The 228,957-nt window shown below is 67.1% G+C and carries 200 protein-coding genes, 10 tRNA genes and 2 pseudogenes (2 of these 212 cut by a window edge); 66 read left to right on the top strand and 146 right to left on the bottom strand.

The annotated features are described in order from the left end of the window. From fabZ to rpsB, 12 genes are all read right to left on the bottom strand, one after another. Positions 1-374 carry the 5' portion of a 3-hydroxyacyl-ACP dehydratase FabZ gene (fabZ, locus tag SB771_RS08765; RefSeq protein WP_041491210.1) on the bottom strand. The gene continues 94 nt to the left of window position 1, outside the view, so 374 of the gene's 468 nt are visible here — the first part of the coding sequence; the start codon lies at positions 372-374; its stop codon lies beyond the left edge, outside the window. A gap of 130 nt (positions 375-504) precedes the next feature. Continuing rightward, complete coding sequence (lpxD, locus tag SB771_RS08760; protein WP_175660527.1) at positions 505-1,614, bottom strand: UDP-3-O-(3-hydroxymyristoyl)glucosamine N-acyltransferase; 1,110 nt, start codon at positions 1,612-1,614, stop codon at positions 505-507. A gap of 16 nt (positions 1,615-1,630) precedes the next feature. After that, a complete protein-coding gene (locus SB771_RS08755; protein WP_041489826.1) occupies positions 1,631-2,128 on the bottom strand; it encodes an OmpH family outer membrane protein in 498 nt (165 codons plus the stop codon). Positions 2,129-2,191: 63 nt separating this feature from the next. Continuing rightward, positions 2,192-4,498: an outer membrane protein assembly factor BamA gene (gene bamA / locus SB771_RS08750; protein WP_011657281.1), complete on the bottom strand. Its 2,307-nt coding sequence runs from the start codon at positions 4,496-4,498 to the stop codon at positions 2,192-2,194. Between the two features lie 64 nt (positions 4,499-4,562). Next, entirely contained in the window at positions 4,563-5,951 is a 1,389-nt protein-coding gene (rseP, locus tag SB771_RS08745) for an RIP metalloprotease RseP (RefSeq protein ID WP_175660526.1), read from the bottom strand. An 11-nt stretch (positions 5,952-5,962) separates the two neighbouring features. Next, positions 5,963-7,159, bottom strand: coding sequence for a 1-deoxy-D-xylulose-5-phosphate reductoisomerase (locus SB771_RS08740; protein WP_175660525.1), 1,197 nt, complete (start codon positions 7,157-7,159; stop codon positions 5,963-5,965). Positions 7,160-7,174: 15 nt separating this feature from the next. Further along, on the bottom strand, positions 7,175-7,996 hold the full coding sequence (locus tag SB771_RS08735) for a phosphatidate cytidylyltransferase (RefSeq protein ID WP_175660524.1): 822 nt from the start codon (positions 7,994-7,996) through the stop codon (positions 7,175-7,177). Further along, positions 7,990-8,772, bottom strand: a complete 783-nt coding sequence (uppS, locus tag SB771_RS08730) for a polyprenyl diphosphate synthase (RefSeq protein ID WP_006758563.1) — start codon at positions 8,770-8,772, stop codon at positions 7,990-7,992. Before uppS ends, SB771_RS08735 begins: the two co-directional genes overlap by 7 nt. A gap of 49 nt (positions 8,773-8,821) precedes the next feature. Beyond that, positions 8,822-9,382: a ribosome recycling factor gene (gene frr, locus SB771_RS08725; RefSeq protein WP_006752152.1), complete on the bottom strand. Its 561-nt coding sequence runs from the start codon at positions 9,380-9,382 to the stop codon at positions 8,822-8,824. Positions 9,383-9,483: 101 nt separating this feature from the next. Then, the gene (gene pyrH, locus SB771_RS08720; protein ID WP_006752151.1) at positions 9,484-10,197 is read right to left on the bottom strand and encodes a UMP kinase; all 714 of its coding nucleotides are present in this window, start codon (positions 10,195-10,197) and stop codon (positions 9,484-9,486) included. Between the two features lie 156 nt (positions 10,198-10,353). Continuing rightward, positions 10,354-11,235 carry a translation elongation factor Ts gene (tsf, locus tag SB771_RS08715; protein ID WP_006752150.1) on the bottom strand — a complete coding sequence of 294 codons (882 nt, stop codon included), beginning with the start codon at positions 11,233-11,235 and terminating at the stop codon, positions 10,354-10,356. 162 nt (positions 11,236-11,397) lie between these two features. Then, a complete protein-coding gene (rpsB, locus tag SB771_RS08710; protein WP_006752149.1) occupies positions 11,398-12,138 on the bottom strand; it encodes a 30S ribosomal protein S2 in 741 nt (246 codons plus the stop codon). 380 nt (positions 12,139-12,518) lie between these two features. Here rpsB and map point away from each other — a divergent pair, with 380 nt between their 5' ends. From map to SB771_RS08695, 3 genes are read left to right on the top strand one after another with little or no spacing between them, the layout of a single operon-like run. Beyond that, positions 12,519-13,334, top strand: a complete 816-nt coding sequence (gene map / locus SB771_RS08705; RefSeq protein WP_011657285.1) for a type I methionyl aminopeptidase — start codon at positions 12,519-12,521, stop codon at positions 13,332-13,334. 54 nt (positions 13,335-13,388) lie between these two features. After that, entirely contained in the window at positions 13,389-15,965 is a 2,577-nt protein-coding gene (locus SB771_RS08700) for a [protein-PII] uridylyltransferase (protein WP_175655538.1), read from the top strand. Between the two features lie 16 nt (positions 15,966-15,981). Then, positions 15,982-17,916 (top strand): pseudouridine synthase, encoded by a 1,935-nt coding sequence (locus SB771_RS08695; RefSeq protein WP_175705420.1) that lies wholly within the window; start codon positions 15,982-15,984, stop codon positions 17,914-17,916. Positions 17,917-18,025: 109 nt separating this feature from the next. On the opposite strand, the gene def is transcribed toward SB771_RS08695, so the two are convergent. The 5 genes from def to SB771_RS08670 form a co-directional block, all read right to left on the bottom strand. Beyond that, on the bottom strand, positions 18,026-18,559 hold the full coding sequence (def, locus tag SB771_RS08690; RefSeq protein WP_011657288.1) for a peptide deformylase: 534 nt from the start codon (positions 18,557-18,559) through the stop codon (positions 18,026-18,028). Further along, positions 18,556-20,631, bottom strand: coding sequence for an NAD-dependent DNA ligase LigA (ligA, locus tag SB771_RS08685; protein ID WP_175660522.1), 2,076 nt, complete (start codon positions 20,629-20,631; stop codon positions 18,556-18,558). The genes def and ligA overlap by 4 nt, the downstream gene beginning before the upstream one ends. Positions 20,632-20,802: 171 nt before the next feature. After that, the gene (locus SB771_RS08680; RefSeq protein WP_175660521.1) at positions 20,803-22,092 is read right to left on the bottom strand and encodes a cell division protein ZipA C-terminal FtsZ-binding domain-containing protein; all 1,290 of its coding nucleotides are present in this window, start codon (positions 22,090-22,092) and stop codon (positions 20,803-20,805) included. A gap of 85 nt (positions 22,093-22,177) precedes the next feature. Continuing rightward, positions 22,178-25,690: a chromosome segregation protein SMC gene (smc, locus tag SB771_RS08675; RefSeq protein ID WP_175660520.1), complete on the bottom strand. Its 3,513-nt coding sequence runs from the start codon at positions 25,688-25,690 to the stop codon at positions 22,178-22,180. A gap of 139 nt (positions 25,691-25,829) precedes the next feature. Beyond that, on the bottom strand, positions 25,830-26,771 hold the full coding sequence (locus SB771_RS08670; RefSeq protein ID WP_175660519.1) for a DMT family transporter: 942 nt from the start codon (positions 26,769-26,771) through the stop codon (positions 25,830-25,832). A 176-nt stretch (positions 26,772-26,947) separates the two neighbouring features. On the opposite strand from SB771_RS08670, the gene dapC reads away from it, so the two are divergent. The 6 genes from dapC (at position 26,948) to cls (ending at position 33,110) form a co-directional block, all read left to right on the top strand. Further along, positions 26,948-28,165: a succinyldiaminopimelate transaminase gene (gene dapC, locus SB771_RS08665; protein ID WP_175660518.1), complete on the top strand. Its 1,218-nt coding sequence runs from the start codon at positions 26,948-26,950 to the stop codon at positions 28,163-28,165. A 45-nt stretch (positions 28,166-28,210) separates the two neighbouring features. Further along, positions 28,211-29,038 (top strand): 2,3,4,5-tetrahydropyridine-2,6-dicarboxylate N-succinyltransferase, encoded by an 828-nt coding sequence (gene dapD / locus SB771_RS08660; RefSeq protein WP_011657294.1) that lies wholly within the window; start codon positions 28,211-28,213, stop codon positions 29,036-29,038. Then, positions 29,038-29,406 carry an ArsC family reductase gene (locus SB771_RS08655; RefSeq protein ID WP_006755454.1) on the top strand — a complete coding sequence of 123 codons (369 nt, stop codon included), beginning with the start codon at positions 29,038-29,040 and terminating at the stop codon, positions 29,404-29,406. The genes dapD and SB771_RS08655 overlap by 1 nt, the downstream gene beginning before the upstream one ends. A gap of 90 nt (positions 29,407-29,496) precedes the next feature. Beyond that, positions 29,497-30,636 carry a succinyl-diaminopimelate desuccinylase gene (gene dapE / locus SB771_RS08650; RefSeq protein WP_175660517.1) on the top strand — a complete coding sequence of 380 codons (1,140 nt, stop codon included), beginning with the start codon at positions 29,497-29,499 and terminating at the stop codon, positions 30,634-30,636. 11 nt (positions 30,637-30,647) lie between these two features. Beyond that, complete coding sequence (prmB, locus tag SB771_RS08645) at positions 30,648-31,556, top strand: 50S ribosomal protein L3 N(5)-glutamine methyltransferase (RefSeq protein WP_012364144.1); 909 nt, start codon at positions 30,648-30,650, stop codon at positions 31,554-31,556. A 114-nt stretch (positions 31,557-31,670) separates the two neighbouring features. Beyond that, entirely contained in the window at positions 31,671-33,110 is a 1,440-nt protein-coding gene (gene cls / locus SB771_RS08640; RefSeq protein ID WP_175655532.1) for a cardiolipin synthase, read from the top strand. A 120-nt stretch (positions 33,111-33,230) separates the two neighbouring features. On the opposite strand, the gene SB771_RS08635 is transcribed toward cls, so the two are convergent. Then, positions 33,231-33,710, bottom strand: coding sequence for a glutathione peroxidase (locus SB771_RS08635; protein WP_011657298.1), 480 nt, complete (start codon positions 33,708-33,710; stop codon positions 33,231-33,233). Positions 33,711-33,846: 136 nt separating this feature from the next. On the opposite strand from SB771_RS08635, the gene SB771_RS08630 reads away from it, so the two are divergent. Next, positions 33,847-35,778 carry an ATP-binding cassette domain-containing protein gene (locus tag SB771_RS08630; RefSeq protein ID WP_175660516.1) on the top strand — a complete coding sequence of 644 codons (1,932 nt, stop codon included), beginning with the start codon at positions 33,847-33,849 and terminating at the stop codon, positions 35,776-35,778. A 180-nt stretch (positions 35,779-35,958) separates the two neighbouring features. Here the strand turns inward: SB771_RS08630 and SB771_RS08625 are convergent, their stop codons facing one another. The 3 genes from SB771_RS08625 to alr form a co-directional block, all read right to left on the bottom strand. Further along, a complete protein-coding gene (locus SB771_RS08625; protein WP_175660515.1) occupies positions 35,959-36,225 on the bottom strand; it encodes a DUF2866 domain-containing protein in 267 nt (88 codons plus the stop codon). A 146-nt stretch (positions 36,226-36,371) separates the two neighbouring features. Beyond that, positions 36,372-37,748, bottom strand: a complete 1,377-nt coding sequence (gene radA / locus SB771_RS08620) for a DNA repair protein RadA (protein ID WP_011657301.1) — start codon at positions 37,746-37,748, stop codon at positions 36,372-36,374. An 11-nt stretch (positions 37,749-37,759) separates the two neighbouring features. Next, positions 37,760-38,830: an alanine racemase gene (alr, locus tag SB771_RS08615; protein WP_105832931.1), complete on the bottom strand. Its 1,071-nt coding sequence runs from the start codon at positions 38,828-38,830 to the stop codon at positions 37,760-37,762. 218 nt (positions 38,831-39,048) lie between these two features. Here alr and lplT point away from each other — a divergent pair, with 218 nt between their 5' ends. Together lplT and thiD are read left to right on the top strand one after the other, a co-directional pair. Then, complete coding sequence (lplT, locus tag SB771_RS08610) at positions 39,049-40,356, top strand: lysophospholipid transporter LplT (RefSeq protein WP_011657303.1); 1,308 nt, start codon at positions 39,049-39,051, stop codon at positions 40,354-40,356. A 58-nt stretch (positions 40,357-40,414) separates the two neighbouring features. Then, positions 40,415-41,224, top strand: a complete 810-nt coding sequence (gene thiD / locus SB771_RS08605) for a bifunctional hydroxymethylpyrimidine kinase/phosphomethylpyrimidine kinase (protein WP_175655528.1) — start codon at positions 40,415-40,417, stop codon at positions 41,222-41,224. An 18-nt stretch (positions 41,225-41,242) separates the two neighbouring features. On the opposite strand, the gene SB771_RS08600 is transcribed toward thiD, so the two are convergent. From SB771_RS08600 to tsaB, 4 genes are read right to left on the bottom strand one after another with little or no spacing between them, the layout of a single operon-like run. Further along, the gene (locus tag SB771_RS08600; protein WP_175660514.1) at positions 41,243-42,202 is read right to left on the bottom strand and encodes a DUF1853 family protein; all 960 of its coding nucleotides are present in this window, start codon (positions 42,200-42,202) and stop codon (positions 41,243-41,245) included. Further along, positions 42,199-43,335, bottom strand: coding sequence for a uracil-DNA glycosylase family protein (locus SB771_RS08595; protein ID WP_175660513.1), 1,137 nt, complete (start codon positions 43,333-43,335; stop codon positions 42,199-42,201). The genes SB771_RS08600 and SB771_RS08595 overlap by 4 nt, the downstream gene beginning before the upstream one ends. Continuing rightward, a complete protein-coding gene (gene rimI, locus SB771_RS08590; RefSeq protein ID WP_011657307.1) occupies positions 43,322-43,822 on the bottom strand; it encodes a ribosomal protein S18-alanine N-acetyltransferase in 501 nt (166 codons plus the stop codon). Before rimI ends, SB771_RS08595 begins: the two co-directional genes overlap by 14 nt. Beyond that, positions 43,819-44,586, bottom strand: a complete 768-nt coding sequence (gene tsaB / locus SB771_RS08585) for a tRNA (adenosine(37)-N6)-threonylcarbamoyltransferase complex dimerization subunit type 1 TsaB (protein WP_175660512.1) — start codon at positions 44,584-44,586, stop codon at positions 43,819-43,821. The genes rimI and tsaB overlap by 4 nt, the downstream gene beginning before the upstream one ends. A 147-nt stretch (positions 44,587-44,733) precedes the next feature. Here tsaB and SB771_RS08580 point away from each other — a divergent pair, with 147 nt between their 5' ends. From SB771_RS08580 to aceA, 3 genes are all read left to right on the top strand, one after another. Then, entirely contained in the window at positions 44,734-45,003 is a 270-nt protein-coding gene (locus SB771_RS08580) for an acyl-CoA-binding protein (RefSeq protein ID WP_011657309.1), read from the top strand. Between the two features lie 360 nt (positions 45,004-45,363). Next, positions 45,364-46,902 (top strand): DEAD/DEAH box helicase, encoded by a 1,539-nt coding sequence (locus SB771_RS08575; protein WP_105832925.1) that lies wholly within the window; start codon positions 45,364-45,366, stop codon positions 46,900-46,902. A 387-nt stretch (positions 46,903-47,289) separates the two neighbouring features. Then, positions 47,290-48,597, top strand: a complete 1,308-nt coding sequence (gene aceA, locus SB771_RS08570) for an isocitrate lyase (protein WP_175660511.1) — start codon at positions 47,290-47,292, stop codon at positions 48,595-48,597. Between the two features lie 222 nt (positions 48,598-48,819). Here the strand turns inward: aceA and SB771_RS08565 are convergent, their stop codons facing one another. Continuing rightward, positions 48,820-49,254 (bottom strand): universal stress protein, encoded by a 435-nt coding sequence (locus tag SB771_RS08565; RefSeq protein WP_006755353.1) that lies wholly within the window; start codon positions 49,252-49,254, stop codon positions 48,820-48,822. Between the two features lie 159 nt (positions 49,255-49,413). Then, the gene (locus SB771_RS08560; RefSeq protein WP_175660510.1) at positions 49,414-50,319 is read right to left on the bottom strand and encodes a LysR family transcriptional regulator; all 906 of its coding nucleotides are present in this window, start codon (positions 50,317-50,319) and stop codon (positions 49,414-49,416) included. Between the two features lie 154 nt (positions 50,320-50,473). Between SB771_RS08560 and SB771_RS08555 the strand changes: the two genes are divergently transcribed. Both SB771_RS08555 and aceB read left to right on the top strand, forming a co-directional pair. After that, the gene (locus tag SB771_RS08555; RefSeq protein WP_165751634.1) at positions 50,474-51,235 is read left to right on the top strand and encodes a haloacid dehalogenase type II; all 762 of its coding nucleotides are present in this window, start codon (positions 50,474-50,476) and stop codon (positions 51,233-51,235) included. Between the two features lie 67 nt (positions 51,236-51,302). Then, a complete protein-coding gene (aceB, locus tag SB771_RS08550; RefSeq protein ID WP_175660509.1) occupies positions 51,303-52,895 on the top strand; it encodes a malate synthase A in 1,593 nt (530 codons plus the stop codon). A 184-nt stretch (positions 52,896-53,079) separates the two neighbouring features. On the opposite strand, the gene SB771_RS08545 is transcribed toward aceB, so the two are convergent. Beyond that, the gene (locus tag SB771_RS08545; RefSeq protein WP_175660508.1) at positions 53,080-53,493 is read right to left on the bottom strand and encodes a gamma-glutamylcyclotransferase; all 414 of its coding nucleotides are present in this window, start codon (positions 53,491-53,493) and stop codon (positions 53,080-53,082) included. Positions 53,494-53,801: 308 nt separating this feature from the next. On the opposite strand from SB771_RS08545, the gene SB771_RS08540 reads away from it, so the two are divergent. Continuing rightward, a complete protein-coding gene (locus SB771_RS08540) occupies positions 53,802-54,680 on the top strand; it encodes an AraC family transcriptional regulator (RefSeq protein ID WP_175660507.1) in 879 nt (292 codons plus the stop codon). A gap of 27 nt (positions 54,681-54,707) precedes the next feature. Here SB771_RS08540 and SB771_RS08535 read toward each other — a convergent pair whose 3' ends face one another. The 9 genes from SB771_RS08535 to gltX form a co-directional block, all read right to left on the bottom strand. After that, positions 54,708-55,172, bottom strand: coding sequence for a GNAT family N-acetyltransferase (locus tag SB771_RS08535; RefSeq protein ID WP_006762691.1), 465 nt, complete (start codon positions 55,170-55,172; stop codon positions 54,708-54,710). Positions 55,173-55,318: 146 nt separating this feature from the next. Next, positions 55,319-55,395, bottom strand: a tRNA-Asp gene (locus SB771_RS08530). A 69-nt stretch (positions 55,396-55,464) separates the two neighbouring features. After that, a tRNA-Glu gene (locus SB771_RS08525) sits at positions 55,465-55,540 on the bottom strand. Between the two features lie 64 nt (positions 55,541-55,604). After that, positions 55,605-55,681, bottom strand: a tRNA-Asp gene (locus tag SB771_RS08520). A gap of 80 nt (positions 55,682-55,761) precedes the next feature. Beyond that, positions 55,762-55,837, bottom strand: a tRNA-Glu gene (locus tag SB771_RS08515). A gap of 63 nt (positions 55,838-55,900) precedes the next feature. After that, a tRNA-Asp gene (locus SB771_RS08510) sits at positions 55,901-55,977 on the bottom strand. A 79-nt stretch (positions 55,978-56,056) separates the two neighbouring features. Then, positions 56,057-56,132 (bottom strand) — tRNA-Glu (locus tag SB771_RS08505). A 139-nt stretch (positions 56,133-56,271) separates the two neighbouring features. Beyond that, positions 56,272-56,347 (bottom strand) — tRNA-Ala (locus SB771_RS08500). A gap of 128 nt (positions 56,348-56,475) precedes the next feature. Next, complete coding sequence (gene gltX, locus SB771_RS08495; RefSeq protein ID WP_105834210.1) at positions 56,476-57,885, bottom strand: glutamate--tRNA ligase; 1,410 nt, start codon at positions 57,883-57,885, stop codon at positions 56,476-56,478. A gap of 280 nt (positions 57,886-58,165) precedes the next feature. On the opposite strand from gltX, the gene SB771_RS08490 reads away from it, so the two are divergent. Continuing rightward, positions 58,166-59,074 carry a patatin-like phospholipase family protein gene (locus SB771_RS08490; RefSeq protein WP_175660506.1) on the top strand — a complete coding sequence of 303 codons (909 nt, stop codon included), beginning with the start codon at positions 58,166-58,168 and terminating at the stop codon, positions 59,072-59,074. A 147-nt stretch (positions 59,075-59,221) separates the two neighbouring features. On the opposite strand, the gene SB771_RS08485 is transcribed toward SB771_RS08490, so the two are convergent. The 6 genes from SB771_RS08485 to SB771_RS08460 form a co-directional block, all read right to left on the bottom strand. Continuing rightward, positions 59,222-59,893: a C40 family peptidase gene (locus SB771_RS08485; RefSeq protein ID WP_175660505.1), complete on the bottom strand. Its 672-nt coding sequence runs from the start codon at positions 59,891-59,893 to the stop codon at positions 59,222-59,224. Positions 59,894-60,021: 128 nt separating this feature from the next. Next, on the bottom strand, positions 60,022-61,644 hold the full coding sequence (locus SB771_RS08480; RefSeq protein ID WP_175660504.1) for an ABC transporter ATP-binding protein: 1,623 nt from the start codon (positions 61,642-61,644) through the stop codon (positions 60,022-60,024). After that, complete coding sequence (locus SB771_RS08475) at positions 61,641-62,738, bottom strand: ABC transporter permease (RefSeq protein ID WP_175660503.1); 1,098 nt, start codon at positions 62,736-62,738, stop codon at positions 61,641-61,643. Before SB771_RS08475 ends, SB771_RS08480 begins: the two co-directional genes overlap by 4 nt. A gap of 48 nt (positions 62,739-62,786) precedes the next feature. After that, positions 62,787-63,830: a microcin C ABC transporter permease YejB gene (locus SB771_RS08470; RefSeq protein ID WP_105834214.1), complete on the bottom strand. Its 1,044-nt coding sequence runs from the start codon at positions 63,828-63,830 to the stop codon at positions 62,787-62,789. Between the two features lie 52 nt (positions 63,831-63,882). Continuing rightward, positions 63,883-65,766 (bottom strand): extracellular solute-binding protein, encoded by a 1,884-nt coding sequence (locus SB771_RS08465; RefSeq protein ID WP_175660502.1) that lies wholly within the window; start codon positions 65,764-65,766, stop codon positions 63,883-63,885. Positions 65,767-65,978: 212 nt separating this feature from the next. Beyond that, the gene (locus tag SB771_RS08460) at positions 65,979-66,359 is read right to left on the bottom strand and encodes a hypothetical protein (protein ID WP_011657322.1); all 381 of its coding nucleotides are present in this window, start codon (positions 66,357-66,359) and stop codon (positions 65,979-65,981) included. Between the two features lie 346 nt (positions 66,360-66,705). Between SB771_RS08460 and SB771_RS08455 the strand changes: the two genes are divergently transcribed. From SB771_RS08455 to SB771_RS08440, 4 genes are all read left to right on the top strand, one after another. Then, complete coding sequence (locus SB771_RS08455; RefSeq protein ID WP_175660501.1) at positions 66,706-69,924, top strand: efflux RND transporter permease subunit; 3,219 nt, start codon at positions 66,706-66,708, stop codon at positions 69,922-69,924. Next, the gene (locus SB771_RS08450) at positions 69,914-71,089 is read left to right on the top strand and encodes an efflux RND transporter periplasmic adaptor subunit (protein ID WP_175660500.1); all 1,176 of its coding nucleotides are present in this window, start codon (positions 69,914-69,916) and stop codon (positions 71,087-71,089) included. The genes SB771_RS08455 and SB771_RS08450 overlap by 11 nt, the downstream gene beginning before the upstream one ends. Beyond that, positions 71,082-72,497 carry an efflux transporter outer membrane subunit gene (locus tag SB771_RS08445; protein WP_175660499.1) on the top strand — a complete coding sequence of 472 codons (1,416 nt, stop codon included), beginning with the start codon at positions 71,082-71,084 and terminating at the stop codon, positions 72,495-72,497. Before SB771_RS08450 ends, SB771_RS08445 begins: the two co-directional genes overlap by 8 nt. 110 nt (positions 72,498-72,607) lie before the next feature. Beyond that, on the top strand, positions 72,608-72,865 hold the full coding sequence (locus tag SB771_RS08440) for a DUF4148 domain-containing protein (RefSeq protein WP_175660498.1): 258 nt from the start codon (positions 72,608-72,610) through the stop codon (positions 72,863-72,865). An 85-nt stretch (positions 72,866-72,950) separates the two neighbouring features. On the opposite strand, the gene SB771_RS08435 is transcribed toward SB771_RS08440, so the two are convergent. Genes SB771_RS08435 through SB771_RS08425 form a run of 3 tightly spaced genes read right to left on the bottom strand, consistent with a single transcriptional unit; the run spans position 72,951 to position 75,713 of the window. Then, a complete protein-coding gene (locus SB771_RS08435; RefSeq protein WP_012364174.1) occupies positions 72,951-73,616 on the bottom strand; it encodes a response regulator transcription factor in 666 nt (221 codons plus the stop codon). Between the two features lie 19 nt (positions 73,617-73,635). Further along, on the bottom strand, positions 73,636-75,027 hold the full coding sequence (locus SB771_RS08430) for a sensor histidine kinase (protein ID WP_175660497.1): 1,392 nt from the start codon (positions 75,025-75,027) through the stop codon (positions 73,636-73,638). A gap of 11 nt (positions 75,028-75,038) precedes the next feature. After that, positions 75,039-75,713, bottom strand: a complete 675-nt coding sequence (locus tag SB771_RS08425) for a response regulator transcription factor (RefSeq protein ID WP_011657329.1) — start codon at positions 75,711-75,713, stop codon at positions 75,039-75,041. A gap of 216 nt (positions 75,714-75,929) precedes the next feature. Here SB771_RS08425 and SB771_RS08420 point away from each other — a divergent pair, with 216 nt between their 5' ends. Further along, positions 75,930-76,232 (top strand): DUF4148 domain-containing protein, encoded by a 303-nt coding sequence (locus SB771_RS08420; protein ID WP_175660496.1) that lies wholly within the window; start codon positions 75,930-75,932, stop codon positions 76,230-76,232. Between the two features lie 100 nt (positions 76,233-76,332). Here the strand turns inward: SB771_RS08420 and cyoD are convergent, their stop codons facing one another. The 7 genes from cyoD to SB771_RS08385 all read right to left on the bottom strand — a co-directional run bounded on the left by cyoD (position 76,333) and on the right by SB771_RS08385 (position 84,024). Beyond that, the gene (cyoD, locus tag SB771_RS08415) at positions 76,333-76,665 is read right to left on the bottom strand and encodes a cytochrome o ubiquinol oxidase subunit IV (protein ID WP_006759069.1); all 333 of its coding nucleotides are present in this window, start codon (positions 76,663-76,665) and stop codon (positions 76,333-76,335) included. Then, positions 76,666-77,274 (bottom strand): cytochrome o ubiquinol oxidase subunit III, encoded by a 609-nt coding sequence (cyoC, locus tag SB771_RS08410; RefSeq protein ID WP_165751646.1) that lies wholly within the window; start codon positions 77,272-77,274, stop codon positions 76,666-76,668. Then, the gene (gene cyoB / locus SB771_RS08405; protein WP_175660495.1) at positions 77,274-79,280 is read right to left on the bottom strand and encodes a cytochrome o ubiquinol oxidase subunit I; all 2,007 of its coding nucleotides are present in this window, start codon (positions 79,278-79,280) and stop codon (positions 77,274-77,276) included. The genes cyoC and cyoB overlap by 1 nt, the downstream gene beginning before the upstream one ends. Before the next feature lie 3 nt (positions 79,281-79,283). Further along, positions 79,284-80,171, bottom strand: coding sequence for a ubiquinol oxidase subunit II (cyoA, locus tag SB771_RS08400; RefSeq protein WP_011657333.1), 888 nt, complete (start codon positions 80,169-80,171; stop codon positions 79,284-79,286). A 287-nt stretch (positions 80,172-80,458) separates the two neighbouring features. Next, positions 80,459-81,988 carry a NuoM family protein gene (locus SB771_RS08395; protein ID WP_175660494.1) on the bottom strand — a complete coding sequence of 510 codons (1,530 nt, stop codon included), beginning with the start codon at positions 81,986-81,988 and terminating at the stop codon, positions 80,459-80,461. Positions 81,989-82,566: 578 nt separating this feature from the next. Further along, positions 82,567-82,660 (bottom strand) — tRNA-Ser (locus SB771_RS08390). Positions 82,661-82,770: 110 nt separating this feature from the next. Next, complete coding sequence (locus tag SB771_RS08385) at positions 82,771-84,024, bottom strand: aspartate kinase (RefSeq protein ID WP_006753708.1); 1,254 nt, start codon at positions 84,022-84,024, stop codon at positions 82,771-82,773. On the opposite strand from SB771_RS08385, the pseudogene SB771_RS08380 reads away from it, so the two are divergent. Next, positions 84,007-84,244 (top strand): annotated as a pseudogene (locus SB771_RS08380) (hypothetical protein); the annotation flags it as partial. The gene SB771_RS08385 and the pseudogene SB771_RS08380 overlap by 18 nt on opposite strands. A gap of 122 nt (positions 84,245-84,366) precedes the next feature. On the opposite strand, the gene tilS reads toward SB771_RS08380, so the two are convergent. The 4 genes from tilS to cysS form a co-directional block, all read right to left on the bottom strand. After that, a complete protein-coding gene (tilS, locus tag SB771_RS08375) occupies positions 84,367-85,788 on the bottom strand; it encodes a tRNA lysidine(34) synthetase TilS (RefSeq protein WP_175660493.1) in 1,422 nt (473 codons plus the stop codon). 43 nt (positions 85,789-85,831) lie between these two features. After that, positions 85,832-86,803 (bottom strand): acetyl-CoA carboxylase carboxyltransferase subunit alpha, encoded by a 972-nt coding sequence (locus SB771_RS08370; protein ID WP_006478433.1) that lies wholly within the window; start codon positions 86,801-86,803, stop codon positions 85,832-85,834. Positions 86,804-86,902: 99 nt separating this feature from the next. After that, positions 86,903-87,766 (bottom strand): DNA-3-methyladenine glycosylase family protein, encoded by an 864-nt coding sequence (locus tag SB771_RS08365; RefSeq protein ID WP_175660492.1) that lies wholly within the window; start codon positions 87,764-87,766, stop codon positions 86,903-86,905. A gap of 43 nt (positions 87,767-87,809) precedes the next feature. Next, positions 87,810-89,207: a cysteine--tRNA ligase gene (cysS, locus tag SB771_RS08360; RefSeq protein ID WP_175660491.1), complete on the bottom strand. Its 1,398-nt coding sequence runs from the start codon at positions 89,205-89,207 to the stop codon at positions 87,810-87,812. 234 nt (positions 89,208-89,441) lie between these two features. Here cysS and SB771_RS08355 point away from each other — a divergent pair, with 234 nt between their 5' ends. The 4 genes from SB771_RS08355 to SB771_RS08340 all read left to right on the top strand — a co-directional run bounded on the left by SB771_RS08355 (position 89,442) and on the right by SB771_RS08340 (position 92,185). After that, positions 89,442-90,164 carry a tetratricopeptide repeat protein gene (locus SB771_RS08355; RefSeq protein ID WP_041491212.1) on the top strand — a complete coding sequence of 241 codons (723 nt, stop codon included), beginning with the start codon at positions 89,442-89,444 and terminating at the stop codon, positions 90,162-90,164. 39 nt (positions 90,165-90,203) lie between these two features. Then, positions 90,204-90,779 carry a peptidylprolyl isomerase gene (locus SB771_RS08350; RefSeq protein WP_165751651.1) on the top strand — a complete coding sequence of 192 codons (576 nt, stop codon included), beginning with the start codon at positions 90,204-90,206 and terminating at the stop codon, positions 90,777-90,779. Between the two features lie 87 nt (positions 90,780-90,866). Next, a complete protein-coding gene (locus tag SB771_RS08345) occupies positions 90,867-91,358 on the top strand; it encodes a peptidylprolyl isomerase (RefSeq protein WP_006478428.1) in 492 nt (163 codons plus the stop codon). 26 nt (positions 91,359-91,384) lie between these two features. Continuing rightward, positions 91,385-92,185 (top strand): UDP-2,3-diacylglucosamine diphosphatase, encoded by an 801-nt coding sequence (locus SB771_RS08340; RefSeq protein WP_011657341.1) that lies wholly within the window; start codon positions 91,385-91,387, stop codon positions 92,183-92,185. Between the two features lie 57 nt (positions 92,186-92,242). Here the strand turns inward: SB771_RS08340 and cysE are convergent, their stop codons facing one another. Then, entirely contained in the window at positions 92,243-93,016 is a 774-nt protein-coding gene (cysE, locus tag SB771_RS08335) for a serine O-acetyltransferase (protein WP_006751614.1), read from the bottom strand. A gap of 289 nt (positions 93,017-93,305) precedes the next feature. Next, complete coding sequence (locus tag SB771_RS08330; RefSeq protein WP_012364188.1) at positions 93,306-94,127, bottom strand: RNA methyltransferase; 822 nt, start codon at positions 94,125-94,127, stop codon at positions 93,306-93,308. A gap of 279 nt (positions 94,128-94,406) precedes the next feature. Between SB771_RS08330 and SB771_RS08325 the strand changes: the two genes are divergently transcribed. Beyond that, a complete protein-coding gene (locus SB771_RS08325; protein ID WP_006751612.1) occupies positions 94,407-95,210 on the top strand; it encodes an inositol monophosphatase family protein in 804 nt (267 codons plus the stop codon). Positions 95,211-95,510: 300 nt separating this feature from the next. Next, positions 95,511-97,133 carry an NAD(P)/FAD-dependent oxidoreductase gene (locus SB771_RS08320; RefSeq protein ID WP_175660490.1) on the top strand — a complete coding sequence of 541 codons (1,623 nt, stop codon included), beginning with the start codon at positions 95,511-95,513 and terminating at the stop codon, positions 97,131-97,133. 380 nt (positions 97,134-97,513) lie between these two features. Here SB771_RS08320 and SB771_RS08315 read toward each other — a convergent pair whose 3' ends face one another. Together SB771_RS08315 and SB771_RS08310 are read right to left on the bottom strand one after the other, a co-directional pair. Next, entirely contained in the window at positions 97,514-97,915 is a 402-nt protein-coding gene (locus SB771_RS08315) for a hypothetical protein (RefSeq protein WP_126228138.1), read from the bottom strand. 71 nt (positions 97,916-97,986) lie between these two features. After that, complete coding sequence (locus tag SB771_RS08310) at positions 97,987-99,108, bottom strand: sensor histidine kinase (protein WP_175660489.1); 1,122 nt, start codon at positions 99,106-99,108, stop codon at positions 97,987-97,989. Between the two features lie 748 nt (positions 99,109-99,856). Here SB771_RS08310 and mutS point away from each other — a divergent pair. Then, a complete protein-coding gene (gene mutS, locus SB771_RS08305) occupies positions 99,857-102,514 on the top strand; it encodes a DNA mismatch repair protein MutS (RefSeq protein ID WP_175660488.1) in 2,658 nt (885 codons plus the stop codon). Continuing rightward, entirely contained in the window at positions 102,495-103,754 is a 1,260-nt protein-coding gene (locus SB771_RS08300) for a hypothetical protein (RefSeq protein ID WP_175660487.1), read from the top strand. The genes mutS and SB771_RS08300 overlap by 20 nt, the downstream gene beginning before the upstream one ends. On the opposite strand, the gene SB771_RS08295 is transcribed toward SB771_RS08300, so the two are convergent. Beyond that, positions 103,734-104,276 carry a peptidylprolyl isomerase gene (locus SB771_RS08295; protein WP_105834238.1) on the bottom strand — a complete coding sequence of 181 codons (543 nt, stop codon included), beginning with the start codon at positions 104,274-104,276 and terminating at the stop codon, positions 103,734-103,736. The genes SB771_RS08300 and SB771_RS08295 overlap by 21 nt on opposite strands. A 32-nt stretch (positions 104,277-104,308) precedes the next feature. Here SB771_RS08295 and SB771_RS08290 point away from each other — a divergent pair, with 32 nt between their 5' ends. Further along, positions 104,309-105,529, top strand: coding sequence for a cupin domain-containing protein (locus SB771_RS08290; RefSeq protein ID WP_175660486.1), 1,221 nt, complete (start codon positions 104,309-104,311; stop codon positions 105,527-105,529). A gap of 54 nt (positions 105,530-105,583) precedes the next feature. Then, positions 105,584-105,829 carry a hypothetical protein gene (locus SB771_RS08285; RefSeq protein WP_011657350.1) on the top strand — a complete coding sequence of 82 codons (246 nt, stop codon included), beginning with the start codon at positions 105,584-105,586 and terminating at the stop codon, positions 105,827-105,829. 20 nt (positions 105,830-105,849) lie between these two features. Here the strand turns inward: SB771_RS08285 and SB771_RS08280 are convergent, their stop codons facing one another. The 11 genes from SB771_RS08280 to SB771_RS08230 form a co-directional block, all read right to left on the bottom strand. Next, the gene (locus SB771_RS08280) at positions 105,850-106,032 is read right to left on the bottom strand and encodes a hypothetical protein (RefSeq protein ID WP_011657351.1); all 183 of its coding nucleotides are present in this window, start codon (positions 106,030-106,032) and stop codon (positions 105,850-105,852) included. Between the two features lie 110 nt (positions 106,033-106,142). After that, positions 106,143-106,919 carry an MBL fold metallo-hydrolase gene (locus SB771_RS08275; RefSeq protein ID WP_165751659.1) on the bottom strand — a complete coding sequence of 259 codons (777 nt, stop codon included), beginning with the start codon at positions 106,917-106,919 and terminating at the stop codon, positions 106,143-106,145. A 4-nt stretch (positions 106,920-106,923) separates the two neighbouring features. Continuing rightward, entirely contained in the window at positions 106,924-108,066 is a 1,143-nt protein-coding gene (bamC, locus tag SB771_RS08270) for an outer membrane protein assembly factor BamC (protein WP_006751603.1), read from the bottom strand. Positions 108,067-108,174: 108 nt separating this feature from the next. Then, complete coding sequence (gene dapA / locus SB771_RS08265) at positions 108,175-109,080, bottom strand: 4-hydroxy-tetrahydrodipicolinate synthase (protein ID WP_175660485.1); 906 nt, start codon at positions 109,078-109,080, stop codon at positions 108,175-108,177. 46 nt (positions 109,081-109,126) lie between these two features. Next, positions 109,127-109,729: a class I SAM-dependent methyltransferase gene (locus tag SB771_RS08260; RefSeq protein WP_175660484.1), complete on the bottom strand. Its 603-nt coding sequence runs from the start codon at positions 109,727-109,729 to the stop codon at positions 109,127-109,129. A gap of 9 nt (positions 109,730-109,738) precedes the next feature. After that, a complete protein-coding gene (locus SB771_RS08255) occupies positions 109,739-110,941 on the bottom strand; it encodes a tryptophan--tRNA ligase (protein WP_011657355.1) in 1,203 nt (400 codons plus the stop codon). Positions 110,942-110,949: 8 nt separating this feature from the next. Further along, complete coding sequence (locus SB771_RS08250; RefSeq protein WP_011657356.1) at positions 110,950-111,612, bottom strand: site-2 protease family protein; 663 nt, start codon at positions 111,610-111,612, stop codon at positions 110,950-110,952. A 49-nt stretch (positions 111,613-111,661) separates the two neighbouring features. Next, positions 111,662-112,294, bottom strand: coding sequence for an L-threonylcarbamoyladenylate synthase (locus SB771_RS08245; RefSeq protein WP_006762218.1), 633 nt, complete (start codon positions 112,292-112,294; stop codon positions 111,662-111,664). A 73-nt stretch (positions 112,295-112,367) separates the two neighbouring features. Next, positions 112,368-113,198 carry a 3',5'-nucleoside bisphosphate phosphatase gene (locus tag SB771_RS08240; protein ID WP_011657358.1) on the bottom strand — a complete coding sequence of 277 codons (831 nt, stop codon included), beginning with the start codon at positions 113,196-113,198 and terminating at the stop codon, positions 112,368-112,370. Between the two features lie 82 nt (positions 113,199-113,280). Next, on the bottom strand, positions 113,281-114,171 hold the full coding sequence (locus SB771_RS08235; protein WP_175660483.1) for an alpha/beta fold hydrolase: 891 nt from the start codon (positions 114,169-114,171) through the stop codon (positions 113,281-113,283). Between the two features lie 195 nt (positions 114,172-114,366). Beyond that, positions 114,367-115,218 carry a ferritin-like domain-containing protein gene (locus SB771_RS08230; RefSeq protein WP_175660482.1) on the bottom strand — a complete coding sequence of 284 codons (852 nt, stop codon included), beginning with the start codon at positions 115,216-115,218 and terminating at the stop codon, positions 114,367-114,369. A 166-nt stretch (positions 115,219-115,384) separates the two neighbouring features. Here SB771_RS08230 and SB771_RS08225 point away from each other — a divergent pair, with 166 nt between their 5' ends. From SB771_RS08225 to SB771_RS08215, 3 genes are all read left to right on the top strand, one after another. Further along, complete coding sequence (locus SB771_RS08225) at positions 115,385-115,909, top strand: gamma carbonic anhydrase family protein (protein WP_006761906.1); 525 nt, start codon at positions 115,385-115,387, stop codon at positions 115,907-115,909. Between the two features lie 24 nt (positions 115,910-115,933). After that, positions 115,934-116,884 carry an Hsp33 family molecular chaperone HslO gene (gene hslO, locus SB771_RS08220; protein WP_175660481.1) on the top strand — a complete coding sequence of 317 codons (951 nt, stop codon included), beginning with the start codon at positions 115,934-115,936 and terminating at the stop codon, positions 116,882-116,884. Between the two features lie 135 nt (positions 116,885-117,019). Beyond that, entirely contained in the window at positions 117,020-117,379 is a 360-nt protein-coding gene (locus SB771_RS08215; protein ID WP_175655495.1) for a hypothetical protein, read from the top strand. A gap of 107 nt (positions 117,380-117,486) precedes the next feature. Here SB771_RS08215 and ftsB read toward each other — a convergent pair whose 3' ends face one another. The 9 genes from ftsB to SB771_RS08170 form a co-directional block, all read right to left on the bottom strand. Beyond that, positions 117,487-117,912 (bottom strand): cell division protein FtsB, encoded by a 426-nt coding sequence (ftsB, locus tag SB771_RS08210; protein ID WP_012364208.1) that lies wholly within the window; start codon positions 117,910-117,912, stop codon positions 117,487-117,489. 81 nt (positions 117,913-117,993) lie between these two features. Then, positions 117,994-119,277, bottom strand: a complete 1,284-nt coding sequence (eno, locus tag SB771_RS08205; RefSeq protein ID WP_006751590.1) for a phosphopyruvate hydratase — start codon at positions 119,275-119,277, stop codon at positions 117,994-117,996. A gap of 106 nt (positions 119,278-119,383) precedes the next feature. Then, positions 119,384-120,238: a 3-deoxy-8-phosphooctulonate synthase gene (gene kdsA / locus SB771_RS08200; RefSeq protein WP_126228151.1), complete on the bottom strand. Its 855-nt coding sequence runs from the start codon at positions 120,236-120,238 to the stop codon at positions 119,384-119,386. Continuing rightward, positions 120,235-121,893 (bottom strand): CTP synthase, encoded by a 1,659-nt coding sequence (locus tag SB771_RS08195; protein ID WP_011657363.1) that lies wholly within the window; start codon positions 121,891-121,893, stop codon positions 120,235-120,237. The genes kdsA and SB771_RS08195 overlap by 4 nt, the downstream gene beginning before the upstream one ends. Before the next feature lie 171 nt (positions 121,894-122,064). Beyond that, positions 122,065-122,910 carry an alpha/beta fold hydrolase gene (locus SB771_RS08190; RefSeq protein ID WP_175660480.1) on the bottom strand — a complete coding sequence of 282 codons (846 nt, stop codon included), beginning with the start codon at positions 122,908-122,910 and terminating at the stop codon, positions 122,065-122,067. 22 nt (positions 122,911-122,932) lie between these two features. Further along, positions 122,933-125,434, bottom strand: a complete 2,502-nt coding sequence (locus SB771_RS08185) for a DNA internalization-related competence protein ComEC/Rec2 (RefSeq protein ID WP_175660479.1) — start codon at positions 125,432-125,434, stop codon at positions 122,933-122,935. A gap of 57 nt (positions 125,435-125,491) precedes the next feature. Further along, positions 125,492-126,280 (bottom strand): TatD family hydrolase, encoded by a 789-nt coding sequence (locus SB771_RS08180; protein WP_165751670.1) that lies wholly within the window; start codon positions 126,278-126,280, stop codon positions 125,492-125,494. A gap of 64 nt (positions 126,281-126,344) precedes the next feature. Continuing rightward, a complete protein-coding gene (gene lolD / locus SB771_RS08175) occupies positions 126,345-127,103 on the bottom strand; it encodes a lipoprotein-releasing ABC transporter ATP-binding protein LolD (RefSeq protein ID WP_011657367.1) in 759 nt (252 codons plus the stop codon). Continuing rightward, on the bottom strand, positions 127,096-128,349 hold the full coding sequence (locus SB771_RS08170; RefSeq protein WP_105787636.1) for a lipoprotein-releasing ABC transporter permease subunit: 1,254 nt from the start codon (positions 128,347-128,349) through the stop codon (positions 127,096-127,098). The genes lolD and SB771_RS08170 overlap by 8 nt, the downstream gene beginning before the upstream one ends. A gap of 152 nt (positions 128,350-128,501) precedes the next feature. Here SB771_RS08170 and SB771_RS08165 point away from each other — a divergent pair, with 152 nt between their 5' ends. The 5 genes from SB771_RS08165 to SB771_RS08145 all read left to right on the top strand — a co-directional run bounded on the left by SB771_RS08165 (position 128,502) and on the right by SB771_RS08145 (position 135,246). Next, on the top strand, positions 128,502-129,578 hold the full coding sequence (locus SB771_RS08165; RefSeq protein ID WP_175660478.1) for a regulator: 1,077 nt from the start codon (positions 128,502-128,504) through the stop codon (positions 129,576-129,578). A 10-nt stretch (positions 129,579-129,588) separates the two neighbouring features. Further along, on the top strand, positions 129,589-131,286 hold the full coding sequence (recJ, locus tag SB771_RS08160) for a single-stranded-DNA-specific exonuclease RecJ (RefSeq protein ID WP_011657370.1): 1,698 nt from the start codon (positions 129,589-129,591) through the stop codon (positions 131,284-131,286). Positions 131,287-131,438: 152 nt separating this feature from the next. Then, positions 131,439-132,543, top strand: a protein-coding gene (gene prfB, locus SB771_RS08155; protein WP_098143590.1) for a peptide chain release factor 2 whose coding sequence is annotated in 2 segments (ribosomal slippage) — positions 131,439-131,519 and positions 131,521-132,543 — 1,104 coding nt in all. Because the reading frame shifts where the segments join, the coding sequence is not laid out codon by codon here. A 76-nt stretch (positions 132,544-132,619) separates the two neighbouring features. Further along, positions 132,620-134,146 carry a lysine--tRNA ligase gene (gene lysS, locus SB771_RS08150; protein WP_011657372.1) on the top strand — a complete coding sequence of 509 codons (1,527 nt, stop codon included), beginning with the start codon at positions 132,620-132,622 and terminating at the stop codon, positions 134,144-134,146. Positions 134,147-134,490: 344 nt separating this feature from the next. Beyond that, positions 134,491-135,246 carry a glycine zipper 2TM domain-containing protein gene (locus SB771_RS08145; protein WP_012364217.1) on the top strand — a complete coding sequence of 252 codons (756 nt, stop codon included), beginning with the start codon at positions 134,491-134,493 and terminating at the stop codon, positions 135,244-135,246. Positions 135,247-135,378: 132 nt separating this feature from the next. Here SB771_RS08145 and iscX read toward each other — a convergent pair whose 3' ends face one another. The 12 genes from iscX to SB771_RS08085 all read right to left on the bottom strand — a co-directional run bounded on the left by iscX (position 135,379) and on the right by SB771_RS08085 (position 144,556). Then, a complete protein-coding gene (iscX, locus tag SB771_RS08140) occupies positions 135,379-135,588 on the bottom strand; it encodes a Fe-S cluster assembly protein IscX (protein ID WP_006754136.1) in 210 nt (69 codons plus the stop codon). A 76-nt stretch (positions 135,589-135,664) separates the two neighbouring features. Then, positions 135,665-136,006, bottom strand: a complete 342-nt coding sequence (gene fdx, locus SB771_RS08135; protein WP_011657374.1) for an ISC system 2Fe-2S type ferredoxin — start codon at positions 136,004-136,006, stop codon at positions 135,665-135,667. Between the two features lie 88 nt (positions 136,007-136,094). Beyond that, on the bottom strand, positions 136,095-137,963 hold the full coding sequence (hscA, locus tag SB771_RS08130) for a Fe-S protein assembly chaperone HscA (RefSeq protein WP_175660477.1): 1,869 nt from the start codon (positions 137,961-137,963) through the stop codon (positions 136,095-136,097). A 54-nt stretch (positions 137,964-138,017) separates the two neighbouring features. Next, positions 138,018-138,545: a Fe-S protein assembly co-chaperone HscB gene (gene hscB, locus SB771_RS08125; RefSeq protein WP_034176899.1), complete on the bottom strand. Its 528-nt coding sequence runs from the start codon at positions 138,543-138,545 to the stop codon at positions 138,018-138,020. A gap of 96 nt (positions 138,546-138,641) precedes the next feature. Continuing rightward, entirely contained in the window at positions 138,642-138,965 is a 324-nt protein-coding gene (iscA, locus tag SB771_RS08120) for an iron-sulfur cluster assembly protein IscA (RefSeq protein WP_006754132.1), read from the bottom strand. A 62-nt stretch (positions 138,966-139,027) separates the two neighbouring features. Further along, positions 139,028-139,435, bottom strand: a complete 408-nt coding sequence (gene iscU / locus SB771_RS08115; RefSeq protein ID WP_006754131.1) for a Fe-S cluster assembly scaffold IscU — start codon at positions 139,433-139,435, stop codon at positions 139,028-139,030. Between the two features lie 68 nt (positions 139,436-139,503). After that, positions 139,504-140,727, bottom strand: coding sequence for an IscS subfamily cysteine desulfurase (locus SB771_RS08110; RefSeq protein WP_011657379.1), 1,224 nt, complete (start codon positions 140,725-140,727; stop codon positions 139,504-139,506). A gap of 63 nt (positions 140,728-140,790) precedes the next feature. Then, a complete protein-coding gene (gene iscR / locus SB771_RS08105) occupies positions 140,791-141,330 on the bottom strand; it encodes a Fe-S cluster assembly transcriptional regulator IscR (protein WP_009691731.1) in 540 nt (179 codons plus the stop codon). A gap of 117 nt (positions 141,331-141,447) precedes the next feature. Further along, positions 141,448-141,930, bottom strand: coding sequence for a low molecular weight protein-tyrosine-phosphatase (locus SB771_RS08100; RefSeq protein ID WP_175660476.1), 483 nt, complete (start codon positions 141,928-141,930; stop codon positions 141,448-141,450). Positions 141,931-142,031: 101 nt separating this feature from the next. Then, positions 142,032-142,259, bottom strand: a complete 228-nt coding sequence (locus tag SB771_RS08095; RefSeq protein WP_105834253.1) for a hypothetical protein — start codon at positions 142,257-142,259, stop codon at positions 142,032-142,034. Positions 142,260-142,386: 127 nt separating this feature from the next. Beyond that, entirely contained in the window at positions 142,387-143,799 is a 1,413-nt protein-coding gene (locus SB771_RS08090) for a lactate utilization protein B (protein ID WP_011657382.1), read from the bottom strand. Positions 143,800-143,833: 34 nt separating this feature from the next. Continuing rightward, complete coding sequence (locus tag SB771_RS08085; RefSeq protein WP_175660475.1) at positions 143,834-144,556, bottom strand: (Fe-S)-binding protein; 723 nt, start codon at positions 144,554-144,556, stop codon at positions 143,834-143,836. Between the two features lie 182 nt (positions 144,557-144,738). Between SB771_RS08085 and SB771_RS08080 the strand changes: the two genes are divergently transcribed. Next, on the top strand, positions 144,739-145,548 hold the full coding sequence (locus SB771_RS08080; protein WP_175660474.1) for an IclR family transcriptional regulator: 810 nt from the start codon (positions 144,739-144,741) through the stop codon (positions 145,546-145,548). A 102-nt stretch (positions 145,549-145,650) separates the two neighbouring features. On the opposite strand, the gene pbpG is transcribed toward SB771_RS08080, so the two are convergent. Then, positions 145,651-146,805: a D-alanyl-D-alanine endopeptidase gene (gene pbpG, locus SB771_RS08075; protein WP_175660473.1), complete on the bottom strand. Its 1,155-nt coding sequence runs from the start codon at positions 146,803-146,805 to the stop codon at positions 145,651-145,653. Between the two features lie 658 nt (positions 146,806-147,463). Between pbpG and SB771_RS08070 the strand changes: the two genes are divergently transcribed. Continuing rightward, positions 147,464-148,030: a phasin family protein gene (locus SB771_RS08070; RefSeq protein WP_006755449.1), complete on the top strand. Its 567-nt coding sequence runs from the start codon at positions 147,464-147,466 to the stop codon at positions 148,028-148,030. Between the two features lie 220 nt (positions 148,031-148,250). On the opposite strand, the gene lpdA is transcribed toward SB771_RS08070, so the two are convergent. The 4 genes and pseudogenes from lpdA to SB771_RS08050 all read right to left on the bottom strand — a co-directional run. Next, positions 148,251-150,029, bottom strand: a complete 1,779-nt coding sequence (gene lpdA / locus SB771_RS08065) for a dihydrolipoyl dehydrogenase (protein ID WP_175660472.1) — start codon at positions 150,027-150,029, stop codon at positions 148,251-148,253. Positions 150,030-150,298: 269 nt separating this feature from the next. After that, positions 150,299-151,948, bottom strand: a complete 1,650-nt coding sequence (gene aceF, locus SB771_RS08060) for a dihydrolipoyllysine-residue acetyltransferase (RefSeq protein WP_175724740.1) — start codon at positions 151,946-151,948, stop codon at positions 150,299-150,301. A 70-nt stretch (positions 151,949-152,018) separates the two neighbouring features. Continuing rightward, positions 152,019-154,715 carry a pyruvate dehydrogenase (acetyl-transferring), homodimeric type gene (aceE, locus tag SB771_RS08055; protein WP_175660470.1) on the bottom strand — a complete coding sequence of 899 codons (2,697 nt, stop codon included), beginning with the start codon at positions 154,713-154,715 and terminating at the stop codon, positions 152,019-152,021. 136 nt (positions 154,716-154,851) lie between these two features. Continuing rightward, positions 154,852-155,069 (bottom strand): annotated as a pseudogene (locus SB771_RS08050) (hypothetical protein); the annotation flags it as partial. On the opposite strand from SB771_RS08050, the gene fixL reads away from it, so the two are divergent. The 4 genes from fixL to SB771_RS08030 all read left to right on the top strand — a co-directional run bounded on the left by fixL (position 154,989) and on the right by SB771_RS08030 (position 161,591). Beyond that, positions 154,989-157,505, top strand: a complete 2,517-nt coding sequence (fixL, locus tag SB771_RS08045; protein ID WP_011657389.1) for an oxygen sensor histidine kinase FixL — start codon at positions 154,989-154,991, stop codon at positions 157,503-157,505. The pseudogene SB771_RS08050 and the gene fixL overlap by 81 nt on opposite strands. After that, the gene (gene fixJ / locus SB771_RS08040; protein ID WP_006493245.1) at positions 157,502-158,140 is read left to right on the top strand and encodes an oxygen response regulator transcription factor FixJ; all 639 of its coding nucleotides are present in this window, start codon (positions 157,502-157,504) and stop codon (positions 158,138-158,140) included. The genes fixL and fixJ overlap by 4 nt, the downstream gene beginning before the upstream one ends. Before the next feature lie 250 nt (positions 158,141-158,390). Then, a complete protein-coding gene (folD, locus tag SB771_RS08035; protein ID WP_105833467.1) occupies positions 158,391-159,248 on the top strand; it encodes a bifunctional methylenetetrahydrofolate dehydrogenase/methenyltetrahydrofolate cyclohydrolase FolD in 858 nt (285 codons plus the stop codon). Positions 159,249-159,503: 255 nt separating this feature from the next. Continuing rightward, a complete protein-coding gene (locus SB771_RS08030; RefSeq protein WP_175660469.1) occupies positions 159,504-161,591 on the top strand; it encodes a M3 family metallopeptidase in 2,088 nt (695 codons plus the stop codon). 60 nt (positions 161,592-161,651) lie between these two features. On the opposite strand, the gene dinB is transcribed toward SB771_RS08030, so the two are convergent. Continuing rightward, positions 161,652-162,884 carry a DNA polymerase IV gene (gene dinB / locus SB771_RS08025; protein WP_175660468.1) on the bottom strand — a complete coding sequence of 411 codons (1,233 nt, stop codon included), beginning with the start codon at positions 162,882-162,884 and terminating at the stop codon, positions 161,652-161,654. 136 nt (positions 162,885-163,020) lie between these two features. Between dinB and SB771_RS08020 the strand changes: the two genes are divergently transcribed. Together SB771_RS08020 and SB771_RS08015 are read left to right on the top strand one after the other, a co-directional pair. Next, positions 163,021-163,713: an aspartate/glutamate racemase family protein gene (locus SB771_RS08020; RefSeq protein WP_175705421.1), complete on the top strand. Its 693-nt coding sequence runs from the start codon at positions 163,021-163,023 to the stop codon at positions 163,711-163,713. A gap of 327 nt (positions 163,714-164,040) precedes the next feature. After that, entirely contained in the window at positions 164,041-164,844 is an 804-nt protein-coding gene (locus tag SB771_RS08015) for a DUF3472 domain-containing protein (protein ID WP_175660466.1), read from the top strand. Positions 164,845-164,940: 96 nt separating this feature from the next. On the opposite strand, the gene SB771_RS08010 is transcribed toward SB771_RS08015, so the two are convergent. Further along, positions 164,941-165,017, bottom strand: a tRNA-Met gene (locus tag SB771_RS08010). A gap of 181 nt (positions 165,018-165,198) precedes the next feature. Here SB771_RS08010 and xth point away from each other — a divergent pair. After that, the gene (xth, locus tag SB771_RS08005) at positions 165,199-165,975 is read left to right on the top strand and encodes an exodeoxyribonuclease III (RefSeq protein WP_193759171.1); all 777 of its coding nucleotides are present in this window, start codon (positions 165,199-165,201) and stop codon (positions 165,973-165,975) included. A gap of 25 nt (positions 165,976-166,000) precedes the next feature. Here xth and SB771_RS08000 read toward each other — a convergent pair whose 3' ends face one another. The 4 genes from SB771_RS08000 to glnA all read right to left on the bottom strand — a co-directional run bounded on the left by SB771_RS08000 (position 166,001) and on the right by glnA (position 172,495). Further along, the gene (locus tag SB771_RS08000; RefSeq protein ID WP_175660465.1) at positions 166,001-168,124 is read right to left on the bottom strand and encodes a prolyl oligopeptidase family serine peptidase; all 2,124 of its coding nucleotides are present in this window, start codon (positions 168,122-168,124) and stop codon (positions 166,001-166,003) included. A 79-nt stretch (positions 168,125-168,203) separates the two neighbouring features. Beyond that, positions 168,204-169,730: a nitrogen regulation protein NR(I) gene (gene ntrC / locus SB771_RS07995; protein ID WP_175660464.1), complete on the bottom strand. Its 1,527-nt coding sequence runs from the start codon at positions 169,728-169,730 to the stop codon at positions 168,204-168,206. 45 nt (positions 169,731-169,775) lie between these two features. Further along, positions 169,776-170,918, bottom strand: coding sequence for a nitrogen regulation protein NR(II) (glnL, locus tag SB771_RS07990; protein WP_164714828.1), 1,143 nt, complete (start codon positions 170,916-170,918; stop codon positions 169,776-169,778). Positions 170,919-171,079: 161 nt separating this feature from the next. Continuing rightward, a complete protein-coding gene (glnA, locus tag SB771_RS07985) occupies positions 171,080-172,495 on the bottom strand; it encodes a type I glutamate--ammonia ligase (RefSeq protein ID WP_006758924.1) in 1,416 nt (471 codons plus the stop codon). Positions 172,496-172,904: 409 nt separating this feature from the next. Between glnA and SB771_RS07980 the strand changes: the two genes are divergently transcribed. Next, complete coding sequence (locus SB771_RS07980; protein ID WP_012364237.1) at positions 172,905-173,369, top strand: rhodanese-like domain-containing protein; 465 nt, start codon at positions 172,905-172,907, stop codon at positions 173,367-173,369. Positions 173,370-173,497: 128 nt separating this feature from the next. On the opposite strand, the gene SB771_RS07975 is transcribed toward SB771_RS07980, so the two are convergent. The 5 genes from SB771_RS07975 to hrpA form a co-directional block, all read right to left on the bottom strand. Continuing rightward, positions 173,498-174,313 (bottom strand): competence/damage-inducible protein A, encoded by an 816-nt coding sequence (locus SB771_RS07975; RefSeq protein ID WP_175660463.1) that lies wholly within the window; start codon positions 174,311-174,313, stop codon positions 173,498-173,500. After that, positions 174,310-175,137 carry an EI24 domain-containing protein gene (locus SB771_RS07970; RefSeq protein ID WP_175660462.1) on the bottom strand — a complete coding sequence of 276 codons (828 nt, stop codon included), beginning with the start codon at positions 175,135-175,137 and terminating at the stop codon, positions 174,310-174,312. The genes SB771_RS07975 and SB771_RS07970 overlap by 4 nt, the downstream gene beginning before the upstream one ends. A 111-nt stretch (positions 175,138-175,248) precedes the next feature. Beyond that, complete coding sequence (locus SB771_RS07965) at positions 175,249-176,223, bottom strand: sterol desaturase family protein (RefSeq protein ID WP_175660461.1); 975 nt, start codon at positions 176,221-176,223, stop codon at positions 175,249-175,251. Positions 176,224-176,239: 16 nt separating this feature from the next. After that, positions 176,240-177,229, bottom strand: coding sequence for a beta-propeller fold lactonase family protein (locus tag SB771_RS07960; RefSeq protein ID WP_012364241.1), 990 nt, complete (start codon positions 177,227-177,229; stop codon positions 176,240-176,242). 170 nt (positions 177,230-177,399) lie between these two features. Further along, entirely contained in the window at positions 177,400-181,620 is a 4,221-nt protein-coding gene (gene hrpA / locus SB771_RS07955) for an ATP-dependent RNA helicase HrpA (protein WP_175660460.1), read from the bottom strand. A 23-nt stretch (positions 181,621-181,643) separates the two neighbouring features. Between hrpA and argA the strand changes: the two genes are divergently transcribed. Further along, entirely contained in the window at positions 181,644-183,023 is a 1,380-nt protein-coding gene (gene argA / locus SB771_RS07950; protein WP_006755554.1) for an amino-acid N-acetyltransferase, read from the top strand. Between the two features lie 49 nt (positions 183,024-183,072). Continuing rightward, entirely contained in the window at positions 183,073-183,348 is a 276-nt protein-coding gene (locus SB771_RS07945) for an oxidative damage protection protein (RefSeq protein ID WP_006755553.1), read from the top strand. Between the two features lie 140 nt (positions 183,349-183,488). On the opposite strand, the gene SB771_RS07940 is transcribed toward SB771_RS07945, so the two are convergent. From SB771_RS07940 to SB771_RS07930, 3 genes are all read right to left on the bottom strand, one after another. Continuing rightward, positions 183,489-184,904: an MFS transporter gene (locus SB771_RS07940; protein WP_175660459.1), complete on the bottom strand. Its 1,416-nt coding sequence runs from the start codon at positions 184,902-184,904 to the stop codon at positions 183,489-183,491. A 168-nt stretch (positions 184,905-185,072) separates the two neighbouring features. After that, positions 185,073-186,302, bottom strand: coding sequence for a CaiB/BaiF CoA transferase family protein (locus SB771_RS07935; RefSeq protein ID WP_105833479.1), 1,230 nt, complete (start codon positions 186,300-186,302; stop codon positions 185,073-185,075). Beyond that, positions 186,299-188,053, bottom strand: coding sequence for an acyl-CoA dehydrogenase family protein (locus SB771_RS07930; RefSeq protein WP_175660458.1), 1,755 nt, complete (start codon positions 188,051-188,053; stop codon positions 186,299-186,301). Before SB771_RS07930 ends, SB771_RS07935 begins: the two co-directional genes overlap by 4 nt. A 172-nt stretch (positions 188,054-188,225) precedes the next feature. Between SB771_RS07930 and SB771_RS07925 the strand changes: the two genes are divergently transcribed. Then, entirely contained in the window at positions 188,226-189,128 is a 903-nt protein-coding gene (locus SB771_RS07925; protein ID WP_175660457.1) for a LysR family transcriptional regulator, read from the top strand. 10 nt (positions 189,129-189,138) lie between these two features. Here SB771_RS07925 and SB771_RS07920 read toward each other — a convergent pair whose 3' ends face one another. The 4 genes from SB771_RS07920 to SB771_RS07905 all read right to left on the bottom strand — a co-directional run bounded on the left by SB771_RS07920 (position 189,139) and on the right by SB771_RS07905 (position 193,443). Beyond that, positions 189,139-190,557, bottom strand: a complete 1,419-nt coding sequence (locus SB771_RS07920; protein WP_175660456.1) for an amino acid permease — start codon at positions 190,555-190,557, stop codon at positions 189,139-189,141. Positions 190,558-190,649: 92 nt separating this feature from the next. Continuing rightward, positions 190,650-191,711: a porin gene (locus SB771_RS07915; protein WP_175660455.1), complete on the bottom strand. Its 1,062-nt coding sequence runs from the start codon at positions 191,709-191,711 to the stop codon at positions 190,650-190,652. 100 nt (positions 191,712-191,811) lie between these two features. Then, positions 191,812-192,198, bottom strand: a complete 387-nt coding sequence (locus SB771_RS07910) for a RidA family protein (RefSeq protein WP_175660454.1) — start codon at positions 192,196-192,198, stop codon at positions 191,812-191,814. Between the two features lie 30 nt (positions 192,199-192,228). After that, entirely contained in the window at positions 192,229-193,443 is a 1,215-nt protein-coding gene (locus tag SB771_RS07905) for an amino acid aminotransferase (protein WP_175660667.1), read from the bottom strand. A 191-nt stretch (positions 193,444-193,634) separates the two neighbouring features. On the opposite strand from SB771_RS07905, the gene SB771_RS07900 reads away from it, so the two are divergent. The 3 genes from SB771_RS07900 to SB771_RS07890 all read left to right on the top strand — a co-directional run bounded on the left by SB771_RS07900 (position 193,635) and on the right by SB771_RS07890 (position 194,719). Continuing rightward, positions 193,635-194,117 (top strand): Lrp/AsnC family transcriptional regulator, encoded by a 483-nt coding sequence (locus tag SB771_RS07900; RefSeq protein WP_034176545.1) that lies wholly within the window; start codon positions 193,635-193,637, stop codon positions 194,115-194,117. An 82-nt stretch (positions 194,118-194,199) separates the two neighbouring features. After that, positions 194,200-194,274 (top strand) — tRNA-Val (locus SB771_RS07895). A gap of 130 nt (positions 194,275-194,404) precedes the next feature. Next, entirely contained in the window at positions 194,405-194,719 is a 315-nt protein-coding gene (locus SB771_RS07890; protein WP_175660453.1) for a hypothetical protein, read from the top strand. Positions 194,720-194,746: 27 nt separating this feature from the next. Here SB771_RS07890 and SB771_RS07885 read toward each other — a convergent pair whose 3' ends face one another. From SB771_RS07885 to SB771_RS07870, 4 genes are all read right to left on the bottom strand, one after another. Further along, complete coding sequence (locus tag SB771_RS07885; protein WP_175660452.1) at positions 194,747-195,235, bottom strand: hypothetical protein; 489 nt, start codon at positions 195,233-195,235, stop codon at positions 194,747-194,749. Between the two features lie 30 nt (positions 195,236-195,265). Continuing rightward, on the bottom strand, positions 195,266-195,439 hold the full coding sequence (locus SB771_RS07880) for a helix-turn-helix transcriptional regulator (RefSeq protein ID WP_244096821.1): 174 nt from the start codon (positions 195,437-195,439) through the stop codon (positions 195,266-195,268). Between the two features lie 57 nt (positions 195,440-195,496). Then, positions 195,497-195,871 carry a helix-turn-helix transcriptional regulator gene (locus SB771_RS07875; RefSeq protein WP_175660450.1) on the bottom strand — a complete coding sequence of 125 codons (375 nt, stop codon included), beginning with the start codon at positions 195,869-195,871 and terminating at the stop codon, positions 195,497-195,499. A 62-nt stretch (positions 195,872-195,933) separates the two neighbouring features. Continuing rightward, positions 195,934-196,140: a hypothetical protein gene (locus SB771_RS07870; RefSeq protein WP_175660449.1), complete on the bottom strand. Its 207-nt coding sequence runs from the start codon at positions 196,138-196,140 to the stop codon at positions 195,934-195,936. A 388-nt stretch (positions 196,141-196,528) separates the two neighbouring features. Between SB771_RS07870 and SB771_RS07865 the strand changes: the two genes are divergently transcribed. After that, positions 196,529-197,011 (top strand): hypothetical protein, encoded by a 483-nt coding sequence (locus tag SB771_RS07865; protein WP_175660448.1) that lies wholly within the window; start codon positions 196,529-196,531, stop codon positions 197,009-197,011. A gap of 25 nt (positions 197,012-197,036) precedes the next feature. On the opposite strand, the gene SB771_RS07860 is transcribed toward SB771_RS07865, so the two are convergent. The 20 genes from SB771_RS07860 to hutH form a co-directional block, all read right to left on the bottom strand. Further along, a complete protein-coding gene (locus SB771_RS07860) occupies positions 197,037-197,660 on the bottom strand; it encodes a hypothetical protein (RefSeq protein ID WP_175660447.1) in 624 nt (207 codons plus the stop codon). Continuing rightward, entirely contained in the window at positions 197,660-198,166 is a 507-nt protein-coding gene (locus SB771_RS07855; protein WP_244096822.1) for a GNAT family acetyltransferase, read from the bottom strand. The genes SB771_RS07860 and SB771_RS07855 overlap by 1 nt, the downstream gene beginning before the upstream one ends. A 264-nt stretch (positions 198,167-198,430) precedes the next feature. Continuing rightward, the gene (locus tag SB771_RS07850) at positions 198,431-199,114 is read right to left on the bottom strand and encodes a hypothetical protein (RefSeq protein ID WP_175660446.1); all 684 of its coding nucleotides are present in this window, start codon (positions 199,112-199,114) and stop codon (positions 198,431-198,433) included. Continuing rightward, positions 199,114-199,782, bottom strand: a complete 669-nt coding sequence (locus tag SB771_RS07845) for a hypothetical protein (RefSeq protein ID WP_175660445.1) — start codon at positions 199,780-199,782, stop codon at positions 199,114-199,116. The genes SB771_RS07850 and SB771_RS07845 overlap by 1 nt, the downstream gene beginning before the upstream one ends. Positions 199,783-199,785: 3 nt before the next feature. Continuing rightward, complete coding sequence (locus tag SB771_RS07840) at positions 199,786-200,040, bottom strand: hypothetical protein (RefSeq protein ID WP_175660444.1); 255 nt, start codon at positions 200,038-200,040, stop codon at positions 199,786-199,788. A 260-nt stretch (positions 200,041-200,300) separates the two neighbouring features. Next, positions 200,301-200,921, bottom strand: a complete 621-nt coding sequence (locus SB771_RS07835; protein WP_244096823.1) for a terminase small subunit — start codon at positions 200,919-200,921, stop codon at positions 200,301-200,303. A gap of 164 nt (positions 200,922-201,085) precedes the next feature. Continuing rightward, positions 201,086-203,179 (bottom strand): VapE domain-containing protein, encoded by a 2,094-nt coding sequence (locus SB771_RS07830; RefSeq protein ID WP_208446592.1) that lies wholly within the window; start codon positions 203,177-203,179, stop codon positions 201,086-201,088. Positions 203,180-203,365: 186 nt separating this feature from the next. Beyond that, complete coding sequence (locus SB771_RS07825; protein WP_175660441.1) at positions 203,366-203,977, bottom strand: hypothetical protein; 612 nt, start codon at positions 203,975-203,977, stop codon at positions 203,366-203,368. Between the two features lie 100 nt (positions 203,978-204,077). Further along, positions 204,078-204,269, bottom strand: a complete 192-nt coding sequence (locus tag SB771_RS07820) for a helix-turn-helix transcriptional regulator (protein WP_208446591.1) — start codon at positions 204,267-204,269, stop codon at positions 204,078-204,080. 93 nt (positions 204,270-204,362) lie between these two features. Continuing rightward, positions 204,363-205,505 carry a tyrosine-type recombinase/integrase gene (locus tag SB771_RS07815; RefSeq protein ID WP_244096824.1) on the bottom strand — a complete coding sequence of 381 codons (1,143 nt, stop codon included), beginning with the start codon at positions 205,503-205,505 and terminating at the stop codon, positions 204,363-204,365. 327 nt (positions 205,506-205,832) lie between these two features. After that, entirely contained in the window at positions 205,833-207,227 is a 1,395-nt protein-coding gene (locus SB771_RS07810) for an aspartate aminotransferase family protein (protein WP_175764160.1), read from the bottom strand. 28 nt (positions 207,228-207,255) lie between these two features. Further along, a complete protein-coding gene (locus SB771_RS07805) occupies positions 207,256-208,593 on the bottom strand; it encodes a glutamine synthetase family protein (protein ID WP_175705181.1) in 1,338 nt (445 codons plus the stop codon). Between the two features lie 12 nt (positions 208,594-208,605). Further along, a complete protein-coding gene (locus SB771_RS07800; protein WP_175662655.1) occupies positions 208,606-209,412 on the bottom strand; it encodes a gamma-glutamyl-gamma-aminobutyrate hydrolase family protein in 807 nt (268 codons plus the stop codon). A gap of 728 nt (positions 209,413-210,140) precedes the next feature. Continuing rightward, positions 210,141-210,938: an N-formylglutamate deformylase gene (hutG, locus tag SB771_RS07795; RefSeq protein WP_012364256.1), complete on the bottom strand. Its 798-nt coding sequence runs from the start codon at positions 210,936-210,938 to the stop codon at positions 210,141-210,143. Between the two features lie 59 nt (positions 210,939-210,997). Further along, positions 210,998-212,374, bottom strand: coding sequence for a formimidoylglutamate deiminase (locus SB771_RS07790; RefSeq protein WP_175662654.1), 1,377 nt, complete (start codon positions 212,372-212,374; stop codon positions 210,998-211,000). A 23-nt stretch (positions 212,375-212,397) separates the two neighbouring features. Beyond that, positions 212,398-213,621 (bottom strand): imidazolonepropionase, encoded by a 1,224-nt coding sequence (gene hutI / locus SB771_RS07785; protein WP_175662653.1) that lies wholly within the window; start codon positions 213,619-213,621, stop codon positions 212,398-212,400. Positions 213,622-213,625: 4 nt separating this feature from the next. Further along, positions 213,626-214,276, bottom strand: coding sequence for a HutD family protein (locus SB771_RS07780; protein WP_175662652.1), 651 nt, complete (start codon positions 214,274-214,276; stop codon positions 213,626-213,628). Between the two features lie 2 nt (positions 214,277-214,278). Then, on the bottom strand, positions 214,279-215,967 hold the full coding sequence (gene hutU, locus SB771_RS07775; protein ID WP_175662651.1) for a urocanate hydratase: 1,689 nt from the start codon (positions 215,965-215,967) through the stop codon (positions 214,279-214,281). 38 nt (positions 215,968-216,005) lie between these two features. Further along, on the bottom strand, positions 216,006-216,701 hold the full coding sequence (gene hutC / locus SB771_RS07770) for a histidine utilization repressor (protein WP_011657419.1): 696 nt from the start codon (positions 216,699-216,701) through the stop codon (positions 216,006-216,008). A gap of 4 nt (positions 216,702-216,705) precedes the next feature. Further along, entirely contained in the window at positions 216,706-218,229 is a 1,524-nt protein-coding gene (gene hutH / locus SB771_RS07765; RefSeq protein ID WP_011657420.1) for a histidine ammonia-lyase, read from the bottom strand. Positions 218,230-218,455: 226 nt separating this feature from the next. On the opposite strand from hutH, the gene SB771_RS07760 reads away from it, so the two are divergent. Further along, on the top strand, positions 218,456-219,376 hold the full coding sequence (locus SB771_RS07760) for a glutamate/aspartate ABC transporter substrate-binding protein (protein ID WP_175662650.1): 921 nt from the start codon (positions 218,456-218,458) through the stop codon (positions 219,374-219,376). 21 nt (positions 219,377-219,397) lie between these two features. Here SB771_RS07760 and SB771_RS07755 read toward each other — a convergent pair whose 3' ends face one another. Both SB771_RS07755 and SB771_RS07750 read right to left on the bottom strand, forming a co-directional pair. Then, complete coding sequence (locus tag SB771_RS07755) at positions 219,398-220,153, bottom strand: 4'-phosphopantetheinyl transferase family protein (protein ID WP_175662649.1); 756 nt, start codon at positions 220,151-220,153, stop codon at positions 219,398-219,400. Positions 220,154-220,295: 142 nt separating this feature from the next. Then, the gene (locus SB771_RS07750; protein WP_175662648.1) at positions 220,296-221,369 is read right to left on the bottom strand and encodes an alpha/beta fold hydrolase; all 1,074 of its coding nucleotides are present in this window, start codon (positions 221,367-221,369) and stop codon (positions 220,296-220,298) included. A 118-nt stretch (positions 221,370-221,487) separates the two neighbouring features. Between SB771_RS07750 and SB771_RS07745 the strand changes: the two genes are divergently transcribed. From SB771_RS07745 to SB771_RS07730, 4 genes are all read left to right on the top strand, one after another. Then, a complete protein-coding gene (locus tag SB771_RS07745; protein ID WP_175662647.1) occupies positions 221,488-222,429 on the top strand; it encodes a LysR substrate-binding domain-containing protein in 942 nt (313 codons plus the stop codon). Positions 222,430-222,514: 85 nt separating this feature from the next. Next, complete coding sequence (locus tag SB771_RS07740; protein ID WP_244096825.1) at positions 222,515-222,838, top strand: hypothetical protein; 324 nt, start codon at positions 222,515-222,517, stop codon at positions 222,836-222,838. Positions 222,839-222,912: 74 nt separating this feature from the next. Next, positions 222,913-224,145 (top strand): MFS transporter, encoded by a 1,233-nt coding sequence (locus tag SB771_RS07735; protein ID WP_175662646.1) that lies wholly within the window; start codon positions 222,913-222,915, stop codon positions 224,143-224,145. Beyond that, a complete protein-coding gene (locus tag SB771_RS07730; protein ID WP_279607325.1) occupies positions 224,136-224,258 on the top strand; it encodes a hypothetical protein in 123 nt (40 codons plus the stop codon). The genes SB771_RS07735 and SB771_RS07730 overlap by 10 nt, the downstream gene beginning before the upstream one ends. 9 nt (positions 224,259-224,267) lie before the next feature. On the opposite strand, the gene SB771_RS07725 is transcribed toward SB771_RS07730, so the two are convergent. From SB771_RS07725 to SB771_RS07715, 3 genes are all read right to left on the bottom strand, one after another. Next, a complete protein-coding gene (locus SB771_RS07725; protein ID WP_175662645.1) occupies positions 224,268-225,770 on the bottom strand; it encodes a cryptochrome/photolyase family protein in 1,503 nt (500 codons plus the stop codon). Positions 225,771-226,025: 255 nt separating this feature from the next. Further along, positions 226,026-227,006, bottom strand: a complete 981-nt coding sequence (locus SB771_RS07720) for an acetyltransferase (protein WP_175662644.1) — start codon at positions 227,004-227,006, stop codon at positions 226,026-226,028. Beyond that, positions 226,895-227,545 carry an SDR family NAD(P)-dependent oxidoreductase gene (locus tag SB771_RS07715; protein ID WP_233410129.1) on the bottom strand — a complete coding sequence of 217 codons (651 nt, stop codon included), beginning with the start codon at positions 227,543-227,545 and terminating at the stop codon, positions 226,895-226,897. Before SB771_RS07715 ends, SB771_RS07720 begins: the two co-directional genes overlap by 112 nt. Before the next feature lie 349 nt (positions 227,546-227,894). On the opposite strand from SB771_RS07715, the gene SB771_RS07710 reads away from it, so the two are divergent. Beyond that, positions 227,895-228,957, top strand: partial view of an MFS transporter gene (locus SB771_RS07710; RefSeq protein WP_175662643.1) — the 5' portion only. It continues 299 nt past the right edge of the window; 1,063 of the gene's 1,362 nt are visible here — the first part of the coding sequence; its start codon is at positions 227,895-227,897; its stop codon lies beyond the right edge, outside the window.

Here is a 228,957-nt window from a genome sequence, read left to right as displayed (position 1 = left end):
ATGCCGCGGATGTAACGCACGAACGTCACGTTCAGAATCAGCTGGTCGCCCGGTTCGACCACGCGCTTGAAGCGCGCGCCGTCGATGCCGACGAAGTAGTACAGCGTGTTTTCCGGATCCTTCGGCTGCTCTTCCGCGAACGTCAGCAGCGCGGCTGCCTGCGCGAGCGCCTCGAGGATCAGCACACCCGGCATCACCGGCCGCTTCGGGAAGTGTCCCTGGAAGAACGGCTCGTTGATCGACACGTTCTTCAGCGCTTTGATCCCTTTGTGCGGCTCGAGTTCGAGCACGCGGTCGACGAGCAGAATCGGGTAGCGATGCGGCAGCAGCGTGAGGATCTTGTGGATGTCGAGATTGATTTTTTCAGTGCTCATGATGGTTCGTCTCACGCAGAGGCTGCGCGGTGGTGATGCAAAGGCTGAAGCGGGCCGCCGCGCGGCCCAGTCTGACAAACCGGGCCGGTAGCGCTGGCCGTGCCCGGTTGCTGGTCTCGCATGGCGTCGGTCAGGCGTCCGTGCCGCCCTGGGCGGCCAGTGCGGTTTCGAGCGCCTTGATGCGCTCGCGCAGCTTGTCGAGGTTGCGCACGAGCGCGGCGCTCCGGTTCCATTCGCCGTGGTCGACGGCCGGGAATGCGCTCGTGTAGATGCCGGCCTTCGGCAGCGACTTCGACACGCCCGACTTCGCGGTGATGATGACATAGTCGCCGAGCGTCACGTGGCCGGCGATGCCCGCCGCGCCGCCGATCATGCAGTGGCGGCCGATCGTCGTGCTGCCCGCGATGCCGGCGCTGCCCGCGATCACCGTATAGGCGCCGATCCGGCAGTTGTGGCCGATCTGGACCTGATTGTCGATCTTCACGCATTCGTCGATGACGGTGTCCGCCATCGCGCCGCGATCGATCGTCGTGTTCGCGCCGATCTCGACATCCGGGCCGATGGTCACACCGCCGACCTGCGGGATCTTGACCCAGCTGCCGGTGCGCGCATCGCCGTCGCCGACGAAATCCGGCGCAAAGCCGAACCCGTCGGAACCGATCACGGCACCCGCATGGATGATCGCGCGCGGGCCGATCTTGCAGCCGTGGTAGACCGATGCGTTCGGATACAGGTGCGAACCCGCACCGATCGTCGTGCCGCGGCCGATGAACACGTTCGCGTCGAGCTGCACGCCGTCCTCGATCACCGCACCGGCCTCGACCGTCACGTGCGGACCGATCACCGCGCTCGCGGCAACCTGTGCGGCCGGATCGATCGTCGCGCTCGGATGCACGCCGGCCGCGCGCGGCGGCGTGGCGAGATCGATGAACATCTGCGCGACGCGCGCGAAGTACGCGTACGGATTCGGCGTCACGATGAAATTATGGGGGCCGGCCATCCGGGGGCCGGCCGGCTGGCCGCCAGTAGCCGCGCGCAGCTTTTCGAGATCCTTCGGCGCGATCAGCACCGCGCCGGCGCGGGTCGTCTCGACCTGCGACAGGTACTTCGGATTCGCGAGAAACGCGAGTTGCTGAGGGCCTGCCTGGTCGAGCGGCGCGAGGCCGCTCACCTTGCACTGGGCGTCGCCGGCGATCTCGCCGCCGAACCGCTTTACGAGTTCCTCGAGCGTCAATGCCATTCGTCGTCTGCTCCGTTCAGTTCGTCGAGCCGGACGCGAGCGCCTTGAGCACCTTGTCGGTGATGTCGATGCGCGGACTGACGTATACGGCTTCCTGCACGATCAGGTCGTAATTCTGCTGCTCGGCGATCTGCTTGATGACCTTGTTCGCGCGCTCCAGCACCGCCGCGAGTTCTTCGTTGCGGCGCTGGTTCAGGTCCTCGCGAAACTCGCGCTGCTTGCGCTGGAAATCGGTGTCGAGCTGCGCGAGATCGCGCTGCTTCTGCGCACGATCGGCCGCCGACAGCGACGCGCCGTTCTTGTCCAGCGAGTCGGACATCGACTTCAGGCGCGCCGCGAGGTCCTGCAGTTCCTTGTCGCGCTTCGCGAACTCGGCTTCGAGCTTCGTCTGCGCCACCTTGGCGGGCGCCGACTCGCGCAGGATCCGATCCGAATTGACCGCCGCGATGCGGGCGACGTCCTGAGCATGCGCCGTCGCCGCGCCCAAGGCCAGCGCAACGGTCAGCGCACACATCACTCGTTTCGAAAACTTCCCGGTTAGCAAAATTACCCTCTCGTTGCTGTTGTATGCGTTCGATCAGAACGCCGTCCCGATCTGGAACTGGAATTTCTGGTACTGGTCGCCTTCATGCTTCTGCAGCGGGAAGCCGAGGCTCAGCTTCAGCGGGCCGATCGGCGAGATCCACGCGAGACCCACGCCGTAGCCGTAACGCAGGCCGTTCGCGCCGGTACTCGTACCGCCCGGCGCGTTGCCCCACACGTTACCGCCGTCGAGGAACGTGAACACGCGCAGCGTGCGGTCGTAGCCGGTACCCGGCAGCGGGAACGTCAGCTCGATGTTGCCGACCAGCATCTTCGAACCGCCGATCGGGTCGTTCGTCTTCGTGTCGCGCGGGCCCAGCGAGCTCGGCTCGTAGCCACGCACCGAGCCGATACCGCCCGCGTAGTAGTTCTTGAAGATCGGGTACGGGTTGCCGATACCGTTACCGTAGCCGCCTTGCAGGTTCATGCCCAGGATGAAGCCGCGCGAGAACGAATAGTAGTACTGCGCCTGCAGGTCGGCCTTGTAGTACTGGATCTTGCCGACCGGCACGCCGTACTCGACGTTCGCCTGCGTGAAGTAGCCGCGGCTCGGGATCAGCGCGCTGTCACGCGCGTCGCGCGACCACGCGACGGTCAGCGGCACCGTGTTCGACACGCGGCCGAACTGGTTCACGTAATCCTGGTAGCTCTGCGGCGTGTTCGAGTCGACATCGAGACGGTTCTGCTCGAAGCCCGCGCCGAAGTAGACGGTGTCGACTTCCGAGAACGGAATGCCGAACTTCAGGTTGCCGCCCGCGCTGATGATGCGGAAGCTCGAGCTCGTCGAATAGTAGAGCGGCTGGTACGTGCGGTAGTAGACGTCCGTGATCCGCTTGATGCCGTCGACCGTGAAGTACGGGTCGACCTGCGTGACGGTCAGCGTGCGGTAGCTCTTCGCGGTGTTGACGTTCACCGACAGGCTCGTGCCCGAGCCGAACACGTTGTCCTGCGACACGCCCGCCGACAGCACCACCTTGTCCGTCGACGAGAAGCCCGCGCCCAGCGTGATCGCGCCGGTCGGCTTTTCATCGACCTTCACGGTCACGTCGACCTGGTCGTTCGTGCCTTCGACCGGCACCGTCGTCACGTCGACGTTGGTGAAGTAGCCGAGACGGTTCACGCGATCCTTCGACAGCGCGAGGCGGTTCGAATCGAACCACGAGCTTTCGAGCTGGCGCATTTCGCGGCGCACGACTTCGTCGCGCGTACGCGTGTTGCCGACCACGTTGATGCGGCGCACGTACACGCGACGGCTCGGATCGACGACGAGGTTCAGGTTCACCTTGTGGTTCGCCTGGTCGATGTCCGGCTGCGCGTTGACGGTCGCGAATGCGTAGCCGTATTCGCCGAGCTTGTCGACGATCGACTTCGTCGTTTGCTGCAGCTTTTCGGCCGAGAAGCGATCGCCCGGCTTGATCTTGATCAGCTTGGTCAGTTCGGCTTCGCGATCGAGCAGGTTGCCCGACAGCTTGATGCCCGACACCGTGTACGGCTCGCCTTCGTGCAGCGTGACCGTCAGGTACATGTCCTTCTTGTCGGGCGAGATCGACACCTGGGTCGACTCAATGTTGAACTCGAGGTAGCCGCGGTTCAGGTAGTACGAGCGCACGGCCTCGAGGTCGCCCGTGAGCTTTTCCTTCGAGTACAGGTCGTTCTTCGTGTACCAGGAGAACCAGTTCGGCGTGGACAACTGCATTTCGTCGCGCAGCTTGCTGGTACTGAACGCCTTGTTGCCGATGAAGTTGATCTGGCGGATCTTCGCGCTCGGGCCTTCGGCGACCGCGAACAGGATCGACACGCGGTTCGCGTCGACCGGCGTGATCGTCGTCTTCACCTCTGCCGCGTAGAAGCCGCGCGTCAGGTACTGACGCTTGAGCTCCTGCTCCGCCTTGTCGACGAGCGCCTTGTCGTAGTAGCGGCCGTCGGCCAGACCCACGGCGCGCAGCGCCTTCGTCAGGTTGTCCTTGTCGAATTCCTTCGTGCCGGTGAAGTCGATCGATGCGATGGCCGGACGCTCCTGCACCTGCACGATCACGACGTTGCCCTGGGTGGCAATGCGCACGTCGTTGAAGAAGCCCGTCGCGTACAGCGCGCGAATTGCTTCGGATGCCTTGTCGTCGGTGAAGGTATCGCCCTGCTTGATCGGCAGGTAGGCAAACACCGAACCCGCTTCGACGCGCTGCAACCCCTCGATCTTGATGTCTTGCACCACGAACGGTGCCGCTGCATGCGCCGCGAGGCCGTGCGCGGCGAGCGCGGCCGCTGCAACTGTCTTAGGTACAAAGCGATGAGGTTTGAACAACGTGCATCCCCAATATTTAGCTGCATCAAATCAGGCGGCGGCCGACTGGCCGCCGCCTGACGCTTCAGAAATGGATTAACCGAGCCAGGTCGTTGAACAGCGCGATCGCCGACAATGCGACGATGCAGATCAACCCGGCTCTTTGCAGAATCAGCTGCCAGCGCTCCGAAACGGCTTTCCCGGTCGCGGCTTCAACCAGATAATATAACAGATGCCCCCCGTCCAAAACGGGAATCGGCAGCAAGTTCAACACCCCGAGGCTAATGCTGACAAGGGCGAGGAACGACAGGAAGGCCGACGGACCGAGCCGTGCGCTCTTGCCCGCGTAGTCCGCAATCGTCACCGGACCGGACAGGTTCTTCAGCGACGCGTTGCCCGTGATCATGCGTCCGAACATCTTCAGCGAATAGACGGCGATGTCCCACGTGCGGTGCGCGCCGAGCCGCAGGCTCTCGATCGGCCCGTAGCGCACGTCGACCGACGGCGTGTGCATCGACAGCGCCGCGCCGATGCGGCCGACCTGCTGGCCCGTCTCGTCGTCGCGCTGCGCCTGCGGCACGATCGACACCGTCTGCGTGGCACCGCCGCGCTCCACGCGCAAGTCGACCGGCTGCCCCGCGTGGTGCTTCACCGCGTCGATGAAGCGCGAGGCGCCGCCGATGGGCTTGCCGTCGAGCGCGAGCAGCTTGTCGCCTGCCTTCAGGCCCGCGCGCTGGGCCGCGCTGCCGGGCTGCACCGACGCCACCGATAACGTGCCGCCGCCGGTCTCGAAGCCCAGGTGCGTCATGAAATCGTCGTCGAGCGCGCTTTCGGGAACGTTGCGCAGGTCGACGCGGAAGTCGAACGTCGACGCGCCGCCGTCGCGCGCGCCGAGCACGACCTCGCGATGATCGAACGCGGCGGCCAGCAGCTTCCAGCGCAGATCCGACCACGAACGCACCGGCACGCCCTCGCCGCCCTGCGCGTCGCCTGCGTGCACGTCACGGATCGATACGATCGTCTCGTTGCCGTCGAAGCCCGCGCGGGCCGCCACCGTGCCGGCGGCCGGCGGCGCGAGCACCGCGGCCGGCTCGGTCACGCCGGTGGCGAATACGACGGAAAACAGGACGATTGCCAACAGGAAGTTCGCGATCGGGCCGGCGGCGACGATCGCGATGCGCTTGAACACCGATTGCCGGTTGAACGCCTGGTCGAGCTCCTCGGGCTTGATGTCCGCCCCAGGCTCGCGCTCGTCGAGCATCTTCACGTAACCGCCGAGCGGCAATGCGGAGAGCGTCCATTCGGTGCCCGTCCTGCGGCTGACCCAGCGCGCGACGGGCTGGCCGAAACCGATCGAGAAACGCAGCACCTTCACGCCGCACCAGCGCGCGACACGATAATGTCCGTACTCATGCACGACGACCAGCACCCCGATCGCCACCGCAAACGCGATCAGTTCGACCAGCACGTTCATGAGCACCTCATTCAGACAGTACGCTCCACGCGGGGCGCAGGCGCTTTCGCAATGATCTCGGCGGCGAGGCGGCGTGCCTCGGCATCCGCCGCAAGGACGTCGTCGAGCCCGTTCGGGCTGCGGTTCGGCAGCGCGTTGAGCACCGCGTCGACGGTGGCCGCGATCGCCATGAAGCCGATCCGGCGCTCGAGAAACGCTTCGACCGCGATTTCGTTCGCCGCGTTCAACGCGGCGCTCGCGATACCGCCCTCTTCAAGCGCCTTCAGCGCGAGCGCGAGGCACGGGAAGCGCGTGTAATCGGGTTTCTCGAACGACAACTGTGCGATCTGCGCGAGGTCGAGCTGGTCGACGCCCGCGTCGACGCGCTCCGGGAAGGCCAGCGCGTGCGCGATCGGCGTGCGCATGTCGGGGTTGCCGAGCTGGGCGAGCACCGAGCCGTCGCGGTACGACACGAGCGAATGGATCACGCTCTGCGGGTGGATCAGCACGTCGATCCGGTCACCGGCCAAACCGAAGATCCAGTGCGCCTCGATCACCTCGAGGCCCTTGTTCATCATCGTCGCGGAATCGACCGAGATCTTGCGGCCCATCACCCAGTTCGGGTGCTTGCAGGCTTCGTCCGGCGTCACGTCGACGAGCGTGGCCGGCTCGCGCGTGCGGAACGGACCGCCCGACGCGGTCAGGATGATCTTCGAGATCCCGCCGTGCTCGTTCTCGTCGCGCGGCATGCACTGGAAGATCGCGTTGTGTTCGCTGTCGACCGGCAGCAGGATCGCGCCATGGTCGCGCACGGCGTCCATGAAGATCGCGCCCGACATCACGAGCGATTCCTTGTTCGCCAGCAGGATGCGCTTGCCGGCGCGCGCGGCCGCGAGGCTCGGCGCCAGGCCGGCCGCGCCGACGATCGCCGCGACGACGGTGTCGCAGCCGTCGCTCTTCGACACGTCGACGAGCGCCTGCGGCCCGTGCAGCACGATGGTCTTGCTGCCCGCCGCGCGCAGCTTTGCCTCGACGTGCGCCGCCGTGTTCGCATCGCCAACCACCGCGACTTCGGGCGCGAAGCGCAGGCACTGCTCGACGAGCTTGTCGCCGTTGCGGTGCGCGGTCAACGCATAGACCGAGAAACGCTCGGGATGGCGGGCGACCACGTCGAGCGTGCTGTCTCCGATCGAGCCCGTGGAACCGAGCAGTGTCAGACGTTTTTGCATAACAGAAATAGTGGTTTAACCAAGCAGCAGCATTGCGAGCGGCAGCACGGGCAGCAGTGCGTCGACACGGTCGAGCACGCCGCCGTGCCCGGGCAGCAGGCCGCTGGAATCCTTCACGCCCGCCTGACGCTTGAGCAGCGACTCGAACAGGTCGCCGATCACGCTGTAGGCAACCAGCAGCGTCAACGCGGCCCACGCGCCGGGCATCCCGTAGCGGGTGGCGAATGCGGAAAATAGGGTCGGCTCGAACCAGTGCGTCGCCATTGCGACACCCGCGACGACCATCACGGCGAACCAGCCGCCGATCGCACCTTCCCAGCTCTTCCCGGGACTGATCGTGATGGCCAGTTTACGCTTTCCGAAGGCCTTGCCCGCGAAGTATGCGCCGATATCGGCCAGCCAGACGACCAGAAGCAGCGACAACACGAACGGAACGCCCTCGGCGCGCGCCGCGACGAGCGCGTGCCAGCAGGCCGCGAACACGACGAGCCCGGCCGCGAGCAGGAACGCCCGCCACACGCCGCCCGCGAGTTCCGGCTTGCGCCGCAGCGAGAACGGGCCGACCAGCAGCCAGAACACGCCGGCTGCCATGAAAAGGGGACGGGACGACGACGCGCCGACGCCGAGCGGCGCGGTCGCCGCGAGCGCGGCCGCCGCGACGATCGCATAGACGATGGCGCCGGTCGCACCGAGCTTCAGCAGGCGCGCCCATTCCCACGCGGCGAACACGAGCACGACGCCGATCAGCGCGCCGAACGCGGTGAGCGGCGCGAACAGCGTCACCGGCAGCAACACTGCCAGCATCACGACCGCCGTGATCACACGGGTCTTCAGCATGAAAGGGAATCGGCGTTCTGCGATTGCGGTTCGAGCTGCGCGCTGGTGCGCCCGAAACGGCGCTCGCGCTCGGTATACGACGCGATCGCGTCGGCGAGCGCCGCGCCGTCGAAGTCCGGCCAGTATTTGTCGGTGAAATAGAATTCCGCGTACGCGAGCTGCCACAGCAGGAAATTGCTGACGCGCTGCTCGCCGCCGGTGCGGATGAAGAGATCGGGCTCCGGCGCATAGGCCATCGCCAGGTGCGGCGCGAACGCGTCTTCGGTCACGTCGACCTCGCGGCCCTCGCGCACGGCCTGCTCGACGAGCTTCTTCGTCGCTTGCAGGATGTCCCAGCGGCCGCCGTAGTTCGCGGCGATCGTCAGGGTCAGGCGGGTGTTGCGCGCCGTCTTGGTCTCGGCGCGGCGGATCAGTTCGCGGATGCGCGGCTCGAAGCGCTCGAGATCGCCGACCACCCGCAGGCGGATCCCGTTCGCATGCAGCTTGCCGATCTCGCGCTCGAGCGCGGTGATGAACAGCCGCATCAGGAACGACACTTCGTCGTTCGGCCGGCGCCAGTTTTCCGAACTGAACGCGAACAGCGTCAGGTATTCGACGCCGGCGCGCGCGCAGCCTTCGACCACCGCCCGCACGGCATCCACGCCGCGGGTGTGCCCCGCGACGCGCGGCAGGCGGCGTTCGGTCGCCCAACGGCCGTTGCCGTCCATGATGATCGCGATATGACGCGGCACGGCGCCGACGTCAGGCACGCGAACAGTAGAGCTTGTATAGGTCATGGCCGTTGAGACAGTAATGCGGAAAGAAGGCGGCGCGCGAGGACGGTCGTCAGACCGTCATGATCTCGGCTTCCTTGCTCTGCACGAGCTTGTCGACTTCGGCAACGTGCTTGTCCGTCAGCTTCTGCACGTCGTCGCTCGCACGGCGCTCGTCGTCTTCCGAGATTTCCTTGTCCTTCACGAGCTTCTTGAGCGCTTCGTTCGCGTCGCGGCGCAGGTTGCGGATCGCGACCTTCGCCGTTTCGCCTTCGCTCTTGACCACCTTGGTCAGCTCGCGGCGGCGCTCTTCCGTCAGCGCCGGCATCGGCACGCGGATCAGGTCGCCGGCCGTCGCCGGGTTCAGGCCGAGATCGGCTTCGCGGATGGCCTTCTCGACCTTCGCGACCATGTTCTTTTCCCACGGCTGCACGCCGATCGTGCGTGCGTCGACGAGCGTCAGGTTCGCGACCTGCGAGATCGGCACCATCGAACCGTAGTAGTCGACCTGCACGTGATCGAGGAGACCGGTATGCGCACGGCCCGTACGGATCTTCGCCAGATCGTTCTTGAACGCTTCGATCGAGCGCTGCATCTTCTGCTCTACGCCCTTCTTGACATCAGCGACACTCATTTCAACCTCCAAACCTTCAACCTTCAAAGAACGCGGGCCCCGCCCGGCGCGCGACGCACCACGGCCGGCGACCCACGCCGCTTGCCCGCATCCGCGGGAGTTTACACGTGGACGAGCGTACCTTCGTCCTCGCCCAGCACGATACGCTTGAGCGCGCCCGGCTTGTTGATCGAAAACACGCGAATCGGCAGCTTCTGGTCGCGGCACAGCGCGAAGGCCGTCGCGTCCATCACCTGCAGATTCCGGCTGATCGCCTCGTCGAAGCTGATCGTCGCGTAGCGCGTGGCCGACGGATCCTTCTTCGGATCGGCAGAATATACGCCATCGACCTTGGTCGCCTTCAGCACGACCTCGGCGCCCACTTCCGAGCCGCGCAGCGCGGCGGCCGTGTCCGTCGTGAAGAACGGGTTGCCCGTGCCGGCCGCGAAGATCACGACCTTGCCTTCCTCGAGCTGGCGGATCGCGCGGGGCCGGATGTACGGCTCGACGACCTGATCCATGCGCAGCGCGGACTGCACGCGCGCGACGATGCCGGCGTGGCGCATCGCGTCCTGCAGCGCCAGCGCGTTCATCATCGTCGCCAGCATCCCCATGTAGTCGGCCGTCGCGCGGTCCATGCCGGCCGCACCGCCCGCGACACCGCGGAAAATGTTACCGCCGCCGATCACGACCGCAAGCTGCGTACCGAGACCCACGACTTCGGCAATGTCCGCCACCATCCGTTCGATCGTCGCGCGATTGATGCCGAAGGCATCGTCGCCCATCAGCGCTTCGCCGGAGAGTTTGAGGAGGACGCGTTTATAGGCATTGGACATAGGGGCTTCCGAGCGACGAGAGGATGACAACCACGAACTGTAGGGGCGAAATACTGATTCGGGCAAGCGCCGACGGTCGGACCGGGGTTCCCGGCCGGCCGGCGGCGCCGCCGGCCGCGGCGGAGCGGACGCCCGCCGCGGATACTGCCTGACTGCTTACTGCTGCTTTGCTGCTGCGACTTGCGCGGCCACTTCGGCGGCGAAGTCGTCCTGGCGCTTCTCGATGCCTTCGCCGACGACGAACAGCGCGAACTTCTGCACCGTGGAATTCGCCGCCTTCAGCATCTGCTCGATCGTCTGCTTGTCGTTCTTCACGAACGTCTGGTTGAGCAGCGACACTTCCTTCAGGTACTTCTGGACGCTGCCGTCGACCATCTTCGCGACGATTTCAGCCGGCTTGCCCGATTCAGCAGCCTTCTGCTCGGCCACGCGGCGTTCCGTGTCGATCAGCTCTGCCGGCACGTCGGCCGACGACAGCGCGACCGGCTTCATCGCGGCGATGTGCATCGCGACGTCCTTGCCGACCTGCTCGTCCGCACCCGTGTACTCGACGATCACGCCGATGCGCGCGCCGTGCAGGTACGTCGCGATCTTGTTCGCGGTTTCGAAGCGCACGAAACGGCGGATCGAGACGTTCTCGCCGATCTTGCCGATCAGTGCGAGGCGCACTGCGTCGACCGTCGAGCCTTCGAGCGGCAGCGCCGACAGCGCAGCCACGTCGGCCGGGTTCTGCGTCGCGACGAGTTCTGCAACCGTCTTCGAGAATGCGAGGAAGTCGTCGTTCTTCGCGACGAAGTCGGTTTCGCAGTTCAGTTCGACCAGCGCGCCTGCATTGCCGCCGACGAACGATGCGACGACGCCTTCGGCCGTCACGCGCGATGCCGCCTTGCTCGCCTTGTTGCCGAGCTTGACGCGCAGCAGCTCTTCAGCCTTGGCCAGGTCGCCGTCGGCTTCCGTCAGCGCCTTCTTGCACTCCATCATCGGTGCGTCGGTCTTTGCGCGCAGTTCTGCCACCATGCTTGCGGTAATTGCCGCCATCATTCGCTCCTTGAGTCTGTATTCACCACGCCGCCCGCTTGGACGCGAACGGCCGAAAATCGTTTCCGGACCCGCGCCGATTCAGCGCGATCAGGTCCGGCGCACAAGCTTAAAAAAAGGGGGCCTGTTGAGAGCCCCCTTTTTGCGCCGGCTCGGGGCCAGTTACGCGTTTTCCTCGACGTACTCGTCGTCGCCGCGCGCTGCCTGGACCACTTCGTTGACCGCGTTCGCACGGCCTTCGAGGATCGCGTCGGCCACGCCTTCAGCGTACAGCGCGACTGCCTTGCTCGAGTCGTCGTTACCCGGGATCACGTAATCCACACCTTCCGGCGAGTGGTTCGTGTCGACCACGGCGATGACCGGCACGCCCAGCTTGTTCGCTTCCGTGACGGCAATCTTGTGATAGCCGACGTCGACGACGAAGATTGCGTCCGGAATGCCGCCCATGTCCTTCACGCCGCCGATCGACTTCTGCAGCTTGGCGATTTCGCGTTCGAACAGCAGCGCTTCCTTCTTGCTCATCTTCTCGAGCTCACCTGCCTCGACTGCCGCTTCCATGTCCTTCAGGCGCTTGATCGATACCTTCAGCGTCTTGAAGTTGGTCATCATGCCGCCGAGCCAGCGTGCGTTGACGAACGGCATGCCCGCGCGCTGCGCTTCCTGGGCGATCGTGTCACGCGACTGGCGCTTCGTGCCGACAAACAGGATCGTGCCGCGGTTTGCTGCCAGCTGGCGCACGTACTTCTGTGCGTCCGTGAACATCGGCAGCGTCTTTTCGAGGTTGATGATGTGAATCTTGTTGCGGTGACCGAAAATGAACGGAGCCATCTTCGGGTTCCAGAAGCGCGTCTGGTGACCGAAGTGGACACCCGCTTCCAGCATTTGGCGCATCGTAACTGCCATGTAAATTCTCCACGAGGGTTGGGTCTTAAGCCGGCCGCCGTACCGCCGCGGGAACGCACCCCGAAGGACCTTCGTTCCGCGCGGCCGGCACCCTTGGTTGCGCCGGCTTGCGATTCGGCACGTGCGAAAATGCGCGTGCCACAAGCCTTTCATCGCCATGCCGCCCCAAAACGAGGCAGGTTCGGCATTTGGATGTCGACTTAGCCAAAGAGTATAGCACGCCGATTTGTCGGCTCTCAAGTCGCCCGCCACTTTCGCTTGCCGCGCGGCAGCGGGCCGGACAATCCCCGAAAACCCGCATCGGCACCGCCGGCAGGGGCTGCGAGGCCAGCCATAAGGTGCGATAATCCGTCAATTCACCGCATTCCAGGCATACCTCGATGGCTATTACGCTCAAAAACGAACACGACATCGCCGAGATGCGCGTCGCCTGCCGTCTCGCGAGCGAAGTGCTCGACTTCATCACGCCGCACGTCGTCGCGGGCGTCACGACCGGCGAACTCGACCGGCTCTGTCACGAATTCATGCTCAACGAGCAGGGCACGATCCCCGCGCCGCTGAATTATCAGCCGCCCGGCTATCCGCCCTACCCGAAGGCCACCTGCATCTCGGTCAACGACGTGATCTGCCACGGCATTCCGGGCGAGAAGGTGATCAAGAACGGCGACGCGCTGAACATCGACGTCACCGTGATCAAGAACGGCTACTTCGGCGACACCAGCCGGATGTTCATCGTCGGCGAGGGCTCGATCCTCGCGAAGCGCCTCGTGCAGACCACCTACGAGTGCATGTGGCTCGGCATCGACCAGGTCAAGCCCGGCGCGCACCTCGGCGACATCGGCTACGCGATCCAGAAGCACGCGGAAGCGCAGGGCTACAGCGTCGTGCGCGAATACTGCGGCCACGGCATCGGCACGGTGTTCCACGAAGATCCGCAGGTCGTCCACTACGGCCGTCCGGGTACCGGCATCGAGCTGAAGGCCGGGATGATCTTCACGATCGAGCCGATGATCAACGCCGGCAAGCGCGACATCCGCACGATGCCCGACCAGTGGACGGTCAAGACGCGCGACCGCAGCCTGTCCGCCCAATGGGAGCACACCGTGCTCGTCACCGAGACGGGCTATGAGGTGCTGACCGTGTCGGCCGGCACGCCGGCACGCCCGGTGTTCGCGCAACCGGCCGCCGCGGTCTGAGCGCCGTCGCGCCCGCCTGCCCGCCTTGCCCGCCCCCGACCTGAACGGCCACCCATGAGCGCTCACGCCGCCCCCTCGTCCGAAGCGCTGTCGCGGCGCGCCGAATTCAAGGCCGCCAAGACCGACATGCTCGAGCGCTTTCGCAGCGCGGCGAACGTCGCGTCGCTGATGCACGCGCTGTCGAAACTCACCGACGATGCGCTCAAGCGCGTGTGGGACGACTGCGGATTGCCTGCGACGCTCGCGCTCATCGCCGTGGGCGGCTACGGACGCGGCGAGCTCGCGCCCTACTCCGACGTCGACATCCTCGTGCTGCTGCCCGACGCGCACGACCCGGCGCTCGACGCGCGCATCGAGCGCTTCATCGGGATGGCGTGGGATCTCGGCCTCGAGATCGGCAGCAGCGTGCGCACGGTCGCGCAATGCATCGAGGAAGCGTCGCAGGACGTCACCGTGCAGACCTCGCTGCTCGAGGCGCGCCGCATCGTCGGCAGCACCGCGCTGTTCGAGCGTTTCACCGTGCGGTATCACGAGGCGCTCGACGCCCGCGCGTTCTTCACCGCGAAGGTGCTCGAGATGCGCCAGCGCCACGCGAAGTTCCAGGACACGCCGTACAGCCTCGAGCCGAACGTGAAGGAAAGCCCCGGCGGGCTGCGCGACCTGCAGACGATCCTGTGGATCGCGCGCGCGGCCGGCTTCGGCAGCAGCTGGCGCGAGCTCGACACGCGCGGGCTCATCACCGAGCGCGAGGCGCGCGAGCTGCGCCGCAACGAAGGATTCCTGAAGACACTGCGCGCGCGGCTGCACGTGATCGCCGGCCGCCGCCAGGACATGCTCGTGTTCGACCTGCAGACGCAGGCCGCCGAGAGCTTCGGCTACCGGCCGACGCAGGCCAAGCGCGCGAGCGAGCAGCTGATGCGTCGCTACTACTGGGCCGCGAAGGCGGTCACGCAGCTCGCGACGATCCTGATCCAGAACATCGAGGCGCAGCTGTTCCCCGCGACGAGCGGCATCACGCGCGTGCTGTCGCCCGATCGTTTCGTCGAGAAGCAGGGCATGCTCGAGATCGTCGACGACGGCGTGTTCGAACGCCATCCCGACGCGATCCTCGAAGCCTTCCTGCTGTACGAGGTGACCCGCGGCGTGAAGGGCCTGTCCGCCCGCACGCTGCGCGCGCTGTACAACTCGCGCGAAATCATGAACAACACGTGGCGGCGCGATCCGCAGAACCGCCGCACGTTCATGCAGATCCTGCAGCAGCCCGAAGGCATCACGCATGCATTCCGGCTGATGAACCAGACGAGCGTGCTCGGCCGCTACCTGCTGAATTTCCGCCGCATCGTCGGCCAGATGCAGCACGACCTGTACCACGTGTATACGGTCGACCAGCATATCCTGATGGTGTTGCGCAACCTCCGCCGCTTCGCGGTGGCCGAGCATGCGCACGAATACCCGTTCTGCAGCCAGCTGATCGGCAATTTCGAGCGCCCGTGGGTGCTGTATGTCGCCGCGCTGTTCCACGACATCGCGAAAGGCCGCGGCGGCGACCATTCGACGCTCGGGATGGCCGACGCGCGGCGCTTCTGCCGCGAGCACGGGATCACCGGCGACGACGCGGCGCTGATCGTGTGGCTCGTCCAGCATCACCTGACGATGAGCCAGGTCGCGCAGAAGCAGGACACGAGCGACCCCGAGGTCATCAAGCGCTTCGCGGAAGTCGTCGGCAACGAACGCTACCTCACCGCGCTCTACCTGCTGACCGTCGCCGATATCCGCGGCACGAGCCCGAAGGTGTGGAACACGTGGAAGGGCAAGCTGCTCGAGGACCTGTACCGCATCACGCTCGCGGTGCTCGGCGGCGCCAACCCCGACGCGCATTCGGAACTGAAGTCGCGCCAGGAGCAGGCGCTCGCGCTGCTGCGCCTCGAGACCGTGCCCGACGACGCGCACCGTGCGCTGTGGGATCAGCTCGACGTCGGCTTCTTCCTGCGTCACGACGCGGCCGACATCGCATGGCAGACGCGCGTGCTGTACCGGCACGTGAACGCCGAGACGGCGATCGTCCGCGCGCGGCCGTCGCCGATCGGCGACGCGCTGCAGGTGCTCGTGTACGTGAAGGACCGCCCCGACCTGTTCGCGGGCATCTGCGCGTACTTCGACCGCAACGGACTCTCCGTGCTCGATGCGCGCGTGAGCACCACGCGGCATGGCTATGCGCTCGACAATTTCATCGTCACGCAGACCGAACGCGACGTGCGCTATCGCGACATCGCGAATCTCGTCGAACAGCAGCTCGCGACGCGCCTTGCCGAGACCGCGCCGCTGCCGGAGCCGTCCAAGGGCCGCCTGTCGCGGCTGTCCCGGACGTTTCCGATCACGCCGCGCGTCGACCTCCGGGCCGACGAGCGCGGCCAGTACTACATCCTGTCCGTGTCCGCCAACGACCGGCCGGGCCTTCTCTATTCGATCGCGCGCGTACTGGCCGAGCATCAGGTCGGCGTCCACGCGGCGCGGATCAATACGCTCGGCGAACGCGTCGAGGACATCTTCCTGCTCGATGGTGCCGGCCTGTCCGACAACCGCCTGCAGATCCAGCTCGAAACCGAATTGCTGCGCGCGATCGCAGTCTGAATGAATCCCAGCGTTTATGCGCACCAAATTAACCGTCAAGAATCCGCGTCCGGCGTCGCCGACCCGCGCACCCGTCCGCTCCGGCAGCCTCGTCGCTCGCAAGGCGGTGCGCCCCGCCGGGCCGCCCGCGGCCGACAAGCCGCCGCGCCAGAAGAAGGCCGCCGCGCCGGCAGCCGCCGGCGAACGCGCGTTCAAGCCGCGCGGCGCGGAACGCCCGGGTGCGGATCGTGCGCCGGCGAAGCGCGCACCGCGTGACGGCGGTGCCGAGCGCGGCGACGCGCGTCCCGCGCGTCCGTATCGCAGCGCCGAAGGCCAGTCCGATGCGCGGCCGCGCCGCGCGGGCACCGAAGGCGGTGCACGCGCGCCGTATCGCGACAAGGCGGAGGGCTACGGCGAGAAGCGCAGCTTCGGCGAACGCCGTACGTCGTCCGACCGGCCGGCTCGCCGCGGCGACGACGATGCACGGCCGCGCCGTGCAGGTGCCGAAGGCGGCGCACGCGCACCGTATCGTGACAAAGCAAGCGGCTACGGCGAAAAGCGCAGCTTCGGCGAACGCAGTACATCGTCCGACCGCCCGGCTCGACGCAGCGACGATGCACGGCCGCGCCGTGCAGGCGCAGAAGGCGGCGCACGCGCGCCGTATCGTGACAAGGCAACCGGCGATGCACCGAAGCGCAGCTTTGGCGAACGCCGTACGTCGACCGACCGCCCGGCTCGCCGCAGCGATGACGATACGCGGCCGCGCCGCGCAGGCGCCGAGGGCGGCGCACGCGCACCCTATCGCGACAAGGCAACCGGCTACGGCGAAAAGCGCAGCTTCGGCGAGCGCAGTACATCGTCCGACCGTCCGGCACGCCGCAGCGACGACGATGCACGGCCGCGCCGCGCAGGCGCCGAAGGTGGCGCACGCGCACCGTATCGCGACAAGGCAACCGGCGATGCACCGAAGCGCAGCTTCGGTGAACGCAGTGCATCGACCGACCGCCCGGCACGCCGCGACGACGATGCACGCCCGCGCCGCGCAGGCGCAGAAGGCGGCGCACGCGCCCCCTATCGCGACAAGGCAACCGGCTACGGCGAAAAGCGCAGCTTCGGCGAACGCAGCAACACCGAGCGCCGCTCGACGGCCGCCGCGCCGAAAGCCGCACAACCGGTCAAGCGCCGCGCCCCCGACATCGATCACGGCGACGAAACCGGCCTGATGCGCCTGTCGAAGCGCATGTCCGAGCTCGGCCTGTGCTCGCGCCGCGAAGCCGACGAATGGATCGAAAAGGGCTGGGTGCTCGTCGACGGCGAACGCATCGACACGCTCGGCACCAAGGTCCGTCCCGACCAGAAGATCGAGATCGACGAACGCGCGAGCGCCGCGCAGGCCGCACAGGTGACGATCCTGCTGCACAAGCCGGTCGGCTATGTGTCCGGCCAGGCGGAAGACGGCTACGAGCCCGCGTCGGTGCTGATCACGCGCGCGAACCAGTGGAGCGGCGACCGCTCGCCGCTGCGCTTCTCGCCGCAGCATCTGCACGCGCTCGCACCGGCGGGCCGGCTCGACATCGATTCGACCGGCATGCTCGTGCTGACGCAGAACGGCCGGATCGCGAAGCAGTTGATCGGCGAGCAGTCGGACATCGACAAGGAGTACCTGGTGCGCGTGCGCTTCGGCGAACGGCTGCTCGACATCGACCAGCACTTCCCCGCCGAATCGCTCGCGAAGCTGCGCCACGGCCTCGAACTCGACGGTGTCGCACTGAAGCCCGCGATGGTGAGCTGGCAGAACGGCGAACAGCTGCGTTTCGTGCTGCGTGAAGGCAAGAAGCGCCAGATCCGCCGGATGTGCGAACTGGTCGGTCTCGAAGTGATCGGCCTGAAGCGCGTGCGGATGGGCCGCGTGATGCTCGGCGCGCTGCCGCAAGGGCAATGGCGCTACCTGTCTCCCGACGAGTCGTTCTGACGGCAGGCAGGCACCGCGTGCCACGCAATGAAAAAGCCCGCGCAATGCGGGCTTTTTCATTTCAGGTACGACGACGGCACGCAACATCGCGCACCGCCGCTTGCCGGCATCAGTCGTCGTCGGTCGGATCGAGCCCCGGGAACAGCACCTCGGTGAAGCCGAAGCGCGTGAAGTCGGTGATCCGCATCGGATACAGCTTGCCGATCAGGTGGTCGTATTCGTGCTGGACGACCCGCGCGTGGAAGCCTTCCGCGACGCGGTCGATCTTCGCGCCGAACTGGTCGTAGCCGCTGTAGCGCACCTTCGCATAGCGGCTGACGACGCCGCGCATGCCCGGCACCGACAGGCAGCCTTCCCATCCCTCTTCCATGTCCGGCGGCATGTACTCGAGCTTCGGGTTGATCAGCACGGTCTCGGGCACGGGCGGCGCGTCCGGGTAGCGGTTGTTGCTGCCGAAGCCGAAGATGATGAGCTGCAGCCCGATGCCGATCTGCGGCGCGGCGAGGCCCGCGCCGTTCGCGTGATGCATCGTCTCGAACATGTCCGCGACGATCTCGTGCAGTTCCGGTGTGTCGAACTGCGCGACCGGCTTGGCGACTTCGAGCAGGCGCGGATCGCCCATCTTCAGGATCTCGCGAATCATGGGGTGTTGCCCTCCAGGAGTTGGTGCAGTCCGTCTTCGTCCAGTACGGGGATGCCGAGTTCCTCGGCCTTCGCGAGCTTGCTGCCGGCGTCGGCGCCCGCGACCACGTAATCCGTCTTCTTCGATACCGAGCCCGCGACTTTCGCGCCCGCCGCTTCGAGCATCTCCTTCGCCGCGTCGCGGGTGAGATTCGGCAGCGTGCCCGTCAGCACGACCGTCTTGCCGGCCAGCACGCCCTGTGGCGCCTTCGGCGCGGGCGGGCCTTCGGGCCACGTGACCTTGCCGGGCGCGCGCAGCTGCTCGATCACGGTGCGGTTGTGTTCTTCCGCGAAGAACTGGTGGATCGACTCGGCGACGATCGGCCCGACGTCGTTGACTTCGAGCAGTTCGTCGATCGACGCGTCCATGATCGGGGTCAGCGACCCGAAGTGCTTCGCGAGATCCTTCGCGGTCGATTCGCCGACATGGCGGATCCCGAGCCCGTAGATGAAGCGCGCGAGCGTCGTGTGCTTCGCCTTCTCGAGCGAGTCGAGCAAATTCTGCGCGGACTTCTCGGCGAACCGGTCGAGTTCCGCGAGCGTCGCGAAACCGAGATTGAACAAGTCGGCCGGCGTGCGCACGAGATTCAGTTCGACGAGCTGATCGATGATCTTCTCGCCGAGCCCGTCGATGTCGAGCGCGCGACGCTGCGCGAAGTGCCACAGCGCCTGCTTGCGCTGTGCCGGGCAGAACAGGCCGCCCGTGCAGCGCGCGATCGCCTCGTCCGGCAGCCGCTCGATCTTCGAGCCGCACACCGGGCATTCGGTCGGCATCACGAATTCGGCCGCGTCGTCCGGCCGGCGATCGAGCAGCGCGCCGACGACTTCGGGGATCACGTCGCCCGCGCGCCGCACGATCACGGTATCGCCGATCCGGATGTCCTTGCGGCGCACTTCGTCCTCGTTGTGCAGCGTCGCGTTGGTCACCGTCGCGCCGCCGACGAACACGGGTTCGAGTCGCGCGACCGGCGTGATCGCACCCGTGCGGCCGACCTGCACGTCGATCGCGACGAGCTTGGTCAGCGCTTCCTGTGCGGGAAACTTGTGGGCGAGCGCGAAGCGCGGTGCGCGCGACACGAAGCCGAGGCGATCCTGTTCGTCGCGCCGGTTCACCTTGTAGACGACGCCGTCGATGTCGTACGGCAGCGACTCGCGCTTCTCGCCGACCTTGCGGAAGAAGCCGAGCAGGCCGTCGGCGCCGTACACGACCGCGCGCTCGCGGTTCACCGGCAGGCCGAACGACTCGTACCAGTCGAGCAGCGCGCTGTGCGTGTCCGGCATCGGCACCCCGTCGAGCACGCCGATCCCGTATGCGAAGAACGACAGCGGACGCTGCGCGGTGATCTTCGGATCGAGCTGGCGCAGGCTGCCGGCCGCCGCGTTGCGCGGGTTCGCGAATTCACGCTGCTCGGCCGCGCGCTGGCGTTCGTTCAGGCGTGCGAAATCGCGCTTGAACATCAGCACCTCGCCGCGCACGTCGAGCAGGGCCGGCACGTGCGCGCCCTTCAGCTTCAGCGGGATCGAGCGGATCGTGCGGACGTTCTCGGTCACGTCCTCGCCGGTCGTGCCGTCGCCGCGCGTCGACGCCTGCACGAACACGCCGTGCTCGTAGCGCAGCGAGATCGCGAGCCCGTCGAACTTCAGCTCGCACGCATATTCGACCGGGTCCGTCACCGAGCCGGCGAGATCGGTCGTCTTGCCGAGCGCATCGGCGACGCGCTTGTCGAACGCGGCGATGTCCTCGTCGGCGAAGCCGTTGTTCAGCGACAGCATCGGCGCATCATGGACGACCGGCGTGAAACCGCCCGCCACTTCGCCGCCGACGCGCTGCGTCGGCGAATCGGGCGTCACGAGGTCGGGATGATCGGTTTCGAGTTGCTGCAGCTCGCCGAACAGTCGATCGTATTCGGCGTCGGGCAGATCCGGCTGGTCGAGCACGTAATAGGCATAATTCGCCCGCTCGAGTTGGTCGCGCAGCCACGCGGCACGCGCGTCGAGCTGGCTGGCTGGCGGTTCGGCTTGGGTTCGGGCCATGCTGGCGGCAGTTTCGTTCTGAAAAATCGGATGTTCGATTATCTCAGTTTGACGCCGCGACGGGGGCACGCGATGCGTGCCGCGCGAGCCGGCCGCAGCGCACACAGGCCGCGTGGGTGCGGCAGTGCAGCGACGGACGGCGGCACGAATAGCCACCGCCCGCGAGACGCGTTACTGGCTGAACAGGCGACGCGTGACCGGCGAACCGGCCGGGATGCCGGCTTCCTCGAGCTTCGCGTACAGCTTCATCAGTTGCTGGTCGATCGCGACGAGCGTCGATTCCGGCAGCGGCCGGCGCGAATCGTCGACGACCCGCGCACCGATCCGCTCGGACAGCGACTTCGCGTAGTCGCACATCAGCCGGAACGGCAGGATGTCCTCTTCGGCGACCGGCACGTCGAGCACCAGCGTGATCATGTTGCCGCCCTTGTACGTCAGGTCGTCGCGCAGGAAGTTCGTGTCGCCGAACTGCAGCATGAACACGGGGTTCTGCTTCGCGTCGAGCTTCACGAAACGCGTGCCGTCGCGCGACAGCAGCAGCCCGTCCTGCGATGCGACGGCCTGCACGTAGTTCGCCGACCACGGCGCGCCGTCCGACATCACGTTGATCGACAGCTGCGCGTCGCACTGCGCGGCAAAGCCGTCGAGCTCGCGCGCCATCGCGACCGTCTCCATCATGTCCGGGAATTCCGGTGCGCCGTCGATCGCATCGGCGAACTGTTGGACGCCCGTCACGAACTCGGAGAATTCGAGCTCGTTCAGCGCGCCGCTGCGGTTCGCGAGCTGCGCGGCCGCGCGCAGTTCTTCATAGCGCACGCCGTTCTGCAGCAGCTCCCACTGGCCGCCTTCCGGCTTGCCCTCGATATGCACGGGCTTGCTGCCCGCGCGGCGCAGCCGCTGCGCGGCCGGCAGGATCTTGTCGCCCGGCAGCGGCCCGCCGAGGCGAATCGGCACGATGCAGTCGATCCGGCGGTCGACGATCGCGGGCGGTGCCGACGAGATCGTCGTCGCGGCCGGCAGCACGGGTTCGGCTGGCTCGTTCGATGCGTCGCCGGCCGGCGCTTCACTTGCGGCGGCGACCGAACCTGCGTCGGCGGGTTGCCTCGCCGGCTCGGCCGATTCCGACGGCGTGTCGCCGCCGGTGGCCTCGGCCTGCAGATCGGCCGGCATGTCGGCAGGCGCCGCGCCGCCGAAGGTCGGCTCGACGCGCGCTGCTTCAGCCGGCGTGCTCGCGGCGCCCGGCGCCGGTGCCGCGGGTTCGCGGCGCGCGGGCTGGCGCACCGGCTCGATGAACGGCAGCTCCTCGTCGCGCTCGGGGCGATTCATCGCCTCGGCCGCCTCTTCCGGCATCGGGCGCGGCATCCTGCGCCGCACCTTCGCGCCCTGCCACGCGTTGTAGACCACGACGCCGCCCACCACGACGGCGCCGGCGCCGATCAAACCGAGTGTCAACTCGTCCATGCACGCTCCATCAGCAATTCTTTTTCGTCGGACCCGCGAACGGGCGCCCATGCGCCGCGCGAACGCGGTCCGGTTTCATCAAACGTCAATTCTGGGCAAAACCCGCGGCGGTTTCCATGTCCACCGCGACGATCCGCGACACGCCCTGCTCCTGCATCGTCACGCCGATCAGTTGCTGCGCCATCTCCATCGCGATCTTGTTGTGCGAGATGAAGAGGAACTGCGTCTTGTCCGACATCGCGCGCACGAGATTCGCGAAACGCTCGGTGTTCGCGTCGTCGAGCGGCGCGTCGACCTCGTCGAGCAGACAGAACGGCGCCGGGTTCAGCTGGAACATCGCGAACACCAGCGCGGTGGCGGTCAGCGCCTTCTCGCCGCCCGACAGCAGGTGGATGGTCGCGTTCTTCTTGCCCGGCGGCTGCGCCATCACCTGCACGCCCGCGTCGAGGATTTCGTCGCCCGTCATGATCAGCTTCGCCTGGCCGCCGCCGAACAGGCGCGGGAACAGGTCGCTGAAGTGACGGTTGACCTCGTCGAAGGTGCCCTGCAGCAGCGTGCGGGTTTCCTGGTCGATCTTGTGGATCGCGTCCTCGAGCGTCGTGATCGCATCGGTCAGGTCGGCCGACTGCGCATCGAGGAACACCTTGCGCTCGCTCGCGGCCTTCAGCTCGTCGAGCGCGGCCATGTTCACCGGGCCGAGCGCGTTGATCGCGTTGTTCAGGCGCGTGACCTCGCCCTGCAGGTACGACGGTTTCAGGTCCGGCGTCAGCTTCTCGCGCAGCGCTTCCTCGTCGACCTCGGCCGTCGTGAGCTGCTCGGCAAACTGCTCGACGGACAGGCGCGCGGCCTGCTCCTTCAGCTGCAGCTCGGTGATGCGGTCGCGCAGCGGCTGCAGCGAACGCTCGGCGACGAGGCGCTGCTCGTCCAACGCGCGCAGCTTCGCGGTCAGGTCGTCGAGTTCGATCCGCGCGGCCTGCAGCGCTTCTTCCTTCACCGCGCGAATTTCGAGCGCGTCCTGCAGGCCCGTGTGCGCGGTCTGCTCGTTGATCGTTTCGAGTTCGGCGCGCGCGTCTTCCAGCGACGCGGCGACGCGCTCGCTCTGCTCGTGCGCGACCTGGATGCTGCGCTTGAGCTCGTCGATCCGCGTGACCGCGTTGCGCGCGGCGAAGCGCGCGTCGTTCGCGCCGCGCTCGAGGTCGCGCGCTTCCTGGCGCGCGTGCGTCAGCGATTCGTCGAGCGCTTCGAACGCGAGCTGGTTGTCCTCGAAGCGCGCCTGCAGCTCCGCGAGTTCGCCGTCGAAACGCTCGAAGTTCGCTTCCGATTCGGCACGCAATGCGCGCTGCTCGTCGATCTGCGCGCCGATTTCCTCGAGTTCCTCGCGGATCTGCGTGCTGCGCTGCGTGTAGCGTTCATGCGCCTGCGCGAGCTTCAGCACGTCCATCTGCAGCGCGTGCACGCGCTGCGTCGCGCGTTCGGCCTGCGCGCGCACGTCGCCGAGCGCCTGCGCGGCCTGCGTGTGCGCGGCTTCCGCCCGCACCGCGGCCGTGCGGGCCTCGTCGGCGAGCAGCGCCTGTGCCCGCACCTGGCGGCCCAGGTTCTCGATTTCCTGCTGGCGGGCCAGCATCCCGGCCTGCTCCGAGTCGGCCGCGTACAGCTGCACGCCGACGCGCGTGACAATGTGGCCGGCCTTGACGACGAACGCGCCGCCTGCCGGCAGCTGCGTGCGCGTCGCGAGCGCCTGTGTGATGTCGTCGGCGACGTACACGTTGCCGAGCCAGTCGTTCAGCACCGCACGAATGCCCGCATCGTCGATGCGCACGAGCGACAGCACCGGGCGCAGCCCGGCCGCGGCGGCCGGCGGTTCACCGGCGGCCGGCGGCGCGTAGAACGCGAGCTTCGCGGGCGGCGCATCGGTCGCAAATGCCTTCACCCAGTCGAGATTCGACACTTCGAGCGCGGCGAGACGCTCGCGCAGCACGGCCTCGAGCGCGGCTTCCCAGCCCGCTTCGACGTGCAGCTTCTTCCACAGGCGCGGCAGCGCGCCGAGTTCGTGCTTGTCGAGCCACGGCTGGATCTTGCCTTCGGTCTGCACGTTCTCCTGCAGCTGCTTGAGTGCGGCGAGCCGCGCCTCGAGCTGGTGGATCTGCGTACTTTCGGCCTGCACGCGCTCCTGCGCGGCACGGCGTTCGCCGTCGAGACGCGGCAGCGCTTCCTGCGCATCGGCAAGACGCGCCTGCGCCTCGGCGAGGATCTCTTCCTGCTCGGCGAGCTGCATGCGCAACTCTTCGAGCTGCGTTTCGTCCGGCGCATCAAGCCCGCCCGCCTCGGACTTCAGGCGCTCATGGCGCTGCTGAAGCTGCTGGAGCTGCTGGTCGGCATTGCGCTGGTGCGCGGCCTCGAGCTTCAGCGACTGCTCAGTCTGCGCAATGCGCGCGCGCTCGTCGTTGAGCTGCGCCTGCGCATCGCGCCACTTCGCTTCGAGCGCCGGCAGCGCGTCGTGCTTCGCGGCCGCGTTGTCTTCGGCGAGCGCGGCCTTCTCGTCGGCCATCGCGCGCGCTTCCTCGGCTTCCTCGAGCTCGTCCTGCGCCTTCTCGGCCTGCGCGCGCCATTGCTCGCGCTGCGCGTTCAACGCGGCGATCTGCGCCTGCACACGGTTGCGCGATTCGACGATGAACTTGATCTCGGCCTCGAGGCGGCTCACTTCGGCGTTCGCCTCGTAGAGCGCGCCCTGCGCGCCCTGCATCGCGTCGCTCGCCGAGTAATGCGCGACCCGCAGCGTCTCGAGCTGCGACTCGACCTCGCGCAGCCGGGCCGTCTGCGCCTCGAGGTCGATCTGCGCCTGCTCGATCGCGCGCAGCTGCTTCTGCTGCTCGCCCGCGGCCTCGTTCTTGCGCAGCAGCCACAACAGGCGCTGCTTCTCCTCGCCGTCGGCGACGAGTTCCTTGTACTTGTTGGCGACGACGGCCTGCGCCTCGAGCTTCTCGAGGTTCGCGCCGAGCTCGCGGACGATGTCCTCGACGCGCGTCAGGTTCTCGCGCGTGTCGTGCAGGCGGTTCTCGGTCTCGCGGCGGCGTTCCTTGTACTTCGACACGCCCGCGGCTTCCTCGAGGAACACGCGCAGCTCTTCCGGCTTCGCCTCGATGATCCGCGCGATCATGCCCTGGCCGATGATCGCGTACGCACGCGGGCCGAGGCCCGTGCCGAGGAAGATGTCCTGGATGTCACGGCGGCGCGCCGGCAGGTTGTTGATGTAGTAGCTCGACGTGCCGTCGCGCGTCAGCACGCGCTTCACGGCGATCTCGCCGTACTGGCCCCACTGCCCGGCCGCGCGGCCGTCGGAGTTGTCGAAGATCAGCTCCACGCTTGCCCGGCTGCCGGGCTTGCGGGCGGTCGAGCCGTTGAAGATCACGTCCTGCATCGACTCGCCGCGCAGCTCGGACGCGCGCGACTCGCCGAGCACCCAGCGCACGGCATCGATGATGTTGGACTTGCCGCACCCGTTCGGGCCCACCACGCCGACTAGCTGGCCCGGAACCTGGAAATGCGTGGGATCGACAAAGGATTTGAAGCCAGCGAGTTTGATCGAGCTCAGACGCACGGCGGTATCGGATGTGAAGAAGGTGTGAAACGGAACGGGCCGCGACGCGCGGGGCCGGACGGCCCGTGTGCGCGATGCGCCCCGGAATTCAAAAGCGGGGCCGCGCGCATCCAGCGTTGGGCCCCGCAAACGGCTTCCATCATACCATCGCGCGTGCGCCGTCCCGCCCGTCGCCGGGTTTGCCCCGTGCCGGCGCGGCACGATGGACCCGGCTCGACAGCAGCGTCGCCAGCACGATGCACGCGCCGCCCGCCCACTCGCGCGCGCTCGGCAGTTCGCTCGCGAACACCCATGCGGACAGCGCGGTGATCACGATCTCGAACAGCATGATGATCGACGCGCGGTTGGCCGGCACGCGCGCAAGCCCGTACTGCACGAGCAGGTTGTTCACCGCGACCGTCACGCCGATCGCGGCGATGATCAGCGCGGCGGTGCCGAGCTCGCCGCCGGCCGGCGCGGCCGGCAGCCCCTCGAACAGCGACGCGATCGCGCCGAACACCGCCGCGCCGCCGAACAGCGTCGCGGTGCGCATCTCGGCGCGCATCTCCGGCAGCTCGCGGCTCGCCTTGATCACGAGCACGTTGCTCATCGCGAAACTCAGGCCGGCCGCGAGCCCCGCCCATTCGGCCGGGTTGGCCGGCAGCGGCGCGCCGAGCGTCGGCGACCACAGCATCAGCATCGCGCCGCCGATCGACAGCGCCGCGAGCCCCGCGCCGGCCCAGGTCAGGCGCTCGCGCAGCAGGAAATGCGCGTAGATCGCGGTCCACGCCGGCGTCAGGTAGAACAGCAGCATCACGCGCAGCACTTCGCCGTGGATCGTGCCCCACACGAAGCCGAGGTTGGTCACGCCGGCCGTGATCGCGATGCCCGGCAGCACCCAGTGCCAGCGCAGCGTCGCGATCGTGCGGTGGCGCACGACGATCACGAACAGGAACGCGACGAGGCTCGTCAGCGCGCTTGCCAGCGTGCCGGTGAGGCCGAGCGACGCAAGGATGCGCAGCGGATACCAGATCAGGCCCCATACCGAAGCGCCGATCAGGATGGCCAGCGTCGGCAGGCTGCCGCGTACCGCGTTATTCATTTGATTCGATACCCTATATTCGACCGGCCCGGCCGCCGCTCCGGCGGGCCGTGACCGCATTGCGTCACGCTATAATCGTCCGCTGCGAGCCGCGCGCCGTCGGCGCCCGTTCGCAGCCGTGCGGCACCTGCGCCGCCCCTTTTTTGCTCCAACCGGCCGCGACGGCCGCTTCGCCCGTGAACCCTCGACTCGACTCGCTCCAGCCCTATCCCTTCGAAAAGCTGCGCGCCCTGTTCAAGGACGTGACCCTGGCTGCCAGCCTGAAACCGATCAGCTTCGGCATCGGCGAGCCCAAGCATCCGACGCCGGCGCTGATCCGCGACGCGGTGGTGGCCGCGCTCGACGGCCTCGCATCGTACCCGGCCACGGCCGGCTCGGACGCGCTGCGCACGTCGATCGCACACTGGCTCGAACGCCGCTACGCGCTGCCGGCGATCGATCCGGCCACGCAAGTGCTGCCGGTGTCGGGGTCGCGCGAGGCGCTGTTCTCGCTCGCGCAGACGGTGATCGACTCGCGCGCGAGCGTGGACGGCGAGAAGGCGATCGTACTCTGTCCGAATCCGTTCTATCAAATTTACGAAGGCGCGGCGCTCCTGGCCGGTGCCGAACCCTATTTCGCGAACAGCGACCCGGCGCGCAACTTCGCGTGTGACTACGCGGCCGTGCCCGACGAGGTCTGGGCGCGCACCCAGCTGCTGTACGTGTGCTCGCCGGGCAACCCGACGGGCGCCGTGCTGACGCTCGACGACTGGCGCGAGCTGTTCGCGCTGTCCGACCGCCACGGTTTCGTGATCGCGTCCGACGAGTGCTATTCGGAAATCTATTTCGACGAAGCGGCGCCGCCGCTCGGCGGCCTCGAGGCCGCGCACCGCCTCGGCCGCGGCTTCGAACGCCTCGTGATGCTGTCGAGCCTGTCCAAGCGCTCGAACGTGCCGGGCATGCGCTCGGGTTTCGTCGCCGGCGACGCCGCGCTGCTCAAGAAATTCCTGCTGTACCGCACGTACCACGGCGCCGCGCTGTCGCCGGTTTGGCAGCACGCGAGCATCGCCGCGTGGAACGATGAGGCGCACGTGCGCGAGAACCGCGCGCTGTACCTGCAGAAGTTCAACACGGTCACGCCGATGCTCGCCGACGTGATCGACGTGAAGCTGCCCGACGCCGCGTTCTACCTGTGGGCCAACGTCGCGCGCACCGGGCTGTCGGACACCGAGTTCGCCCGCCGCCTGTACGCCGACTATAATGTGACGGTTCTGCCCGGCTCGTACCTGGCGCGCGACGCGCACGGCATGAATCCGGGCCGCGATTTCATCCGGATCGCGCTCGTCGCGGGCACCCCCGAATGCGTCGAGGGCGCGCAACGCATCGTCGATTTCTGCCAAGCTCTCGCGCGGTAAGACGTCCATCCCGATCAATTCCATTCCTCTCCTGCGAAAACGAACATGTCGCAACAACTTCAGCAAATCATCGATACCGCCTGGGAAAACCGCGCCGAGCTGTCGCCGAAGGCCGCGCCCGCCGACGTCCGCGAAGCCGTCGCTCATGCGCTCGAGCAACTCGACAAAGGCGCACTGCGCGTCGCCGAGAAGATCGACGGCAACTGGACCGTGCACCAGTGGCTGAAGAAGGCCGTGCTGCTGTCGTTCCGCCTGGAGGACAACGCGCCGATGCCGGCCGGCGGCTACTCGCAGTTCTACGACAAGGTGCCGTCGAAGTTCGCGAACTACACCGCTGAAGACTTCGCCGCGGGCGGCTTCCGCGTCGTGCCGCCGGCCATCGCGCGCCGCGGCTCGTTCATCGCGAAGAACGTCGTGCTGATGCCGTCGTACACCAACATCGGCGCGTACGTCGACGAAGGCACGATGGTCGACACGTGGGCCACGGTCGGTTCGTGCGCACAGATCGGCAAGAACGTGCACCTGTCGGGCGGCGTCGGCATCGGCGGCGTGCTCGAACCGCTGCAGGCGAACCCCGTCATCATCGAGGACAACTGCTTCATCGGCGCGCGCTCGGAAGTCGTCGAAGGCGTGATCGTCGAGGAGAACTCGGTGATCTCGATGGGCGTGTACCTCGGCCAGAGCACCAAGATCTACGATCGCGAAACGGGCGAAGTCAGCTACGGCCGCATCCCGGCCGGCTCGGTCGTCGTGGCCGGCAACCTGCCGTCGAAGGACGGCTCGCACAGCCTGTACTGCGCGGTGATCGTGAAGAAAGTCGACGCGAAGACCCGCGCGAAGGTCGGCCTGAACGAGCTGCTGCGAGGCGACTGATGGCCAAGCCGCACACCGTGGTCGTCTACGGCATTCCGAACTGCGACACCGTGAAGAAGGCCCGCGTGTGGCTCGACGATCACGGCGTCGAGTTCGAGTTCCATGACTTCAAGAAGCTCGGCGTCAGCGCGCCGCTCGTCGAGGACTGGCTGAAGGACGTGTCGCTCGACGCGCTCGTGAACAAGCGCGGCACGACGTGGCGCGGCCTGGACGATGCGATGAAGGCGGCCGCGGAAACGCGCTCCGGCGCGGTCGCGCTGATGATCCACAAGCCGTCGGTCATCAAACGTCCCGTGCTCGTCGTCAACGGCCGCGTGAAATCGCTCGGCTTCGTGGCCGATCAGTACGCGGCGCTGTTTGCCGCCTAGGGCTGCCCGCGCTGCGCCCGCGGGTGCAGCCCGACGTCTCGTCACTGCCGGCCACCGCGCCGGCATTTTTTATCGAAAGTGGTCCGAACCATGTCCGCCACCCTAGCCCTTACCGAACAGCTGATCGCCCGCGCGTCCGTCACGCCCGACGACCAGCATTGCCAGCAGCTCATGACCGAGCGCCTCGCCGCGCTCGGCTTCGAATGCGAGACCATCGCGTCGCACGGCGTGACCAACCTGTGGGCCGTCAAGCGCGGCGCCGACGGCCGCGACGGCAAGCTGCTCGCGTTCGCGGGCCACACCGACGTCGTGCCGACCGGCCCGCTCGAGCAGTGGACCTCGCCGCCGTTCATCCCCTCGCATCGCGACGGCAAGCTGTACGGCCGCGGCGCGGCCGACATGAAGACGTCGCTCGCGGCGTTCGTCGTCGCGTCCGAGGAATTCGTCGCGGCCCACCCCGGCCACCGCGGCGCGATCGCGTTCCTGATCACGAGCGACGAGGAAGGCCCGGCCACCGACGGCACCGTGAAGGTCGTCGAACTGCTCGAAACGCGCGGCGAACGCGTCGACTACTGCATCGTCGGCGAGCCGACCTCGACCACGGAGCTCGGCGACGTCGTGAAGAACGGCCGCCGCGGCTCGATGTCGGGCGAGCTGGTCGTCAAGGGCGTGCAGGGCCACATCGCGTACCCGCACCTCGCGAAAAACCCGATCCACCTGCTCGCGCCGGCGCTCGCCGAGCTCGCCGCCGAACAGTGGGACGCAGGCAACGAATACTTCCCGCCGACCACCTGGCAGGTGTCGAACCTGCATGCCGGCACCGGCGCGACCAACGTGATCCCCGGCCATGCGGACCTGATGTTCAACTTCCGCTTTTCGACGGCGAGCACCGTCGAGGGCCTGCAGGCACGCGTGCATGCGATCCTCGACAAGCACGGCCTCGAATACACGCTGAAGTGGTCGGTGAGCGGCCTGCCGTTCCTCACGCCGCGCGGCGACCTGTCGAACGCGCTGGAGAACGCGATCCGCGCCGAGACCGGCCTCACGACCGAGCTGTCGACGACGGGCGGCACGTCCGACGGACGCTTCATCGCGCGCATCTGCCCGCAGGTGATCGAGTTCGGCCCGCCGAACGGCAGCATCCACAAGATCGACGAGCACATCGACGTGCGCTTCGTCGACCCACTGAAGAACGTGTACCGACGCGTGCTCGAACAACTGATCGCCTGACGGAGCCTCGCATGACGACACCATTTGCAACTATTCGCGACCTGCTGCGCTACGCGGTCACGCGCTTCTCGAAGGCCAAGCTCGCATTCGGCCACGGCTCGGACAACGCGTACGACGAAGCCGCGTACCTCGTGCTGCACACGCTCGACCTGCCGCTCGACACGCTCGAGCCGTTCCTCGATGCGCGCCTGCTGCCCGATGAAATCGCGGCCGTGCTCGCGGTGATCGAACGGCGCGCGACCGAACGCGTGCCGGCCGCGTACCTCACGCATGAAGCGTGGATGCACGGCCACCGCTTCTACGTCGACGAGCGCGTGATCGTGCCGCGCTCGTTCATCGGCGAGCTGCTCGACGACGGGCTGCAGCCGTATGTCGCCGACCCCGAGCAGGTCGGCGCGGTGCTCGAGCTGTGCACCGGCTCCGGCTGCCTCGCAATCCTCGCCGCCAGCGCGTTCCCGAATGCCGAGATCGACGCGGTCGACCTGTCCGACAAGGCACTGGAAGTCGCCCGGATCAACGTGAGCGACTATGGCCTCGACGATCGCATCACGCTGCATCGTGGCGACCTCTACGCGCCGCTGCCCGCGTTCCGCGCGGAACCCGACGCGCGCTACGACGTGATCCTGACGAACCCGCCGTACGTGAACGCGACGTCGATGGCCGCCCTGCCGCCCGAGTACCGGCACGAGCCGGAGATGGCGCTCGCGGGCGGCGAGGACGGCATGGACATCGTGCGGCGCATCATCTCGGAAGCGCACAAGTGGCTGCACGACGACGGCGTGCTCGTCGTCGAGATCGGCAACGAGCGCGAGCACGTCGAAGCCGCGTTCGGCGGCCTCGAACTCACGTGGCTGCCCACCAGCGCGGGCGACGACACGGTGTTCCTGATCCAGGCGTCGGACCTGCCGCGCAAGGCCTGACGGCACGCCGCGGCCCCAACCGTGCGGCACGGCAAACCGCTGTCCCGCACGGTTGGGTAAGATGCGCGTAAGCGGCCGTCGCGCCGCACGACTTCAGGAGTCCGTCACGCGCCCATGACCCTCGACTGGCTACATCTCGGCACCCTGATCCTGGCCGTCCACGTGCTCGGGATCGTCGCGGCGTGTCACGCGCTCATGAACACGCGCACGTCGCAAGGCGCGATCGCGTGGGCCGTGTCGCTCGCCGCGATGCCGTACCTGACGCTTGTCCCCTACCTGTTCCTCGGTCGCAGCAAGTTCTCCGGCTACGTCGACGCACGGCGCCACGAAATGGAAGCGTTGCGCACGCATACGCCGCGCGTGCCGTGGCTCGATGCGGACGCAACCAACGGGCCGGCGGCCGACGCGATCGGCCGCGCTGCGGTGCTCGCGCTCACGCGGCTCGGCGGGATGCCGTTCGTCGGCGGCAATTCGGTGCGCACGCTCGTCAACGGCGATGCGACCTTCGAGGCGATCCTGTCGGCGATCGACTCGGCGCGCGAATACGTGTTCGTCCAGTTCTTCATCGTGCGCGTCGACGCGCTCGGCCTGATGCTGCGCGACGCGCTGCTCGCACGCGCGGCAGCCGGCGTGCGCTGCTACCTGCTGTACGACAGCATCGGCTGCTTCGACCTGCCGCACAGCTACGTCGACACGCTGCGCCGCGGCGGCGTCGAGGTCCACCCGTTCGCGACCCACCGCAAGTTCGTCAACCGCTTCCAGCTCAACTTCCGCAACCATCGCAAGATCGTCGTCGTCGACGGCAATCGCGCGTTCGTCGGCGGACACAACGTCGGCGTCGAATATCTCGGCGCGAACCGGCGTCTGTCGCCGTGGCGCGACACCCATATCGAAATCCGCGGCCCGGTGGTCGCCAGCATTCAGTACGTGTTCGCCGAAGACTGGCACTGGGCCACGCAGACGCTTCCGCCGCTCGCCGCGCCGCCGGAGGCGCTGCCCGGCGACGCGATGCATTGCCTCGCCGTACCGATGGGCCCGGCCGACAAGCAGGAAACCGGCTCGCTGTTCTTCGTCGGCGCGATCAACGCCGCGCACGAACGGGTGTGGATCACGACGCCGTATCTCATACCCGACGAAGCGGTGATCGCCGCGCTGAAGCTCGCGGTGATGCGCGGCGTCGACGTGCGTATCCTGATCCCGTGCCGGCGCGACCACTACGTCGTGTTCGAGGCGTCGAAGCTCTATGCACGCGATCTCATCGACGCGGGCGTCAAGGTGTTCCGCTACCGCCCGGGCTTCCTGCACCAGAAAGTCGTGCTGATCGACCGCATCGCGGCCGCGGTCGGCAGCGCGAATCTCGACAACCGCTCGTTCCGGCTGAACTTCGAAATCATGGTGCTGACCGTCGATCACGCGTTCGCCGAAGAAGTCGGGGCCATGCTCGACGCCGATTTCGCGCAGTCCTACGAGGTCGATGCGAACGAGTATCGGCACTCGCCCGCGTGGCGGCGCATCGCCATGCATGTCGCGCGCCTGTTCGCACCCATCCTGTAGCGTCCGTGGCGCCCGCGCGAGCGCCGGGCCGCCGTCGCCCGGATGGCGCCGCCCGCTTTCGCCCCATCCGGCCCGACACCGCGGTCGCGGGCCAGACGCCCCGCTCGCGGCTCCACGGCGTTACAGCAGCTTGTCGATATCCGCGGCGATTTCCTCGGGCTTCGTCGACGGCGCATAGCGCTTGACGATCCGCCCGTCGCGGTCGACCAGGAATTTCGTGAAATTCCACTTGATCGCCTTCAGGCCGAGAATACCGGGCGCCTCGTCGGTCAGATAGCGATACAGCGGATGCGCATGGTCGCCCTTCACGTCGACCTTCGCGAACATCGGGAACGTGACGCCGTAGTTGCGCTCGCAGAACGCGCCGATCTGCGCGGCGTCGCCCGGCTCCTGCTTGCCGAACTGGTTGCATGGAAAGCCGAGCACGAAAAAGCCGCGCGCCGCGTACTGCTCATACAGCTTCTGCAGGCCCGCATACTGCGGCGTGAAACCGCACTCGCTCGCGGTATTGACGATCAGCAGCACCTTGCCGCGATACGCGTCGAGCGACGCCGGCTCGCCGGCGAGCGTCTCCGCGCTGAACGAATAGAGGGTGGACATCGGGCACTCCTTTGATGAGACCGGAACGACGTGGAGTCTAGGCGAAATCGCGCCGTTGCGGCATCTGCCGTTCGGCCGATATCCGGAGCGACGCGCGCGCAGTCTAGAATAGCGGTTTTCGTCAGTCATTCCCGCCGTGATCCGTTTCAATCAGTTCAGCCTTGCTCGAGGCACCAAACCGCTGTTCGAGTCGGCCTCGTTCGTGCTCAATCCCGGTGAAAAGGCCGGCCTGATCGGCGCGAACGGCGCCGGCAAGTCGACGCTGTTCTCGGTCCTGCGCGGCGAGCTGCATTCCGACGCCGGCGATTTCTCGATGCCGCCGTCGTGGCGGATCGCCCATGTATCGCAGGAAACGCCCGCGGTCGACCGCTCGGCGCTCGACTACACGCTCGACGGCGACACCGCGCTGCGCGAGATCGAGGCGCGCATCGCCGCCGCGTCGGCCGCGCATGACGGCGCGGCCGAAGCCGACGCGCACGCGGCGTTCGCCGACGCCGACGGCTATACCGCGCCGGCGCGCGCCGAAGCGCTGCTGCTCGGCCTCGGCTTCACGCTCGCGCAGACGCGCGAGTCGGTCGCCAGCTTCTCCGGCGGCTGGCGCATGCGCCTGAACCTCGCGCAGGCGCTGATGTGCCGCTCCGACCTGCTGCTGCTCGACGAACCGACCAACCACCTCGACCTCGACGCGATCGTCTGGCTCGAAGACTGGCTGCACCGCTACGCCGGCACGCTCGTCGTGATCTCGCACGATCGCGAATTCCTCGATTCGATCTGCAACGTCACGCTGCATCTGGAAAATCGCCAGGTGAAGCGCTACGGCGGCAACTACTCGCAATTCGAAGTGCTGCGTGCGCAGCAGCTTGCGCTGCAGCAAAACGCGTACGAAAAGCAGCAGAAGACGATCGAGCACCTGCAGAGCTTCGTCGATCGCTTCAAGGCCAAGGCCAGCAAGGCCAAGCAGGCGCAGAGCCGGATGAAGGCGCTCGAGAAGATGGAGCTGATCGCGCCCGCGCACATCGCGTCGCCGTTCACGTTCGAGTTCCGCACACCCGACGCCGCGCCGAACCCGATGATGGTGATGGAAGACGTCCGCTGCGGCTACCATGCCGACGACGGCACGGACATCCCGATCGTCGAACGCGTGGCGCTGTCGATCCAGAACGGCCAGCGCATCGGCCTGCTTGGCGCGAACGGCCAGGGGAAATCGACGCTGATCAAGACGCTGGCCGGCACGCTCGCGCCGCTGTCGGGCCACGTGCGCGACGGCAAGGGCCTGACGATCGGCTATTTCGCGCAGCACCAGCTCGAAACGCTGCGCGAGGACGATTCGCCGCTCGCGCATCTCGCGCGGCTCGCGCCCGACACGCGCGAGCAGGAACTGCGCGACTTTCTCGGCGGCTTCAATTTCTCCGGCGAGATGGCGACGAGCCCGGTCGGCCCGTTCTCCGGCGGCGAGAAAGCGCGGCTCGCGCTGGCGCTGATCATCTGGCAGAAGCCGAACCTGCTGCTGCTCGACGAGCCGACCAACCACCTCGACCTCGAAACGCGTCACGCGCTGACGATGGCGCTCGCGCAGTTCGAAGGCACGCTGATCCTCGTCTCGCACGACCGCCACCTGCTGCGCGCGACCACCGACCAGTTCATGCTCGTCGCGAAGCACCGCCTGCAGCCATTCGACGGCGACCTCGACGATTACCGCGACTGGCTGCTGCAGCACGCGGCCGAGCAGCGGGCGGCCGCGAAGGCCGACGGCGCGGCGGCGACGGGCGCCGATCCGGGCGTCAACCGCAAGGATCAGAAGCGCCAGGCGGCCGAGGAGCGCCAGCGCCTGTCGCAGCTGAAAAAGCCGCTGCAGAACCGCATCACGAAGCTCGAAAAGGAAATGGAAACGCTGCACGCGGAGAAGGCGCGCCTCGATGCGTTCGTCGCCGATCCGGCAAGCTACGAGGCCGCGCGCAAGACGGAGTTGACCGAGGCGATCCGCAAGCTCGGCGAGGTCAATAGCCGGCTCGAGACGGTCGAGGCCGACTGGCTCGCCGTGCACGAAGAGCTCGAGCAGATCGGCTGAACGCGGCCCGGGTGTCGTCCGGCGGTCGCTTGACCGGTGGCGCGGCGTCCACCGCGGCGTCAATAGCCGACGAACCGGGCCGGCTGCATCCGGCCCGAAAACGACAAGGCCGGGCGCGCTGGCCCGGCCTCTTCATTGCAGGTACGGCTGTCGTTGGCGGGTCGGCCGTACGCTGTCCGCTCAACGCCGCGGCAACGTATCGCGCGGCGGTTGCTCGTCATCGTCCATCAGGTAACGCCGCCCTTCGGTCGGCTGGCGGATCGCCGCGGCGACTTCCGCTTCCGTCACGTCCTCGGACACGACCCGGCGTGCGAGGCGCCCTTCTTCGTCGATCCACTCGACGATCCGGCATCCGCCGCCCCACGGGTGAACGATGGGCTCCGATACGCGGCAGCCGCGCAGGTTGTAAAGGCGTCCGCTGGCCGCATCCCCATACTGTTTGAACATAGGTTCCCTTCCATTGCGGTTCGACAATCCGCCAAAGGATAGGGAAAAGCGATGTCCGCCGGGTTACAGGAGCCTACATATTCTTTACAACCAATTACGCGACAGATCGTGGCCGGCCGCCCCGCGCGGGTGCCGGCCACGCGCGGTCATTCGAGATCGCGCACGCGGTCGATCGCCTGCTCGATCCGCTCGACGGCCATCACGTTCAGCCCTTCGATCGGCTGCTTCGGCGCATTCGCCTTCGGGATCAGCGCAGACGTGAACCCGAGCTTCGCCGCTTCGCGCAGCCGTTCCTGGCCACGCGGGGACGGCCGGATCTCGCCCGCCAGCCCCACCTCGCCGAATACGATCAGGCCCTTCGGCAGCGCCTTGTTGCGCATCGACGAATGGATCGCGAGCAGCACGGCGACGTCAGCGGCCGGCTCGGTGATCTTCACGCCGCCCACCGCGTTCAGGAACACGTCCTGGTCGAAACACGCGATGCCCGCGTGCCGGTGCAGCACCGCGAGCAGCATCGCGAGCCGGTTCTGCTCGAGGCCGACCGCGAGCCGGCGCGGGTTCGGCACGTGCGCCGTATCGACGAGCGCCTGGACTTCGACGAGCAGCGGGCGCGTGCCCTCCTGCGTGACGAGCACGCATGAACCCGGCACGACCTGCTCGTGCTGCGACAGGAACAGCGCGGACGGGTTCGCGACGCCGCGCAGCCCGCGCTCGGTCATCGCGAACACGCCGAGCTCGTTGACCGCGCCGAAGCGGTTCTTGAACGCGCGCACGAGCCGGAACGACGAATGGGTGTCGCCCTCGAAGTACAGCACCGTGTCGACGATGTGCTCGAGCACGCGCGGGCCGGCGAGGTTGCCCTCCTTCGTCACGTGCCCGACCATGATGATCGCGGTGCCCGACTGCTTCGCGATGCGCGTGAGCTGCGCCGCGCATTCGCGCACCTGCGCGACCGAGCCGGGCGCCGACGTCAGCGCTTCCGAATAGACGGTCTGGATCGAGTCGATGACGGCGACGTCCGGCCGTTCCGCGTCGATCGCGGCCTGGATCTTCTCGAGCTGGATCTCGGCGAGCAGCTTCAGCTCGGCCGCCGGCGCGCCGCCGTCGAGCAGCGCGAGCCGTTGCGCGCGCAACGCGATCTGCGCGGCCGATTCCTCACCGCTGATATAGAGTGCGCGCCGCTCGTTCGCGATGTCCGCGAGCGACTGCAGCAGCAGCGTCGACTTGCCGATGCCCGGATCGCCGCCGATCAGCACGACGCCTCCCGGCACCAGCCCGCCGCCCAGCACGCGATCGAATTCGCCGATGCCGGTGGAGAAGCGCGGCACGTCGGCCGCCTCGATGTCGACGAGCCGCTGCACCGGCGCCCGCTTCGCGAGCGACTGGAAGCGATGGGCGGCCGGCGACTCGGCGACCGATTCGACGAGGGTGTTCCAGGCCTGGCACGACGGGCATTGCCCTTGCCACTTCGGGGTTTGTCCGCCGCACTCGCTGCAGACGTAGACGGTTTTCTGTTTCGCCACGCGTGTCGCCCTTATTCCGCGCGCACCGGTACGCGGCCGGCGACCGCGCACATCAGTTCATAGCCGATGGTCCCGCAATGGCGCGCGACGTCGTCGATCGGCAGCGTGTTGCCCCACAGCTCGACACGCGCGCCGACTCCGGCCTGCGGGCACGGCGTGAGGTCGACGGTGATCATGTCCATCGACACGCGGCCGACGATTCGCGTGCGGATGCCGTCGACGATCACCGGCGTGCCTTCGGGCGCGACGCGCGGATAGCCGTCCGCGTAGCCGCACGCGACGACGCCGATGCGCATCTGGGCCGGCGCGGAGAACGTCGAGCCATAGCCGATCGCCTGCCCCTTCGCGATCGTCTGCACCGCGATCAGTTCGGACGCGAGCGTCATCGCGGGCTTCAGCCCCGTGTCGGCGATGTCGGCCGACAGTCCCGACGGCGACGCGCCGTACAGCATGATCCCCGGCCGCACCCAGTCGAAGTGCGTATCCGGATGCCACAGCACGGCCGCCGAATTCGCGAGGCTGCGCGCGCCGGCGATGTTTTCCGCGCCGCGCTCGAACGTCGCGAGCTGCTCGGCGACGCCGCGCTCGTTGTCGGCGTCCGAAAAATGGGTCATCAACGTGATCTGGCCGATCCCGGGGCACGCACGGGCGCGCTCCCACGCGGCGCGGTATTTCTCCGGCGCGTAGCCGAGCCGGTTCATGCCGCTGTTCATCTTGAGCTGCACGTTGACGGGCTTCGACAGCCGCGCCGTCTCCAGCATCCGCATCTGCTCGTCGTTGTGGACGGTGGTCGTCAGGCTGTAGCGGTCGATCACGTCGATGTCGGTCGAGCGGAAGAACCCCTCGAGCAGCAGGATTGGGCCGGCCCACCCGAGCTCGCGCAACTTCACGGCCTCGTCGAGGTCGAGCAGGCCGAAGCCGTCGGTGCCGCGCAGGCCGGGAAACACGCGCGCGAGACCGTGGCCGTACGCGTTGGCCTTGACGACCGTCCAGACCTTGGACGGGCCGGCAAAGCGGCGGACGACGGAGAGATTGTTCGCGAGAGCGGCGGTATGGATGGTGGCGGAGATCGGGCGCGGCATGGGAAATTTACGTAAAGACGCTTGCGAATCATCAGCTTACCGCGCCTTTTGAGCACCGAAGCCGACAATTTGCGGAACGATCGGGGAATCTTGCTAGTCCGAATTGCCGTATTTTCGTGTTATAAAGCCGTGCGCACAACCCATTTCGAACGGAATAAGCCGATCGCATACCAGGCGGCCTACGCGGCCCTGCCGCAGCGACGAAAGCATCGCATCAGATGAAAAAAGGTTTTTACACCATCATGGCCGCGCAGTTTTTCTCGTCGTTGGCCGACAATGCGCTTCTCATCGCCGCCATCGCCCTGCTGAAAGACCTCCACGCCCCCAACTGGATGACACCGCTGCTCAAGCTGTTCTTCGTGTTGTCCTATGTGGTGCTGGCGGCTTATGTTGGTGCGTTCGCCGATTCGCGTCCGAAGGGGCGCGTGATGTTCATCACCAACTCGATCAAGGTGGTCGGCTGCCTGATCATGCTGTTCGGTGCCCACCCGCTGATCGCGTACGGGATCGTCGGGTTCGGCGCCGCGGCCTACTCGCCCGCCAAATACGGGATCCTGACCGAGCTGCTGCCGGCCGACCGGCTCGTCGCCGCGAACGGCTGGATCGAAGGCACGACCGTCAGTTCGATCATTCTCGGCACCGTGCTCGGCGGCGCGCTGATCAGTCCGCACATCGCATCGCACGTGATCGCGCACACGCCCGCCTGGATCAGCACACCCGCCGAAGCGGCGATGGCGATCATCATGGCGATCTACGTGATCGCCGCGATGTTCAACCTGCGGATCCCCGATACCGGTGCGCGCTACCCGAAGCAGGAGCGCGGCCCGGTCAAGCTCCTCACCGATTTCGCCGACTGTTTCACGGTGCTCTGGCGCGACAAGCTCGGCCAGATCTCGCTCGCGGTCACGACGCTGTTCTGGGGCGCGGGCGCGACGCTGCAGTTCATCGTGCTGAAGTGGGCCGAAGTCTCGCTCAACATGTCGCTGTCCGAAGGCGCGCTTCTGCAGGCCGTGGTCGCGGTGGGCGTCGCGGGCGGCGCGATTGCCGCCGCCGCGCGCATCCCGTTGAAGAAGTCGCTGTCCGTGCTGCCCGTCGGCATCATGATGGGCATCGCGGTCATGCTGATGGCGTTCTACACGCGCGACCTGTTCCCCGCGCACTGGGCCGTGCATTTCGGCCACCTGCGCCTGCCGGTGTACCTGATCGTCGCGTACATCTTCCTGATCGGCGTCGGCGCGCTGTCCGGCTATTTCGTGGTTCCGATGAACGCGCTGCTGCAGCATCGCGGCCACGTGCTGCTGTCGGCCGGCCACTCGATCGCGGTGCAGAACTTCAACGAGAACCTGTCGGTGCTCGTGATGCTGTGCCTGTATGCGGTGCTGGTCTGGCTCGACGTGCCGGTCGGCGTCGTGATCGTGCTGTTCGGCACGTTCGTCTGCCTGACGATGTGGCTCGTGATGCGCCGCCACCAGGCGAACCAGCGCCAGTTCGACTCGGTCGCGCTGATCGGCGAATCGCGGCACTGACGCTACACTGTCCGTTTCCGTCCGTCGGCGCCGGTCTTCGCACCGGCGCCTTGCCATCATGACGCACCCGATACCCAACGTCCTGACGATCGCCGGCTCCGACTCGGGCGGCGGCGCAGGCATCCAGGCCGACCTCAAGACCTTCTCCGCGCTCGGCGCGTACGGCGCGAGCGTGATCACCGCGCTGACCGCTCAGAACACGCGCGGCGTGAGCGGCGTGCACGCGCCGGACGCAGCGTTCGTGACCGCGCAGCTCGACGCGGTGTTCGACGACATCCGCATCGACGCGGTCAAGATCGGCATGCTCGCGAACGCGGCGATCGTGCATGCGGTGGCCGACGCGCTGCGGCGTTACGCGCCGCGCTTCGTCGTGCTCGATACGGTGATGATTTCGAAGAGTTCGCACGCGCTGCTCGCACCCGACGCGGTCGACGCGTTGCGCGACGTGCTGCTGCCGCTCGCGACCGTCGTCACGCCGAACCTGCCCGAAGCGGCCGCCCTGCTCGGCGACACGCCCGCGACGACCGAAGACGACATGGTCCGGCAAGGCCACGCGCTGCTGCAGGCAGGCGCGAACGCCGTGCTGATGAAAGGCGGCCACCTGCCCGACGCGGCCGCGAGCCCCGACTGGCTCGTCGATGCGGCGCATGCCGTGCGGCTCGGCGGCACGCGCGTGCCGGTCAGCAACACGCACGGCACCGGCTGCACGCTGTCGTCGGCGATTGCCGCGCTGCTGCCGCAGCGGCCGGATCTCGAGAGTGCGGTTCGCGACGCGAAGGTCTACCTGACCGGCGCGATCGCCGCGAGCGGCCAGCTCGACGTCGGCCACGGCGTCGGCCCGGTCCATCACTTCCATCGCTGGTGGTAAGCGCCGGCTGACGCGGCGTCAGTCGTCCTGCGCGGCGAACGCCTGCGCGCGCGCCGGCCAGTCGTCCGGCACGATGAAGCCGCGCGCGGTCTCCCGCCACACACCGTCGCCGTCCTGTCGATGGACGCCGATCAGCGCGGGCGCCTGGCGGGTCGTCAATACGGATGGCAGCGCAAGCGAATTCGCCAGCGGTTCGGGCGCGGCGTCGGCCGCCACCCGCCGCGGCGCGAGCCAGGCCAGCCGCGCCAGCACGTTCCACGCCGCGCCGTCGGGTTGCGCGGCCGCCCAGGCCGGCCACTGCGCGTGCGTCAGCCAGAAGCCGCGCGGATGATCGGCCGCGATTTCCGCGGCGACTGGTGGCAGCGGCACACCGTACGGATAGAACAACCAGCCCTTGATGAACATCTGCGCATCGGACGGCGCGCCGTAGCCGAGCAGCGCAAACCCGTGGCGATCGCTCAACCGTAGCTGATGCTCGAGCAGCCGGCTGCGCTTGCGGTCGAGGCGGTCGACGAGATTCGGACCGACGAAATCCGCGAGCGATGCGTCGCCCGCCACCGGCGCGCACAGGTAGCACTTCACGGCAAGCTCCCAGTGCAGGCGCTGCCCGCCCGGCGCATCGACGAGGAAATCGACCTCGCCGAGCGTCTTGCCGTTGCTGCGCAGCGGCAGATTGGCGGCGACGAGCCGCAGCGACGGCCCGTGCGTGAGGAAATATTCGAGCAGGCATTCGGCATAGCGTCCGAGCCGCACCGGCCGCAGCCCGTCCAGCGCACGGTGCAGCGGCTCGGGCGCGGCGTCGAGCGCGACGAGCCACGCTTCGACGGCCACCCGTTCTGGCGCATCCGACCACGGATGCGCGAGCGGCGCGCCGGGCGCCGCGGTGAGCAGGCTCGGGCTCGCGAGGAGCCAGCCCAGATCGCGGACCGCGACATCGCGCAGCGTATCGACGAACGCGAACGCCGCGTCGTGCGTCATTGGGCGACCGGCCCGGTCGCGTCGGCGTCCCCCGCCTGCTGGAAGGTATCGCGCGCAAGGCACAAGTCGGCCCACGCCTTCGACTTGTCCTGCAGGCTGCGCAGCAGGTACGCCGGGTGGTAGGTGACGATCACCGGCACGCCTTCGTACGTGTGCACGCGGCCGCGCAGCGACGCGATGCTCGCGTCCGTCTTCAGCAGCGTCTGCGCGGCGAAGCGGCCGAGCGCGACGATCAGCTTCGGCTTCACGAGCGCGACCTGACGCTGCAGGTACGGCTCGCAGCGCGCGACCTCGTCGGGTTCAGGATTGCGATTGCCGGGCGGCCGGCACTTGATCACGTTCGCGATGTAGACGTTCTCGCCGCGCTTGAGCGCCAGCGACTGCAGCATGTTGTCGAGCAGCTTGCCGGCCTGGCCGACGAATGGCTCGCCCTGCTTGTCCTCGTTCTCGCCCGGCGCTTCGCCGATCAGCATCCAGTCCGCTTCACGATCGCCGACGCCGAACACGGTATTGGTGCGCTTCTCGCACAGGCGGCAGCTCGTGCAGTCGGCGACGCGTGCGGCGAGCGTCTCCCAGTCGAGCATCGCCACCGGCGTTGCGGCAGGACGCGCTTCGTCCGGCGGCAGCGGATCGCCGGGCGGCGCCGCGTCGAACCACGCGAAATCGTCTTCGGTGGCCGGCGGCATGTCGTCCGCGGCGGCAGACGGTGCGGGCTCGACGGACGCACGGTTGTCGTCGATCGCGGCGCGCGTGGCCGTCGCCGTACGCATAACCGCTTCGTCGCTCGGTGCCGCATTGCGAGCCGCGCCGCCCACCGGCGGCGTATCGTCACGCGGGACCGCCCGCGCAGGCGGCTGCGTGGCATGCGGCTGCTGCGTCGCCGCCCGCGGTTTGGCCGCGCCGGCCGCGCCGGATACGCCGGATACGCCGGATACGCCGGATGCACCGGATGCACTGGATGCGCCGGATGCACTGGATGCGCCGGTTGCGGCCGCAACGGCGGACGCGTCGCCCCCTCCGCCGGATGCCGCAGGCGGTGTTTCGCCCGCTTCAGCGCTTTGCGCGCGCTGCCCGCGCCGCACCCAGATCTGCGCGAGACCCATTTCCTCGAGCGCTGCTTCAGCCCACGCCATGCGTGTCCCCTTCGTCCTTGTTCAGCGTCAGACGCATCACGATCGCGTCCTCCCGGCCGCGATGCCGCGCCGGATAGTAGTTCTTGCGCCGGCCGATCGTCACGAAGCCGAAGCGCTCGTACAGATGGATCGCGCGCAGATTCGACGGCCGCACCTCGAGCAGCACGCCGTCGAGCCGCTCCGCGCGCGAGATGCGCACCGCTTCGCGCAGCAGCGCGAGGCCCGCACCCGAGTGCTGGGCGGCCGGGGCAACACACAGGTTCAGCAGGTGCATCTCGTCGATCACCGGCATCAGCACGCAATAGCCGACGAGCGCGCCCGTCACGTGCCGCAGGCACACGCCGAAATAGCCGTTGCGCAGCGAATCCTCGAAGTTGCCGCGGCTCCACGGGAATTCGTACGCGACCTGCTCGATCGCGACGACCTCGTCGAGGTCGGTGTCGGTCATCGGCGACAAATAGCGGTCGCTCAGCAGTACACCCGTCATCCTTTCGCTCCGCCCGTCTGCGCGGCGCGCGCCGCGAGGCGCTCGGCGGTGGTCTGCGCGACCTTGTCGCGCACGTATTCCGGCGCGGCCTGGTCGGCCGGCACCGTACGGCCGGCGCGAAACGCCCGCAGCGCGGCATGCGCGACCGCCAGCGCATGCGGCAGCGCGTCGCCGTCGATCACGGCTGCCGCGGCGGCAGCCGGCAACTGCGCGCCGAACGCGGCCGCCGCGTTGCCCGCGAGCGTGAACGGCACGTCAGGCACGCCGACGGCGCCCGGCGCGTCGAGCGACGCCGGATGCAGCGTGCGCCAGTCGCCCGCCTGGTCGTCCCACGCGAAATCGGCCCAGTACGCTTCGTCCATCCGCGCATCGAGCGCGGCCAGCACGCGCGTCGTGCCGGGCGCGCGCAGACGCGCGTTTTCGGCGCACGCGAGCAGCGTGCTGACCGGCACGACCGGCAGCCCGCGGCCGAACGCGAGCCCCTGGGTAATGCCGGTCGCGGTACGCAGGCCGGTGAACGAGCCGGGGCCCGCGCCGAACGCGATCGCGTCGCAGTCGGCGAACGACAGGCCCGATTCGGCGAAGAGTTCCTGGATGGCCGGCAGCACGCGCGTGCTCGACACGGCACCCGTCGGCTCGTGGCGGACCCAGGTTTGCGGGGTGGAAACGGCGTCATCGGCCGGAGCCGAGCGCAGCAGCGCGACCGAGCAGAATTCGGTCGACGTATCGATGGCGAGGAGCACTGTTTGCGTCATGGCCGACATTGTAATGCGGCGCCCCGCTCCCACGGGCGATCGGACCCGATCCAGATGCGTGCGCCGCGCGGCCGGCGGTTTGGAAGGATCGCTCGACCCCGCGCGGCGCGGCGCTTGTTAAGATCGGCCGACTCGAAACCCTTACGGAGACACACGATGAGCGATCTCACCGCCCAATTCGACCAGGCCCAGGTCGACGTCAAGCAACTGCCCGAGCGACCGGGCAACCTGACGCTGCTACGCCTGTACGCGCTCTTCAAGCAAGCGACCGACGGCGACGCGCACGGCGACAAGCCGGGCTTCACCGATATCGTCGGCAAGTACAAGTACGACGCGTGGGAAGCGCTGAAAGGCACGTCGCAGGACGCCGCCAAGCAACAGTATGTGGAACTCGTCGAATCGCTGAAGAACGGCACGGCATCCTGACCGGATCGCCCTCCCCGCAATCGGCAATCAAATCAGTGGCGCAGCGCAGCAAGTTTCTTTATAATGCGGCCTGCGTCACCCCCGCGCTCGGCTCGAAAGCCGTTCCGGCCAGGCGCCTCGTAGCGTTATGCTCCAATCCGGTTTAGAACCTGTCCCCTCCTGCTTCGACCCTCGCGGTCGTCACTCTCAGGCTGGCGGCCCCGCTCCTGAAGCGCGCCGCACCCAAAACAGCTTCTAATGCCTCATCCGCCGAAGGTTCGGCGGATTGCACCCCCGTTTCCTGATTTGCTCGCTGAATCCGACGACTTGGGTATGCGCGATTGGCGCCGACGTTTCACCCACTGTGTTTCAAGGATTGTTATGACTTCGAGCATTAACTCCAGCCCGCTCAACGCGATCGCCGACCAGGCGCTCGGTCTCGACGACGCCGCCGTACCGGCCGCGATCGAACCGGCGTCGGACGAGCCCAGCTTCGCGTCGCTCGGGCTGTCGCCGGAGATCGTCTCCGCGCTGGAGGCCGCCGGCTATGTGAAGCCGACGCCGGTCCAACAGCGCGCGATTCCGGCCGGCATCGCCGGCCGTGACCTGCTGGTGTCGAGCCCGACCGGTTCGGGCAAGACGGCCGCCTTCATGCTGCCTGCGATCGAACGTTTCGCGCAGCTTCAGAAGACGCTGGCGCAGCAACCGCGCACGCCGCGCGAACCGAGCCAGGGCGACCGCCGCGTGCGCCGCCCGCAACCCGTCGCGCGCCCGGGCCTGCTCGTGCTCACGCCGACCCGCGAACTCGCGATGCAGGTCACGACGGCCGCATCGACCTACGGCAAGCACCTGAAGCGCCTGCGCACCGTCAGCATCCTCGGCGGCGTCGCCTATGGCCAGCAGCTGATGCTGCTCGCGAAGAACCCGGAAATCCTGGTTGCCACGCCGGGCCGCCTGCTCGATCACCTCGAACGCGGCCGTATCGACCTGTCGGAACTGAAGATGCTCGTGCTCGACGAAGCCGACCGCATGCTCGACATGGGCTTCATCGACGACATCGAGACGATCGTCGCGGCAACGCCCGCGTCGCGCCAAACCATGCTGTTCTCGGCCACGCTCGACGGCAAGATCGGTTCGCTGACGGGCCGCCTGCTGAAGGACCCGGAGCGCATCGAGATCCAGCAGCGCCTCGAGTCGCGCACGAACATCGCGCAGACCGTGCACTACGTCGACGACCGCGACCACAAGGATCGCCTGCTCGATCACCTGCTGCGCGACGACGCGCTCGACCAGGCGATCATCTTCACGGCGACCAAAATCGACGCCGACCAGCTCGCCGGCCGTCTCGCCGACGCAGGCTTCGAATCGGCCGCACTGCACGGCGACCTGCCGCAGGGCGCGCGTAACCGCACGATCCGTGCGCTGCGCGAGCGTCGTGTGCGCGTGCTGGTTGCGACCGACGTCGCGGCCCGCGGCATCGACATCCCGGGTATCACGCACGTGTTCAACTACGACCTGCCGAAGTTCGCGGAAGACTACGTGCACCGTATCGGCCGTACGGGCCGCGCCGGCCGTTCGGGCACCGCGGTGAGCCTCGTGCACCACGCCGAACAGGGCGCGCTCAAGCGCATCGAGCGCTTCGTGCGCTCGCCGCTGCCGGTCAACGTGATCGAAGGCTTCGAGCCGCGCAAGGCACCCGCGCGCAACGGCAGCACCGGCGGCCGCGGCCGTCCGGGCGGCGGTAACGGCGGTCGTCGTTTCGGCGGCAAGCCGGGCGGCGGTCATGCCGGCGCCGGCCGCAGCTACGGCGGCGGCAATGGCGGCGGCTGGAGCGGCAAGCCGAGCGGCAGCCGTGACGGCGGCCCGCGTCGCGACGGCCAGCGCAGCAGCGGCCCGCGTCGCAGCAACTCGGCGTCGTAAGCACGCCCGGGCGGCTGCGGCCGCCCGACGGAGGGCCATCCCATCCGGCAGACCGGCGCACCCGCGCCGGTTTTTTTCGTCCCGCCCCACATTTCACGATGCGGAAAATTTTTTTGCGTCGTAAAAAGTCATGCTGCGCGGCACAACCTTACGATTGCGAGATGGGAAAAATCGTTTCTCATTGCGAAACGTTACTGGCAACCTTTTGATTCATAACGATTAAAAAATTTCGAACTTCCTGAGATAGCCCCTGTTTCATGTCGGTCGGTTTGCCTAGACTCTTATACAAGACTTCGCGAAACGGCAGCACCCCGCTCCGCTTCGCAAACAGCATCCTCACCGTCCGATTCGACTCATCAGGCAACGCACCGTATCAAGGAGCTCATCATGTCGCGACACCAACAGGCGCAGGAACTGCAACAGCAATGGGAAACCGATCCGCGCTGGAAAGGCATCAAGCGCAGCTACACCGCTGACGACGTGGTTCGCCTGCGCGGCTCGATCGCCGTCGAGCACACGCTGGCCAAGCGCGGCGCGCAAAAGCTGTGGAGCCTCATGAACGAAGAGCCGTTCGTCAACGCGCTCGGCGCGCTGACCGGCAACCAGGCAATGCAGCAGGTGAAGGCCGGTCTCAAGGCGATCTACCTGTCGGGCTGGCAAGTGGCCGGCGACGCGAACGTCGCGGGCGAAATGTACCCGGACCAGTCGCTGTACCCGGCGAACTCGGTGCCGCTCGTCGTCAAGCGCATCAACAACACGCTGACGCGCGCCGACCAGATCCAGTGGTCCGAAGGCAAGAACCCGGGCGACGAAGGTTACGTCGACTACTTCGCGCCGATCGTCGCGGATGCGGAAGCCGGCTTCGGCGGCGTGCTGAACGCGTTCGAACTGATGAAGGCGATGGTCGAGGCAGGCGCGTCGGGCGTCCACTTCGAGGACCAGCTTGCATCGGTGAAAAAGTGCGGCCACATGGGCGGCAAGGTGCTCGTGCCGACGCGCGAGGCCGTCGCGAAGTTGTCGGCGGCGCGTCTGGCCGCGGACGTGATGGGCACGCCGACCGTGCTGGTTGCACGCACCGACGCGGAAGCAGCGGACCTGATCACGTCCGACATCGACGACAACGACAAGCCGTTCCTGACGGGCGAGCGTACGGTCGAAGGCTTCTTCCGCACGAAGCCGGGCATCGATCAGGCGATCTCGCGCGGGCTCGCGTATGCGCCGTACGCCGACCTCGTCTGGTGCGAAACGGGCAAGCCGGATCTCGAGTACGCGAAGAAGTTCGCGGAAGCGATCCACAAGCAGTTCCCGGGCAAGATGCTGTCGTACAACTGCTCGCCGTCGTTCAACTGGAAGAAGAACCTCGACGACGCGACGATCGCGAAGTTCCAGAAGGAACTCGGCGCGATGGGCTACAAGTTCCAGTTCATCACGCTGGCCGGCTTCCATGCGCTGAACTACTCGATGTTCAACCTTGCGCACGGCTATGCCCGCACGCAGATGAGCGCGTTCGTCGAACTGCAGCAGGCCGAGTTCGCGGCGGCCGACAAGGGCTTCACGGCCGTCAAGCACCAGCGCGAAGTCGGCACCGGCTACTTCGACGCAGTGACGCAGACGGTCGAGCGCGAAGCATCGACGACCGCGCTGCACGGCTCGACCGAGGACGAACAGTTCTTCGACGGCAAGAAGGTCGCGTAACGCGCGCAAGCGTCACGCCGATGCCCGCCCGTCACGCGACGGCGCGGCATCGGCGGCACCGAACAAAAATCAGGGAGGAGACGGCAGGCGCGCGGTGACCCGCGCGACCCGCCGCGCGCGGCCCTCGGCCGCCTGCAACGACGCGCGCCGGCTTCGTCCGGCGCGCCCTTTTTCAGCGGCGCTGCCGTGCCGCCGCCCGCGCGGCCACGGACGACGTCGCCGCTACCGATAGACGATCACCGGAATTTTCGTATGGGTCAGCACGCGCTGCGTCTCGCTGCCGATCAGCAGGCTGCCGAGCCCGCGGCGTCCGTGGGACGCCATGAAGATCACGTCGCAGCCGCCGCGTTCGGCCGCCTCGATGATGCCGAGATACGGCGACGGATGCACGCTCGTCCAGCTGTCGCAGACGACGCCGGCCGCCTTCGCGGCCGCCTGCACCTCGTCGAGGTGCGCGCGCGCCTCGCGCTCGCTGCGCGCGCGGAAATCGGCGGGCGGCTCGATGATCACTTCGGAAAACGGCGAGTACGGATACTGCGGCAGGCACGCGTAGGCCGTGACCTGTGCGCCGACCGCGCGCGCCAGGTCGATCGCGCCGTCGATCGCCTTCTGCGACAGTTCGGAACCGTCGGTTGGAACGAGGATGTGCCGGAACATCGCGCCCTCCTGCGTCAGACGCACCGCGCGCGCCGCGAACCCATGCGAGCCGGCCCCGGCGTGTCGCGCATGCCAGTTTCGATTGTAGTGCGCGAAACCGGGCGGCCGGCGCCGTCAGCGGGTTCGCCCTCATATCGGAAACGCGCGGGCGGCCGCGCGCTACTCGCCCCAATACCCGGGCCGCTCGTAGGTATGTTTCAGGTAATCGAGAAACAGCCGCACGCGCAGCGGCAGGTGGCGCCGCTGCGGAAACACCGCGTGGATACCGATCGGCGGCGCCGCGAACGCATCGAGCACGCTGACGAGGCGGCCGGCCGCGATGTCGTCGCCGACCTCCCACCACGATCGCCATGCCAGGCCGTAGCCGGCGAGGCACCACTCGTGCAGCACCGCGCCGTCCGAGCATTCCATCGTACCGTTCACGCGGATCGACACGACCTTGTCGCCCTCCTGGAACGCCCAGCCGCGCTGCTGGTTCGCGTTCGCGGCCAGCGCGAGGCAGTTGTGGCGCGCGAGTTCGGCGAGCGTGGCCGGCGTGCCGCGCCGCGCGAGATACGCCGGAGACGCGACGCACACGCGCCGGTTCTCGCCGAGCTTCAGCGACACCAGCGACGAATCGGGCAGCTCGCCGAGCCGTACCGCGCAATCGAACCCTTCGTTGACGAGGTCGACCATCCGGTCGGACAGGTCGAGCGTGACCGACACGTCCGGATGCGCGCCGCTGAATTCGGGCACGAGCGGCGCGACGTGGCGCCGCCCGAAGCCGGCCGGCGCGGAAATACGCAGGTGGCCGCTCGCCTTCACGCCGCCGGCGGACACGCTCGCCTCCGCGTTCTGCATGTCGTTGATGATCCGCTGGCAATCCTCGAGGAAGGCCGAACCCTCGAAGGTCAGCGTGAGCTTGCGGGTCGTCCGCACCAGCAGCTTGACGCCGAGCCGCTCCTCGAGCGCGTCGAGGCGGCGGCCGATGATCGCCGGCGCGACGCCTTCCGCGTGCGCGGCCGCCGACAGGCTGCCCTTCGCCGCGACCGCGGCGAACGTTTCGATCTGTTTGAACCGGTCCATGACTCGAAAGGACGGCCATCCCGCCCTTCAAATAGCTTAAGCCGGTCAAGATTATGTATATTAAAGTAAAAGATCAAGTGATGATTAGCGTCTTTTTTAGTACATGTGATCACGAATAGAATCGACTCGACCTCTGAAACTGGAGCGCAAGGCTATGTCGGCCACAACGACACTCTCCTCTCCCGACGCAATCCTCTTCGACGCATTCGGCACGTTGTTCGACGTGCATGCGGTCGTGGCCGCGGCGGAGCAGATGTTTCCCGGTCACGGGGAGCGGTTGTCGCAGCTGTGGCGACGCAAGCAAATCGAATACTCGCAGTTGCGCACGCTCGCCGATCCGGCCGGCGCCCGCTATCGCCCGTTTCGCGACATCACGCTCGACGCGCTGCGCTTCGCCGCGCGCGTGCTCGGCCTCACGCTGAACAGCGCGGCCGAGAAACGCCTGATGGACGAATACGCGTGCCTGTCCACCTACCCCGACACGCTGCCCGCGCTGCGCAAGCTGCGCGCGCTCGAGCCGCGCCCGCCCCTCGCGATCCTGTCGAACGGCAACCCGCAGATGCTCGACATCGCGATCAAGAGCGCCGGCATGACCGGCCTGTTCGATCGCGTGCTGTCGGCCGACACCGTGCGCGCGTACAAGCCGAGCCCGGCCGTCTACGCACTCGGCACCGCGGCGTTCGGCGCGAACGCGCGCGACATCGTGTTCGTGTCGTCGAACGCGTGGGACGTCGCGGGGGCCGCCTGGTTCGGCTACACGACGTTCTGGCTCAACCGCACGGGCGCACCCGCCGAGGAACTCGGCGCGCCGCCCGACGGCACCGGCAGCGGCATGGCCGACCTGCTCGCCTTCCTCGCCACCCCGGCTCCGTCCGGCAGACCCGCAAACCGCGCGCGCCCCGGCCCGGGCGCATGACGGTCGCGGCGCTGCCGCCTTCCCCCTTCACCGAAACCGCAACTGACCGACCAAGGAGATGAGACTCATGAGCACCCCGATCACGCTGCCGCAAGGCATGGCGATCACCGGCGAAATCAAGCCGGGTTACGAAGCAATCCTGACGCCTGACGCGCTCGCACTCGTCGCGGCGCTGCACCGCACGTTCGAGCCGCGCCGCCAGGCGCTGCTGCAGGCCCGCGTCGAACGCACCAAGCGCCTCGACGCCGGCGAACGCCCCGATTTCCTGGCCGACACGAAGGCGATCCGCGAAGGCGACTGGAAGGTCGCGCCGCTGCCGGCCGACCTGCAATGCCGCCGTGTCGAGATCACGGGCCCCGTCGAGCGCAAGATGATCATCAACGCGCTGAACTCCGGCGCCGACTCGTACATGACGGACTTCGAGGATTCGAACGCGCCGAGCTGGACGAACCAGATCGACGGCCAGATCAACCTGAAGGACGCCGTGCGCCGCACGATCTCGCTCGAGCAGAACGGCAAGTCGTACCGGCTGAACGACAAGGTCGCGACGCTGATCGTGCGTCCGCGCGGCTGGCATCTCGACGAGAAGCACGTGACGGTCGACGGCCAGCGCGTGTCCGGCGGCATCTTCGATTTCGCGCTGTACCTGTTCCACAACGCGAAGGAATTGATCGCGCGCGGCTCGGGCCCGTACTTCTACCTGCCGAAGATGGAAAGCCACCTCGAGGCGCGCCTGTGGAACGACATCTTCGTCGCGGCACAGGAAGCGGTCGGGGTGCCGCGCGGCACGATCCGCGCGACGGTGCTGATCGAGACGATCCTCGCCGCGTTCGAGATGGACGAGATCCTGTACGAGCTGCGCGAACACAGCGCGGGCCTGAATGCCGGCCGCTGGGACTACATCTTCTCGGCGATCAAGAAGTTCAAGAACGATCGCGACTTCTGCCTGGCCGACCGCGCGAAGATCACGATGACGGTGCCGTTCATGCGCGCGTACGCGCTGCTGCTGCTGAAGACCTGCCACAAGCGCAACGCACCGGCAATCGGCGGGATGAGCGCGCTGATTCCGATCAAGAACGATCCGCAGGCGAACGAGAAGGCAATGGGCGGCGTGCGCTCGGACAAGCAGCGCGACGCGACCGACGGCTACGACGGCGGCTGGGTCGCGCACCCGGGCCTCGTGCCGATCGCGATGGAGGAATTCGTCAAGGTGCTCGGCGACAAGCCGAACCAGATCGCCAAGCAGCGCGACGACGTGCAGATCGAAGGCAAGAACCTGCTCGACTTCCAGCCTGAAGCGCCGATCACCGAAGCCGGCCTGCGCAACAACATCAACGTCGGCATTCACTATCTCGGCGCGTGGCTCGACGGCAACGGCTGCGTGCCGATCCACAACCTGATGGAAGACGCGGCCACAGCCGAAATCTCCCGCTCGCAGGTATGGCAGTGGATCCGCTCGCCGAAGGGCGTGCTCGACGACGGCCGCAAGGTCACGGCGGAACTAGTGCGCGAATTCGCGAAGGCCGAGCTCGACAACGTGAAGCGCTCCGTCGGCGGCAACACGCAGCCGTACGAGCGTGCGGCTGCGATCTTCGAACAGATGTCGACGTCGGAAGGCTTCACCGAATTCCTGACGCTGCCGCTGTACGAGGAAATCTGACGGCGCGGGCCGGGTCCTGCCGGCCCGGTCGTGCCCAACCTGCCCGCCGCCGGTCGCACCGGCCGGTGGCATGAAAAGCGCCTGCCATGAAAAACACCCCAAAGGTTGGATTCGCATCCAACTTTTGAGGTGTAGTTCAGCCAGGGCGCTTTTTCTTTGCGGCGCAGCGGTGCCGCGCGGACGCTCAGGCGGCTTCCCGCTCGCGCCGGTGCTGCACCCAGTCGCCCGATGCGATGCGCGGACGGTCGGCTGCCGCATGCGCGGCGACCGGATAGTAGACGCACGCGTACGTACGGCCGCCGAGCTGGACGGTCACCGGCTCCTGCCGGAACAGCGTATCGACGCCCGGATAGACGCGCTCGATCTCGTCGAGCACGGGCATCAACTGCTCGTCGATCTCGTAGACGTCGCCCCATACGAGCGACTGGCTGGCCGGCCCGGCGATCATGCCCGGGTACGTGCCGAAATCGTACAGTTCGCCCGGCAGCGCGGCCGCACCGAGCAGCGTCGGCGCGGCGATCCCGTGCCGCGCGGCCGCATGGCCGATGTCGTTGGCTTCTCCCGCTCTCAACGTGCCGTAGACGAATACGTAGCGCATCTTGGTTCTCCTCTTCGATTCAGGTGTTGCCATGCCGGGCCGTCGCGGCCGCGCCGCGGGCACCGGCGTCTTCAGGGCGTTCGGGGCGCCGCTCGCGCGACAACGCGCCCGCATCGGTAGACCGCGCTCGCGGCCCGATATTTTTTGGCCCCGCGCGTCTGCAGGCCCAAACTTGCCCGTGGCCGGAATGCGCACGGCCCCATACAAAGTTCATTTGAACGGTGCATTATCGGCCGAAAAACCGCCGCATGCGCCTGCGCGGCGCCTTCTAAAATAACGGCATCGCCGCCGCGCCGACCGAGTCGTCCATGAATCCGCCTGCCCAAGCCGACGCATCGAACCCCTACGACGTCATCGACATCCCGCCCGAGTTCGCGCCGACCCGCGTCCACCCGATGCGCGTCCGGGCGCGGCAGGTGGATGCCGGCCGCCGGATCCCGCTGCACACGCATGCGTGGGCGCAGCTTGCGTACGCGTCGCGCGGCGTGCTGCGCGTCGCGACGACCGGGACGACGTGGATGGTGCCGCCGTCCCGCGCGATCTGGGTGCCGCCGCACGTCACGCATGAAGTCGTGATCGTCGAGGACGCGTATCTGCGCACGCTGTATATCGACGAGTCGATCGTGCCGGACGGGCTCGATGCATGCCGGGTGGTCGAGGTGACGGGCTTGCTGCGCGAACTGATCGTCGCGCTCGACGCGCGCGACCTGAGCGATGCGCGCGAGCGGCTGCTGTGCGGGCTCGTGCTCGACGAGCTGAGCCGCGCCGAACCGCTGCCGCTCGCGGTGCCGATGCCCGACGAGAAACGGCTGCGCATGCTGTGCGAGTCGGTGCTCGCGCAGCCGGCGCATGCGGAATCGCTCGAGCACTGGGCAAGCGAGGTCGGCGCGAGCACGCGCACGATTTCGCGGCTCTTCAAGCAGGAACTGGGCGTGAGCTTTTCGCAGTGGCGGCAGCAGGCGCTGCTCGCGCGCGCGATTCCGCTGTTGAACCAGGGGCGTCCGCTGTCGCATATCGCACGCGAGCTCGGCTACCAGAGCCAGAGTGCGTTTTCGGCGATGTTCCGGCGCGCGTTCGGCGAAAGCCCGCGCGCGTTCATGCTGCGCGGCTACGAGCACCGCGGCGCGGAAGACGGCATCGCGACGGACGACGCCCTCGACGACGACGCGTTCGGCACCGCCCGCTGACGCTCTCCGCGCTGCACCGTTATTCGCTCAGACCGTACGCACCATGTGGCGGATCGAGCCGAGCTGCGCGAGCCTCGGCCCGGTGACGCGGTAGCCCATGCGCTGGTAGAGCCGCGCGGCCGGATTGTCGACGAACACGCGCAACTGCAGTTCGTGCAGCCCGCGGGCGCGCGCCCAGCGCAGCGACATGTCGAGCATGTAGGTGCCGGCGCCCTGGCCGCGATGACCGGCTGCAATCTGCACGTCGCGGATGTGCAGCGAATCGCCCTCCTCGGTCACGCGCAGCACGCCGATGCGTTCGCCGTCGGCTTCCAGGATGAAGTTTTCGGATTCGCGCCAGCTCGCATAGAACAGGTCGCTGCGCCAGACGAGTCCATGGCGCTTGTAATAGCCGCCCATGTTGCCGTGCGTGAGCGCCTCGGCAAACGGAAAATCGCCAGGCTCCGCGGGCCGGAGCTGATACAGCAATCGCAGGTCGGTCGGATCGAGCATCGCGCGGGGGTCAAGAACGCATCCCGCCACGATAGCGCAGTCGCGGGCGGATGCAATCGCGAATTTCTCGTAGCGGCGCCTGCAAGTGGGCACGAACGGAAAACGCAAATGAAAAAGCCCGACACAAGGCGGGCTTCTTCATTTTCTGGCGGAGCGGACGGGACTCGAACCCGCGACCCCCGGCGTGACAGGCCGGTATTCTAACCAACTGAACTACCGCTCCAGTGTTGCTTCTTGCCTGGCAGGCGTCGCTTCCTGCCGGCGCATCGTTTGTTCGAACGACGCCGAAATCTGGCGTCCCCTAGGGGATTCGAACCCCTGTACTCACCGTGAAAGGGTGATGTCCTAGGCCTCTAGACGAAGGGGACAACGTACTGCTTACATCTTTAATACAAAAGCCCGTTCAAAACGTTCATTTGAACGGGCTTGTTCTGGCGGAGCGGACGGGGCTCGAACCCGCGACCCCCGGCGTGACAGGCCGGTATTCTAACCAACTGAACTACCGCTCCAGCTTTCTGCACCACCACCCGCAGGACCACGTTCACGCCCTGCAAGCGTTGCGACACTTCTACGAAACGCCGCTGAATCCTGGCGTCCCCTAGGGGATTCGAACCCCTGTACTCACCGTGAAAGGGTGATGTCCTAGGCCTCTAGACGAAGGGGACAGCGTACTGCTTACATCTTTAATACAAAAGCCCGCTCAAAAACGTCTTGAACGGGCTTCGTTCTGGCGGAGCGGACGGGACTCGAACCCGCGACCCCCGGCGTGACAGGCCGGTATTCTAACCGACTGAACTACCGCTCCAACTTTCTGCACCGTTACCTGCAGGACGTCGGTTACGTTCTGCAAGCCTCGCGACACTTCTACGAAACGCCGCTGAATCTGGCGTCCCCTAGGGGATTCGAACCCCTGTACTCACCGTGAAAGGGTGATGTCCTAGGCCTCTAGACGAAGGGGACATAATCTTTTCAGATCTGTCTGACTTTCGCTATTCATTCACCGCAACAGCGAAGGCCGAAATTCTAACTGCTTTAAATCATTTTGTGAAGCATTTATTACTACTGCCGCTGCTTCACAACTCAATCCATTCTGCTCTGATGGTGGAGGTAAGCGGGATCGAACCGCTGACCTCTTGCATGCCATGCAAGCGCTCTCCCAGCTGAGCTATACCCCCTTGCAGAACAGAAATGAGATTATATGGACCGATTTTGAACTTGTAAATACCCTTTTTGCGATTCGAGCGAAATTTTTTGCGAAGCCGCGCCGCCCTCACGCGCGGACGGCCTCGCTCGCGCCCCAACCTCAGGCCAGCGCGGCCTCGATACGCGACACCACGACATCGCGACCGAACAGCACGAGCACCGCGTCGATCGACGGCGTATGCGTCGTGCCCGCCACCAGCAGGCGCACCGGCATCGCGAGCTGCGGCATCTTCAGCTTGTGCGTGCCGAGCGTCGCCTTCAGCGCCGCGGACACGGCTTCCTTCGTCCAGTCGGCCGCCTTCAGTGCGGCGGCGAGGTCGGCCAGCGCCGGACGCACCGCATCGGTCACGTGCTGCGCGAGTGCGTCGGCGTCCGGCGCCGGCACACGGTAGAACATCGCGGCGCCTTCGGCGATCTCCTTGACCGTCGTCGCGCGATCCTTCATCAGGCCGACCACCGCGTCGAGCGCCGGGCCCGTCGCGATCGCCGCGTCCTCGATGCCGAGCGCGTCGAGGAACGGCTTGGCCAGCGCGGCGAGGCGCGCGTTGTCGGCTTCCTTGATGTAGTGGGCGTTCAGCCAGCTCAGCTTGCTGTGGTCGTACTGCGCGGGCGACTTGCCGAGATGCTCGAGGTCGAACCATTCGACGAACTGTTCGCGCGTGAAGATTTCAGCGTCGCCGTGCGACCAGCCGAGACGCGCGAGATAGTTGACGACGGCCTCCGGCAGGAAGCCGGCGTCACGGTAAGCCGTCACGCTCATCGCGCCATGCCGCTTGCTCATCTTCTCGCCCTGCTCGTTCAGCACGGTCGGCAGGTGCGCATAGACGGGCGGCTCGCCGCCGAGCGCGCGCAGGATGTTGATCTGGCGCGGCGTATTGTTCACGTGGTCGTCGCCACGGATCACGTGCGTGATGTTCATGTCCATGTCGTCCACGACCACGCAGAAGTTGTAGATCGGCGTGCCGTCCGGGCGCGCGATCACGAGGTCGTCGAGTTCCTCGTTCGAGATCTCGACACGGCCCTTCACCGCGTCGTCCCACACGACCGTGCCGGTCAGCGGGTTGCGGAAACGCAGCACCGGCTTCACGCCGGCCGGCGGCTCGGGCAGCACCTTGCCCGGCTCCGGACGCCACGTGCCGTCGTAGCGCGGCTTCAGGCCGGCCTCGCGCTGGCGTTCGCGCAGCGCGTCGAGTTCCTCGGCCGACATGTAGCACGGGTACGCGAGGCCCTGCTCGAGCATCTGCGCGAGCACCTCGCGATAGCGGTCCATCCGCTGCATCTGGTAGATCGGGCCTTCGTCGAAATCGAGGCCGAGCCACTGCATCCCTTCGAGGATCGCGTCGACGGCTTCCTGCGACGAACGCTCGACGTCGGTATCCTCGATACGCAGCACGAACGTGCCCTTCATCTTGCGGGCGAACGCCCACGGATAGAGCGCGGAGCGGATGTTGCCGAGGTGGATGAAGCCGGTGGGACTCGGCGCGAAGCGGGTACGGACAGGACGGGTCATAAACGGTAACTCGAACGCCTGGGGCGCATGAATGATTCGACGCGGGATCGACGGCGGCAGCCCGGACAGCGATGGGGCCGGCCGCGCCCGGAACGGGAAAGAAGCCGGAATTATACTCGCGCCGGTCTTCGCGCCAAGCGCGCCGCTTGCTTTATGATGTGCGCGCCGCGGCCGCCAGCCGGCGCCGCGCCGGCCGCCCGGATTCCGCCGCACGGCCGCTCGGAACCTATCGCCGCCGCGGGCCGCACGGCCCGCCGCCAAGCCGCCGGAGAATCAATCGATGTCGTCCCCTCGCCTGTCGCGCCGTCACTTCACGATCGCATGCGCGTCCGCCAGCCTCGCCGCCTGTACGTCGTTCGGCGACAAATCCCGTCCCGCGCAGTCGCAGGAAAAAACCGTGAAGATCGGCATCGCGCTCGGCGGCGGCGCCGCCCGCGGCTTCTCGCACATCGGCGTGCTGAAGGCGCTCGAGGCCCGCGGCATCCCGGTCGAGCTCGTCGCGGGCACGAGCGCGGGCTCGGTGGTCGGCGCGCTGTACGCGTCCGGGATGACCGCACTGCAGATCAACAAGATCGCGCTCGACATGGATCAGGCGGCGATCAGCGACTGGGCGCTGCCGTTCCGCTCGCGCGGATTGCTGCAGGGCGTCGCGCTGCAGAACTTCCTGAACAAGACGCTCAACAACCGGCCGATCGAGAAGATGGCGAAGCCGCTCGGCATCGTCGCGACGGATCTGCAGAGCGGCCAGCCGATCCTGTTCCAGCAGGGCAATACGGGGCTCGCGGTGCGCGCGTCGTGCAGCGTGCCGTCGGTGTTCGAACCGGTGAGGATCGGCAACCGCGAGTACGTCGACGGCGGCCTCGTGAGCCCGGTGCCCGCGTCGTTCGCGCGCAAGATGGGCGCGAGCTTCGTGATCGCGGTCGACATCTCGGCGCGGCCGGACGGCGCGGCGACCAACAACCCGATCGAGATGCTGCTGCAGACCTTCACGATCATGGGCCAGACGATCAAGTCCTACGAGCTCGACAAGTACGCGGACGTCGTGATCCGCCCGAACCTTGCGGCGATGGGCGGCAGCGACTTCAACCAGCGCAACGCGGCCATCCTCGCGGGCGAGGAAGCCGTCGCGCGCATCATGCCCGAGCTGCAACGCAAGCTCGCGGCGGCCCGCGGCGTCGCGGCGGCGTAATCGGACGCAGCGCGGTGCGCGACGCATGACGGCTCACGCACCGCCCGCGGTGACACTTCCGCCCACCGGTTCCGCGCACTTCAAAACAAAAAACCCTGCCGCCTTTCGGTGACAGGGTTTTTCGATTCGGCGGAGCGCCGGCGAGCGTCAGTTGCTGCCGTTCGCGTCGTCGCCGATCGTCGCGCGCACGCGCTGGCGCAGGTCGTCGGCCTTCATCGGAAACTCCGATTCGAGCCGGCGTGCGCCGGTGAACCGCTTTTCCCAGTAGCCGTTGTCGAGATCGTCGACGCGAATGGTGCTGCCCGTCGACGGCGAATGCACGAACTTGTTGTCGCCGATATAGATGCCGACGTGCGAGAACGTACGGCGCATCGTGTTGAAGAACACGAGGTCGCCCGGCTTGAGGTTGCTCATGCTGACCTTCTCGCCCACGCGGCTCATTTCTTCCGCACGGCGCGGCAGCGACATGCCGAGCGTGTCCTGGAACACGTAGCGCACGAAGCCGCTGCAGTCGAGGCCCGAATCCGGCGAGTTGCCGCCCCAGCGATAGCGCACGCCGATCATGTTGAGCGCGCCGACGACCACGTCGCCTGCCTTGCCCGCCATGCCGGCGAGGAACGACTTCGCACCGCCGCTGGACGGCTGCGCGCTGTTCTGCTGGAGGGAGGAACCCGACCCAATCTGAGTCGAATTGCTGGCATTCTGGCTAAAACTGCTGACTTCGTCGGCGAACGCGCCGGGAGCTGCTGCGAACAGGGCGCCGATGAAGAGCCCGGCGATGGTGCGCGCGCATGCCTGGGTCAAGGATCGATGCTGCATTGGGCGATGGAATTTGCTTAAAAATCAGCTGATTGGCGGAAAATTTCGGTCGATACTAGCCAGCGCGTAATCGTTTGTCAAAACAAATTAATAAATACAATCGAGATGATCAGACCATTGGCGGCCTATCACGCTTTCCAGACCGCTTTCAACAGCTTTTGTGTGTAAGGATGTGACGGTCTGGCGAAGATCTCGGCGACCTCTCCCGACTCCACGACGACCCCCTCCTGCATCACCGCGACGCGGTGTGCCATCGCGCCGATCACCTCCAGGTCGTGGCTGATGAACACATAGCCCAGGTTGTATTTCTGTTGCAAATTCGCGAGCAGTTTCAGCACCTGCTGCTGGATCGACACGTCGAGCGCGGACGTCGGTTCGTCGAGGATCAGGATGCGCGGCTCCAGCACGAGCGCGCGCGCGATCGCGATCCGCTGGCGCTGGCCGCCCGAGAATTCATGCGGATAACGATGCAGCACCGTGCGGTCGAGCCCCACTTCGCGCAGCACGGCCAGCGACTTCGCGCGGCGCGCGTCCGGCGTCAGTTCCGGTCGATGCAGTTCGAGCCCCTCGCCGACGATCCGCTCGATCGTGTGACGCGGAGAAAGTGAACTGAAGGGATCCTGAAAGACGACCTGCATGTTCGAGCGCAGCGCGGTCTGTTCCCGGCCGCGATAGGTCGACAGCGCGCGCCCCTGGAATTCGATTTCGCCGTGCGCCGTCTTCTGCAGCCCGAGCAGCGCCATCGCGAGCGTCGACTTGCCGGACCCCGATTCGCCGACGATGCCGAGCGTCTCGCCCTGCCGCACCGACACTGATGCATCCGCGACCGCCGTCACGGGCACCGTGCCGAACCAGCCCGCGAAGCCCGGCCGCTTGCGCGCGAACTGCACGCTGACGTGGCGCGCGTCGAGCACGACGGGCGCAATGGGCATCACCGGCACGACCGCGCGCTGCGGGCGGCTGTTCAGCAGCCGCTGTGTATACGGATGCTCGGGCTGCGCGAAGATCCGCTCGACCGGCCCGCTTTCGACCAGCTTGCCGCGCTCCATCACCGCGACCCGATCGGCGAAGTGCCGCACGAGGTTCAGGTCGTGCGTGATCAGCAGGATCGCCATCCCGCGCTTTTCCGCCTCCTCGCGCTGCAGTTCGAGCAGCAGGTCGACGATCTGCGCGCGGATCGTCACGTCGAGCGCGGTGGTCGGCTCGTCCGCGAGCAGCAGGCGCGGCCGGCACGCGAGCGCCATCGCGATCATCGCGCGCTGCCGCTGGCCGCCCGACAGCTGGTGCGGGTAGCTGTCGACGCGCTTCTCCGGCTCCGCAATGCCCGTGCGCGCGAGCAGCGCGATCGCGCGCTTGCGCGCCTCGGCCGCCGTCACGCCGTCGTGCAGCACGATCGTCTCGCCGATCTGCGCGCCGATCGTATACAGCGGATTGAGCGCCGTCATCGGCTCCTGGAAGATCATCGCGATGTCCGAGCCGCGCAGCCCGCGCATCTCGCGCTCGCTCTTGGCTGCGAGGTCTTGTCCGGCCAGGCGGATCGTGCCGCTCACGTCGGCATCGCGCAGCAGCCGCAGGATCGCCAGCGCGGTCACGCTCTTGCCGGACCCCGACTCGCCGACGAGCGCGACGCGCTCGCCGCGACCGATCGCGAGCGTCACGTCGTCGACGGCCACCGTGTCGCCGAAGCGCACATGCAGATGCTCGAGCGACAGCAGCGGCTCGCCCGATTTCGATACGACCGTGTCGCTCATCGCTGGCCTCCCGCCGCGCGCACCGAGTCGGCGATCCGCGTGTCGAGCGCGTTGCGCAGCGCGTCGCCCATGAAGGTCAGCAGCAGCAGCGTCGTGACCAGCACGCCGAACGTCGACAGCGAGATCCACCACGCGTCGAGGTTGCCCTTGCCCTGCGCGAGCAGCTCGCCGAGGCTCGGCGTCGGTGGCGGCACGCCGAGCCCGAGGAAGTCGAGGCTCGTGAGCGCGAGGATCGCGCCGCTCATCCGGAACGGCAGGAACGTGATCACGGGCGTCAGGCTGTTCGGCAGCACGTGGCGCCAGATGATCTGCCAGTTCGTGAGCCCCATCGCGCGGGCCGCGCGCACGTAGTCCTGGGTACGGTTGCGCAGGAATTCGGCGCGCACGTAGTCGGCCAGGCCGATCCAGCCGAACAGCGACAGCAGCACGATCAGCAGCAGGAAGCTCGGCTCGAAGATCGACGCGAAGATGATCAGCAGGTACAGCTCCGGCAGCGAACTCCAGATCTCGATCAGCCGCTGTCCGACGATGTCGATGCGCCCGCCGAAGAAACCCTGCACCGCACCCGCGGCGATCCCGAGCAGCGTGCCGATCACGGTCAGGATCAGCCCGAACTCGACCGACACGCGGAACCCGTACACGAGCCGCGCGAGCAGGTCGCGCCCCTGCGCATCGGTGCCGAGCCAGTTCTCGCGCGACGGCGGCGCCGGGTTCGGCACGCTCGAGAAGTAGTTCAGCGTGTCGTAGTAGTAACGGTTCGGCGGATAGACGACGAAGTTGCCCGGCGCCTCGATCCGCTTGCGCACGTACGGATCGAGATAGTCGGCCTGCGCCGGGAAGTCGCCGCCGAAGGTCGTCTCCGGGTACGCATGGAACATCGGGAAATAGTAATGATCGTCGTAGCGCACGACGAGCGGCTTGTCGTTCGACCACAGCGGCGCCGCGAGGCTAGCGGCGAACGCGACGAAGAAGATCACGAAGCTCCAGTAGCCGAGGCGCTGCTGGCGAAAGCGCTGCCAGACGCGGCGAGCGGGCGACGGCGACACGCGCGCACGCGCGGCGTCGACGCGGGACGACACGACGGCCCGGTTCATCGCGATCCTCGCCCGATCGCGCCAGGCATGCGGATGGCTCGTTTCATGTCAGCGCTCCAGGTTGTCGAATTGAATGCGCGGGTCGACCCACACGTAGCAGAGGTCGGAGACCAGCTTGGTCGCGAGCCCGATCAGCGTGAACAGGTACAGCGTGCCGAGCACGACCGGGTAGTCGCGCCGCACGACCGACTCGTACGACAGCAGCCCGAGGCCGTCGAGCGAGAACAGCGTCTCGATCAGCAGGCTGCCCGTGAAGAACGCGCCGATGAATGCGGCCGGAAAGCCGACGATCAGCGGCAGCATCGCGTTGCGGAACACGTGCTTCCACAGCACGGTGCGCTCGGCGAGGCCTTTCGCGCGCGCGGTCAGCACGTACTGCTTGCGGATCTCGTCGAGGAACGCGTTCTTCGTGAGCATCGTGATGACCGCGAAGCTGCCGACGACCGACGCCGTGATCGGCAGCGCGATGTGCCACAGATAGTCGAGCACCTTGCCGGCGACCGACAGCTGCGCGAAGTTGTCCGACGTGAGCCCGCGCAGCGGGAACAGCTGCCAGAACGAGCCGCCGCCGAACAGCACGAGCAGCAGCACGCCGAGCACGAAGCCCGGGATCGCATAGCCGACCAGCACGACGAGGCTCGTCGCGACGTCGAACGGCGAGCCGTTGCGCACGGCCTTCGCGATGCCGAGCGGCACGGAAATCAGGTAGGTGACGAAGAACGTCCACAACCCGATGCTGATCGACACCGGCAGCTTCTGCACGATCAGCGACCACACGCTCTGGTGGCGGAAGTAGCTGTCGCCGAGATCGAAGCGCGCGAAGCGCTCGAGCATCAGCCAGTAGCGCTCGAGCGGCGGCTTGTCGAAGCCGTACAGCGCCTTGAGCTGCGCGAGCTGCTGCGCATCGACGCCGGTATGCGCACGCATCCCGAACGGCGTCGCGCCCTGCTCCGTCGCGCCCTTGCGCAGTTCCTGCACGGCCTGTTCGACCGGGCCGCCCGGCACGAACTGGATCACGGCGAACGTGAGCGTGAGCACGCCGATGAGCGTCGGGATCATCAGCAGCAGGCGTTTGAGGATGTAGCTCCACATAGGGTGGCGACTCGCGATCGATAGGCTGGGTTGAACGAAGGGCCGGCGTGCTTCAGTGGCCGGGCTTGGCCCACCAGGTCGACACGACCCAGCCCTCGGCCGAATAGTACAGCGGCAGCGTTTGCGGATAGCCGAGCGTGCGCTTGTACGCGATCCGGTGCGTCGTGCTGTACCACTGAGGCACCGCGTAATAGCCGTGCATCAGCACGCGGTCGAGCGCATGGGTCGCGTCGAGCAGCTCGTCGCGCGTCTGCGCGGTGCCGAGTGCATGCAGCAGCGCGTCGACGGCCGGCGACTTCAGGCCGATGAGGTTGTCCGAGCCCGGCTCGTCGGCGAACTTGCTGGCGTAGCGCGAGAACTGCTCGGCACCCGGCACCTGCACGCCCGGCAGGCGGACCGTCGTCATGTCGTAGTCGAACGCGTCGAGCCGCTTTTGCAGCAGCGCGTAATCGGCCGTGCGAAAGCGCGCGTCGATGCCGAGCTTCGCGAGGTTGCGCCGAAAGGCCGTCACGATGCCTTCCATCGCCGCCCCCGAATCGTCGAGGATCTCGAACTCGAACGGCTCGCCCTGCGCGTTGCGCAGCGCGCCGTCGCGGTAGGTCCAGCCGGCCTGCGCGAGCAGCGCGCGCGCCTTCAGCAGGTTCGCGCGCAGCGAGCCCGGCGGGTTCGTGCTCGGTTGCGAGACCATCGGGCCGAACACCGCAGGGTCGAGCTGCGCGCGCAGCGGCTCCAGCAGCTTCAACTCGCCCGGGCCCGGCGTGCCGGTCGCCTGCAGGTCGGTGTCGGCGAAATAGCTGTCGAGGCGCGTGTACGCGCCATAGAACAACTGGCGGTTCAGCCATTCGAAGTCGAACGCGAGATCGAGCGCCTGGCGCACGCGCACGTCGCGAAACAGCGGCCGGCGCTGGTTCATGAAGAAACCCTGCATGCCCGCGCCGTTGTGCTGGCGGAATTCGCGCTTGACGAGCTCGCCGCTGTCGAAGCGCTTGCCGACGTCGCGCCGCGCCCAGTTGCGCGCGATGTATTCGACCAGCACGTCGTACTCGCCGGCCTTGAACGCCTCGAGCCGCGCGACGCCATCGCCGTACAGCTTGTAGACGATCCGCTCGAAGTTGTGGGTGCCGACCCGCACCGGCAGGTCGGCGCCCCAGTACGCGGGATTGCGCCTATATGTAATGGTGCGGCCGTTGTCGTGGCGCTCGATCAGATACGGGCCGCTGCCGATCGGCTGCTCGAACGCGAGCTGGTCGAACGGGATCCGCGAACCGTCCGCGCGCAGCCCCCACTTGCGCGAGAACACCGGCACGCCGCCGGCGATCAGCGGCAGCTCGCGGTTCGGGCTGCGGAATTCGAACCGCACGGTCGCGCGGTCGATCACGACGGCCTTCGCGATTTCAGCGAAATACGCGCCGAACTGCGGCGCGGCCTGCTTGCTCTTCAGCGTGTCGAACGAAAACCTGACGTCGTCGGCCGTGACCGGATCGCCGTTCGAGAAGCGCGCGCGCGGGTTCAGGTGGAACGTGACCGAGCGGCGGTCCGGTGCGATCTCGATGTCGTCGGCGAGCAGCCCGTAGGCGGACGCCGGCTCGTCCGAGCTGCCGGTCGTGAGGCTCTCGAACAGCATGTCGATTCCCGGCGCGGAGTTGCCGCGCATCGTGAACGGATTGAACTTGTCGAACGACGTCAGCCGGCTCGGATTCGCGAGCACGAGCGTGCCGCCCTTCGGCGCATCCGGGTTCACGTAGTCGAAATGCTTGAAGCCCGGCGGATATTTCGGCTCGCCGTACTGCGCGATCGCATACGCCGCATGCGCGGCCGTCGCGGCCAGTACCGCCTGTATGGTCCATACCGCCGCCGTGCGGCCGGCGGCGCGGACCGCCTGCGCGGCACCGGAACGGATGCGCGCGGCGCTGGTCCGGGGCGAACCCTTCGTCATAGAGGCCCTGTGGGTCGATTGGGGGGATGTAATGTAGGTCGATTCTACCCATTCAATTCGACGCCGAGCCAACTTGCTCGCGCGCGTGCGTGACGTCACCGCGCCGCGGCCTCCGCGTGCGGCCGGCGCGGGCAAAAGAAAACCGCCACGCTGGCGGTTTTCTGTTGATGCGGCGCACGCGTCAGGCCTGCGCCATGTGCACTGTTTGTCGATCAGCGCCAGCCGTTGTGGCGGCCGTTGTCCCAGTGACCGTGACGACGCTCGTCGCCCCAGCCCCGGCCGTGATGGCGATACCACTCGTCGCGCCCCCAGTAGCGGCGGCCGTCCCAGTAGCGATCGCCGTGCCAGCCGATCACGATCGCCGGGGCCGGCGCATAGACAGGCGCCGGTGCATAGACAGGCGCCGGTGCATACACGGGCGCCGGCTGGTAGACGACCGGCGGAGGCGGCGGCGCATACACGGGCGCAGGTGCGACGTACACCGGAGCCGGCACGCCGACGTTGATCCCGACATTGACTCCCGCCATTGCTGCGCCCGACACGAGCAAGGCCGTCATACCGGTCAAGAGCGAGGCAACACGCAAAGTCTTCATGGATTCCTCTTCGAGTTGTTTCATGTGTGATTCGACTATAGCGGCAAGCGCCGTGCCCGCATATTTCAAGTTTGTAAGAACTGATGCGCGGGATGGCAACCGGAAGCGCAGCTAACGTCTTGTAACAATTGGCGGGCGCGCCGCCGTAGCCGCTTGCCCGGGCCGCCTTACCGCGCCGGCCGGCCGCCCTCTTCGTCCCTTCCGCCCGTTCCTAAAACATCTTTCATCCTGGCCCGCGCCCGGCGTTAACCGGCGCCACGCACACTGCGCGAGCCGATGCGGGCTCACGCCGCGCTTCGGCACCTCGCTGACAGGCCGGCGCCCCGCGCCGGCGGAGACCTCGCCGATGCTGAAACTCGTCCGACTCGCGCTCGCGCGCCCCTATACGTTCATCGTCCTTGCGCTGCTGATCCTGATCGCGGGACCGCTCGCGGCGCTGCGCACGCCGACCGACATTTTCCCCGACATCCGGATTCCGGTCATCAGCGTCGTATGGAATTACGCGGGCCTGCAGCCGGCCGACATGGCCGGGCGCATCGTCACGTACTACGAACGCACGCTCGGCACGACGGTCAACGACGTCGCGCACATCGAGTCGCAGTCGTTCCGCAGCTACGGGATCGTCAAGATCTTCTTCCAGCCGAGCGTCGACATCCGCACCGCGACCGCGCAGGTCACGTCGATCTCGCAGACCGTGCTCAAGCAGATGCCGCCCGGCACCACGCCGCCGCAGATCCTCAACTACAACGCGTCGACCGTGCCCGTGCTGCAGCTGGCGCTGACGAGCGACACGCTCAATGAGCAGCAGCTCGGCGACTACGCGACCAACGTGATCCGGCCGCAGCTGCTGTCGGTCGCCGGCGTCGCGATTCCGTCGCCGTATGGCGGCAAGGTGCGCCAGGTGCAGATCGACCTCGATCCGCAAGCGCTGCAGGCGAAGGGGCTGTCCGCGCAGGACGTCGCGACCGCGCTCGCGCAGCAGAACCAGATCATCCCGGCCGGCACGCAGAAGATCGGCCGCTTCGAGTACAACATCCGCCTCAACGACAGCCCGCTGACCATCGACCAGCTCAACGCGCTGCCGATCCGGACCGTCAACGGCGCGGTGATCTTCATGCGCGACGTCGCGCACGTGCGCGACGGCTTTCCGCCGCAGGGCAACATCGTGCGCGTCGACGGCCGCCGCGCGGTGCTGATGAGCATATTGAAAAGCGGCTCGGCGTCGACGCTCGACATCATCGCCGGCGTGAAGGCGCAATTGCCGCGCATCGAGGCGACGCTGCCGCCATCGCTCAGGCTCGTCGTGATGGGCGACCAGTCGGTGTTCGTCAAGGGCGCGGTGAGCGGCGTCGCGCGCGAAGGGCTGATCGCCGCCGCGCTCACGTCCGCGATGATCCTGCTGTTCCTCGGCAGCTGGCGCTCGACGCTGATCATCGCCGCATCCATTCCGCTCGCGGTGCTGGCGGCGATCGCCGCGCTCGCCGCCGCGGGCGAGACGCTCAACGTGATGACGCTCGGCGGGCTCGCGCTCGCGGTCGGCATTCTCGTCGACGATGCGACCGTCACGATCGAGAACGTGAACTGGCATCTCGAACAGGGCAAGGACGTGCGCAGCGCGATCCTCGACGGCGCGTCGCAGATCGTCGCGCCCGCGTTCGTGTCGCTGCTGTGCATCTGCATCGTGTTCGTGCCGATGCTGCTGCTCGACGGCGTCGCGCGCTTCCTGTTCGTGCCGATGGCCGAAGCCGTGATCTTCGCGATGATCGCGTCGTTCGTGCTGTCGCGCACGTTCGTGCCGATGATGGCGCGCTATCTGCTGCGCCCGCACGCCGCCCATCCAGTAGCCGTGCTCGCGCCGCACGGCGCGCCATTCCCGACGCCGCAATCGCGCAATCCGCTCGTCGCGTTTCAGCAGGGCTTCGAGCGCCGCTTCGCGGCCTTGCGCACCGGCTACCGTGCGGTGCTCGGCCTCGCGCTCGCGCACCGCGCGCGCTTCGTCGTGCTGTTCCTCACGGCGGTCGCGCTGTCGTTCGTCCTGGTGCCGGGGCTCGGCCGCAACTTCTTCCCGTCGGTCGACGCGGGCGAAATCGCGCTGCACGTGCGCGCGCCGATCGGTACGCGCATCGAGGAGACGGCCGCGCTGTTCGATCGCGTCGAGCGCACGGTGCGCGGCGTCGTGCCGCCGCGTGCGCTCGCGAGCATCGTCGACAACATGGGGCTGCCGAACAGCGGGATCAACCTCACGTACAGCAACAGCGGCACGATCGGCCCGCAGGACGGCGACATCCTCGTGTCGCTCACCGGCGAGCACGCACCGACCGCCGACTACGTGAAGAAGCTGCGCACCGTGCTGCCGCGCGCGTTCCCGGGCGTCACGTTTTCGTTCCTGCCTGCCGACATCGTCAGCCAGATCCTCAACTTCGGCGCCCCCGCGCCGATCGACGTCCAGGTGACGGGCCCCAATCTGGCGGCGAACCGCGCATATGCGACCGAGCTGCTGCGGCGCATCCGCACGGTGCCGGGCGTCGCCGACGCGCGCGTGCAGCAGGCGTCGACCTATCCGCAGTTCACGGTGTCGGTCGACCGCGCGCTCGCCGCGCAGCTCGGCATCACCGAGCAGGACGTCACCAATGCCGTCGTCGCGAGCCTGTCCGGCACGAGCCAGGTATCACCGACCTACTGGCTCGATCCGCACAACGGCGTGTCCTACCCGATCGTCGCGCAGACACCCCAATACCGGATGACGTCGCTGTCGGACCTGCGCGCGCTGCCCGTCACGGGCCGCTCGGGCGCGCCGCAATTGCTCGGCGGCCTCGCGACGATCGTACGCGGCCAGACCGACGCGGTCGTGTCGCACTACGACATCGCGCCGCTGGACGACATCTTCGCGACGACTCAGGACCGCGATCTCGGCGCGGTCAGCGCCGACATCGCGCGCGTGCTCCACGCAAGCGCGGCCGACCTGCCGAAAGGGTCGCGCGTGACCGTGCGCGGCCAGGTGCAGACGATGAGCAGCGCGTTCGGCGGGCTGCTCGCGGGCCTTGCCGGCGCGGTGCTGCTGATCTATCTGCTGATCGTCGTGAACTTCCATTCGTGGCGCGACGCGTTCGTGATCGTGAGCGCGCTGCCCGCGGCGCTCGCCGGCATCGTGTGGATGCTGTTCGTCACGCGCACGCCGCTGTCGGTGCCGGCGCTGACGGGCGCGATCCTGTGCATGGGCGTCGCGACCGCGAACAGCATCCTGGTCGTCACGTTCGCGCGCGAGCGGCTCGCGCATACGGCCGACGCGACCGTCGCCGCGCTCGAGGCCGGCTTCACGCGCTTCCGGCCCGTGATGATGACCGCGCTCGCGATGATCATCGGCATGGCGCCGATGGCGCTCGGCCTCGGCGACGGCGGCGAACAGAACGCGCCGCTCGGCCGCGCGGTGATCGGCGGCCTGCTCTGCGCGACCGTCGCGACGCTCGTGTTCGTGCCCGTCGTGTTCAGCCTCGTCCATCGGCGCGATCGCGCGCCGCACTCCGAATCCCCGTCCCTCACTCCGGGAGAACAGCATGTCCACTGAATTCGACGTCCGCCCCCCCGCCACGCCGCGTTACCTGAAACCGCTCGCGATTGCCGGCGTGATCGCGGCACTCGCCGCAGCAGCAGCCGGCGTCGTCGAACGCGCGCACGATGCGCGTGAAGTCGCCGCGTGGACCGCCAGCCAGGCGATCCCGACCGTCGCGACGATCGCGCCGCAGCCGGCCGCGGCCGATGCGCTGGTGCTGCCAGGCCGCCTCGACGCGTATGTCGACGCGCCGATCTACGCGCGCGTGCCCGGCTACCTGCATGCGTGGTACGTCGACATCGGCGCGCACGTGAAGGCCGGCCAGTTGCTCGCGTCGATCGACACGCCCGACCTCGACCAGCAGCTGCAGCAGGCGCGCGCCGACCTGCAAAGCGCGACTGCGAACGAACGGCTCGCGGCCGTCACCGCCGCGCGCTGGTCCGAGATGCTCGTGCAGGATTCGGTGTCGCGGCAGGAGGCCGACGAGAAGCGCAGCGATCTCGATGCGAAACGCGCGGCCGTGGCCGCCAGCACCGCGAACGTGCGGCGGCTCGAGGCGCTCGAATCGTTCAAGCGCCTCACCGCGCCGTTCGACGGCGTCGTGACCGCGCGCAAGACCGATGTCGGTGCGCTGATCGACGCAGGCAGCGGCAACGGCGCCGAACTCTTCACCGTCTCGGATGCCCGGCGGCTGCGGCTCTACGTCCATATTCCGCAGGACGATGCGGGCGCGATCCATGCGGGCATGCATGTCGCGCTGACCGTGCCCGAGCGTCCCGGCATGACGTTCGATGCGACGCTCGCCGATTCCGCGCAGGCGATCGATCCGGCTTCCGGCACGCTGCTCGCGCAGTTCTCGATCGCGAACCCGGCAGGCACGCTGTTCCCGGGCGAATACGCGCAGGTGCGGATCGCGGTGGCCAACGCCGCGCACGCGCTGACGATTCCGGCGAGCACGCTGATCTTCCGCCACGACGGGTTGCAGGTCGCCGTGCTCGACGCGACCGGGCATGCGCGCTTGCGCCACGTGTCGATCGCGACCGATCTCGGCACGCGCGTCGAGATCGCGTCGGGGCTCGCGGCGAGTGACCGCGTGATCGACAATCCGCCCGATTCGCTCGCGGATGGCGACCCGGTGCGCATCGCCGCCACCGCGACGAAGGAGCCTGCGCATGGCTGACCGTACGCTCGCTGCATGGCTCGGCAGCGTCGCGCTGCTCGCCGGCTGTTCGTTCGCGCCGACGTATCACGCGCCGGCCGTGCCGGTGCCGGCCGCGTTTCGCGAAACCGGCCCGTGGGTCGATGCCGCCCCGGCCGATCGCCTGCCGCGCGACGGCTGGTGGCGCGTGTACGGCGACGCGACACTCGACCGGCTCGAGCCGCTCGTCGCACGCGCGAATCCGGACCTCGCCGCCGCCGTCGCACGGCACGACGAAGCGGCCGCCTTGTTCGACGAGGCGCATGCCGCGTTGCTGCCAACGATCGGCATCGGCGCGGAGACCGACCGCGACCGGCAGTCCGCGCGCCGGCCGCTGCGCGGCAGCGGGCAGCCCGACGTCTACGAATCGAACACGCTCGACGCCGGCCTCGGTTACGACATCGATCTGTGGGGCAAGGTCCGCAACACGGTCGCCGCCGGCCGCGACAACGCGCAAGCCGCGGCCGATGATCTCGCATCCGTCCAGCTCAGCCTGCAGGCCCGCGTCGCCAGCACCTACTTCGATCTCGCGGGACTCGATCGCGAAGCGGACTCGCTCGCGCAGACGATCGATGCATATCGCCGTGCATGGCAACTGACGGTCAGCCGCCATCGCGGCGGCCTCGCATCGGGGCTCGACGTATCGCGCGCGCAGACGCAGCTCGCGCTCGCGCAGGCGCGCGCATCCGACATCGCCGCGCGCCGGGCGCTCGACGAGCATGCGATTGCCGTGCTCGTCGGCGTATCCGCGTCGACGTTCTCGCTGCCGGCCGCCGCCGCGCTGCCCGCCGTGCCGTCGATTCCGACCGGGCTCGCGTCGACGCTGCTCGAACGCCGCCCGGACATCGCCGCCGCAGAACGCCGCGTCGCGGCCGCGAACGCACGGATCGGCGTTGCGCGCGCCGCGTACTTCCCGGACCTGTTGCTCGGCCTCGACGCGGGCTTCCAGAGCGACACGTTCTCGCCGTGGCTCGCCGCACCGAACGAAATCTGGTCGATCGGGCCGCGGCTCGCGACGACACTGTTCGACGGCGGCCTGCGTGCGGCGGGTGTACGCCACGCGCGCGCGCAGTTCGCCGAACAGGGCGCACGTTACCGAAGCGTCGTACTGGCGGCGTTCCGCGAAGTCGAGGACGATCTCGCGCTGCTGCACCGGCTCGGAGACGAATCGGCCCAGGACGACGCCGCGCTCGTCGCGGCGCGGCAGTCGCTCGCGCTTGCGATGTCGCGCTATCGCGACGGCGCCGTCAGCTATCTCGACGTGGTCACCGCGCAGACGACCGAGCTCGATACGCAGATCGCGGCCCTCGACGTCGATGCCCGACGCCTGCAGGCGTCCGTCGCGCTGGTACGCGCGCTCGGCGGCGGCTGGCGCGACGCGCGTTCATGAACGTTTCTTCATCGGCGCGCCCGGTGCCCGACGCAGCGCGCTCGATAACGTGTGGCCTGCCGGCTTCGCATTCGCGACGCCGGTGTCCGCCCTTCGCAAAGGATCACGCCATGAAGACACTGCTGTTCGCCACCCTGCTCTGCGCCCTCTGTGTCGCGCTGCCCGGCCGTGCCGCCGCATCGCAATCCGCCGCGGCGAGCGCGCCGCAAACGCTTGCGTCGACCGCCCCCGCGCGGGCGTCATCGCGCGATGCGTGGAATGCACCGCCGGTGACGCCGCTCACGCGCGCCCAGGTCTATCGCGAGCTCGTTCGCGCCCAACGCGACGGCCAGCTCGCGCAGCTCAACCGCGAGCTTTATTCGCACTGATTGCGCCGCAACGGCGACGCCGCGCGCGATGCCGCCGGCGTCCGTTCGGCGTTCGCCGTTCTCAAGCCCGACCGATACCGCATCGTCACCCGCCGGCATCGAACCTGAATCCGAATCGCGCAACCGTCTCGATGCGCGCGGAAAACGCGTGCGCGACGAGCTTGCGCCGCAGCCGCACGACCAGCGCATTGACGGTTTCCGGTTCGATGTCGGCTTCACCCCATGCGTAACGCAGCACGGCATCGCGCCCGACCGGCCGCCCGGCTTCGCGCAGCAGGCATTCGACGACACGGAATTCTCGTGCGCTGAGTGCGAGCCTGCGGCCGCGCTCCTCGAGCGCGCGCGTGGCCGCGTCAAGCCGCACCGACTCTCGCAACGCGATGACGCCCGCGCGACGCCACAGCGCGCGCAGGCGTTCGTGCAGTTCCACGAACGAACACGGCTGGGCAAGGCACACGTCGCAGCCGGCCTGCAGCATCCGCGCACGTCGTGCGGGCGTCGCACCGACGACGAGTACTGCGATCGTCGCGCCGCCGGCCGACGCGGCAAGCCGCGGCAACATGTCGAGCAGCACGGCCCCGGCAGCCGCATCGGGTTCGACCAGCACGATCGCGTCGAAGCGGTCCTGCGTGGCCGCGAAGCAGCCGTCGCGCCACTCGTCGACGCGCTCCACACCGTGCGTGCTTTCGCGGAACGCCTTGTCGAGCCGCGCCGCCTCCGGCGTCGGGGGTGAAATCAGCAGGATGCGCATCGACCGTTTTCCCGCGCGCTCATCCGAGCGAGCGCGGCCAGCATTCGACCGTGACCGCCGCACCGGCCGGCCGCGCATCGCCGATCCGCAGCGCGAAGCCGTGCACGCGCATCACCGCCGACACGATGCTCAACCCGAGCCCCGAGCCGTTCACGTGACGCGTGCGCTCGCCGCGATAGAAGCGCTCGAGCACCGCGTCGCGCTCACCCGGCGCGATCCCGGGCCCGGTGTCCTCGAACCGTACGAGCGGGCCGTTCGGCGTCGCGTGAAGCGCGACGCGCACGCGACCGCCGGGCGGCGTGAACTTGATCGCGTTGTCCGCGAGATTGCTGAACGCCTCGAACAGCAACGCGCGGTCGCCATGAATGCCGTCGACCGGCATCGCGTCGAGCGCGAATGCGACGCCGCCCGCTTCGGCGAGCGGCTCGTACAGCTCGCACACGTCGCGCAGCAATGCCGCGACGTCCACCGCGGCGAACCCGCCGCGCCGGCTCAGCGTCCCGATCTCGGAGATGCGCAGCATCGCGCGAAAGCGCTCGAGCAACCGGTCGGTTTCATCGCGCGCCGACGCCAGCAGTTGCGCCGACGCCGGATCGTGCGCGCAATGCGGCTGTTCGGCGAGCCGCGCCAGCATCGTATGCACGCGTGCGAGCGGCGTGCGCAGATCGTGCGCGATGCCGTCGCAGGTGTGACGCACCTCGCCCATCAGCCGCTCGACTTCGTCGAGCATGTGGTTCACGAGATGCGCGAGCAGGTCGAGCTCGTCGTAGCGGCCCACCGGCAACCGCTTGCCGAGATCGCCCTCGGCGATCTGTCGCGTGACGCGCCGGATCGCGGCGACGCGGCGGATCTGCCGCATGCCGAGCATGCTGCCGCCCGCGATGCCCGCGATCAGGATCAGCACGCCGCCGATCACGAGTCCGCGGATCGCGACTTCGCGAATCTGGATGAAATGCGACAGGTCGCGCGCAACCACCAGCGTCATCCCGTCGTCGCGGTGCACGGCCATCGCGCGCGTGATCGGCGCGGGCTGGCCGTCGAGCGGCACGAGCGTACGGTCGAGCGTGCGTCCGCGGCGATCCGTGCGCAGCACGGGCGGCGTCGCGATGTCGCCCGCCACGCGGCGCCCGTTCGCGTCGAACAGCCCGTAGAAATTCGTATGCATGTGCTCGTGCTCGAGCCGGCGGTGAATCGCAAGCGGCAGCTCGGCGTCGGGGATCGAATCGAAGTAGATCAGTTGCCACGCGAGCACCTCGTCGGTGTCGCGCGCCATCGTGTGCGTCGCGGCGACGTTGATCACGCCCGCGAGCAGCAGCAGCGAAACCGAGAAGATCGCCGCGTACGCGCACAACCAGCGAAACGTCGTCGTATGCCAGCGACGCGTGAAGTTCGCCGCACGGTCCGCATCCATCCGTGCCTCCGTCATCGGAGCATGTAGCCCGAGCCGCGCACGGTCTGGATCATCGGCACGGCGCCCGGCGGATCGATCTTCTTGCGAAGCCGCCCCATGTGGACATCGATCAGGTTGGTGCCCGGGTCGAAGTGATAGCCCCACACGGCCTCGAACAGCATCGTGCGCGTGATCGTCTGCCCCGCGTTGCGCATCATGAATTCGAGGACGCGAAACTCGGTGGGCAGCAACGGAATCTCGTCGACGCCGCGGCGCGCGCAGCGCGAAATGAGGTCGAGTTCGAGCGGGCCGACCGTCAACAGCGTCTGCTGCGGCACGCCCGAGGCCTGCCGGCGGCGCAACAGCACTTCGATGCGCGCGCTCAGTTCGCCGGAATCGAACGGCTTGGTCAGGTAGTCGTCGCCGCCCGCGCGCAGCCCGCGGATGCGCTCGTCGACGTCGCCGAGCGCGCTCAGCATCAGCACCGGCGTATCGATGCCGACCGTGCGCATCGCGGTCAGGATCGCGAGCCCGTCAGCGCCGGGCAGCATCCGGTCGAGCGTGATCGCATCGTACGAGGCGCTCATCGCGCGCATCATGCCTTCGCGGCCGTTGTCGATCCAGTCGACCTCGAATCCGCGCGCGGTCAGCTCGCCAACGATCTCGTTCGCGGTCACCGCATCGTCTTCGACCGTCAGTACTCGCATGTCCGTCCTCGCAATGGCTGTCACGACGCGCGTATCGATGCGCGCGCAACTATCTTAGCGATGTCGATCGCCGTCCGGCGTTAGATGAAAATAGCTTCATTCGGCATCGGGCGGATACGGGTGAAACATGTTTCATCCGTGCGTCGCCCGCCTGGCTCCGCGCGCCGCCTACGCTGACGTCATGCGGCATCGGGCCGCGAATTCAGGAGCCACCGGATGAAACTGTCGATTACCGTCGCCTGCATGCTGAGCGCATGCGTCAGCACCACCGCGTTCGCGGCGCCTCACCTGACGCCGCAGGAATGCAACGCCTACCCGTTCGTTCACACGCGGCACGAAGTCACGCATGCGGATCTCGTGCGCGAGCTGACCGAACTCGAGCAGGTCGGCTACGATCCGTCGCACAACAGCCCCTACTATCCCGACGATCTCGACGGCGCGCAGCAGCGGCTCGCCGCCGAATATCGCTCGGACTGCACGCATGCACTGACGGCGGACGCGCGCACGGACACGCACTGACCGGCGTGCGCGGCGCGCCGAAATGAAAAAAGGCGGCACTCGCGTGCCGCCTTTCCTGCATGAATGCGCATGGAGATCGTCCGCTGCGCCGCGACACCGCTCAGCGCGACATCATGTTCATGCTGACGTTGTGCATCACCCACAGCGTGCCGACGATCAGGATCGCCGCGGTCAGCACGGTATAGCTGAACGCCATCACGTTCCAGCGCTGGCCGGACGAGCCGTTCATGTGCAGGAAGTACACGAGGTGCACGACGATCTGCACGAACGCGAGCGCGGCCAGCGCGATCAGCGATGCGTGCGGCGACAGCACGCCGCCCATCACGAGGCCGAACGACGCGGCCGTGAGCAGCACCGACAGGATGAACCCGGCGACATAGCCGCCGACGCTGCCGTGCCCTTCTTCGAGTTGAGACGAATGCGAATGGGCCATTTAGATCACGCTCGCAAGATAGACAAAGGAAAACACGCAGATCCACACGATGTCGAGGAAGTGCCAGAAGAGGCTCAGGCACGTCAGGCGCCGCAGGTCGCGATCGGTCAGGTCACCGCCGCGCAATACGATCTGCGCCGCGAGCACGATCATCCACAGCAGGCCGGCCGTCACGTGCAGCCCGTGCGTGCCCACCAGCGTGAAGAACGCGGACAGGAATGCGCTGCGCTGCGGGCCTGCGCCGTCCGCGATCAGGTGCGAGAACTCGCGCAGTTCCATCGCGAGGAACGCCGCGCCGAGCACGAACGTCACCGCGAGCCAAGCGAGCAGCGCGCCGCGCCGCTGCTTGTACGCGGCCAGCATCGCGAAGCCATAGGTGATGCTCGACAGCAGCAGCGCGGCGGTTTCGATCGCGACGCCCGGAATGTCGAACAGGTCCTTCGCGGTCGGACCGCCCGCGTACTGGTTGCCGAGCACCGCGAACGTCGCGAACAGCGCCGCGAAGATCACGCAGTCGGTCATCAGGTACAGCCAGAAGCCGAACACCGAGTGCGACGGCGGATGGTCGTCGTGCTCGAGCAGGGTTGCGCTCAAGGTTTTCTGCAGCATCAGTTGGCCTCCAGTTCCACGTCGTCGACACGCGTGGCCACGCGCGCCGCCGGTTGCTTCTCTTCGATCTTGCGCACTTTCGACGCCGGGATGTAGTAGCCGTCGTTGTCACGCGAGCTGTAGACCACGAGCGTCGCGATGATGCCGACCAGTCCGCCGATCGCCATCCACCAGATGTGCCATACCAGCGCGAAGCCGAGCACCAGGCTGAAGACCGCGATGACGAGACCCGCACACGTGTTCGACGGCATGTGGATGTCGCGGATCGTCGCCGGGTTCGGCCGGCCGTCGCCGCGTGCCTTCATGTCGGCGTACGCGTCCAGCGTGCGCACTTGCGGAAGCACCGCGAAGTTGTAGTCGGCCGGCGGCGACGAGGTCGCCCATTCCAGCGTGCGGCCGCCCCACGGATCGCCCGTGGTGTCGCGATACGCCGGCAGGTTGCGGTTGCGGATGCTGACGACCAGTTGCAGCAGCTGGCATGCGATGCCGATCGCGATCAGCACGGCGCCGAACGCGGCGACCAGCAGCCACGGATGCCACGCCGGATTGTCGTAGTGGTTCAGGCGACGCGTCATACCCATGAAGCCGAGCACGTAGAGCGGCACGAACGCGACGTAGAAGCCGATCTGCCAGAACCAGAACGCGGCCTTGCCGAGCTTCTCGTTCAGCTTGAAGCCGAACGCCTTGGGGAACCAGTAGTTGAAGCCCGCGAGATAACCGAACAGCACGCCGCCGATGATCACGTTGTGGAAGTGCGCGATCAGGAACAGGCTGTTGTGCAGCACGAAGTCCGCGCCCGGGATCGCCATCATCACGCCGGTCATGCCGCCGAGCGTGAACGTGACCATGAAGCCGATCGTCCACAGCACGGGCGTCGTGAATTCGATCCGGCCGCGGTACATCGTGAACAGCCAGTTGAACACCTTCACGCCGGTCGGGATCGCGATGATCATCGTCATGATGCCGAAGAACGCGTTCACGTTCGCACCGGACCCCATCGTGAAGAAGTGATGCAGCCACACGAGGAACGACAGCACCATGATCGCGCAGGTCGCGTACACCATCGTCTTGTAGCCGAACAGCGGCTTCTTCGAGAACGTCGCGATGACTTCCGAGAAGATGCCGAACGCCGGCAGGATCAGGATGTACACCTCCGGATGGCCCCACGCCCAGATCAGGTTCAGGTACAGCATCGCGTTGCCGCCGGCTTCGTTCGTGAAGAAGTGCATGCCGAGGTAACGGTCCAGGCCGAGCAGCGCGAGCGTCGCGGTCAGGATCGGGAACGACGCCATGATCAGCACGTTCGTGCAGAGGGCCGTCCACGTGAACACCGGCATCTTCATCAGCGTCATGCCGGGCGCGCGCATCTTGATGATCGTCACGAAGAAGTTCACGCCGGTCAGCAGCGTGCCGACGCCCGAGATCTGCAGCGCCCACAGGTAGTAGTCGACCCCTACCCCCGGGCTGTACTGCAGCTCCGACAGCGGCGGATACGCGAGCCAGCCCGTCTGCGCGAACTCGCCGATCACGAGCGACACGTTGATCAGGATCGCGCTGACCGCCGTCATCCAGAACGACAGCGAGTTGATGAACGGGAACGCGACGTCGCGCGCACCGATCTGCAGCGGCACGATCAGGTTCATCAGGCCGACCATGAACACCATCGCCATGAAGAAGATCATGATCACGCCGTGTGCCGTGAAGATCTGGTCATAGTGGTGCGGCGGCAGGTAGCCGGGCGCGTTGTACGCGAGCGCGAGCTGCATGCGCATCATGATCGCGTCGGCGAAGCCGCGCAGCAGCATGATCAGCGCGACGATGATGTACATCACGCCGAGTCTCTTGTGGTCGACCGTCGTCAGCCACTCCGTCCACAGCCACTTCCAGCGGCCGGTGATCGTCAGCGCGGCGAGGATGCCCAGCACGACCAGCCCCATGAAGGCGCCGGCCACCATGATGATGGGCTGATCGAACGGGATCGCCGATAGTGTGAGTTTTCCGAACATGCGTTACCCCTTCGTGCCGCAGGCGGCGTCCTTCAGGTCGAGAACGTGGCCATCGTTGTACTTCGCGATGATGTTGTGGAAGAGCCGCGGATCGACCGACGAGAAGTAGCGCACGGGCGCCTTCTCGCTCGGCTGCGCGACGGTGCCGTACACGGTCGCGTCGAGCCGCTCGGGCGAGGCCTTCACCTTCTGCACCCATGCGTCGAACTGCTCGCGCGGCTCGGCGAGCGTGCGGAACTTCATGTCGGAGAAGCCGCGGCCGCTGAAGTTGGCGGACGTGCCCGCGTAGTCGCCGGCTTCGTCGGCGATCAGGTGCAGGCGCGTCTGCATGCCGGCCATCGCGTAGACCTGGCCGCCGAGCTGCGGAATGAAGAACGAGTTCATCACCGAATCCGACGTGATGCGGAAGTTCACCGGCGTGCCGACCGGAATCGCGAGCTGGTTCACCGACGCGATGCCGAGCTCCGGATAGATGAACAGCCACTTCCAGTCGAGCGCGACGACCTCGACGTCGATCGGCTTCACCGACGACTCGAGCGGCTTGTACGGATCGAGCTCGTGCGTGGTTTTCCACGTGAGCACGCCGAGGAACAGGATGATCAGCGTCGGCACCGTCCAGATCACGACCTCGATTGCGGTCGAGTGCGACCAGTTCGGTGCGTAGGTGGCGTTGCGGTTCGATGCGCGGTAGCGCCACGCGAACCACAGCGTGAGCAGGATCACCGGCACGACGACGACCAGCATCGCCCATGTCGAGGTGGCGATCAGCGCCTTTTCAGCGGCGCCGACGCTACCTTTCGGATTTAGTACATCTAAATTACAACCTGACAGGCTCAGCGCCGCGCCGATCGATATCAGCGCCGTCCAGCCTTTTGAAGCTCTTCTTTTCATCACACAGCCCGAGGGTCATTGAATCCGTTGCGTATGCCCGATGCGCATTCGATCCACGAAAGTGGCCGAATCATACGTCGCGCGAGTGCGATGAAAAACCGGTGGATGCGGCAAATCATCATTGCAGAATCTGTTGTGAGACAGATTGTCGCGGGGCAATTTCACGCAGCCGGAAGCCGGCCGAAGACCGGGTGACAACGTTCGCGCGTTCGCGCCCGCACAGATGGATGCGCGCACAACGACCGCATCGTCGTGCGATGCAGCCGTCGTGCGCGATGTCACGCGATTCAGCCGTGCGCCGATGCCATGAACGCCGGCTGCGCCGGTGCAACGCCGTCCCCGGCCGGCAGCTTCGAACGGCTGGCGTCTTCGATCAGCCGTGCGACGGTCGGATCGATCGCGTCGGTGAACGGCTTCGGATCGACGCCGACGATCAGCACGATCAGCGCGAGTGATGCGAACATCACGATCTCGCGGCGGCTCAAGTCGGCGAGCTTCGCGATGCGCGGGCTGGCGATCTTGCCGAATACGACGCGCTTGACCATCCAGAGCGTGTACGACGCGCTGAGAATCAGCGTGAGCGCCGCGATTGCGCCGATCCAGAAGTTGACGCGAATCGCGCCCATGATGACCATGAACTCGCCGACGAAACCCGACGTGCCCGGCAGGCCGACGTTGGCCATCGCGAACAGCAGCGCGAACGTCGCGAAGCGCGGCATCACGCCCGCCACGCCGCCGTATGCGCCGATCTCGCGCTGCTTCGTGCGATCGACCAGCACGCTCACGCAGAGCAGCATCGCGCCCGCGACGAAGCCGTACGACACGAGCTGCACGATCGCGCCTTCGACGCCGATCTGGTTGAACAGGAACAGCCCGAGCGTGACGATCCCCATGTGCGCGACCGTCGAATACGCGAGCAGCTTGCCGAGGTCGGTCTGCGCGAGCGCGATCAGGCTCGCGTAGACGATCGCGAACAGCGACAGCGCGATCACGGCCGGCGCGAAGAAGTGGCTCGCGTCCGGCGTGATCGGCAGCGCGAAGCGCAGGAAGCCGTAACCGCCGAGCTTGAGCATCGCGAGCATCAGCGCGGCTCCCGTCGGGCCGTCCGTATAGACGTCGCGCAGCCACGTATGCACCGGCCACATCGGCACCTTGACTGCGAACGCGGCGAAGAAGCCGAGAAACACCAGCAATTGCGGCGCAAAGCCGAGCTGCAGCGTGCGCCATGCGTTCATGTCGAACGTGTGCGACTTCGCGAACAGGTACAACATCGCCATCAACAGCAGCAGCGAACCCGCGAACGAGATGAAGAAGAATTTCACGGCCGCGTAGACGCGATGCTCCCTGCCCCACGTGCCGATCAGCAGGTACAGCGGAATCAGCGTGGCCTCGAAGAAGATGAAGAACAGCAGCCCGTCCTGCGCGACGAACACGCCGACCATCAGCCCCGACAGGATCAGGAACGACGCGTAGTACTGCGCGACGCGCACCGTGACCGATTCCCACGACGCGATCACGACGACGAGCGTCGTGAAGGCGGTCAGCACGACGAGCCACAGCGACGCGCCGTCGATCCCGACACGCCAGCCGGCGTTGAAGGCCGCGAGCCAGTCGCGGGTTTCGGCGAACTGCATCGCGGCCGAGTGCGAATCGAAACCGGTGACGAGCGGCACGACGGCGGCCAGCCCCGCGAGTGCGCCGACGAGCGCGATCAGTCTCGTGCGATGCGGATGATGGTCGGAGCCGGCACGCAGCAGGCACGCGCCGAACAGGATCGGAACCCAGATCGCCAGGCTCAGAAAGGGGAAATCATGCATGTCAACAGGCCTTGAGAGGGTCGCGCGCTGTAGTGGGAACAGACGTGACGATGGGAACGAAATCAAATCGACAGCTAGATTTCGTGGATCGCCAATGTTGGCAAAATGTAAAGCGGAATCAGGGCAAAGCTTGATGCCGCTCAAACGCTATCGGGTTAACCAGCATAAGGCGGTTGATTATTTTTTGCAGCGCAACAGAGCTTGGTTTCGTGCTTCGCAGATAGGCTACTGATTTTTATGAGTAATTTTTTGTAGTGTGGAGCAGTGTCGACGGCCCGAATAGGTGCGACGCCGCATTTTTTTCGCATACACTGCGCGCCAGGGCGCAAGGACAGAATGCGGGGAGCGATGAAGGGGAGCGACTCGATCCTTACACCGTCACTTTCATTTTTATTTCAGTGAGCACCGGGCGCAGGGTTCGCAACGTCGGAGGTCGCCGCGTACGTCCGCGACCCGGTCGACGGGGGTCGATGCGAAAGGACGGTCAGTACGGAATGCCCGAGCGGCCCGTCCGGAAGGAAGCGGGAAAAGAAAAAGCCCCGCAAGTCCGAGAACTTGCGGGGCTTTGTCACCGCTTTTGGCGGAGACGGAGGGATTCGAACCCTCGATCCAGGTTTTGGCCCAGATGCTCCCTTAGCAGGGGAGTGCCTTCGACCTCTCGGCCACGTCTCCCAAACTTTCGCTCGCACCAGGGAGGCAGTGCGACGAGAACGAAATAATATAGGGTTTCGAACCGCCCGTCAATTTCCGTGATGCATTTTCTTCAATGCATCACAAATAATTCACGCCGCCTGCTCGAGTTCGAATGCCTTGTGCAGCGCGCGGACGGCCAGCTCCATGTACTTCTCGTCGATCAGCACCGAAATCTTGATTTCGGACGTCGAGATCATCTGGATGTTGATGCCCTCTTCCGACAGCGTGCGGAACATCTTGCTCGCGACGCCCACGTGCGAACGCATGCCGACGCCGACGACCGACACCTTCGACACCTTCGGGTCGCCCTGCACACGCTCGGCGCTCACATGGCCCTTCACCTGGTTGGTGAGGATGTCCATCGCCTTCTGGTAGTCGCCGCGACCGACCGTGAACGTGAAGTCGGTCTTGCCTTCGACGCTCTGGTTCTGGATGATCATGTCGACGTCGACGTTCGCATCGGCGACCGGGCCGAGGATCTGATACGCGATGCCCGGCTTGTCGGGCACGCCCATCACAGCAATGCGTGCTTCGTCGCGCTGGAACGCGATGCCGGAAATGACTGCCTTTTCCATGGTCTCGTCTTCTTCAAAAGTAATCAGGGTGCCCGAGCGCATTTCTTCGTCGAGCGCAATCAGCGGATCGGTCAGGCTCGACAGCACACGCGTCTTCACCTGGTATTTGCCGGCGAATTCGACCGAGCGGATCTGCAGGACCTTCGAGCCGAGGCTGGCCATTTCCAGCATTTCCTCGAACGTCACGCGGTCGAGGCGTCGCGCCTCTTCGACCACGCGCGGGTCGGTCGTATAGACGCCGTCGACGTCCGTGTAGATCAGGCACTCTTCGGCATCCAGCGCGGCCGCGACCGCCACCGCCGACGTGTCCGAGCCGCCGCGGCCCAGCGTCGTGATGTGGCCGTCCGGATCGACGCCCTGGAAACCCGTGATGATCACGACCTTGCCGGCGTTCAGATCGGCCTTCACTCGCTCGTCGTCGATCGAGTGGATACGCGCCTTCGTGTACGCGTTGTCCGTCTTGATCGGCACTTGCCAGCCGGCGTAGCTCACGGCTTCGACGCCGATTTCCTGCAGCGCGATCGACAGCAGGCCGACGCTGACCTGCTCGCCGGTCGACGCGATCATGTCGAGCTCACGCGGGCTCGGCTGGCTCGAAATCTCTTTCGCGAGACCGAGCAGACGGTTGGTTTCGCCGGACATCGCGGACGGCACGACCACCATCTGGTGCCCGGCCTGATGCCATTTTGCGACGCGTTTCGCGACGTTCTTGATGCGCTCGACCGAGCCCATCGAAGTGCCGCCGTATTTGTGTACGATGAGTGCCATTGTCGTTCTGAACTGGAGGAGAAGCCGCACGGGCGCGCTGGGCAGGCCGCGTTGCCGTTCGGTCACGCGGCTTGTGGCTGTGGACGGACGACGAGGGGGACGGCTGGGACGCAACACGCAAGCGTGACGGATTTTGCCCGGAAGGCCGATCAGGCCGCGCAAACCGGGTACGTCACGCGGAAAACCTGCACAAAACGCTCAAAAATCGAGCCGAGCAAACGTCCGAGCGTACCCGATAGAGGCCCGCTTGACAAGCCGCTCGCCCGTTTGGCAGGCGTTCCGGCGCTGTTTACCAAATGGTGAAAACCGGCGCGCGATCGCGCAGCCGCAAGCACGCCGCCGCTACGCGATCAGCAAGTCGGGACGCCACTCGATCCGGCGCCACCCGCCGTTGCCGGAGAGCGCTTCGCCGGCCAGCCCGTCGCCATGATTCACGCCGAGCCGCGGCACGTAGACGAGCCGGTCGCCCGCGAACAGCAGCGGCACGTCGCGCTGCCAGGCCGGCACGCCGCGCTCCTGGAACAGGTTCTTCAGCGTGCGTCCCGGGCCGCCGGGCGACGTACGCAGCCGCTCGCCGCCCGCCCGGGCGCGCACGACGAGCGTCGCACCGCGCAGCAGCGCATCCGGCACCGCCCCGTCGCTGCCGGCCTCGGCCGGCGCGAACACGAACGTGCCGCGCCACGCCGGCACGTGCCAGACTTCCTGGCCGTCCCATGCGAGCGAGGATTCGGGACGCGGCATCCCGGTGCCATCGTCGGCCGGGTCGGCACTGTCGCCGGCCTCCCAGTACACGACATCGCGATAGAGCCGCAGGCACTGCCCCGCGTGATCGACCCGCAGCGCATGCGCGTCGTGCGCATCGCGCAGTTGCCGCATCATGTTCGCGAGCCGGCCTGCCGACGCACCGGGCAAGCCGAGCCGGCGCATCCAGAAACGCAGCAGGTTCGCGCCGCGCGTGTCGTCGAACGCAACCAGCGCATCGCGCGACAGCGCGCGGCCGTCGTCGCGCGCGGCGCCGGCGAAATCCAGTTCGGCCAGGTCGTCGAGCAGCCGCTGCGCGGCGGCCGCATGCTGGGCCGCACGGCCCAGCGCATCGCGAAACCCCGGGAAGTGCATGGCGAGCGCGGGCAGCACGTCGATGCGCAACGCATTGCGCGCGTAGCGCGTGTCGGCATTCGATTCGTCGTCGATCCACGCGAGCTCACGCTGCGCCGCGTAGCGCTCCAGTTGGGCACGCAACAATCGCAGGAACGGCCGCACGCGCTCGACGCTCGCGCCGTCGGGACGATAGCGCGGCGCCATCGCGGCCAGACCCGCGATCCCCGCGCCGCGCAACAGTTGCAGCAGCACGGTCTCGGCCTGGTCGTCCGCGTGCTGCGCGACCCACAGCGCCGCCACGCCGTGACGCTCGCACATCGCATCGAGCGCCGCATAGCGACGCTCGCGCGCGCTCGCCTCGATGCCGAGGCCACTGTCGCGCGGCACGTCGACGCGCTCCGATTCGAACGTGACACCGAGCCGCTCGGCCGTCGCTTGCGCATGCGCAACCCATGCATCGGCGTTTGCGCTCAGGCCGTGATGCACGTGCAGCGCGACGCAGCGCGACGCGCCAGCCACGCGCACGGCCGCATCGAGCAGCACGGTCGAGTCGAGGCCGCCGCTGTACGCGATCGCGATGCGCGCATCGGCCGGCAGATCGGCAAGCGCAACGCCGACCGCATCGAGTACGACGCGGTCGGCGAAGAGTTCGGTCGGGGGGATCACGAGAGGGACGCGCGCCGGACGGCGCGCGATGTGAACACGCCGGTCATGCGCCGGGCGTGGTTTCCTTGAACTTGCCGTAGGCCATCAGGCGTTCGAAGCGGCGCTCGCGCAGCGCATCGATGCTCATGCCCTGGAACTGGCGCAGCGAATCGGCAAGCGCGCGGCGCAGCAGCGCGGCCATGCCCTTCGGATCGCGGTGCGCGCCGCCGAGCGGCTCGTTGATGATCTTGTCGATCAGACCGAGCGCCTTCAGGCGATGGGCGGTCAGGCCCAGTGCTTCCGCGGCCTCGGGCGCCTTCGCGGCACTCTTCCACAGGATCGACGCGCAGCCTTCCGGCGAGATCACCGAGTAGGTCGAGAACTGCAGCATCATCACGGTGTCGGCCACGGCGATCGCGAGCGCGCCGCCCGAACCGCCCTCGCCGATCACGGTCGTGATGATCGGCGTCTTCAGTTCGGCCATCACGTACAGATTGCGGCCGATCGCTTCCGACTGGCCGCGCTCTTCCGCGCCGATGCCCGGATAGGCACCCGGCGTGTCGACGAACGTGAAGATCGGCAGCCCGAACTTCTCGGCGAGACGCATTAGGCGCTCGGCCTTGCGATAGCCTTCCGGACGCGGCATCCCAAAGTTACGCGCCGCGCGCTCCTTCGTGTCGCGGCCCTTCTGATGGCCGATCACCATGCACGGATGGCCGCCGAAGCGCGCGAGACCGCCGACGATCGACAGGTCGTCCGCGAATGCGCGGTCGCCATGCAGCTCGTGAAAATCGGTAAACAGTTCCGCAACGTAATCGAGCGTGTACGGACGCTGCGGATGACGCGCGATCTGCGAGACCTGCCACGGCGACAGGTTCGCGTAGAGATCCTTCGTCAGTTGCTGGCTCTTCTTCGACAGCCGCTCGATTTCTTCCGAAATATCGACAGCCGAGTCGTCCTGCACGAATCGCAACTCCTCGATCTTGGCCTCGAGTTCGGCGATCGGCTGTTCGAAATCCAGAAACGTGGTCTTCATGTGTTCGAATCCTTGGGTCTTGCGGCAGCGCGTATTCTACCCGCGCGGGCGATGTGCAAAACCGGCTCTCAACTATTGATGTTTAAAACCCGATAGCCATCAATCGGCGTCGGGCGCATCGAGGCTGCGCCACATGTACCAGGTCGCGACGGTACGCCACGGCTCCCAGTTGGCGGCCACCTCGCGCGCCTCGCTGCGCGTGACGGGCTCCCCGCTGAAGTAATTGACGCTGATCGCGCGGATTAGGCCCGGATCGTCGAGCGGCAGCACGTCCGGCCGCGACAGGTTGAAGATCAGGAACATCTCGGCCGTCCAGCGACTGATGCCGCGGATCTGCGTGAGTTCCGCGATCACGTCCTCGTCGTCCATCGACGTCCATTTGTCGACGTGCAGCGCGCCGGACACGAAGTGTTGCGCGAGATCGAGAATGTATTCCGTCTTGCGCTTCGACAGCCCGCATGCGATCAGTTTGTCCGCGCCGAGCCGGATGACCGGCTGCGGCGCGAGTTTCGGACACGCATCTTCAATGCGCGCCCACAGCGCCTGCGCGGACGGCACCGAGATCTGCTGGCCGACGACCGAACGCGCGAGCGTGACGAACGGGTCGCCGCGCTTCACGAGATGCGCGGGACCGAACTTCGGGATCAGTTTCTTCAGGATGCGGTCGCGCTTGACGAGATCGGCGCACGCCTTGTCCCAGTAGGCAGGACGCACGACGCCATCGGCGCCGTCGGCTGCCGCCTCGGATGCTCGCACCTTGCGCACCGCGTCGGCGGCCGCCATCGCGGCCTCCGGCTGCGCCGCGTCCGCACTCTTCGCGCGCGCGGGCCTCGCATGACCGTTGAGCGCGCCGTTCGGCACGGCGCGCGTCGCGTCCGTTTTCGCCGCCGGCGCGCGCCTGGCTGCCGGACGCGCGGCGACCGGGGTCGCGCGCCTGACCGGCGCTTTTCTTGCCGTTGCCATCTTGCCTCCTACCTGACGGATCGGTCAGTGGAACGCGCCGCGCTCATACGCGACGCCATTCGGTCGATCCGCCCGGTTTGTCTTCAAGAGCGATGCCGGCGTCGAGCAGTTCCGCCCGAATCCGGTCCGCTTCGGCATAGTCCTTCGCTTGTTTCGCCGCGACACGCGCGGCGATCTTCGCTTCGATCTCGTCGGCTGCGAGCCCGCCGGCCTGCGCGGCACCGGTGGCCTGCTGCAGGAACGCGCGCGGTTCGCGGCCGAGCAGGCCCAGCAGGCCCGCCAGTTGTTTCAGCTGCCGCGCGAGCGATGCATCGCGCGTGCGGTTGACCTCGCCCGCCAGCTCGAACAGCGTCGCCACCGCGACCGGCGTGTTGATGTCGTCGTTCATCGCGGCCGCGAAACGCTGCGCGTGCGGCTCGTTCCAGTCGAGCGCGAGCGCGTCGGGCTCGACATCCTTCAGCGCCGTGTACAGGCGCGTGAGCGACGCGCGCGCATCGTCGAGATGCACGTCGCTGTAATTGAGCGGCGACCGGTAGTGCGTGCGCACGATGAAGAAGCGCATGACCTCGGCGTCGTACCGCTCGAGCACTTCGCGGATCGTGAAGAAGTTGCCGAGCGATTTCGACATCTTCTCGTTGTCGACCTGCACGAAGCCGTTGTGCATCCAGTAATTGACGAACGTCTGGCCGGTCGCGCCTTCGCTCTGCGCGATTTCGTTCTCGTGGTGCGGGAATTGCAGGTCCTGCCCGCCGCCGTGGATGTCGAAATGCTCGCCGAGCAGCGTGCAGCCCATCGCGGAGCACTCGATGTGCCAGCCCGGCCGGCCCATCCCGTACTTCGATGCCCACGTCGCGCCTGGCGGGTCGTCCGCCTTCGCGCGCTTCCACAACACGAAATCGAGCGGATCTTCCTTCGCGTCGTTCGCGGCGACGCGCTCGCCCGCGCGCAGGTCGTCGAGCGACTTGCCCGAGAGCTTCCCGTAGTTCGCGAACTTGCGCACCGAATAATTGACGTCGCCGTCGGCCGCCTGGTACGCGTAGCCGTTCGTCTCGAGCTTCTCGATCATCCCGAGCATCTGCGGAATGAACTGCGTCGCGCGCGGCTCGAGGTCGGGCCGCTGGATGCCGAGCGCGGCTTCATCCTCGTGCATCGCGCCGATGAAACGATCGGTCAGCGACTTGATCGTCTCGCCGTTCTCGACTGCGCGGCGGATGATCTTGTCCTCGATGTCGGTGATGTTGCGCACGTACGTGACCCGATAGCCGATCGCACGCAGCCAGCGCTGGACGAGGTCGAACACGACCAGCATGCGCGCGTGGCCCACGTGACAATAGTCGTAGACGGTGATCCCGCATACGTACATCCGCACTTCGCCGGACTGGCGCGGCACGAAGACTTGCTTGTCACGCGCGAGCGTGTTGTAGATGCGCAGTGATTCCATAGAGATGAACCGTGAGCCGAAGGAAACCGCCCTGGCGAAGCTCGCCCAGCATGCGAAACGGAAGCACCACCTGCTGCGGCACGACGCCGGGTGTCCTCGGTATCACATGGGGCGGTCAGGCTGCAAGCACAGCGGTGACGGCCACGAGAGGCAAAGAAAGACTGTCTACGGCTCGCCGGAACGCGCAGACGTTTTGTTAGAATGGCTCGGAGTATAACATTCCGATTTACGCCTATGAAACCTCATCGCGGCCGCGCGCCGAGCGCTGCGACCCTCGTTGCGACCGCCGTCATGGGCGTCGCACTGACGCTTTTCGCGGCCCCCGCGGCACATGCGCAGAAGGCCCCGGCCACCGCCGACGGCACGCCCGAAATCGACGCGTCGATCACCGGCAAGCAGTGGAAGCAGGCGCTCGCGCAACTCGACGCGCGCATCGCGGCGAATCCGCACGACGTGCAGGCGCAGTTCAAGCGCGGCACCGTGCTCGCCCGCCTGAACCGCGACGACGACGCGATCCAGCAGTTCGTCGCGATCACGCAGGCCTACCCCGAACTGCCCGAGCCGTACAACAACCTCGCGGCGCTCTACGCGAAGCACGGCCGCTATGACGAAGCGCGCAGCGCGCTCGTCACCGCGACGCAATCGAACCCGAGCTACTCGCTTGCATACGAGAATCTCGGCGATCTCTACCTGCGCCTCGCGGCCGAATCGTACAAGCGTGCGCAATCGCTCGGCCGCACGAGCGGCGCGACCGCGCAGCGCCTCGCCGATCTGCAGAAGATCGTGTCTCCGCCGAAAGCCGCGCCGAACGCCCGCGCGGAGAAGCCCGCCACGCGCGAGTACACCGATCGCGCCGCCGCGAACGTGAGCACCACCACGCTGCCGATGTCGCCGACGTTCCAGTTCAGCGGTCCGTCGGGCGCACTGGCGGCGCCGTACGTCGCGCCGTCGAAATAAGCGGCGCGGCCTTCTTTCCCTCCCAACCTGAGGATCGCAATGAAACGTCTGTTGCTGGCGCTTGGCGGCGCCGCCCTTCTCGCGACCGCGCCTGCTTTCGCGCAATCGGCTACCACGCACCCCGTCGTGCAGCTGAAGACCTCGCAGGGCGACATCCGCGTCGAGCTCTACCCGGAGAAGGCGCCGAAGACGGTCGCCAACTTCCTCGATTACGTGAAGGCCGGCCAGTACAACGGCACGATCTTCCATCGCGTGATCAAGGGCTTCATGATCCAGGGCGGCGGCTACAAGACCAACTTCGAGGAGAAGCCGACCCGCGCGCCGATCCCGCTGGAAAGCCGCAATGGTCTGAAGAACCTGACGGGCACGATCGCGATGGCGCGTACCAGCGATCCGAACTCGGCCACCGCGCAGTTCTTCATCAACACGGTCGACAACAGCGGCCTCGACTACCCGAACCCGGACGGCAACGGCTATGCGGTGTTCGGCAAGGTCGTGTCCGGCCTCGACGTCGTGAAGAAGATCGAAGGCGTGGCGACGACCTCGCGCGGCCCGATGCAGGACGTGCCGGCCCAGCCGGTCTTGATCGAATCGGCCAGCATCGTCTCGAAATAAGCACGTGCCGGCACGTCCGGCGCCACACGCGGCCGCGTCGCACGACCGGCCGCGTGCCATTTAAACCGCCTTACCAAGGAATTCATCATGGTTGAACTGCACACGAACCACGGCGTGATCAAGCTCGAGCTGGACGCCGCGAAGGCACCGAAGACGGTCGAGAACTTCCTCAACTACGTGAAGAAGGGCCACTATGACGGTACGGTGTTCCACCGCGTGATCAACGGCTTCATGATTCAAGGCGGCGGCTTCGAGCCGGGCCTGAAGCAGAAGCCGACCGACGCGCCGATCGACAACGAAGCGAACAACGGCCTGAAGAACGACAACTACACGGTCGCGATGGCGCGCACGAACGATCCGCACTCGGCGACCGCACAATTCTTCATCAACGTGAACGACAACGACTTCCTGAACCACTCGTCGCCGACGCCGCAGGGCTGGGGCTACGCGGTGTTCGGCAAGGTCGTCGAAGGCCAGGACGTGGTCGACAAGATCAAGGGCGTCAAGACGGGCAACGCGGGCTTCCACCAGGACGTGCCGACCGACGACGTCGTGATCGAAAAGGCCGTGGTGGTCTGACGCACGGTTGTTACGGAGGCACTTCGATGTTGCAGGAGAGTCCGCCGCGAAGCGTCTCCGCGGGCGTGCCGGGCGAGCGCGAATACGCGCAAGCCGCACGCCCGTTCCTGTTTCTGTCCGATCTGCACCTGAGCGAGGCGATTCCGAAGACGGTCGCCGCGTTCGAGCATTTCGTGAAATACACGGCCGACAGCGCCGACTCGGTGTTCATCCTCGGCGACCTGTTCGAATACTGGATCGGCGACGACGTGCTCGACGACGATCCGTTCGCGGCACGCATGGCCGCGCTGATGCATACGTTCTCGGAGCGCGGCATCGCGCTCTACGTAATGCACGGCAATCGCGATTTCCTGCTCGGCCGACGCTTCATGAAGGCAGCCGGCGCGATGCTGCTGCCCGACCCGGCGCTGATCATGGCGTTTGGCCAGCGCATCGTGCTTGCGCACGGCGACGCGCAATGCACCGCCGATCGCGGCTATCAGGTGTTCCGGCGGTTCGCGCGCAATCGCGTCGCGCAGGCGCTGTTTCTCGTATGGCCGTTCCGGTGGCGCCGCGCGCTCGCCCAGCGGATGCGCTCGAACAGCGAAGCGGGCCGGATGCGCCCCGTTTCGGCGATCTACGATGTCACGCGTGAAGGCGTGGCCGCGCTGTTCAAGAAGAGCCGCGCGAGCGTGATCATTCACGGCCACACGCATCGCCCCGCGCGCCACCTCGAACCGGGCGGGATTCGCTGGGTACTGCCCGACTGGGATCTCGACCACGGCCCGCGGCGCGGCGGTTATCTGCGCGTCGATGCCGAGGGCATCCACGCGATGCCGCTCGACTGACGCGATTGGTACGATCGGCGCGACCGACGCTGCCGGCAGCCGCCGGCACGCGCCGCGTTACGACTGGCGCTCGACCGCCTTGCCTTCCAGCACCGCCGACAGCCTGCGCAAATCGAGACGCGCCGCGTCCGCGCCCTGCAGCGTTTCCAGATGCGTGCCGAGTTGCTCGAGCGCCGCGACGATCTCGTCGACGCGCCGGCTTTCCTTCGCCGCGTGATCGATCAGCCCGTGAATCGCGAGCGACATCGGGTCGTCCGCGTTCGGCGTGATCCCGTATGCGCAGAACGCGGCGCGCTCGGGCTGCGGCTTCGGTTGCGCCGGCATCACGATGCGCGCCGGATTGCCGACCGCAGTGCCGCCTGCCGGCACCGGCTTCACGACGACCGCGTTCGAACCGATCTTCGCACCCGCGCCGACCGTGAAACCGCCGAGCACCTTCGCGCCCGCGCCGACGATCACGCCGGCCTCAAGCGTCGGATGGCGCTTTGCGCCGCGCGTGAGCGACGTGCCGCCGAGCGTCACGCCCTGATAGATCGTGCAGTCGTCGCCGATGATCGCGGTTTCGCCGATCACCACACCCATCCCGTGATCGATGAACACGCGCCGGCCGATCGTCGCGCCCGGGTGAATCTCGATCCCCGTCAGGAAGCGCCCGGCCTGCGACGCGAAGCGTGCGAGCCAGTAGCGTTTCGCGCGCCAGCACGCATGGGCGAAACGATGGAGCACGAGCGCGTGCAGCCCCGGATAACAGGTCAGTACTTCCCAGGCACTGCGAGCGGCGGGATCCCGCTCGCGAATCGTCGCAACGTCTTCGCGCAGTCTAGTGAACATGATCTGGTCTGGGCTGGGGAAAAGGCCGGGCGTTATCGCGCCGGGTCATTTACTTATGATGTCCGGCGATTGTAGGGCCAGTCGGGTGAGGCCGCACAACGTCGCGCGTTCACCCCGCCGCCGGCGCGGGTATTTACGCGGGGCGCCTGTTGTCGCCGAGCGACACGACCCGCCGGTGGATTCGCGCGGGCCGGGACGCAGTAATCGGGCGGCCAACGCAGCGCGGCCTTTTTCAGACGCAACGCAGCCACCGAACGCCTGAGCGACCGGCCGCCGGCGTACCGGCCGCTTACGCGTCGCCGGCAGGCGTACCGGACTTCAGCAGGATGTGCTTCGCGATGCCGCGCAGGATGTTGACTTCCTCGCGCTCGAGGCCCGTGCGCGCGAACAGGCGCCGCAGCCGCGGCATCAACTTCTTCGGATTGCGCGGATCGAGGAAATCCAGTGCGACCAGCGCGTTCTCGAGGTGCGCGTACATCCGCTCGATCTCGTCGCTCTGCGCGAGCGTACCGACCTCGGCCTGCGCGTGGTGCAGCCCGCTCCCCTGCTCCAGGAACGCGACCCGCAGTTCGTACGCGAGCACCTGGATGGCCTGCGCGAGGTTCAGCGAGCTGTAGGCCGGGTTCGCCGGGATGTGCGCGAGCGCGCTGCATTGCTCGACGTGCTCGTTCGCGAGGCCCGTGCGCTCGTTGCCGAACACGAGCGCGATATCGCCGGCGCCGACCTGCATGCACGCCTGCTCGGCGGCCGCGCGCGGCGCCAGCCGCGGCGGCCCGTATTCGCGCGTGCGGGCGGTCAGCGCGATCGACCAGTGGACGCCGGACAGCGCGTCGCCGAGCGTGGGCACGACATGCGCGGACGCCAGGACGTCGTCGGCGCCGCTCGCCATCGCGATCGCCTCGGGGTCGTCCTGCACGTGCGGCACGCGCGGCGCGACCAGCACGAGCCTGGAGAAACCCATCGTCTTCAACGCGCGGGCGGCCGCCCCGACATTGCCGGGATGGCTCGGCTCGACGAGCACGAAACGGGTGGACGTGAAGCCGCCGGACGGCGGCGGGGACGAGGCCGCGCCGGATTCGGACGGCGCGGCAGGGTTCAGCGGAGTTTCCACTACATGTGACTCGGTTCATCGGAATGGCCGTATGGTAGCGCCATCGCCCCGGCAAACCCACCCGTCCGGACGGCCAGTGGGGTTTCCCCGCATCCCGGTCACCTGAAACGCTCGAAAATCGGGTAAAATCATGCGCTTACGCGTCGCACCCTGTGCGACGCGGGTCGTACCCCGCTCTTTGTCAATTCGCGTCTCATCTCGCCCGGCACGTTTTGCGCCGTTCCAGGCGGTGTGTTCCACTTCGTGGCGGCCCGTGCCGCCGGCTACAGGATCCAGCTCATGCATCCCATGCTCAATATTGCTGTCAAGGCTGCGCGCCGCGCCGGACAGATCATCAATCGCGCCTCCCTCGACCTCGACCTGATCGAGATCCGCAAGAAGCAGCAGAACGACTTCGTCACCGAAGTGGACAAGGCCGCCGAAGAGGCGATCATCGAGACGCTGAAGACCGCCTACCCCGACCACGCGATCCTCGCGGAAGAATCGGGCGAATCCGAGAACGAATCCGAATTCAAGTGGATCATCGATCCGCTCGACGGCACGACCAACTTCATCCACGGCTTCCCGTACTACTGCGTGTCGATCGCGCTCGAGCACAAGGGCGTCGTCACGCAGGCCGTCGTCTACGATCCGAACAAGAACGACCTGTTCACGGCAACCCGCGGCCGCGGCGCGTACCTGAACGACCGCCGCATCCGCGTCGGCCGTCGCGACCGCCTGGCGGACGCGCTGGTCGGCACGGGCTTCCCGTTCCGCGAGAAGGACGGCCTCGACGCCTACGCGCGCCTGTTCACCGAAATGACCCAGGCTTGCACGGGCCTGCGTCGTCCGGGCGCGGCCGCGCTCGACCTCGCGAACGTCGCGGCCGGCCGTCTCGACGCATTCTTCGAGCAAGGCATCAACGTGTGGGACATGGCGGCAGGCAGCCTGCTGATCACCGAAGCCGGCGGCCTCGTCGGCAACTACACGGGCGACGCCGACTTCCTGCATCGCCATGAGATCGTCGCGGCGAACCCGAAGATCTATGCGCAGATGATCCCGATCCTGAACCGCTACAGCCGCGTGCATCCGGCAGCGGAATAAGCCCGGGCCGCGCCCGCGCGGCACGGCTCGCGCATCACCACGCGCTGGCAGCGTCATGATGGAGCGCTCGTTGCCTTTCCGTTGTCCGGGGAGCGAAGTAATCTTCTTCACGGAGCGGACGCTTCGAGCGGCCGTCCCGACATTGCCCGAGTGGCCCGGTGTACCGCCGCGCGTGCCGCGCTTTCCGATGCCGGATGATCGGCTTCGGGAATGCCCAGGCAGCGCACGCCGCCGCCGGCGCGCCGGCCCCCGCCTGTCTCAACACCGCCACCACCGCGTGGCGACCGTATCCGAATACTCATGTTACGGCTAAGCGAACTGAAACTCCCGCTCGATCACCCCGAGAGCGCCCTCGAGGCCGCGATTCGCGCGCGCCTCGAGGAGCTTGGCGTGGCGGCTGACGGGCTCCTCCGTTACACGGTGTTCCGCCGTGCGCACGATGCGCGCAAGCGCTCCGACATCAAGCTCACGTATATCGTCGATGTCGAGGTCAAGGACGAAGCGTCCGTGCTTCCGCGCCTCGCCGCCACGCCGCATTGCGGCGTGACGCCCGACATGGCGTACCACTTCGTCGCGAAGGCGCCCGAGCACGGCAACTTCCTGCGCCCCGTCGTCATCGGCATGGGGCCGTGCGGTCTGTTTGCCGGGCTGATCCTCGCGCAGATGGGGTTCCGTCCGATCATCCTCGAACGCGGCAAGGCGGTGCGCGAGCGCACCAAGGACACCTTCGGCCTGTGGCGCAAGAGCGTCCTCAATCCCGAGTCCAACGTGCAGTTCGGCGAAGGCGGGGCCGGGACGTTCTCCGACGGCAAGCTGTACAGCCAGATCAAGGATCCGCACCACTACGGCCGCAAGGTGCTCGACGAATTCGTCAAGGCCGGCGCACCGGAGGACATCCTGTATCTGAGCCGGCCGCACATCGGCACGTTCCGCCTCGTCAGCATGGTGGAAAAGATGCGCGCGACCATCCATGAACTGGGCGGCGAAGTGCGCTTCGAAAGCCGGGTCGAGGACATCGAGATCGATCAGGGCAAGGTGCGCTCGCTGACGCTGTCGAACGGCGAAACGCTGCGCTGCGACCACGTCGTGCTGGCCGTGGGCCACAGCGCGCGCGACACGTTCCAGATGCTGCACGATCGCGGCGTCTACGTCGAAGCGAAGCCGTTCTCGCTGGGCTTCCGGATCGAGCATCCGCAGGGGCTGATCGATCGCAGCCGCTTCGGCAAGTTCGCGGGCCACAAGCAGCTCGGCGCGGCCGACTACAAGGTGGTCCACCACTGCAGCAACGGCCGCGCGGTCTACAGCTTCTGCATGTGCCCGGGCGGCACGGTGGTCGCGGCGACTTCCGAGCCGGGTCGCGTAGTCACCAACGGCATGAGCCAGTATTCGCGCGCCGAGCGCAACGCGAACGCGGGCATCGTCGTCGGCATCACGCCGGAAGATTATCCGGGCGGCCCGCTCGCGGGCATCGCGTTCCAGCGCAAGTGGGAAGAGCGTGCGTTCGAACTCGGCGGCGGCGATTACAGCGCGCCGGGCCAGCTGGTCGGCGACTTCATCGCGGGCCGGCCGTCGACGTCGCTGGGCTCCGTGGTGCCGTCGTACAAGCCTGGCGTGCGCCCGACCGATCTCAGCACCGCGCTGCCCGACTACGTGATCGAAGCCATTCGTGAAGCGCTGCCGCAGATCGACAAGAAGATCGCCGGCTTCGCGATGCACGATGCGGTGCTCACCGGCGTGGAGACGCGCACGTCGTCGCCGATCCGGATCCGTCGCAAGGACGATTACCAGAGCGTGAACGTCGAAGGGCTGTATCCGGCCGGCGAAGGCGCGGGGTATGCGGGTGGCATCTACTCGGCAGCGATCGACGGGATCGAAGTCGCGCAGGCGGTGGCGCTCGATCTGGTGTCGGCGCACGGGTCCTGATTGGTTGGGGAGACTCGGCGCAGGCGGGTCGCGTGCGCCGGGTGAAGGCGGGTTTTCAATTCCTGTCGGGGAAGCACATCGAATCGCTGGGTTGGGTCAGCGACTACCAATCGCGATCGGCGGCTACTGGCTGAACGGGGAACGTCGCGCTTATGCGCGGGAGCCACACGGCCGCTGCCGGCCGATCGCCGCCGCGCGCCATCGCCGACCACTGGCCGGATGGCGAGCTTCGAGCGGTCCAGCGCGGCGCTGGTTGACGCTGACGCATGTAACGGTCGCGAGTCCCCGTTGTCCATGCGCAGCCGCCCAATCATGAGGCGCACCTACACCCGGGAGCGTCTTTACGTTTGACCCGGTGGGTTCGAAAGGTCAGCGATAAGCTATCCGAACACGCGAGCCCATACCACCCGAAGGCGTCGCGCGCGGTCTTCGAAGAGATATGAGGCCGCCAGCGTCAAGAGACCTGAAATTGCACCCGTCACGATGTGCTCGACATAGGGGATACGGTAGTGACTCGTGTGCGAGTAGGCGTCGCCCAACGTTGTCAGGATGCCAACGATCAGCGCATTGCCGTATCGATGCCCATAGAGTTTCGCGGCGGGCGTGAACGTCAAAAGTACCGCCAGGAGTCCCGTAAGCAGACCGGTATGAAATGCAATAGTCCAGTGGGTAACGCTCGCGATATTGCCCCAGCTCCCCGGCATGCAGGTCATGCACGCACTGGTGGGCTGCCAGAAACGCTGGATAAACAGTCCGACGCGGTGCTTCCACTCGATTGACATGATGCATTCCCATCAATGCCGTCGCCACGGCCTACGCCCCGCAATCGCCTTCGGTCAGCAGCACCCTGCCCTCACACGCCTTTCGGCAGGCGTACCGCGAATATTGTTTCGGTCTGATCGGACCGCGCGTCGATACGACCGTGGTGCGCCTTTGCGATTTCGCTGGCGATGAACAAGCCAAGCCCCAAGCCAACATCGTCGCTGGGCAGGTCTGCCTGATGCGCGCCGCGCTGAAGCGGGTCGAAGATGCGGTCCAGCGTGCGCCGATCCATGGCCGGCCCACTGTTCCTGATCTCGATGAGCACTTCCGCATCAGCCGATGCTGCCGCCACCCATACCGGTGTCTCGGGCGTTCCGTACTTGACGGCGTTGTCCACGAGATTGCTCAGCAACCGCTGCATTCGCTGATCGTCCCAGTCACCTCGGAGATCGCCGCTTACATCGAGATTGATTTCGCGATCGGGATGAGCCACTTGCAATTCATCGACCACATTGGCGAGCACACGGGCGAGATCGATATTGCGTGGAACGACGTTGATGCCTACCCCAAGCTGGGTCCGATTGAAATCGCAGAGATCGTCAAGGAGGCCCTGCATGCGGCTACCGCTTCTGATCAGCCGGGCGGCAGCGTCGGATACCGCCTCCCCCGCATTGAGCGCGGCAAGATAGGCCGCTGTTACGTGAATGGTCTGCAGCGGCGTCCGCATGTCGTGACCCAGCATACCGAGCAACAAGTTGCGCGACTGCTCGACCTGTTCGGCGAAGAAAGCAAGCGATTCCGCCAGCGCCTGATCTATCGCTTCATTGAAGCGAATCATGTCGTCCAGATCAGGCGGGCTCGGCTTGCACTCGTCGATCCATAAGCGCAGCACACTGGCACGCAGCGCCCGATACTCGGCCGCCAACTGGTTGATGTTAAAGCCCCGCCGGGCGCGCAGAACGGCATGCGTCTGCGCGGCCGTCTCCGTGGCCTTCACCGGCTGGGGCGCGCGCCCCAACGATTTTTCATGTTGCTCTGCCCTTGTTTGCGGGGTCGTTATGTCCTTGGCTACGGCCTCCAGGATCTGGCGCGCGTGGTCCCGCAGCGCGAGCGAGTCCATGCTCCTGGCGGCTGGTAGCAGCGTGGCGGCAAACGCTTCCCACTGCACCAGGATCGGCTCTATGTTCCTAACAATGAAATCAGCTAGACGCATGTCGCCCTCATAACAGAATGACCGACGGGTGCTTCTGTCGTACTTGCGCGATATTAAGTGAATACCGGGGACCGGCGCAATTACATCGAAAGCGACGCATAATCCGGCCGTCGAATGCCCGCTATCCCGTGAACTCAGCAGAACTTTGTCTCTCCAGCGGACGGGCGGACGCGCGCGAAGCTGCTACTGCCAATGTGCCGGAACCAATGTCAAAGCGAACTTCGTGGTTACCCGTCAAAGCAGGGATAAACTCGGCCGCCGAAGCGATTTTTCGCGGTTGGATGGGCACAAGACCCACCACCGTCGCTGCCAACGTCACCCCAATGATGCAGGAGTACCTGCGCCTTAATAATTAAGGCTTTAACTCAAAAGCTACGCGGTAACTTACGCCACATTCCTGACGGTAACCCTTTGCCGTCACTTCCCTTTTGATTGAATCGGCTTTGAAGTTTATCCGGCGTGATTCTTCCTTACAAAGACGGCTTCGAGCAATCGCTTCGACGAATCAAAACCCTGACCGCGCGCAAGAGATGACGGTTTATCGTCGGAATTGAACCTCGAGGCACGGGTACAGCGAATCCGGATCGATCGCCGACAGAAGGAAACAGGTTGCCTGATATCTGATGGCAGGCCCGCCGTCGCTGCCGATTCCCCAACCCCGCAACTGGCCAAACGGCGAACTTCGCGCTTGCCCATCCGGGCCACTGGTAAACTCGGGCAACTCAAGCAACAACTTTACGCCGGATCTATGACCACGCTGTCGCCCGAGGCCTTTGCTGGCCACACCCCGATGATGCAGCAGTACCTGCGCATCAAGGCCGATCACCCCGACACGCTCGTCTTCTACCGGATGGGCGACTTCTACGAGCTGTTCTTCGAAGACGCGGAGAAAGCCGCGCGCCTGCTCGACCTGACCCTCACGCAACGCGGCGCATCAGCCGGCACGCCGATCAAGATGGCCGGCGTCCCGCACCACGCGGTCGAACAGTATCTGGCGAAGCTCGTGAAGATGGGCGAATCGGTCGCGATCTGCGAGCAGATCGGCGACCCGGCCACGTCGAAGGGGCCGGTCGAGCGCAAGGTCGTGCGCGTCGTCACGCCCGGCACGCTGACCGATGCCGCCTTGCTGTCCGACAAGAACGACGTCTACCTGCTTGCAATGTGCACGGGCCACAACAAGCGTGGCGTCGCGGTCAACATCGGCCTCGCGTGGCTGAACCTCGCGAGCGGCGCACTGCGGCTCGCCGAAATCGAACCCGACCAGCTCGGCGCCGCGCTCGAACGCATCCGGCCGGCCGAGATCCTGACGGCGGACGGCGCAACCGACGCGGTGCCCGCGGGCGCCGGCGCGATCAAGCGCGTGCCGGCATGGCACTTCGACATCGCCTCGGGCACGCAGCGCCTGTGCGACCAGCTCGACGTCGCCGGCCTCGACGGCTTCGGCGCGCATTCGCTGACGAGCGCTTGCGGCGCCGCGGGCGCGCTGCTGCTGTACGCGGCGGCCACGCAGGGCCAGCAACTGCGTCACGTGCGCAGCCTGAAGGTCGAGAACGAAACGGAATACATCGGGCTCGATCCGGCGACACGCCGCAACCTCGAGCTGACCGAAACGCTGCGCGGCACGGAATCGCCGACGCTGTACTCGCTGCTCGACACGTGCTGCACGACGATGGGCAGCCGCCTGCTGCGTCACTGGCTGCATCACCCGCCGCGCGCGTCGGTCGCCGCGCAATCGCGCCAGCAAGCGATCGGCGCACTGCTCGATGCGCCCGCGGACGCGAGCCTCGACGCACTGCGCAGCGCGCTGCGCCAGATCGCCGACGTCGAACGGATCACCGGGCGTCTCGCGCTGCTGTCCGCGCGGCCGCGCGACCTGTCGAGCCTGCGCGACACGTTCGCCGCGCTGCCGGCACTGCGTGAGCGCATCAGCGCGATCGTCGCGAACGCGGATGCGCTCACGCGCGTCGACGCGGCGCTCGCACCGCCCGCCGAATGCCTCGACCTGCTGACGAGCGCGATCGCCCCCGAGCCGGCCGCGATGGTGCGCGACGGCGGCGTGATCGCGCGCGGCTACGACGCGGAGCTCGACGAGCTGCGCGACATCTCCGAGAACTGCGGCCAGTTCCTGATCGATCTCGAAGCGCGCGAGCGCACCCGCACGGGCATCGCGAACCTGCGCGTCGAATACAACAAGGTGCACGGCTTCTACATCGAGGTCACGCGCGGCCAGACTGACAAGGTGCCCGACGACTATCGCCGCCGCCAGACGCTGAAGAATGCCGAGCGCTACATCACGCCCGAACTGAAGACCTTCGAGGACAAGGCGCTGTCCGCGCAGGAACGCGCCCTGGCCCGCGAGCGCGCGCTGTACGACGGCGTGCTGCAGGCGCTGCTGCCGTTCATTCCCGAATGCCAGCGCGTCGCGTCGGCGCTCGCGGAGCTCGACGTGCTCGCCGCATTCGCCGAGCGTGCCCGCACGCTCGACTGGGTCGCACCGACCTTCACCGACGAAATCGGCATCGAGATCGAACAGGGGCGCCATCCGGTCGTGGAAGCGCAGGTCGAGCAGTTCATCGCGAACGACTGCCGGTTCGGCGCCGAGCGCAAGCTGTTGCTGATCACCGGCCCGAACATGGGCGGTAAGTCGACGTTCATGCGCCAGACGGCGCTGATCGCATTGATGGCGTATGTCGGCAGCTACGTGCCCGCGAAGTCGGCCTGCTTCGGGCCGATCGACCGCATCTTCACGCGGATCGGCGCGGCCGACGACCTCGCCGGCGGCCGCTCGACCTTCATGGTCGAGATGACCGAAGCCGCCGCGATCCTCAACGACGCGACGCCCCAAAGCCTCGTGCTGATGGATGAAATCGGCCGCGGCACGTCGACGTTCGACGGCCTCGCGCTTGCGTGGGCCATCGCGCGTCACCTGCTCGCGCAAAACGGCTGCTACACGCTGTTCGCGACGCACTACTTCGAGCTGACGCAACTGCCGGCCGAATTCTCGCAAGCGGCGAACGTCCACCTGTCGGCCGTCGAGCACGGCCACGGCATCGTGTTCCTGCACGCAGTCAACGATGGTCCGGCGAACCAGAGCTACGGGCTGCAGGTTGCGCAGCTCGCGGGCGTACCGGCGCCGGTGATCCGTGCCGCACGCAAGCATCTCGCGTATCTCGAACAGCAGTCGGCCACGCAGAACACGCCGCAGCTCGATCTCTTCAGCGCGCCGCCCGCCGCGGCCGACGAACTCGAATGCGCGGATGCGCCGGCGGTGTCCGCCATCCCGCACCCGGCGCTCGAAAAGCTGCGCGACATCGATCCTGACGACCTCAAGCCGCGCGACGCGCTCGACCTGCTGTACGAACTGCGCACGCTCGTCCGCTCGCACGATGCCGACGGGCACGCCTAAACGCCTCCCGTCGGGCCGGCCGGCCCGCGCCGCAGCCGCCGCGCTGATCGCGGCGGTGCTCGCGCTGGCGCAGGCCGGCGCGCTGGCCGCGCCGCCCAAGCGTGCTGCCGCACCCTACTCGTTCGCGATCGTATCGGGCGTGATCGCCGCGCCGGCCGACGAACCGGCCGCGCAGCGACTATTCGAATCGATCGCGCGCGAGCGCAATCTGGCTTTCGTCGTCTATGCAGGCGACATCAAGGGCACGAAGGAAGCGTGCCGCGACGCGCTGTATACGCAGCGCGGCGCGATCCTCGACGCGTCGCGCGTGCCGCTCGTGTTCATTCCCGGCCACGACGACTGGGTGACATGCAACACCGCGGCCGGCGGCGGCTACGATCCGGTGGAACGTCTGGACTTCCTGCGGCAGACGCTGCTTGCCGACGCGGCGCTGCCCGACGCCGGCGCGTTGCAGATCACGCGTGAAAGCGAAGTCGCCCGGTTCCGGCCATATCGCGAAAACGCGCGCTGGATGCATGACGACGTCGTCTACGTCGCGGTGAACGCACCGGCGCCGAACAACCATTACCTGACGGCCGGCGGCCGCAATGGTGAATTCGAGGACCGCATCATCGCGAACGGCTTCTGGATCGACCATGCGGCCGAATATGCGAAGCGGCGCGAAGCGCGCGCGATGGTGGTGATTTTCGAAGGCGATCCGCAGTTCGATCGCTATGAGCGAGCCGAACGCTTTGCGTGGCTGCGCTTCAACCGGCCGCGCGTCCGTGATGGCTTCCGCGAGCTGAAACGAACGCTGGTGAAGGCGGCGGCGACTTTCCGCGGGCCGATCCTGGTGATGCACGCGAGCAGCGAGCCGCTTGCGAACGGCTTCCTGATCGATCGCCCGCTGCATGCGGACGACGGTGTGCTGGTGGGAAATGTGACGCGCGTCGCGATCGGACCGCGCCATCCGGCGAATCAGTGGGTGAAGGTGAGCGTGTCGCCGGCACGGCAGACGATCTTCAACGTGAGCCTGCAGGACGTGCCGAAGAACCTGCCGATCCCGCCCGCGCTGCCGGCTGCGCCACGCGACGATGTGCCGCTGCCGCAAATGCCGGAAATTCCGGCGTTGCCGGCATTGCCCGACTCATCGTCGGTCGCGCCGCCGCTGCAAGGCGACGGCACGACGCCGGGTGCGCCGCCCTCTCCTTCAGGGCCGGCGCCCGGCCTGCCCGCCAGCTCAGTGCAGAGTCCGCCCTGAGGGCGTGTCGCCGTCCTCGTCTTCGTCCTCGTCGACGATTTCGAGGCCTTCCGCGCCGTGCGCGTGCTCATGCTCGATCTCGTCCTCGGTCGCTTCGCGAACGTCCTTGACCGTGAGCGCGAAACGCAGCGCCATGCCCGCGAGCGGGTGATTGCCGTCGAGCACGACCTTGTCTTCGGCGACGTCGGTGACCGTGTAGATCAGCGAATCCACTTCCTCGTCGCCGTCTTCCGGCGTGCCTTCGAACTGCATGCCCACTTCGAGCGGCTCGGGAAAACGATCGCGCGGCTCGATCTTCACGAGTTCGGGATCGTAGTCGCCGAACGCGTCTTGCGGCTCGAGCTGAACCTGTGCCTGGTAACCGGGCTCGTGGCCGTCGAGCTGTTCCTCGATCTTGGGGAACGTGCCATCATAGCCGCCGTGCAGATAGACCATCGGCTCGTCGCTTTCCTCGATCAGGTTGCCTTGTGCATCCGACAACTTGTAAGTGACAGACACGACGGTGTTTTTTGCGATTTTCATCCAATTCTCCCAAATACAAGTCTCATTATACGATGCGCAACCGGTCTCAAGCCGAACCGCGGGATGCCGCTGCCGCCCCGCTCGGCGCGCCTCCTTCCGATCTTCCCACACCGCTGCTCGGCGGTCTCTCCCCGGCGCAATTCATGCGCCGCTACTGGCAGAAAAAGCCGCTGCTGATCCGTCAGGCGATCCCTGGCGTGAAGCCGCCGGTCACGCGCGACGCGCTGTTCGAACTGGCAGCCGACTATGACGCCGAATCGCGACTGATCACCCATTTTCGTAACAAGTGGCAACTCGCGCACGGCCCATTCGAGCCCGACGCGCTGCCCGCCGTGTCGCGCAAGTCCTGGTCCCTGCTCGTGCAGGGGCTCGACCTGCACGTCGACGCGGCCCGCGCGCTGCTCGACCGCTTCCGCTTCATCCCGGACGCGCGCCTCGACGATCTAATGATTTCGTACGCGACGGACGGCGGCGGCGTCGGCCCGCACTTCGACTCGTATGACGTGTTCCTGCTGCAAGTCGAAGGCCGGCGCCGCTGGCGCATCGGCGCGCAGAAGGATCTGTCGCTGCAGCCCGACGTGCCGCTGAAGATCCTCGAGCATTTCGAGCCGAGCGACGAGTGGGTGCTGGAGCCGGGCGACATGTTGTACCTGCCGCCGCACATCGCGCACGACGGCGTGGCCGAAGGCGAATGCATGACCTGCTCGATCGGCTTTCGGGCACCGTCCGCGGGCGAGCTGGGCGCGCAATTCCTGTACTACCTCGCGGAACGCGGCGGCCTGCGTGATGGTCGCGGCGACGCGCTCTACCGCGACCCGAAGCAGCCGGCGGTCGACACGCCGGCGCAACTGCCGCCGGCGATGGTCGAGCGCGTCGCCGAGATCGTCGATGCGATCCGCTGGCGCAAGCGCGACGTCGCTGAATTCCTCGGCTGCTACCTCAGCGAGCCGAAGTCGAGCGTGGTATTCGAGCCGCCGGCACGCCCGCTGTCCGAGGCAGCATTCGTCACGCAGGCTTCTCGCCGTGGCGTATATCTCGACAGAAGGGCCGCATTGATGTATAACGCGCGATCGTACTTCATTAATGGTGAAGAAGAACCGCTCGAGCAAGCCGGCGAATGGCTGCCCGAACTGGCCAATCTGCGCTATATGGAGGCGAAACGGTTTGTAACACTCTCCCGGGCTCCCTCCATGACAGCCTTGCTGCACGAGTGGTATTGTGCGGGCTGGATACGGGTCGGAAACCGGATTTAGTGAGTTGCCCCGTATGCCCATGCAGATCAAATTCTGTATGGGAAAGACAACGTATTGACCCCGCATTTGTCGACGGTCGATAGGAAAGTGCATATAATTTCCGCCCAAGCCGTAGGGAAGATTCACGCTCTAGAAGTGCGTCTCCACCAGCGGCCCAGGTCGGTGTTGGAGCACATTACCGGTATTGTTTCGCGCTGTTGCTTACCTTTAACCATAAAAGGACGTGATCATGAAGAAATCCCTCCTCGTAGCTTCCCTGTTGGCTGCTGTTGCACTGGCTGCTTGCAACAAGAGCGCTGATCAAGCTGCTTCGTCGGCTGCTAGCGACGCATCGGCTGCTGCTTCGTCGGCTGCTTCGGCAGTTGCTGGTGCTGCGAGCGACGCTTCGGCTGCTGCTTCGTCGGCTTCGGCTGCTGCGAGCGATGCAGCTGCTGCTGTGGCGTCGGCTGCTTCGGCAGCGACGGCTGCTCCGGCTTCGGGCGCAAGCCAGTAAGCCTCAGCATCAGCTGAAAAAAAACCGGCCCTCTGGGCCGGTTTTTTTATGTCTGTCGGTTCCGCATCGCGCCCGGCAGCCAGGACGGCCAAGACGCCGCCCCGCCCCCGCTTGCGCCGCTCAGCCGAGCGTCAGCCAGTCGAAGCCCGCGTCCTGCGTGGCGACGACCACCTCTTCCCCGTCCGTTCCCAGCACGCCGGCAAATGCCTGGCGGGCCAGCTCGGGCCGATTGTTCTGCTGGCTCAGGTGCGCCGCGACCAGATGCTGGAGGCGGCTGCGTTCGAGCGACGCGAGGATGCCGGCGGCGGCATCGTTGCTCAGGTGGCCGTGATTGCCGCCGATCCGCGCCTTCAGGGACTGCGGATAGCGGCTGCCGGCCAGCATCGCGGTATCGTGGTTGGATTCGAGCACCAGCGCGTCACAGCCGCTCAGGACGGACGTGATGTGCGGCGTGGCCATTCCGACGTCGGTCAGCACGCCGAGCCGGCGGCAACCGTCCATGAAGACGAACTGGAGCGGCTCCCGCGCGTCGTGGGGCACCGTATAGGGCATCACGGCCAGATCGCGTATCGCGGCCGTCTCGTCGCCCCACAACACGTGGAGATCGACATCGGCCTCGTCCGCGCCCACCGCGCGCGCGGTGCCCCAGCTCATGTAGAGCGGCAGCGACCCGCGCCGCGCGAGCGTCAGCGCGCTGCCGACGTGGTCGCTGTGTTCATGGGTAACGAGGATTGCATCGAGATCGTCGATGCCAAGATTCAGGCGGCCGAGGCGGCGCTCGACCTCCTTCGCTGAAAAACCGCAGTCGAGCAGCACGCGGGTGGTCGTCGTGCCGCTCGCGACCTCGACGACCAGTGCGTTGCCTTCGCTGCCGCTACCGAGGCTGGCGAAGCGCACGCGTTCAGTTCAGTTCGGCGTGCAGCAGCGAAATGATCCGCTGTGCGTCCGACGAGTTGTCGACCTTGCCGCTGGCGTCGACCACCGCGACCTGCGTGCCGCTGCCCTGGGCGCGCACGTTGACGAGGTATTCCTTGCCGGGCTTGGCCGCCGCCGGGCCGCCGTAGAACAGCTTGCCGAACAGGCCGTCGCGCTTGAGCTCTTCCATCGTGTTCGCGTAGCGGACCGTGTACAGGCCCTTCTCGCGATCGCGATTGTCGACAGCGAAATTGGTGCGGTCGAGCGCGAGACCGACGCGCAGCCATGCGCGGTCGAACGATTCAGCCAGTTGCAGCGTCGCGGCGCCGCTGCTCGCGTCGCCGACCTGCGCCGGCGCCGTCGCCGGACGCGCGTCCGTCAGCAGCTGCTTCGCCTGCGCGTCGCTCAGGCCGAACTTCTGCATCAGCTTCGACAGGAACACGGCCTCGAGCACCGGATTGCGCGGACGCTCTTCCCAGCGCGACGACGTGCCGCCCTGCGGACCGACCATCATTTCCTCCATCGCGCTGTGCGTGATCGAGATGTCGGTGTTGCCGTTCGACGTGCGGTTCACGAGCGTACGGAAACGGTCGCGCGTGCCGGACGAGTATGCGAAATCGATGACCTTGCCGATCGTGCGACGGAACCAGTCGTCGGGAATGTTCGCGCGGTTCTCGGCCCAGTCGGTGGCCATGATGCCGGTCGACGGTGCGTCGGTCTTCAGCGAGAAGCCGTTCTCCTGCCAGAACTCCTTCAGGATCGGCCACAGCTGCTCGGGCGTGCGCCCGTCGACGACGAGCCAGCGGCGGTCGCCGTCGCGCTCGATATGCATGCCGAGCGGGTCCTGCGCGCTCGGGACGCCGTCGGTCGCGTTGCCGGCGGCCGTCGTCGCCCGCGGCGGCAGCGTGCCGAGACCTGCGTTGCTCGGCGGCGCGACGAACTGCTGAGTCGTCGGCACCGGCTTCAGGTCGCTCGGCACCGCGAGCGGCGGCGCCGAACCCGTGTTCTTGTAGTTGACGCGGTCAGGAGCCAGATAGTCGTTCAGCGTATCGCAGCCGGCGAGCGCGCCCAGCGCCAGCGCCACCACCGAAACCTGGATGGCGCGAGATGAAAAGGCGAAACGTTTCATGAAATCCTTCGTCTTGCTAGAACGCTCGTCAGGAGCGGCGCCGGACGGAGCCGGCCGGTGCGGGTTGATGAGGAGTGCCGGCGGCCGCAGGACGCGGCCGCCTGTGCATCAGGCGAGGACGCCGGCCTCGACGAGAGCCGAACGCACGACATCGTGACAGCGCTCGTCGAGCGGCGTAAGCGGCAGGCGGATGCCGCCCTGCATCTTGCCCATCGCCTGCAGCGCCCACTTCACCGGAATCGGGTTCGCCTCGATGAACAGGTTCTTGTGCAGCGACAGCAGCTTCATGTGCAGCGCCCGCGCCGTGGCGACGTCGCCGGCCAGCGCCGCGCGGCACAGGTCGCTCATCGCGCGCGGTGCGACGTTCGCCGTCACCGAGATGTTGCCGTGGCCGCCGAGCAGCATCAGCGCGATCGCGGTCGGATCGTCGCCGCTGTAGATCGCGAAATGCTTCGGCGCGGACTTGATCAGGTGCGCGGCGCGATCGATGTTGCCCGTCGCTTCCTTCACGCCGATGATGCCCGGCACCTGCGCGAGGCGCAGCGTCGTCTCGTGCGCCATGTCCGCGACCGTGCGGCCCGGCACGTTGTACAGGATCACGGGCAGGTCGACCGCTTCGGCGATCGACTTGAAGTGCCGGTACATCCCTTCCTGCGTGGGCTTGTTGTAGTACGGCACGACCTGCAACGTCGCGTCGGCGCCGACGGCCTTCGCGTGCTTCGTCAGTTCGATCGCCTCCGCGGTCGAATTGCCGCCCGCGCCCGCGATGATCGGGATGCGCTTCGCCGCATGCTCGACCGCCGTGCGGATCATCAGGATGTGCTCTTCGACGTTGAGCGTTGCCGACTCGCCACTCGTGCCGACCACGACGATTGCGTCGGTGCCTTCCGCGATGTGCCAGTCGATCAGTTTGCGAAACGCCGGCAGATCGAGACTGCCGTCTTCGAGCATCGGGGTGACGATCGCGGGGATGCTGCCGCGGATTTGAATGCCGTCTTGGGTGCCGTTAGCCATGAAACGCGATTGATTGATGTACCGGTAAACGTTGGATTGTAGCGGATTAGCCGGGCAGTTCGTAACGTGGAATTCCCGCCCCCGCCGTCGGGGTCGCGCCCTCACGTACCGCGCAGATACGCTGCACGAACGCCTCGCGCGGCCCGGCGACGAATCCGTCCTCGTAGGCGATCACCCGCAGGTGGCCGCGCACCGCGTCCAGCAACTCGCCCGGAGCGAGCAGGAACGCGGGGTTGGACGGTTTGCCGACCGTTTCGTTTCCTTGCGCGAAGGTTTCGTAGATGAGCACGCCGCCGGGCGCCACCGCATCGAGCAGATGGGGCCAGAGCGGACGATGCAGATAATGGGTGACGATCACGGCCGCGAACGACGCTCCGGCCTGCAGCGGCCAGGGCGCGCCCTCCAGATCGGCGTCGCGTGCGTCGACGCCTGCGATCGCCCGCAATGCGGCCAGCGCGGCCGGATCGCGGTCGAGCGCGACGACCGGATGCCCGTGCGACGCGAACCAGCGCGCATGGCGCCCGCCGCCCGCGGCGACGTCGAGCACCGCACCGCCGGCCGGGACGAGCCGCGACCACCGGGCGACCCAGCGCGACGGCTCGGTCTGGGCGACGTGGCCGCCCGCGGCGACAATGACGGATTCGCGCATGCCGTCAGCTCAGGTGTACGACAGGCCCATCGCCTCGCGCACGTCGCGCATCGTCTCGACCGCGTGCTTGCGCGCCTTGTCGCAACCGTCCGCGACGATCGCGCGCAGCAGCGACGGATCGTCCATGTACTTCTGCGCGCGCTCGAGCATCGGCTGCTGTTCGCGCAGGATCCCTTCGACGACCGGCTGCTTGCAGTCGAGGCAGCCGATGCCCGCCGAACGGCAGCCGTGCTGCACCCATTCGTGCGTCGTTGCGTCCGTATAGACTTGGTGCAGCTGCCACACCGGGCACTTGTCGGGATCGCCCGGATCGGTGCGGCGCACGCGCGCCGGATCGGTCGGCATCGTGCGGACCTTCTTCGTGATCGTCTCCGCGTCTTCGCGCAGGCCGATCGTATTGCCGTACGACTTCGACATCTTCTGGCCGTCGAGGCCCGGCATCCGCGACGCTTCGGTCAGCAGCGCCTGCGGCTCGACCAGGATGATCTTGCGCGCGCCTTCGAGATAGCCGAACAGGCGCTCGCGGTCGCTCATCGACAGGCTCTGCGATTCCTGCAGCATCGCGCGCGCCTGCTCGAGCGCCTCGTCGTCGCCCTCCTGCTGGTATGCATTGCGCAACTCGTGATAGAGCTTCGCGCGCTTGCCGCCGAGCTTCTTCGCGGCTTCGAGCGCCTTCTCCTCGAAGCCCGGCTCGCGACCGTACAGGTAGTTGAAGCGGCGCGCGATCTCGCGCGTCATCTCGACGTGCGGCACCTGGTCTTCGCCGACCGGCACGAGCGAGCCGCGATACAGCAGAATGTCGGCGGCCATCAGCACCGGGTAGCCGAGGAAGCCGTAGGTCGACAGATCCTTGTCCTTCAGCTTCTCCATCTGCTCCTTGTAGGTCGGCACGCGCTCGAGCCAGCCGAGCGGCGTGCTCATGCCGAGCAGCAGCGCGAGTTCCGCATGCTCGGGCACCTTGCTCTGGATGAACAGCGTCGCCTGCGCCGGATCGATGCCGGATGCGAGCCAGTCGATCAGCACGTCCCACACGTTCTTCTCGATGACCTCGGGCGTCTCGTAGTGCGTCGTCAGCGCATGCCAGTCGACCACGCAGAAGAAACACGGGTACTCGGACTGCAGCTTCACCCAGTTTTTCAGCACGCCGTGGTAGTGGCCGAGGTGCAGCGACCCGGTGGGTCGCATGCCGGAGAAAATACGATCTGGGAACATGATTGTCGTTAGAAAAGCGAGGCGAAGGGAGACAGGATGGCGCTCAGCACGCCGGCCGCGGCGTTCACGAGCGGACGCAGCCAGAAATTCGTCAGCACGCCCGTCGCGACCAGCGCGAGGACGATGATGAAACCGTACGGCTCGATGCGCGACAGCGCGATCGATTGCTTCGGCGGCAGCAGCGCCGCCAGGATGCGGCCGCCGTCGAGCGGCGGCAGCGGAAACAGGTTCAGCACGCCGAGCACCAGGTTCGCGCTGACGCCCGCGTAGGCCATCCGCGTGAAGAACGGCTCGTCGACGCCGGCCGCGGGCAGCACGATGGTCAGCACGCCCCAGATCAACGCCTGCACGAAGTTGCAGGCCGGGCCCGCGAGCGCGACCCACAGGCTGCCCCAGCGCGGATTGCGCAGGTTGCCGAACGAGACCGGCACCGGCTTCGCATAGCCGAACAGGAACGCGCCGCCGGTCAGGAAATACATCGCGAGCGGAATCGCGATCGTGCCGAGCGGATCGATGTGGCGCATCGGATTGAAGGACACGCGCCCCATCATGTAGGCGGTGTTGTCGCCGAGCAGGCGCGCGGCATAGCCATGCGCGGCCTCGTGCAGCGTGATCGCGAAGATCACGGGCAGCGCGTAGACGGCGATGGTCTGTATCAGGGAAGCATCCATATCGCGTTATTGTAACAAGCGCACTCGCGCAAAAATGAACGGCGTGCGCTTACGCGGCCACGAGCCCGAACGGTTCGAGCGCGCCGCGCCCCGCGCGCACGAGCTGCGGCTCGTCGCCCGTCAGGTCGATCACCGTCGACGGCTCGCGCGGACACGCACCGCCGTCGATCACGAGATCGACCTGCTTCTCAAGCCGCGCGCGGATGTCCTCCGGATCGTTGAGCGGCTCGTCGTCCGGCGGCAGGATCAGCGTCGTGCCGAGCAGCGGCTGCCCGAGCGATTCGAGCAGCGCGAGCGTGATCGCATGATCGGGCACGCGCAGCCCGATCGTCTTGCGCGACGGGTGCGACAGCCGGCGCGGCACTTCCTTCGTCGCCTGCAGGATGAACACGTACGGGCCCGGCGTCACCGACTTGATCTGCCGGTACTGGCGGTTGTCCACCATCGCGAAATTCGCCAGCTCCGACAGGTCGCGCACGAGCAGCGACAGGTGCTGCTTGTCGTCGAGGCCGCGGATGCGGCGCACGCGCTCGACCGCGTCCTTGTCGTCGAGGTGGCACGCGAGCGCGTAGCTCGAATCGGTCGGCATCGCGATCACGCCGCCCTTGCTGACGATGTCCGCGGCCTGCTTGATCAGGCGCGGCTGCGGATTATCCGGGTGAATCCTGAAGAACTGGGACATGGGGGCACGTAAAGGGGGGAAAAGTCGGATGCGGGCGCGACGGGCGCCGCGTGCGGCAAGCGGCCGCCGCGCGTCAGAGCCAGCGTTCCCAGACCGGTTTGAGGTCGGGCGGCAACGGCGGCAGGCCGCCGAGCTCGACGCGGCCCTCGCCCGGCGCGTGGAAATCCGAACCGCGCGACACTTCGAAGCCGAAACGGCGGGCGACGTCCGCGTATTCGCGGTACTGATCGGGCGTGTGGCTGCCCGTGATGACCTCGATCGCGCGGCCGCCGAGATCGATGAATTCGCCGAAGAACGCATCGAATTCGACCGGCGTATAGCGGTAGCGGCCCGGGTGCGCGACCACGGCCTCGCCGCCCGCCGCGCGAATCCACGAAACCGCATCGGACAACGTCGCCCAGCGGTGCGGAACGAATCCGGGCTTGCCATCGCCGAGCAGGCGGTCGAACACGTCGGACGTGGATTCGGCGTGGCCGTGCTCGACGAGAAAGCGCGCGAAGTGGGTGCGGGAGATCAGGTCGGGATTCGATACGTACTTCAGCGCGCCTTCGTAAGCGCCGGGAATGCCAAGCGTCTCGAGCTGCGCGGCGATCGCCTGTGCGCGGGCGGCACGGCCGTGGCGCGTGCGATAGAGGCCGTCGACGAGCGTCGGGTTCGACGGATCGATGTGCAGCCCGACGATGTGCACCGTGCGCGATGCCCACGTGACCGAAATCTCGACGCCGCTCAGGTAGCGCATGCCGAGCGCCTCTGCCTCGCTGCGCGCCGCCGCCTGGCCGCCAATCTCGTCGTGGTCGGTCAGCGCCCACAGGGTCACGCCGCCGGCATGGGCGCGGCGCGCGACGTCGGCAGGCGACAGCAACCCGTCGGAAACATTCGAATGGCAGTGGAGATCGGCGTTCATTGTCGGTATGGCAGGTGAAGCTTCATTCTACTGCAATGCGGCAATTCCGCCGCCCGCCTGCCCTGCCGATACCGCCGCGGCCCTACGCGCAGAAGGCCTCGATCAGCGCCGCGATCTGCTCCGGCTGGTCGTGATGGACCATGTGGCCGGCATCCTCGACGAGCTTTTCGCGCCAGTCGGGGAACGCGCCGAAGCGCGCCTTGAACTCCGGCAGCGGGATGTCGCCCGCGAGGTACGCGAGGGTCGGTGAAGCGACGGCCTCGACGTGCAGCACCTTCGCGCGCACCTGCTTCCAGACGGCCATCACCTCGTCGAGCCGGTACAGCATCGGGCCCGCCATCTTGTGCGCGGGGTCGGCCAGCAGGTGGTACAGGCCGTCGTCGCCGCGCTTCGACCAGTGGGCGGCAAGAAACGCTGCGCGGCGCGGCTCGAGCCGCGGATTGGTCTTGATCAGCCGGGCCGCCACGTCGTCGAGCGACGCGTACGGGCGCAGCACCGGCGGCTCGCGCAGCTCGTCGAGCCAGCCGCGCAGCCGGCGCGGCGCCTGCTCGGCCCGCGCGGGGGCGAGCCCGAACCCTTCGAGATCGACCACGCGCCGCACGCGCTCCGGCCGCGCGCCCGCGTACAGGCACACGACGTTCGCGCCCATGCTGTGCCCGACCAGGTTGACTTCGCCGGCCGGCGCATAGTGATCGACGAGCGCATCGAGATCGCCCAGATATTCGTGGAACCAGTAATGACCGCCGCCGTGCCGCGCGACCGGCCAGTCGGACAGGCCGAAGCCGCGCGCATCCGGCGCGATCACCTGCCAGTCGCCCGCGAGCGCGTCGACGACGAACTGGAACGACGCCGCGACGTCCATCCAGCCGTGCAGCATGAACAGCGTCGGCGCATCGGGCCGGCCCCAGCGCCGCACATGCAGCTTGACGCCGCGCACCGTGACGAAATCGGAAACAGAACTCGACGCACTCATTGCAGCCGCCAGAAAAAAGAATGATCGTTCGATTATAGCGGGGGCGCTTGCGTTCCGGCGGCCGGCAGTCGAGGCCGCTCTCTAGCGACAGAGGAGCCGAGGCGCGCGCCCCCGGTGCACTGGAGGCCCGGGGCAGACGTTACGGCCGGCCTGCGGCAGCTTTCGCACCGCGGCAGCCGGCCGCCCGCAGCCGCCCTAACCCGCCGCCTTGCTGTCCGCCGCGTCCTGCGCGGCCAATTCGTCCAGCTCCGCCTGCTCGAATCCCGCGGTGCGGCGCGCGTCGAAATTGAACGGACCGCGCAGCCGCGGCGCATGGTACTGCTCGGCGAGCTCACGGTAGGCAGGCACCGGATCGCGGCCGGCCGCGTCGCACAAATGCCGGAACCAGTGGTTCCCGATCGCGACATGGCCGATCTCGTCGCGCAGGATCACGTCGAGGATCGCCGCGGAGGCGTCGTCGCCCGCCTGCACGAGCCGCGCGCGGATCGGCGGCGACGCGTCGAGCCCGCGCGCCTCGAGCGTGCGCGGCACGAGCGCCATCCGCGCGAGCACGTCGGCCTTGGTCCGCTCGCACATCTCCCACAGCCCGTTGTGCGCGGGAAAATCGCCGTACGTATGCCCGAACCCGGCCAGCCGCTCGGACAGCAGCGTGAAGTGATAAGCCTCCTCGGCCGCGACCTTCAGCCAGTCCGCATAGAACGCGTCCGGCATCCGGGCGAAGCGCCACACGGCGTCGAGCGCGAGGTTGATCGCATTGAATTCGATATGCGCGAGCGCGTGCAGCAGCACCGCGCGCCCCGCGGGCGAGCGCATGCTGCGACGCTCGAGCTGGCGCGGCTCGACGAGCGGCGGGCGCGCCGGGCGGCCCGGCAGGTCGGCCGGTTCGTCCAGGTCGAGCGCCGGCGCGATCGCGGCCTGCCCGGCCAGCAGTGCGTCGTACAGCGCGCGGACCTGCGCGGCCTTCGCGACCGGCTCGGACATCCGCAGCGCGTCGAGCGCTGCGCGGCGCACACAGCGCGGCGCGGCGGTGAAAGAAGAAGGCTCCATGCTCGTCAAAACGGGGGCACCATCCGTGCGCGTCGCGGGAGCGCATGCACGCGACGGTTTACAATATGCGTTTGTGCCGCGACGCAATGCAATGCAATGCAATGCGCCCGGCACGCCAGACGCGCCATTCTACCGGCGCCCATCATCGAAGAGACCAGGAGACTCCGTGACGATCTACAAACTGGGCGAGACGGCCCCGACGATCCACGAAAGCGTATTCGTCGCCGATACGGCGGCCATCATCGGCAAGGTCGTGCTGGAGGAAAACGCGAGCGTCTGGTTCGGCGCGACGATTCGCGGCGACAACGAGACGATCACGGTCGGCACCGGAAGCAATGTCCAGGAAGGCGCGGTCCTGCACACCGACCCCGGTTTTCCGCTGACGATCGCGGAAAACGTGACGATCGGGCACCAGGCGATGCTGCACGGATGCACGATCGGCGAAGGTTCGCTGATCGGGATTCAGGCGGTGGTCTTGAATGGTGCGGTCATCGGCCGCAACTGTCTGGTTGGTGCAGGCGCCGTCGTGACGGAAGGCAAGGTGTTCCCGGACAACTCGCTGATTCTCGGCGCCCCGGCGAAAGTCGTGCGCGAGCTGTCGGCGGACGATATCGCGCGACTGCGCGCCAATGCGAAGACGTACGTCGAGCGACGTGCGCATTTCAAGGAGCAACTCGTGCGGATCGGGTGATTCGCGCGATTTCAAGGAAGAAGAGTGAGCGACCAGTTACAGAAATTCATGTTCAATTCGGCACCCGTGCGCGGCGAGATCGTGTCGCTGCGCAACACGTGGCAAGAGGTGCTTTCCCGCCGTGACTACCCTGCTCCGGTGCGCACGGTGCTCGGCGAGATGATGGCCGCGTGTGCGCTGCTGTCCGCGAACCTGAAATTTCACGGCACCCTGATCATGCAGATCTTCGGCGACGGGCCGGTCCAGATGCTGGTCGTCCAGTGCAGCTCGGACCTGTCGATGCGCGCCACGGCCAAGTTCGCCGGCGACGCGGCGCAGACGATCGGCGACGACACGAGCTTTCCGTCGCTCGTCAACGCGAGCGGCCACGGCCGTTGCGTGATCACGCTCGACCCGGCCGAGAAGCTGCCGGGCCAGCAGCCGTACCAGGGCATCGTGCCGCTGAACGGCGTCGACGGTCCGCTCGAATCGGTGTCGCAGGTGCTCGAGCACTACATGCATCACTCGGAGCAGCTCGACACTCGGCTGTGGCTCGCGGCCGATCGCGACCGGGCGGTCGGCATGCTGCTGCAGAAGCTGCCGGGCGACGGCGGCATCGTGCCGCGCAACGCCGAGACGGACATCGATACGTGGGAGCGTGTCTGCACGCTCGGCGGCACGCTGTCCGCGAAGGAACTGCTCGAGGTCGAACCGGAAGTCGTGTTCCGCCGGCTCTTCTGGCAGGAAAACGTGCAGCACTTCGAACCGGCCGGTACGCGCTTCCAGTGCTCGTGCTCGCGCGAGAAGGTCGGCGCGATGCTGCGCATGCTCGGTCGCGATGAAGTCGACAGCGTGATCGTCGAGCGCGGTCACGTCGAGATTCACTGCGAGTTCTGCAACCAGCGCTACGAGTTCGATCCTGTCGACGTCGCGCAGTTGTTCGCCGCGCCGGAACTCGCAACCGGCATCACGCCCGCGGCCGGCCAGCGTCACTGAGCCGCGCGCCCGTGCCCGCGCTGCGGGCGCGGGCGCATAATGAACGCATGAGCGTCGCATGCGCGGCTCGGTCGCCGCAGGCCCTGCCTTCGGTGCAAGCCGCTTTTCGCTGTCGGCGCGCTGCTGGAGAGACACATGAATCGCCCGTTCCGCATCCTCGTCCTGACCAGCGTCGCCGCCGGCACGCTGGCCCTCGCCGGCTGCGCGGTGCAGCCGCCTTCGTCGACGATCCTCAGCCGCCTGCCCGAACCGGGCGCATCGGGCGGCCAGCCGCCCGCGCTGTCGAGTGCGGAACGCAAACGCTACGACGAAATCGACCGGCAGGTGCTGCGCGAGCAGAACGATGCCATGGCAGCCGAGGCAGCCGCGCGCGCGTGGGCGTATTACGCGCCGCCGCCCGTGACCGTCTACGGCGGCTATTACGGCGGTTACGGCGGTTGGGGAAACCGCTGGGGCACCGGCATCAGCTATGGCTATCCGGGCTGGTGGTGGTGATGCGCGAACGCGCCGATCAACCCGATTGAAAACCGGCAGGAAATAAAAAAGCGCGGCATTTCCCGCGCTTTTTCAATGGTTCGGACTACCGTGCTCAGTGATGTGCATCAATGATGCGCGGCCTTGCCCTTCTCGCCGCCGTGATGCCGCGACGGCTTTGCAATCGACTGCGGGTTCGGCACGACGCGCACGGGCGCCGCGGACACGGCGCCACGCGTCGACGTGTTCGACGGCGTGGTGTTCAGCGGCCCGGCCGGCGTGTTCGGCGACACGAACTGCACGAATACTTCGCCGTCCTTCACCATGCCCATCTCGTAGCGCCCACGCTCCTCGATGGCCGCGGTGCCGCTTTGCAGATCCTGCACTTCCCCCGCGATCCGTTCATTGCGCAGCTTCTCGTCCGCGTTCTTCTGCAGCTGATCGCCGAGTTGCTGACGCAATTCGTGCACCCGCAACCAGCCGCCGTGTCCCCACCATAGGGGGTACTGAATGAGCGCCAGCAAGGCAATCAGGACGACAGTGACAAGCCGCATGTAAGAGACGCAGATATAAGAAGCGCCGCTTCGCGCGAATGCACGGAGCGGCGTCGAGGTGACGAACCCGATAGTAACGCGTTAGCGCAGGTTATAGAAAGCCGATTTGCCCGGGTAGCTTGCGATATCGCCGAGATCTTCCTCGATACGCAGCAGCTGGTTGTACTTCGAGATGCGGTCGCTGCGCGACAGCGAACCCGTCTTGATCTGACCGGCGTTCAGGCCGACCGCGATGTCCGCGATCGTCGAATCTTCCGTTTCGCCCGAGCGGTGCGAGATCACGGCCGTGTAGCCCGCGCGCTTCGCCATTTCGATCGCCGCGAACGTTTCGGTCAGCGTACCGATCTGGTTGATCTTGATCAGGATCGAGTTCGCGATGCCCTTCTCGATGCCTTCCTTCAGGATGCGCGTGTTCGTGACGAACAGGTCGTCGCCGACGAGCTGCACCTTCTTGCCGAGGCGCTCGGTCAGCAGCTTCCAGCCTTCCCAGTCGCTTTCGTGCATGCCGTCCTCGATCGACACGATCGGGAACTTGTCGGCGAGCGTCGCGAGGTAGTCGGTGAATTCGGCCGACGACAGTTGCAGCCCTTCGCCGGCGAGCTGGTACTTGCCGTCGTGATAGAACTCGGATGCCGCGCAGTCGAGCGCGAGGAGGACGTCTTCGCCCGCACGGTAGCCGGCCTTCTCGATCGCCTGCAGGATCGTCGACAGGCACTCGTCGTTGCTGCCGAAGTTCGGTGCGAAGCCGCCTTCGTCGCCAACTGCCGTGCTCATGCCGCGGTCGCTCAGGATCTTCTTCAGCGCGTGGAACACTTCCGCGCCGCAACGCAGGGCTTCACGGAACGTCGGCTGGCTGACCGGGACGATCATGAATTCCTGGATGTCGAGGCTGTTGTTCGCGTGCGCGCCGCCGTTGACGATGTTCATCATCGGGACCGGCAGCTGCATCGCGCCCGAGCCGCCGAAGTAGCGGTACAGCGGCAGGCCGGCTTCTTCGGCCGCTGCCTTCGCGACGGCCATCGAGACGGCCAGCATCGCGTTCGCGCCGAGGCGCGACTTGTTGTCGGTGCCGTCCAGTTCGAGCAGGGTCTTGTCGAGGAACGCCTGTTCCGACGCGTCGAGGCCCATGATGGCTTCGGAGATTTCGGTGTTGATGTGCTCGACCGCCTTCAGCACGCCCTTGCCGTTGTAGCGGCCGGCTTCGCCGTCACGCAGTTCGATCGCTTCACGCGAGCCGGTGGACGCGCCCGACGGCACCGCCGCGCGGCCCATCGTGCCCGATTCGAGCAGCACGTCGCATTCGACGGTGGGGTTGCCGCGCGAATCCAGAATCTCGCGGCCGATGATATCTACGATTGCACTCATGGGTTTCCTCTGAGAATGACGATGGATTCTTCAAACTGCGACGGCACGCGTGCCGAAACCGCTTTCGCTACAGACGCGCGAAGCCGCCGCAAGGTTCATTCGATCTTTAGTTGAAATCGTTTTCCAGGAACGGATGGCGCTTCACCGCCTGGTCGAGCGTGACGAGGGTCTCCAGCAACGCGCCCATCCGGTTCAGCGGCACCGCGTTCGGGCCGTCCGACTTCGCTTCGGCCGGATTCGGGTGCGTTTCCATGAACAGGCCCGCGACGCCCGTCGCGACCGCGGCACGCGCGAGCACCGGCACGAATTCGCGCTGGCCGCCCGAGCTCGTGCCCTGCCCGCCCGGCAGCTGCACCGAGTGGGTCGCGTCGAACACGACCGGCGCGCTCGTCTCGCGCATGATCGCGAGCGAACGCATGTCGGACACGAGGTTGTTGTAGCCGAACGAGACGCCGCGTTCGCACGCCATGAAGCGGTCTTCCGACAGACCGGCTTCACGCGCCGCTTCGCGCGCCTTGTCGATCACGTTCTTCATGTCGTGCGGCGCGAGGAACTGGCCCTTCTTGATGTTGACGGGCTTGCCCGAGCGCGCGCACGCGTGGATGAAATCGGTCTGACGGCACAGGAACGCGGGCGTCTGGAGGACGTCGACGACCGACGCGACCTGCTCGATCTCGTCGATCGAATGCACGTCGGTCAGCACCGGCAGGCCGAGCTGGCGCTTCACTTCGCCGAGGATCCGCAGGCCCTCGTCCATTCCGAGGCCGCGAAACGACTTGCCCGAGCTGCGGTTCGCCTTGTCATAGGACGACTTGTAGATGAACGGCACGTTCAGCTTCGCGCAGATTTCCTTCAGGCGGCCCGCCGTGTCGATCGTCATTTGCTCCGATTCGACGACGCAGGTACCCGCGATCAGGAAGAAAGGCTGGTCGAGACCGACCTCGAAATCGCACAGCTTCATGCTTTCACTCCGCGCGCTTGCTTGTTGGCAAACGCGGCTTCGACGAACGATTTGAACAGCGGATGGCCGTCACGCGGCGTCGACGTGAATTCCGGGTGGAACTGGACGCCGACGAACCACGGGTGCATCGAACGCGGCAGCTCCATCATTTCCGGCAGATCCTCGCTCGGGGTACGGGCGCTGATGATAAGGCCGCCGGCTTCGAGCTGGGGCACGAAGCGGTTATTGACTTCATAACGGTGGCGATGGCGCTCGTTCACGTCCTTGCCGTAGATCTCTTCGGCCATCGTGCCCGGCTTGATCGGGCAGCGCTGCGAGCCGAGGCGCATCGTGCCGCCGAGATCCGACTCTTCGGTGCGCGTCTCGACCTTGCCGTCGCGGTCGTACCACTCGGTGATCAGCGCGACCACGCGTTCCGGCGTTTCCGAATCGAATTCCGTGCTGTTCGCCTGTTTCAGGCCGACGACGTCGCGTGCGAATTCGATCACCGCGAGCTGCATGCCGAGACAGATGCCGAGGTACGGCACCTTCGACTCGCGCGCATAGCGGATCGCCGCGATCTTGCCTTCCGTGCCGCGACGGCCGAAACCGCCCGGAACGAGCACCGCATCCAGGTGCTTCAGGCTGTCGACGCCGTTCGCCTCGATCTCTTCCGAGTCGATGTATTCGATGTTGACCCTGGTCGACGTGTGCAGCGATGCGTGGCGCAGCGCCTCGATCAGCGACTTGTACGACTCGGTCAGATCGACATACTTGCCGACCATGCCGATCGTGACTTCGTGCTTCGGGTTTTCCAGCTTCTCGACGAGCTCCGACCACATGCTCAGGTCGGCGTCCTTCGGCGACAGCTTCAGCTCCTCGCAGATGATCCGGTCGAGGCCCTGGTCGTGCAGCATCTGCGGAATCTTGTAGATGCTGTCGGCGTCCCACACCGAAATCACGGCGTCTTCCGGCACGTTCGAGAACATCGAGATCTTCTTCGATTCGTCGTCGGGGATGCGGCGATCCGCACGGCACAGCAGCACGTGCGGCAGGATGCCGATCTCGCGCAGCTTCTGCACGCTGTGCTGGGTCGGCTTCGTCTTCAGCTCGCCGGCCGTCGCGACGTACGGCACGAGCGTGAGGTGCACGAAGCATGCGCTGTTGCGGCCGAGGCGCAGGCTCATCTGGCGCGCGGCTTCCAGGAACGGCAGCGACTCGATGTCGCCGACGGTGCCGCCGATCTCGACGATCGCGACGTCCGGCTCGCCGCAGGTGGCCGATGCCGCCCCGCGCTCGATGAATGCCTGGATTTCGTTCGTGATGTGCGGGATCACCTGCACGGTCTTGCCGAGATAGTCGCCGCGGCGTTCCTTGCGGATCACCGATTCGTAGATCTGGCCGGTCGTGAAGTTGTTGGCCTTGCGCATCTTCGTGCTGATGAAGCGCTCATAGTGGCCGAGGTCGAGGTCGGTCTCCGCTCCGTCTTCCGTCACGAACACTTCGCCGTGCTGGAACGGGCTCATCGTGCCGGGGTCGACGTTGATGTAGGGATCGAGTTTGAGGAGGGTGACTTTCAGACCGCGCGATTCAAGGATCGCGGCGAGAGAGGCGGCGGCAATACCCTTGCCGAGGGAAGAAACTACGCCGCCGGTGACGAAAACATATTTGGTCATCGCTGGATGCTCGCGGGAAAAACGGATTATACCGTAAAGCCCGCCCTTCTCTCAGCAATTGGCGCGATGATCGCGCCCCTTCGCGCAGTGCCGCACCGGCCGTGCGGGCCGCCGCGAACCGACCGGCCGGTCGGTGCACCGCGCATGTGCAACGCAGTGCACCGGACTGCGTCAGGCGCGCTTCGCGAGCGCCACGCTGTCGCGCGGCACGCCGCCCTCCGCCGCCTTCAGCGAATTCAGCATCCGCTGCAATGCGCGGGCCGTCTCGATCGGGCGCTCCATCGGGAACAGATGGCTGCCCTCGAGCCATTCGATGCGCCCGCGCGCCGCGCGGCGCGTCGCCTCGAGCCCGACCTGACGCACTTCCCGCGAGCGCGTGCCGGCGAGAAAGCCGAGCGGCACCGGCGCGCCGTGCGCGAGCCGCGGGCCGAGCGTGTGCGGCAAGGTCCGGTAGATCAGGTATTCGACCTGGCGGTCGAACGCGAGCGCGCGTTCGCCGTCGGCGCCCGCCTGCGGAATGCCGTAGTCGATGTAGTCGGACAGCATCCGTTCGTCCCAGCGGGCGAACGCCGGTTTCTCGTGGAAGTGGCGCCAGACTTCGTCGCGGCTCGTCCAGCGCGTGCGCCGGTTGCGGGTCGCGGCCGCCGGCGACAGCCGCTCGTCGAGCCCGGCCCACTGGCTCGCGCGCAGCGCGCCGGCGCGCCAGCCCGCGATGATCGGCGAATCGATCATCACCACGCCGCGCACCCAGTGCGGCTTTTTCAGCGCGGCCATCAGCGACAGGTAGCCGCCGAGCGAATGGCCGACGAGCCAGACCGGGCGCTCGTAGCGACCGCCGATGTCGTCGAGCAGCTGTTCGACGAGATGCGGCCAGTCGCGCGTCACCGGGTAGCGGCGATCGTGACCGATGCGTTCGATGTAGCGCAGCTCGTAGTCGTCTGCCAGCTCGGCGAAGATCGTCCGGTACGTCGACGCCGGAAACCCGTTCGCATGCGAGAAGTGGATGATGTCCTTCAAACGCCAATGTCTCCTGTGTCGGTCACCGGTCCATCCAGTACCGTCGCCGCGCATCGCGATAACGCTCGAAAGCGAACCCGCCGCCCGCCGGCGCGACGTCGAACCGCACGGCCCCGTCGCGATCGGTGCGCGGCAGCGGAATCCCGCGCGCCTCGTAGCGCGCGAGGACCGTCCGGTGCGGATGCCCGAAGCGATTGCGATAGCCTACAGGAAATACCGCGACGCGCGGCTCGACCGAATCGAGGAAAGGCTCGACCGACGACGTGCGGCTGCCGTGATGCGGAACGACGAGGATCTGCGCGGCCAGTGCGTCGCGCGCGTCGGCCACCAGCCGCCGTTCGGCGCGTGCCTCGATGTCGCCCGTCAGCAGTGCCGACGTGCCGCCCGCGTCGATGCGCAACACACACGATTGCTCGTTCGACGGGCCGGCGCCCGCCACGCCGGGCGGCCACAGCATCGTGAAGACGACACCGTCCCAGGTCCACCGCTGCCCGGCCGCGCACGGCAGCCGATCGGCCACGCCGGCCGCCTGCGCGTCGCGCCACAGCCGGTGCCGCGGCGCAATGCCGGCGAGCAGCTGGCGGACCTCGGCCGCCGCATAGACGGCCGCCGCGCCGCCCGCGTGATCGGCATCCGCATGGCTGAGCACGAGCGCATCGATGGTCCGGATTCCGCGTGCGCGCAACGCCGGCGCAACGATCCGCGTGCCGGCATGAGTCGACTCCGCACCCGGCCCCGCATCGAACAGCAGGGCCCGGCGCGCGGTCTCGACCAGCACCGACGCGCCCTGCCCGACGTCGAGCACGGTCAGCCGGAAACCGCCCGACGGCGGCGCCTCGGGCGCCGGTGCGACCAGCGGCAGCCATGTGAGCGGCGCCGCCCAGCGCAGCGGCCAGCCGCGCGGCATCAACGCCCACCCGACACCCACGCACGCCAGCACCAGCACCGGCCAGTCCGGCATGGGCAGCCAGAACACGCCGGCCGGCCAGTCGGCGAGGTGCCGGAGCAGCGCCATCATCGGTTCGAGCGCCGCATGCGCGAGCCGGAATGCATATGCGTCCAACGGCGCGGGCAACCCAATACCGGCGAGCACGATCGGCGTCACGACGGAACTGACCCACGGAATCGCAAACGCATTGCCGAGCGGGCCCGATACCGAGATCTGCGCGAACCACGCGGCCGTGAGCGGCGCGAGGCCGAGCGTCACCGCGTACTGCACGCGCGTCGCCTCCGCGATCCGGCGCCCGGCACGCGCGCACCATGCGCGCAGCCGGCGCCGGCGGTCGACCGCGGCGGCGCCGTCGGGCGCGCTGTCGTCGGCGCTGTCGAATTCACGCACTGCGCGCCAGCCCGCCACCGCCATCAGGATCACGGCGACCGCCCCGAACGACAGCCAGAACCCGGCCGACAGCACCGCCCACGGATCGGCAAGCAGCACGCCGCCGAGCGCCGCGCACAACACCGCGGAAGTCGGCACGCTGCGTCCGGCCAGATAGGCAGCCGCGCCGGCCGCGATCATCCACCACGCGCGCTGCGCCGGCACGTTGAAGCCGGCAAGCGCCGCATAGCCGGCGGCAGCTGTCAGCGCCGCCACGGAAGCCACGTAGGGCGCCGGCATCACGAGCGCCGCGGCACGTCCGCGCCAGCGCAGACGCCGCCAGACCATCGATACGATCCCGCCTGCGATCGCGCCGACGAGCCCGACGTGCAGGCCCGAAATCGCGACCAGATGGCTCGTGCCCGTATTGCGCAGCACGCGCCAGTCGTCGTCGACGATACCGGATTGATCACCGACCGCGAGCGCGGTGACGATGCCGCGATGGCGCGCGTTGTCGGGCCCGTCGCCGAGCCCGTCGCCGATACGCGTGCGCAGCGCGTCGCGCAGCCGATCGATCGATGCGCGCCATCCCGCTGCGCGCGCGTCGAGCAATTCCGCGCGCTCGGGCGCGACGACATAGCCGATCGCACGAATGCCCGCGGCGAGCCACGCCGCCTCGCTGTCGCGCACGCCGGGATTCGCCTCGGCATGCGGGCGCTTCAGCCGCACGACGAGACGCCAGCGCTGCGCCGCGCGCAAATCGGGAATCGCATCGCGCGCGGCGGGCGCGCCGTACGTGCGCCATGACAACCGGATTACCGGCGGGAAACGGGCCAGGCCCGCGTCGTTCGATTCGACGGCCAGCAGCAGTCGCGCGCCGGTGTCGTCGATCACCGGCAACCCGCGGATCACGCCCGTGACGGCGATGTCGCGCCCTTCCCATTCGACGGGCAGGCTGTCACGCAGCCGCCATTCGGCGCGCGCGGCCGCATAGCCGAATCCGATCGCACAGGCGGCGCTTGCGCACAGCATCCACCGGAGCGCGACGATCGCACGGGTTCGACGGCGCCGCGCACACCATGCGAGCAGCGCGCCGCAACCGGCCAGCACCGCCGCCCCGATTACCCAGCCGCTCGCGCCCGGCAACGCCGCCTGCCGCTGCAGCACGACGACGCCGAGCGCGAACGCGATCCACCCCACCCGCATCGCGCCTCCTCGTCGACCCGGCGCCGCCGATGTCGATGCGGCGCCTTCCGGCAACGATTATGCGGACGAAAGTGCGAGGCGCGGCAGCGCGGCGAGCGCGTTAGCCGTTGTGGATAGGCACAAGGAGTGAGCGTCGACGCCGCGCAGTTCGGCGAGCACGGCGCCGATGCGCGGCACCTGGTCGGGCGTGTTGCGGGATTTGTACGCCCACTCGGGCGCGATGTCGGGCGCGTCCGTCTCGACGACGATCGCGTCGAGCGGCAACTGCGTGGCGAGCCGGCGGATCTGCAACGCGCGTCCGAACGTCACGTTGCCGCCGAAGCCGAGGTGCAGCCCCTGCGCGAGATACGCATCGGCCTGCTGAAAGCTGCCGTTGAACGCATGCGCGATGCCGCGCCGCACGCCGAAGCGACGCAACCCGGCGAGCACGCGGTCCTGCGACTTGCGCACGTGGCACAGCACCGGCAAGTCGAATTCGCGCGCGAGCTTCAGTTGCCCCTGATAGAAGAATTGCTGCCGCGCTTCGTCGAGCCCCGGCACGAAGTAGTCGAGGCCGATCTCGCCGATCGCGACGAAGCGCGGATCGTCGAGGCTCGCCTCGATCTCCATGCGCAGCCGGTCGAGATCCGCGTCGTGCGCGTGCGGTGTAAAGATCGGATGGATGCCGAGCGCATAGACCGCGCCCGGCGTGCGCTGCGCGAGCTCGCGCACCGTCGTGAAATTGTCGCGCCCGACGCTCGGAATCACGATGCGCGACACGCCGGCCGCGCGCGCCGCCTCGGCGACCGCGTCGCGGTCGGCGTCGAATTCGCCGGCGTCGAGATGGCAGTGCGTATCGATCCACATGGCGGTTTTCCTGCGCCCTCGCCGCGCCGCCGGGTTCACCCGGCAGCCCAGCGGGAGCGCTCGTTCACACCGGCAGCGCCGGCTCCTCGTGCAGCACGCCGTCGCGCAGGCGCATGATGCGATCGCAGCGCGCGGCGAGCTCGGGGTCGTGCGTGACGATCACGAAGCTCGTTTCGAGCGTCTCGGACAATTCGAGCATCAGGTTGAACACCGTATCGGCCGTCGTGCCGTCGAGGTTGCCGGTCGGCTCGTCGGCAAGCACGCAGGCCGGCTTCGTCACCAGCGCGCGCGCGATCGCGACGCGCTGCCGCTCGCCGCCCGACAGCTCGCCCGGCCGATGCTTCGCACGCGGGCCGAGCCCGACCCGTTCGAGCATCGCCTGTGCCTGCTCGCGCGCATCCTCGGTCGTCATCCGGCGAATGCGCAGCGGCATCGCGACGTTGTCGAGCGCGGTGAATTCCGGCAGCAGGTGATGGAACTGATAGACGAACCCGAGCGCGCGGTTGCGCAACTCGTTGCGCTCGCGCTCGGCAAGCTGCGTGAACGGCTTGCCGAGCAGCGACACTTCGCCCGCGCTCGGTTCGTCGAGGCCGCCCAGCACGTGCAGCAGCGTGCTCTTGCCGGAGCCCGACGCGCCGACGACCGCGAGCTTCTCGCCGCGCCGCACCGTCAGCTCGGTGTCGTTGAGCACCTGCACATTGAAGCCGCCCTGCACGAACGCCTTCGTGATCCCGCGCGCCTGAAGCACGTATTCCTGCATACCTGCCGAATCCTGTCTGATGGGTTGTCGTGAATCCGCGAATGCGGTCGCGCGATCATTCATAGCGCAGCGCCTCCGCCGGCTTCACCTTCGCGCCGCGCCAGCTCGGATAGAGCGTCGCGACGGCCGACAGCACGAACGCGATCAGGCCGATCTTGATCACGTCCCCCGCGACGAGCTCGGACGGCAGCTCGCTGATGAAGTACACCGACGGCGGCAGGAACTGCACGCCGAACAGGTGCTCGATCATCGGGATCAGCCACGGAATGCTCCATGCGATCAGGCAGCCGAGCGCGACGCCCGACGCGGTGCCGACGAAGCCGATCGTCACGCCCTGCACGACGAAGATCTTCATGATCGAGCCCGGCTGCGCGCCGAGCGTGCGCAGGATCGCGATGTCGGCCTGCTTGTTGGTCACCGTCATCACGAGCGACGACACGAGGTTGAACGCAGCGACCGCGATGATCAGCGTGAGGATGATGAACATCATCCGCTTCTCGATCTGCACGGCCGAGAACCAGGTCTTGTTCTGCTGGGTCCAGTCGCGGATGTACAGGCTGCCCGACAGCGTGTGCGACAGCTCGACCGCGACCTGCGGCGCCTTCTGCATGTCGGTGAGCCGCAGCCGCACGCCGGTCGGCGCGGACATCCGGAACAGCGCCTCCGCGTCGCGGATGTCGACCATCGCGAGCGTGCTGTCGTATTCGTAGTGGCCCGATTCGAACACGCCGACGACCGTGAACTGCTTGAGCCGCGGCATCATCCCGGCCGGCGTGATCGTGCCTTCGGGCGCGACCAGCGTGATCTTGTCGCCGACCGTCACGCCGAGGTTGCCGGCGAGCGCATCGCCGAGCACGATGCCGAACTGGCCGGGCACGAGCGCGGTCAGCTGGCCCGCCTTCATGTCCTTGCCGATGTCCGACACCTGCGGTTCGAGCGACGGCTCGATGCCGCGCAGCATCACGCCGCTCACCGCGTCCTGGCGCGTGAGCAGCGCCTGCGCATCGACGTAAGGCGCCGCGCCCGTCACCGACGGATTGCGGCGCGCCTCTTGCGCGGTCAGTTGCCAGTTGGGCATCGAGCCGGTCGGCGAGAACACCTCGACGTGCGCGAGCACCGACAGCATGCGGTCGCGCACTTCCTTCTGGAAGCCGTTCATCACGGACAGCACGACGATCAGCGCCGCGACGCCGAGCGCGATGCCGAGCATCGACACGAGCGCGATGAAGGAAATGAAGCCGTTGCCGGTCGTGCGTTTGCCGGCGCGCGTGTAGCGCCAGCCGATCTGCCATTCGTACGGAAGTTTCAAGCGAATCCTTTCTGCTGGTTACGGCGGGGATGACGGCCCGCGCCCGGGAGCGCCATCCGGCGGAGGCCGGCCGCCCGGGCGCGGTCGAAAAACGGTCGCCGGACGCAATCGGGCCGTCCGCCGGCCCGATCACGCGCGCAGTTTGCCATACAATGCGCACCATCATGCACGACCGACGCCTCCATTTCCTCGTTCCGTTCGCGCTGCCGTCGGCAGCCGATGCGGCCTCGTCCCTGCACACGCTGGACAGTCCCGCGCTCGAAAAGTTGCTGGCCCGCGCGAGCCTCGTCGAGCGCGTGGCCGGCGAGGACTTCCAGCGCACGCTGCCGCACGAGCGCTGGCTGGCCCGCCAGTTCGGCGCGAGCCGGGGCAACGCCGCGGACGAGGCGCCGCTCGCGCCCTACATGCTGCTGGCGGACGGCGGCGACCCGGGCACGCAGGCCTGGGCGTGCGTCGAGCCGGTGCACGTCCAGATCGCGCACGATCACCTCGTGCTCGTCGACCCGGCCAGCCTCGCGCTCGACGACGGCGACGCGGCCGCCCTGCTGGCCGTCGCACGCCCGCTGATCGAGGAGCTCGGCGTGCGGCTGGAAGCGCCGCAGCCGACCCGCTGGTACTTGTCCAGCGAACAGCTCGCCCGCCTCGCCGGCGCCGCGCCGCTGCGCGCGAGCGGCCGCAACATCGAAATCTGGCTGCCGCACGAGGCGCACACCGGCGAACGTTCGCGGATGTGGATGAAGCTGCAGAACGAAGTGCAGATGGCATGGTTCCAGCACCCGGTCAACGAAGCGCGCGAAGCGCGCGGGTTGCCCGCCGTCAATTCGATCTGGTTCCATGCGCAAGGCACGCTGAAGCCGGTCGGCAAGCCGTTCGAGCGCGTGCTGTCCGCTTCCCCCGCGGCGCTCGGCCTCGCGCGCGCCGCGCAGGCCGAGGCCGGTGCCGCGCCGGCCGCCTTCGGTGCGCTGCCCGCCGGCGCCGGCGCGACACTCGTCGAGCTGCCGGCGCTGTCCGCTCCGTTCATCGAACAGGACTGGGCACGCTGGCATGACGCGCTCGCCCTGCTCGAGCGCGACTGGTTCGCGCCGACCCTCGCCGCGCTGCAGAACGGCGAGCTGGCCAGCGTCGATTTCACGCTGTGCGGCGACACCAGCTCCGTGACGCTGCACGCGACGCGCGGCGACCTGCGCAAGTTCTGGCGCCGCCGCGCGCTGGCGTCCCTGTTCGAATGACCCCACTCGTATGACCCGGATCGTTACCCGCCCCGTCGCGCCCGCCGACGCCGAAGCGCTCGCGCGCCACGGCCTGCACCCCGTCCTCGCGCGCCTGTATGCGTCGCGCGGCGTGCAGTCTCCGACCGACATCGAGACCGCGCTCGCGCGCCTCGTGCCACCCACCGAACTGAAAGGCTGCGCGGACGCCGCGGCGCTGCTCGCCGACGCGATCGCCGACAAGCGGCGCCTGCTGGTCGTCGCCGACTACGACTGCGACGGCGCGACCGCCTGTGCGGTCGCGGTGCGCGGCCTGCGGATGTTCGGCGCGCAGATCGACTACCTGGTGCCGAACCGCTTCGAATACGGCTACGGGCTCACGCCCGAGATCGTCGAACTCGCGGCCGCCCGCAAGCCCGACCTGCTGATCACCGTCGACAACGGTATCGCGAGCGTCGCGGGCGTCGAGGCCGCGAATGCACGCGGCATCGACGTGCTCGTGACCGACCACCACCTGCCCGGCGACGCGCTGCCCGCCGCGCGCGCGATCGTCAACCCGAACCAGCCCGGCTGCGCGTTCCCGAGCAAGCACATCGCCGGTGTCGGCGTGATGTTCTACGTGTTGCTCGCGCTGCGCGCCGAGCTGCGCCGCCGCGGCGCGTTCGCGAGCAAGGAAGCCGAGCCGCGCCTCGACGGACTGCTCGACCTCGTCGCGCTCGGCACCGTCGCCGACGTGGTGCGGCTCGATGGCAACAACCGCGTGCTCGTCGCGCAGGGGCTGCAGCGCATCCGCAACGGCCGCATGCAGCCGGGCATCGCCGCGCTGTTTCGCGCCGCCGGCCGCGAGGCGCGCACCGCATCGGGGTTCGACCTCGGCTTCGGCCTCGGCCCGCGCCTGAATGCCGCCGGGCGGCTCTCGGACATGTCGCTCGGCATCGAATGCCTGATCACCGACGACATCGGCCGCGCGTGGGACCTCGCGCAGCAGCTCGACGTGATGAACCGCGAGCGCCGCGAGATCGAGGCCGGCATGCAGCAGCAGGCGCTCGCCGACCTCGCCGACGTCGATCCGGCCGACGCATGCACGATCACGCTGTTCAATCCCGAATGGCACCAGGGCGTGATCGGCATCGTCGCCGGGCGGCTCAAGGAGAAATTCCACCGCCCATCGTTCACGTTCGCGCATGCGGACGAAGCCGGCACGCGGGTCAAGGGTTCGGGCCGCTCGATTCCCGGCTTCCACCTGCGCGACGCGCTCGACCTGGTGTCGAAGCGCGAGCCCGACCTGATCGTCGCGTTCGGCGGCCACGCGATGGCGGCCGGCCTCACGCTCGGCACCGACGACGTGCCGCGCTTCGCGGCCGCGTTCGAGGCGGTGGCGCGCGAGTGGCTGTCCGACGACGCGCTCGCGCGCGTGATCGAGACCGACGGCGAACTGGAGGACGCGTATTTCACGCCGCAGTTCGTCGGGCTGCTCGACGAAGCCGTCTGGGGCCAGGGCTTTCCGGCCCCGCTTTTCTCCGGCGAGTTCGACGTCGTGTCGCAGTCGCTCGTGAAGGAAAAGCACCTGAAGCTGCAGTTGGCGCGCGGCCGCCAGCGCTTCAACGCGATCTGGTTCAACCACACCGAGCCGCTGCCGGCGAGCGCGCTGATCGCGTATCGCCTCGTCGCCGACACGTGGAACGGCGTGACGCGCGTCCAGCTGATCGTCGAGCACGCGGCCGGCTGAGCACCGGCCACCCGGCCCGCGCGCTCGCGGGCCGCATGCGCGCCGCGCCGAACGGGGCCACGGCGCGCATGCAAGCACACTCCGCGTCACCGGGAAACCCCGCCGATCGGCTATAATTCCGCTTTTTTACGAAGCAAGAACAGCGAACGATCATGGAAGCGGAACGTCTCAACGCGATCGAAAGCTCCCTGCTCGACCTGCGCACCCGCGCGGGCGAGCTTCGGGGGTATCTTTGACTACGACGCCAAATCTGCGCGTCTGACCGAAGTCAACAAGGAACTCGAAGACCCGAACGTCTGGAACGATTCGAAGAACGCCCAGGCACTCGGCCGCGAGAAGAAGCTGCTCGAAGGTGTCGTCACGACGCTCACCGCGCTCGATAGCGACCTGCGCGATGCGCTCGACCTGTTCGAGCTCGCACGCGAGGAAGGCGACGAAGACACCCTCGTCGCCTCCGAAGACGACGCGAAGAAGCTCGAAGCGCGCGTCGGCGACATCGAATTCCGCCGGATGTTCTCGAACCCGGCCGACCCGAACAACTGCTTCATCGACATCCAGGCCGGCGCCGGCGGCACCGAGGCGTGCGACTGGGCGTCGATGCTGCTGCGCCAATACCTGCGCTACTGCGAGCGCAAGGGCTTCAAGGCCGAAGTGCTCGAAGAGTCGGACGGCGACGTCGCCGGCATCAAGAACGCGACGGTCAAGGTCACGGGCGAATACGCATACGGCTTCCTGCGCACCGAAACGGGCATCCACCGCCTCGTGCGCAAGTCGCCGTTCGACTCGTCCGGCGGCCGCCACACGTCGTTCTCGTCGGTGTTCGTGTATCCGGAAATCGACGACTCGATCGAAGTCGAGGTCAATCCGGCCGACCTGCGCATCGACACGTACCGCGCGTCGGGCGCGGGTGGCCAGCACATCAACAAGACCGACTCGGCCGTGCGGATCACGCACATGCCGACCGGCATCGTCGTGCAGTGCCAGAACGACCGCTCGCAGCACCGCAACCGTGCCGAAGCAATGGCGATGCTGAAGTCGCGCCTGTACGAAGCCGAGATGCGCAAGCGCCAGGCCGAGCAGGACAAGCTCGAATCGAGCAAGACCGATGTGGGCTGGGGCCACCAGATCCGTTCGTACGTGCTCGACCAGAGCCGCGTGAAGGACCTGCGCACGAACGTCGAAATGAGCAACACGCGAGCCGTGCTCGACGGCGATCTCGACGACTTCATCAGCGCGAGCCTCAAACAGGGCGTGTAAGCGCCGCGGCGCGGCCTCTCCGGTCGCGCCCGCCCTTCCCGTTGCGTTGCCGCACCCACTCCGAATTCCGACCATCATGACCGAACCGACCCAAACGCAGCCCGCCGTCGCGGCGGACGAAAACCAGATCATTGCCGAGCGCCGCGAGAAGCTGCGCGCATTGCGCGAGCAAGGCGTCGCCTATCCGAACGATTTCCGGCCGACGCATCACGCCGCCGATCTCCAGGCCACCTTCGCCGATTCGGACAAGGCCGCGCTCGAAGCGAACCCGGTCGAGGTGTCGGTCGCCGGCCGCATGATGCTCAAGCGCGTGATGGGCAAGGCGAGCTTCGCGACGGTGCAGGACGGTTCGGGCCAGATCCAGTTCTTCGTGACGCCGAACGACGTCGGCGCGGAAACCTACGACGCATTCAAGAAGTGGGACCTCGGCGACATCGTCGCCGCCCGCGGCGTGCTGTTCCGCACCAACAAGGGCGAGCTGTCGGTCCAGTGCAAGGAGCTGCGCCTGCTGTCGAAGGCGCTGCGCCCGCTGCCGGACAAGTTCCACGGCCTCGCCGACCAGGAGATGCGCTATCGCCAGCGCTACGTCGACCTGATCGTCACGCCGGAAACGCGCGACACGTTCCGCGCGCGCACCCGCACCATCGCGTCGATCCGCAAGTTCATGGACAACGCCGACTTCATGGAAGTCGAAACGCCGATGCTGCACCCGATCCCGGGCGGCGCCGCGGCCAAGCCGTTCGTCACGCATCACAACGCGCTCGACATGCAGATGTTCCTGCGCATCGCGCCGGAGCTGTACCTGAAGCGCCTGATCGTCGGCGGCTTCGAGCGCGTGTTCGAGATCAACCGCAACTTCCGGAATGAAGGCGTGTCGCCGCGCCACAACCCGGAATTCACGATGATGGAGTTCTACGCCGCGTACACCGATTACCGCTGGCTGATGGACTTCACCGAGCAGCTGATCCGCCAGGCGGCGATCGATGCGCTCGGCACCGCGACGATCCAGTACCAGGGCCGCGAACTCGACCTCGCAAAGCCGTTCCACCGGCTGACGATCACGCAGGCGATCCAGAAGTACGCGCCGCAATACACCGACGGCCAGCTGTCGGACGACGCGTTCCTGCGGACCGAACTGAAGCGCTTCGGCGTCGACGTGTCGCAGCCGGCCTTCCTGAACGCCGGCATCGGCGCGCTGCAGCTCGCGCTGTTCGAGGAAACCGCCGAATCGCAGCTGTGGGAGCCGACCTACATCATCGACTACCCGGTCGAAGTGTCGCCGCTCGCACGCGCGTCGGATACGACGCCGGGCATCACCGAGCGTTTCGAGCTGTTCATGACGGGCCGCGAGATCGCGAACGGCTTCTCGGAGTTGAACGATCCGGAAGACCAGGCCGCGCGCTTCAAGAAGCAGGTCGAGCAGAAGGATGCCGGCGACGAGGAAGCGATGTTCTTCGACGCCGACTACATCCGCGCGCTCGAACACGGGATGCCGCCGACGGGCGGCTGCGGGATCGGCATCGACCGTCTCGTGATGCTGCTGACCGACAGCCCGACGATCCGCGACGTGCTGCTGTTCCCGCACCTGCGCCGCGAAGACTGACGTGCCTGCGTGTGCGCCGCGCCCCGCGGCGCGCACGCGGTGCGGTTTGTAACCACGCGTAAATCCCGCCTGCCGGCGCCCGCCGGTTTTCGATCCTCCCCCGTTTTATCCCCTCGTCGTGACAGCCTTCTCCGGGTTTTCCCGGTTACGCGCGCCGGTCCCCCGCTGCAATTCGTTACACCTTGATACGGTGCGCCGCGCGCCGGTAGACGACACTCCTGTTGCGTCACCACGCATGACCACGGGACCAGAACGCGGCGCCGGAACGCCAAGTCTGCTCGCTCCCGAAGCGTGGGATCCGGCCAGCGCCAACGTGCGGAGCCAGATCGACACCGGAGAAAAACATGGACAACCAGAATCAGACCACGCCGCAAAAGCAACGCCTCCACCCGCTCATCGCGACCGCGGCAGGCGCCGTCATCGTCGCCAGCCTCGCCGCCACCGCCGCGATCACGGGCATCTTCCCGAAGGCCAGCAGCAACAACGCGCAGAACGGCCAGACCCAGGCCGCGCTGATCGCGTCGCAGCCGGCCGTCGATACGGCCGCGGCAGCCAGCGCCGCGCTGGCCGCGCAAGCACAGCAGCAGGCAGCCGAACTGGCCGCGCAGCAGAAGGCCGAGCAAAAGGCGGCGGCCGAGAAGGCGGCGGCGGCACAAGCCGAACCGAAGCCCGCGCCGCGCCCGGCAGCCACGCACCGCCGCCACACGCCGGCACCGCAACCGCCGCAATATGCGCAACAGCAGTCCGCGCCCGCTCAAGCGGCCTATTGCCAGACCTGCGGCACGATCGTCTCGATCACGCAATCGCGCACGCCGGGCCAGAGCTCGGGGATCGGCGCGGTCGGCGGCGCAGCAGCCGGCGGCCTGCTCGGCAACCAGTTCGGTCACGGCAACGGCCGCACCGCGATGACCATCATCGGCGCGCTCGGCGGCGGTCTCGCCGGCAACCAGGTCGAGAAGCAGGTGCGCGCGGAAACCGACTACCAGGTGCAGGTCCAGATGGAAAGCGGCGCGACGCGTACGTTCACGTACCACAGCCCGCCGCCGTTCGGCCAGGGCCAGCGCGTGCGGATCGAGAACGGCACGCTGGTCGGCGCGTAACGCGTAACGCATGAGGAATCACCGCGCGGCTGTTGTGCCGCGCGGGAAATGAAAAAGGCTCGTGACAGCGTCACGAGCCTTTTCTTTTTGCGGGAGCGGCGCCGAGCGAGTGCCGGGCGCCGGGCGCGAACCTCAGTCTTCGTCGTCGAAGTCGGATTCGTCGATCCAGTGAGCCTGGATCGCTTCGAGGATCTTCTCGCCCGAGTGGCTGGGATCGTCGGAAAAGCCATCGAGCTCGATGACCCATTGGCGCAGGTCGACGAAATTGATCCGCTGCGGATCGACGTCCGGATGCTTGTCTGCCAGCGCGATGGCGATTTCGCGCGAATCGGTCCATTTCATGGCCTGCTCTCCCGTGTACATAGCGAGTTCGCTAGGCGGAACGCACGTGATGCGCGCCGCCCGCCCCGCCGAACCGTCAGTGATTTTCCTTCGCGTGATTGATCGAGTACTTCGGGATCTCGACCACCAGGTCCGAATCTTCCTGCACGATCGCCTGGCACGACAGGCGCGACGTCGGCTCGAGGCCCCACGCCTTGTCGAGCAGATCGTCTTCGTCCTCCTCGGACGGCTCGAGATCGTTGAAGCCCTCGCGGATCACCACGTGGCAGGTCGTGCATGCGCACGACTTCTCGCATGCATGCTCGATCTCGATCCCGTGGTCGAGCAGGTTGTCGCAAATACTCTTGCCGGGCGTCGCGTCGATCACTGCGCCGTCCGGACACAGTTCGACGTGAGGCAGCACTACCAGTTGAGGCATGTCCGTTCCGTCAGTCAAGGTGCGGCGGCTGGCGCCGCACGGTTCAATATCGCGCGGGCCGTCGCCGGCCCGCGTGCAGGTCGTTCGTTCAGATCTCGTCGAGCCGTCGGCCCGACAGCGCGCGCTTGATGCTCTTGTCCATCCGGCGCGCCGCGAATTCGTCGGTGCCATCGGCCAGGGCCTTAGTCGCGGTTTCGATGGCGTCCGCGTCGTCGCCCTGAGCGATCGTGCGCAGCGCCGCGACGAGCGCGTCGACCTGCGTGCGTTCGGCGTCGTCGAGCAATTCGCCGTCGGTCGCGAGCGCCGCCTGCGTCGCCTCGATCATCCGCTGGGCTTCGACCTGGGCTTCGCGCAGCGCGCGTGCGCGCATGTCGATCTCGGCGGTCTTGAAGCTGTCCTCGAGCATCTTCGCGATGTCGTCATCGGCGAGGCCGTACGACGGCTTCACGACGACCGATGCCTCGACGCCCGAATGCTGCTCGCGTGCGAACACCGACAGCAGCCCGTCCGCATCGACCTGATAGGTCACGCGGATGCGCGCCGCACCGGCCGTCATCGGCGGGATGCCGCGCAGCTCGAAGCGTGCGAGCGACCGGCAGTCGGCGACGAGCTCGCGCTCGCCCTGCACGACGTGGATCGCCATCGCGGTCTGACCGTCCTTGAAGGTCGTGAACTCTTGCGCACGCGCGATCGGAATCGTCGAATTGCGCGGAATGATCTTCTCGACGAGACCGCCCATCGTCTCGACACCGAGCGACAGCGGAATCACGTCGAGCAGCAGCCAGTCGTCGCCGCCGCCGCGATTGCCGGCGAGCAGGTCGGCCTGGATCGCCGCGCCGAGCGCGACGACCTGGTCCGGATCGAGATTGACGAGCGGCGGCTGGCCGAAATACTTCGCGACCGCATCGCGGATCACCGGCATGCGCGTCGCGCCGCCGACCAGCACCACACCCTTGATGTCGGCCGGGGTTACCTGCGCGTCGCGCAATGCCTTGCGGGTCGGCGTCAGCGTACGCTGCACGAGCGGCTCGACGAGCGATGCGAACGTGTCGTGCGAGATCGTCTGCACGAGCTGCGCACCGTTCGACAGCGTCACGTCGAGCGACGCCTGCGGCGCGGACGACAGCGCTTCCTTCAGCACGCGCACGCGATCGAGCAGCAGGCGCACGTCCTCAGGCGCGAGCGCCTTCGCGTCGATGCCGGCCTGTGCAAGCACGTGACCGAACAGCACGTGATCGAAATCGTCGCCGCCGAGTGCGGAATCACCGCCCGCGGCCAGCACTTCGAACACGCCCTTCGTCAGCTTCAGGATCGACAGGTCGAACGTGCCGCCGCCGAGGTCGTACACCGCGTAGAGGCCTTCGGCCGCGTTGTCGAGACCGTAGGCGATCGCGGCCGCGGTCGGTTCGTTCAGCAGGCGCAGCACGTTGAGGCCCGCGAGACGCGCGGCGTCCTTCGTCGCCTGACGTTGTGCCTCGTCGAAATACGCGGGCACCGTGATCACCGCGCCGACCAGCTCGTCGCCGAGCGTGTCTTCCGCGCGGTAACGCAGCGTCGCGAGAATCTCGGCCGACACCTCGACCGGGCTCTTCACGCCGTCGATCGTGCGGATCTGCACCATGCCCGGCGCATCGATGAATTCGTAAGGTGCGTTCGCCGCGCCTTCGACCTCGGCCTTGCCGCGGCCCATGAAGCGCTTGACCGACACGATCGTGTTGCGCGGATCGGTCGCGGCCTGCTCCTTCGCTTCGTGGCCGATGCGGCGGCCGCCCTTCTCCAGATAACGGACCACCGACGGCAGCAGCGCGCGGCCCGCCTCGTCCGGCAGCACTTCGGGCACGCTGTTGCGCACGGCCGCGACGAGCGAGTTCGTCGTGCCGAGATCGATCCCGACAGCGAGTCGCCGCTGGTGCGGCGCCGGCGCCATGCCCGGTTCGGAAATTTGCAGTAATGCCATCTTGGTTCGTTCGGGCGCTCGGCCCGTTTGCTGCGCGTGCCGCGAGGCACGCGGTTAAGTTTCGAGGCGCTCGATCTGCGCGCCCACTTCCGACGCGACGCGTTCGATGAACATCAGCTGGCGCACGGCCTCGGCGGCGGCCTGGTCGGCCGCGCTGTCGAGCAGCGTGCCGAGGCGCTCGAGACGCACGCGCTTCTCGTCGCGCAGTTCGGCGAGCAGCGCATCGAGCGCGTCGACGTTGCGGGCGGCCGCGGCATCCTCGATGCCTTCGCGCCACTCCATCTGCTGCATCAGGAACGCGGGCTCCATCGCGGTGTTGTTTTCAGCACCGATGTCGACGCCGCGCAGCGACAGCAGATAGGTCGCGCGCTTCAGCGGATCGCGCAGCGTGCGGTAGGCCTCGTTCGCGCGCGTCGCCCATTGCATCGCGATGCGTTTTTGCGCATCGCCGGCCGCCGCGAAGCGGTCCGGATGCACCTGCGTCTGCACCGTGCGATACGCGCTGTCGAGCGCCGCCTCGTCGAGCGCGAATTGCGCCGGCAGGTGAAACAGATCGAAGTGGCTGTCTTTCAGCGAAACCATCGTCGCGTTCAATTCCGGTTCGTCGCGCGGCAAACGCCGCACATTAAAAAGGCGGCCCGTGCCGCCTCTTGCCCGCATCGCGCGGAAGACCGCGCGTCAGACGCGGAACGATTCCCCGCAGCCGCACTCGTCCTTCACGTTCGGGTTGTTGAACTTGAACCCTTCGTTCAGGCCCTCGCGCGCGAAGTCGAGCTGGGTGCCGTCGATGTACGCGAGGCTCTTCGGGTCGACGATGACCTTCACGCCATGGCTCTCGAATACCTGATCCTCGGGAGCGAGCTCGTCGACATACTCGAGCTTGTACGCGAGCCCCGAGCACCCGGTCGTGCGAACGCCAAGCCGCAGGCCCACACCCTTGCCGCGACGGACGAGGTATTTCTGGACGTGCTGTGCTGCTTTTTCGGTCAGTGTAATTGCCATGATGTCCTTGCCGCGGCACGCCTGGGGTGCGCCGCGATCCTTCACAAGCCGCTCGATGCCGCTCAGGCTGCTGCCTGATCGCCTTCCGTGGTGTCGTGGCGCTTCTTGTAGTCGGCCACGGCTGCCTTGATCGCGTCTTCCGCGAGAATCGAGCAGTGAATCTTCACCGGGGGCAGTGCAAGTTCTTCGGCGATCTGCGTGTTCTTGATCGACAGTGCCTCGTCGAGCGTCTTGCCCTTCACCCATTCGGTCACGAGCGAGCTCGACGCGATGGCCGAACCGCAGCCGTACGTCTTGAACTTCGCGTCTTCGATCACGCCGTCCGCGCCGACGCGGATCTGCAGCTTCATCACGTCGCCGCAGGCCGGCGCGCCGACCATGCCCGTACCGACCGCGTCGTCGTCCTTCGCGAACGAACCGACGTTACGCGGGTTTTCGTAGTGATCCAGAACCTTGTTGCTGTATGACATGACTCAGACTCCTTGACTCGTTACGTCTGCGTGCGCAAATTCGCCCGCGAATGTACTCAATGCGATGTTCAGTGCGCAGCCCATTCGATCGTCGACAGATCGATGCCTTCCTGGTGCATTTCCCAGAGCGGCGACAGTTCGCGCAGCTTCGCGATCTTGCTGTTCAGCAGGTTGATCACGAAGTCGACGTCCTGCTCCGTCGTGAAACGGCCGACCGTGAAGCGGATCGAGCTGTGCGCGAGTTCGTCGTTGCGGCCGAGCGCGCGCAGCACGTACGAAGGCTCCAGCGACGCCGACGTGCAGGCGGACCCCGACGACACCGCGACATCCTTGATCGCCATGATCAGCGACTCGCCTTCGACGAAGTTGAAACTGATGTTCAGGTTGTGCGGGACACGATGCTCCATGTCGCCGTTCACATACGTTTCCTCGATCTGCGACAGGCCGCGCAGCAGCTTGTCACGCAGCATGCGCACGCGCTCGTTCTCGGTCGCCATTTCTTCGCGCGCGATGCGGAACGCTTCGCCCATGCCGACGATCTGGTGCGTCGCCAGCGTGCCCGAACGCATCCCGCGCTCGTGACCGCCGCCGTGCATCTGCGCTTCGATGCGCACGCGCGGCTTGCGGCGCACGTACAGCGCGCCGATGCCCTTCGGGCCGTAGGTCTTGTGTGCCGAGAACGACATCAGGTCGACCTTCAGCTTCGCGAGGTCGATCTCGACCTTGCCGGTTGACTGCGCGGCGTCGACGTGGAACACGATGCCCTTCTCGCGGCAGATCTCGCCGATCGTCTCGATATCCTGGATCACGCCGATCTCGTTGTTCACGTGCATCACCGACACGAGGATCGTGTCCGGGCGCAGCGCGGCCTTGAACACGTCGAGGTCGATCAGGCCGTCTTCCTTCACGTCGAGATAGGTGACTTCGAAGCCGTCGCGCTCGAGCTCGCGGCAGGTGTCGAGCACGGCCTTGTGCTCGGTCTTCACCGTGATGATGTGCTTGCCCTTGCCCTTGTAGAAGTTCGCGGCACCCTTGATCGCGAGGTTGTCCGACTCCGTGGCGCCGGACGTCCAGATGATCTCGCGCGGATCCGCGTTCACCAGCGCGGCCACCTGCTCGCGCGCTTCCTCGACCGCGCGCTCCGCATCCCAGCCGTATGCGTGGCTGCGCGATGCCGGGTTGCCGAACTGCTCGCGCAGGTACGGCACCATCTTGTCGACCACGCGCGGGTCGACCGGCGTCGTCGCGCTGTAATCCATGTAGATGGGCAAGTGGAGAGTCTCTTGGGTCATCTGTCGCTCCGGGTATTCTGTGCAGGGACTATGTGCGTTATGGGGTGTGCGGCGCGTAGGCGCTCACGAACTCGCGATGTTGAACACCGAATTGGGACCGAGCGGCATCGTGCGCACCGGTTCGGCCGGCGCCGCGACGGGCTCCGGCGTGCGTCGATCGCGCAGCACCGCGGGTGCGCCCTCGCGCGCGCGCTGCTGATCGACGAGATCCTGCAGCGACACCGAATCGAGGTATTCGACCATCTTCTGGTTCAGGGTCGACCACAGCTCGTGCGTCATGCAATGGCCGTCGGGCTGCTTCGAGCCGTCGCACGTGCCTTTGCCGCCGCACTGCGTGGCGTCGAGCGGTTCATCGACCGCGATGATGATGTCGGCGACGGTGACGTCCTGCGCGCGGCGCGCGAGGTTGTAGCCGCCGCCCGGGCCGCGCACGGATTCGACGATTTCATGCCTGCGCAGCTTCCCGAACAGTTGTTCGAGATACGAGAGCGAAATCCGCTGGCGCTGGCTGATGCCTGCAAGCGTCACCGGGCCCTGCTCCTGGCGCAGTGCCAAGTCAATCATCGCCGTGACGGCGAAACGGCCTTTGGTGGTGAGTCTCATGGTGTCTAGGGGACTGCAATCTTGACGATTTTGGTCAAGTATAAATATTTGACGATTTTAGTCAAGTATCCATGTCTGCGACAGGGTATTCGCAGCACGCTGAATACCTGGCCGCGATCAGCGTCCGGTACGGCTCCGGAGGGTGTCCAGCAGGCCCGCGCACGCGCGCTCAACTTGATCGAGCACCTGGTCGAAACCCTGCGCGCCGCCGAAATAAGGATCGGCCACTTCGGTCTCGGCCGCGCCCGACGCGAATTCCATCAGGAGGCGCACCTTGTCGCGATGCTCGGGCGGACAGCGCCGGCGGAGTTCCGCGAGATTGGCTTCGTCCATCGCCAGCAGCAGGTCGAACCGCTCGAAATCCGCCGCGCTCACCTGCCGCGCGCGCAGCGCCGACAGGTCGTAGCCGCGGATACGGGCCGCCGCCTGCGCGCGCGTGTCGGGCGGTTCGCCGACGTGCCAGTCGCCGGTGCCGGCCGAATCGATCGCGATGTGCTCGGCCAGCCCGGCCGCGTCGACCTGGTGGCGCATCACGCCTTCCGCGGTGGGCGAACGGCAGATATTGCCGAGACAGACGAAACAGATCGCAACGCGGGTCATCGCACTATCGGAAAGCCGCGGCAAACCGCGTCGGAGAAGAACGCGCCATTATACAAAGGCGCCCGAAATCGCGCCGCCGCGCAAAGCGACGGCGGCGTGCCTTACAGCGCCTTGGGTGCGGCGAGCCCGACGTTGCCGGACGCGGCCGGCAACGGTTGCGCCGCGTCGTCGACGAGCCCGAACGACACCGCGCGCGCCAGTTCGGCCGATGCCTGATGCACGGCGAGCGGACCACGCGACGGCGCGTCGGCCATCGCGTGCAGATAGGCGAGCGCGGCGAGCGGGATGACGATTGCCAGCGGCCAGTACATCGATATTGTCTTTTTCATGATGCGGCTCCTTGACCTCATTCCCCGAAACCCAATTCCGGGGACTACAGGCAAGATTCTATAGACCGCATCTATCGAGATAAATACATAAATAGCGAACGCACTGTTGTCACCCGATGAACAGTCGTCAGCCGAGGTGGCTTTGCGATGCCGCGTACAGTTCGCGGAACGTGCGGCCGGTCGGGGTCGGCATGTCGCGCGTGTCCATCCAGCCGCCCATCATCGGCAGGCGCCGCAGCATGCCGCCGCTGCCGCCGAGCCGCTCGAGCACGCGCACCGCGAGCTTGGTCGTCAACGCGTAAAGCAACGGCCGGCGCGCGAAAAAGCCCCACACGGCGAGTCCGGCACGCTCGCGCCACGGCCGCAGATGCCGCTCGACCTGTTTCTCGCGCAGCGTGCGCAGCAAGTGCGACAGCGGGATCCCAACCGGGCAGACGCTGTCGCATTCGCCGCACAGCGTCGCGGCCTGCGGCAGGTCGAGCGCACGATCGATTCCGACGTAGCTCGGGGTCAGCACCGACCCCATCGGGCCCGGATAGACCCATCCGTACGCGTGCCCGCCGACCTTCTGGTACACCGGGCAATGGTTCATGCACGCGCCGCAGCGGATGCAGCGCAGCATCTCCTGGAATTCGCCGCCGATCAGGCCCGTGCGGCCTCCGTCGACGAGCACCACGTAGTTGTGTTCCGGGCCGTCCTCGTCTCCCGGGCCGCGCGGCCCGGTGAGCAGGGAGAAGTAGTTCGACGTCTTCTGCCCGGTGGCCGATCGCGGCAGCAGACGCATCGCGGTCGCGAGATCCTCGAGCGTCGGCAGCACCTTCTCGATGCCCGTCACCGCGACATGCACGCGCGGCATCACCGTGCACATGCCTTCGTTGCCCTCGTTCGTGACGATCGCGACCGAGCCCGTCTCGGCGATCACGAAGTTGCCGCCCGTCACGCCCATGTCGGCCGACAGGAAATGCGGGCGCAGCACCTCGCGCGCCTCGCGCGTCATGTCGGGAATCTCGGTCAGCCGCTCGCGGTGGTGCGTGCGCGCGAACAGGTCGGCGATCTCGTCCTTGTCCTTGTGCACGACGGGCGCAATGATGTGGCTCGGCGGCTCGTTGTCGTTGATCTGCAGGATGTATTCGCCGAGGTCCGTCTCGATCGACTGCACGCCCATCTCGGCGAGCACCGCGTTCAGGCGCATTTCCTCGGACACCATCGACTTCGTCTTGATGACCTTCTTCACGTCGTGGCGCCGCGCGATGTCGGCGACGAGCCGCGCGGCATCCTCGGTCGTTTCCGCGAACAGCACCGTGGTGCCGCGCCGCGTCGCCTCGCGCTCGAACGCCTCGAGCCACACGTCGAGGTTCTCCAGCGCACGATTGCGGCGCGCCTTCAGCGCGGCGCGCGTCGCCGGGAAGTCGATCGCGGTCATCGCGTCGGCGCGCGCGGACACGAACTTCGTCGACAGCTTCTTCAGGTTCTGCTGCAGGCGCTGATCAGCCAGCTTCTGGCCGGCACGCGCCTTGAAATGCATCGATTGGACTTGCATCGCGGTATCGGGGAAAAGTGAGCGGAACCGGGCGTCAGACGTCGCCCGCCAGCACCTGCGCGACGTGCAGCACGCGCGTGTCGCGGTCGCCGGTGCGGCGCAACCGCCCTTCGATGTTCAGCATGCAGCCGAGATCGCCCAACACGACGGCGCCCGCGCCGGACGCGCGCACGTTCGCGCATTTCTCGTCCGCGATGGCTGCCGAAATGTCGCCATACTTGACCGCGAACGTGCCGCCGAAGCCGCAGCAGTGCTCGCAGTCCTTCATCTCGGTAACGGTCACGCCGCGCTGCGCGAGCAGCGCGCGCGGCTGCGCCTTCACGCCGAGTTCGCGCAGGCCCGAGCACGAGTCGTGGTAGGTGACGGGGCCCGCGAATTCGCCGGGCGCGAGCGTGACCTTCGCGACGTTCGCGAGGAAATCGGTCAGTTCGTAGACTTTCTGCTGGAACCGCGCGAAGCGTCCCATCAGTTCGGGGTCGTCGCGGAACAGGTCGCCGTAGTGCGCGCGGATCATGCCGCCGCACGAGCCCGACGGCGCGACGACGTAGTCGAACTGCTCGAACTCGCGCAGCGTCTTTTCCGCGAGGTCGCGCGCGAGCGCGCGGTCGCCCGAGTTGTAGGCCGGCTGGCCGCAGCAGGTTTGCGCGGGCGGCACGAACACCTCGTAGCCGGCGTCGCGAATCAGTTTCAGCGCCGAAAAGCCGATTTCCGGACGCATCAGGTCGACCAGGCAGGTCACGAACAAACCGACTCGCATACGCGCTCCTTCGAGAAAACGGCTCTCATTATCCGCCGTTTGGCCGGCAAGACCAACGCCGGCGCATGCGCAAGCATGCGTGTCAGGAAACGAGGACTTCCTCGAACGGCGTTCGCTTTTTTCACAATACGAGATACAATCGACGCAATACCGCTTGACGCGTCAACCGATTCTCCCCCGACATGAGCCAACCCACCCCGGATTCCAAAACGTCGATCCAAGTGATCGAACGCATGATGCGGCTGCTGGACGCGCTCGCCGCGCACAGCGACCCTGTCAGCCTGAAGGAGCTTGCGCAACGCACGGAGCTGCATCCGTCGACCGCGCACCGCATCCTCAACGACATGGTGACCTGTCGCCTCGTCGACCGCTCCGATCCCGGCACGTACCGGCTCGGCATGCGGCTGCTCGAGCTCGGCAACCTTGTGAAGGCGCGCCTGTCGGTACGTGACGCGGCACTGATGCCGATGCGCGAGTTGCACCGCCTGACGGGCCAGACCGTGAACCTGTCGGTACGCCAGGGCGACGAGATCGTCTATATCGAGCGCGCGTATTCGGAGCGCTCGGGGATGCAGGTCGTCCGCGCGATCGGCGGCCGCGCGCCGCTGCACCTGACGTCGGTCGGCAAGCTGTTCCTCGCGGTCGATGAAACGTCGCGCGTGCGCGCCTACGCGACGCGCACCGGGCTGTCCGGCCATACGCAGAACAGCATTACCGACATCGCGAAGCTCGAGCGCGAGCTGACGCTCGTGCGCCAGCAATCGTGCGCGCGCGACAACGAGGAACTGGAACTGGGCGTGCGCTGCATCGCGGCCGGCATCTACGACGACTCGGGCAAGCTCGTCGCGGGCCTGTCGCTGTCGGCTCCGGCCGACCGCCTGCAGGACGCGTGGCTCGGCCAGTTGAGCCGCACCGCGCTGACCATCTCGGAATCGCTCGGCTACCGCCCCGCGCCGGCGAAGGAGACGGAAGCACTGCAGCGGCACGCATGAGCCGCGCCACCCGCCGCACGGCGGCCGGACGAAAAAAAGCCCCGCGATTGCGGGGCTTTTTCGTTGCGGCGACCGGTGCGGCGGCAGACCGCCGCGACGCGATCAGGTGCCGCCGTTCGCCGTATTGGCCGCCGTCAGGCGCTCGCCGCCGCCGGCGTCGAGCCAGTTGCGCAGGCGCGAGGCATCGGCGAAGCGCGAATACTTGCCGAACGAATCCAGCAGCACCATCACCATCGGCCGGCCATGGATCGTCGCCTGCATCACCAGACATTCGCCCGCCTCGTTGATGAAGCCCGTCTTCTGCAGGCCGATGTCCCACGAGCCGTTGCCGCGGATCAGCGCGTTCGTGCTGTTGTAGACCAGGTTGCGCTTGCCCGTATAGACGTCATACGTCCGATCGGTCGAGAACTGGCGAATCATCGGGTACTGATATGCCGCATTGACCATCTTCACGAGGTCACGCGCGCTCGACACGTTCGAGCTCGACAGGCCCGTCGAATTCTCGAAGTGCGTGTCGTTCATGCCGAGCGACTTCGCCTTCGCGTTCATCGCGGCGATGAAGGCCGGACGGCCGCCCGGGTAGTAGCGCGACAGCGCGGCGGCCGCGCGGTTTTCCGATGCCATCAGCGCGATGTGGAGCATGTCTTCGCGCGACAGGACCGAGCCGACCGACAGGCGCGAGCCCGTGCCCTTTTCGTAGTCGCGATCGTCGTCGGTGACTTCGAGCTGGTCGGTCATCGGCGACTTCGCGTCGAGCACGACCATCGCCGTCATCAGCTTCGAGATCGACGCGATCGGCACGACGGCGTGCGAATTCTTGTCGAACAGCGGCTCGCCGGTGTTCTGGTCGACGACGTACGCGACACTCGAGCGCAGCGCGAGCGCGTCCGGCGTGTCGTGCAGGCCGAACGCCTGGCCGACCGTCGGGCGGCGCGGCTGGAACGCGACCTTGCGCACCGCGCCGCGATGGCCGTGCACGTTCGCCGCGAGCGTCATGCGCTTGCGCGATGCCTTCGCGCGCGGCGCGTCGGCCGACGCGACGTCGGCGGATTTGGCGGAGGCGGCCTTCACCGACTTCTTCGCGGACGAAGAGGAAGCGGCTTTCTTGGCGGCCTGGTGGGTCTTCGCAGTGGCGGCAAAGGCGTCAACCGGCGTGACGGACGCGGTGGTCGCCAGCAAGGCGACAGCGACCGACACAGCCGTGCCGAGCGTCATGCTCTGCAACAATCTGCGGGGTGAAAACGATTCGGCTTTCATTGGGGTCTGGACAAAGCGGGCGGGAGGTTTCCGCAAGTGTAGTTAAAGCTTAAAAAAAGAGCAATATTAGGCACTTACCGATCGTCGTTAAACCGGAATGTAAGGGTCGCCCGACGATCCATCGATCGACCCTCCCGCTCCCATCGAAAAAATTCATGAGATGCGCTGCCCGCCACTACCCGCCTCCCGATTACCACGCGGTTAATTGAGATAACGTCACTTTGACGGGAAATTAAAGCGGGGAAAGTACGTATCCGGCGCTTGATGGGCCTCCAGCACGGCTCTCGCCCACGGGCGGCACGTCATCACGGCACGCGCATTGAAACGGCGCGCTTTTTGACAGGAACAGAAGCATAACGTTCCACATGCCTGTCAGGTTTACCTGTGCATGATCATGGTGCGCCGCGCCTGCCCTGCCCGGGTGCGCACCATGTGGGAAAAAACCGCTGAAACCGATTCCACACGCGGGCGATAACTCGTTGTTTTATCGATAATTTGTCGCAATTGTGCAATGCACAAAAAATGCTTGACAAGACTTTTCTGTGCCCTAAAATATGACTCATTGCTGCGATGCACAAAGCAACGCGGCGCCGAGGTTCCCCAGCGTAGTGCCCTTTATATCCCTGCGATCGACGCGATCGCTTTTCAGGAGCTTGACATGTCCTTGCTGACCCCCGAGCAAATCGCCGCCGCCCAGAAAGCCAACCTCGAAAGCCTGTTCGGTCTGACGACCAAGGCGTTCGAAGGCGTCGAAAAGCTGATCGAACTCAACCTGCAGGTCGTGAAGTCGACGCTGACGGAAAGCCAGGAAAACGCACAGCGCCTGCTGTCGGTGAAGGACGCACAGGAACTGATCGCACTGCAAGCGAGCCTGTCGCAGCCGGTCGCGGAAAAGGTGCTGTCGTACACGCGTCACCTGTATGAAATCGCGTCGTCGACGCAAGCCGAGTTCGCGAAGGTTGCGGAAGCGCAATTCGAAGAGCAGAACAAGAAGGTCCAGGCGCTCGTCGACAACGTCGCGAAGAACGCACCGGCCGGTTCGGAAACGGCTGTCGCCGCACTGAAGTCGGCGCTGAACGCAGCGAACACCACGTACGAAACGGTCCAGAAGGCTGCGAAGCAAGCCGTCGAGATCGCCGAAACGAACTTCAACGCGGCTGCCGCTGTCGCGACGAAGGCTGCAAGCGCTGCTGCATCGCGCCGCTCGACCAAGCCGGCCGCGTAAGCGTCCCTGCTGCTGAAAAAGCCGCGCACTGCGCGGCTTTTTCGTTTGTGGCGCCGACACATCGCTCGGCCGGCCATCGTTGAGGCGTCGACGTGACACGGGCTGCCGTGGGCCTCGAGGCTCGAGCCTCGAGCCTTGGACAAAAGAAAACGCCGCCGTCCGGATGTTCCGGGCGGCGGCGTTTTTCATGGCCGGCGCGAGGCCGACCATGCCGGTCGAGTTACTTCTTGCGCTGCGGCGGCAAATCGGTACACACGCCTTCGTACAGCTCGGCGGCCATGCCGACCGATTCACCGAGCGTCGGGTGCGGATGGATCGTCTTGCCGATGTCTTCCGCGTCCGCGCCCATCTCGACGGCGAGACACACTTCGCTGATCAGGTCGCCCGCGTTCAGGCCGACGATGCCGCCGCCGATCACGCGATGGGTTTCCTCGTCGAAGATCAGCTTCGTGAAACCTTCGTCACGGCCGTTCGCGATCGCGCGGCCCGATGCGGCCCACGGGAACACCGCCTTGCCGTACTTGATGCCTTCGGCCTTGCACTGGTCTTCCGTCTTGCCGGCCCACGCCACTTCCGGATCGGTGTACGCCACTGACGGGATCTGCAGCGCGTCGAAATACGCCTTCTCGCCGTGCGCGGCTTCCGCTGCGACGTGGCCTTCATGCACGGCCTTGTGCGCGAGCATCGGCTGGCCGACGACGTCGCCGATCGCGAAGATATGCGGGACGTTCGTGCGCATCTGCTTGTCGACGTCGATGAAGCCGCGGTCGGTGACGGCCACGCCTGCCTTGTCGGCGCCGATCTGCTTGCCGTTCGGGCTGCGGCCCACCGCGACGAGCACGAGGTCGTAGCGCTGCGCTTCCGCCGGCGCCTTCTCGCCCTCGAACTTCACGTAGATGCCGTCTTCCTTCGCTTCCGCGCCGACCGTCTTGGTCTTCAGCATCACGTTGCCGAAGCGCTTCGCGTTGTACTTTTCCCAGACCTTCACGAGATCGCGGTCCGCGCCCATCATCAGGCCGTCCATCATTTCGACCACGTCGATCTCGGCGCCGAGCGTCGCGTACACCGTCGCCATTTCGAGGCCGATGATGCCGCCGCCGATCACGAGCATGCGCTTCGGCAGTTGGCGCAGTTCGAGTGCGCCCGTCGAATCGACGACGCGCGGGTCTTCCGGCATGAACGGCAGCTTCACCGCTTGCGAGCCCGCGGCGATGATTGCCTGCTTGAACTTGACGACCTTCTTGCCGTTTTCGCCCTGCACTTCCATGTGATACGGATCGACGAATGCGCCGACGCCCGTGACGACTTCGACCTTGCGCGCCTTCGCCATGCCGGCGAGGCCCGTCGTCAGTTTCTTGACGACGCCGCCCTTGAAGTCGCGCAGCTTGTCGAGATCGACCTCCGGCTTGCCGAACGTGATGCCGTGCGACGCGAGCGCCGCGGCTTCGTCGATGACGAGTGCCGTGTGCAGCAGCGCCTTCGACGGGATGCAACCGACGTTCAGGCACACGCCGCCGAGCGTCGAGTAGCGTTCGACCAGCACCGTCTTCATGCCGAGGTCGGCTGAGCGGAACGCGGCCGAGTAGCCACCGGGACCGGCGCCGAGCACGAGCATGTCGCACTCGATGTCGGCGGTGCCGCTGTAGCTGCCGGCTTGCGGCGCGGCTGCGGGAGCGGCTGCCGGAGCGGCGGCGGCCGGAGCGGGCGCAGCGGCTGCGGGTTTCGCTGCCTCGGGTGCTTTCGCGGGTGCGGCGTCGCTTGCTGCTGCTTCGACGATGGCGATGATGGTGCCTTGCGAGACTTTCTCGCCGGCTTTGACCTTGACTTCCTTGACTGTGCCGGCGACGTCGCTGGGCACTTCCATGGAGGCTTTATCGGATTCGAGCGTGATGAGCGTTTGTTCTTTTTCGATCACGTCGCCCGGCTTGACGTTGACTTCGATGACATCGACGCCGCTGAAATCGCCGATATCCGGAACTTTGACTTCGATGAGACTCATTACTGTCCCCTTCTTGATTAGCTGCTGACAGAGGCAGAGGGCTCAACCGCTGAACGACGGCCTGACAAGAGAACGCGATGCTGGGCAGGACCACCTTTGCTGTCCGCCCAAGGACGCGCCTTTCTTTTGGTTACTTTTCTTTGGAAGACAAAGAAAAGTGACCGCCGCCCCGCGCAGGGGCGACGCCAGCAGACCGTTAGCGCAACAGGTTCAACGACAGGGCGAGGCGGACCGACAAAAAACCACGCCCCCGCGAGCCCCTCCACTCATCAAAGAATGATGCGACGGAAATCCCCGAGCAACGCTCCGAGATACGCATTGAACCGCGCGGCTTCCGCGCCATCGATCACGCGATGGTCATACGACAGCGACAGCGGCAGCGTCAGACGCGGCACGAACTGCTTGCCGTCCCACACCGGCTTCATCTGCCCGCGCGACAACCCGAGGATCGCGACTTCCGGCGCGTTGATGATCGGCGTGAAGTTGGTGCCGCCGATCCCGCCGAGCGACGAGATCGAGAAGCAGCCGCCTTGCATCTGGTCCGGCTTCAGCTTGCCGTCGCGCGCGGCCTTCGACAGCTCGGCCATTTCCTTCGCGATGTCGACGAGCCCCTTCTTATCCGCATCGCGGATCACCGGCACGACGAGGCCGTTCGGCGTATCGGCAGCGAAACCGACGTGGTAGTACTGCTTGAACACCAGGTTGTCGCCGTCGAGGCTCGCGTTGAAGGTCGGGAACTTCTTCAGCGCGGCGACGACCGCCTTGATCACGAACGCGAGCATCGTGAACTTCACGCCCGCCTTCTCGTGCTCCTTGTTCAGCTGCACGCGCAGCGCTTCGAGCTCGGTGATGTCGGCTTCGTCGTTGTTCGTGACGTGCGGGATCATCACCCAGTTGCGATGCAGGTTCGCGCCCGAGATCTTCTTGATGCGCGACAGCGGCTTCGCTTCGAACGGGCCGAACTTCGAGAAGTCGACCTTCGGCCACGGCAGCAGGTTCAGCTCGCCGCCGCCTGCCGGCGCGGCTGCAGCAGCCGGTGCCGCGCGCTGACCCGTCATCACGCCCTTCACGAAGCCCGTGATGTCTTCCTTCGTGATGCGGCCCTTCGGACCGCTACCCTGCACGCGTGCGACTTCGACGCCGAGTTCGCGCGCGAACTTGCGCACCGACGGCGACGCGTGGCTTGCGCGATACTCGCCCGACGATGCGGCGGCCGGTGCAGCTGCGGCCGGTGCCGGCGCGGCCTTCGCGGGTGCCGGTGCGGCGGCAGGTGCCGGCGCGGCCGCGGCCGGCGCCGGTGCGCTCGCCTGCGGCGCGGCGGCAGCCGGTGCGCCGGCGGCGTCGAGCAGCACGATCAGCGTGCCTTCCGACACCGAATCGCCGACCTTGACCTTGATTTCCTTCACGACGCCGGCGGCCGGGCTCGGCACGTCCATCGTCGCCTTGTCCGACTCGAGCGTGACGAGCGACTGCTCCTTCTCGACCGTGTCGCCGACCTTCACGCCGATCTCGATCACCGGGACATCCTTGTAGTCGCCGATGTCGGGCACCTTCACCTCGAGCGTGCCGCCCGACGCTGCCGGCGCGGCGGCCGGTGCCGGAGCTGCGGCCGGTGCGGGCGCTGCCGCCGCAGCCGGAGCCGCCGCCGGCGCTGCCGCGCCGTTCACCTGCGCCGCGGCGCCGCCTTCGAGCAGGATGATCAGCGAGCCTTCCGACACGGAATCGCCCACCTTGACCTTCACTTCCTTGACCGTGCCGCCAGCCGGGCTCGGCACGTCCATCGTCGCCTTGTCCGACTCGAGCGTGACGAGCGACTGCTCGGGCTCGACCGTGTCACCTGCCTTCACGAGCACCTCGATGACGGGCACGTCCTTGTAATCGCCGATATCCGGCACCTTCACTTCGATCGCTTGACTCATCTTTTTGTGTCTCCATGGCCGCGCGCGCCCCTCCCGGAAGCGGCGCGCGGCATCACACGGCGCGTGTGCGTTAAACGGTCATCGGGTTGGGCTTGGACGGATCGAGGTTGTACTTGGCGATCGCGTCTGCGACCACCTTGCGCTCGATCGTGCCTTCGTCGGCCAGCGCATTGAGCGCGGCGACGGTGACCCAGTGACGGTCGACTTCGAAGAAGTGACGCAGCTTTTCGCGGGTGTCCGAACGACCGAAGCCGTCCGTGCCCAGCACGACGAAGCGGCGATCGATCTGACCACGGATCTGGTCGACCAGCGCGCGCACGTAGTCGGTCGATGCGATGACCGGACCCTGCGTGTCCTTCAGGCACTTCTGCACGTGCGACAGGCGACGCTCCTCGGTCGGATGGAGCAGGTTCCAGCGCTCGACATCGTGGCCTTCACGCGCGAGTTCGGTGAAGCTCGGCACGCTCCACAGATCGGCCGCGACGCCCCAGTCGTTCTTCAGCAGGTCGGCGGCGGCGATCACTTCGTTGAAGATCGTGCCCGCGCCGAGCAGCTGCACGCGCGGCGCCTTCTGGTCGGCGTCGGCCTTCTTGAACGCGTACATGCCCTTGATGATGTCGGCCGCCACGTGCTCGCCCTGCGGAATCGCCGGGTGCTCGTAGTTCTCGTTCATCACCGTGATGTAGTAGTACACGTCTTCCTGGTCCTGCACCATGCGGCGCAGACCGTCCTGGATGATCACCGCGAGTTCGTAGCCGAACGTCGGGTCGTAGCTCACGCAGTTCGGCACCGATGCCGCCCACAGGAGCGAGTGACCGTCTTCGTGCTGCAGGCCTTCGCCGTTCAGCGTCGTGCGGCCCGCGGTGCCGCCGAGCAGGAAGCCGCGCGAGCGCATGTCGCCCGCCGCCCATGCCAGGTCGCCGATCCGCTGGAAGCCGAACATCGAATAGAAGATGTAGAACGGCACCATGATCTCGCCGTGCGTCGAATACGACGTCGCCGCCGCGATCCAGTCGCACATGCCGCCCGCTTCGTTGATGCCTTCCTGCAGGATCTGGCCGGTTTCCGATTCCTTGTAGAACATCAGCTGGTCGGAATCTTCCGGCACGTACTTCTGGCCTTCCTGGTTCCAGATACCGATCTGGCGGAACAGGCCTTCCATGCCGAACGTACGCGATTCGTCCGGGACGATCGGCACGACGCGCTTGCCGAGCGCCTTGTCCTTCAACAGGATGTTCAGGACCCGCACGAACGCCATCGTCGTCGAGATCTCGCGGCCTTCGCCCGTGCCCTTCAGCAGCGGCTCGAATGCGTCGAGCGCCGGCACCGGCAGCGAGGTCGCCTTTTCGCGGCGATGCGGCAGGTAGCCGCCGAGGTCCATGCGCTTCTGGCGCATGTATTCGAGTTCCTTCGAGCCTTCCTCGAACTTCAGGTACGGCACGTCGGCGATCTGCTCGTCGGCGATCGGCAGGCGGAACTGGTCACGGAACTTCTTCAGTTGCTCGACCGGCAGCTTCTTCTGCTGGTGCGTGATGTTCATCGCCTGGCCCGACTCGCCCATCCCGTAGCCCTTGATGGTCTTCGCGAGGATGACGGTCGGCGCGCCCTTCGTGTTGGTCGCTTCGTGGAATGCCGCGTAGATCTTGTGCGGATCGTGGCCGCCACGATTCAGCGCCCAGATGTCGTCGTCCGACCAGTCGGCGACAAGCGCCTTCAGTTCAGGCGTGTTGAAGAAATGTTCGCGAACGAACGCGCCCGACTCCGACTTGTACGTCTGGTATTCGCCGTCGACGACTTCCATCATGCGGCGCATCAGCGCGCCCGTCTGGTCGCGTGCGAACAGCGCATCCCAGCGGCTGCCCCAGATGACCTTGATCACGTTCCAGCCGGCGCCGCGGAATTCCGATTCCAGTTCCTGGATGATCTTGCCGTTGCCGCGCACCGGGCCGTCGAGACGCTGCAGGTTGCAGTTGATCACGAACACCAGGTTGTCGAGCTTCTCGCGGCTCGCCATGCCGATCGCGCCGAGCGATTCCGGCTCGTCCGTCTCGCCGTCGCCCAGGAACGCCCAGACCTTGCGGCCGGCCGTCTTCGCGATGCCGCGCGATTCCAGGTACTTCATGAAGCGGGCCTGGTAGATCGCCATGATCGGGCCGAGACCCATCGACACCGTCGGGAACTGCCAGAAGTCCGGCATCAGCCACGGGTGCGGGTACGACGAGATGCCCTTGCCGTCGACTTCCTGGCGGAAGTTGTCGAGCTGCTCTTCCGACAGGCGGCCGAGCAGGAACGCGCGCGAGTACACGCCCGGCGACGAGTGGCCCTGCACGAACACGAGATCGCCGCCGTGCTGGTCGGACGCCGCGTGCCAGAAATGGTTGTAGCCGACGTCATAAAGCGTCGCGGCCGACGCGAACGACGCGATGTGGCCGCCGACGTTCGTGTCCTTGCCCGCGCGCAGCACCATCGCCAGCGCGTTCCAGCGCGTGTACGAACGAATGCGGTGCTCGATGTCCTGGTCGCCCGGGATCTTCGCCTGCGCGGCGACGGGAATCGTGTTGATGTACGGGGTGTTCGCGGAGAACGGCAGGTGTTCGCCGTGCATGCGGGCGAACTCGATCTGCTTTTCGATCAGATAGTGCGCGCGGCCGGTGCCCACGGAGGAGATCACGCCATCGAGCGACTCGAGCCACTCGACGGTTTCTTGCGGGTCGTCGTCACGTTCGGCGGCGACATACTTCATCACTTCGTTCGGTACAGCGGACATTCTCGTCTCCTGGGTCCTGGAATGTGAGGATCGCTCTCATGCAGACGACGCGACGCGACCGGCTGCGGGCAAGCTCCGACGGATTGTAATGAGCGTGGACGGGCCCGCGCAACTGAATTTTCGAATTATGAGATCTTTTCTCGCAATGCGGAATATTGCTGCGCTGCACCCATCGGCTGGGGCTCCGCGGCGCGCGCCGCGGGCACAAATCCGTTTCCGTTCAACATATCCGGTATCGGTTTTCCATGTATTGCGCTGCGCTACAATCCTGCCATGTTGACCGATCGGCTTTTCGCACGCTCGGCGCGACCGTCGGGCCCGCCGGCGGAGTCGCAGCCGTCCCGTTGGCACCACGGACCGTGGTGGTCCAATTCCTATTTGCTGACGCCGCTGCTGTCGATCCTCGTGTTCCTCGTGGTGATGAGCCTGATTCTGTGGAGCCTCAATCGCCGCGAACAGCAGCAGCAGGAAGACACCCTGTTCCGTAACGTCGCATGGGCGCAGCAGCAGATCCGCCTGTCGATGACGGGTGCGCAGGAGCAGTTGCAGGCGCTGTCGCGCGATCTCGCGTCGGGCCGCCTCGACCAGAACGCGTTCCAGATGGCCGTCGCGGACGTGATGCAGACGCATCCGGAAATCCTCTATCTGAACTGGTACACCGCGCCCGGCGTGCAGCGCTGGCCGGCCGTGCACCCGCCGCTGCTCGGCCAGCGGCTCGCGAAGCCCGGCGACGCGCAGATGCAGGACGCCGTGCGCGGCGCGTACGACGAAGCGCGCAGCACGCGCCGCCAGGCCTATTCGCCGCTGATCTACGACGACTTCGGCAACGGCTTCATCACGCTGCAGACGCCCGTGATGCGCGGCGACCGCGAATATCTCGGCTCGATCGCCGCGGTGTTCTCGGTCGAAGGCATCCTGAAGCACGACATCCCGCAGGAGTTGTCGTCGAAGTACAAGATCTCGATCACCGACTCGAACAACCGCGAGCTCTCGTCCACGTCGACGCGCCCGCGCCTGCCGCGCGACTCCCATTACGACCTGCCGCTCGATCCGCCCGGCCAGGGGCTGACCGTGCGCGTGTACGCGTTCCCGCAGCTCACGAACCTGACCAACAACACGCTCGTCTGGCTCGTCGCCGGGCTGTCGTGCTTCGTGCTCTGGAGCCTCTGGAGCCTGTGGAAGCACACGCGCCAGCGCTTCGAGGCGCAGCAGGCGCTGTACGCGGAGGCATTCTTCCGCCGCGCGATGGAAAATTCGGTGCTGATCGGCATGCGCGTGCTCGACATGCACGGCCGCATCACGCACGTGAACCCCGCGTTCTGCCGGATGACGGGCTGGGACGAAACCGACCTGGTCGGCAAGGTCGCGCCGTTCCCGTACTGGCCGCGCGACGCGTATCCGGAAATGCAGCGCCAGCTCGACATGACGCTGCGCGGCAAGGCGCCGAGCTCGGGCTTCGAGCTGCGCGTGCGGCGCAAGAACGGCACGCTGTTCCATGCGCGCCTCTACGTGTCGCCGCTGATCGACAGCTCGGGCCGCCAGACCGGCTGGATGTCGTCGATGACCGACATCACCGAGCCGAAGCGCGCCCGCGAGGAGCTCGCGGCCGCGCACGAACGCTTCACGACGGTGCTCGAAAGCCTCGACGCCGCGGTGTCGGTGCTCGCCGCCGACGAAGCCGAGCTGCTGTTTGCGAACCGCTACTACCGCCACCTGTTCGGGATTCGCCCCGACGGCCATCTCGAGCTGTCGGGCGGCGGCTTCGACCGCGCGCAGGCGTCGTCCGACTCGATCGACATGGTCGACACGTTCGCGGGCCTGCCGGCCGCCGCGCTGACGAGCAGCACGGCCGACGCGCAGGAGGTGTACGTCGAGAGCATCCAGAAGTGGTTCGAGGTGCGCCGCCAGTACATCCAGTGGGTGGACGGCCATCTTGCGCAGATGCAGATCGCGACCGACATCACGACCCGCAAGAAGGCGCAGGAGCTCGCGCATCAGCAGGAAGAGAAGCTGCAGTTCACGAGCCGATTGATGACGATGGGTGAAATGGCGTCGTCGATTGCTCACGAATTGAATCAGCCGCTCGCCGCGATCAACAACTACTGCTCGGGCACGCTCGCGCTCGTGAAGAGCGGCCGCGGCACGCCCGAGACGCTGCAGCCCGCGCTGGAAAAGACCGCGCAGCAGGCGCTGCGCGCGGGGATGATCGTCAAGCGGATCCGCGAATTCGTGAAGCGCAGCGAGCCGAAGCGCCAGCCGGCGCGGGTCGCGGACATCGTCGCCGACGCGGTCGGGCTCGCCGAAATCGAGGCCAGGAAGCGCAGGATCCGGATCGTCACGGAAATCCTCGCAAGAATGCCTATTATTTATGTCGACCCCGTGTTGATCGAGCAGGTGCTGATGAACCTGATGAAGAACGCGGCCGAGGCGATGGCCGACGTGAAGCCGGCGACGGTGGACGGCGTGATCCGCGTCGTCGCCGACATCGACGCGGGTTTCGTCGACATCCGCGTGATCGACCAGGGTCCGGGCGTCGACGAGGCAACCGCCGAACGCCTGTTCGAACCGTTTTACAGCACCAAGTCCGACGGCATGGGCATGGGGCTGAACATCTGCCGTTCGATCATCGAATCGCATCGGGGGCGTCTGTGGGTGGTCAACAATGTCGAACCGGACGGCCGCATTTCCGGCGCGACATTCCACTGCAGCCTGCCCATTGGGGAACCCGCTGATCTCGGCCAAGGGGGGCGCGAGGCATCGGCATCACATACCGTTACGGGAGAACTATGAATAGCCCTGTCACCACCACTCAGGAAACCGTCTTCGTCGTCGACGACGACGAGGCCGTACGGGACTCGCTGCGCTGGCTGCTGGAGGCGAACGGCTATCGCGTGCAATGCTTCTCGAGCGCGGAGCAGTTCCTCGATGCCTACCAGCCGGCGCAGCAGGCCGGCCAGATCGCCTGCCTGATCCTCGACGTCCGGATGTCGGGCATGAGCGGCCTCGAGCTGCAGGAGCGCCTGATCGCCGACAACGCCGCGCTGCCGATCATCTTCGTCACGGGCCACGGCGACGTGCCGATGGCGGTGTCGACGATGAAAAAGGGTGCGATGGACTTTATCGAGAAACCGTTCGACGAGGCCGAGCTGCGCAAACTCGTCGAGCGGATGCTCGACAAGGCCCGAAGCGAAAGCAAGAGCGTCCAGGAACAGCGCGCCGCGAGCGAGCGTCTGTCGAAGCTGACCGCGCGCGAGCAACAGGTGCTCGAGCGGATCATCGCCGGCCGCCTGAACAAGCAGATCGCCGACGATCTCGGGATCAGCATCAAGACGGTCGAGGCGCACCGCGCGAACATCATGGAAAAACTCAACGTCAACACGGTGGCCGACCTGCTGCGCCTCGCGCTGTCGAAGAAGCAGGCCTGAACGTTGCGTGCGGCCGCGGGCACCTGCCCGGCTAGCCGCACGCACGCACTCTCGCACACTCGGGCCGCGCAATGCGGCCCACTCGCGCGGCGCGGCCCGGCGCTTGCTCCCGGGCGCCGGCATCGCCGCCATGACGCTTTCCTTGCATTCGCTGTCGGACGACAGCAGGCGACCGGTATAATTGCGTGCTTTGCTGCGGCGTTTCGTGCGCCGCACACCCGCATTCCAACTTCCCGGCAGGACCACCACCATGACAGCCCTCCTCATCGACGGCAACGCCCTCTCGAAGACCTTGCGCACGCAGGCCGCCCAACGCGCCGCCGCCCTCACCGCCCGCGGCCACCAGCCCGGTCTCGCGGTGGTCCTCGTCGGCGCCAACCCGGCGAGCGAAGTCTATGTGCGCAACAAGATCAAGGCGTGCGAGGACAACGGCTTCTTCTCGCACAAGGATGCGTACCCGGACACGCTGTCGGAAGCCGACCTGCTCGCGCGCATCGACGAACTGAACCGCGATCCGAAGATCCACGGCATCCTGGTCCAGCTGCCGCTGCCCGCGCACATCGACAGCCACAAGGTGCTCGAGGCGATCGCGCCGGAGAAGGACGTCGACGGCTTCCACGTCGCGAACGCCGGCGCGCTGATGACGGGCAAGCCGCTGTTCCGTCCGTGCACGCCGTACGGCGTGATGAAGATGTTCGAAGCGCATGACATCCCGCTGCAAGGCGCGAACGCGGTCGTGATCGGCCGCTCGAACATCGTCGGCAAGCCGATGGCGATGCTGCTGCTCGAAGCCGGCGCGACCGTGACGATCTGCCACAGCAAGACGCGCGACCTCGCCGCGCACACGCGCCAGGCCGACATCGTGGTCGCCGCGGTCGGCAAGCGCAACATCCTCACGGCCGACATGGTCAAGCCCGGCGCGACGGTGATCGACGTCGGCATGAACCGCGACGACGCGGGCAAGCTGTGCGGCGATGTCGACTTCGCCGGCGTGAAGGAAGTCGCCGGCCACATCACGCCGGTGCCGGGCGGCGTCGGCCCGATGACCATCACGATGCTGCTGATCAACACGATCGAAGCCGCCGAGCGCGCCGCCGCGGCCGCCTGATCGCGCTGTTTTCCCAGCCGGCGCGCATTCGTGCGCCGGCATCTCGCCGGTCGCCATTGCGGCCGCGCGTCATACCGCTACACCCCGCCGCGTTTCGCCCCAATCCGACCCCGCGTCGCGTGTATCCAATCGCGTCGTTAGAAACTAACGATTGGAAAGCGCGCGATGCGCCCCAATAATGTCGATATCGGGCGCCGCTGCTTCGCGCCTCACCCTTTTCACCCCGGTTCATCCGGCAACAGACAGGGAGTCTTAATGTCCGCCAGCGCCAATACCAATCCGCTCCTCGATTTCTCCGGCCTGCCCCGCTTCGGCGAGATTCGTCCGGAACATGTGACGCCCGCGCTCGACACGCTGCTCGACACCGCCAACCGCGCGGTCGACACCGCGAGCGCACCCGCGACGCCGGCGACCTGGGCCACGATCGTCGAGACGGTCGAGCAGGCGACGGAGCCGCTCGGGCGCGCATGGGGCGTCGTCGGCCACCTGAACGCGGTCGCCGATACGCCGGAACTGCGGGCCGCCTACGGCGAAAACCTGCCGCGCGTGACCGAATTCTGGTCGAGCGTCGGCCAGAACCTCGCGCTGTACGAGAAGTACAAGGCGATCGCCGCGAGCGCCGAATACGCGACGCTGTCCGCCGAGCGCAAGAAGATCCTCGACAACGCGCTGCGCGATTTCCGCCTGTCGGGCGCCGAGCTGCCGGAAGACCAGAAGCCGCGCTTCGCCGAACTGCAGGAGCAGCAGGCCGCGCTGTCGAAGGCGTTCTCCGACCACGTGCTCGACGCGACCAACGCGTATGCGTACTTCGCGCAGGACGAGGCCGAACTCGCCGGCCTGCCGGGCGACGCGATCGAAGCGGCCCGCGAAGCCGCGCAGAAGGAAGGCAAGGAAGGCTGGAAATTCACGCTGCACTTCCCGTCCTACTTCCCGGTGCTGCAATACGCGGAGAACCGCGCGATGCGCGAGACGCTGTATCGCGCGTATGCGACGCGCGCGTCCGAACTCGGGCCGCAGTACGGCGGCGGCAAGGCCGAATGGGACAACACGGCGATCGTCGCCGACGAGCTGAAGCTGCGCCGTGAAGAGGCGCAGATGCTCGGCTACCGCAACTTCGCCGAAGTGTCGCTCGCGCCGAAGATGGCCGAGTCGCCGCAGCAGGTCGTCGCGTTCCTCGAGGATCTCGCGACGCGCGCGCGCCCGCACGCCGACAAGGACTGGGACGAACTGCGCGCGTTCGCCGCGAAGGAACTCGGCCTGACCGAACTCGCGCCGTGGGACGTCGCGTTCGCGGCCGAGCGGCTGCGCCAGCAGCGCTACGCGTTCTCGGAAAACGAGGTCAAGCAGTACTTCCCGGAACCGGCCGTGCTGAAGGGCCTCTTCACCGTCACCGAAACGCTGTTCGGCGTGCGGATCAAGCCGGACGAGGCACCGGTCTGGCACCGGGACGTGCGCTTTTTCCGCGTCGAGAACCGCGACGGTTCGCTCGTCGCGCAGTTCTATCTCGACCTGTATGCACGCGAAGGCAAGCGCGGCGGCGCGTGGATGGACGATGCGCGGGCGCGCGCGAAGCGCGGCGGCACCGTGCAGACGCCGGTCGCGTACCTGACCTGCAACTTCTCGGCGCCGGTCGGCGGCAAGCCCGCGTGCTTCACGCACGACGAAGTCATCACGCTGTTCCATGAATTCGGCCACGGGCTGCATCACATGCTCACGCGCGTCGACGAGCTCGGCGTGTCGGGCATCAACGGCGTCGAATGGGATGCGGTCGAGCTGCCGTCGCAGTTCATGGAAAACTTCTGCTGGGAATGGGACGTGCTGTCGTCGATGTCGTCGCACATCGATACCGGCGCGTCGCTGCCGCGCGAGCTGTTCGACAAGATGATCGCCGCGAAGAACTTCCAGAGCGGCCTCGGCACGCTGCGCCAGATCGTGTTCTCGATGTTCGACATGCTGCTGCACGTCGACTTCGACCCGGCCGGCGCGACCGGCGTGAACGCGTTCGCGCGCGAGATCAACGAGCGCTACCACGTGATCCCGCAGGCGGCGTTCTCGCGCTGGCCGAACACGTTCAGCCACATCTTCGCGGGCGGCTATGCGGCCGGCTACTACAGCTACAAGTGGGCCGAAGTGCTGTCGGCCGACGCGTACGCGGCGTTCGAGGAAGCGGCCGCCGCAGGCGGCAGCGTGCTCGACGCAGCGACCGGCACGCGCTATCGCCGCGAGATCCTCGAAGTCGGCGGCAGCCGCCCGGCGATGGATTCGTTCAAGGCGTTCCGCGGCCGCGAACCGGAAATCGACGCGCTGCTGCGCCACAACGGGATGACCTCCGCCGCGCACTGAGCACGCGCTGGCCGGTTCGGCCGGCTGCTTCGGAAGGCACCGCTTCGGCGGTGCCTTTTTTCATGGCGCGGGGGTTTTGGCGTTGGCGTCGTTGGCGTCGTTGGCGTTGGCAGCGTTACCGGCGTCGTCAGCACGGTCGACTTCATCGTCGAACAACGAGAACTGCCCGCGCCGCTCGGCCGTGTCCTCGTCGATGCGCACGCCGACGCCCAGCAGCCGCACCGCCTGCGCGCGCCGCTGCAGCCCCTTCGCGAGCAGCGTGACCGCCGTCTGCGCATTCGTCGCGTCGGCCACGCATTCGACCGTCGTGCGCTGGAAATCGGCGAAGCGGATCTTCACGTACAGCTTGCGGATCGCGCGCGCCGCCCCCGCACGCGCGATCCGCGCGTCGAGCTGCACGACGAGGCGGCGGATCTCGTCCGCGCATTGTTCGAGCGTCGTCAGGTCGGTCACATAGGTCGTCTCGACGCTGACCGACTTGCGCTCCTGGTCGGCCTGCACCGGCCGCTCGTCGATCCCGCGCGCCAGCTGGTACAGTCGCCGACCGAACGCGCCGAAGTCGCGATGCAGATCGATCAGCGACCAGTCGCGCAACTGCGCGCAGGTCTGGATGCCGAGCCTCTCGAGCCGCGCGGCCGTCACCTTGCCGACGCCGTGCAGCTTGCGCACGGGCAGCGCCGCGACGAACGCATCGACTTCATGCGGGCGCACGACGAACAGGCCGTCGGGCTTGTTCCAGTCGGATGCGATCTTCGCGATGAACTTGTTCGGCGCGACGCCCGCCGACACCGTCACGCCCACCGTGTCGTACACACGCTGGCGGATCTCCCGCGCGATCAGCGTCGCGCTGCCCTGGCACAGTTCGGAACCGCTGACGTCGAGATAAGCCTCGTCGAGCGACAGCGGCTCGACGTCGTGCGTGTAGTCGCGATAGATCGCCATGATCTGCCGCGACGCCGCTCGGTACTTGTCCATCGCGGACGGCAGGATCAGCAGGTCCGGACACTTGCGCATCGCCAGCGCCGACGACATCGCCGAATGCACGCCGTAGCGCCGCGCCTCGTAGTTGCAGGTCGCGATCACGCCGCGCTGGTCGGGCCGGCCGCCGACCGCGAGCGGCCGGTTGCGCAGCGACGGGTCGTCGCGCATCTCCACCGACGCGTAAAAGCAGTCGCAGTCGCAGTGGATGATCTTGCGCACGCGCGGCGGCGCATCGCCGGGCGGCGGCTCGCGCGGAGAATCGGCAGGCGGGATGATGGTCGGATTCACGGTGCCGATACTGTACAAAAACACAGTGCCGGTTTCAACTGTCGCGTACTGCCGCGTTCGGGCGCCCCGTACCGGCGCGCTTCGCACGGATCGTACCGCCGCGCGCACGGGGCGGCCCCTATACTCGTCTGCCACGACATACGAAACGCACAGGTGACGGATGAAGACGATCGGACTGATCGGCGGGATGAGCTGGGAATCGTCGGCGGAGTACTACCGGATGATCAATCGCCATTCGAAGGCACTGCACGGCGGCCATCACAACGCGAAGAGCGTGCTGGTCACGGTGGATTTCGCCGAGATCGAAGCGCTGCAGCGCGCGCAGGACTGGGTCGCGCTCGGCGAACGGATGACCGATGCCGCGCGTCAGCTCGAGGCGGCCGGCGCCGATCTCGTCGTGCTGACGACCAACACGATGCACCGCGTACACGACGCGATCGAAGCGGCGGTCGCGCTGCCGTTCCTGCACATCGCCGATCCGACGGGCGCCGCGCTGCGCGCCGCGGGCGTCGAGTGCGTCGCGCTGCTCGGCACGCGCTACACGATGGAATTGCCGTTCTATGCGGAGCGCCTGCGCGACAAGTTCGGCCTCGACGTGCTGGTGCCGGACGAAGCCGCGCGCGGCGACGTGCACCGGATCATCTACGACGAGCTGTGTCACGGCGTGATCGATGCGGCGTCGCGCGCAACCTACGTGGCGATCATCGACGAACTGGCGCAACGCGGCGCCCAAGCGGTGATTCTCGGCTGCACGGAAATCACGCTGCTGATCGGCGCGGACGATTCGCCGCTGCCCGTATTCGATACGACCGCGCTGCATGCGAAGGCGGCGGTCGAGTGGGCGGCGGGCTGACCATCGCGCGCCGCCGCGAGGTGGACATTGGCCCGAGGCCGGCGCGCTCTCCGGCCACCCTCACCGCGATTTGAAGGCCGGATTATTCCACCCGGCAGGAATCGTTATCTTGCCCGTCACATCGCGTCGCGCCCGACGCCCCGCTCTCCCCCGCGCCATGGGGGCCGAGGGGAATGGTCCGCGAATCGGGCGGCGCGCGGCGCACGGTCTCGCCGCTTCAACTGGTTATCTATTGGTAATAAAGTGGGCGCAAATTGGTATTCGTGCCGCATCGCTTCAATCGGTGCTGCTCGTGCGCTCTCTTTTCCACCAACGGGAAACCGGAACATGAAACGACTCAAGTCCACGGTCGCTGCGATGCTCGCCATGTCGACCATGCTCGGCGCACACGCCGACCCCACCATCAACGCGTCAGCCTCGACGACGCCCAACGGCGGTTTCGATCGCATGACGTGGGACATTACACCGGAGGTCGTGCCGACCAATATCAACGCCAGTTACTACTGGGCCAATCAAGTGTGGTCCGAACATGGCGGCCACCCGATCTACACCGGCATCCAGCCGCGCACCCAAAGCACCAACGTCGTGATCTTCAGCGCGTTCGGCACCGGCACGACGCCGCTGTCGGCGAATTGCCGCGGCGGTGCCGACGGCGGCTCGGGCACCTCGTGCTCGATCGGCTATGCGTGGAAAACGGGCCATGCCTACCGGCTGCAAATGGTCCATGCGCAGGGCAATCGCGCCGACGGACGCTCGACCATCGAAGGCTTCATCACGGACGTCGCAACCGGCGTCACGACGCCGACCGGCAGCATCGCGGTGCCGGCAGACTGGGGCGGACTGTCGAACAGCGCTTCCGTGTTCGACGAGTTCCTCCCGTTCAACAGCGCGTCGAGCGACCCGATGCAGCGGCCGTGCGTGCCGTACGCACGGCACACGACGTCGCTGCCGCATTTCTATCTGAAGGACGTCGACTACCCGACGACCGAACGGTCGATCCGGCTGAATACGGGCAAGGACAAATGCGCGGCGCTGACCGGCACGCCGAATGCGCGGGCCACGCTCGTCAACACGTCGACTTACCTGATCGAGAACGGCTTCCTGCCGGGGAGCCCCGGCGCGCCGAAATGACATTCGGACGCTGAAAACAAAAAACCCGGCGCGAGGCCGGGTTCCTGTCGACGAAGCGCGCATCGGTCATATGCGCTGCACATCGTCTGGTGTGCTTGGTTGCGGGGGTAGGATTTGAACCTACGACCTTCGGGTTATGAGCCCGACGAGCTGCCAGACTGCTCCACCCCGCGTCAGAGAAATAAATTATAGGGTGAGGAAGTACTCACGTCAATACCTTTGTCACAATTTCTTCGCAGGTCGTCGATATCGCGATGCGCGGCGCGTGCTTCGCATCGCGTGTCGCGCGCGTTCGCGCCCCGTGCTCGCGGTAAGATGGCGGCCTTCGCATTCACCCCGCACGCATTCCCGTTCATGAAAATCGCCACCTGGAACGTCAACTCGCTCAACGTCCGCAAGCAGCACGTGCTCGACTGGATCGCGCACAGCGGAACCGACGTGCTGTGCCTGCAGGAACTGAAGCTGCCGGACGAGAAGTATCCGCGCGCCGATCTCGAGGCCATCGGCTACCGCAGCTGGTTCACGGGCCAGCGGACCTACAACGGCGTCGCGATTCTCGCGCGCGACACGCTCGCCGTCGACGAATCGGACATCGTGCGCAACATCCCCGGCTTCGACGATCCGCAGCAGCGCGTGATCGCCGTGACGGTCGAAGGCGTGCGCATCGTATCCGCCTATTTCCCGAACGGCCAGTCGCCCGAGTCCGACAAGTTCGTCTACAAGATGCAGTGGCTCGACGCACTGCATGCGTGGCTGAGCGCCGAGATGCAGCGCTATCCGAAGCTCGCGCTGCTCGGCGACTACAACATCGCGCCGGAAGACCGCGACGTGCACGATCCCGCGAAATGGGAAGGCCAGAACCTCGTGTCGCCGCAGGAGCGCGCGCACTTCGCGAAGCTGCTCGAGCTCGGCTTCGTCGACGCGTTCCGCCGTTTCGAGCAGCCCGAGAAGACCTTCACGTGGTGGGACTACCGGATGCTCGCGTTCCGCCGCAACGCGGGGCTGCGCATCGACCACATCCTGCTGTCGCCGGCGCTCGCCGCCAACTGCACGTCGTGCGAAGTCGACCGCCTGCCGCGCACGTGGGAACAGCCGTCCGACCATACGCCCGTCGTCGCGGTCGTCTGCTGAACGCCCTTCCCGCTCGTGCCCGCGCTCAACCGCGCGCGGGTGCGGGCGCGGGCCCGAGATGGGCCCACAGGAAGCCGAATTCCGCCGCATCCGCCTCGGCACGCTCCAGATCGTCGGCGCTGCCGTGGCCACCGTCCGTGTTCTCCCAGTACCACACCCGTTCGTGTCCGAGCGCATGCATGCGCGCGGCCATCTTGCGCGCATGCGCGGGATGCACGCGGTCGTCGCGCGTCGACGTCGTCAGCAACAGCGGCGGATACACGACCCCTTCGCGCACACGGTGATACGGCGAATAGGCAGCCAGCGCCGCGCCCTCGCGCGAATCGTCCGGATCGCCGTATTCGTCGAGCCATGCGGCGCCCGCATGCAGCTTCGGATAGCGCCGCATGTCGAGCAGCGGCACGCGGCACAGCACCGCGCCGAACAGCTCCGGACGCTGCACCATGCACGCGGCGACCAGCAGCCCGCCGTTGCTGCCGCCCTCGATGCCGAGCTGCGCGGCCGTCGTCACGCCGCTGCGGATCAGATCCTCGGCCACCGCGATGAAGTCGTCGAACGCACGTTGCCGATGCTCGCGCTGTGCGTCGACGTGCCAGCCCGGCCCGAATTCGCCGCCGCCGCGGATATGCGCGAACACCGCGACACCGCCGCGTTCGAGCCATGCGATGCCCAGTGCATCGCTATAGCCCGGCAGGTTCGGAATCGCGAAGCCGCCATAGCCTGACAGCAGGCAGGGTCGCGCGACGCGGGTGACGCCATCGGGGCGATCGAGCCCATCGAGTGCGTCACACGGCCCGATCAGCGTGTACGGCACGACCGTGCCGTCGCGCGAGCGGGCATTGGCACGCCGCACGACGAGCCCGGCCGCGTCGAAGCGCACCGGCGGCCGGTCGAGCAGCACGCGGCGCGACGCGGCATCGGCCGCGCGATCGGCCAGATCGGCAAGCCAGCATTCGGGCGGGTCGAGATAGGTGTCGACGTCCACGTACACGTCGTCGTTCAGCGTCGACTCGACCGGCTCGAGGTCGACTTGCGCGTCGCCCGGCCACTCGAACGGCCGCGCGTGCCACGTCCATGCGCCGTCCTCGCCCTGGCGCGGCTGCCACAGCATCGTGCGGTTTTGCACGTCGTCGAGCCAGCTCGCGATCAGCATCGTGCGGGTATGCGTCCACGTGCACGCGGACGTCGACGGCCGCGGTTCGAACAGCGTCGTGAGCTCACGCGCGCCGGCGAGGAATGCCTGCTCGCGGATCGCGAGCAGCGAGCCGCCCGCGTGACGCACGCCGCCGCAGTCCCAGTCGAGTCGCGGCTCCAGCACGAGCCAGCCTTCCCAGAAGCCGACCTCGACATGCGTCGGCACGTCGTAGCGCACCCACTCGCCCGCGTCGTTCAGCCAGTACGCGTGTGCGTCGAAGAAATCGACGCTGCGCCACGCGACGTGGCGGCCGTCGATCGGATCGAACGCCGCGCCCGCGCTGATGTCGTCGGGTTCGCCGCGAAACACGACCGGCGCATCGGCGAGCGGCGTGCCGCGTACCCAGCGGCGCGCGTCGTACGGATAGCCGGCCGCGGTCGCATGCGCCTCGCCGCGATCCCAGCTCACGTAGACGGTATCGCGGTCGATCCAGCCGACCGTGTGATGCCCGGGCTCGTCGATCGTGAACCCGTCGTCGACGAAGCGGCGCTGCACGAGATCGAACTCGCGCACGACGACCGCGTCGGCGCCGCCCGGAGACAGCGACAGCAGCGCGCGGTCGCCGTCCGGATACAGGATCGCGTCCTGCTCGAACACCCACGACTCGCCCTCTTGCGCGCCGAGCGCGTCGACGTCGAGCAGCGTTTCCCACTCGGGCCGGCCCGCGCGCCAGTCGTCCCAGCGCGCGCGGCGCCACAGTCCCTTCGGGTGGAGATCGTCCTGCCACAGGTCGTACGCCCACTCGCGCCAGCGGGTCGGAATCACCGGGCGTTCGCGCGGCAGATACGCCTGTGCGAGCCGCGCGGTAAGCGCGCGATACGCATCGTCGTCGCGCAGCGCGACACGCGTGCGCGCGTTCTGCTCGTCGACCCACGCGCGGGCGCGCTTGCTGTCGAGCGATTCGAGAAAACGGAAGGGATCGGCCCCGGCGGGCCAGCGGAAGGAATCGGACATGACGGATCGCACGTGACGGCAAACCGAGATTATGTCCGATCGCGGCATGCGCGATGCCCGCGCATGCCGCGACGGCGGCTCAAGGCTCCAGATGCAGTTCCTGGATCTTGCGCGTGATCGTGTTGCGGCCGATGCCGAGCCGCTCCGCCGCCTCGACCTTGCGGCCGCGCGTGAAGTCGAGCGCCTCGCGGATCACGGCCGCCTCGAAGCGGCGCGCGAGCTCGTCCATCACGTCGGCCGAGTTCTCGCGCAACAGCCGCGCGACTTCGGTGCGCAGCCCGTTTTCCCACATCGGATAGCCGGCCGGCGCACCGTTCGGCGCGGCCGCGACGGGCGCCGCCGTCAACGGCGCCGCACCGGGCGCCGGCTGCACGCGCAGCCCTTCGCCACCGCCGAGGCTCGCGCCGCCGTGCGCATCGATGCCATCGGCCGTCGCAGTCACCGGCGCACCGGCCGGCACGAGGTCGGGCGGCAGATCCTTGATCTCGACCGTCTGCGCGGGTGCCATCACGGTCAGCCAGTTCGCGAGATTCTCGAGCTGCCGCACGTTGCCGGGGAACGACAACGACGTCAGGTACGCCAGCGCGTCGTCGGACACGCGCTTGGGCTCGACGCCGAGATCGCGCGCGCTCTTCTGCAGGAAGTGGCGCGTGAGCAGCGCGATGTCCTCGCTGCGTTCGCGCAGCGGCGGCAGCCGCAGCCGGATCACGTTGAGCCGGTGGTAAAGGTCCTCGCGGAACAGCCCCTGCCGCACGCGCGACTCGAGATTCTGGTGCGTCGCGGCGATCACGCGCACGTTCGCGCGCAGCGGGTTGTGGCCGCCGACGCGGTAGAACTGCCCGTCCGACAGCACGCGCAACAGGCGGGTCTGCAGGTCGAACGGCATGTCGCCGATTTCGTCGAGGAACAGCGTGCCGTTCTCGGCCTGTTCGAAGCGGCCCTGGCGCGTCGTCTGCGCGCCGGTGAACGCGCCGCGCTCATGGCCGAATAGTTCGGATTCGAGCAGGTCCTTCGGAATCGCCGCGGTGTTCAGCGCGATGAACGGTCCGTTCGCCCGCGGGCTGTGCCGGTGCAGCGCCCGCGCGACGAGCTCCTTGCCGGTGCCCGATTCGCCGGTGATCAGCACGGTCGCGGCCGAATGCGACAGGCGGCCGATCGCGCGGAACATGTCCTGCATCGCGGGCGCCTGCCCCAGCATCTCGGGCGCCTCGGCCACGCGCTCGTCCTGCGGCGCGCCGCCGCGCAGGCTTTCCTCGACCGCGCGGCGGATCAGCTCCACCGCCTTGTCGACGTCGAACGGCTTCGCGAGATATTCGAACGCGCCGCCCTGGAACGCCGCGACGGCGCTGTCGAGATCGGAGAACGCCGTCATGATGATGACGGGCAGGTCAGGCAGACGCTCGTGCACCGCCTGCAGCAGCTCGAGGCCGGAGCCGCCCGGCATCCGGATGTCGGATACGAGCACCTGCGGCGTCTCGTGGTCGAGCGCGGCCAGCGCGTCGCGCACGTTCGCGAAGCTCTTCGTCGCGAAGCTGTCCCGGGCGAGTGCCTTTTCGAGCACCCAGCGGATCGATTGGTCGTCGTCTACTATCCAGATCGGCTTCATAGGTCGGTCAGTATTGGTGAATCCGGTGAATCGCCATACCGCCGCTCAATGGTCGAGCGGCAGCAGGATCTGAAATTCGGTACGTCCCGGCCGGCTCTCGACCTCGATCATCCCGTCGTGCTGCTGCACGAAGGTCTGCGCGAGCGTGAGGCCAAGGCCGCTGCCGTCGTCGCGCCCGGACACGAGCGGATAGAAGATCCGGTCACGGATCTCTTCCGGAATGCCGGGCCCGTTGTCGACTACATGCAAGTCCAGTGCCAACTTGTACAGGCGCTTCGCGACCGTCACCTTGCGCGCGACGCGCGTGCGCAGCTCGATCTTCGCGTCGCCCTGCGCGATCCGTTCGCGCAGCGCCTGTGCCGCGTTGCGCACGATGTTCAGCAGCGCCTGGATCAGTTGCTCCTTGTCGCCGCGCAGGTCGGGCACGCTGACGTCGTAGTCGCGCTCGATCGTGAGCCCGCGCGGAAATTCCGCGAGCATCACCGCGCGCACGCGTTCGCACACTTCATGAATGTTCACGTCGCCGACGATGTGCGGATGCCGGTGCGGCTCCAGCAAGCGGTCGACGAGCGTCTGCAGGCGGTCGGACTCCTTGATGATCACCTGCGTGTATTCGCGCAGCTCGCCGCGCTCGCGCTCGCTCAGCTCGAATTCGAGCAGCTGGGCTGCGCCGCGAATGCCGCCGAGCGGGTTCTTGATCTCGTGCGCGAGATTGCGGATCAACTGCTTGTTGACCGCGGTCAGGTCGTGGATCCGTTCCTCGCGATCCGTGCGCGACTGCCGTTCGTTCTCGAACAGTTCGACGAGCACGAAATCGGGCGCGGTCTCGAGGAAGCCGACGATCGCATGCACGTGCAGCGCCTCGTGGCCGGGCCGGTCGAGCACCGTGTCGAGATGCGTCGCGTGAAAGCGCTGCTGGCCGATCGCGGTGATCGTCGCCGCGAGCTCGTTCGCGTTCGGAAAAATCTCGCCCCACGGCCGCTGCGCGAGCTGCCGCCGCGAGATGTCGAGCATCGCCTCCGCGGACGGGTTCGCGAACGCAACCCTGAGCGTCTTGCGGTCGAGCACGATCACGACCGTCGGCAGTGCTTCCAGCCCCGCAAGCAGGCCCGAGCGCGCGAGCCGCTCGTCTTCCGTCAGTCGCTCGGGCTGCCCCGTCTTCGCCTTGATCAGATTTTTCAGAGCCATCTTGCGTATCGTCGCGCCTCACCGGGTGGGAACATGAAAATTGGCGGAACAAAAAAGGGACGGCTGGACGCCGTCCCCTTTCAGACTCCGCGGTTCCCGCCGCTAGCCGCGCGACGGGAACGAACCGGCATGACGGCGCTCACTCGAAGCGCCATCGCCGATTACAGCGAGTAGTACATCTCGAACTCGATCGGATGCGTCGTCATGCGGAACTTCGCCAGCTCCTGCTCCTTCAGCGCGAGGTACGCATCGAGCATGCTGTCGGTGAACACGCCGCCGCGCGTCAGGAACTCGCGATCCTTGTCGAGCGCTTCCAGTGCCTGGTCGAGGCCCGCGCAGACGGTCGGGATCTTTGCATCCTCTTCCGGCGGCAGGTCGTACAGGTTCTTGTCCGCGGCTTCGCCCGGATGGATCTTGTTCTGGATCCCGTCGAGGCCGGCCATCATCAGCGCCGTGAAGCACAGATACGGGTTCGCCATCGGATCCGGGAAGCGCGTTTCGATACGGCGACCCTTCGGGTTCGACACGTGCGGAATGCGGATCGATGCCGAACGGTTACGCGCCGAGTAAGCGAGCTTGACCGGGGCTTCGAAGTGCGGGACCAGACGCTTGTACGAGTTCGTCGTCGGGTTCGTGATCGCGTTCAGCGCACGGGCGTGCTTGATGATGCCGCCGATGTAGAACAGCGCCAGTTCCGACAGGCCGGCATAGCCGTTGCCTGCGAACAGGTTCTGGCCGTCCTTCCAGATCGACTGGTGAACGTGCATGCCCGAACCGTTGTCGCCGACGACCGGCTTCGGCATGAACGTCGCCGTCTTGCCGTACGAGTGCGCGACGTTATGGATGATGTACTTCGACCATTGCGTCCAGTCGGCGCGCTGAACCAGCGTCGAGAACTTCGTGCCGATTTCGTTCTGGCCCTGGCCCGCCACTTCGTGGTGGTGCACTTCGACCGGGATGCCGAGCTGTTCGAGCAGCAGGCACATTTCCGAACGCATGTCCTGGAACGTGTCGACCGGCGCGACCGGGAAGTAGCCGCCCTTCGTGCCCGGACGGTGGCCCGTGTTGCCGCCTTCGAATTCCTTGCCTGCCGACCACGGTGCTTCTTCGGAGTTGATCTTCACGAAGCAGCCCGACATGTCCGTGTTCCACTGGACCGAGTCGAAAATGAAGAATTCCGGTTCCGGACCGAAGTAGGCCGTGTCGCCGATGCCCGTGCTCTTCAGGTACGCTTCGCCGCGTTTCGCGAGCGAACGCGGATCGCGCTCGTAGCCCTTGCCATCGGCCGGTTCGACCACGTCGCAGGTCAGCACGAGGGTCGACTCTTCATAGAACGGGTCGACGAAGGCAGCGCTCGGGTCCGGCATGAGCAGCATGTCCGACGCCTCGATGCCCTTCCAGCCGGCGATCGACGAGCCGTCGAATGCATGGCCGCTTTCGAACTTGTCTTCGTCAAACGCCGAAACCGGCACCGACACGTGCTGTTCCTTGCCGCGCGTATCCGTGAAGCGGAAATCGACAAACTTGACGTCCTCGTCCTTCACGAGCTGCATGACGTCGGCGACGGTTTTACTCATAACCTCTTCTCCTGATTGAACAATTCCGGCGGACTGGGAACCGCCTCGTTTACCGAGCTGCCCGGAGTCTGGCTTTGGCGCAGCGCGCCCCGGGTCGACCGAATTCTATATAGCAGCATCCGTGCCAGCCATACACAGAAGCGACATGAATCGCGCCAGCCCGCGCCACTGCGGGGCCCTGCTGCGCGATTCCGGGGCCGGGCGCCGCACCGGGGGCCGGACAATCGCACTTAAATGGTGCAATCTCCGGAGGGCACATGCGCGGCCGAATCATTGTGGTGCATGTGCACCATTCTGCACTCTTTTGGGGAGCACGGGGCGGTGCATGCGCGGCAGGCCACGCGCACATCCGCGCGGCGGCGCCGCGCTAAAATGTTCGTTTGACCGAACCATACGGAGACCTCCTGCCATGAGTACGCTCGATCAGCTTTACGCGAAGGCCGAAGAACGCCGCACCCAAGGCGCGCTCAACTATGCCGGCGCGCTGCTGCCGGTCGAGGCATTCGAACTGCTGCAGCTCGACCCGTCGGCGCGCCTCGTCGACGTGCGCACCCGCGCCGAGCTCGACTGGGTCGGCCGCCCGCTCGTCGGCGACGGCCAGTACCTGCACCTCGAATGGACGCGCTACCCGGGCGGCGTGCCGAACGCCGAATTCGTCAACGAACTGAAGGCGGCCCTTCCGGCCGATACGCCCATCCTGTTCCTGTGCCGCAGCGCCGCGCGCTCGAAGCTCGCCGCGGTCGCGTCGGCGCAGGCCGGCTTCACGAAGGCGTTCGACCTGCTCGAAGGCTTCGAAGGCGGCAAGGACGGCGAAGGCCACCGCAAGACGGTCGACGGCTGGTGCTTCCGGAAACTGCCGTGGATCGGCGCCTGAGCGCGCATCCGTTCAGGCACGCCCGACTGCCACATCGTCGAGCCGGGCGATGACATCCCGATGACGGGCCGCGTTGCGCGGCCCGTGGTTTTTGCGCGGCCCGTTTTGCGTGAAGAATCGCGGGCCGCTCAGGCGCGCGGCGCATCCGGCTCGACGACGTCGCCGCCGAGCAGATGCACGCCTTCGCGCAGCTTCACGAACGCGGCCGCGACCGCTTCCGGTTCGCCCTTCACGCCGAGATCGATATGCCGGCGCGCATAGATGCCGCCGCGCTCCGCGTCGCCCACGCTCGGCAGGCTGAAGACGCGCACGCCGGGGAAGTCGCGCTCGATGCTCTCCATCAGCGGCGTCAACGTCGATTCGGGCAGTTCGAACACGAACAGCGAGCGCTCCGCGTGCGGCGTCACATGATGGAGATGCTGGTACTTCGTATCGAGCACCCATTCGATCATCGGCCATGCCATCACCGGGAAGCCGGGCACGAAATGGAGCTCGCCGACCGAGAAACCGGGAATCCGGTTATAGCCGTTCGGGATGATCGTCGCGCCCACCGGAAACACGCCCATGTTGAAGCGGTGCCGGTTTTCCGGCGAATCGAAGTCGACCGGCGTGGCCGGATCAGTATGCGTCTCGCGGATGCGCTCCGAAATCAGCGCCTTCGCTTCTGGATGCAGCGCGAGCGGCACGCCGAGCGCGGCGGCGGCGCACTGGCGCGTATGGTCGTCCGGCGTCGCGCCGATCCCGCCCGTGCAAAACACGATGTCGCCGGACGCGCTCGCGCGAGCGAGCGTCGCGGTGATCCGCGCCGGATCATCGCCGACGTATTCGGCCCAGTCGAGCGCGAGACCGCGCGCGCCGAGCAGCTCGATGACCTTCGCCAGATGCTTGTCCTGCCGGCGGCCTGAAAGGATTTCGTCGCCGATGATGATGATGCCGATGCTCATGCCTGCCCCATGTCGATTGCGGTGGCGCGCGAGCTCGCGCGCAGGTCGTCCAGCGCGCGCAGGCAATAGTGCCCGAACCACAGCGCCGAGAAGACCAGGATGAAAGCGTAAACCCAGATCATGGCCGCCGCCACGAACGGAAACAGCACCATCATCCAGACCGACGACACCCACACGAAGGTCGGCACGGTGCCGAGCAGCCCGGTCGCGACGCCGATGCCGATCAGCGGCCAGCGATGCTGCCGCACGAGCGCGCGGCGCTCGTCGCGGCTCGCGTGCTGCGCGAGCGCGTCGTAGGTCATCACGCGGTACGTGAGCCAGCCCCAGATCACGGGCGGCAGCAGCGCGAAGAACGGCGGAATCAGCCACAAGGGAATCGTGACGACGAGCAGCACGACGCCGACGATCGCCGCGCCGAGCGAATTGACCACGCTGCCGACGAAGGTGCCGCCCCGCTTCGCCTCGAGCGCGGCGAACTGGCGGTTCGACAGATGCTTGATCACGACCGGCATCGAGATCGTCGCGATCAGCAGCAGCACGGTCAGCACGATCAGCGGAATCGCGAGCGACACGACGACGAACGGCGCGACGACCGCATGCAGCTGCGACATCCCGATCGCGTCGAACGCGCGGTACAGCGCGGCGGTCAGCACGAAGCCGTCGAGCGCGCCGCGCGCGGCATCGATCAGCGTCTGCCACGAGAACCACAGCAACACGCCCCACAGCAGCGCCGAGACGACGAACGGCATCAGGGTCAGCCACAGCATGCGCGGGTGCAGCGCGCTGGCGAGCGCCCGGATGAAGGAGCGCAGCAAGTCGTTCATGCGAACCTGTATCGACGGAGAAAAACGGGGAAAGGATAAACCACACGGCCCGCATGCGCCAAAGCGCATGCGGGCCGTGTGGGGAAGCGGTTCAACGGGACGGTGACGAGCTCAGGCCGACGCCGCGCCGCGCTTCGCGGGAACGAGGCGCCGGAAGATCCGCACGAACGCGAGGCCGTGCTGCGCCCAGAAGCCGTCGCCGTAGGACACGCCGTCGATCTGCTCGCGAATGCCGGTCGGCTCGACCGTGCGGTTCCACGACGCGGTGCCGAACATCACGTCCCACCACGGGAACAGCACGCCGAAGTTGCAGCCGTACTTGGTGCCTTCATGGCCGTAGCCGACCGCGTGGTGACGCCGGTGGAAGGTCGGGCTCACGAGCAGGCGCTCGCCGAGCCGGCCGAACGACAGTCGCGCATTCGTATGCTGGATGCTCTGCAGGAAGTTGGTGACCGCGGTCAGCACGACGAACTGCGACGGCGTCACGCCGATCACGAGCGCGATCGCCGCGAAGAAGCACGACTGGAGCACGTCGTCGAGCAGATGGTTGCGGTCGTCGCACCACAGCGACATCTGCCGCTGGCTGTGATGGACCGCATGCAGCTCCCACCAGATGCCGAACTTGTGCTGCCAGCGGTGATACCAGTAGCCGGCGAAGTCGAGCACGACGAGGTAGATCGCGAACGCGACGATCGGCTGCGAGGTCACGCCGGGCCACAGATAGTCGAGGTTGAAGTTCGCGATGCCGTGCAGGCGCAGCCACGACTGGAACTGGTCGAACACCGGCTGCAGCGCGAAGAAGAAGAACAGCGCATAGATGCCGAGCTTCGAGATCGCCGTGTAGATCACGTCGACCCGCACCGCGCGGCGGTTCTTCCAGCGCTCGACGGGCGCGAGCGCCTCGAGCGGGCGCAGCAGCGCGAACATCAGCACCATCTGGAGCGCGCCGATGATCACCCAGTACAGTGCGTCGTAGGTGTCCTCGTCATAGTCCATCAGGTTGAACTTGAAGAGGAGCGGCTGCACGACGTCGACGTACAGCCAGGTCTGGATGTCCGACACGAACGCATCGATCAGGTGCAGCATCGTTCGCCTCCGCCCGTCACGCGCCGTTCGCAGCCTTCCACGGCGCGCGGTCGTAGAAGTAGATCCCGTGCGGCGAACGGCCGACGGCGATCGTCTGCACCAGCTTGCGCGATGCCAGATCGATGATACCGACCTTCTTCGCGAAGCGGAACGTCACCCACAGCGTCTTCTTGTCGGCCGACAACTCCATGTCGTCCGGCCCCGGCAGCAGGCCGGTGATGTCGCCGACGTTGGTGAGCGTGTTCTCGTCGAGGATGCTGATCGTGTTCGCGACCCGGTTCGTGACGGCGACGTGCGAGCCGTCGGCGAGCGAGCGGAAGTTGTGCGCGCCCTTGCCCGTGTAGATCTGCTTGACGACCTTCTGGTTGCGCCAGTCGACGACCGCGACGTAATCCGCGCCGGTCATCCCGACCAGCAGGAACTTGTCGTCCGGCGTGAGCCACAGGCCGGCCGGCACCTTGCCGACCTTCATCTTCCACTTGACCGTCTGCGTCGGCAGGTCGATCGCCGCGATCTCGCCGGACACCTGCAGCGACACGAGCAGCGTCTTGCTGTCCTTCGTGAACGCGAGGTGGCTCGGCATCACCGCCAGCGGCACGCGCTTCGCGAGGTGCACGTCGTGGCCGTCGTAGCTGTAGATGTCGACGCGGTCGAGCCGCAGCCCCGCCGCCGCAAACCACTTGCGGTCGGGCGAGAAGCCGAGCTGGTACGGATCGTCGATCCCCTCGACGGTGCGCTGCAGCTTGCCCGTCTTCGGATCGAGGAACATCAGGCTGTTCGAGATCGAATTGGCGACGATCAGCGACGAATTGTCGGGCGTCGCCATCAGATGGTGCGGCTCCTTGCCGGTCGGCAGCGTGGAGACGACCTCGCGAGTCTGCTGGTCGATCAGGGAAAGCGTCGCTTCGGCCGAGTTGAGGATGATCACGTTATTCGCGTGTGCGGCCGGCGCCAGCACGGCGGCGGCCAGCGCGAGTGCGCGGCCGAGGGAAAGGAAAGTGCGCATGAAGACTCACGTCGTGGAACAGCAGTCATTGTAGAACGTTCGACCGGCCCCGCCGGTTGACGCAAGCCCGGGTTGCGCCACATTGACGCACGCCGCGGCGGCCGGGCGGCCGACCGCGGCAGGCGCCACGGGGCGGCAGCCGGCGCGGGCCCGCGGCGCCCGCTGGTACGCTAGCGCTGCATCGACTCCCACACCTTGTGCAGACGCTTGACAGAGACAGGCATCGGCGTGCGCAGTTCCTGCGCGAACAGCGAAATTCGCAATTCCTCCAGCAACCAGCGGAATTCCGCGAGCCGCGGATCGGCGACGCCGCCGCGCTGCGACACCGCGCGCTGGTACTGCTGCACGAGCGGCAGCAGCTCGGCGGACTGCTTCGCGTCGCGCGCCGGGTCGGCCTTCAGCTTGTCGATCCGCAACGCGATGCCTTTCAGATAGCGTGGGAAGTGCGCAAGCTGCGTGTAAGGCGTGTCGATCACGAAGCGCTTGCCGACCAGCGCCGCGAGCTGCTGCTGGAGATCCGCGTGGGCCTGCGCGAACGGCTTCGCCTGCGCGAGCTTCTTCACGAGCCCGGCATATTCGGCGAGGATCTGCCCGACGAGCCGCGCGATCTCCTGCGCGAGCAGGTTCAGGCGGCTCCGGCCCTCGTCGCGGCGCGCATGGAAGCTCGCGTCGTCGTCGGGCAGCGGATCCTGCAGGCACGCGCGGTCGAGCGCCGTGTCGATCAGCTGGTCGCGCAGCTCGTCCTGCGTGCCGAGCGACATGTACTGCATCGCCATCTCGCGCAGCCCCGGCAGGTTCTTCTCGAGGAACTTGATCGGCTCCTTCAGTTGCAGCGCGAACAGCCGCCGCAGGCCGGCCCGGTGAATCCGCGCGGCCTCCTCCGGCGAGTCGAACACCTCGACGTCGCAATGCGTGCCGCGATCGACAAGCGCCGGATAGCCGTACAGCGTCTGGCCGCGCCGGCGGATCTCCAGCAGCTCGGGGAGCTTGCCGAAGTTCCATGTCGTCAGGTTCTCGTACAGCGCGGTCGCGCCGGCTTCCGCCGCGACACCCGTGTGCGGCGCGGCGCCCTTGCCGGCCTTGCCGCCCTTCGCCGTCGAACCCGGTGCGGCAGCGGGTGCCGACGTGTCGCCAGCATTGCCCGCGTCGCCCGCGCCAGCCTCGCCGCCGGGCGCGATCGTCGACGCCGCCGCGATCTTCTGGAACTGCTGCTGCGCCTGCGCGCCCAGCTCCTGCCGCAGCTGCGCGAGATTGCGCCCCATCGCGAGCTGGCGGCCGTGCTCGTCGATCACCTTGAAGTTCATGAACAGGTGCGCGGGCAGCGTCTCGAGCTTGAAATCGGCCGTCTTCATCGCGACCTGCGTCTCGCCGCGCACGTCGGCGATCAACGCCTCGACGAGGCCGCCCGCGCCGAAGCGCTCGCGCCCCATGCGCTCGACGAAGCCGGCCGCGTATTCGGGCAGCGGCACGCAGTGCCGGCGCAGCTTCTGCGGCAGCGACTTCAAGAGCAGCTGCACCTTCTCCTTCAGCATCCCCGGCACGAGCCATTCGCAGCGGCGCGCGTCGACCTGGTTCAGCGCATACAGCGGCACCGCGAGCGTCACGCCGTCGCGCGGCGTACCGGGCTCGAAGTGGTACGTGAGCGCCATCTCGACGCCGGCCATCGTCGCGCGCTTCGGGAACAGCTCGGTCGTCACGCCGGCCGCCTCGTGGCGCATCAGGTCGTCGCGCGACAGGTACAGCAGCCGCTGGTTGTCCTCCGCCCGGCCACCCTTGCTCACCTCGTCGCGATACCAGCGCTCGAACGCGGCGCCCGTGTGGATGCCCTCCGGAATCGCCTGGTCGTAGTACGCGTAGATCAGTTCGTCGTCGACCAACACGTCCTGCCGGCGCGACTTGTGCTCAAGCTGCTCGATGTCGGCGAGCAGCTTACGGTTGTGCGCGAAGAACGGCAGCTTCGTGTCGAACTCGCCCTCGACCAGCGCGCCGCGGATGAACAGCTCGCGCGCGCGCGCCGGATCCTGCCGGCCGAACGCGACGCGCCGGCGGTGGTAGATCGGCAGCCCGTACAGCGTCGCGCGCTCGAACGCGCTGACCTGCGCGGGGCGCTTTTCCCAGTGCGGCTCCGACAGCGACTTCTTCAGCAGGTGTGCGCCGACCTTCTCGATCCACTCCGGCTCGATCTTCGCGAGGCAGCGCGCGTACAGCCGGCTCGTCTCGACGAGTTCGGCCGCCATCACCCAGCGGCCGGCCTTCTTCGCGAGCGCGGAGCCCGGCCACAGGTAGAACTTGATCCCGCGCGCGCCGAGATAGTGCGGATCGTCATCGGCCTTCATGCCGAGGTTGCCGAGCAGGCCCGTCAACAGGGCCAGATGGATCTGCTCGTGGGTCGCCTCGACTTCGTTGAGCCGCCAGCCATGCTCGCGCACGACCGTCAGCAATTGCGAATGGACGTCGCGCCATTCGCGCAGCCGCAGGTGCGACAGGAAGTTCTGCCGGCACGCGTCGATCAGCTGACGGTTCGATTTCTTGTGCGCGACGGCCTCTTCGAACCACGCCCAGATCTTCAGCCACTGCAGGAATTCGGAGCGCTCGTCGGCGAACCGGCGGTGCGCCTGGTCGGCCTGCTCCTGCGCTTCGATCGGACGGTCCCGCGGGTCCTGCACGGACAGCGCGCTGGCGATGATCAGCACCTCGCGCAGCGACTGCTGGTCGCGCGCGGCGAGGATCATCCGGCCGACGCGCGGATCGAGCGGCAGCCGCGCGAGCTCGCGGCCGAGCGGGGTCAGCGCGTTGTCGTCGTCGACCGCGCCGAGTTCGTTGAGCAACTGGTAGCCGTCCGCGATCGCGCGGCCGGGCGGCGGCTCGAGGAACGGGAACGATTCGATCTCGGTCAGGTGCAGCGACTTCATCCGCAGAATCACCGACGCGAGCGACGAGCGCAGGATTTCCGGATCGGTGAAGCGTGCGCGCGCCTGGTAGTCGCTTTCCTCGTACAAGCGGATGCAGACGCCATCGGCCACCCGGCCGCAGCGACCCGCGCGCTGATTCGCGGCGGCCTGCGAGATCGACTCCACCTGCAGCTGCTCGACCTTGTTCCGGTACGAATAGCGCTTCACGCGCGCGAGACCGGTGTCGACGACGTAGCGGATGCCCGGCACTGTCAGCGACGTTTCGGCCACGTTGGTCGCGAGCACGATGCGGCGCGCGTTCGACGCCTTGAACACCTTGTCCTGGTCGGCCGCCGAGAGTCGCGCGAACAGCGGCAGGATCTCGGTATGCGGCGGATGGTGCTTGCGCAGCGCCTCGGCCGCTTCGCGAATCTCGCGCTCGCCGGGCAGGAACACCAGCACGTCGCCGGGGCCTTCGCGGCACAGTTCGTCGACCGCGTCGACGATCGCGTCCATCAGGTCGCGTTCGGCCTCGCGCGCGGTCTTCACGCGGTCGCGGCCGCCCGTGCCCTCGGCGTTCTTCACGGCCGGGCGATCCTCGGCCACCGGGCGGTAGCGCATCTCGACCGGATACAGCCGCCCGCTCACCTCGATCACCGGCGCCGGACGGGCGTCGCTGCCGAAATGGCGCGCGAAGCGGTCGGCGTCGATCGTCGCGGACGTGACGATCAGCTTCAGGTCCGGCCGCCTCGGCAGGATTTCCTTCAGGTAGCCGAGCAGGAAGTCGATGTTCAGGCTGCGCTCGTGCGCCTCGTCGATGATCAGCGTGTCGTACGCCTTCAGCAGTGGGTCGGTCTGCGTCTCGGCGAGCAGGATGCCGTCCGTCATCAGCTTCACGGACGCGCCCGGCGCGAGATTGTCGGTAAAGCGCACCTTGTAGCCGACCACCTCGCCGAACGGCGTGCCGAGTTCCTCGGCGATCCGCCGGCCGGTCGACGATGCGGCCAGGCGCCGCGGCTGCGTATGGCCGATCAGGCCCGTGCCGCCGGCGCCGAGGCCGCGGCCGAGATCGAGACAGATCTTCGGCAGCTGGGTGGTCTTGCCCGAACCCGTTTCGCCGCAGACGATGACGACCTGATGATCGGCGATCGCGCGCGCGATTTCGTCGCGCTTGCCCGATACGGGCAGGCTTTCGGGATACGTGATCGGCGGAACGGGATTCGGGGCGACGGCCGCGCGCGGCGCACGCTCGCGGCGCGGGGTGCGCGCATCCGCGGCCCGCGGTGCGTCCGTCGCCGCGGCCGGCTGGCGCGCGTCGCCGCGCCGCTCTTCACCGCGCGGCCCGCGCGGCGGCTTGCCGGCCTGCTGTTGCTGCGGCTGGCGCGGCGGCTGTTGCTGCGGCTGGCCTTGCTGCTCACGCGCATCGGCCGCACCATCGGGGTGCCGGGCCGACGGCGCTTTGGCCCGCGTCGGCGCGGGACTTTTAGGTACATTCGACATGGGGGCGCATTATAATCCCGCCCATGAATTCCCAAACCGACCTCCCTCCCGCCCAGACCGGCGCCGCGACGCCGCCGGCTGCCGACGATTCGGCCGCCAGCCACGCGCAGTTCGTCGACTGGATGCGCTCCGTCGCGCCCTATATCCACAAGTTCCGCAACAGCACGTTCGTCGTGGGGTTCGGCGGCGAGGTGGTGCAGCAGGGACTCCTGAACGCGCTCGTGTCCGACATCGCGCTGCTGCAGGCGATGGGCATCCAGATCGTGCTGGTGCACGGCTCGCGCCCGCAGGTCGAGGAGCAGCTGAGCCTGCATGGTGTCGAATCCGAGTTTTCGCACGGGCTGCGCATCACCGATGCGCGCGCGCTCGAATCCGCGAAGGAAGCGGCCGGCGAAGTGCGTCTCGACATCGAGGCCGCGATCAGCCAGGGTCTGCCGAACTCGCCGATGGCGCACGCGCACATCAGCGTCGTGTCCGGCAACTTCGTGACCGCACGGCCGGTGGGGATTCTCGACGGGGTCGATTTCGCGCACACGGGCATCGTGCGCAAGATCGACGCCGAATCGATCCGTCATTCGCTCGCGAGCCGCAAGCTCGTGCTGCTGTCGCCGCTCGGTTTCTCGCCGACCGGCGAAGCGTTCAATCTGTCGATGGAAGACGTCGCGTCGGCGGCCGCGATCGCGCTGCGCGCCGACAAGATCATCTTCCTGACCGAGGCGCCCGGCATCGTCGACGACGAAGGCGCGCTGGTCCGTGAAATGTCGCTCGACGCGGCCGCCGAGCTGCTCGATTCCGGCAACGTCCAGGGCGACGACGCGTTCTTCCTGAAGCATTCGATCCGCGCGTGCCGCGGCGGCGTGACCCGTGCCCACCTGATCCCGCAATCGCTCGACGGCAGCATGCTGCTCGAACTGTTCCTGCACGACGGCGTCGGCACGATGATCTCGTACGAGAATCTCGAGAGCCTGCGCGAAGCGACGCCGGACGACGTCGGCGGCATCCTGTCGCTGATCGAGCCGCTCGAGTCGGACGGCACGCTGGTGCGGCGCGGCCGCCACCAGATCGAACGCGACATCGACCACTTCTCGGTGATCGAGCACGATGGCGTGCTGTTCGGCTGCGCGGCGCTGTATCCGTACCAGCAGGAAAAGATCGGCGAGATGGCGTGCCTGACGGTCGCGCCGGAAGCGCAGGGCTCGGGCGACGGCGAACGCCTGCTCAAGCGCATCGAGCAGCGCGCCCGCGCGCGCGGCCTCACGCATATCTTCGTGCTCACGACGCGCACCGAGCACTGGTTCCTCAAGCGCGGTTTCGTCAAGGTCAGCGTCGACGACCTGCCGGAAGACCGCCGCAAACTCTATAACTGGCAGCGCAAGTCGCTCGTGCTGATGAAGCAGCTCTGAGCGCAGGCACGACTGCCCTCCCCCAGTCCGATTACAGGAGAAGTACACGATGGCTCGAATGATTCAATGCGCGAAGCTCGGCAAGGAAGCCGAGGCTCTCGATTTCCCGCCGCTGCCGGGCGAACTCGGCAAGCGCATTTACGAAAGCGTGTCGAAGGAAGCGTGGCAAGGCTGGCTCAAGCAGCAGACGATGCTGATCAACGAGAACCGCCTGAACATGGCCGACCCGCGCGCGCGCCAGTACCTGATGAAGCAGACCGAGAAGTACTTCTTCGGCGACGGCGCGGACCAGGCGTCCGGCTTCGTGCCGCCGACGGAAGGCTGAGCATCGCGCGGGCCGGCCGTGCCGGCCTCGCGCGAAGCAACGCAACGCAAACGGCACCGTGCATCGCACGGTGCCGTTTGCTTTTGGGGGCGCGCAATCGAGCCGATGCGAGGCGGCCCGGCGCATGCGATGCCGCCAGGTCAGGTCGCGCCGGCCTGCCCCGCCGGTTTCAACGCGCCGCGCTCGTCCGGCTGCGCGGCCGCGGCGTCGACACTCGCGCTTGCGGTGCCCCATTCGGCTGCATCGCTGCGCTCGGCGCTCGACAGCTCATCCGCACGGTAGCCGGTGCGATTGAGCAGCGCGAGCATGCAGGCGAGCGACACGAGCGCATACAGCCCCGACGCGATCGCGACGCCGACGATGCTGCCGGTTGCGTTCAGGATCGCCTGCGCGAGCACCGGCGTGCCGCCGCCGACGACGAGCGCGCTCAACTGATACGCGAGCGACAGGCCCGTATAGCGGATGTTGGCCGGAAACACGCGCGCGAGCACGCCGCCGACCGCACCGTAGAACATCGCCGACGGGATCGTCGAGATGCACATTCCCACGACGGCGACCCAGTACGAGCGCGTCGCGAGCGCATGGAACATCACCGGCATCAACACGATCTCGGGAATCAGGATCCAGCACATCGCGCGGCGCATGTCGATCTTCGACACGAACCACGCGCCGATCGGCTGCATCAGGAACTGCACGACGAGCGAGATCGACAGGATGCCGAGGAACGTGCCCTGCGCGTAGCCGAGCTCCTTGGTCGCCCATGACAGCGCGAACGTGCTGCGGAAATACGTGACGTTGATCACCGGCAGCGTGCCGGCCGCGAGCAGCACGACGAGCCAGTGGTCGCGCACGACGTCGCGCAGCGGCAGCTTCACCGTCCGCTTGCGCGCGAGCACGCGCTGCATGTCGAGCGATTCCTCGAGCCGCAGCCGGATCACCATCCCGATGATCACGAGCACCGCCGACAGCAGGAACGGAATGCGCCAGCCCCACATCAGGAACGACGGCGTCGGCAACGCGCTCAACGCGAAGAAGGCGATCGTCGCGAGCAGGTTGCCGGTGGGCGAGCCCTGCTGAGCGAATGCCGCATACAGGATGCTGCGGTGCTTCGGCGCGTTCTCGCTTGCGATCAGCACCGCACCGCCCCACTCGCCGCCCACCGCGATGCCCTGCAGCACGCGCAGCACGACGAGGCCCGCGGGCGCCCACACGCCGATCGACGCATAGCCGGGCAACAGGCCGATGCCGGTCGTGGCAAGGCCCATCATGATCAGCGTGATCACGAGCGCGGTCTTGCGGCCAACACGATCGCCGAGATGCCCGAACACGATCCCGCCGAGCGGCCGCGCGGCGAAACCGGCCCAGAACGTGACGAACGCGAGCAGCGTCGCGACGCCGGGATCCATCGTGCTGGAAAAGAACACCTTGCCGAACACGAGCGCGGCGGCGGTGCCGTAGATATAGAAGTCGTACCACTCGATCGTGGTGCCGACGAAGGCCGCGAGAGCGGCGCGGCCGGGCCTTGGCGCGGCGGACGGGGATTGCGGACGGCTCATCGATGTCTCCATGTTCGTGATCGGCGGCGCGACTGTCGCGCGCCTTGCCGGATGGCCGGCCTTGCGCCGCCGGCTGGCGGGGTTGCTTTACGGTTTTACGTTCTGCTGCTTTGCCTGCTGCTTCCTCGGCCGCGGATGCTCACCCGCGGACCCCGTCGGCCAATCACGTTACGTCTCATCGGGCGCGACCTTCAGCACACCGGCGTCGAGCAGTTGCCGCTGGAGCGCGGGATCGACGCCGAGGCGATCGAGCACCGCGCGCGTGTCGCGGCCGAGCGCCGGTGGCGGCGAGCGATAGGTCGCCGGCGTGCGCGACAGCTTCACCGGCGATGCGGTGCCGCGATATACGCCGATCTCGACAAACAGCTCGCGGTGCAGCGCATGCGGGTCACGCGCGACATCGGCGACCGTGCGCACCGGCCCGCACGGCACGCCCGCCGCCATCAGGTCGCGCGCGAGCGGCTCGCACGGATGGGCGGCGAGCCGCGCCTCGAGCTCGGCCTTCAGCTCGGGCCGGTGCGCGCAGCGGCTGCGGTTGTCGACGAAGCGCGGATCGCCGGCGAGCGCCGGCGCACCGAGATGCGCGACGAGCCGTGCGAACTGCCGGTCGTTGCCGACGGCGAGGAAGATCGGCACCGTCGCCGTGCGGTAGCTATCGTACGGCGCGATGTTCGGATGCGCGTTGCCGCTCCGCTCGGGCACGCGCCCCGAGCCGAAGAAGTTCGGCAGGTGCGGATGCAGCAGCGACACGCCGCAGTCGTACAGCGCGATGTCGATCGACTGGCCCTGCCCGCTCTTCTCGCGCTCCGCGAGCGCGAGAAGGATGCCGGCAAGCGCGTTGAGCCCCGTGACCATGTCGACGATCGGCAACCCGATGCGCATCGCGTCGCCGTCGCGCTCGCCGTTGACGCTCATCAGCCCGGCCATCGCCTGGATCACCGCGTCGTAGCCGGGCAGCCCGCCGAGCGGACCGTCTGCGCCGAAGCCGGTCACCGCGCAGTGGATCAGGCGCGGGAAGCGCGGCCGCAGGTCGCGCGCGTAGTCCATCCCCCAGCGCGCGAGCGTGCCGGGCTTGAAGTTCTCGACGAGCACGTCGGCATCGGCGAGCAGGCGCCACAGGATCGCGCGCCCTTCGTCGCGGGACAGGTCGAGCGCGAGCCCTTCCTTGTTGCGGTTCACGCCCATGAAATACCACGCGGTGTCGCCGAGGAACGGCGGCCCCCAGCCCCGCGTCTCGTCGCCGTCCGGCGGCTCGATCTTGATCACCGTCGCGCCGTGGTCGGCGAGCGCCTGCGTGCAGTACGGGCCGCCGAGCACGCGGCTCAGGTCGACGACCTTCAGGCCGTCCAGGGCGCCGCGTGTCGCTTTCGTCGGGTTAGTCGCGTTCGTCACGTTCATCGTTCGACCTCCGGCAGCAGGTCGAGCGCCATGTCGAGCGGCACCGGCGTGCCGCGCACCAGCGCGTCGAACGCCATCGCTTCGTCGTCGCGCGACGCCGGCGCGAACGGATCGACCGGCAGCAGCTTGTGACGCACGATCAGGTGCGCAAGCGCGAGGCGCCGGTAATCGGGTGCGAGCCGCACGCCCTCGCACGCCATCAGCACGGCCGCGCTCGCGTAGTACAGCGCCGACGCGGCCTGCCGCACGCACGCGTCGTCGCCTGCCGCCGCAACCCGGGCAAGCGCATCGCAGGCGCGCGCGAGAATGCGCCGCAGCGCCGCGCGACTCGCGTCGGGCAGCGGCGCCGCGCCGAGCCGGTCGCCGAGGAACGTGCGCAGCGCGTCCAGCGCCTGCTCGCGCTGCGCGGCGCGCGCGACGTCGAGCGCGACGATGTTGCTGGTGCCTTCCCAGATCGAGCCGAGATGCGCGTCGCGCACGATGCGCGCATCGCTCCATTCCTCGATGTAGCCGATGCCGCCGCGCACCTCCATCGCGTCGCCCGTCACGCGGCGCGCATCGCGGCACGCGCGGAACTTGATCAGCGGCGTCAGGATGCGCACGCAGCGCGCGGCCTGCTCGTCGCCCGCGTCCGCCTGCGGCAGCAACAGCGCGATCTGCATGAACATCGCACGCGCGGCCTCGGCGGGCAGCAGCATCTTCATCAACTGGCGCTGCATCAGCGGCATCTCGATCAGCGTCCGGCCGAACGCCGTGCGGTGCGCGGCCACGTGCAGCGACTCGTTCAGCGCGCGCCGCATCAGCCCCGCCGCGCGCACGCCGTTCGACAGCCGCGACATGTTGATCATGTCGGCCATCTGGTGAAAACCGCGACCGATCTCGCCGATCAGGTAGGCCTGCGCGCCTTCGAGCGCGATCTCGCCGCTCGCCATCGACCGGCTGCCGAGCTTGTCCTTCAGCCGCACGATCCGGTAGCGGTTGCGCGTGCCGTCCGGCAGCGTCTTCGGCAGCAGGAACAGCGCGAGCCCCTTGATGCCGTCCGGCGCGCCATCGGGCCGCGCGAGCACCATCGCCAGATCGGCGTCGGCGTTCGAGCAAAACCACTTGTCGCCGTACAGGCGCCACACCGCTTCGTCCGGCGCGTGCGTTTCGCGCACCGCGCGCGTCGCGATGCGGCCGACGTCGGAGCCGGCCGCCTGCTCGGTCATGAACATCGCGCCCTGGAACAGCGTGTCGAAATCGCGTGACGCGAGCCTCGGCAGGTAGTGCTCGACGAGCGCCGGTTCGCCGAAACGGCGCAGCGTGCGCGTGAGCGAGTCGGTCATGCTGACCGGGCAGCACAGCCCGAATTCCGCCTGCACGAACAGGAACGTCAGCGCGTACTTGACGAGCGGCGCCACCGCGTGGGGCTGGTGGCTCAGCGCCGCGAGCCCGAGTTCCGCATACGCGACGCGTTCGAGCGCGACATAAGCCGGATCCTTGTCGATCCGCTGCACGGCCTCGCCGCGCCGGTTGCGATGTTCGAGCACGGGCGGATGCTTGTCCGCGCGCGACGCCCATTCGTCGAGCTCGCCCGACACGCGCGCGCCGAGTGCATGCAGTTGCGGTTCGAGTCGTGCGTATTGGGCGGCGCCGAGATGCAGCTTCAGCAACGCGCCGAGATCGGGATCGGCCGTGAAGAAATTGATGCCCCGACTGTCGGGGATGTTGCCGGATGCGCCGGCGTCCGGCGTGCGAGCGGTGTCGTTCATGCATGCGTCTCCATGGTGGCCCGGCTGCCGGCCGGCGCCCGCATCGTGGCGGCGCGGCGGCCGATGCCAGGCGTTACGCAGAGACTAGGCGCGTGATCGATAAGCGTCCAATACAGGATTTGTCCGGTACGATAGACGGCACTTATCGATGCCGAAGCCGGGAGGAGACACCATGGAACTGCGGCAGTTGCGTTACTTCGTGGCGGTCGCCGAGGAACTGCATTTCGGGCGCGCGGCGAAGCGCCTGTTCATCTCGCAGCCGGCGCTGAGCTTCGATATCCGCAAGTTCGAGGAAGCGCTCGGCGTGCAGCTCTTTTCACGCACCAACAAGACGGTCGCGCTGACCAACGCGGGCGCGGTGCTGCTCGGCGAAGCGCGTCGGCTGCTGCTGCAGGCGAGCGAGGCCGAGCGTCTCACGGTGCGCTCGGCGTCCGGTCTCGCCGGTCGGCTGCGGATCGGCTTCGTCCATTCGATGCTGTATCGCGGGCTGCCCGATGCGGTGCAGCGCTTCGAGGCCGACTACCCGGGCGTGGAAATCGTGCTGAGCGAGATGAACACGCACGCGCAGGTGCAGGCGGTCCAGCGCGGCCAGATCGATCTCGGTTACGCGCACTGGGGCCACTGCCCGCCCGAGGTCGAATCGACGCCCGTCTATGCGGAACCGTTCGTGTGCTGCCTGCCGGCCGCGCATCCGCTCGCGCGGCGCCGGCAGGTCGCGCTCGCCACGCTGGCCGCGGAACCGTTCATCCTGTTTCCGCGCGACGCGGCGCCGCACTATCATGACCTGATCATCGCGCAATGCGTGAACGCGGGATTCAGCCCGCTGATCCGGCACGAGGCGCGGCTGTGGCAGACGATCCTGTCGATGATCGAGTTCGGGATGGGCATCGCGCTCGTGCCGCGCGTGCTGCAGCAGGTGAAGAGCGACCGGCTCGCGTTCCGGCCGCTGAAGGATGCGTCGCTCGAATCGCGCACGCTGGAACTGAAGCGCAGCGGCACCGCCGAACCGGTCGCGCTGCGCTTCGCCGACTACGTGCGCGCATCGATCGACGCGCTGCCCGCGCTCGCGGGGTGAGCAGGCACCGCTACTTCGCGTCCGGCTGCAGCACCGGCTGCGCGCGCCGGTACCACACCGCGTATACGACCGACAGCGCGATCAGGAACGGAATGCCGAAGATCAGCGTCATGTGGAATTCGGCGGTGAAGTAGGTCGTCACCATCACCGCGAGCATCAGCGCCGCGCCGAGCAGCGTCAGCAGCGGAAAGCCGCGCATCCGGAACGCGGGCGCCGGCAGGCCGAGCGCCGCGCGACGCCGCCGGAAGCAGTAGTGCGTGACGAAGATCATCATCCACGTGAACAGCGCGCCAAACATCGACACCGACATCATGATCGTGAACGATGCATCCGGATACAGCACGCTCAGCACCGTCGCGAGCGCGATGCCGAGCGTCGACAGCAGCAGCGCGCCGAACGGCACGCCGCGCGCGTTCACCTCGCCGAGCGCCTTCGGCGCATGGCTCGCGCGCGACAGGCTGAACATCATCCGCGTCGTGATGTAGAGCTGGCTGTTCATCGCGGACAGCGCGGCGATCAGTACCACGAAGTTGATCAGCCCGGCCGCGCCCGGCAGGTGGATCGCCTCCATCACCTTCACGAACGGGCTCTCGTCGCGCCCCGCCGCCGTCCATGGCACGATCGCGAGCATCAGCGCGAGCGTGACGAGGTAGAACAGCACGAGCCGAACGATCGTCGAGCGGAACGCGCGCGTCACCGCGCGCTCGGGATCTTCCGCCTCGCCCGCCGCGACCGCGATCATCTCGATGCTCAGGTAGCTGAAGATCGACACGATCACCGCGACCCACATCCCCCACATGCCCTTCGGAAAGAAGCCGCCGTGATCGGTGTAATGATGGAAACCCGCGCGCGCCGCGCCGTCGCCGACCAGCGCAGGATTGCCGAAGACGACATACGCGCCGAGCACGATGAAGCCGACGATCGCCGCGATCTTCACGACCGAGAAACCGTATTCGACCGCACCGAACACGTCGACGCTGCGCGCGTTGACGAACACGAGCAGCGCCGAGAAGCCGACGATCCACAGCCAGCCCGGCACGCCCGGGAACCAGTACTTCATGTACAGCGCGATCGCGGTGACTTCGGTGCCGACCGCGAGCACGATGCACGCCCAGTACGCATAGCGCACGAGAAACCCGGCCCACGGGCTCACGTAATGTTCGGCGTAGGCGCCGAACGACCCGGAGGTCGGGTGCGCGACCGTCATCTCCGCGAGACAGCCCATCAGCAACAGCGAGATGAATGCTCCGATCGCGTAGCTGACGAGCACGCTCGGACCCGCGAAGCCGATCGCGAACCCGCTGCCGAGAAACAGACCGGTGCCGATCGCACCGCCGATCGCGATCATCGCCATCTGCCGTGCGGAAAGCGTGCGGCGCAGACCGTGCTCGCGCGCCGCGATGTGCTGGAATTGTCCTTCTGGTTGCATCGAATGACCTCGTTCTAAAGCGTCAGTCCGGTCGAAACATCGACGGCGCACGGGCCGGTGCCGGACCGCACCGGCCACCGCACGCCGTGTGCTCAGAATAGATGGCGCAGGCCGGCCGCGATGCCCGTCTGGTTGCCACGTCCGGGCATTTCGGTGAACGCGCCACCCGTCACCCGGTTGTAGTCGAGCGTCGCATAGACCTGCGTCGCCTTTGACAGCGCGTACTCGGCCTCGAGCACGCCCGTATAGCGCTTGCCGCCGTTACCCGCCACGCCATTGACGTTGCGGATGTCGTCGTAGTACGCGACGCCCGTCACCGATACCGCCGGCGTGACCTTCACGCTCACGCCGGTGTAGAAGATCGCGTCGCGGCGCGGCTTGTCGGCGAACGAACCGTAGGTCACGTCGCGGCCCGGCGCGTTCAGCAGTTGCCGGTCGAGCACGCCCGTGCGGTCGATGCCGCCGAGATAGCCGGCGTACAGCGTCGCCGCGCCGAACGCGTAGCGTGCGCCCGCGCCCCAGGCCTGCTGTGCACGGCTGTTCAGGTCACGCACCTGCTGGTAGGTCGCACCGATCATCAGTCCGCCGAGCGTGTACGACACGTGCGTGCCCCAGTACGCATTCGCGCCGAGGCTGCCCGCGACGCCGCCGAAACCGTAGCTCGCGCCGACGTCCAGCCCGCCGAACGTGCCGTCGTAGCTGACGGCGTTGCTTGCGCGGCCCTGCGTGAGGAAGTACGGCCACATGTTGGCCGTGTAGTTGCCGACCGTCAGCGGATCGAGATCGCCGAACAGGTTGAACGCCTCGGTCGCCTGCCGGCCGAGCTTCACGGTGCCCCAATCGCTCGCGAGGCCGACATATGCGTAGCGGCCGAACAGCGCGCCGTCGAGCTGCCCGTTCTGCGGCTCGAAGCCGCTCTCGAGCTGGAAGATCGCCTTCAGCCCGCCGCCGAGCGCTTCGCTGCCCTTCAGGCCCCAGCGGCTGTTGGTGATCGCGCCGTTGGTCAGCTGCACGCTCGCGTCGTTCGACGCATTCGCATGCGTCGTGTAGCGGATGCTCTGGTCGACGATGCCGTACAGCGTCACGCTACCCTGCGCCATCGCGCCGCTCGCGGCGAGCAGGCCTGCCATGGTTGGTACTGCGAATCGAATCATTCTCGTCACGTTCGTCTCCATCCTTGTCTTTATCCTTGTTGTGCTTCTCGGGGTTTGCTGGTGATTACGGGTACTGCAAGCCGTGCCGCGTGGCATGGTGCTAGTCGCGTGCCGCCGGCAGCGCGACGTACGCGACGAGTTCGACGCGCATCGCCGGATGCGCGAAGCCCTGCACGCCCACGCACGTGCGGTTCGGATACGGTTCGCGGAAGTGGCGCTGGTATTCGGCGTCGAATTCCGGCATCGCCTTCACGTCGGACAGATAGACGAGCACCTGCGCGACGTCGTCCATCGTCGCGCCGGCCGCCGCGACGGCCTTCGCGAGATTGCCGAGCGTGATGCGCGCCTGGTCGGTCATCGTGTCGCCGGCGATCGCGCCGGATGCATCGACCGGCCCGTGGCCGGTAAACATCAGGCCGCCCGCGCGGGTCGCCCACGAGAACGGCTGGGCCAGCTGCGGCAAGTCGACCGGGATCGTGTCTGCCATCGTGTCCTCCTTCGGTTCGGGATCGGCCGCTCAGGCGGCCTGGCGCGACGTGCCACCGAGCACGTCGGCGATCGCGTTCGCGACATGGTCGACGTTCGCATCGTTCAGGCCGGCAATGCACATGCGGCCGGAGCGCAGCAGGTAGACGCCGTGCGACGTGCGCAGCCGGTCAACGTCGGGCGCGGCGATGCCCGTATAGCTGAACATCCCGCGCTGCGTGACGAGTGCGTCGAACGCGGGCGCCGGCAGGCGCGCGTCGAGCCGCGCCTTCAGCGCGCCGCGCATGCGCTTGATGCGCGCGCGCACCTCCGCGACTTCGTCCTCCCAACACGCGCGCAGCACGTCGTCGTTCAGCACGGTCGACACGAGCTGCGCGCCGAACAGCGGCGGACTCGAATAGGTGCGGCGCACGCCGGCTTGCAACTGGCTCAGCACCGTCGCCGCTTCGCCCGCGCTCGCGCAGACGATCGACAGCCCGCCGACGCGCTCGCCGTACAACGAGAAATTCTTCGACAACGAGTTGCTGATGATCGCCGGCAGCCCCGCTTCGACGATCGCGCGCACGGCCCAGGCGTCGTCGTCGAGCCCGTCGCCGAAGCCCTGGTACGCCATGTCGAGGAACGGAATCAGCCCGCGGCGCGCGAGCACGTCGATCACAGCGCGCCACGCGTCGCGGCCGAGGTCGAGGCCCGTCGGGTTGTGACAGCACGGCTGCAGCAGCACGATGCTGCGCGCGGGCAGCGCATCGAGCGTCGCGAGCATCGCGTCGACGCGCAGATCGTTGCGCGCTTCGTCGTAGTACGGATACGTGTGCACGTCGAGGCCGGCCGCCGAGAAGATCACGCGATGGTTGTCCCACGTCGGATCGCTGATCCAGATCGCGCTGTCGGGGAAATAGCGCTTCACGAATTCGGCGCCGAGCCGCAGCGCGCCCGAGCCGCCAAGCGTCTGCAGGGTCGCGATGCGCCCTTGCGCGAGCGCCGCGCAGCCGGCGCCGAACACGAGACGCTGCACGCCCTGCCGGTACGCCGCGAGCCCTTCCATCGGTAGATACGTGTGCGGCGCGCCGGCTTGGCTCACGCGCTCGGCCGCGAGACGCGTGCTCTCCAGCACCGGGATGCGGCCCGCGTCGTCGTAGTAGAGGCCGATGCTGAGGTTGACCTTGTGCGGATGCGCATCCTGCTGGAACGCCTGGAACAGCGACAGGATCGGGTCGCCCGAATAGGCGGGAACATGTTCGTACATGGCGGAATGACGGTAGAAGTTGAAGGCGGCGATACGGCCGGTGGCCTGACAGCGCGTCAGGCCGTGCGGTCGAGGCATGGGGCGCATGTTATCGAGGACGAAATAGAATGAGCTTCACTTTTCGATGACGAATCGCGTCGATTGCCGTAGAGTCTGCGTCTTGTAACTCAAAATTCACGGGATTCTGCGAAATGACTCTGGATCGAACCGACATGCGGATCCTCCGGCACCTCGAGCGGGACGGACGCATCAGCAATCAGGACCTCGCGAACGCGGTCGCGCTGTCGCCGTCGGCGTGCCTGCGGCGCGTGAAGCTGCTCGAGGAACGCGGCGCCATTGCGGGGTATCGCTGCACGATCGAGCCGAAGAAGGTCGGCGTCGCATTCGAGGCGCTCGTGCATGTGTCGATGCGGCCGGACGTGCCCGAGTGGCACGACCGGTTCGTGGAGGCGATCCAGGCGTGGCCGGAAGTGATCGCCGCGCAGATCGTGACGGGCGGCTCGAACTACGTGCTGACGGTGCGGGCGCGCGACCTCGACCACTACTCGGACTTCGTGATCAACCGGCTGCACCGCGCGGCGGGCGTGATGTCGATCAATTCGAGCATCGTGCTCGCGACGCTCAAGCGCGACGGCTCGATCCTCGATCTCGTCGAGCCGTCGACGGCCGGCTGATGGATTGCTGCACGAATCTCAAAAATATTTGCAGAAAGGGCTTTACGAACCCCAAAAGCTCTGACATAATTTCAGCTTCTTTGGGCGGTTAGCTCAGCGGTAGAGCACTGCCTTCACACGGCAGGGGTCACTGGTTCGATCCCAGTACCGCCCACCAAAGAATTCGAAGGAAATCAAGGACTTGCGCAGAAATGCCTAAGTCCTTTTTCTTTTCGTACGGAAAGCGTACGGAAACCACACGGCGCATTGCACCTCGAAATTCGAGGGATTTGCTAAGGGTCTATATCATGACCAAGGTCCGACTTTTTGAGATCCGTTGCCGGGATGGTCACGGTAACGAATGGTCAGAGTACGTACCGGCGAACAACAAAGAGACCGTCGAGGCCGAGTACGCGCACCCATACATCGCGACCCAAGTTACTTACCTCGGTTATTTCGACGTAACGCCAAGTTACGACGGCCAACAGTTTGAATTTGAGGTGGACGGCATCAGATTCACACCTGAGTCGCGGGGTTACAACTTCCTGCGGGGGTACATGTCGAAAGATCTGGCGGCCTTCACGAAGCATTTGCGAAAGGTCGATCCGACATTCGATCAGTAAATCTAGCCGGCGCGCCAGAATTACACCCTACCCGCGCCCCAGTTGCCGATTTACCTCGTCGCGCGCATCCTGCCGGATCTCCCGCCGCATCTCGTCATCCTCCGCGTAGGCCGCTCGGTACTTCTCGATGAGCTCGACCAGTCGGGCCCGCGCCTTTCGCGCGGCGACGACCTCGGATTCGAGCTGCTCCTGAGACAGCGCGGTAAAGTCGGCATTCTCGCTGCGTGCCGCAGCGGCCAGCCGGTCCAGTTCGGCCTGATCCCCTTCGACCGCCTGGCGCCAGGCCACCATCGCTCCGGAGCCTCCCAGCCCTCGTGCGGCTAATACGCGCTGACGGGATTGATCGCCTAGCGTCAGCAGGCCGCGTGCGGTAGCGAGCGCCAGATGGACATCGGCGACGGTCGTTCGCAGTTCGAGCCGCAAGTCTAGCGACTTGATTTTGTGCATTCGAAACGTGGTGTAGCCGGAGATCGCCAACGCGATGAGCCCGGTCGCGGCTCCAATATAGTCGGTCACGTTCGACATATCCGTCCTCTCTATGGCCCATCAATCGGCGGCTTTGATCTCCGCGAGAAATGCGTTGACGCTCTCGGCGGTGATGTAGCGCGAGCGCGTCCCGATCTTCACGAGTCGCAGCTTACCAGCGCCGACCAGCCGATACACAGTGGTCTTCGAGATACTGAACTGCCGCATTACCTCGCGGACCTTGTAGAGCTTCACGGGCGCCGGCGCGCCCGGCTGTGTTTGAACTGGCGTGCGCATGGCGGCCGCTGACGGTCAGCGTGGTTGCGACGCGCTTTGATTCTGTTCGATCAACGTGATTAGGCTTTTTCCCGTCACCCCGCTCGCTCGCGCGCCAATCTTCACGAGCTCAAGGCGGCCATCGCGCGCCAAGTTGTAGACGGTGGCCCGGCTGACGCCGAGCCGCTGCATCACATAGGCTACGCGATACAACGAGTCGGGCCGCAGCGTCGGCGGCACAACGGCGACCGGCCGCTCCTGTCGATGCGCTGGTGTCGGCGGCCGCTCGCGCAGTTGTGCGGCAACGCGGCTCGCGATTCGATCCGCGAGCAGGTCGAGCAAGTCGTCGCACAGCACCAGGTCGCGACCGGCGGGTGCTCCCGCCTTGAGAGTCTTGGATACGTAGGGCATGCCCCCTCCTTCTCTGTGGACAGTCACCCGCGGCCCGGCGATGCCGAACGCGGGTCGCGGTCTTACAACCCTGCAATGCGCTCGACGAGCAGTTCTACAGCGGTAAGCTTCGGCAGCACCGCGTCGGACACCGACGGCCCGCGCAAACGGATCAGCTCGCGCGCTGCGTCGATGGCAAGAAACAGTTCCGCGATGTCGCACGACGACACCGTCACTTGATCAGGAATGCTACCGATAGGGAAAGAAAAGGGTTGAACGTTGGTGTTCATGGTGCGCTCCGTATGCGATCGCATCGCCCCGCTGTCAAACGGGGTGGGCAGCAACGAGTGAAGTTGACAGACCGGGGCATACGGAACCCGGCAGGCCGAAGCCTCTCCACTCGCGCCACCCATAAAAAGATGCGCGTTCTCAAACGAAGAAAAACCGCCATCGCGGCGGTTGTCTGCCGCATGCATTCGGGCTGTCAAACCCGGTCGACGTTGTGTGCATCGACGGACTCAGTATAGGGCAGCCCCGGATTAAAATGCAACAAAATCAGCAGGTTAGGCAGCTCTGTACGAGGTGTACAGCCACTCCTGACGCAACTGAAGCGCGTTTCGTCGGCGGGCACGCCGCGCGCTAGAATGCGCCCACCCACAACAACGAAACGGGGGCGCTGTGAATTCAACTGGACGCTTTGCATTCACCGCGTGCGTGAGCGCGGCTGTGATGTTCTCGGCGACGGCCGACGCGCAGTCATTCAATGCGCATGCGCGCCTTGTCACGACCTGGCAGGCAAAGGATCTCACGGGCAAATCGGCAGCCGCGGAGCGCCTCGTTGCGCTCGAAGAAATGGATGAGGTTTACGACCGTCCCGGCGACAACTGCACGCAGTTCATCGGTCCCGTCACCGTCGAAGGCGTCCAGTTCACATCGAGCGGCGGCACGCTCGAAACGTTCCGATTCACTGACAAGAACGGAAGCCAATGGTCCGTGCCGACGAACATCGGCCGGCTATCGAACGTCGACCGACAGCGCGCGAACAGCTTCATCCGTGTCGGAAAGCGCTACTTCGCGCACGTGCAGGTGTGCGGCAGCGGTGGAATCGCCAGCCTGGTCAGCATGTACGATGCGGCCGTGAATTTCGGCCCGGTTCGCTGACCGCACACTGAATCGCTGGTGCGCATCACGGCATCGTGAACAGCAGCGGATTGCCGGCGGCCGTGGTGCCGTATGTTTTCAACGACTGCGAGAGCCCGAGCGGGTTGTTCTTCGCATAATTCCCAGCCCCGCCGAGCACAGACGCTGCCGCCGAGATGCCGCCGGTGATCATGCTGTTGCGCGCGTTCGTGCGCGCCGTACGCGCGGCGAACCGATCTTGCGACGCCTGATCGTCGAGCGTCCCGCCCTGCAAGACGCTTTGGTAGCGGGTCTGCAGCGCGTCGAGCTCAGCATTGCGCACGCTTTGCACCTGCGTGTCGAGCGCCGAACCGGTGTTCGGGTTGAAGCCAGATTCCGCGACTGCCGCGCGTTGCGCACCAAGTTGCTGATCGGCTTGGCCGCGCTGCATTTCTTCTCGGTTCACGTTCTGAGCGTAAACCTGTGCGGCCTGGTTGTTCGCGAGCTGCGCGTTGCGGTCCATGATGGCGGCTTGTTGGCGCTGGGATGATGCTTGTGCTGCGCCGGCAGCCAGCGCGCCGGCCGCGCTCACGCCAGCGCTTACCAGGCTCAGCGTGCTAAGTGTCGTCGCAGTGCCGGCCGCAGCACTTGCGGCGGAGCCGGCCGCTGCGAGCAGAGGTAGAAACGCCATTATTTAACCCTCGCAAAAAGAATCATGTCTCGCCCTGCGGCGGTGTACTTACGGCGAACGCACTCGCGTTCAAACCCAAGGTGTTCGGCCCATGCGATGCCGGCCGCATGCGACGCGTCAACGTCCATTTCGATACGGCGCCACGGCGCGTCATTGAGCACGCGTCGCACCATCCGGTGAACCAGCCTGAATCGACGCGGAACCAGCAACGCCGACGACATCAGCGTCCACGCCTGCGCGCGGTTCTCCCAGCACTCGACCAGGCCGCCGCAACCGAGCACCTTTCCGTCCTCGACGATCGCCCATCCGACACGCGTCGCCGCACAGAGCTTTTCGGCATATTCCCTAGTCAACGCGTCAGCAGTCGCGGCCTGCGTCGGCTGCAGTTCGACGGCGAGGATGTGCTCGGGCGCCAGGCGTTCCGACATCAAGAGCGAGCGCGGCCGACGTCCGGAAATTGAATCTCGGGCGCGTCGGCGCACGCTTTTCAGAAAATTGATAGGCATATTTGTCCTGTTCAAAGTCAAATGCGCTCGCATGGCCTGCGCGGTACATCTTCGCGCTGCTTACCCGTCGTCCGACACCAGAGGTCAAGGATCAGCTCACTGCGCACATGCGACGGCTCGGTCATGTCTTCGATGTACTTGCGCACGGCTGCCTCGCTTACTGGCCGCGCAGTTCGTGCACGACGTCTTTCGGCTTCGGGTAGAAGGGCCGGAGGTCGAATAGCACCTCGCGCCAGTTGATCGCCGATATCAGCATCGCGGCCGCTACTTCAGCTTCCCGGCGCCACGCTGCCGGAGCGCTTCCTGAGCGAACTTGATGACCGTCTTGCGATCAGCGCCGAGCCCCGTCTCGCGGAGCACCTTCGCGACGCGCGGATCGCGCTTCGCGAGCGCGTTCGCAGCGTCCCAAGCCTGCTCCCACCCGTCGCCGAACGTCTCTTTCATACCCTGTACGGCGTCCGCGAGGTGGGCCTGCTTGTCGGCCTCGGGCAGCGCCGGCCAGCCCTGCGCAAACAGCCGGGCGTCAGCGAGGAATTCGCGCACGTCGGTTTGGTTGCCGCCGTGGTCGGCGACGATCGCGGCGAACTCCTTGCGATCGATCGTGCCGCCCAGGCCGTCGTCGATCGACGCGACGGTTTCCTGCCCCCACTGCCCGGAGCCGGTCAGTTCGTCGTACAGCGGTCCGTGCGCGCCCTCGTCGCCGTAGAACTTGCGCTCTCGGTCATTGCGAACGAGCGCCAACGCGTCCGGGTCCGAGTCGGCGACCTGCGGCGTGCCCTGCTGGGCGACGCCAATGCGCAGGTTCTCAGCGGCGTTCCATACCTTCGGCTGCTCGACCGGCGCGCGCGGCGCCTCGGCCGCGCCCGGGAACTTGGTATTCGAGTAGAACGCCGCGGCGCGTTCCTCGGGCGTTTTCTCGATCGGCGCGGATTGCTGTTCGGTATCCATCACGCCTCCTCGCCAGCTTCGGTCACCGAGCGCAGCGCGGATTCGCTGTCGATGATGTACGGCGGTTGATGGGTCGGCTTTCGGTACGCGGCCGCGCTTTCGAGGCGCACGATCGCTTGTTGCATGTGCCGCGCGGCAACGGCCGCGATACTGTCGGGCCGCCGATCTTCGTCAAACATCGACTTGACGTACGTCCGCACGGCCTGGTCGGAAATCCACGCGCGGGTGCCACTCACGTACAGCCCGGACGTCTGCGCATCGTTCAGCTCGGGATTCATGCAGACAGCGCGGATCGCCCCGTGCAACTCAGCATCGACCTGCAGGAACTCGCTACGCGCGACGGCGGTCGCCTCTAGCGCAGCTTCCAGCGCCTTCGCCGCGTTGACGTAACGACGTTCCAGAGCGCGGGCCGCACGCACGCCGTCCCGCGACTCCTGGTGCCGCGCTTCGATCGCGGCGGCGGTGTTGGCGCGCTGCGCGGCGGCGTGCACACGGACGAGCGACGCTTCGCGCGACCGGTGCAGATCAGCGACGGCACGCAGCGACGCCGTTTCCTTATCCTCAGCGCCGTTATTCTCGAGCAGTCGATCCTCGAGTTGCCGCTGCGCGGTGGCGGTCTGCTGGCGCGCTTCCGCGAGCTGTGCTTCGATCAGTTTGATGTCGGCCATCGATCAGTCCTCGTCCACAAGCTCGACATCCCAATCCATCACGCGGGCCGCGTCGGCCTGCGCAGCCGTCGCGCGGCACCACGCGTGATCCTCGTCGGGCCGGATCCGCCATTCACCACCTTTCAGCAGTCCGTGGCGCTCGATGAATTCGGCGAGTGCGTCTTCGACAACACACGCCATCGACGTCCCGCGCAACAGGGCACACGCCTGCAGCCGGCTACGTGTCGCGTCCCTCATATAAATGTTCGTTGCTGCCATGTTCGGCTCCTATGTAGGCATTCGATCAGCGTCGCATCAGCGCGGCGCAGAATCTTGCGTTTGTGCGCATATCACTATGCGCATACCGTCATGCAGGATCGTGCGTCGTTCGAGACGGGCAATTGCCCGTCTTTCAACCAGAGACGGAGAGCGTGCGGGTAGCCAGCGGGGTAGCTACACGCCGCATTCACGTACAGCGCGTCTTGCAACGCCCATCCGACAAGGCACTACGCCCGGAGTTGAAATCGCCGATGGGGATTTCAATCGCCCTTCACGCGCGGTTTGCGGCCGGTCTGGTCGACCACACGCACGTGCGGCCTCTTCGAGATCTCGAGCTTGTCGTTCAGCATGCCGAGGTGGCGCATCGCCAGCGTGAGCGCCGTCATCTTGTCGAACACCTTCGCCTTCTTCGTGAGCGTCGGTGTAGGCGTCAGCTCGCCGTCGCCGTCCGCGCTGTACGTCATCTGCTCGACCACGTCGACGCCGGCGAGTACCGCTGCGGCCTCATCGTCGAGCTGATCCGGGCGCTTCAGCGTGCCGTCGGCGTTATACAGGCGCCGGATGTCGAAGAACGCGATTCGCTCGAGCTCGCGCAGCACGCGATCCTGCGTGATGTGCGTGCGCTCGCGGCGGGCGTGCATAGCCGCAGCAAGAGCCTGCTGCACTTCAACTTTTTTCAACAGGCGTTCGCCAATCTGCCCGGCCGTCTTCGCGCTATATCCGGCACGACGTGCGGCCGCGCTCGCATTTAGGTCACAAAGGTACTCGTCGACGAATCGCTGCTGCTTTGCGGTCAGTTTCTTCATAGCCTTACCTCTTAAAATTCGTACTGCGAACTTGTAATTTCCTGCGTCTTTCGGCCCCGTCGGCGGTGTATCCACCTGTATCCACCGTATCCCCTGTTTCCTATAAACCCCTGTATCCCCCTTATTTATCGCGCACACGTATATAGAAAAAGGTGGATACGGTGGATACGGTGGATACAAGCCTTACTGCATAAGACTCTGCGCGTATCCACCTAATGCAGAACGGGTGGATACGGTAGCTACGCTGACTTGACCCAAACCTTGACCGGTCGCCCCGCGACCCGCTTTTGCTGCCTTGAATATCCCATTTCTCGCAAAATTTTCCCGATTCGCATTTCATCGCTACGGGTCAGGCGACCGTGGGCCATTCCAAGGGGGCCGGCTGCGATCTCATGAACCTGCAAAAAGTCGCGCTCACGCGGCGGCAGGCCGAGTTCGCACTCTCCATCGCTATCAAGCCATTCGTGAACGATCGGCGTCCATGGGTCGGACAGCTTGTGCTGCGCGTGCACTTCGCGCGCCAGCGTCTCGGCCTCTCGCCAGTCGACATTCCCGGCGCGCTCGTAGGCCGCGCGGGCCTCGGCCCACAACTGGAGGCAGTCGGCGGCGATTCCGTCGACGTCGCACCGGCCGACGCGCACCGGCAGCCAGCGGCGTTCGCCCGTCTCGTCGGCGAGAAACTCGTCCTGGTTGGTCGTTCCGACGAACAGGAACCGGCGCGCGAACGTCACGCTGAACTCCTTGTACTTCGGCACGAAGTTCTCATGGGTCCGGCTGATGAACGCCTTGATCGACTCGGCGTCGCGCGTGTGCAGGCCGCGCAGCTCGCCGAGCTCGACCACCAGGCGGCCGCGCATCATGCGGGACGCGTTGTCGTCGCGCTCGTCGAGCTTCAGCTCGCAGTAGAACTCCTGCGCCGGCACGAGCGCCTTCACGGCCCGCGTCTTGCCGGCGCCCTGCTCGCCGATCAGCACCGGCACCATCGGCGCTTCGCACCCGGGCGACAGCACGCGACCAGCAAGCGCCGTCCAGAGATACCGCGACACCGCGCGCGTGTACGGCGTGTCCTCAACGGCCATGTAGTCGCGCAGGAACGTCTCGATGCGCCGCACGCCGTCGTGCTGCAGCCCCGTCAACCACTCGACGGCTGAGTCGATGTGGTTCTCATCGGCCACGAGCCCTACGCCGTCGCGCAGCGCTTCCTTGCTGAGCTTGAGGAAACCGAGTCGCTCGAGCCGGATCTGTAGCCGCGTGTAGTCCGGATCGGTGAATGCGCGCAGGCCGCGCGGGTCCGCCGCTTCGGCGAGCATGATCTCGGCACGGAAGTCGTCGTATCGGATGTGCCATCCGCACTCGTGCGGCGCGCGAACGGCTGTCACGATGTTCTCAGCGAGTGCGAGAATCTCGCCCTTGCCGTTGCGGCGATAGCCCGGACGCGGCGGTTCCTGTTCATCGGCCGGCACCACGTCGAAGTCGTCCTCGCTCGGCTCGCGCGCCGGGTCCTGCCAACCGTGCGTCGCGGCCATCGCCTTGATCGTGCCGATCGTAATCGGCGTGCCCTGATTCTTGCCGGCGTAGCCCCAATCGCGCTCCGTCTTCGCCGGGTCGTACTTGCTCGACCGCGCCGAGAACTCGTGCACGAGCGCCAGGCCATCATCCGAACCGTGCGACGCGTGGTGAACGCCGAACAGCACGTTGCGCCAGCTGTCGTAATCGAGCTCGTGCTCACCGCTGTTCGGGATCGCGTCGAGGGCGGATTTCAGCACGCCAAGCTCGGCAGGCGCGGCGGCCGCCGGCGGCACGACAATCTCGCGCTCGGCGCGCGGCACCGGCGCGCTGGTCGGCCAGTCCATTTCGGTGACGTACGACTTCGGCATGTCGTCCAGTTCGAACGTGTCGAGCGGCATCGATTTGCCGGCCAGCGGCAGCACGAACATGTTCCCGTACCCATCGTGCGGAACGCTGCTCTGCTTCGGGAAGGACTCGACCTGCCCGGCTGCCACACCCTTCGTCCCGTCCTGCAGGTCGCACGCAGCGAGCACGCGCCGCAACGCCTGGCGCACGCTGTGCGCGTCCTGCGGTTCGTCCCAAAGGAAGTAGATGTGGATCCCGGCGCCCCCGGATGAGCGGAACGGAATGCCCTGCAGGCCGACTGCCGACGCGGCGGTGAGGATGCGCACGGCGGTGTCCTGCATTTCGTGCCACGGCGTCTCGCCCTTGTGCGAGTCGAGATCGAGCAGCCCCACCAGCGTGACGTCGCTGCCCGGCTGCATCGGATACACGCCGTAGGCCGGCCCGCCGTTCACGTGATGCGCGAGCCGATCGGCAGTCAACGGTTGGCCGATGTGCTGCGGCGGTTTCCCCGGGCGCTTGACGCAGCACGTCGACGTGCGCACGCGCGAAACGATCGGCGCGAGCGCTGCTGCGAGATCCGAATGTGTACAGCTTGGCTTGACAGCAATTTCTGTAGGTGTACTATTCATTGTGTTTACCGAGCTTTGAAATTTTTGGGCCCGCATTTACTGCGGGCTTTTTCTTTTCACGAATTGAATGTCGGCGAGCCGCGGCGCTACGTTCTTAAGCATCCGCCGGCCCTCGGCCGGCGTCAGGCGTTTCGATCGCCGGAAGTGCGCGCGCAGGACTTCGAACGTCGTGGCATTGGCCTGGATCTCTGTCATCGCGAGCGCGAACGCACGCGCGAAATGACTCCCGGGCGTGTCACCCGTGAATGCATCGAGTGCGGCGCACGCGGCCCCGGCGTTTTTGATCTCGAAATGGCTGGATGCAGGATGGCACAGGCCAGCGATCTCCTCGCCGGCAATGCCGCCCAGGTCCATCACCGCTTCAGCAAAGAAGACGTCGGCCGCTTCGTCAAGGGTGTACGGGCGCCCGGTCAGCCGGTGCTCGTAGTGCGTCGAGCCTGTCCAAGCCAGATCCTGCGATCGAATGTGAGCACCGAGAAAGCGCCAGCCGAACGCCGCGGCGATGATCGTATGCCCGACTTCATGCGCGGCCGTCTGCTCGCGCGAACACGGGTCGTCTCCGTGAATAGCGCGGATCCGAAGCAGGTGCTCGGCGGCGGCCTGCTTCGCGGCGGGGCTCAGATAGCGTGCGTTGTCGATGGAATTCATGCTTTTCTATTCAAGTGTTAAGTTGCGCCTTACGCGGCCCAAAAACACGAAGGCCCGCGTTTAGCGGGCCTTCAATGGGCTGGATTGAATTGTCTTGGTGTCATTGCACTACCTCGCTCGGTTCGAGGCCGTCGATCCACGCCTTGACGTCGGACAGCTTCCAGCCCGTTGCCTTACGGCCAAGCTTTACCGGGCTCGGAAACTCGCCGCGCTTCCGCTTTTCGTAGAGGGTCGAACGCGAGAAGCCGCAGATAGCGAGCAACTCTTTCTCCCTGACAATTCGATCAATCACGATGTGCTCCGCACGTTGTAGAACTACCTCGGACGATAGCACCGCCAAACAGGGCGTGGACAATACCCGCACAAACCCCTGTTATACACAGCCTTACACTATCTGCACCGCGTCGAGCCGCGCGCGCGTCACGTCGTGCTTTAGGTGCCCGTAATGCTTGTCGATCATCGCGGTCGACGTGCCCGCCAGACGGGCAACGACGAACGAATCCATCCCGTTCGCAATCATTTCGCTGATCGCCGTGTGACGAAGCGAGTACATGACAATGTCGTCTGGCAATTGCGCCGCGGCAACTGCGGACCGGAACATTTTCTTCCATGCGTCTTTCGTCCACGTCGCGCCGGCCGTCGTCGTGAATAAGGGTGCGCTGGCAATCTTGTCGGTCGACAAAGTCTCAAAAAACTTGCGCGCCGCGGTCGAGAGGGTCACGACGCGAAAGCCCGTCTTGCCGGCAAGCGCGAGCGTGCCCTGAGCCCGATCGAAGTTGTTCGCGACGACTTTCGCCATTTCGCCAGGCCGAGCGGCAGTGAGAAGCAGAGCACGCACAAGTAATGCCAGATCATCCGGGCAATGATCAAGCAGCCGGCCGCGCTGTTCATGAGGAATGAACCCTTGCCTACGACGGCCCACGCCCTTAAAGGGGACGACAGTTCGCCACCCCGCATCAGTCGCTACCAGCCGATCACGTAACGCCAGATTTAACGCCGCCTTCAACGATGCAAGATTTCGGTTCGCGGAGTCTTTCGCGCGCCTAAGGTCATCTTCATCATCCTCATCCTCGTCGACTTCGATCAGGCCGGCGAGCCATGACTTCAGATCCGAGGTGCGCAACCGCGCAAGATCGATCCTCCCGATGGGCGCTTCATCGACAAGCCGGCGAAACCGACCTGCGGCATCGTTCGCGCTGGCCGTGCCCTTGTGCAGACGCAGGTGCTTCACGTATTGCTCAGCGACCTCCCGGACTGTAACGCCCTGGCGCGATACGCCAGCGTCCCGAGCGGTGAACCACGTGCGCGCCTGCTTCACGGCATCGTCGTACGTCGAAATGGTTCCCAAGGCGCGGTATTCCTGCTTTCCGTCCTCATTGCGCCTGCGAGCGATCCATGTCCCGGCGCCGGTTGGCAATTTCCTGAACCCGATGTACAGCCCGGTTTCGAGGCGATTCCAGTACGGCTCCCTTCGAGCCGCCAAGGCGTTTCTAACCGATACCTTCGTTATGTCCACTGCCGTCATCATCCATACGGAATTTGTACGAAAACATTATGCCGGAACACATCGAACAATGCCGGATTTATTTTTCTTAAAAATCAATCGATTACATACAAAACAGATCAACAAAAAACTGCTCTGGACTGAAATTCTTGCCTTCACACGGCAGGGGTCACTGGTTCGATCCCAGTACCGCCCACCAAAGAATTCAAGGGCCTGCGTCTCACGACGCAGGCCCTTTTCGTTTTGCGGTCGCTTTTCTGCGCCCCTCCTCTGCTGCCGAATGCTTCGGGCTCGCCCACCGCGTTCAAGAGTCGGCGCTTCGGCGACATGTGATCGAAGCGCCGCGACCGCTCACTTCCCTCGCCCCACCCGCTCCGCCGTCGCGTCGAACGCACGCCGCGCCTTGTCGACGATCTCGTCGACTTCCGCCTCCCGGATCACGAGCGGCGGCGACAGCAACATCCGGTCACCCGTCGCGCGCATGATCAGGTTGCCGTTGAAGCAGAAGTCGCGGCAGATCGTGCCGATATCGACATCCGCGCCGAATCGCTCGCGCCGGCTCCGGTCGCGCGCCAGCTGAACACCGGCGACCAGCCCCGCTCCCGCGATCTCGCCGACGATCGGATGATCGCCGAGGGCTTCCCGCAGCCGGCGCTGGAAATAAGGCCCGATGTCGCGCTTCACGCGCTCGACGATCCCTTCGTCGCGCAGCAGCTTCAGGTTCGCGACCGCGACGGCCGCCGCCACCGGATGCCCCGAGTACGTGAGGCCGTGATTGAATTCGCCGTTGTCGATGATCGGCCGCGCGACGCGCTCGTGAATGCCCACCGCACCCATCGGCACGTAACCCGACGTCAGGCCCTTGGCCATCGTGATCAGGTCCGGCTCGAAGCCGAAGTGCTGGTGCGCAAACCATTCGCCGGTGCGCCCGAAGCCGCCGATCACTTCATCGGCGACGAGCAGGATGTCGTACTTGCGGCAGATCCGCTGGATCTCCGGCCAGTACGTCGACGGCGGGAAGATCACGCCGCCCGCGCCCTGGAACGGCTCGCCGATGAACGCCGCGACGTTCTCCGCGCCGAGTTCGAGAATCTTTGCCTCGAGCTGCTGCGCGCGTGCGAGGCCGAACGCTTCGGGCGTCTCGCCGGCTTGCGCTTCGCCGAAGAAATACGGCTGGTCGATGTGCACGATGTGCTCGACCTTCGACGGCATCTGCTCGTGCATGTAGCCCATCCCGCCGAGCGTGCCGCCCGCGATCGTCGAGCCGTGGTAACCGTTCTTGCGCGAGATCACGTATTTCTTCTGCGGCTGGCCCTGCACGCGCCAGTACTGGTGCACGACGCGCAGCACGGTGTCGTTGCCTTCGGAGCCGCTGTTGCAATAGAAGAAGTGGTTGAAGCCCGCGGGCGTGACTTCGGCGAGCAGCGCCGACAGTTCGATGATCGGCGGGTGCGTGGTCTTGAAGAACGTGTTGTAGAACGGCAGTTCCTGCAGCTGGCGATACGCGGCGTCGGCGAGCTCCTTGCGGCCGTAGCCGACGTTCACGCACCAGAGGCCGGCCATCCCGTCGATCACCTTGTTGCCGTCGGAGTCCCACAGGTAGACGCCGTCGGCCTTCACGATCACGCGGCTGCCCGCGCGATTGAGCGCGCCCATATCCGAGAACGGGTGAATGTGGTGCGCGGCGTCGAGCGCGCGGTATTCGGCGGTCGAATGCGGCGGGAAGGCTTCGTTTCGATCGGTCATGTTTCCTCCGTAAAACAGCGCCGCACACTCACACGTGCAGCAGCAGATGGCGGCGTTCCCACGAGCTGATCACGCGGAAGAACGCTTCGTATTCGGTTTCCTTCAGCGCCAGGTACGCCTTCACGAACTTGTCGCCGAGAATGCCGGCGAGCGGCGTGCACGCGGCCATCAGCGAGATGCCCTCCTCGAGATTGCGCGGCAGCTGGTAAGGCAGGTCGTAGCCGTCGGACGCGATCGGTTCGGTCGGCGCGAGCTGCTGCGTGAGGCCGAGATAGCCGGCCGCGAGCGTCGCCGCGAACGCGAGGTACGGGTTGCAGTCGACGCCCGGAATCCGGTTCTCGATGCGCCGCGCGACCGGCGTCGACTGCGGGATGCGAAAGCCGACCGTGCGGTTGTCGTAGCCCCACTGCACGTTGATCGGCGCAGCCATGAACCGCGACAGCCGGCGATACGAGTTGATGTACGGGGCGAAGATCGGCATCAGCGCGGGCGTGTACTTCTGCAGCCCCGCGAGATAGCTGTGGAACATCGGCGACACGATCCCGCCCTCTTCGGCGAACAGGTTGCGGCCGGTGTGCACATCGGCGAGGCTCTGGTGGATGTGCATCGCGGAGCCCGGCTCGCCTTCCATCGGCTTGGCCATGAACGTCGCGTACATGTTGTGCCGCAGCGCCGCCTCGCGCACCGTGCGCTTGAACAGGAACACCTGGTCGGCCAGCGACAGCGCGTCGCCGTGCACGAAGTTGATCTCCATCTGCGCGGCGCCGACTTCGTGGATCAGCGTCTCGATGTCGAGCCCCTGCATCTCGCAATATTCGTAGATGTCCTCGAACAGCGGATCGAACTCGTTGACGGCCTCGATCGAATACGACTGCCGGCCGGTTTCCGCGCGGCCGGTGCGCCCGATCGGCGGACGCAACGGCAGGTCGGGATCCGCATTCATGTCGACCAGGTAGAACTCGAGCTCGGGCGCGACGACGGGATTCCAGCCCTTCGCCTTGTACAGGTCGAGCACGCGGCGCAGCACGTAGCGCGGCGAGATCTCGACCGGCGAGCCATCGAAATGCACGCAATCGTGGATCACCTGCGCGGTCGGATCGACGGCCCATGGAACCAGGCAGATCGTCGATGGATCGGGCACGCACACCATGTCGGGATCGGTCACGCCGGTCAGCGTGCCGTCCTCCGGATAGTCGCCGGTGACGGTCTGCACCATCACGGCCTGCGGCAGGCGCATCGATTCGCCGGATTCGAACTTGTTGCGCGGAATGATCTTGCCGCGCGCGATGCCGGCCATGTCGGGAATGATCGCCTCGACTTCGGTGATGCGGTGCTGACGCAGAAATTCGCTCAGTTCGGGTTGCATGATCGGCCTCGTTCAGTCGATGTCGGATGCGGCCGGCGACGGCATGGTGCCGCCGGCCGCACGAATGCGGTGGGTCATGCGCGCGCGGCACGCCGCGCCGAATGCCGCGAAGATGTCGCGCGACAGCGGCTGTTCCGCGAAACGCCATTCGGGATGCCACTGCACGCCGAGCGCGAACGCGCGCGCGCCGCGCACGCTGACGGCCTCGATCAGCCCGTCGGGCGCGCTCGCTTCGACCGCGAGCCCCGCGCCGAGCCGCGCGATGCCCTGGTCGTGCAGCGAATTGACCATCGCGTCGTGCGCGCCGCGCGCGATCCGTTGCAGCAGGCCGCCCGGCGCAAGCTGGATGCGATGGGCGGGGCCGTACTGCCGCTCGAGCGGATCGCCGTCGCGCTCGCGATGGTCGTGGAAACCGGGGCTCGCATGCAGCCGCTGATGCAGCGTGCCGCCGTACGCGACGTTCAACTCCTGCATGCCGCGGCAGATCGCGAGCACCGGCACGCCGGCATCGATCGCCGCGCGGATCAGCGGCAGCGCGGTCGCATCGCGCGCGGGGTCGTGCAGCGTGTCGGGTGCACTCGCCGGGCCGCCGTAGTGATGCGGCTCGACGTTCGAATAGCTGCCGGTCAGCAGCAGCCCGTCGACGGACGCCACGATCGCATCGACCGGCTGCCGCTCACCCAGCGCGGGCAGCACGAACGCCAGCGCGCCGGCGCCGTCAACCAGCGCGACGAGATACTTCTCGCCGGCGGTGTGGTTCGGATGGGCGCCGCGCAGGATGCGGTCGGCGGTGACGGCTACGATCGGGCGCGCTCGCATGATCGCCTCCGCGATAAGCGCGCGACGCGTGCGGACGCGCAGGACGATGGAAGCCCGCCGTGGCGAAGCATGCGCCCGTGCGCGATCATGCCGCGCGCACGGTGCGGCAACAGGCGGTACGACCCGATGCGAAAACGGACAACGACACTAGGGCAACAATGAAGCGCTGCCGTCGCGCTGCACCGCGCTGAACACGTGCGCGGTCACGAGGTTGAAGCGGCGCAGGCCGCGATGGGACACAGCGAAGAAACCAGGCTCGCGTATGAGGGCGGCGCGCGTGCCGCGATCAGCATGCCGGATCGGCCCGGCCTGAGGCGGCGCGCCCGCCGACGGACTTCGGGTCCGGCGTATCGAAGGGCTGGCGGCTTTCACGATCGTACTCGACTGACTGATGAAGACAGGACACGTGTCGCGGTGAAGCGCAGGCGACGAGGCCGTGCGGCGACACGTCGGGAAGGTGCCTCGCGACGGATTCCGGCGGGTTACGGCGCCAATCGACACCGTCGTCGCCGGTGCGCGCGTGACGACTTCCTGACATTCAGCTTATATCACCTAAAAATTGCGTCAAATTTCCAGGTGCCGATCCCCGACATCGATCAGACAAAAAAACGGCATCGACCGTTCGGATCGATGCCGTTTTTGTGCGCTGCATCAGCTTGCCCGCACCGCGTGCCGTCAAGCCGGCGCGGAAAATATCACCGCACCGCCGCACGCAGCGTGCCGACCGATCAGCGATGCGCGAGCGCGGTTTCGACGAGCGTCTGCAGCAGCGGCACGATCCGCGCGGCGCGCGCTTCGTCGTATGCGTACGGACGCGTCTCTTCCATGTAGGTGATCTGCGACAGTTCGAGCTGCACGGCTTCGACGCCGGTGGCCGGCACGCCGTAGTGACGCGTGATGTAGCCGCCCTTGAACCGGCCGTTCGCGACCGCCGTATAGCCACCGTGCGCGTTCACGCATGCGGCCAGCGCCTCGGCGAGGCCGGGCGCGGCGCTCGCGCCGCTCGACGTGCCGAAGTTGAAGTCCGGCAGGCGGCCTTCGAAGAAACGCGGCACGTGCGAGCGGATCGAATGCGCTTCCCACACGAGCACGCGGCCATGCTCGCGCTTCAGGCGCGCGATCTCGCCTTGCAGCGCGTCGTGATACGGGCGCCAGTAGCGATCGCGACGGCGCATGATCTCGTCGTTGCCGGGCAGCGCGTTCGGCGGATACAACGGCGCCTTGTCGAACGTGTCGACCGGCACGAGCCCGGTCGTATCCTGCCCCGGGTAGAGATTCTCGTTGTCGGGCGGACGGTTCAGGTCGACGACGTAACGCGCGTGCGACGGCACGAGGATCGAGGCGCCGAGCGTCGCCGCAAACCCGTACAGCCGCTCGAGATGCCAGTCGCAATCGTCGACGAAGCGCGCATCGGGCGTCATCGTCGCGGCGATGTCGTCGGGGATGTGGGTGCCTGCATGCGGGATCGAGATCAGCAGCGGCAGCGTGCCCTGCTTCAGCGTGAATACAGCCGGTTGTTCAGTCATGTCGCCTCACCGTAAAAGTCTGCCGGCGCACGCGCGCGGCGTGCGCCGGGTGCCGCGCGTCAGCGCAGCAGTTGCGCCAGCGCGGCGCGGTAGTCGGCATAAGCAGCGGTTTCGTCGCGATGGCGGCGGCCGCTCACGACGCGTTCGCCGCCGGTGTAGACGTCGAGCACCGGCGTATCGCCGTGCTCGGCGAACACCGCGCCCGACAGCCACGCCGCGCTGCCGTGTTCGGCGATCGCGGGATGATCGGGATCGAGCACGAGCCAGTCCGCGCGGCAGCCTTCACGCAGCGCACCGATGCGCCGCCCGCTTGCCTGCGCGCCGCCCGCGAGCGACGCGTCGAACAGCCGGTCGGCGACATGCGCCTGCGTGTCGCTCGCGAGTACGTTGCGCGCACGATGCACGAGCCGCTGCCCGTATTCGAGCAGGCGCAGCTCCGAGCGCCAGTCGACCGACGCGTGGCTATCCGAGCCGACACCGATCACGCCGCCCTGCGCGAGATAGTCGACGGCCGGAAACACGCCGTCGCCGAGGTTCGCTTCGGTGGTCAGGCAGAGGCCCGCCACCGCGCGACGCTGCGCGAGCGCCGCCGTTTCGGCCGCATCGACGTGCGTCGCGTGCACGAGGCACCAGCGCGCGTCGACGTCGAAGCGATCGAGCAGCCATTGCACGGGCCGCGCGCCGTACGCACGCACGCAGTCGTCGACTTCGGCTGTTTGCTCGGCGATGTGGATGTGCACCGGCGCGTCGTCGGGCAGGCCGTCGAGCAGCACGCGCAGCCCGTTCTCGGACACCGCGCGCAGCGAGTGCGGCGCGACGCCGTAGCGTAGCCCGCCGTGTTCGGGCGCGACGCGGCGCATCGCGTCGAGCAGTTCGAGCAGGCCGTCCGGCGTGTTGATGAAGCGGCGCTGGTCGTCGCGCGGCGGCTTGTTGCCGAAGCCGGCGAACTGGTACGACACGGGCAGCATCGTGATGCCGATGCCGGCCGAGCGCGCCGCGTCGATCACGCGCGTGCCGAGCTCCGCGAGCTGCGGATAGCGCGAGCCGTCCTGCGCGTGATGCACGTAGTGGAATTCGCACACCGACGTATAGCCGCACTTGAGCATCTCGACGTACAGCCAGCGCGCGATCGCCGCGAGCGCGTCGGGCGTGATCTTCAGCGCGAAACGGTACATCAGGTCGCGCCAGCTCCAGAAGCTGTCGGCGGGATTCGCGCGGTATTCGGTGAGCCCGGCCATCGCGCGCTGGAACGCGTGCGAATGCAGGTTCGGCATGCCGGGCAGCACGGGCCCGGCCGCGCGCGCGACGCCCACCGGCGCATCGGTGTCGGGCGTCACGTCGGTCAGCGTGCCGCCCGCGTCCCAGCGCAGCAGCACGTTGCGGCGCCAGCCGTCGGGCAGGTAGGCATGGTCCGCGAACAACGTCATTTCGGTCATGGTCAGTTTCGTCTCCTGCAAGGCTAGCCGTTCATCCGGCGAAACACCGTCGCACCGCCGCGCACGACCTGCTCGCACAGCGGGCGGCCGATCCAGTAAGCGAGCTCCGCCAGCGAGCCGACCGACCAGACCGCGAAATCGGCCTGACGACCGATCTCGAGCGCACCGTGACGATCGGCACGACCGAGCGCCGCGGCCGCATGGCGCGTCACGCCCTGCAGCACCTCGGGCACCGTCATCCGGAACAGCGTGCAGCCCATGTTCAGCGTCAGCAGCAGCGATTCGAGCGGCGACGTGCCGGGGTTGTGATCGGTCGCGAGCGCGATCGGCACGCCGTGCTTGCGCAGCAGCTCGATCGGCGGCAATTGCGTTTCGCGGATGAAGTAGTACGCGCCGGGCAGCAGCACGGCGACCGTGCCTGCCGCCTTCATCGCCTCGATGCCGGCTTCGTCGAGAAATTCGAGGTGGTCGGCGGACAGCGCGCGATAACGCGCGGCCAGCGCGGTGCCGCCCGCGTTCGACAGCTGCTCCGCGTGCAGCTTCACCGGCAGGCCGCGCCGCGTCGCGGCCTCGAACACGCGCTCGGTCTGCCCGAGCGAAAAGCCGATGCGCTCGCAGAACACGTCGACCGCGTCGACGAGGCCTTCGTCGGCCAGCGCCGGCAGCATCCGTTCGCACACTTCGTCGATGTATTCGTCCGCGCGGCCCGCGTATTCCGGCGGCAGCGCGTGCGCGCCGAGGAACGTCGTGTAGACGCTGACCGGGAAGCGCTCGCCGAGCTGGCGCGCGACGCGCAGCATCTTGCGCTCGCTCGCGAGGTCGAGCCCGTAGCCCGACTTGATCTCGATCGCGCTCACGCCTTCCGCGAGCAGCGGCTGCAGACGTGCGGCGGCCTGCACGAACAGCGTCGTCTCGTCGGCCGCGCGCGTGGCGCGCACCGTCGACACGATCCCGCCACCCTGCCGCGCGATCTCCTCGTAGCTGACGCCGGCGAGGCGCTGCGCGAACTCGTCGGCGCGCGTGCCGCCGTACACGAGGTGCGTGTGGCAGTCGACGAGGCCCGGCGTCACCCACGCGCCGTGCAGGTCTTCCCGCTGCCAGTGCGCGTAACCGTGCGGCAGCGCGGAGAACGCGCCGAGCCACACGATAGAGCCGGTTTCGTCGACGGCGATCGCCGCGTCGTCGAGGGTTTCGTCGGGGTGGCCGTGCGGACACAGCCTCAAGTGATGCCAGACAGTCGGTTTCATGCGTTCAGTCTCGTTCGCCGACGGCGAGCGACACGGCGAGCAGCGCGCCGCCTCCGCTCACGACGACGTCAAACGCACGCCGCGGCCCGTCGAGCCGCAGCGTGTCCATTTCCTGCAGCGCGTAATGCGCGCCGTCGATCTCGACGCCGACCGCGCCGGTCGCGCAGAACAGCAGCACGGTATCGGCGCGCTCGACGCGGTGCGTGCCTTCGGCCCACACGTCGACGGTCCCGCGCGCGGCCGAGCGGCGCGTCATCAGGTTGAAGTCGCGGGTCGGGCCGTCGTGCAGCGTCGCGTCGATCGCCGTTTCGCCGGCGAAATCCGCACGGGCGAGCGGCGCGTCGAGCACATGGCGCGCGCCGCCCGCTTCCGTGAGCGTCATGCCCGCGCCGGACAGCAGCACGAGCGTGCGATCGACGCCGTCGAAACGCGAGAACGGCCCGGCCACGTCGACGTCCGCGACGCTCACGCGCCATGCGAACGCATCGAGCGCGGCGCCCGGCAGCGCCCCGGCGGACGTTCCCGGCGGAGAAAATGCCGCGATTTCGCGCGTCACGCCGCCGCCGTTCTTCCACGGCGACGCAACGAGATCCACCGAGCGGATCGTCGCGGCGGCCAGTGTTGCGTGCACCGGCGCCTGGTCGAGCGCCGTCATGCTCAGCGGCCGAGCATCGGCAGCTTCAGGCCGGCTTCGCGGGCCGTCTGCTGCGCGAGTTCGTAGCCGGCATCCGCGTGGCGCATCACGCCCGTCGCCGGATCGTTCAGCAGCACGCGGCCAAGACGCTCGTGCGCTTCGGCGGTACCGTCGGCGACGATCACGACGCCCGAGTGCTGCGAGAAGCCCATCCCGACGCCACCGCCATGGTGCAGCGATACCCACGATGCGCCGCCCGCGGTGTTCAGCAGCGCGTTCAGCAGCGGCCAGTCGCTCACGGCGTCCGAACCGTCCTTCATCGATTCCGTCTCGCGGTTCGGGCTCGCGACCGAACCGGTGTCGAGATGGTCGCGGCCGATCACGATCGGCGCCTTCAGTTCGCCGTTCTTCACCATCTCGTTGAACGCCTGGCCGAGGCGATAGCGATCCTTCACGCCGACCCAGCAGATCCGTGCCGGCAGGCCCTGGAACGCGATGCGCTCACGTGCCATGTCGAGCCAGTTGTGCAGGTGCGCGTCGTCGGGAATCAGCTCCTTCACCTTCTGGTCGGTCTTGTAGATGTCTTCCGGATCGCCCGACAGCGCGACCCAGCGGAACGGACCCTTGCCTTCGCAGAACAGCGGGCGGATATAGGCCGGCACGAAGCCCGGGAAGTCGAATGCGTTCTCGACGCCCATTTCCAGCGCCATCTGGCGAATGTTGTTGCCGTAGTCGAGCGTGGCCGCGCCGCGTTCCTGCAGCGTCAGCATCGCGCGCACCTGCTCGGCCATCGACTGCTTCGCGACCTTCACGATGCTTTGCGGATCGACCTTCTGCGCCTCGCGCCATTGCGCGACGGTCCAGCCTTGCGGCAGGTAGCCGTTGATCGGGTCGTGCGCGCTCGTCTGGTCGGTCACGCAATCCGGCGTGACGCCACGCTTGACGAGTTCCGCGAACACGTCGGCCGCGTTGCCGAGCAGGCCGATCGAGACCGGCTTGCCGGCGCGCTTCGCTTCGTCGATCATGCCGAGCGCTTCGTCGAGCGTCGTCGCCTTCTTGTCGACGTAGCGGGTCTTCAGGCGGAAGTCGATGCGCGTCTCGTCGCATTCGACCGCGATCATCGAGAAACCTGCCATCGTCGCGGCCAGCGGCTGTGCGCCGCCCATGCCGCCCAGGCCGCCCGTCAGGATCCAGCGGCCCGACGGGTCGCCGTTGAAGTGCTGGTTCGCGACCGAGAAGAACGTCTCATAGGTGCCCTGCACGATCCCCTGGCTGCCGATGTAGATCCAGCTGCCGGCCGTCATCTGGCCGTACATCATCAGGCCCTTGCGGTCGAGCTCGTGGAAGTGATCCCAGTTCGCCCAGTGCGGCACGAGGTTCGAGTTCGCGAGCAGCACGCGCGGCGCATCCGGGTGCGTGCGGAACACACCGACCGGCTTGCCCGACTGGATCAGCAGCGTTTCGTTATCCTCGAGATCCTTCAGCGACGCGAGGATCTGGTCATAGCATTCCCAGTTGCGCGCAGCACGGCCGATGCCGCCGTACACGACGAGCGCATGCGGATGCTCGGCGACTTCCGGATCCAGGTTGTTCTGGATCATCCGGTAGGCCGCTTCGGCCAGCCAGGTCTTGCAGACCTTCTCGCTGCCGCGCGGTGCGCGGATCGTGCGCGTCGGATCGAGACGGGGATCGATGTGTTTCGGATGGTTCATGACAACTGCTCCCGAAGGAAAGTGAAGATCAATTGGAATCAGAAATGCCCGGTGAAGCGATAACGACTGCCCGGGTGCCACAAGTTCGCCACCGAGGCGACGACGCCCTGCGACCAGGTACGCCGATGTAAAACCAGACACGGCTCGACGTCGTCCATCCGCAACTGCTCGCGCCGCTCGGGCGCCGGAGCCGCCGCTTCGATCCGGTACTCGACGCGCTGCAGCGGGGCCGCGCGCATCAGGTACAGGTTCGGCGTCGTGTTCGTGAAATCCTGCTCGGCATAATCCGGCGCGACCGCCGGATTCACCCATCGTTCTTCGAGCTGGACGGGTTCGTCATTCTCGAAGTGCAACACCTGCGAATAAAACAGCGTGGCGCGCACGGCCATCTGCATCTCGTCGGCGAGCGCCTCGTCGGCGCGGATCGTGTCGAGGCCGAGCACGCTGGCGCGGTACGCATGCCCGCGCGCGTCGACCTCTTCCGAAATGCTGCGGATCGCGACGAGCGTCGACTCGTACTTCGGCCGCGCGACGTAGGTGCCCGCGCCCTTCATGCGCGTGAGCACCTGCTCGGCCGTCAACTCGCGCAACGCGCGGTTGACGGTCATGCGCGCGACCTTGAACTCGCGGGCCAGTTCGTTTTCGGAGGGCACCTGGTCGCCCTCCGCCCACTCGCCGGCGTGAATGCGGCCCAGGATGAAATCCTTGATCTCCTGGTAGACCGGCGCGCTCATGGCCTTACTGTTCCGATGCGAACGAGAACGGCGCGACCTTCGCGAACGCGCGCTCGCTGACGAGCTTCGCGATCACCGCGATATCCGGTGCGAAGTAGTGGTCGAGCTCGTAGTGCGCCACATGGCCGCGGATCGTTTCCATCACGGGCGCGAGCTTCGGGCTCGTGTGGTAAGGCGCGCGCAGGTCGACGCCCTGCGCGGCGGCCAGCAGTTCGATCGCGAGGATGTACTTCGTGTTGTCCGCGATGTCGGCGAGCTTGCGCGCGGCGAACGTCGCCATCGACACGTGGTCTTCCTGGTTCGCCGAGGTCGGCAGCGAGTCGACCGATGCCGGGTGCGCGAGCGTCTTGTTTTCCGACGCCAGCGCGGCAGCCGTCACGTGGGCGATCATGAAGCCCGAGTTCACGCCGCCGTCCTTCACGAGGAACGGGGGCAGGCCCGACAGCGTCGCGTCGATCAGCAGCGCGATGCGGCGCTCGGCCAGCGCGCCGATTTCCGCTGCGGCGAGCGCGAGGTTGTCGGCCGCGAATGCGACGGGTTCAGCGTGGAAGTTGCCGCCCGACAGCACTTCGCCGGTATCCGGGAAGATCAGCGGGTTGTCCGACACGGCGTTCGCTTCGATCAGCAGCACGTCGGCCGCGTGGCGCATCTGGTCCAGGCACGCGCCCATCACTTGCGGCTGGCAGCGCAGGCTGTACGGATCCTGCACCTTGTCGCAGTCGCGGTGCGACTGGTTGATCGGCGAGCCGTCGAGCAGGTCGCGATACGCCGCGGCCGCGTCGATCTGGCCGCGATGGCCGCGCAGCTCGTGGATGCGTGCGTCGAACGGCTTCACCGAGCCGGCCGCCGCGTCGACCGACAGCGCACCCGCGACGAGCGCGGTGCGGTACAGGTCTTCGATCGAGAACATGTTGTCGAGCGCCAGCGCCGTCGACGCCTGCGTGCCGTTCAGCAGCGCGAGGCCTTCCTTCGCCTGCAGCGTCAGCGGCGCGAGGCCCGCGACGCGCAGACCGTCGAGCGCGCTCGCGCGCTCGCCGCGGATGAACACTTCACCGACGCCGAGCAGCACGGCCGACATGTGCGCGAGCGGCGCGAGGTCGCCCGATGCGCCGACCGAGCCTTTCACCGGGATCAGCGGCAACACGTCGGCGTTGAACAACGTGATCAGCGCATCCATCACCTCGCGGCGGATGCCAGAGTGGCCGCGGCCGAGGCTCGACAGCTTCAGCGCCATCAGCAGGCGCACCGACGAGCGTGCCATCGGCTCGCCCACGCCGACCGCGTGCGACAGCACCAGGTTCTTCTGCAGCAGCTCGAGCTGGTCGTGCGGGATGTGCGTGCTGGCCAGGCGGCCGAAGCCCGTGTTGATGCCGTACGCCGGCTCGCCCTTCGCCGCGATGTCGGCGACCGCCTTCGCGCCGGCGTCGATCTTCGCGAAGCTCGCCGGGTCGAGCGTGAGCTGCACGGATTCGCGAGCGATCTTGCGCAGTTGCGGGAGGGTCAGGTGTCCGGGGGTCAACGTAATCATGTGAGCAATCCTGTCTAGACAAGTTCGGGATGGATTGCAGTGTAGCCACCGGAACTTGTCTAGACAACCCCGTTTTTAATGATTTCGACTCGGGAGTTTCCCTGATGCCGGGTGCGCCCCGCCGGAGTAGCCGGCCAGGCCCGGGAATTAACATATGTTGCAATTATTTTGTCTTTGGCAACATACGAATCCGCACCTTCCTGCCATCCGCATTCGGAGACCTGCCATGACCATCCCGCCCCGGTTGACCGCCCTTTTCGGCCGCAGCCTGCTCGTCGCTGCCTGCGCGCTCGCGTGCGGCACGTCGCTCGCCGCGGAGCCGCTGTCCGGCACGCTCGAGAAGATCCGGCAGGCCGGCCTGATCTCGATCGGCCACCGCGAAACGTCGGTGCCGTTCTCCTACGTCGACGCGAGCGGCAAGGTGATCGGCTTCTCGCAGGACCTGTGCGATCGCGTGATCGCCGCCGTGAAGGCGCGCACCGGCAAGCCCGACCTGCAGGTGCGCTTCATCCCGGTCACGTCGCAGAACCGCATCCCGCTCGTGCAGAACGGCACCGTCGATCTCGAATGCGGGGTGACCACCAATCTCGCCGCGCGCCACGCGCAGGTCGCGTTCTCGACCACCTTCTTCGTCGCGACGACGCGCCTGCTCACGCGCACGAGCTCGGGCATCCGCGACTTCCCCGATCTCGCCGGCAAGACGGTCGTGACGAACCAGGGCACGACGTCCGAACGCCTGCTGCGCAAGATGAACGAGGAAAAGAAGATGAACATGCAGATCATCAGCGCGAAGGACTACGGCGAAGGACGCCTCACGCTCGAATCGGGCCGCGCGGCCGCCTACATGATGGACGACGTGCTGCTCGCCGGCGTGCGCCAGCTCGCGGCGAAACCGGCCGACTGGGCGATCGTCGGCACGCCGCAGTCGTCGGAAGCGTACGGATTCATGCTGCGCAAGGACGATCCGCAGTTCAAGGCGCTCGTCGACGGCGTGCTCGTGCAGTTGATGAAGAGCGGCGAGATCAATGCGCTGTACGACAAGTGGTTCATGAAGCCGGTGCCGCCGAAGGGGCTCGCGTTCGACTTCCCGATGAGCGACGTGATCAGGACGCGCTACACGGCGCCGAACGACGCACCGCTCGAGTGAGCGCCGCGCGGTGACATCGGCTCATGCGCGCGTCCATGCGACGCACGCCGCGTAGCCGGGCGCCGCGTCGAGCCAGCGCGCGTCGAACGCGGCCACGCCGGCCGCCGGCGCGGCCGGCTCGATGATCGTCGTCGCAGGCGTCGCCGCATCGCGCGGCGGCACGACGGCGAACGCGCGCAGCCCACCGCCGATGCCGATGCCGAGCGCCTTGAGCAGCGCCTCCTTCGCGGACCACACGCGCATGAACGCGTCGGCACGCGCGCCGGGCGGCAGGCCGTCGAGATACGCGGCTTCGGCAGTCGCGCACACTTCGGCCGTCAGCGCGCGCCAGTCGGTCGTGCGGTTGCAGCTTTCGATATCGACGCCGACGCGCCCCGTCCCTGCCCATGCGATGAGCGCGTGATCGCCCGCGTGCGACACGTTGAAATCGAGCGATGCGCGATGCGCGGGATCCAGCGACGGCCGTCCCGATGCATCGACGACGATCGCGATATCGTTCGGCGCGATGTCGAGCGCCGCGCCGAGCACGTCGCGCAGCGCGGCGCGCGTCGCGGCGCTGCGCACCGCATCCTCGTGTCGAAGATAGCGCCCGGCACGCGCGCGCTCGGCGTCGCTCAATGCCGCATAGGCCGGCGACGCGAGCGGCACGCGCCAGTCGAAATCGATGCGCGCGACCTGCACGCCGGCACGCGACGCGGCAGGCGGCAGGTCGAGCAGGTGCACGCGCCATGCGCGCGACAGGTCGGCGGAAATCTCGGAATCGGGCGGAACGGACATCGGCACGCAGCGGGCAGTCGGATCAAACGTCCGATGTTAATCGATCGCGCGGGACGCGGAACGATGCGTCGCGACGCGGATCGTCGGCGGCGGCGGCCGGCGCGGCCGCCTGATCGACGCGACGGCCTGGTTGCGGGCGCGGTCAGCCTTGCGCGACGGCGCCCGGCACGCCGCTTTCCGCCTGCCCCGCACGCTGCGCCGGATGGCGCGCGTGGACATGGCCCGGCGCATCGGCCGGCAGCGCGCCGTGTTGCAGCCAGTACAACGCGACGGGCCACAGCGTGTCGGTGAAGCGGCTGTGGAAGAACGCGAAATGACCGATCGCATCGACGCCGATGTCGCGCGGCGCGATCCGCAGATGCGTGACGTCGCTGCCCGTGTAGTAGCCGGCCAGCCGTTCGATCGCGGCGATCGTGCCGAAGCCGTCGTCCTCGAGGCCGATCGCCAGCATCGGCGCCGACAGCCGCGCGAAGCGGGCCGGCAACGCGGCGCGGCTCGCCGCGGTTTCAGCGAGCAGGCCGTGCGTGTACGTATCCTCGAAGCGCGGTTGCGCGCGCACCCACGACAGCGCGACGCCGCGCGGCGTGTCTTCCATCCAGCCGAGCCGTTTCGCGGGCACATAGCCGAACACGGCCGCGAGCGCCGGCATCGCGACGTGCCACTTCAACCACATGCGCCGCCGCTCTTGCGGCCGATAATCGCGCCAGTACGCATACTGCGCGCCGACGGTCACCACATTACGCACGCACGCGTTCGACGCCGCGAGCCCGAGCACGCAGCCGCCGATGCTGTGCGCGACGACGTCGAGCGGCTGGCCCGCAAACGCGTCGCGCGCGTACTGCAGCGCGGCCTCGCAATCGAGCCGCCCCCAGTCGAGCCAGTTCGCGCGCAGCGTCGCGAGCCGCGCGGGGCGCGATCCGCCGATCCCGCGATAGTCGTAGACGAGCACGTCGCGCCCCTGCGCGAACAGCCACGCGGCGAAGCGGAAGTAATAGTCGCAGCGCACGGACGTCGCGCAATTGATGACCGTCACGGGCCGCCCGGCGCCACCGCCGCCGCCGCGATGGCGCCACACGTAGCCGCGCAACGCGTAGCCATCGGCCGCGGTCAGCGTCACGGGCTGCGGCGGCAATGCGTCCGCCGCCCGCCCGGGCGCGTACTCGGCCGCTTGCCCGGCCGGGTGCGCCGTCCCGCCTGCTTCGTTCGAAATCGTCATCCTGTCTCCTGTGCGGCACCACCTGACCTGGCGCCTGCCCGTCGGCCAGCCTCCATTGAACTTGACGCGCCCGGTGTTCTCAACCAATCTTGCTGCTCCGTTCGCATGAGCTCGACGCATGTCAACGCCGCTCGTCCGTCTCCCGTCGCTGGATCTCGTGCGCGGCTTCGTCGCCGTCGGCCGGCGCATGAGCATCACGCTCGCCGCGCAGGACTTGTGCGTCACGCAGTCGGCCGTCAGCCGCCAGGTGCATGCGCTCGAAGCGCATCTCGGCGTCGCGCTGCTGCAGCGCGGCTATCGGAAGATCGCGTTCACGCCCGAAGGCGAGCGGCTGTTCCGCGCCGCGGATGCGGCACTGCTCAGCCTGCAGCACACCGTCGCGTCGCTCGCCGCCGCGCGCGAGCGCCAGCCCGTCACGATTACCGCGAGCATCGGCGTGACCGCCTTGTGGCTGCTGCCGCGACTCGGGCGCCTGCAGGCGCGCCTGCCCGAGGTCGACTTGCGTGTCGCCGCGAACGACAAGGTACTCGATTTGCGCGCGGAAGGCATCGACCTCGGGATCCGCTACTGCCCGCGCGAGCGCGCGCCGGCCGGCGCGGTACGCCTGTTCGACGAGATCGTCGTGCCGGTCGCGCACCCCGCGCTGGCCGCCCGGCCCGTCACCGACGCGGCCGCGATCGCGGACCACGTGCTGCTCGAATTCGACGGGCCGCCGCAAACACAGCTGCAATGGCGTGCGCACCTGCACGCGGCCGGGCTCGGCGACGCGCGCCCCAAGGGCGTGCTGCGCTTCAACCAGTACGACCAGGTGATCCACGCGGCGATCGCCGGCCAGGGCGTCGCGCTCGGACGGCTCGCGCTCGTCGCGCCGATGCTCGCCGACGGCCGGCTCGCGGTGCTCGGCCCGCGCTCGCAGACGGCGTCGGATGCCTATGGCTACTGGCTGTTCCGGCACGATCCGGCACCGCGCCGCGAAGTCGCCGACGTGCGCGACTGGATACTCGCCGAAGCAGCCGAGTGCGACGCGGCGATGCGCGCGTACGACGTGGAGCAGCGGTAGGCGCGCGCGGTTTTTCGCGTTGAGCCGATGTCGGTGCCTGCGCGCAGCGGCGATCGTTGCGCGACGGATCGCGCCACTGCAGGCGATGGACCGACGCCGTAACAGCGCATCGGCCGCGTGCCACGCCGGCCGCCTGCGCGGCAGCGGCTCCACGCACCCGGCCCGCGCCGCCGTCCTCGCCGTCCGCGCCGTCCTCGCCCTTTTCGCCCTTTTCGCCCTTTTCGCCCTTTTCGCCCTTTTCGCCCTTTTCGCCCTTTTCGCCCTTTTCGCCCTTCTCGCCCTTCTCGCCCTTCTCGCCCTTCTCGCCCTTCTCGCCCTTCTCGCCCCCCTCACCCTTCTCGCCGACATCGCGCCCGACCTCGCGTCACATTCCCGGCACGCATGCGAACCCGACCGAATGATCGCTTGAGCGACACCGCGACCGGATCGTCTAATCGGATCGAACGCGGCCGTCGCGCCGCACACATTCATCCGGAGACATGCATGACCCCGATCGAACGAGACGCACGGCGGCGCTGGCTGCCGGTACTCGCAGGCGGCCTGATCATGGGCGCCGCGCTCGGCATCCGCCATGTGCAGGGCTTGTTCCTCGCGCCGGTCACGCTCGACCACGGCTGGTCGCGCGAAGCGTTCGGCCTCGCGCTCGCGCTGCAGAACCTGGTGTGGGGCATCGCGCAGCCGTTGACCGGGATGATCGCCGACCACTTCGGGTCGGTGCGCGTGATCGTCGCCGGCATGCTGCTGTACGCGGCCGGGCTCGTCACGATGGCGCTGGCGGCGTCGATCGGCGTGTTCACGGCCGGTGCGGGGCTCGTGATCGGCATCGCGCTGTCGGGGTCGGCGTTCGCGTCGATCTACGGCGCGCTGAGCCGGCTGTTTCCGCCCGACCAGCGCGGCTGGGCGCTCGGCGTCGCCGGCGCGATCGGCGGGCTCGGCCAGTTCTGCATGGTGCCGGTCGCGCAGGTCCTGATCGGCGGCATCGGCTGGCAGCATGCGTTCGTCGCGCTCGCCCTCGTCGCCGCGCTGCTCGCGCCGCTCGCCGTGCTGGTGCGCGACCGGCCCGCGCAGGCCGCGAGCCGTGCCGACGGCACCGACCAGTCGATCGCGGCGGCCGTGCGCGAGGCGTTCGCGCACCGCGGCTTCTGGCTGCTGAACGCCGGGTTCTTCGCATGCGGGTTCCAGCTCGCGTTCGTCGCGACCCACCTGCCGGCCTACCTGCTCGATCACGGCCTGCCCGCGCGCCATGCCAGCGTCGCGCTCGCGCTGATCGCGCTGACCAACGTGGCCGGCACCTACGCGTGTGGCTATCTCGGCGGCCTGCTGCGGCGCAAGTACGTGCTGTCCGTGCTGTACCTCGTGCGCGCGCTGGCGATGGCCGCGTTCGTTGCCGCGCCGTTGTCGGTCGCGAGCGTCTACGTGTTCGCGGCCGTGATGGGCTTCACGTGGCTCGGCACGGTGCCGCTGACCAATGGCGTGATTTCGCAGGTGTTCGGCGTGCGCTACATCGCGACACTGTTCGGCTTCGTGTTCTTCGGGCACCAGCTCGGCAGCTTCTTCGGCGTGTGGCTCGGCGCGCTCGTGTACGACGCGACGCATTCGTACCTGCCGCTGTGGATCGGCTCGATCGCGCTCGGCGTGCTGGCCGCGCTGCTGCACCTGCCGATCGACGACGCACGCATCGCGCGCCCCGGCTCGGCCAACGCCGCATGGGCATGATCCGTGCGGCGTTGGTCGCCGGCGTGCTCGCGTTCGTCGCGTGGTGCGGCGCGACCTACTTCGATTCGGGCATCGCGCTCGCGCTCGTCGAGCACGCGGCGTTCTGCAACTGACGCGGCAAGTTACACCGCGCGCGAACGGCCGGCGGCGCCCGGCTTCGGCAACGTGGCCAGCGCATCGAGCGCACGACGGCGCGCGCCGTCGTGATCGACGATCGGCGCCGGATAGTCGAGCCCGAGCCGCACCCCGGCCGCCGCCAGCTGCGCCGCGGATGCCTCCCACGGCGCGTGGATCGCCGCCGCGTCGAGGCCCGCGAGTTCCGGCACCCAGCGGCGCACGTACTCACCCTGCGGGTCGAACTTCCGGCCCTGCGTCACCGGATTGAAGATGCGGAAATACGGCGCGGCGTCGGCCCCGCAGCCAGCCACCCATTGCCAGTTCGCCGGGTTGTTCGCGGCGTCCGCATCGACGAGCGTGTCGTGGAACCAGCGCTCGCCCGCCCGCCAGTCGATCAGCAGATGCTTGACGAGGAACGACGCGACGACCATCCGCACGCGGTTGTGCATCCAGCCGGTCGTCCACAGCTCGCGCATTCCCGCGTCGACGAGCGGATAGCCGGTCAGCCCGCGCTGCCACGCGCGCAGCGCAGCGGAATCGTCGCGCCACGGCATCGCGTCGAACTGCGCGCGGAAGTTGTCGATAGCGAGCGCCGGGAAGTGATACAGCAGCACGTGGCTGAATTCGCGCCAGCCGAGCTCGCTCAGGAATTTCTCCGCACCGGCCGCGCACGCCGCGCCGCCCGTCTGTGCCGCACCCTGCACCGCATGCCACACCTGTCGCGGCGACACGTTGCCGAAGCGCAGGAACGGCGACAGCCGGCTCGTCGCGGGCTCACAGGGCCGATCGCGTGTGTCGGCGTAGCCGGCGAGCGACGCGTGCACGAACGCGTCGAGCCGCGCATGCGCGCCGGCTTCGTCGGGCGCCGGCCACGCGTCGCGCAGACCACCCGCCCAGTCCGGCGCGTGCGGGCGCAACGCGAGCGCGTCGAGCGCCAGCACGCGTTCGCGCACGGCGGCCGGCCACGGATGAAACGCGATCTGCTCCGGTTCGGGCAGCGGCGCCGTCACCGTGCGATCGCGCCGCACCGCGCGCCAGTATGCGGTGAACACCTGGAACGGCGTACCGGCGCCCGTCATCACTTCCCACGGTTCATTCAGCAGGCTGCCGTTGCTGCTCTCGACCTCGTGGCCGCGCGCCTTCAGCGACGCCTTCAACGCCGCATCGGCGTCGCGCTGCGGCTGCGCGTAGCGGCGGTTCCAGTACACGGCCGCCGCGCCCGTGTCGCGCACGACGCGCTCGATCTCGCGCTGCGCATCGCCGCGCAATAGCAGCAGGTGTCCGCCATGACGCGCGAGCGCCGCGTCGAGTGCGGCGAGCGCGCCGTGCAGCCACCAGCGCGCCGCGCCGCCGAGCGCACGCCCCGCCCCGTCGCCCGTGTCGTCGACATACACGCACACGAGCGGCCGGCCCGACGCGACTGCGCGCGTCAGCGCGGGCTGGTCGGTCACGCGCAGATCGTCGCGGAACCACACGACGGCAGGAGCAACGGACGACTTGGCGGACACGAGCACCTCGCGGCAGGAAATTGAAAGTGACCCGTATTGTCGCGGCAGGCTAGTGCGATGTCGATGCATGCAATGCATGCGGCGTGCATGCGCGCATCGCGTGCCGACGCCGGATCGCCGGCCCGGTGAAACGCCTTAGTCCATTCCGACGATTCTTCGTCGAGGTTCACGCGTGACGCGATCGACTCGCGCGTGCCGGGCTCGCCGACGCAACCGGCTGGAGCGGCGCGACGCGCGCGGCGCACGGGCCGCGGCTCAGTCCAGCCGGAACGCCGCTTCGAACCGCTCGGCGAACGCGTCGAACTCGGCTTCCGGCAAATGGTTGATGCCACCCGCGCGCTTGCGCCCGCCGCCGGTCGGGAAACCGCGGCAGAACTCGTCGGCGCAAAGCGGCCTGCCGTCGGGCACGCGCACGCTGACCACGAACCCGCCCTGCGCACGCGGCGACAGCACCGCGAGCGCCGCGTGCGGCGCATTGCGCATCCGCTCGTTCGCGAGCATCCCCGACACGCGCCGCGCCCACGGTTGATCCGGCATCCTGATCAACGTCGCGCCCGGCACGTCGCGCAGCGGCACGAGCGCGCATGCCCGCGCCATGTCGTCGCGATAGCCGTCGCGCAGCGCGGCGAACACCGGCGTGTCGCGCACGAAGTCGAGCGGATCGGCGCACGGCAGCATCGCATCGGCCAGCACCGCCGGATCGAAATGCAGGTCGCCGACGCAGTCGCCGTAGGCGTTGTAGTTCAGATAGAGCCCGAGCTCGGCCAGCGTGCAGCGTTCGGCTTCGTCGATTCCGTATTCGCGGGCGAGCGCGTCGCCGAGCGCCGGCAGTTCGTCGCCGAACGCCGCGACGATCGCCCAGCGCACGTGCCGCCCGCCGAGATAGCGGTTCACGAGCGCGCTCGTGCAGATGTCGGCGGCCGTGTCGATATACGCATCGAAACGCGAATCGCCCGGCAACGCGCCCGCGAAGTGATGATCGAAGTAGCGAACCGCCGCGCCGTCGCGCAGCAGCCGCGCGCATGCGTCGCGGTTCTGGTCGTGCGACACGTCGAGCACGGTCACGCGATCGCCGGCCCGCGCGTCGATTCGCTCGAGCAGCTTGATATCGCGCTTCACGCCGGTCACAAGCGTGCCGCCCGCGCCCTCCGCGAGCCGCAGCTGTTGCAGCGCGCAGAGGCCATCCGCGTCGCCGTTGAACGCGAAGAAATGCCGTGCCTGACGAGTTTCCTGCATATTCGCTGCTCCCTCCTCAGGGCATGAAATCGCCGCCGTTCGCATCCAGCGTCGCGCCGGTCACCGCGTTCGCGTAATCCGACGCACGGAACAGCGCCGCGCGCGCAGTCGTCGTCGGTGGGCAGCTTCGCGAGCGCGATGTTCGACGCGATCGGCGCGATGATCTCCTCCTCCGTCATCCCGTATTCGGCTGCCGCCTGCCGGAAATACGTCTGGGTCGGCACGCCCCACATCCACCCCATGTGGATGCTGTTCGCACGGATCCCGTGCACGCCGAGCTCGCGCGCCAGATATTTTGCCGCAACCGCGAGCGCGCCCTTCGATACAGCGTAGCCCGATTCCCCTGCAAATGGCTTGCGCGTCGCCTGCGTGTTGATCATCACGATCGCGCCGCGCTTCTGCAGCTTCATGTGCGGCACGATTTCCAGCGTGAGCGTCATGGTGCCGAACACGTTGGTGTCGAACACCGCGCGCCAGCCGTCGAGATCGGCGTCCTCGACGGCCTCCGGAAACGTGCCGTGCACGAACGCGCTGTTCACGAGCGCGTCGATCCGGCCGAGGCGCTCGATCGCCTGCGTCGCGAGCTGCCGGCATTACGCGCGCTCGGCAATGGCGGTACGCAGCTTCAGCACGTCGCATGCGACGCCGCCAGTGCTCAGCCGGCGCTCGCTCGCGATCCCACGTCATACGTCATCGGATGTGGTCGAACGGCGCGCCACCCTCCTGATATTCCCCAATATTTGGGCATATTCCGGGTAAACCCGCGACGCCATGCCTAAAGCTCCGGCGTACCATGTCGTACGACGACATACTACTTAAATCACCATCCCGACGCCGACGCGGGCCGCCGCCGCCGCCCCCGTTCGCCGCCCGACCGGAGACACACCCTTGACCTCACCCGCCCTGCCCGGCCGCGACCCGCTCGCGTCCGCCGTTTCGAAAGTGAAGTGGCACGTGCTGCCGCTCGTGCTGATCATGTTCATCGCGAACTACATCGACCGCGTGAACGTCGGCTTCGTCGACCGCCACCTCGAAGCGTCGATCGGTATCGGCGCGGCCGCTTACGGGCTCGGCGCCGGCCTGTTCTTCGTCGGCTACGCGCTGTTCGAAGTGCCGTCGAACCTGCTGATGCAGCGTTACGGCGCACGCATCTGGCTCGCGCGGATCATGGCGACATGGGGCGTCGTCGCGGCCGCGATGGCGTTCGTGTGGAACGACACGTCGTTCTATGCGCTGCGCTTCCTGCTCGGCGCGGCCGAGGCCGGCTTCTTCCCCGGCGTCGTGCTGTATCTGTCGCAATGGCTGCCGCCGCAGGAACGCGGCAAGGCGATGGCGATCTTCCTTGGCGGTTCCGCGTTCGCGTCGGTCCTGTCCGGGCCCGTCACCGGCGCGCTGCTGTCGATCCACGGCTTCGGCTTGCAGGGCTGGCAGTGGATGTTCCTGATCGAAGGGATGTTCTCGGTCGCGCTGTGCGGCGCGAGCTGGCTGCTGCTGAAATCGCACATCCGCGACGCGACGTGGCTCACCGCCGACGAACGCGCTGCGCTGCAGAACGCCCTCGACGAAGAGCGCGCGACACGCGACGTGCGCTCGAAGGTGCACGTGTCGGCCACCACGCTGCTGCGCGACCCGCAGATCATGCTGTTCTGCTTCCTGTATTTCGCGATCCAGCTGACGATCTACGCGGCCACCTTCTGGCTGCCGACGATCATCCGCAAGATGGGCGGCCTCACTGACTTTCAGGTCGGCCTCTACAACACGATTCCGTGGATGATCGCGATCGGCGCGATGTACGGCTTCGCGGTGCTGTCCGCGAAGTGGAAGCATCCGCAGCGCTGGCTGTCGTTCGCGCTGGTGCTGGCCGCGTGCGGGCTGTTCGCGTCGACGTCGCACGATCCCGTCTGGTCGTTCGCGTCGATCTGCTTCGCCGCGCTCGGCTTCAAGGCCGCGT

Source organism: Burkholderia sp. SIMBA_051 (assembly GCF_046534915.1).
GTDB classification, from domain to species: domain Bacteria; phylum Pseudomonadota; class Gammaproteobacteria; order Burkholderiales; family Burkholderiaceae; genus Burkholderia; species Burkholderia ambifaria.
The sequence above is the reverse complement of the archived record's forward strand: the minus strand, read 5'-3'. Positions and strand labels throughout refer to the sequence as shown.

Bases quoted from the DNA above. Each gene is read 5' to 3' on its own strand.
- lpxD (WP_175660527.1), bottom strand. From the start codon at position 1,614: ATGGCATTGACGCTCGAGGAACTCGTAAAGCGGTTCGGCGGCGAGATC.
- SB771_RS08755 (WP_041489826.1), bottom strand. From the start codon at position 2,128: ATGTGTGCGCTGACCGTTGCGCTGGCCTTGGGCGCGGCGACGGCGCAT.
- rseP (WP_175660526.1), bottom strand. From the start codon at position 5,951: ATGAACGTGCTGGTCGAACTGATCGCGTTTGCGGTGGCGATCGGGGTG.
- SB771_RS08740 (WP_175660525.1), bottom strand. From the start codon at position 7,159: ATGCAAAAACGTCTGACACTGCTCGGTTCCACGGGCTCGATCGGAGAC.
- SB771_RS08735 (WP_175660524.1), bottom strand. From the start codon at position 7,996: ATGCTGAAGACCCGTGTGATCACGGCGGTCGTGATGCTGGCAGTGTTG.
- uppS (WP_006758563.1), bottom strand. From the start codon at position 8,772: ATGACCTATACAAGCTCTACTGTTCGCGTGCCTGACGTCGGCGCCGTG.
- frr (WP_006752152.1), bottom strand. From the start codon at position 9,382: ATGAGTGTCGCTGATGTCAAGAAGGGCGTAGAGCAGAAGATGCAGCGC.
- pyrH (WP_006752151.1), bottom strand. From the start codon at position 10,197: ATGTCCAATGCCTATAAACGCGTCCTCCTCAAACTCTCCGGCGAAGCG.
- tsf (WP_006752150.1), bottom strand. From the start codon at position 11,235: ATGGCGGCAATTACCGCAAGCATGGTGGCAGAACTGCGCGCAAAGACC.
- rpsB (WP_006752149.1), bottom strand. From the start codon at position 12,138: ATGGCAGTTACGATGCGCCAAATGCTGGAAGCGGGTGTCCACTTCGGT.
- map (WP_011657285.1), top strand. From the start codon at position 12,519: ATGGCTATTACGCTCAAAAACGAACACGACATCGCCGAGATGCGCGTC.
- SB771_RS08700 (WP_175655538.1), top strand. From the start codon at position 13,389: ATGAGCGCTCACGCCGCCCCCTCGTCCGAAGCGCTGTCGCGGCGCGCC.
- SB771_RS08695 (WP_175705420.1), top strand. From the start codon at position 15,982: ATGCGCACCAAATTAACCGTCAAGAATCCGCGTCCGGCGTCGCCGACC.
- def (WP_011657288.1), bottom strand. From the start codon at position 18,559: ATGATTCGCGAGATCCTGAAGATGGGCGATCCGCGCCTGCTCGAAGTC.
- ligA (WP_175660522.1), bottom strand. From the start codon at position 20,631: ATGGCCCGAACCCAAGCCGAACCGCCAGCCAGCCAGCTCGACGCGCGT.
- SB771_RS08680 (WP_175660521.1), bottom strand. From the start codon at position 22,092: ATGGACGAGTTGACACTCGGTTTGATCGGCGCCGGCGCCGTCGTGGTG.
- SB771_RS08670 (WP_175660519.1), bottom strand. From the start codon at position 26,771: ATGAATAACGCGGTACGCGGCAGCCTGCCGACGCTGGCCATCCTGATC.
- dapD (WP_011657294.1), top strand. From the start codon at position 28,211: ATGTCGCAACAACTTCAGCAAATCATCGATACCGCCTGGGAAAACCGC.
- SB771_RS08655 (WP_006755454.1), top strand. From the start codon at position 29,038: ATGGCCAAGCCGCACACCGTGGTCGTCTACGGCATTCCGAACTGCGAC.
- dapE (WP_175660517.1), top strand. From the start codon at position 29,497: ATGTCCGCCACCCTAGCCCTTACCGAACAGCTGATCGCCCGCGCGTCC.
- prmB (WP_012364144.1), top strand. From the start codon at position 30,648: ATGACGACACCATTTGCAACTATTCGCGACCTGCTGCGCTACGCGGTC.
- cls (WP_175655532.1), top strand. From the start codon at position 31,671: ATGACCCTCGACTGGCTACATCTCGGCACCCTGATCCTGGCCGTCCAC.
- SB771_RS08635 (WP_011657298.1), bottom strand. From the start codon at position 33,710: ATGTCCACCCTCTATTCGTTCAGCGCGGAGACGCTCGCCGGCGAGCCG.
- SB771_RS08625 (WP_175660515.1), bottom strand. From the start codon at position 36,225: ATGTTCAAACAGTATGGGGATGCGGCCAGCGGACGCCTTTACAACCTG.
- alr (WP_105832931.1), bottom strand. From the start codon at position 38,830: ATGCCGCGCCCGATCTCCGCCACCATCCATACCGCCGCTCTCGCGAAC.
- lplT (WP_011657303.1), top strand. From the start codon at position 39,049: ATGAAAAAAGGTTTTTACACCATCATGGCCGCGCAGTTTTTCTCGTCG.
- thiD (WP_175655528.1), top strand. From the start codon at position 40,415: ATGACGCACCCGATACCCAACGTCCTGACGATCGCCGGCTCCGACTCG.
- SB771_RS08600 (WP_175660514.1), bottom strand. From the start codon at position 42,202: ATGACGCACGACGCGGCGTTCGCGTTCGTCGATACGCTGCGCGATGTC.
- SB771_RS08595 (WP_175660513.1), bottom strand. From the start codon at position 43,335: ATGGCGTGGGCTGAAGCAGCGCTCGAGGAAATGGGTCTCGCGCAGATC.
- rimI (WP_011657307.1), bottom strand. From the start codon at position 43,822: ATGACGGGTGTACTGCTGAGCGACCGCTATTTGTCGCCGATGACCGAC.
- tsaB (WP_175660512.1), bottom strand. From the start codon at position 44,586: ATGTCGGCCATGACGCAAACAGTGCTCCTCGCCATCGATACGTCGACC.
- SB771_RS08580 (WP_011657309.1), top strand. From the start codon at position 44,734: ATGAGCGATCTCACCGCCCAATTCGACCAGGCCCAGGTCGACGTCAAG.
- SB771_RS08575 (WP_105832925.1), top strand. From the start codon at position 45,364: ATGACTTCGAGCATTAACTCCAGCCCGCTCAACGCGATCGCCGACCAG.
- aceA (WP_175660511.1), top strand. From the start codon at position 47,290: ATGTCGCGACACCAACAGGCGCAGGAACTGCAACAGCAATGGGAAACC.
- SB771_RS08565 (WP_006755353.1), bottom strand. From the start codon at position 49,254: ATGTTCCGGCACATCCTCGTTCCAACCGACGGTTCCGAACTGTCGCAG.
- SB771_RS08560 (WP_175660510.1), bottom strand. From the start codon at position 50,319: ATGGACCGGTTCAAACAGATCGAAACGTTCGCCGCGGTCGCGGCGAAG.
- SB771_RS08555 (WP_165751634.1), top strand. From the start codon at position 50,474: ATGTCGGCCACAACGACACTCTCCTCTCCCGACGCAATCCTCTTCGAC.
- aceB (WP_175660509.1), top strand. From the start codon at position 51,303: ATGAGCACCCCGATCACGCTGCCGCAAGGCATGGCGATCACCGGCGAA.
- SB771_RS08545 (WP_175660508.1), bottom strand. From the start codon at position 53,493: ATGCGCTACGTATTCGTCTACGGCACGTTGAGAGCGGGAGAAGCCAAC.
- SB771_RS08540 (WP_175660507.1), top strand. From the start codon at position 53,802: ATGAATCCGCCTGCCCAAGCCGACGCATCGAACCCCTACGACGTCATC.
- SB771_RS08535 (WP_006762691.1), bottom strand. From the start codon at position 55,172: ATGCTCGATCCGACCGACCTGCGATTGCTGTATCAGCTCCGGCCCGCG.
- gltX (WP_105834210.1), bottom strand. From the start codon at position 57,885: ATGACCCGTCCTGTCCGTACCCGCTTCGCGCCGAGTCCCACCGGCTTC.
- SB771_RS08490 (WP_175660506.1), top strand. From the start codon at position 58,166: ATGTCGTCCCCTCGCCTGTCGCGCCGTCACTTCACGATCGCATGCGCG.
- SB771_RS08485 (WP_175660505.1), bottom strand. From the start codon at position 59,893: ATGCAGCATCGATCCTTGACCCAGGCATGCGCGCGCACCATCGCCGGG.
- SB771_RS08480 (WP_175660504.1), bottom strand. From the start codon at position 61,644: ATGAGCGACACGGTCGTATCGAAATCGGGCGAGCCGCTGCTGTCGCTC.
- SB771_RS08475 (WP_175660503.1), bottom strand. From the start codon at position 62,738: ATGAACCGGGCCGTCGTGTCGTCCCGCGTCGACGCCGCGCGTGCGCGC.
- SB771_RS08470 (WP_105834214.1), bottom strand. From the start codon at position 63,830: ATGTGGAGCTACATCCTCAAACGCCTGCTGCTGATGATCCCGACGCTC.
- SB771_RS08465 (WP_175660502.1), bottom strand. From the start codon at position 65,766: ATGACGAAGGGTTCGCCCCGGACCAGCGCCGCGCGCATCCGTTCCGGT.
- SB771_RS08460 (WP_011657322.1), bottom strand. From the start codon at position 66,359: ATGAAGACTTTGCGTGTTGCCTCGCTCTTGACCGGTATGACGGCCTTG.
- SB771_RS08455 (WP_175660501.1), top strand. From the start codon at position 66,706: ATGCTGAAACTCGTCCGACTCGCGCTCGCGCGCCCCTATACGTTCATC.
- SB771_RS08450 (WP_175660500.1), top strand. From the start codon at position 69,914: ATGTCCACTGAATTCGACGTCCGCCCCCCCGCCACGCCGCGTTACCTG.
- SB771_RS08445 (WP_175660499.1), top strand. From the start codon at position 71,082: ATGGCTGACCGTACGCTCGCTGCATGGCTCGGCAGCGTCGCGCTGCTC.
- SB771_RS08440 (WP_175660498.1), top strand. From the start codon at position 72,608: ATGAAGACACTGCTGTTCGCCACCCTGCTCTGCGCCCTCTGTGTCGCG.
- SB771_RS08435 (WP_012364174.1), bottom strand. From the start codon at position 73,616: ATGCGCATCCTGCTGATTTCACCCCCGACGCCGGAGGCGGCGCGGCTC.
- SB771_RS08430 (WP_175660497.1), bottom strand. From the start codon at position 75,027: ATGGATGCGGACCGTGCGGCGAACTTCACGCGTCGCTGGCATACGACG.
- SB771_RS08425 (WP_011657329.1), bottom strand. From the start codon at position 75,713: ATGCGAGTACTGACGGTCGAAGACGATGCGGTGACCGCGAACGAGATC.
- SB771_RS08420 (WP_175660496.1), top strand. From the start codon at position 75,930: ATGAAACTGTCGATTACCGTCGCCTGCATGCTGAGCGCATGCGTCAGC.
- cyoD (WP_006759069.1), bottom strand. From the start codon at position 76,665: ATGGCCCATTCGCATTCGTCTCAACTCGAAGAAGGGCACGGCAGCGTC.
- cyoC (WP_165751646.1), bottom strand. From the start codon at position 77,274: ATGCTGCAGAAAACCTTGAGCGCAACCCTGCTCGAGCACGACGACCAT.
- cyoB (WP_175660495.1), bottom strand. From the start codon at position 79,280: ATGTTCGGAAAACTCACACTATCGGCGATCCCGTTCGATCAGCCCATC.
- cyoA (WP_011657333.1), bottom strand. From the start codon at position 80,171: ATGAAAAGAAGAGCTTCAAAAGGCTGGACGGCGCTGATATCGATCGGC.
- SB771_RS08395 (WP_175660494.1), bottom strand. From the start codon at position 81,988: ATGCATGATTTCCCCTTTCTGAGCCTGGCGATCTGGGTTCCGATCCTG.
- SB771_RS08385 (WP_006753708.1), bottom strand. From the start codon at position 84,024: ATGGCACTCATCGTACACAAATACGGCGGCACTTCGATGGGCTCGGTC.
- SB771_RS08370 (WP_006478433.1), bottom strand. From the start codon at position 86,803: ATGAAGACCACGTTTCTGGATTTCGAACAGCCGATCGCCGAACTCGAG.
- SB771_RS08365 (WP_175660492.1), bottom strand. From the start codon at position 87,766: ATGGCAACGGCAAGAAAAGCGCCGGTCAGGCGCGCGACCCCGGTCGCC.
- cysS (WP_175660491.1), bottom strand. From the start codon at position 89,207: ATGGAATCACTGCGCATCTACAACACGCTCGCGCGTGACAAGCAAGTC.
- SB771_RS08355 (WP_041491212.1), top strand. From the start codon at position 89,442: ATGAAACCTCATCGCGGCCGCGCGCCGAGCGCTGCGACCCTCGTTGCG.
- SB771_RS08350 (WP_165751651.1), top strand. From the start codon at position 90,204: ATGAAACGTCTGTTGCTGGCGCTTGGCGGCGCCGCCCTTCTCGCGACC.
- SB771_RS08345 (WP_006478428.1), top strand. From the start codon at position 90,867: ATGGTTGAACTGCACACGAACCACGGCGTGATCAAGCTCGAGCTGGAC.
- SB771_RS08340 (WP_011657341.1), top strand. From the start codon at position 91,385: ATGTTGCAGGAGAGTCCGCCGCGAAGCGTCTCCGCGGGCGTGCCGGGC.
- cysE (WP_006751614.1), bottom strand. From the start codon at position 93,016: ATGTTCACTAGACTGCGCGAAGACGTTGCGACGATTCGCGAGCGGGAT.
- SB771_RS08325 (WP_006751612.1), top strand. From the start codon at position 94,407: ATGCATCCCATGCTCAATATTGCTGTCAAGGCTGCGCGCCGCGCCGGA.
- SB771_RS08320 (WP_175660490.1), top strand. From the start codon at position 95,511: ATGTTACGGCTAAGCGAACTGAAACTCCCGCTCGATCACCCCGAGAGC.
- SB771_RS08315 (WP_126228138.1), bottom strand. From the start codon at position 97,915: ATGTCAATCGAGTGGAAGCACCGCGTCGGACTGTTTATCCAGCGTTTC.
- SB771_RS08310 (WP_175660489.1), bottom strand. From the start codon at position 99,108: ATGCGTCTAGCTGATTTCATTGTTAGGAACATAGAGCCGATCCTGGTG.
- mutS (WP_175660488.1), top strand. From the start codon at position 99,857: ATGACCACGCTGTCGCCCGAGGCCTTTGCTGGCCACACCCCGATGATG.
- SB771_RS08300 (WP_175660487.1), top strand. From the start codon at position 102,495: ATGCCGACGGGCACGCCTAAACGCCTCCCGTCGGGCCGGCCGGCCCGC.
- SB771_RS08295 (WP_105834238.1), bottom strand. From the start codon at position 104,276: ATGAAAATCGCAAAAAACACCGTCGTGTCTGTCACTTACAAGTTGTCG.
- SB771_RS08290 (WP_175660486.1), top strand. From the start codon at position 104,309: ATGCGCAACCGGTCTCAAGCCGAACCGCGGGATGCCGCTGCCGCCCCG.
- SB771_RS08280 (WP_011657351.1), bottom strand. From the start codon at position 106,032: ATGCTGAGGCTTACTGGCTTGCGCCCGAAGCCGGAGCAGCCGTCGCTG.
- bamC (WP_006751603.1), bottom strand. From the start codon at position 108,066: ATGAAACGTTTCGCCTTTTCATCTCGCGCCATCCAGGTTTCGGTGGTG.
- dapA (WP_175660485.1), bottom strand. From the start codon at position 109,080: ATGGCTAACGGCACCCAAGACGGCATTCAAATCCGCGGCAGCATCCCC.
- SB771_RS08260 (WP_175660484.1), bottom strand. From the start codon at position 109,729: ATGCGCGAATCCGTCATTGTCGCCGCGGGCGGCCACGTCGCCCAGACC.
- SB771_RS08255 (WP_011657355.1), bottom strand. From the start codon at position 110,941: ATGTTCCCAGATCGTATTTTCTCCGGCATGCGACCCACCGGGTCGCTG.
- SB771_RS08250 (WP_011657356.1), bottom strand. From the start codon at position 111,612: ATGGATGCTTCCCTGATACAGACCATCGCCGTCTACGCGCTGCCCGTG.
- SB771_RS08245 (WP_006762218.1), bottom strand. From the start codon at position 112,294: ATGTCCCAGTTCTTCAGGATTCACCCGGATAATCCGCAGCCGCGCCTG.
- SB771_RS08240 (WP_011657358.1), bottom strand. From the start codon at position 113,198: ATGAACGCCGATCTCCACTGCCATTCGAATGTTTCCGACGGGTTGCTG.
- SB771_RS08235 (WP_175660483.1), bottom strand. From the start codon at position 114,171: ATGAGTGCGTCGAGTTCTGTTTCCGATTTCGTCACGGTGCGCGGCGTC.
- SB771_RS08230 (WP_175660482.1), bottom strand. From the start codon at position 115,218: ATGGAGCCTTCTTCTTTCACCGCCGCGCCGCGCTGTGTGCGCCGCGCA.
- SB771_RS08215 (WP_175655495.1), top strand. From the start codon at position 117,020: ATGAATCGCCCGTTCCGCATCCTCGTCCTGACCAGCGTCGCCGCCGGC.
- ftsB (WP_012364208.1), bottom strand. From the start codon at position 117,912: ATGCGGCTTGTCACTGTCGTCCTGATTGCCTTGCTGGCGCTCATTCAG.
- eno (WP_006751590.1), bottom strand. From the start codon at position 119,277: ATGAGTGCAATCGTAGATATCATCGGCCGCGAGATTCTGGATTCGCGC.
- kdsA (WP_126228151.1), bottom strand. From the start codon at position 120,238: ATGAAGCTGTGCGATTTCGAGGTCGGTCTCGACCAGCCTTTCTTCCTG.
- SB771_RS08195 (WP_011657363.1), bottom strand. From the start codon at position 121,893: ATGACCAAATATGTTTTCGTCACCGGCGGCGTAGTTTCTTCCCTCGGC.
- SB771_RS08185 (WP_175660479.1), bottom strand. From the start codon at position 125,434: ATGCGGGTGGGGTGGATCGCGTTCGCGCTCGGCGTCGTCGTGCTGCAG.
- SB771_RS08180 (WP_165751670.1), bottom strand. From the start codon at position 126,280: ATGTGGATCGATACGCACTGCCATCTCGACGCCGGCGAATTCGACGCC.
- lolD (WP_011657367.1), bottom strand. From the start codon at position 127,103: ATGAATGATCGCGCGACCGCATTCGCGGATTCACGACAACCCATCAGA.
- SB771_RS08165 (WP_175660478.1), top strand. From the start codon at position 128,502: ATGCGCACCATCATGCACGACCGACGCCTCCATTTCCTCGTTCCGTTC.
- recJ (WP_011657370.1), top strand. From the start codon at position 129,589: ATGACCCGGATCGTTACCCGCCCCGTCGCGCCCGCCGACGCCGAAGCG.
- lysS (WP_011657372.1), top strand. From the start codon at position 132,620: ATGACCGAACCGACCCAAACGCAGCCCGCCGTCGCGGCGGACGAAAAC.
- SB771_RS08145 (WP_012364217.1), top strand. From the start codon at position 134,491: ATGGACAACCAGAATCAGACCACGCCGCAAAAGCAACGCCTCCACCCG.
- iscX (WP_006754136.1), bottom strand. From the start codon at position 135,588: ATGAAATGGACCGATTCGCGCGAAATCGCCATCGCGCTGGCAGACAAG.
- fdx (WP_011657374.1), bottom strand. From the start codon at position 136,006: ATGCCTCAACTGGTAGTGCTGCCTCACGTCGAACTGTGTCCGGACGGC.
- hscA (WP_175660477.1), bottom strand. From the start codon at position 137,963: ATGGCATTACTGCAAATTTCCGAACCGGGCATGGCGCCGGCGCCGCAC.
- hscB (WP_034176899.1), bottom strand. From the start codon at position 138,545: ATGGTTTCGCTGAAAGACAGCCACTTCGATCTGTTTCACCTGCCGGCG.
- iscA (WP_006754132.1), bottom strand. From the start codon at position 138,965: ATGGCAATTACACTGACCGAAAAAGCAGCACAGCACGTCCAGAAATAC.
- iscU (WP_006754131.1), bottom strand. From the start codon at position 139,435: ATGTCATACAGCAACAAGGTTCTGGATCACTACGAAAACCCGCGTAAC.
- SB771_RS08110 (WP_011657379.1), bottom strand. From the start codon at position 140,727: ATGACCCAAGAGACTCTCCACTTGCCCATCTACATGGATTACAGCGCG.
- iscR (WP_009691731.1), bottom strand. From the start codon at position 141,330: ATGAGACTCACCACCAAAGGCCGTTTCGCCGTCACGGCGATGATTGAC.
- SB771_RS08100 (WP_175660476.1), bottom strand. From the start codon at position 141,930: ATGACCCGCGTTGCGATCTGTTTCGTCTGTCTCGGCAATATCTGCCGT.
- SB771_RS08095 (WP_105834253.1), bottom strand. From the start codon at position 142,259: ATGAAAAAGACAATATCGATGTACTGGCCGCTGGCAATCGTCATCCCG.
- SB771_RS08090 (WP_011657382.1), bottom strand. From the start codon at position 143,799: ATGCAAGTCCAATCGATGCATTTCAAGGCGCGTGCCGGCCAGAAGCTG.
- SB771_RS08085 (WP_175660475.1), bottom strand. From the start codon at position 144,556: ATGCGAGTCGGTTTGTTCGTGACCTGCCTGGTCGACCTGATGCGTCCG.
- SB771_RS08080 (WP_175660474.1), top strand. From the start codon at position 144,739: ATGAGCCAACCCACCCCGGATTCCAAAACGTCGATCCAAGTGATCGAA.
- pbpG (WP_175660473.1), bottom strand. From the start codon at position 146,805: ATGAAAGCCGAATCGTTTTCACCCCGCAGATTGTTGCAGAGCATGACG.
- SB771_RS08070 (WP_006755449.1), top strand. From the start codon at position 147,464: ATGTCCTTGCTGACCCCCGAGCAAATCGCCGCCGCCCAGAAAGCCAAC.
- lpdA (WP_175660472.1), bottom strand. From the start codon at position 150,029: ATGAGTCTCATCGAAGTCAAAGTTCCGGATATCGGCGATTTCAGCGGC.
- aceF (WP_175724740.1), bottom strand. From the start codon at position 151,948: ATGAGTCAAGCGATCGAAGTGAAGGTGCCGGATATCGGCGATTACAAG.
- aceE (WP_175660470.1), bottom strand. From the start codon at position 154,715: ATGTCCGCTGTACCGAACGAAGTGATGAAGTATGTCGCCGCCGAACGT.
- fixL (WP_011657389.1), top strand. From the start codon at position 154,989: ATGTTGACCGATCGGCTTTTCGCACGCTCGGCGCGACCGTCGGGCCCG.
- fixJ (WP_006493245.1), top strand. From the start codon at position 157,502: ATGAATAGCCCTGTCACCACCACTCAGGAAACCGTCTTCGTCGTCGAC.
- folD (WP_105833467.1), top strand. From the start codon at position 158,391: ATGACAGCCCTCCTCATCGACGGCAACGCCCTCTCGAAGACCTTGCGC.
- SB771_RS08030 (WP_175660469.1), top strand. From the start codon at position 159,504: ATGTCCGCCAGCGCCAATACCAATCCGCTCCTCGATTTCTCCGGCCTG.
- SB771_RS08020 (WP_175705421.1), top strand. From the start codon at position 163,021: ATGAAGACGATCGGACTGATCGGCGGGATGAGCTGGGAATCGTCGGCG.
- SB771_RS08015 (WP_175660466.1), top strand. From the start codon at position 164,041: ATGAAACGACTCAAGTCCACGGTCGCTGCGATGCTCGCCATGTCGACC.
- xth (WP_193759171.1), top strand. From the start codon at position 165,199: ATGAAAATCGCCACCTGGAACGTCAACTCGCTCAACGTCCGCAAGCAG.
- SB771_RS08000 (WP_175660465.1), bottom strand. From the start codon at position 168,124: ATGTCCGATTCCTTCCGCTGGCCCGCCGGGGCCGATCCCTTCCGTTTT.
- ntrC (WP_175660464.1), bottom strand. From the start codon at position 169,730: ATGAAGCCGATCTGGATAGTAGACGACGACCAATCGATCCGCTGGGTG.
- glnL (WP_164714828.1), bottom strand. From the start codon at position 170,918: ATGGCTCTGAAAAATCTGATCAAGGCGAAGACGGGGCAGCCCGAGCGA.
- glnA (WP_006758924.1), bottom strand. From the start codon at position 172,495: ATGAGTAAAACCGTCGCCGACGTCATGCAGCTCGTGAAGGACGAGGAC.
- SB771_RS07980 (WP_012364237.1), top strand. From the start codon at position 172,905: ATGAGTACGCTCGATCAGCTTTACGCGAAGGCCGAAGAACGCCGCACC.
- SB771_RS07975 (WP_175660463.1), bottom strand. From the start codon at position 174,313: ATGAGCATCGGCATCATCATCATCGGCGACGAAATCCTTTCAGGCCGC.
- SB771_RS07970 (WP_175660462.1), bottom strand. From the start codon at position 175,137: ATGAACGACTTGCTGCGCTCCTTCATCCGGGCGCTCGCCAGCGCGCTG.
- SB771_RS07965 (WP_175660461.1), bottom strand. From the start codon at position 176,223: ATGCTGCACCTGATCGATGCGTTCGTGTCGGACATCCAGACCTGGCTG.
- SB771_RS07960 (WP_012364241.1), bottom strand. From the start codon at position 177,229: ATGCGCACTTTCCTTTCCCTCGGCCGCGCACTCGCGCTGGCCGCCGCC.
- hrpA (WP_175660460.1), bottom strand. From the start codon at position 181,620: ATGTCGAATGTACCTAAAAGTCCCGCGCCGACGCGGGCCAAAGCGCCG.
- argA (WP_006755554.1), top strand. From the start codon at position 181,644: ATGAATTCCCAAACCGACCTCCCTCCCGCCCAGACCGGCGCCGCGACG.
- SB771_RS07945 (WP_006755553.1), top strand. From the start codon at position 183,073: ATGGCTCGAATGATTCAATGCGCGAAGCTCGGCAAGGAAGCCGAGGCT.
- SB771_RS07940 (WP_175660459.1), bottom strand. From the start codon at position 184,904: ATGAGCCGTCCGCAATCCCCGTCCGCCGCGCCAAGGCCCGGCCGCGCC.
- SB771_RS07935 (WP_105833479.1), bottom strand. From the start codon at position 186,302: ATGAACGTGACGAACGCGACTAACCCGACGAAAGCGACACGCGGCGCC.
- SB771_RS07930 (WP_175660458.1), bottom strand. From the start codon at position 188,053: ATGAACGACACCGCTCGCACGCCGGACGCCGGCGCATCCGGCAACATC.
- SB771_RS07925 (WP_175660457.1), top strand. From the start codon at position 188,226: ATGGAACTGCGGCAGTTGCGTTACTTCGTGGCGGTCGCCGAGGAACTG.
- SB771_RS07920 (WP_175660456.1), bottom strand. From the start codon at position 190,557: ATGCAACCAGAAGGACAATTCCAGCACATCGCGGCGCGCGAGCACGGT.
- SB771_RS07915 (WP_175660455.1), bottom strand. From the start codon at position 191,711: ATGATTCGATTCGCAGTACCAACCATGGCAGGCCTGCTCGCCGCGAGC.
- SB771_RS07910 (WP_175660454.1), bottom strand. From the start codon at position 192,198: ATGGCAGACACGATCCCGGTCGACTTGCCGCAGCTGGCCCAGCCGTTC.
- SB771_RS07905 (WP_175660667.1), bottom strand. From the start codon at position 193,443: ATGTACGAACATGTTCCCGCCTATTCGGGCGACCCGATCCTGTCGCTG.
- SB771_RS07900 (WP_034176545.1), top strand. From the start codon at position 193,635: ATGACTCTGGATCGAACCGACATGCGGATCCTCCGGCACCTCGAGCGG.
- SB771_RS07890 (WP_175660453.1), top strand. From the start codon at position 194,405: ATGACCAAGGTCCGACTTTTTGAGATCCGTTGCCGGGATGGTCACGGT.
- SB771_RS07875 (WP_175660450.1), bottom strand. From the start codon at position 195,871: ATGCCCTACGTATCCAAGACTCTCAAGGCGGGAGCACCCGCCGGTCGC.
- SB771_RS07870 (WP_175660449.1), bottom strand. From the start codon at position 196,140: ATGAACACCAACGTTCAACCCTTTTCTTTCCCTATCGGTAGCATTCCT.
- SB771_RS07860 (WP_175660447.1), bottom strand. From the start codon at position 197,660: ATGGCGTTTCTACCTCTGCTCGCAGCGGCCGGCTCCGCCGCAAGTGCT.
- SB771_RS07855 (WP_244096822.1), bottom strand. From the start codon at position 198,166: ATGCCTATCAATTTTCTGAAAAGCGTGCGCCGACGCGCCCGAGATTCA.
- SB771_RS07850 (WP_175660446.1), bottom strand. From the start codon at position 199,114: ATGGATACCGAACAGCAATCCGCGCCGATCGAGAAAACGCCCGAGGAA.
- SB771_RS07845 (WP_175660445.1), bottom strand. From the start codon at position 199,782: ATGGCCGACATCAAACTGATCGAAGCACAGCTCGCGGAAGCGCGCCAG.
- SB771_RS07840 (WP_175660444.1), bottom strand. From the start codon at position 200,040: ATGGCAGCAACGAACATTTATATGAGGGACGCGACACGTAGCCGGCTG.
- SB771_RS07825 (WP_175660441.1), bottom strand. From the start codon at position 203,977: ATGAATTCCATCGACAACGCACGCTATCTGAGCCCCGCCGCGAAGCAG.
- SB771_RS07815 (WP_244096824.1), bottom strand. From the start codon at position 205,505: ATGATGACGGCAGTGGACATAACGAAGGTATCGGTTAGAAACGCCTTG.
- SB771_RS07810 (WP_175764160.1), bottom strand. From the start codon at position 207,227: ATGACCGATCGAAACGAAGCCTTCCCGCCGCATTCGACCGCCGAATAC.
- SB771_RS07805 (WP_175705181.1), bottom strand. From the start codon at position 208,593: ATGCAACCCGAACTGAGCGAATTTCTGCGTCAGCACCGCATCACCGAA.
- SB771_RS07800 (WP_175662655.1), bottom strand. From the start codon at position 209,412: ATGCGAGCGCGCCCGATCGTAGCCGTCACCGCCGACCGCATCCTGCGC.
- hutG (WP_012364256.1), bottom strand. From the start codon at position 210,938: ATGACTGAACAACCGGCTGTATTCACGCTGAAGCAGGGCACGCTGCCG.
- SB771_RS07790 (WP_175662654.1), bottom strand. From the start codon at position 212,374: ATGACCGAAATGACGTTGTTCGCGGACCATGCCTACCTGCCCGACGGC.
- hutI (WP_175662653.1), bottom strand. From the start codon at position 213,621: ATGAAACCGACTGTCTGGCATCACTTGAGGCTGTGTCCGCACGGCCAC.
- SB771_RS07780 (WP_175662652.1), bottom strand. From the start codon at position 214,276: ATGACGGCGCTCGACCAGGCGCCGGTGCACGCAACACTGGCCGCCGCG.
- hutU (WP_175662651.1), bottom strand. From the start codon at position 215,967: ATGAACCATCCGAAACACATCGATCCCCGTCTCGATCCGACGCGCACG.
- hutC (WP_011657419.1), bottom strand. From the start codon at position 216,701: ATGAGCGCGCCGGTCTACCAGGAGATCAAGGATTTCATCCTGGGCCGC.
- hutH (WP_011657420.1), bottom strand. From the start codon at position 218,229: ATGATTACGTTGACCCCCGGACACCTGACCCTCCCGCAACTGCGCAAG.
- SB771_RS07760 (WP_175662650.1), top strand. From the start codon at position 218,456: ATGACCATCCCGCCCCGGTTGACCGCCCTTTTCGGCCGCAGCCTGCTC.
- SB771_RS07755 (WP_175662649.1), bottom strand. From the start codon at position 220,153: ATGTCCGTTCCGCCCGATTCCGAGATTTCCGCCGACCTGTCGCGCGCA.
- SB771_RS07750 (WP_175662648.1), bottom strand. From the start codon at position 221,369: ATGACGATTTCGAACGAAGCAGGCGGGACGGCGCACCCGGCCGGGCAA.
- SB771_RS07745 (WP_175662647.1), top strand. From the start codon at position 221,488: ATGTCAACGCCGCTCGTCCGTCTCCCGTCGCTGGATCTCGTGCGCGGC.
- SB771_RS07740 (WP_244096825.1), top strand. From the start codon at position 222,515: ATGGACCGACGCCGTAACAGCGCATCGGCCGCGTGCCACGCCGGCCGC.
- SB771_RS07735 (WP_175662646.1), top strand. From the start codon at position 222,913: ATGACCCCGATCGAACGAGACGCACGGCGGCGCTGGCTGCCGGTACTC.
- SB771_RS07730 (WP_279607325.1), top strand. From the start codon at position 224,136: ATGGGCATGATCCGTGCGGCGTTGGTCGCCGGCGTGCTCGCGTTCGTC.
- SB771_RS07720 (WP_175662644.1), bottom strand. From the start codon at position 227,006: ATGCAGGAAACTCGTCAGGCACGGCATTTCTTCGCGTTCAACGGCGAC.